Source organism: Corynebacterium sp. NML98-0116, from assembly GCF_001767255.1.
Taxonomy (GTDB): domain Bacteria; phylum Actinomycetota; class Actinomycetes; order Mycobacteriales; family Mycobacteriaceae; genus Corynebacterium; species Corynebacterium pseudogenitalium.
The window spans coordinates 1094468-1325153 of record NZ_CP017639.1; the positions used below are offsets into that span (position 1 = coordinate 1094468).

A 230686-nucleotide genomic window follows, 5' to 3' on the forward strand; every position below is an offset into this window, starting at 1 on the left:
GGGAAGAGTGACAATCAAGGATTAAGCCTCACGTTCGTTGTTTGCACACATTATGGACGACGCCATTGGCGGCCGTCCTTGGCCAGCATCGCGTCTGCTGATGCGGGCCCCCAAGTGCCCGCGCGGTATTCATCTGGATGTCCGTGCGACTCCCAGTAGTTGAGAATTGGATCGAGGATTTCCCAGCTCCGCTCGACTTCCGCATTGGTTGGAAACAAGCTAGATTCGTCGAGTAGTGCATCGAGGATGAGCCGCTCGTATGCTTCGGGAGACTGTTCCGTAAATGCCTCTGCGTACGAGAAATCCATGTTGACATCCCTAACTTCAAATGCAGTTCCAGGCACCTTGGAACCAAAGCGCATCAGCACGCCTTCGTCCGGCTGCACGCGGATAACGACTGCATTGTTCGTAAGTAGTTTTGTCTGGTCGTCTTCGAACGGCTGGTACGGAGGACGCTTAAAGACCAGGGCAATCTCAGTCACTCGACGCCCGAGGCGCTTACCAGTGCGAAGGTAGAAAGGAACACCTGCCCAGCGACGCGAGTTTATCTCTAACGTACAGGCCGCATAGGTTTCGGTTGCAGAGTTGGGGTCAAACCCGGACTCCTCCCGGAGCCCGATTACGCGTTCAGAACCTTGCCAGCCCGCTACGTATTGGCCGCGTGCGGTCGTCTCATCGAACGGCTCGACGGGAGTCGTAGCGCGGAGGACCTTGAGTTTCTCCGCACGAAGACGCCCCGGGGAGAACGACGTCGGCTCCTCCATAGCGATCAAGGCGAGCAGCTGAATCAGGTGGTTTTGGATGACGTCTCGTGCTGCACCAATACCGTCGTAATAGCCTGCGCGGCCGCCGAGCCCAATATCTTCAGCCATCGTGATTTGTACGTGGTCGATGTAGTGCGAATTCCACACTGGTTCAAACATCTGGTTTGCGAAACGCAGCGCCATAATGTTCTGCACGGTTTCTTTGCCGAGATAGTGATCGATTCGGAATACGGATCGCTCCGGGAACACTGAATTCACTACTCGGTTTAGCTCTTTGGCGGATTCCAGATCATGCCCGAATGGCTTCTCGATGATCACTCGGCGCCAGCCGTGGTCTTGAGGCTGTGCCATTCCACTGCGGTCCAGCTGGTGGACAACGCTCGAAAAGTGCTCGGGCGGCACAGAAAGGTAAAAGGCCCAGTTTCCGTTCGTCCCCCGTGTTTCATCGGTCGAGCGCAGTGTATTGGCTAGGGCGTCGAACGCGGCGTCGTCATTAAACGAGCCCGAGACGAACTGCATACCTTCTGCGAGCCGGTCCCAAACGTTCGTATTAAACGCGGTGCGGGAAGATGCTTCAACGGCTTCACGCACATAGTCCTCAAAATCTTGTTTAGACCAGTTTCGACGCCCAAACCCGACGAGAGCAAAGCCCGGTGGGAGGAGACCCCGGTTCGCGAGGTCGTAAATTGCCGGCAGGAGCTTTTTCCGAGCTAGATCTCCAGTTACACCGAAGATCACCATCCCAGACGGACCCGCAATGCGGGGAAGCCGCTTATCCTCGGGGGACCGAAGCGGGTTCACCCAATGCGTGCTCTCGTCACTCACATGTACTCCTTTTTATTGCAGCTTTTCCGACATGGAATTTAGCAATTCTTGCCACGCATCAACAAACTTATCGACGCCCTCCTGCTCGAGGACTCGCACGACATCAGACAAGTCGATTCCTGCAGCGGTGATAGCGTCAAACGTCTTCTGCGCGTCGTCAGCACTGGCAGACAAAGTATCGCCGTGAAGACTGTCGCTAGCCAGGGTGGCGTCGATAGTTGATTCCGGCATGGTGTTGACCGTGTTTGGGCCAGCCAGCTCAGACACATACAACGTGGCAGGGTACTCAGGGTTCTTTACACCAGTCGAGGCCCACAGCGGGCGTTGAACGTTGGCACCAGCTGGAAGGTCATCCAACGAAGAAAATTCCTCAAGGAACAAGCGGTATGCCAGTTGAGCGTTTGCCACGCCTGCTTTGCCTCGCAACGCAAGTGCTTCAGAAGTAGCAATTTGCTCAAGGCGAGCATCGACTTCGGTGTCCATGCGAGACACGAAGAATGAGGCAACAGAATGAATGGTTGAGACATCGTGGCCGTTGGCTGCAGCCTGCCGAATACCTTCCTTGTACGCGCGAATGACCTCGCGGTAGCGCTCCACAGAGAAGATCAGCGTGACATTCACTGAAATACCAGCTGCCAGTGCTGCTGTGACTGCTGGCAACGAGGCGTCTGTGGCTGGAATCTTGATCATTGCATTCGGTTTACCCACGCGTGCCCACAGCTCTTTCGCTTGAGCGATCGTCTTCGCTTCGTCGTGAGCATAGCGGGGGTCAACCTCGATGGAAACGCGACCATCAAGGCCGTCGGTCGCATCGTAGATGTCCTGGAAGATGTCGCACGCGTCGCGGACGTCGTCAATGCTCATCGCGTAAACCGCCTCGTCGGGGCTGGCACCTGACGCTCTCAACTGTTGGATTTGCTCGTCGTACGCGCTTCCAGTCGACATTGCTGAAGCAAAAATTGCAGGGTTGGTTGTCACGCCAACGACCGACTTCTCACGTTTGACTGCTTCTAGATTGCCAGTGGCGATGCGCTGGCGAGAGAGATCATCCAGCCAAGTGGACGTGCCGAGCTCCCGAAGCCTTTCAACTGTGTTCATGCTCAGATTCCTTTCTAAAAAATGGGCCTGGCCAAGCTAGGGGAGGGCTTGACCAGGACAACTCTTCAACTATCGCTGCACCGCTGCTACAGACGCGCGTCCGGCTGCTGCAACGTTGTCTGCTGTAAAGCCGAACCGCTCGAAGAGCTCTGGACCTGGTGCGGAGGCACCAAAGTGCTCCAAGGAAACACACTGACCGGCGTCGCCTACAAAACGATGCCATGGCATGGACAGACCGGCCTCGACAGAGACCCTTGCTCGAACCTCTGCAGGAAGTACCGATTCAATGTACTCCGGCGATTGCTGCGTAAACCACTCCATGCAAGGCACCGAGACAACTCGAGTTCCGATACCTTCGGCTTCCAAGGACTTCGCAGCCTCAACAGCAAGCTGCACTTCCGAGCCAGAAGCCATCAGAATCAAATCAGGCGTCGGGGTAGAGGAGTCCACGAGTACGTACGCACCGCGAGCAACACCTTCGAATGCCTTTTCCTTTGTGCCCTCAAGCACAGGGAGGTTCTGACGGGAAAGCGCCAGTGCCTTCGGCATCGGCTTAGCCTCCAGCGCAGACTTCCACGCAGCAGACGTTTCATTCGCGTCGGCCGGTCGGATCACCGCCATATCCGGGATGGCTCGAAGCGCAGTGAGCGTTTCAACCGGCTGGTGGGTCGGACCGTCTTCGCCCAGGCCGATCGAGTCGTGCGTGAAGACGTAGTAGCCGTCGATACCTGAAAGTGCTGCGACGCGAATTGCCGGGTAGAGATACTCGGAGAAGATCAGGAACGTACCGCCGTAAACTCGTGTGTTGCCGTGCAGTGCAATGCCGTTCATGATCGCGCCCATGGCATGTTCGCGGATGCCGAAGTGCAAATTGCGACCGTACGGCTCAGCGCTGAACATATCGGTAGAAATCGCCTGAGGCCCGAACGATGCAGCCCCCTTGATAAGGGTGTTATTGGAGCCTGCAAGGTCTGCGGAGCCACCCCAAAGCTCTGGAAGGGCCGCAGCCGCAGCCTGGATTACTGCTTCAGAAGCCTTACGGGTAGCAAGGCCCTTTTCGTCAGCGTCCCAAGTTGGGAAGTCCTGCGACCAGTTGGATGGGAGCTCTCGAGCCGTCAATCGGTCAAACAGGGCCTTCTTCTCTGGGTTGGCCTCAGCCCAAACAGCAAACGTCTCGTCCCACTGTTTACGCTTCGCAGCACCACGGTCCCGGAGCTTTCGAGTATGGGTGATAACGGACTCTTCCTCCGGGAAGTGAATCTCCGGATCAAAGCCGAGAATCTTTTTGACAGCTGCGATTTCTTTCGCACCGAGAGCTGCGCCGTGTACTGCACCCGTGTTTTGCAGCGTAGGAGCAGGGAAGCCGATGACCGTCTTTACCTGAATGATCGTTGGGCGATTGGTGTCGGACTGTGCTTCCTTGATCGCTTTCTCAATCGCGACGACGTCCTCGCCGGACTCAACCGTTAGTGTTTGCCAGCCGTAGGCCTCGTAGCGCTTCATAACGTCTTCAGTGAACGCGATCTGGGTATCATCCTCGATCGAAATCCTGTTGTCATCCCAGAATACAATCAGGTTTCCGAGCTGCTGCGTCCCTGCGAGAGATGAAGCCTCCGATGTGACACCTTCTTGAAGACAACCGTCTCCAGCCACGACGTAGATGAAATGATCGAACGGCGATTCGCCAGCCGGAGCCTCAGGGTCAAACAGGCCACGTTCCCGGCGCGAAGCCATCGCCATACCAACTGCTGATGCCAACCCCTGGCCGAGCGGGCCAGTTGTAATCTCTACGTGGTCCGTGTGGTTGTACTCAGGGTGACCAGGAGTCTTAGCACCCCAGGTACGAAGCTGCTGGAGGTCTTTGAGCTCAAGTCCCATGCCCCCCAGGTAGAGCTGAACATACTGTGTCAGGGAAGAGTGGCCGTTTGACAATACGAAGCGATCGCGCCCTGCCCAATGTGGGTCAGCGGGGTCTACATTCATCACCCGCTGGTAGAGCGTATATGCAAGAGGTGCGAGCGACATCGCGGTGCCTGGGTGCCCAGAGCCGCAGTTTTCCACGGCGTCAGCCGCGAGGATTCGGGCTGTATCAACTGCCCGCGTATCCACGTCGGTCCAGTCTTCGGGATAGTTACGTACAGTTTTTGCTTGAAGTTCAGCTGAAAGCGTCACAGAATCCTCGATTCATGCTATGGAAACAGAACAGGACCCAGCCTAGTGTAAAACTCGCTTTGTGGTGGTGACACCCAACGGTGTTGTGCGAAGAAAACTCGCGGGTGTAGCCGCCACGTTAATTCTGACAAATTGGTGAGCGGAGGCTAACATCACCGGGAGGGTCAAAGTATAAGAGGGCTGAAAAGATCATCGTGTAATGCGTTGCGGTACCATATCAGCCGAAATGCTCGACACCTGAACGCGAACCAATGTTGCGTAAGAGTTCTAGCCGAACGGTTGAAGTTTGATGTGGAGGAGAAGTATTGGAGACCATCAAGGCATACTTCGCGCTTACGAAGCCCAGGGTCATTGAACTTCTTCTAGTGGCAGCTATCCCCGCAATGTTGCAAGCAGACCGTGGCACTGTGCACGTGTGGCTCATTCTTGCAACGCTGTTCGGTGGTTGGATGGGGGCCGGTGCGGCAAATGCATTTAACATGGTCGCCGACTACGACATTGACCAGAAAATGGGGCGAACGCGTGCACGACCACTTGTCCGGGCAAAGGTCACCAAACAGAAAGCCGCCGTATTTGCTTGGGCGCTTCTCGTCGCGAGCGTGCTTTGGCTTGGATTCCTGTGTAAGTCGTGGCTCGCGGCGTTCTTTATCATTCTGACCAACTTCTTCTATATCTACGTGTATACAAAGTGGCTGAAGAGGCGAACTTGGCAGAACGTCATCTGGGGCGGCGCAGCAGGTTGCATGCCCGTGATGGTCGGTTGGGCGGCAATTAGAGACAATGTCACCGACGGCTCCAAGGACGCGTGGTGGCAGGCGATCGTGATGTTCATGATCATCTTCTTCTGGACGCCACCGCACACCTGGGCGCTGGCAATGAAGTACCGAGCGGATTACGCCCGCGCTAATGTCCCGATGCTGCCGGTGGTAGCCTCCCCTGCGGAGACAACCCGCCAGATTCTCATTTACTCATGGTGGACCGTCGGGGTGTCCCTGCTCCTGGTTCCCGCCACCTCGTGGACCTATCTTGCAACCGCGGTGATTTCGGGTGCATTGTTCCTCGCCGTTGCCACACAGCTGCATGCTGGGGTAAAGCGCGGGGAGAAGGTGAAACCGCTCAAGCTGTTTATTCTCTCCAACAACTATCTTGCGGCGTTGTTCTTGGGGCTTTCCGTTGATGCGGTGCTCGGTTGGACTCCACTATTCGCTACCTTCTTCTAGCTCGTGGATCCTTGGAGCTTGATGGCTCCAAGGTCAGTGTCACAAACCTCCGAAGTTTCGGAACCCAGTAGCGAGCTGGCGTCATCTATCGATTCACACACGTGAACTGGCGGTTCCCATCGTGTTTCTTCGAGCACTCTGGTAACGGTCTGTGCATGCTTACGGAAGCCGTTGGCATCCATTCGTATCGACGCTAAGTCCTCATAGCAACACGTACGCGCAGAGCTGCGCCCAACTTCGTGCGCAAAGCCATTTTTGAAGTCAGAGCGTGCCAGCACAACTGCATCCACCCCGATCCCATCATTGAGCGCTTTGATCTGTGCAGCAGTACCTGGCTGGCCACTGAATACGGCTGTGGCTCCAGCCTCATCTGCTGCTACTCGGCCTTCCTCGCTTTCCGAAACGGCATACACGATGATGTCCTTCTCTCGAGCGATTGCAATCATGTACAACCCAATTGCGGAACCTGCATTCGTGACGACGACAGCTTCACCTTGCACAAGCTTCAAAACTTCGAATAGCGAATAACTTGCGGCCATTCCCGGCCTCAACATTGAAGCACCAATGCGTGGGGCGATCAGGTCCGATACAGCGACTACCCGGCTTCGGTCAACGACAACCTGCTCGGCGATGGGGCCGGTGGCATCGCTCCACGCAACCACAGTTCCTGGCGCAACCTCGTCGAGGGGGTCTTTCAGGACACGACCGCATCCTTGGTTGCCGAAGGAGGTGTCGTGAAGAAAAAACCCAGCGTAGAGGACTTCGACTAGAAGTTCTCTATCGCTGGGGAACGGTGAAGCGATATCAATGCAACGCACCTGCTGCGCGTCGAACTCAATCGCTTTCATACTTTCTCAGGCTACATGGTGTTTGCGTCTAGCGATACAGCAACTCACGACGCACAGCGTGCGCGTACAAGAACGCGGTGAACGCTACAACTAGAGACGACAGCCCAATATGGATCGGAATCGTCCAACGCGGCACGCCCATGTAGTACTGGCTTAAACCTACTGCCCACTGGACCACGATGAGTCCAAGAAGAATCCAGGAAGTTTTCTGTGCCGCATGCGGGGCTTTCGCTCTACGTAGCAGGAAAAATGTGATCACTGTAAGAAGTAGATACGCGTACATGCACCCTGCGTGAATATATGCCAACAACGCTGTGTCAATCGCAAGTCGACCTTCCATACCGACGCTTGCGTCACCCGAGTGCGGGCCGGACCCTGTCACCATCGTTCCTGTCACAAGTACACAGCTCAACGCAACGGCAGCGATCACGGCGATCACTCGGATGTGCCCGGGGTAGCGGTCTTGAGCAACCGTGGACTCGTCTTCTGCCAAACGCATGTAGAGCAATGCAGCGACCCACACGAGCACCATCGAAGGCAAGAAGTGCACGGCGACCGCCCACCACTGCAAATCAAGGCGAACAGAAATACCGCCGATAATCGCCTGGACAACCACGCCGACGAGGGAGAACCATGCCAAGAATTGGGCATCTCGACCGCGGGATGCGCGGTAGACAGCCCAAAGCACGGCGATCGCGGCAGCCGCGACCACGAAAGTAAGCAGGCGGTTTCCAAACTCAATGGCTTGGTGAATCCAAGGTGCGGCACCAGCGACGGGGACAAGCGAACCTTCATGGCAAAGTGGCCACGTATTGCAACCAAGCCCCGAACCGGTCACTCGCACCAACGACCCTGTTACGGTGATCCCGCCTTGGCAGAGCAAGAGAATCATGGCTAGAGTTCGTTGCAACTTCAGACTGGGGGCTTGCTTTTTATCCTGATGCGTCATCGGCGCACCGGTCTGTTGTAAAGTCATGCACTTTCCTTGGACGTATAAAACACGTTCGACTATTCAGGCTCGAATCTTAGTCGATGAGCGCATGGCCTTAATCATCGAAACGGAAGAAGCGAACGCTTGAGCCAACGCCGACGATGAGCCACGCTAGCAAGCTAAGCAACGCAGGACCATTCGCAGTCAGCGCGAGTGCATCAGAAATACCAGCTGCCAGCGAAACCGTGGGTACTAGGTTCCACCAACCAGCGTGGCTAAGGTCGCCAGAATAGACGACCCAACCCACGATTCCCATCATGATCACCCACATTAAATTCGAAATGGCAAGGACCATCTCGGAACTTAGCGAGCCGCCCATGAGCAAGCCCAAGGAAGTAAAGCAAGCAACCCCCAGGAACAAGACGCAGGCACCAAGCACCGCGCCAACGACTGAGGGGCGCCAGCCAAAGAAACCTGCAACAGCTCCTAGCACCGCAATCTGGACGCAGACCATCGCGACCACGCCAAGGATTTTTCCGACGATGATCGTCCACGGTGGGACTCCGGAAGCACCGGTCCGCTTCAGCGCACCGTATCGGCGGTCAAAGGCGAGCGAAATCGCCTGGCCCGTAAATCCAGAGCTGGTCGCCGCGACGGCAAACACCATCGGCACCAGGGTGTCGAGGCTGTAGTCATCCCCAAAAACAGGCAAATATACTGATGCGATGAGCAACGCTGCCGGGATGAAGATGCTGAGCACCAACTGTTCGCCGTGACGGAGCATCAGCTTGCTTTCGATGAGTCCCTGAGCGCTGGCCATCGCAAACTTCGAAGACCGTTGCGGGGCGGGCGTAAAGGTTCCTTCCTTGATGTGCACCGCTAGCTCCTTAATTCCTTACCGGTGATGTTCAAAAACACTTCTTCCAACGCCATGTGGCTTACTTGCATATCCCGAATCAGCACGGATTGGCGAAGTGCTTCTTCGGTAATACAGGCGACGAGTTCAGGAGAAACCGAACCGTTGACTACGTAGCGCATTGGGCGAACTTGGGTCACAGCTGTATCGATCTGACACAAAGCCACGTGCTGCTTCAGCTTCTCGACGTCGAGTGGTTGCGCCGTACCAAACGTGATTTGCTGCTCAAATGATCCGCTGGTCAGGTCCGCCGGTGTACCCGCGGCGACTACCTTTCCATGATCCATGATCACAATGTCATCGGCGAGCGACTCCGCCTCGTCCATCAGGTGCGTAGTCAGGACGATCGTGGTTCCGTCACGTTTTAGTGCAGAAACAATATCCCACACAGCGTTGCGTGACTGTGCATCCATGCCAGCGGTTGGCTCATCAAGAAAAACCAGCTCCGGACGACCTATAAGTGCAAGCGCCAGGGACAAGCGTTGCTTTTGCCCTCCGGAGAGGCGTCGATACGTGGTATTGGCGACTCCCTCGAGCCCTAGGAGGGCCATGAGCCACTCAGGGTCGTGAGGATTTGCGTTGTATGAAGCCGAAAGCTTCAGCATTTCTCTGACTTTGACGCCCGAATATGATCCGCCACCCTGCAGCATGATCCCAATTCGGTCGCGCACACGCTGAGGGTGGGTTGCAGGGTTTTCGCCTAGTACCGTGATTGTCCCTGAGGTTGGCCGGGTGAATCCTTCACACATCTCGATGGTCGTTGTCTTGCCGGCTCCATTCGGACCGAGCAAAGCCAGCACGGTTCCTTCTTTTGCGGCAAACGATGCTCCATCTACAGCAGTAACGTCCCCAAAAGTTTTCTTCACATTGTCAACTGAAAGAACAGGCGCGTTCATGGATAGCTAGTGTAGCCTGCCGGCACCAAAGCGCCGATACAACAGGAAACTGAGCCCAACAAATACGACAAAACAACAGGCTGCGACACCGTAAATAGTGAAAACTGTCTTTGCTTGCAGGCCGAGACCACGCGGTAGCACCAGAAAACTAAATACAGCAGAATACACAGCCACCCCGGCGCGGAAAAAGAACCTATTTGCCCATGCAGCAAGGGGATAAATCGCCCACAGAGGGTACCAAGGGTGTACGACTGGGAAGAATATAACAAGCACGAGCGTTGCGACGCCAAGTCCACCTGCAGGGTGAATGGCTCCCCGCAACGTAGCCCACAGCAGGCGAACCAGAAACGCCACCGCGATGGCCACTCCAATCCCGCGGGTGACAATGAGAACTGCGTCAATGTGGTCGCCGAGACCTAGGAGCATTCCTAGAAAGCCGCTGATTACGCCCACGTCTGTTGAAATCGAGAGCCAGCTACGAATCGACGCTGCTCCGCCTTGACCAGTGACCCATCCGAGCCCAATGCCTGTCATAAGTGAAACGGCGGCAGTAGTGACAATGAGCATCAATGTCTGAAAAAGCACCGCGATGCTAAGAGCTTTAGCTTTTCGCTGGCGTTGCCCAAGCACACGAGCGATTGCCATGCCTATAAAACCGAGACCGAGAAAGCCTGTCACTTTGACTAGTCCTCCACAGGTAATGGTGATCGCGGAGAGAGCCAGGTAACCCCACGCTTGCGCTGAACTGATGGTCCTCAACCTGTCGGCCCCGCGAAGTCCCAGTTCAAACCCGACTAACACCAATCCGAGCATGATTGCTTCATTATGGATGCCACCAATGAGATGCAGAATCGTTAGCGGATTGAGCACCCCGAGCCACAGCGCGGCAGTCTCTGGTACACCACAGCGGCCGGCAATCTTTCGGATCCCCCACGCTGCGGCGAGCACTCCGACGAGTGATACGACGCGGTGCGCAATCACCCCGAGCACAATAGAGTCGGAGGTAATACGAGAAATTGCCGCTGCAATACCTAACGCGACAGGCCCGTAGGGGCTTGGAGAATGCGCCCAAATAAACGGGACCGAGCGCGCTAGATGGTGTTCTGGCCCGAGAAGCTCGACTGGTCCAGCGGAGTACGGGTCAAGACCAAACCGGACAATTGCACCATTAGCTAAGTATGAATAGATGTCTTGGGTAAAGAGGGGAGCGGTAATCACCAGAGGAGCAACCCATGCAACGAATGTTCGCATAAGAAGCGGCGTCGAAACGCGGGGCCTCTGGCCACTTACGCCAACGAAGGGGCCCATACACAACCAAGCGGAGACCAAGAGTCCTACTCCGAACAGAACTATGGAAGACGACGCTTGCATCATTCGGCCAAGCAAGGCCCCGCCAGGCAGAGAGAACCAAGGATTATCGACGACCGGCAAGGCCCCGCCCCCGAGGCCTCCCAAGCCAATGAGAAGTGTGCCGACCAAACCCAGCCATCGAAGTACGGCAAACCGGTTCTGCTCAGCGTAGTTGGTTGAACGAAAGTCTTGTCCTCGCCAAACCTCTTTAGAGACTCGGTGGAGCCCAGCCGACCGTGATCCAGGCTTGCCGATGCGAGGAAACGCATCAAGCAAAGACTTTATCGGTGAATCCTGGAACAACACAGGCAAGATTGTAGCCGAACGACCGGGTTAAACGTGCACATTGAATTAGGACACAGTAGTGTTGTGTAAAGGCCGGTCGGTGTACAGCCAATCGGTTGGAAAGTCAGAGATCAAAGCAGATCGAAGCGAGGTGAGCCAGTGCTGAACCAAGCGCGGTCAGTTGACGGTGGCACTCGCAAGCGAGTGATGGCGCTCTTGCTGAAAAGCGGACCGGTGACTGCATCAACACTTGGTGAGCAAACTGGAATTTCAGCTGCCGGTATCCGTCGGCACCTGGATAAGCTCACTGAGGCTGGACTCATTGAGACGTGTGAGCCACTGCCGGTTGCTGGAGAAGAGCCACCGCGAGGCCGTCCCGCGAAGCACTACTGCTTGACGGAAGAAGGCCGAGAAAGCTTCGGTAGCAACTATGAGAATATGGCGCTTGATGCAATCGAAGCTCTTGAAGAACTTGGCGGCCATGAAGCAGTCAAAGCGTTCGCCAAAACTAGGATTGAACGCATCCTTGAAGAAGTGGAGCCGATTTCGGAGCGATCAAGCAGTGGCGACCTTGAATCAGTCGTGCTCGAAGTCGTGTCCGTTTTAGAGCGTCACGGCTATGTTGCCTCGGTGACTCAGGCAGGAACTGGAATTCAAATTTGTCAGCATCACTGCCCGGTGTCACAAGTAGCGTCTGCGCATCCCGAAATTTGCGAAGCAGAGCAAGAAATGATCGCTAAGATCGTAGGCCGACACATCCAACCACTTGCCTCCATTACAGAGGGCAATGGTGTCTGCACAACAAACATTCCACTCGCTGCTGTTCACGGGCCGAAAAATAACGTATCTGAAAGGAGCGGAAAATAATGACGAAAGCTAATCCCGCACCCGGTTTAGAGAAACCAATGAACGACGAAGAGATTATCGAGTCAATCGGTAGCTACAACTACGGGTGGCACGACCCAGACGCTGCCGGGCAGGCAGCAAAGCGTGGTCTTAACGCTGGGGTAGTCAAGGACATTTCTGGCATTAAGGAAGAGCCAGAATGGATGCTGGAACAGCGCCTCAAGGCTTTGGACATTTTTGAAAAGAAGCCACTGCCGACTTGGGGCGCAGACCTGAGTGGCATCGACTTTGACAACATTAAGTACTATGTCCGCTCTACGGAGCAACCAGCTACGAGCTGGGATGACCTTCCTGAAGACATTAAGAATACGTACGACAAGCTTGGCATTCCTGAGGCAGAAAAGCAGCGCCTAGTCGCTGGTGTTGCTGCGCAGTACGAATCTGAGGTTGTCTACCACCAGATTCGTGAGGATCTCGAAAAGAAGGGTGTCATCTTCGTAGACACTGACACCGCGCTTCGCGAGCACGAGGACATCTTTAAGGAGTACTTCGGCTCGGTCATCCCCGCTGGCGATAACAAGTTCTCAGCTCTGAATACGGCAGTATGGTCAGGCGGTTCGTTTATCTATGTTCCGCCGGGCGTCCACGTCGATATCCCGCTCCAGGCATACTTCCGTATTAATACCGAGAACATGGGCCAGTTCGAGCGCACGCTCATCATCGTTGATGAGGACGCCTACGTCCACTACGTAGAAGGATGCACCGCCCCGATTTACAAGTCCGACTCGCTTCACTCCGCGGTCGTTGAAATCATCGTGAAGAAAGGTGGCCGCTGCCGGTACACCACGATCCAGAACTGGTCGAACAACGTTTACAACCTCGTCACCAAGCGCGCTAAGGCCGAAGAGGGCGCAGTGATGGAGTGGGTCGACGGCAATATCGGTTCAAAGGTGACGATGAAGTACCCAGCAGTCTGGATGACTGGCGAGTATGCCCGTGGCGAAGTGCTTTCCGTCGCTTTTGCTGGTGAAGGACAGTTCCAGGACACCGGTGCCAAGATGACACACATGGCTCCGCACACCTCGAGTTCAATCGTTTCAAAGTCAGTTGCGCGCAGTGGCGGACGCGCGGCCTACCGTGGCCTGGTACAGATCAACGCAAACGCGCATGATTCCGCCTCGAACGTTGAGTGCGACGCGTTGCTTGTCGATGACATTTCTCGTTCTGACACTTACCCGTACAACGACATTAGGAACGATCGGGTTACGCTCGGACACGAGGCGAAAGTCTCCAAGGTCTCTGAAGAGCAGCTGTTCTACCTGATGTCCCGCGGTATTGCCGAAGAAGAAGCTATGGCGATGATTGTCCGTGGCTTCGTCGAGCCTATTGCCAAGGAGCTCCCGATGGAGTACGCCCTGGAGCTCAACCGTCTGATTGAATTGCAAATGGAAGGATCAGTGGGCTAATCACCATGACTTCAACGATTAATCCCGTATCGAATGCAACTCCTCACAACAACAAGGGAGATCTGTTTTCGTCGTTCAATGTTGAGGATTTTCCCGTTCCACGTGGACGTGACGAAGTCTGGCGGTTCATTCCACTTCGCCGCATCCGAGGTCTGCACAACGGGGAGTTCCCGCAACAGGCTGACGCCCAGATCACGATTGATGCGCCAGATGAGGTCGTCGTCACGGAGCTTGACGCAGCTGACGATCAGCTCAAAGTAGCCGGCGCGCCCGTAGACCGCGTTGCTGCACAAGCATGGTCGAGCGCGAAAACCGGCACCTTGATTACCGTGCCTGGTAACAGCAAGTTGTCCAAGCCCATCACCGTCACCATCACTGGTGCCGGCGCCGACGTGACATCCTTTGCAACGATCCTTTTTGAAGTTGGGACCCATGCAGAGGCTGACATCGTTGTCAAGTACACCGGCACAGGTGTGCATGCAGACAACGTCAATTGGCATATCGGCGCAGGCGCGCACGTACGCGCAGTCGTAGATACGGACTGGGACTTGGACGCAGTACACATTGGTCAACAGTCCATCTTGATGGAGCGCGATTCGGTACTGCGCCACAACGTCGCAGCTTTCGGTGGCGAGATCGTGCGCATCACCCCACGCGTAAAGTTCCAAGCTCCGGGGGCAGACGTCGAGCTCAACGGCGTTTACTTTGCGGACGCGGGTCAGTACATCGAAAACCGTATGCTGGTCGACCACAGCGTTCCGAACTGCCGGTCGAACGTGCTGTACAAGGGTGCGTTGCAAGGCGACAAGGCGTCGGATCTGCCAGAAGCACGAACCTGCTGGGTCGGTGATGTGCTGATTCGCGCAGGCGCGCACGGCACAGATACATATGAAACGAACCGGAACCTGGTCTTGACGGATGGTGCTCGCGCTGACGCAATTCCAAACCTCGAGATCGAGACTGGTGAAATCGCTGGAGCCGGCCATGCCGCAACCGTTGGTCGGTTCGATGACGAGCAAGTGTTTTATCTCCGGTCCAGGGGCATCCCTGAGGACGAAGCCACGCGCTTGATCATTCGCGGATTCTTTAACGAGGTCCTCAATCAGGTCCCGCTCGAAGACCTCCGTGAAGAACTCGTTGCACGTGTGGCCGGAGAGCTCGAGCAAACGAACCAGTAAAACGAAAAGGAATCAGTAAAACAATGTCTACCCTGGAAATCAAGAACCTCCACGCAAACGTCCTGCCGACCGAGGAAGGTCAAGAGCCAACGCCGATTCTCAAGGGCGTAAACCTCACTATTAAGGGCGGAGAGACTCACGCCATCATGGGGCCGAATGGTTCCGGTAAGTCCACGCTTGCCTACACGCTCGCTGGTCATCCACGCTACGAAGTTACTGAAGGCGAAGTACTCCTCGATGGTGAGAACATCCTCGAGATGGATATCGACGAACGCGCTCGCGCCGGACTCTTCCTGGCAATGCAGTACCCAGTTGAGGTGCCGGGCGTCTCTTCTTCGAACTTTATGCGCTCTGCTGTGACTGCTGTTCGTGGGGAAGCGCCGAAGCTTCGCGATTGGGTTCGTGAACTCAATGATGCTCGCGACTTGTTGAAGATGGACTCTTCTTTCACTGAGCGTTCGGTCAACGAAGGCTTTTCTGGCGGTGAGAAGAAGCGACATGAGGTCATGCAGTTGTCGTTGCTCAAGCCGAAGTTTGCTGTGATGGACGAAACGGACTCCGGCCTTGACGTCGATGCGCTGCGAATCGTATCCGAGGGGATCAACCGCTACCAGGAAGAAACCAACGGCGGTGTCCTAATGATCACCCACTACAAGCGGATCCTGGAGTATGTGAAGCCTGACTTCATTCACATCTTCTCGGATGGCAAGGTCATCCAGACTGGCGACGCCTCGTTGGCTGATGTTCTCGAGGCAGAGGGATACGAAAAGTTCATCTAATGGGATACTTACATTCCGATGGAACACTGAACACAGACGCGATTCGCGCAGAGTTCCCGATCCTGAGTCGGACCGTGCGCGATGGGAAGCCCCTCGTCTATTTGGACTCCGGGGCTACGTCCCAGCGTCCGCAGTCTGTGTGGAACGCTGAGCAAGAATTCGTCCTGAACACATTTGCACCAGTCCATCGTGGCTCCTACCAACTGGCTGAGGAGGCGACAGACGCTTATGAAACTGCCCGTGAGCGTATCGCTAACTTTGTTGGTGCTGACGGGGAGGAGATTGCATTCACGAAGAACGCTACTGAGGCTCTGAACCTCGTCGCATATGTTCTTGGTGATGATCGTGCCGGTAAGCACCAGATCAAACGCGGAGACACGATTGTTGTCACTGAACTGGAGCACCACGCGAACCTCGTGCCTTGGCAAGAACTGGCCCGCCGCACTGGAGCAACGCTCAAGTGGTACTCGATGACTGCTAATGGACGCATCGACCTTGACAGCTTGGAACTCGACGATACTGTAAAAGTTGTTGCGTTCACGCACCAATCAAACGTAACTGGTGCAGTAGCGGACGTCGATGAAATCGTGAGGCGTGCTCGCGCAGTAGGAGCACTCACGGTCCTTGATGCGTGCCAATCTGTTCCGCATATGCCTGTTAACTTTCACGAGCTTGACGTCGACTTTGCAGCGTTCTCAGGGCATAAGATGTGTGGACCTTCTGGTGTGGGCGCCGTATACGCGAGAAAGTCGATCTTCAGGGAACTTCCACCATTTTTGACAGGTGGATCCATGATCGAGATCGTCAAGATGGACTCTTCGACGTATGCGCCGACGCCCCAACGGTTCGAAGCTGGCACGCAGATGACAAGCCAGGTCGTTGGCCTTGGTGCTGCCGTCGAGTTCTTGGAATCCATCGGAATGGAAAATGTCCAACGCCACGAGCATATGTTGACGGAGTATGCCCTGGAACGAATGCAAGAGATTCCAGGATTAGTTATCGCTGGTCCTGCGGTGGCTGAACAGCGCGGCGGTGCGATCGCTTTTACCGTCGATGGCGTGCATCCGCATGATTTAGGACAGGTGCTTGATGCTCACGGTGTTGCTATCCGCACCGGCCACCACTGCGCGTGGCCCGCTCACAGAGAACTCGAGGTGCAGGCAACCTCTCGAGCAAGTTTCTACCTGTACAACACCAAAGAGGAAGTAGACGCCTTGGTTGAAGCCATTCGCGAAGCGCGCCGCTTCTTCGGAGTCGAGGAGGATTCCTAGACGATGAACCTAGAGTCTATGTACCAAGAAGTAATCTTGGACCATTACAAGAACCCACGGCATAAGGGGCTGCGCGAACCGTACGAAGCGGAGGTGCACCACGTCAACCCATCTTGCGGTGATGAGCTGACGCTGCGTGTGCACCTGTCTGCCGACGGAAAGACGGTTGAAGACGTCTCTTACGATGCTCAAGGTTGCTCGATCTCCCAAGCCTCAACCAGTGTGATGACAGAAGAACTGGTGGGGCTACCTGTTGCGGATGCGATGGAAAAGTTGCACTCGTTTGAGGAAATGATCACCTCTCGCGGGACCAAAGAAGGGGATCCGGAAGCCATCGGCGATGGCATTGCGTTCGCAGGTGTTTCTAAGTTCCCAGCTCGCGTCAAGTGTGCGTTGTTGGGCTGGAAAGCATTTGAAGCCGCCACGTCCGAGGCGTTAGACAAATAGAAAGGCGAAAATATGGTGGATAACGATCACACTTCGAACCTTGGCGATGGCGACGAGCGGCCAGCACAGACCGAGGAACAGCTCAAAATCTGTGGTGAAGTAGAGGAGTACCTACACGACGTCATTGACCCCGAGTTGGGTATCAATGTTGTTGACCTTGGACTTGTCTATGACGTGTGGGTAGAAACTAACGATAATGTCCACCGAGCAGTCGTCAACATGACGTTGACTTCGCCGGCTTGCCCGCTTACCGATGTCATCGAAGAACAAGCTGATCACGCTATCACGACGAATACTGTGTGTGATGAAGTCGTCATCAATTGGGTGTGGATGCCACCATGGGGACCGCAGATGATTACGGAAGAAGGGCGCGAGCAGTTGCGTGCACTAGGTTTCGCTGTTTAGACCACGTTTTCGTCTACTCACGCGGCCTTGTAGAGTAACCCTTTGTGATTGTTACTAATGATCTCGAAGTCCGTGTAGGAGCCCGGACGCTTCTCGAAGCGCCTGGGCAGCATCTCCGTGTTCAACCTGGTGACAGAATCGGTCTCGTCGGCCGAAATGGTGCCGGGAAGACCACTACGATGCGAATCCTCGCAGGAGAAACAGAACCCTACGCGGGCACGGTTACTCGTACTGGCGAGATCGGATACCTGCCACAAGACTCCAAAGAAGGCAATATCGAGCAGAGTGCCCGAGATCGCGTTCTTTCGGCGCGAGGCCTTGATCAGATCCAACGCTCGATGGATCGGCAGCGTTCCATCATGGAAGAGTCAGATGGTGCGACCCGTGATAAAGCAATCGAGAAGTTTTCCCGGCTCGAAGAGCAGTACCACGCGCTAGGCGGTTACGAGGCGAACGCAGAGGCTGCGCAGATATGTGACAACCTCGGGCTTCCAGCACGAGTGCTCGACCAACAGCTCAGTACCCTCAGCGGTGGTCAACGCCGTCGCGTGGAGTTGGCACAGATCCTTTTCGCCTCTCGGGCGGGTTCTGGAAAGTCCCAAACCACACTGCTTCTCGACGAGCCCACTAACCACCTCGACGCGGACTCTATTACATGGCTGCGTTCGTTCTTGAGCAAGCACGATGGTGGCTTGATCATGATTTCGCACGATGTTGAGTTGCTTGAGGCAGTATGCAATAAGATTTGGTTCCTTGATGCAGTGCGCGCTGAGGCTGATGTCTACAACATGGGCTTCAAGAAGTACCAGGATGCCAGGGCACTCGATGAAGCACGACGCCGCCGTGAACGCGCTAATGCGGAAAAGAAAGCTTCCGCACTGCAAAAACAAGCGGCCAAACTCGGAGCGAAGGCGACGAAGGCTGCAGCTGCTAAACAGATGCTTGCTCGCGCTGAGCGCATGATGGGTGAGCTTGATGACATTCGTGTAGCGGATAAAGTAGCGTCTATTTCCTTTCCGAAGCCAGCACCATGCGGCAAGACACCCTTGTTTGGCAAGGGCCTTACCAAAATGTATGGCTCCCTCGAAGTGTTCGCTGGCGTCGATCTAGCTGTTGATAAAGGATCCCGAGTTGTAGTGCTTGGCACCAATGGTGCAGGCAAGACGACGCTGCTCAAGTTACTTGCTGGCGTTGAACGCACGGATGGGGAAGGCGGAATCGTGTCAGGGCATGGCCTCAAGATCGGGTACTTCGCCCAGGAGCACGACACGATCGACGGTAACAAAACAGTCTGGGAGAACACGATCGAAGCCTGCCCAGATGCAGGGCAGCAGGATCTACGCGGTCTACTCGGGGCGTTCATGTTCTCGGGAGACAAGCTAGACCAGCCAGCTGGAACACTGTCTGGTGGTGAGAAAACGAGGTTAGCGCTGGCAACGCTCGTTTCCTCGCGCGCAAATGTCCTTCTTCTTGACGAGCCGACAAACAACTTGGATCCGCAGTCCCGACAGCAAGTATTGGATGCGCTGAAAACCTATACCGGCGCTGTCGTTCTCGTCACGCACGACCCTGGAGCTGTCGAAGCACTCGAGCCAGAGCGAGTGATCATCATGCCTGAAGGCGATGAAGACCTGTGGAGCGACGAGTATATGGAGATCGTCGAATTGGCGTAGTCGACTCAGTGTAACGTGGAGGTCGTGAATACGACACGATTCGAAACACTGTTACTTGACGTACGTAATAGCTGGAGCGGCATGTCCGCGCAGGAGCGCAGGCTCATTGCATCGCTCGCCTCCATCGATTTACTGGGCAAAATTACGGCGCTAGTTCATTTGGCCAGGACTGATAACCGGAAAATCCGCGGCTCGAAGTGGGTATGGGGCCCTGCCGTGGGCGGCGTGAATATGTTTGGATGGATTGCTTACTTCCTCTTCGGGAGGAAGTAAGCCCCACCGCTGGGGTGTTTAATTCCGGAACCCGTGGACCGGCGCAGGGATGAAGCCACCGCGCTGAATAAACTCCGTATTTTGTTTTGTACCTACCTCGATTACAGGGGCGTAGCCGAGGAGGCCACCGAAGTTCACCTCGTCGCCCGGCTTGGTGCCCGGTACGGGGATGAGGCGCGCTGCGGTGGTCTTATGGTTCATGACGCCGATTGCAGCCTCATCAGCGATCATCCCCGCGATCGTTTCCGCCGAGGTGTTGCCGGGGATGGCGATCATGTCAAACCCGACAGAGCAGATCGACGTCATCGCTTCGAGCTTGTCCATACTGATGGATCCAGCGCGGACCGCGTCGATCATGCCCTTATCTTCCGAAACCGGAATAAAGGATCCAGAAAGCCCTCCGACACGGGAGCAGGCCATCATGCCGCCTTTTTTGACGGCGTCGTTAAGAAGCGCGAGCGCAGCCGTCGTGCCGTGCGTGCCAACCTGCTCTAGCCCCATGTGTTCGAGGATATGCGCAACGGAGTCACCAACCTCAGCGGTCGGTGCCAAGGAGAGATCGACGATGCCAAATGGCACTCCGAGACGTTCTGAAGCAAGGTTGCCAACCAGCTGGCCTGCGCGGGTGATCTTGAACGCAGCCTTCTTGATCTCTTCAGCTACCTCGTTCAAGCTGGCTTTTCCGAGCCGCTGGATCGCATTGTCGACGACACCAGGGCCTGATACACCAACTGAAACAACCGCGTCAGGCTCCTCAATGCCATGGAACGCTCCGGCCATAAATGGGTTATCACCCACAGCATTTGCGAACACAACAAGCTTTGCGCACGCAATCGAAGAACGGTCTTTGGTCAGCTCCGCTGCCTCTTTCACGACGCGCCCCATCTTCGCGACAGCATCCATGTTGATACCAGCACGGGAAGTAGCGATGTTCACCGAGCCACACACGTTCTCCGTGACGGTCAATGCCTCCGGAATGGACTCGATGAGACGCATATCAGAGGTGGTTGCCCCCTTTTCAACGAGCGCCGAGTAACCACCTACGAAGTTGACTCCCAGCTCACCCGCCGCTTTGTCAAGCGCTTTTGCAATGTCGACCGGATTGCCGTCCACCCCAGCTGCGACCAAAGCAATGGGAGAAACGGAGACTCGCTTGTTCACAATGGGAATACCGAGCTCGCGTTCAATGTCCTGGCAAACTTCTACCAGACGGGCTGCCTTCGTCGTCACTCTGTCGTAGACCGCCTGGCACGTTGCATCCATAGTGGGACGTGTACAACCGATGAGTGAGATTCCCATTGTTACAGTACGAATGTCCAGCCGGTAGTCCTCAATCATCTTGATGACGTCAAGAATGTGTTGGGACTTGAAATCAAAATCAACAGCCACAGCAACCCCTCCCTAGATTTCGTTCATGGCGGTGAAAAGGTCCTCGGACTGGATCCGAACAATGACCCCCAAAGATTCACCAGCTGCTGAAAGGTGAGTTTGCAGTGATTCCATGTTTACATCGCCTTCGGGAAGTTCCACACGCATGATCATGGTGAAGAAGTCATCCATGAGAGTTTGGGAAACATCTACGATATTGAGGTTTACCTCAGCCGCGGCGATCGCAACTCCTGCGATGATGCCTACACGGTCTTTACCTGTGGTTGTGATGATTGCATGCATAAGTAGGAATTCTAGCTACCAGAAACAAGTTGTTTCTACTCAACCCACGCAGTATTGCGTAAATGATTGTAAAATTCTGTTTGCCCACGAAACATCGTGAAGAGGCAGCCCCTTTACGATCTTGTCGTAGTCTTCCGGAGAGAAGTACCCATAGTTAGCGAAGAAGTCCATACGAGTCTGCATTGCTTTGGCATCCATCTCCGCATGAAATTGCGTCGCCCAAACATGATCACCGTACCGAATCATCTGAACCGGACAACTATTCCCAACTGCCAATATCTCAAGTGAGGGCGGGAGGGTGGACTCGTCAGGATTCTCGGTATGTCCGGTCAGCGCTGTGAAGTTCCCTGGGAACCCCTGAAGCAGTACGTCACGTTTACCGGCGTCTGAAAGCGAAACCTGTGTCGGGCCAGAGTCCTCTGGATGCGTGTGAACGATGTTTCCTCCGAGGTAGTGCACCAGCCAGCTCGTTCCGAAACAAACGAAGAACACGGGTTTTCCAGATTCCACAACCTCAGTGAGCACAGCATCTACATGCTGCGCCCACGCTGAGGTATGTGCATCTGAAACGTTTAAAGAACAACCTCCAACGATCACGCCTTCAACTGAATCCAGTGACTTCAGCTGGGCGTGCTCGTCAGAGATATGACAGAGCTCTATAGCTGTCTGATCCATCTTCGTCGCTTTGAGTACGTCGTTGTACTCGGCGTGAGCAACGTCAGCACCGATCTCACCATTTCGCAGCGACACCATAAGCAACTTAGACATGACGAACAGTCTATATCGCCCGGTAGCTAGCTAGAAACCGAAGATCGAACAGACTGCTCGACAACGTCTAGCATTGCTTCCAGCTGCTCTGGTGGCTCACCTGCGGCCAATTTGATTATGAACCCTTCCAGAACTGTCTCTAGATAGGTCTGCATTACTTCAATTGGCACATCTTGCCGCATCGCCGTATTCGATTCCAGCCTTTTCCGCACGGCCTCATCAAGTACTTCCTGGTGCTTCCTCCACCGAGCCTCAAATGCAGGATCCGTGCGGAGCTTTCGAACAATCTCAGAACGCGTCACGAACCAGTCATTTTCTTCCGGATGTTGCAAGAGGTCGTGCATAACTTCTACGAGCCCCTGTCGGCTAACTACCTCAGCTTGGCGTTCAGCGTCCTCGCTGGCGATGGCGAGAAACAACGTTTCCTTGTCTACGAAGTGATGAAAAATAGCACCACGCGTTTTGCCAGTGGCCTTTTCCAAACGAGCTACGGTAGCTCCTTCAAACCCATACTTGGCGAAGCATGCTCTCGACGCATCCAAGATTTCTTTGCGACGCCGCGCGAGCTCTGCATCACTAATGATCGGCATAGTCAGGCGCCCAACCTTTCGAGCTACTTAATAATTGCATTGGAGAAAAAGAAAGACTTAAGGGGTCACCACATACCGCGGAGACCCCTCAAGCGTGTTACGTAACTACGGTGTTAGTTCTTGACCATCTGGCGAAGAACGTACTGCAAAATACCGCCGTGACGGTAGTATTCAGCCTCACCTGGTGTATCTACGCGGACTACAGCGTCGAATTCTACGGTCTCGCCGGAATCCTTCGTTGCGGATACACGGACGGTCTCAGGGATCGTTCCGTTCTCATTGAACGCTGTGATGCCGCTAATGGAGATCGTCTCTGTGCCGTCGAGCCCGAGCGATGCGTGAGACTTTCCTTCTGGGAACTGCAGTGGAAGCACGCCCATGCCGATGAGGTTCGAACGGTGAATACGCTCGAAGGACTCAGCGATGACAGCGCGGACGCCGAGCAGCTTCGTGCCCTTTGCGGCCCAGTCGCGGGAAGAACCAGTGCCGTATTCCTTGCCTGCCAGGACGACAAGCGGAATACCAGCGGCCTGGTAGTTCTGTGCAGCATCGTAGATGAATGCCTGCGGTGCACCTTCCTGGGTGAAGTCGCGAGTGTAGCCACCAGCGTCTTCAACAAGCTCGTTGCGGAGACGGATGTTGGCAAAGGTACCGCGAACCATGACCTCGTGGTTACCACGACGTGAGCCGAAGGAGTTGTAGTCCTGGCGCTTGACGCCGTTTGCATCGAGGTAGTTTGCTGCCGGCGTACCTGGCTTGATGGACGAAGCAGGGGAGATGTGGTCCGTCGTTACAGAGTCACCCAACTTGGCAAGGATGCGAGCACCATCGATGTCCGAAACGTCGTTTGGCTCAGCTGGCATTCCGTCAAAGTACGGGGCCTTGCGGATGTACGTGGAATCGTCGTTCCACTCGAATGTCTTGCCGGTTGGGATATCCAGATCCTGCCACTGCTTGTCACCTTTGAAGACGTCGGCGTAGTCAGCCTCGTACATCTCACGGGAGATTGTGCCAGCAATGGTGGATTCAATCTCCTCAGTTGATGGCCATACATCCTTCAGGAAGACGTCGTTGCCATCCTGGTCCTGGCCAAGTGGCTGAGTCTCGAAATCGAAGTCCATCGTGCCAGCGATGGAGTAGGCGATGACGAGCAGAGGCGAAGCCAAGTAGTTCATCTTGACGTCAGGAGAAATGCGGCCCTCGAAGTTACGGTTACCAGACAGGACTGCGGTCGCGGTCAGGTCGTATTCGTTGATAGCGTCGGAGACCTCTGTTGGCAGAGGACCAGAGTTACCGATGCAGGATGCACAGCCGAAGCCGGTGAGGTAGAAGCCAACAGCCTCGAGGTCCTTCCAGAGATCGGCGCGTTCGTAGTAGCCGTCGACAACCTGGGAACCCGGTGCCATGATTGTCTTAACCCATGGCTTCGCCTTCAGACCCTTTTCCGCAGCCTTGCGTGCGAGCAGAGCAGCGCCAACCATGACCGATGGGTTGGAAGTGTTGGTGCAGGAAGTAATAGCTGCAATCGCAACCATGCCGTGATCCAGGGTGTACTCGCCACCCTGCGGCGACTCAACGATAACGGGCTTCGAAGCACGACCCTCTGCGCCGACCGCTGCAGATTCTCCATTTGCAGGCCAGGACTGATTGAAGTCAACTGTCTCAACCTTCGCCGCACGAACTGGCTCAAAGGTCTCGTTGCCAGCATCGTTGTAGTCCGGCAGCTGCTTACGGAAGGTGTCCTTGGATTCGGACAGGAGGATGCGGTCCTGCGGACGCTTCGGGCCAGCGATAGACGGAACGACCGTTGAGAGATCAAGCTCCAAGTATTCGGAGTACTTCGCCTCTGGAGCGTCCTGCTCAAGCCACATGCCCTGAGCCTTCGCGTATGCCTCCACACGGTCGATGTCCTCCTGGGAACGACCGGTGAGGTGCAGATAGTTGATGGTCTCTTCATCGATTGGGAAGATCGCACAGGTGGAGCCGAACTCAGGCGACATGTTGCCGATCGTCGCACGGTTTGCAAGCGGGATCTGCTTTACACCATTGCCGTAGAACTCGACGAACTTCTGAACCACGCCATGCTCGCGCAGCATCTCGGTAATCGTCAACACAACATCGGTAGCGGTGACGCCGGCAGGAATCTCACCGGTGAGCTTGAATCCGACAACGCGTGGGATCAACATCGAAACTGGCTGGCCAAGCATTGCAGCCTCAGCCTCAATACCGCCAACGCCCCAGCCCAGGATGCCAAGGCCATTTTCCATGGTGGTGTGGGAGTCGGTACCAATACAGGTGTCTGGGTATGCAACGCCATCGTTATCGAATACAACACGGGAGAGGTACTCAATGTTGACCTGGTGAACGATACCGGTCCCCGGTGGCACAACGCGGAAGTTCGAGAAGTTCTCAGCACCCCAACGCAGGAACTGGTAGCGCTCCTCGTTGCGTTGGTACTCGATTGCGACGTTCTTGTCGAGAGCGTTGGTGGAACCGAACGCCTCGATGATCACAGAGTGGTCGATGACCATCTCGGCTGGGTTCAGCGGGTTGACCTGATCAGGATCACCGCCGAGTGTGGAAACTGCCTCACGCATGGTGGCCAGGTCCACGACACAAGGAACACCGGTAAAGTCCTGCATAAGGACGCGGGCAGGGGTGAACTGAATTTCTACAGATGGCTCGGCATCTGGATCCCAGTTCGCAATAGCCTCGATGTGTTTCTTGGTCACGTTCTTGCCATCCTCAGTGCGGAGGAGGTTTTCACCAAGAACCTTGAGGGAGTATGGAAGTTTCTCCATGCCTTCAACCGCATCAAGTGCGAAGTAGTCATAAGACTTCTCGCCGACCTGAAGCGACTTCTTGGCGTTAAAGGAGTTCTTGCTTTCGGTCACAGTAAGCTCCGTTTCTCGTCGTAAACCAGATAAATTGGAACAAGGTCCAAACGGTCAACCTCAAAGATATGCGATTAACCGCCTATGCGTAGCAATGATAACAGTACGGATGTAATGTTTGTTGTCCAACAGGGAAGATTTGAGAAAAAATGGAGCTAAACCCCCCATTTGGGGCACAACCCAACAATCTCCGCAGTTAAGGCGAACTGTACGGGGGAGTACAAGGTGGTTATCGCCATACAGGATAGAATGAGGGGCCCATCGACCGCAGAGGAATGTAGCCGCGACATGCAATACCAAAATCCAGATCCACGATTCGATAGCCTTGTAGATCAGCTCAATATTGACGGTATCGCATTCGAGACTATCAATGAAGGTACCGGCAGCCTGGAACAGTCACTATCTTCCACCTTGTCGAGCGCGCATGATCATTCTGGCCTTAATGTGGGGCTCGTTTTTCTCGACTCGACGCCTCCCCGCATTCCTGAGTTAAGAGATCTGGCGCAAGACCTCAATCTTGCCACCGGAATCGAAACTATCTATATCCGAACGCCCGATGTCGCCATTGCTACATCAGAAAAGTTTCCACGTTCCTCAATCGAGGCTGGCCAGCTCGCCTCTGTACGGGCCTCAAGCTACGAAGATGGGGTGGCGCAGTTTCTGCAAGAGGCAACCTCTAGGCAGCTTGATTGGATTTCGGTATTGATTGCGGTTGCAGTAGTCCTCATCGTCACGTGTGGAGCTACCGCTATCCAGAATTGGCGTCAGGCGTAGAGCCTTGACGTTTCGATTAGCGACTTTTAAGTGACGATAATCACACTGCTACTTTTGTGCCTACATAATCCAAGGTTAGAGCTCTCGTCGTCAAGTGAAAATCCTTAACTTCTGTTACTGAAGATAAAGTTTGTGTAACAAATCAGTTAAGTGTCGTATGGTTTGTTTGTTGCCTCATGAGCTGAGGTGTGTTGCAAACGTGCCAGAGCTTTCCTCTAGTCAAGGAAGTTGCACTGACTTTCGACACGTGTGGTCCAGTCAAACCACGTCTATGTTTGCGTCGTACACAACCGTGAGGCTGTTTTCAGTAGTCGATTTAACAGAGCCGTACTCGTCTCAGCACGCGGAGTCTTCACAGGTCGGGTTTGCCTGACAGCGAGCTAGTCACTCGCTTGCTTGCCCGGCGTGAGACTTTGCATGAGTTGATGTTGGGTGCGGCGTGAGGAGCACCTTCGTGGTTACCCCGTCGAAGAGCACGCGAACGCGTGCTCGCCAGGTTTGGTCCAGCACCCTTGCTTGTTCAACCAGTTTCGCGTTGGCTTTTTCATTGAGCTCTCCTGTGGGCCCTGCTGTTGCTGTTCCCGCAGCGCAGTCAACTGCGTCTGCTCTAGTAGCCAAGCTTTCAGCATCGCAAGCTGAGATCGCCGAACTAGACCTGAAAATTGGTCAACTACGGGAAGCGGCAAATCGTGCTTTTGTAGACCTCCATGATGCTCAGTCTCGTTCTGAGCAGGCACGCCGCGGTGCTGAGGAGGCGAAGCGTCGTCTGGAGGAATCGCAGGCGGCAGTTGAGAAAGCTCGTGCTGAGCTATCCGCAGTGACTCGGTCGCAGTATCGCAACTCCGCTGGTGGAAGCCCGATTCAGGCACTCGGTGGAGAGCAATCGCAAAAGGATGTACTTGACCGTTCACTCTTTCTCCGTCAACGAAGCGAGGAAAAACAGCAAAAGCTCGCCGAAGTTGAGCAAGCACGCCTCGAGGCTGCGAACGATGAATCTCTGCAGCGCCAGGCCAGTGAAGTTGCGCAGCAGGCTGCGGACGAAGCTGCGGCCGCAGAATCCGCTACGCGTGATGAGCTTGCCTCTCTGTCTTCACAACTAGACGATGTCATTGAGCAGCGCGAGGCTGCATCTGCGGAGTTGAACAGCATCGAGAGCGACGTCGCGCAGGAACGTGGCATCTCAAATAACCCTGCGCCGCAGTCAGCTCAGGTTCAGGAGACTCCAGCTGAAACGTATGAGGTTTCGCCTGAGCTTCTTGACGCCGTCGAAGAACGAATGAACGAAATTGCCCCCGGAGCTGAGGTTCCAAATGAACAAGCACTAGTACAAGCCGTGAATACGGCGCAGCGTACAGGTGGATATGTGGAGGTCTCCAACCAGGCAGATACGCCGCGGCTCGAGTACTCCGAGGGGAGCGATGTCACTGACTTGCTGACCCAAGCGGCAACCATCGTCGCTTCTGAAGCCCTCGTTGGTTCCTCTCAGCCTGATCACAGCGAAACAGCGAACCCCTATGGAGGCTCGAGCACAAGTGACGTCATTGCTGCTTTCGCACAGGGGCTCAATAGTGTTCTGGCTGCTGATTCCTCCGCTGGTCAGCCTGACTCTGCTACTTCCGATCTGTCGCAGGTCGTTCCTGCAGTTGGCACTTTCGAGTCGATTACGAATGAAGTTCGGTCTGCCTTAGCGCCGTCGGCAAATTCTTCGTCTGTAGAGACAGTGATCGCACGTGCCGAAGCGATGATCGGTACACCGTATGTTTGGGGTGGTGGTGACGCGAATGGTCCAACCGTGGGTGTGAATGGCGGGAGCATGTCTGGATTCGATTGCTCTGGGCTTGTGCTCTACGCCTTTGCTGGCGTAGGAATTTCGCTGCCGCACTACACGGGCTACCAGTACCAGCGAGGAACTCCAGTTGCGCCGAGTGAAGCACAACGTGGCGATCTCTTGTTCTGGGGCCCTGGCGGCAGTCAGCACGTGGCAATTTACCTCGGCGACGGCATGATGATCGAGGCTCCTCAAGCTGGCCAGAATGTTCAGATTGCTCCAGTTCGTTGGTCTGGTATGTCAGCGAATGCAGTCCGTCTGCTTTAGTTCATTAGAATCATTCCCCATGGCATTCAAAAATTTCGATGCGTTGCTCGTGCTCTCTTTCGGCGGACCAGAAGGGGAGGACGAAGTAATTCCATTCCTCGAAAATGTCACACGCGGCAGGGGCATCCCGAAAGAGCGGTTGAAAGTAGTTGGTGAGCACTATTTCCACTTCGGTGGAGTGAGCCCAATTAATGGCCAAAATCTAGAAATCATCGAGCAGCTTCGTGCCGAGCTGAGTAAGCGGGGGCATAATCTTCCGGTCTATTTCGGAAATCGGAATTGGCATCCTTTCGCAGAAGATACCGCACGCGAAATCTCAGAAGCTGGGCATCGGAACATCCTCGTTTTCGCTACGAGCGCTTGGGGCGGTTACTCCGCTTGCCGTCAGTATGATGAGGATATTGCTCGGTTACACCAGGCACACCCTGAGCTGCATTTCACAAAACTGTGGCAGTTCTACGGGCACCCAACGTTTGTCCGGCTCATGGGTGATTCGTTGAAGCAAGCAATGGAGTCACTTGATGACAAGGCTTTGCGAACGACCCGGATCCTCTTCTCGGCGCACTCAATTCCCACAGCTGCAGATGCCGCCGCTGGCGGCCACGAGGACGCACATCTTTACTCGCGACAGGTCCTTGAGGCTTCGCGCCTCGTCGCAGAGCACGCAGGAGTAGAGACTTACGAAAACGTTTGGCAATCGCGTTCCGGCAACCCGCAGACTCCGTGGCTAGAGCCCGATATCATCGACCGCGTCAAGGAGCTCCACCAACAGGGAGTCACTCACATCGTTTGCGTGCCGATCGGGTTCTTGACTGACCATATGGAGGTTGTGTGGGATCTCGATACCGAATTGAAGGCTGAGTGCGACAAGCTCGGCGTTGAATTCACCAGGGTCCCGACTATCGGTCTCGAGCCGCGGTTCGCATCGATGATCGTTGACATTGCAGAATGCATTAGCCGCGGCGCGACGCCTCCTACGCTGTCCACGATTTCGGTGCAGGGCTGCACCGAAAATGGTGTTCCTTGCCACACTGATTGCTGCGCTCCGATTCGTCCGCGCGTTACCGAGTAGCCCGAAAATCGCGAACAGCTTCCGCAACGCCTGCTGTTCGCGCTCTTCGGATGCTCCTTCCCAATACGAGCAAGTGCTGATCAAAAGAGTGATCTCCCAGCCGATCTGTCACCGTCTCGACGATCGCCGAGACTCTATCCGCGCGCGCAAAAATCTGAGCTGCCCTTGGCGTGGTGGCAATTGGCAATCCTGGGGTGTCATAGAAATCGGTGATATGGCCGACCGTCAGTCGGGGTGAGGACAGCGTTTCGTTGGGCTGGGCGACGGCCTCAATCATCATCGCAGCTTGATCTGTTGCGCTTCTCAGCATTTGGTCGGCCTCACCAGGAGATAGCCAGTCTGGTTCTGGTGGGCGTCGATAATCCTCGAACCACCGCCAGTGCACGCCGTCTGTTTCGAAGCTCGGAATGAGAATGTGATAGAGCCCTTCTGCCCCGATGATGATCAAGGCTCCTGCATCCGTCATTGCTTCCGCCGCTGCTGTGTGCGCCCACAGCGCAGGAGTGTCGCCCGCTCCACCTAGGACTAGCCGCACGACCGGCTCGCGGGACTCAAGATTAGCTACCCTGCGAATTTCGGTGAGCAATTCTACGCCCCCACCGGTGCCATAATGGTGGCCTCCACCGAGCTCGTCAAGTGCTGCGAGCGTTTCGTCTGTCGACGTCACGTGATACAACCACGCTGCGATCCACACCGCAGTGTTTTGCAGTGGCGAGTAAACATGCGCGCGAAGATTCATTCGTCTGATGGTAACCGATAGACTAGTGCCACTATGACACCGGATAATCGTTACAGCGGAGATATTTTCCAAGGGCATTCGCGCAACAAGAAGCCCAAGTATCCCAGCATCCCCGCAGAGCCAGGCATCATCGTTGAGATTGTGGGCGACGAATTCGTGGGAGCCGTGGTTGGTTTTGAGCGTACGTACGACGGTGATTTCGTTCGTCTCGAGGACAGGCACGGACAACAACGCCTTTTTAAGATGCTTCCCGGAGCGTTCGAAGTAGAGGGACAGCGAGTCTCCTTACACCGCTATGTTGCTCCGCAGCAGGAATCGAGCACCCACTCAAACTCCGGTTCACGAAAAGTAGCTAACGCGAAAGCGAAAGTTGCGCAGCCAAGCCGAATTTGGGTGGAAGGTATTCACGACGCCGCTATCGTGCAGAAGGTATGGGGGCACGACCTCAAAGTCGAAGGTGTCGTCGTTGAGTATCTTGAGGGGCTTGACAACTTGAGCGACAGGCTGGAGGAGTTCCACCCGGGACCGGGGCGACGCATCGGTGTGCTTGCTGACCACCTCATCGAAGGCACAAAAGAGTCCCGCCTCGTCGAGGGGGTAGGTCCACACGTACTTGTCACAGGCCACCCATACATCGACATCTGGGAAGCCGTAAAGCCGGAACGACTTGGGTTGAAGAACTGGCCAAAGGTGCCTTACAGAGAGGATTGGAAGACAGGGGTATGCCAACGTGCCGGGTGGGGCAGCCCGAAGGATGGCTGGCGGCGTGTCTACGATGCTGTCGAGACATACCGAGATCTTGATTCCACCCTTATCGGCGCAGTTGAGCGACTCGTAGATTTTGTCACCAATCCGCAGCTTAAGAAATCCGACTGCTGACCGAATCGTTTTTGTATAGTGAAGCCGTGGGTAGTCTTATTTGGCTAGGCATTGCCGTAGCATTCGCAGTTGCTGAACTCGCCGTAGGGGAGTTCACGTTCCTCATGATTGCAGCAGGGGCGCTTACTACGTCTGCTATTGCGCTTGCCGGGGTGCCTTTGGGGGTTGAAATCGGGGCGTTTGTAGTTGCTTCGGCCGGTTTCTGGTTCCTCCTCCGGCCTTACTTGCACAGGCGCTTGCGCCGCCCATCTACGGTGGGGGAGCTTGGCCAATCACTCATTGGCGCGAGTGCACAAGTGGTTGAGGAGATCACGCCGAGCAGCGGTCAGATTCAACTGGACGGATCGCTTTGGTCCGCGAGAGCAATTGATCCAAGCCACACCATTAAGTCTGGTTCCACAGTCATCGTTTCAGATATTGACGGCCCAATCGCCGTCGTATGGAAGGAGTCGCCATAATGGCCTTGGTAATACTGGGGCTGCTGCTCATCTTGGTAATCGCGGTGCTGCTCGCATCTGTGAAGCTAATCCCGCAAGGTGAGTCAGCAGTTATTGAACGTCTGGGGTCCTATACACGGACCGTTTCCGGTGGGCTAACACTACTGGTGCCGTTTATTGATCGTGTTAGAGCGCGCGTTGATACGCGCGAGAGGGTCGTTTCGTTTCCTCCGCAGGCAGTAATTACGCAGGACAACCTCACCGTCGCAATTGATATTGTGGTGACGTTTCAGATTAACGATCCGGCAAAGGCTATTTACGGCGTCGATAATTATTTGGTAGGTGTTGAGCAAATATCCGTCGCGACGTTGCGTGATGTCGTCGGCGGGATGACACTTGAGGAAACGCTGACCTCGAGAGAAACTATTAACAGGCGCCTGAGGGGTGAGCTTGACGCTGCTACCGCCAAGTGGGGACTGCGTATTAGCCGCGTTGAGCTGAAAGCGATTGATCCGCCACCATCGATTCAGCAATCGATGGAAATGCAGATGAAAGCCGACCGCGAAAAGCGCGCCATGATTCTTACCGCTGAAGGTAAGCGCGAGTCGGACATCAAAACTGCCGAAGGTGAGAAGCAGGCGCGAATCCTCTCTGCTGAAGGCGAGAAGCACGCTGCTATTCTCGCGGCTGAAGCTGAGCGCCAGGCGATGATTCTACGCGCGGAAGGCGAGCGTGCGGCGAAATATCTTGAGTCGCAAGGTGAAGCGCGAGCCATTCAGAAAGTCAACGCGGCGATCAAGTCCTCAGAGGTGACGCCGGAGATGCTTGCGTACCAGTACCTGGAGAAGCTGCCTAAGATCGCGGCCAATGAAGCATCAACGATGTGGATGATTCCGAACAGCTTTGGCGATTCTTTGGAGCAGTTCGCCAAGGCGTTTGCTGGCAAGGACAGCGATGGAGTGTTCCGCTACGAACCCCAGCGTGCAGATTCACAAACGCGCGCTATGGCCGGCGAAGACGACAGCACGGACCAGTGGTTTGATACCTCCACTGATCCTGAACTTGCTCGGGCACTTGCAGAGGCGCGTGCCGTCGCGAACAAGCACGTCGACGACCCGGATCCGACAAGCGCATTCGACGAAGTCTCTACCCCGACCGAAACGCCGCAAGTTGCCCAAAAGGGCGAGCACCGGGCAATTGAATCTAATGACTCGCCCGACGCATAAGGTGTAGCGCGAGTTTCCAGCCAGCCTGCTCGGCCTGCCACCCGGCGGCCTGCAGGCGCTGGCTCATTGCCTGTTTAGAAATGCCTAGTTGCGCTGCGGCTTCATTTTGGTTGAGCCCAGAGCGCACGAGCGATGTGGCTTCGCGGCCTTCAAACGTTCGCTTATGCAGAATGTGCGCCAGCAGGGCAAACGTCGCTGAGATATCTTCTGCCTCGGTATCAGGCGCATGAGCATCCGTGATAACTTTCACTTGCGCTGCACGTGTGCCGACAGCCTCAGTGGCGGCAAACTCTGCTCGTCGCCTGCGCGTGATTCCCAGGCCGACAGCCCAATTACCATCTGACAGCAGCGCCATAATGAGGTTAAGTGCTGTCTCCGGCCCATCCACTGTTGTGCGGATATCCTCAACGCCAATGACTTCGAACGGCGAAACACCCGGAAGCGTCGAGAGCGCGTGAGCCGAGGACTCGACGAACGCGGCGCGCCCCTTTTCTCGACCACGGTAACGTGCATGCACAGCAATCATGCGTACATACTAGCGTGCTTCAAGAAAGTACATGCTCGAGCCTTTACTCTTCTATTCGACGCGGCTTCGCCGGGTGGCGCGCGTCGATAATCAGTCCTGTCACGCCAAGAACCGACAGTGCAAACACTGCGCCGAGAAGTACTGGGTTTGCATCTCCGCTCAACGTGTCTCCGAACAATGCAACGAGAATCGTGTTAGGAGCCGAGCCGATGAGCGTTGCCCCCATGAACGGCAAAAGCCGGACTCGACTTAGCGCTGAAGCGTAGTTCATGACCGAGAAAGGGATACCGGGGATGAGTCGCAGGCTCATTACAGCCAGCCAACCGCGCTGTTCCAACCGCTCATTAATCATGTGAAGCTTGGGGTGAGAAATTTTGCTCTCAACCCAGTCACGTAAAAGAAACCGCACAACAGTTAGCGAAAGACCTGCTGAGGCCGTCGTTGCGGTGATAGCGAGCAGAATCCCAAACCAACCACCGAACAGAACACCGGAGGAAATGGTGAGCAACGTACGGGGGATCGGGAACTGTGTGATGAGTACGTAGAGCAACCAGAAAACGACTGGGAACCAGGCTCCCGTACTATCAGCCCACTCGCGAAACGTCGACAGCGAAGGTATTTCAAAGAAGCGCCACACCCACAGTGCAATTGCGAGAAGTACCAAAATGACCATCACGCGTAGTGGTGACTGTTGGCGCATCCGTTTGCCCTTCGTCTTTAAGTGCGGCCTAAACAAAAAACCGGCTTCCTGGAGGAAGCCGGTCATTGTGCCCGGAGGGGGACTTGAACCCCCACGTCCGTTAATAGGACACTAGCACCTCAAGCTAGCGCGTCTGCCATTCCGCCACCCGGGCTGGGTGTTTTGCTTTCAACCTCTCGGCTGGGCACTTGCACTACTATAGAGTGACGTTGATTCAAGATGCAAATCGCCAGTACAAGTGCCCAAACGTAGGCCACCAAGCTAGTCGGAGTTCAAGGCGATCCAGGGGAGTTCGGAGCCAACAGCATCTGTAATATTGGAAAGTCCATGGGCTTTAAGTTGCTTCTGTAAGTCCTTGTGAATTCGGTAGATCCACCCCGGACCACCGTAAATAAACGGCGTATACCCCTGGAGAAGGCTTGCGCCGGATGTAATACGCTCCCATGCCTGCTCTGGTGTCGAAATGCCACCGGAACTGACCAGTACGAGTTGGTCGCCGACTCGCGCATGGAGACGCCGCAAAACCTCCAGCGCGCGGCTGTTGAGCGGCGCGCCGGAAATACCACCCGCCCCCATGGCTTCCACTTCGGCAGCATCGGTTCGAAGGCCTTCGCGGGAGATGGTCGTATTGGTCGCCACGATGCCGGCAAGGTTCATTTCGACGGCCAGATCTGCAACTGCATCGATATCCTCGTCGCTGAGATCAGGAGCAATTTTTACCAGCACAGGCGTCGTAGTTGCCGTAGTAACCACGTCAAGGATTGGCCTCAACGATTCAACTGACTGAAGGTTGCGAAGCCCAGGGGTGTTTGGGGAAGAAACATTGACCACGAGGTAGTCCGCCAGAGGGCCGAGCACAGTCGCGGTAGCTCGGTAGTCGCCAACCGCGTCCTCGGAGAGCTTATTTTTCCCGATGTTGATTCCAACGATCTCAGGAGTCTTCCGGGCTCGGAGACGCTCTGCAATGCTCAGCGCGCCATCGTTGTTGAAGCCCATTCGGTTGAGGATCGCTTTGTCCTTCGGCAAGCGATAGAGCCGTGGACGTTCGTTTCCGGGCTGCGCCTTCGGGGTCACAGTTCCTAATTCCGCATAACCGAAACCGATCGCCGACCACGTGTCCGGAGCTTCCGCGTTCTTATCGAATCCTGCAGCGAGACCCACCGGGGCGGGGAAACGCACGCCGAACAACGTCTGCTCGAGAAGCGGGCCGTCGACACGTACGACACGAGTCATAGCTCGGGTGAGGGGAGTTAGGCGTTGTAGGGTTTTCAGCCCGCCCATGATGATGTCGTGGATGCGCTCAGGCGGAATTGTAAACATTCCCCGAAGTGCGAGCCCATATACCGTGTCGTACAAATTGCGTTGATTCATTTCTATTTGGCCTCAATGCTTTCAGTGGAAACTATTTGCAGGCCACTACCTGACGCAGATCCGATAATGAGTGTTCCGTCAGAGAGCGCTGCAATACTTTGTGCATCTGGAACTGTACTGACCTGAGCACGTTCAACGGGGACGCCGTGGGAAATGTCATAGGCAGTCGCCAGGTTCCTTTCGGTTGAAGTCACCCACGCGAGCTTATTAGCGCTATCCCACGCGACGTCCCACGCTCCGGAGGGCACCGGCACACTCTGCTGGAGACGAATGACTTCATTGGTGGTGTACACGAGTAGCTGGTTACCCGTCGCGTCCGCAGCGAGCACCATACCGTGCTCTCCAGCAGCAACCTTGCCGACGCCAAGCCCAGCACGCAACGTTGCCCCCTGACGTCCTGTGCCCCAATCAAGGTCCTGAATGGTGGTGTCAAATGTGTTCACGCGCACAACGGAATCGGCACCACCATCTACCGGAACAGCCTGCAGCTGGTCAGTTTCGCGCGCGACAGAAAACTCCTTTTTGAGCTCACCGTTGCTATACAACCACACTGACTTCGCACTGTCGCTTCCGGCTAAAACACTGCCGTCCGAGGCGACTGTTGCCACAGTTACCGGGTGGTCGGTAGCAACTTTTTGAAGCCCCTCTTTGTTAATGATGGCAATGAAATCTCCGCACCCTACCGCAAACTGGCCAGCGTTTGCCGAGACTTCACCGCAAGCATCCTCCAACTTAAACTCTTCTACTCGGTTTTCTTCGAATTGTGCGCTGGTCCCAACGTAAAGCGCATCCGGGGTGCGCACACCAATCAAGTCGTTCGTTTGATCCACATCGACGATGGTGCCAAATTGAAGCAACTGGCCGTCAGGATGTGCCGAAGGGGGTGACGCAACTGGTTCAGCGCTACCCATACTTATGGCGTCATTTGGGTCAACGACATCAGGAGTACACGCCGCAACAGCCAAAGCTACGGCCATAATGGGCAGCATTAAGGCGACTTTTCGTTTTGTTCTCACGGAGGTCAACCTTATCAATGCTGTACGCATGTGGGGATTTTTCTCCGCACGGGTAAGGTTTTCCAACATGATTGCCGCCTCTCAGTTAGCAGAGTCAATGACATGGGCTCAAGTGATTGTTCTCTCGGTCGTCCAAGGCTTAACCGAGTTCCTTCCAGTCTCATCGTCAGGCCACCTCCGCATTGTGTCCGAGCTTTTGTGGGGCGAGGACGCTGGCGCGAGTTTTACCGCTGTCATTCAGCTCGGCACCGAACTCGCTGTGCTGGTCTTCTTTGCGAAGGACATTTGGAGGTTCCTCTCTGGATGGTGTGTCGGACTGTTTGATAAGACGAAGCGCGGGTTCGATTACCGGATGGGGTGGATGGTCATCGCTGGCACTATTCCGGTCGGGGTGCTTGGCTTTGCTCTGAAAGACTTGATCCGTGAGAACTTCCGCAACCTTTGGATTACTGCAACGGTTCTCATTTTGTTTTCGTTCGTGTTCATCTTGGCGGAAAAGCGCGGGACGAAAAAGCGTAGCTTCGAGCAGCTGACAGTAAAAGATGCCATCGTGATGGGCCTGTGGCAGTGTCTAGCTCTCATTCCGGGTGTTTCGCGTTCGGGCGGCACTATTTCGGGCGGTCTCTTTTTGAACCTTGAGCGGGAAGTAGCAACTCGTTTTTCGTTCCTCTTAGCTATCCCGGCAGTGCTCGCATCAGGCATCTTCTCACTACCGGATGCGTTTGATCCGCAAGCAGGGCAAGCAGCAACAGGTCTGCAGTTGCTCGTCGGAAGCGCTATCGCATTTGTTTTGGGATATATTTCCATTGCTTGGCTGCTGAAGTTTGTTTCGCACCACTCATTCTCCTGGTTTGCTGCGTACCGCATACCTCTTGGCATCATCGTGATGGTGCTGCTGGCTACCGGTGTTATGCAACCGGTGTAGGCAACGCTTGCCTTTGAACGCCGGTAACCGCGCATGATGAGCGTGCCGCGGTATGGTGGTCACTATGCATTCTTGGCCACAACCTGTAGTCCCTGCTGTCTCTGGTACTCCGGTGCCGCTGTCTCTGTATGACACCGCAGATAGGGTGGTAAAGCCCGTTAACACAGCTGCCCATCACTCGGGGAAGGTGGGGATGTACGTCTGCGGGATCACCCCATACGACTCCACTCACCTTGGACACGCAGCTACGTACCTCTCCTTTGATCTCATCTATCGTCAGCTCCTTGCTAACGGCCACGACGTTCATTACGTGCAGAACATCACCGATGTCGACGATCCATTGTTCGAGCGCGCGGAGCGAGACGGCGTCGATTGGCGCGAGCTGGGAACGGAACAGATCAACCTTTTCCGCAGCGACATGGAAGTGCTCTCAGTCATCCCGCCTCAGGACTATGTTGGCGCGATGGAGACTGTCGATGAGGTCATTGAGATGGTGCAGCGCTTGCTCGACGTCGGCGCAGCGTACCGCCTAGACCACGGTGATATTTACGCTGATATCACCGCAACCAAACAGTTTGGATACGAGTCAAACATGACGCGCGAGCAGATGGAGCATTTCTTTGCCGAGCGCGGGGGAGACCCTGACCGTGAGGGGAAACGAGACTCACTCGATGCGCTGGTGTGGCGTGGACACAGGGAAGGGGAGCCCGCGTGGGATTCTCCCTTCGGCCCCGGCCGCCCAGGTTGGCACGTCGAGTGCTCTGCCATCGCTGCGAACCGTCTCGGCGTACCGTTTGCAATCCAAGGCGGAGGCTCGGACCTAGCGTTTCCACATCACGAGTTTTCTGCCGCGCATGCTGAGGCTGCGACTGGAGAACAACGGATGGGACACCACTACGTGCACGCGGGAATGATCGCGCTTGAGGGAGTGAAGATGTCGAAATCTCTCGGCAATCTCGTCTTTGTGCACAAGCTAACAGAAGAGGGACACTCAGCGTCTGCGATTCGCCTTGCCGTCTTCTCCGGCCACTATCGCCAAGACCGCGATTTCTCCTACGAGGCACTCGATCAAGCAGAGCATCGACTCAAGTCGTGGCACACAATTCTTTCTCAGACAGATCAGCAGTCTCGCGTGGAGCAAACAATTCAAGATTTGCGCCAGGCCCTTGCTGACGACCTCGACACACCAACTGCGATTCAAATTATCGACGCCGCCAAAGGTGATTACAACGGGTTACTTCGACAAGCTATCGAAGGCTTACTCGGTGTAAAGGTAGGCAGCAACGATGAGTAGTCTCCGATCCGCATTCCAATCCGATGTCGACGAGTTCATCGAGGATTTGAGGGTGTTTGCATCCGGTGAATATTTGCAAGAGCAGGACCTCGAACTCTGGGAAGCCCCATTTGACCCTGCCGTATTACCTGAGCTCCGTGAAATCCTCGAGATTTTTCTCGACACTGCGTCGCTCGTCGCGCAGCCGGTTGACGACGCCACCATCAGCGACCTCTACACGGGCCTCATTGCTAATCTTGAAGAGTTCAACGCTAAGCATCAATATGCCGTGCTCGAGCCAGAGGAGATGTCGGACATCGAGGGAATTTTCGCGAAGGTCTCGGCACAGATTGGCGCGGATCCATCCGTCGTCCAGGAGCTGTTCAATCGTGAGTAGGGTTCGCGCTCCCCAAGCTGTGCTGTGGGATATGGATGGGACGCTCATCAATACCGAGCCGCTTTGGGCGCAAGCAACCTTTGAGCTGTCTGAGTTTTTGGGCAAGAGGCTTTCTGCGGAGGGGCGTCGAAAAGCGGAGGGCGTCAGTTTCCCCACAGCGTTGAGCATCATCACTACTTGGACCGGGTATTCCTTGCAGCCCGGAGATACAGAGCGGCTGAAGCGGTGGATGCAAGAACGGATGCAGCAACTCCTAGGGCAAGGTATTGAGCTGAACCCGGGAATACGCCACGTCCTTGACATACTGCGGGACCATGGCATTCCGATGGCCATTGCGACGAACACAGAACGCGCGCTCGCTCAAACCTGCATTGACTTCATCGGAAACGATTACTTTCAAGCAACCGTGACTGGAGATGAGGTATCCAACCCAAAACCAGCTCCGGATATGTATCTGAAAGCAGCGCAATTGGTTGGTGCTGAGCCGTCGCGCTGTATCGCAGTTGAAGACTCTCAGGCGGGAATGCAAGCAGCGATTAGGGCAGGTGCACGGGTGCTCGGCTTGGCCGACTATGTCCCGAAGCCGGCCACAAGAATCACCTTCAGCGATTTACAGTCTGCGACACTTCATGATGTTGCAAGGTGGTATTCCGCGCCATAAACCGCGCTCAAAGCTCTTCTGTTTCCGCTAAGGTGTTGTGCGTGAAGGACTTCGATCAACTTTTTGCTCAGCTCACTGAAACTGCCGACTCCAAGCGCCCTGACTCAAGCACGGTGCAAGCGTTAGAGAAGGGCGCCCATTTCATCGGCAAGAAAATCATCGAAGAAGCTGGTGAAGTGTGGATCGCTGCCGAGTATCAGTCTGACGAGGAGCTGGCGGAGGAAATGAGCCAGCTGATGTACTGGACCCAGGTAATGATGCTGCAACGAGGTCTTACCCCTGATGACATCTATAAATACCTCTAAGGATTTCGCCTGATGATTAAGTTTGCGGTTCCAAATAAAGGCTCTTTGTCAGAGAAGGCGCTCCAGATTCTCAAAGAGGCCGGTTACAAGGGGAGGGGCACGTCAAAAGCCCTGAATATCTGGGATGAAGAAAACGGTATTGAGTTCTTCTTCCTGCGCCCAAACGACATCGCTATTTACGTTGCTCAAGGCCACCTTGACCTGGGTATCACTGGGCGAGATTTGGCACTCAATTCCCATGCCGAAGTAGAAGAAGTACTTCCGTTGAGCTTTGGTGCATCGACATTCCGGTTTGCTGCCCCGCAGTCTGAAACGTGGGCGGTGCCTGATTTGGAAGGTAAGCGGATAGCAACTTCATACCCGCACCTCGTGATTGACTATCTTGACGGGCTCGGCATCACTCCGAAGGAAGTCATTGAGCTTGACGGCGCTGTTGAGATTTCGATCAAGTTGGGCGTCGCGGACGTTATTGCTGACGTCGTATCCACTGGTACGACGCTACGACAACATGGGCTGGCACCATTTGGGGAGCCCATTCTTGCCAGCGAAGCCGTCGTCATCAAGCGTAAGGGCGTAACGCTAGCAAACGAACATGAGGTAGTGCTTCAGCGTATCCGCGGCATCTTGAACGCAGAGAACTTCCTGATGCTCGATTACAACATTTGCAGAGATGACCTCGACAAAGCCAGCGAACTTACACCAGGCATGACGGGGCCGACTGTCTCGCCGCTGTCGCGCGACAACTGGGTCGCGGTGCGCGCTATGGTTCCGCGAACCCAAGCGAATGCGGTTATGGACGCTCTCTCTGAAATTGGCGCGGAAGCCATTTTGGCCACTCAGCTGCGCATTGCACGCCTATAGGATTTTCAATTAATCACCGATAAGTCACCCCTATCCCTATTATTGGGGTGACTAGGTGGCCCAAAAGTTGTATAGCGTCGAATTTGCGTACAATCAGTGGCATGAGTAATCGAATTGAAGAAGATCTGCTTGGCACACTCGAAGTGCCCTCCGACGTCTACTACGGCATCCACACCCTGCGTGCCGTCCACAACTTCCCGATCTCCGGCCAGACCATCAATGACCTGCCAGAGTTCATTCGTGGCATGGTGGAAGTAAAGAAAGCCACCGCACTGGCCAACAACCGCCTCCACGTTCTGCCAAAGAAGAAGGCGGACGCCATCGTCAAGGCCTGCGACGAGATCCTCGACAACGGTCGCTGCATGGACCAGTTCCCAATCGACCAGTTCCAAGGTGGCGCTGGCACGTCCCTGAACATGAACACCAACGAGGTTGTCGCAAACCTCGCTCTTGAGATCCTCGGTGAAGAAAAGGGTAGCTACGACATCATCAACCCGAATGATGACGTCAACATGTCCCAGTCCACCAACGACGCATACCCGACCGGCCTTCGCCTCGGTGTGTACTACGCCGTCCAGGGCCTGCTGACCGAGCTTGAGGAGCTCACCAAGGCGCTCAACGCTAAGGGTGAAGAGTTCGACGACATCATCAAGATGGGGCGCACCCAGCTCCAGGACGCAGTCCCGATGACGCTCGGCCAGGAATTCACTGGCTTCGGCGCACTGCTTGAGGAGGAACTGGACGTCATCAAGTCCGCAGCACAAGCACTGCTGACCGTCAACCTCGGTGCAACCGCAATTGGTACCGAGCTCAACACTCCAGACGGCTACCGTCAGAAGATCGTTGAGGCTCTCGCGGAAGTCACCAAGCTGGATATCAAGGGCGCACCGAACCTGATTGAGGCAACGTCCGATACCGGCGACTACGTATGGATGCACTCCGCACTGAAGCGCGCCGCGATGAAGATCTCTAAGGTATGTAACGACCTGCGCCTGCTGTCCTCCGGCCCACGTGCTGGCCTGAACGAGATCAACCTGCCGGAAATGCAGGCTGGCTCTTCGATCATGCCTGCGAAGGTGAACCCTGTCATCCCTGAGGTTGTAAACCAGGTGTGCTTCAAGGTCTTCGGCAACGACGTTGCCGTCCTGACCGCATCTGAGGCTGGCCAGCTCCAGCTCAATGTCATGGAGCCGGTAGTTGCCGAGGCCCTGTTCAATTCCATCCGTCTCCTCACCAACGCAGTCCGTACGCTGCGTGAGAAGTGCATCGTTGGCATCACCGCTAACAAGGATGTGTGTGAGGCCTTTGTGAACAACTCCATCGGCATCATCACATACCTGAACCCAGTGATCGGCCACCACAATGGTGACGTCATCGGTAAGGAAGCTGCTGCTACGGGTAAGAGCGTTCGTGATCTTGTTCTCGAGCGTGGCCTGCTCACGGAGGAGGAGCTGAAGGTTGTGCTGGGCAAGGACAACTTGATGCACCCAGAGTACCGCGGCGAATTTTTCGACGAGGACTAATCAACCAAAAGTAGTAAATCTCACACTCCCCTGATTCGGTAGTTATCGCCTCTTAGTGCGATAATGGAAGCGAATACTAATTCGACCGAATCAGGGGAGTTCCTGTGTTACTTGTGATACAACTCATCATCCTGTTCGGCGCCATTGTTCTCGGCGCCCGGATGGGTTCCATTGCTATCGGTTTTGCCGGTGGCCTTGGCGTTTTGCTTCTCGGACTCACTGGTATGTCCGTAACCGCCGATGACATCCCCTTTGATGTCATCGGCATCATCATGTGTGTGATCGCTGCTATTTCTGCAATGCAGCTGGCGGGGGGCATGGACTATCTCGTGTACCTCGCTGAGAAGTTCCTACGCCGCAATCCAAAGCGCGTCACGGTGTACGCGCCAATCGTTACTTGGTTGATGACCGTGCTGGCAGGCACTGGCCACACCGCTTTTTCCACTCTTCCAGTTATCGTTGAGGTTGCTAAGGAGGGCGAAGTTCGCCCATCCCGCCCGCTTTCGGTCGCAGTCATCGCATCGCAGATGGCAATCGTGGCTTCCCCGATTTCGGCAGCAGTCGTCTTTATGGCCTCCGTGCTTGAGCCTCTGGGCGTCGGCTACCTGCAGTTGCTCGGCGTCATGATTCCTGCGACCTTCCTCGCGATTTTCCCAACCGCTTGGGTTTCGAACAAGCTTGGTAAAGACCTCGTTGACGACGAGGTGTACCAGCGTCGCCTCGCAGACGGTCTCGTAGCAAAGTCGAGCACCACCGAAGACAGCTACAAGCCGAAGGATGGCGCAAAGGCCTCCGTGTGGATCTTCCTTGTCGCGATTGTCATCGTTATGTTCTACGCGACGATCATCTCCGATCAGATCGGTCTCATCGAGAACCCAACCGTCCCTCGTAACGAGGCAATCATGGCGATCATGCTTTCCGCTGCCGCTGCGATCCTGCTTATTACGAAGTCTCGCGCAGCTGAGGTCTTGAACACCCAGGTGTTCCGTTCCGGCATGTCTGCTTCTGTGTGTGTGCTTGGTGTTGCATGGCTGGGTACGACCTTTATTAACCACTACATTGAGGACATTCAAAACATTGCTGGTGACGTCCTGACGGCACAGCCATGGCTGCTCGCAGTCGTTCTGTTCTTCGCCGCATCTCTGCTCTACTCGCAGGCTGCCACCGCGAAGGCACTTATCCCAGCTGCTCTCGCAATTGGCGTCAGCCCGCTCACCGCTGTTGCAGCATTCCCAGCAGTGTCCGCACTGTTCGTGCTTCCGACGTACCCAACCCTGCTTGCAGCAGTGGAGATGGACGATACAGGCTCGACCCGAATCGGCAAGTACGTCTTCGACCACCCATTCATTCTGCCGGGTATCGTCTGCATCGCAGTCTCGGTAATTCTCGGCTACCTCATTGGGGCGGTGCTGATTTAAAGCTAAACTAGGGGCATGTCTACACAACATCACGACAGCCCCAAGTCCGAAGTTCTAACTGATGTGGAGATCGCTCAAGCGCATACGCTTGAACCGATCTCCACTATTGCGTTCAAGGCCGGTATTTCCGAAGATGCGCTGATTCCATATGGCAAGTACATGGCCAAGGTCGACCCCTCGCTTGTCAAGGACGATAAGCAAGGCAAGATCATTCTTGTCACAGGTGTTTCCCCAACCCCAGCGGGGGAGGGGAAATCCACCACACTGATTGGCTTAACTGATGCGTTTACAAACCTCGGCAAGAACGCCATTGTTGCTTTGCGGGAACCTTCTCTCGGCCCTGTGATGGGTTTGAAGGGCGGCGCGGCAGGTGGTGGCTACTCGCAGGTGGTTCCGATGGAGAACATTAACCTCCACTTCACTGGGGACTTCCACGCGATTACCAGTGCGAACAATACGTTGGCTGCGATGATCGACAACCACATTCACCAGGGCAACGAGTTGAATATCGACCCGCGGCGTATTACGTGGCAGCGGTGCTTGGACGTCAACGATCGTTCCCTGCGAAACGTAGTAACTGGTCTGGGGGGACCAGCCCACGGAGTACCGACGGAGACTGGATTTACGATTACTGCGGCTTCGGAAATTATGGCAATCCTCGGTCTTGCGAACGACCTTGACGACCTCCACGAACGCCTGGCACAAATCACTGTCGGTTTTACCTACGATCGCAAGCCGGTGACTGCGGGTGAGCTTAATGCAGCCGGGGCTATGACAGCGCTGCTAAAAGACGCATTGAAGCCGAACCTTGTGCAGACCATGGGTGGCACTCCTGCATTTATCCATGGCGGTCCGTTTGCAAACATTGCCCATGGTTGCAACACCTTGATTGCCACGAAGACAGCACAGAAGTGTGCTGACTACGTCTTTACGGAAGCGGGATTCGGGGCTGATCTCGGCGCGGAAAAGTTCTTCGATATCAAGTCACATTACGGTGACCTCGACGTGGCTGGCGCGGTAGTGGTCGCCACTATCCGTTCTATCAAGTACAACGGTGGTGTTGACCGCTCCGATCTCAAGGCTGAAAATATTGATGCGCTGGCGAAGGGCATTGTGAACCTTGAGCGGCACGTCGAAAACCTTCGTAAATTTGGTGTCCGCCCTGTCGTGGCGCTCAACCTGTTCACTTCTGACACGGATCGCGAGCGCGCTTGGATGGCAAAGTGGGCAAAGGATTTCGGTGTTGCACTGGAAGAGGCCGAGGTATGGGCGCATGGCGGTAAAGGCGCCGAGAAGCTGGCAAAGACGGTCCTTGACAACCTGGTCGAAGGTGCTTCGTCATCGCTGTACAACCCGGAGGAAGGTGTCGAGCAGTCAATCGAGACGATTGCCCGCGAGGTATACCGCGCGGCAGACGTTCAGTACTCGGATGCGGCGCGGAAAGACCTCGAGAACTTGCGTGTGAGTGGTGCAGATGCCCTACCGGTATGTATCTCAAAAACGCAGTACTCGTTTAGCGACGACCCCTCTCGCCTCGGAGCGCCCGAGGGCCACACGTTGCATGTGCGTCAGCTCATTCCGCGTACGGGTGCCGGATTCGTACTAGCACTCACTGGTGCTGTGATGACAATGCCTGGCCTGCCGAAAAAACCAGCAGCCAACAACATTGATGTTGATTCGAGTGGCAACATCAAGGGGCTATTCTAGTTTTAGCCTGCAGTGGTCCGTCGCGGTGTTTACTCCACATCCGCCGCGGACCCCGGCCACCCAGGGTACTGCGGTGGCGTCCCTCCGAACTCCGGGCAGTACGCCTGAAACGCACACCAATCACAGAGCCTGGAACGTTTTGGTCGGAACTGTCCGGTTTCACCGTCACGGGTAATTTTGGCCCAAAGTTCACCGAGGTCGCGCTCGAAGTACTCGAGTTCTTCACTTGAAGGGGTAAGGAAGAGCGAGTCTGCCACCTTGAGATACATGAGCCGCAGTTGATCAGGTATTTCGTTGAAAAGCCGCCAGTACACCAGTGCGTAGAAGCGCATCTGGAACTTCGCGTCGTGTGAGAACCTTGGCTGTGGTTTCTTGCCGGTCTTGTAGTCAACGACCCTGATTTCACCAGTTGGCGCGACGTCAACGCGGTCGATGAAGCCTCGCACGGGCACACCGTTGGGCAGCACAGTATTGACGTACATTTCTTGCTTGTGTGAGTCAAAGCCAAGTGGGTTTTCCATCTGGAAATATCCGCGTAGGAGCGTGCGGGCGTCGATAAAAAGCAGTTGTTCGTCCTCGATGGGGTCTGCAACGCTGGGGTCCTGTTCGCACATCTTCTGCCATGCGGGGACGATGAGTTTCACCGCCGCAGGGTAGGTGCGTTGTTCGCGTTCCATCCCAAACAGTTCCTCGAGGACGGCATGCACGAGGGTGCCTTTGACCTGGGGTTCAGTTTTGGGTTCTTCGATTTTGTCGATCGCTCGCAGCCTGTAGAGCAGTGGGCACTGCTGGTAGTCGGACGCGCGCGAGGGGGACAGGGCTAACGGTTTCGCTTTCATATTCGTCCTATCCTAGTGGTTTCTCTCGAGCTAGACTCGCACGTATGACTACATCGATTGATTCGTTTCTTCGATTTCTTAGCGCAAGCCCGAGCGCGTTCCACGCAGCTAGCCAAGTTCGCTCGATGCTCGTAGGCAAAGGATTTCTTGACGACGCCAGCTCCACTGCATCTCCCACAACTCCGGGTGGCCATGTGGCCGTCGAAGGAGGGGCAGTCGTAGCGTGGTGGATACCCGAAGAGTTTGACTCCGAGACCAGCCGATTTCGGATTGTTGGGTCACATACGGATTCCCCGGGGCTTATGGTGAAGCCGAGGCCTGACGTTGAGGGAGAGGGGATACATCAGGTGGCAGTTGAGGTCTACGGCGGGCCGATTTTGCAGAGTTGGTTCGACCGTGACCTTGCCTTTGCGGGGCGTGTGGTGGACGCGAGTGGGAAGACCCACTTGGTAAATTCTGGTCCGATTGCTCGGGTCCCGAACCTCGCAATTCACTTGTACCGAGCGGATACGCCTCCGGTTGAGCGCCAACAACACACGCAACCGGTGCTCGGCGTGGATCGTCCGCTGCTAGACATCATCGCTGAGCAGATCGGGCTCGACGGTGAGCAGGTAGTTGCACATGAACTGATCTCGGTGGATACGCAAGAAGGTGCAGTGATTGGTGACATGCTGATGGCTGGTCGGCTAGACAACCTTTCGAGCGTGTGGGCGAGCCTAGAAGCGCTGATTGAAGCCCAACGTGAGGCAACACATTCCGATGTATTGGTTCTCGTCGCGTTCAACCACGAAGAGGTCGGTTCAAACTCACCGACGGGCGCAGCAGGCCCACTACTCGAGCGATTCCTACGACGAATCGCGTCCGGGCTGGGGGTCAATGACTTCCTGAGCCTCTGCGCTAGGTCTTCGATGATCTCAGCCGACGCTGCTCACGCGGTGCACCCGAACTATGCAACAAAGCACGATCCTTCGCATCGCCCTTTGCTGAACGCCGGGCCTGTCCTGAAGGTGAACGCAAATCAGCGCTACGCTTCCGACGCGGAAACTGAGGCAACGTGGCTTCGCGCTTGCGAGGCGGCGAGTGTGCCGAACCAGGTGTTCGTCGGAAACAACGACGTCCCTTGCGGTTCGACGATCGGACCTATCGCCGCGACTCGCCTTGGCATCCCTACCGTAGACGTTGGTGTTCCGTTGCTCTCGATGCACTCCGCCCGTGAAATGTGTGGGGTAGAGGATATGAAGTGGTTTGTACAGGCGCTCCACGCCTTTTACACGGATGCGCGAGTGTAAGGCATACTGAACAACATGTATTCAGGTCCATTTCGCGTTGGCGATAAAGTCCAACTCACGGACGCAAAGCGTCGCCACTTCACCATCCAACTCGTTGAAGGAGGGCAGTTTCACTCACATAAGGGGATTGTCAGCCACGACGACATCATCGGCGCGCACGAAGGCTCGGTGGTGAAGTCCACCTTGGGTGCGGACTATCTCTGTTTCAGGCACCTGCTTGTTGATCACGTGTTATCCATGCCACGTGGCGCCGCGGTCATTTATCCAAAGGATGCCGCTCAGATTCTTGTCGAGGGCGACATTTTTATGGGTGCGCGCGTGTTGGAGGCCGGCGCAGGTTCCGGTGCTCTCACGATGTCGCTCTTGCGTGCTGTCGGCCCCGATGGCCATGTGTTTTCCTACGAGATCCGCGATGATCATCTGAAGTTCGCGAAAGACAACGTAGAGGACTACTTCAACGGTCGCCCTGATTGGTGGACACCACGTCTGGGAGATTTCGGTGAGGTCACTCAAGAGGACCTTGATGGACCAGTTGACCGCGTGATCTTGGACATGGTTGAGCCGTGGCACTTCATCGACACCGTCAAGAATGTGTTGATCCCCGGTGGCGTTTTCATGACCTACGTGGCAACCGTCCCGCAGCTGATGAACATTATGGAGGGCATCCGCGAGGCAAAGTGCTTTACGGAACCTCGCGCATGGGAAACCCTGCTGCGTGAATGGAAGGTCGAAGGTCTGGCAACTCGGCCAGAACACCGCATGAACGCGCACACTGCATTTCTCGTGTGGACGCGCCGACTCGCAGACGGAGTGACACCACCTCGTCCGCAACGGCGCGCGCGTCGCTAAGATTCCTTGTATGACTGAACGCTTGCCCGAAGTCCAGGTACTCACACGCGACAACCAGCAGCTCCGCGCGCGCAATGCACAGCTTGCGGACATGCTCAAAACCAGTCGGGACAAGCTGCAAGAGCTCTACGAACAGGTCGAGTCCCTCGGCGACCCAGCTTCGACGTACGGCCTGTTCCTTGCGTCCACTGGCAATGGGACAGACGCTGAAGTCTTTACAAGCGGTCGGCACATGCGTGTCAAGGTCGCGCCAACGATCGCGATCGACCGAGTGAAGCCGGGGTCGCTGGTGAGGCTTGGCGATGGCAGCGTGGTACTCGAGGTCTGCCAATATCCTGCTGTGGGCCAGCTAGCTACGCTCGTTGAAAAGCTGGACGCCGGTCGCGCTATTGTGCAAGACATCCAGGGAACGGAGCACGTCGTACGGCTTACAGACGAGCTACAGCGTGAAAGCCGTGCCGGTGACACGTTGCTTACTGATGTGCGCGCACAGTTCGCGTTTGAGCGCATTGCAAAGACCGAGGTGAACCAGCTTTCACTCGAAGAAGTACCCGATGTGACGTATGAGGACATCGGCGGGCTCCAAGAACAGATTGAGCTCATCCACGATGCGGTTGAGCTGCCGTTCGCGCACCCTCACCTTTACCAGCAGTATGACTTGAAGCCCCCGAAGGGCCTGCTACTGTACGGCCCGCCCGGGTGCGGTAAGACGCTGATTGCGAAAGCGGTCGCGAATTCGTTGGCGCACCGGCTTGGTCATAGTGCGTCGGCGCACTTCATCAACGTGAAGGGCCCCGAGCTGCTGAATAAGTTCGTGGGAGAGACCGAGCGTAGAATCCGGCTGATTTTCGAGCGTGCGAGGGAGCTCGCCTCGGAAGGTCGCCCCGTGATCATTTTCTTCGATGAGATGGAGTCGATCTTCCGTACCCGCGGTTCGGGGGTGTCCTCCGATATGGAAACGACAGTTGTGCCGCAGCTGCTCACAGAGATTGACGGCGTAGAAGATATTTCGAACGTCATCGTCATCGGCGCGACGAATAGGGAAGAGCTCATTGACCCTGCGATTCTCCGACCTGGACGCCTCGATATCAAGGTGCGGATTTCACGCCCGACTAAAGCTGAGGCCCTCGATATCTTCGGCCGGTACTTACGCCCTGAAGTCCCTCACGCAGCTCCTATCGAGGAGCTTGCACAGATCGCCGTCGAGGAGTTGTTCGCGCCGCGGCCTTTCGTCCGTCTCCGGTTGATTGATGGCTCTGAGGAGACGTTGCACTACTCTGACTTTGTCTCTGGTGCGATGATCGCGAACATTGTCAGCCGCGCCAAAAAGCTTGCTATCAAGGACGCTATTTCCGGCGAGTCAGATACCGGCGTTACTGCGGAGCACCTGCGTGCGGCGGTTCGCGCGGAGCAGCAGGAAAATGAGGACCTGCCAAATACTGCCGACCCAGATACTTGGTCGCGCCTAGCCGGTCGACATGGCAAGCAGGTGGTCGCTGTGGAGGTCGTCGCTAGGTCAGCATCCTAGAAACTCAGTGAGGGAGCGCGTTGCGGCATCAAAGTCTTGGTCGCTCAGCGTAGAGAAACTGAGCAGTGCAAAACAGTCTTCGCCAGCGCCAGTTGAATCACCGGTCGCGCAAACGCAGCCGACGCGTTTCAGCTGCTCCCTGAAGCGCTGCAGATCGCGTTGATGAGAAAACTCAACGATAATGTCAGCGCTACTCGTGTTGCTCATGGTGGCGTTGCTCGCACCACTGGCTTCGGCAATACGCTCGAGGAGTGGGGTTACCTGTCGACGCCGCTTCGCAAGCCGAGTGTGAAACGCCTTGGTGCTTTTCCGGACGGTGCCATCAGTCAGTAGGTGCGCGATCGCGTGTTGGGTAACTGTCGATACCGGCATTCCTAGCACTTCCCGGGTCTCTTGCACCGAGGAAAACGTATCCGGTGTGGTGACGATGTAGCCGGCGGAAAGCTGCTTGTGCAGCAGCGTTGTGAAAGTACCGAGCGTGAGCACGCTGCCTGAGTTCGGTAGAGCGCTCAGTGTCGGTTGGGGAGCGGTTCGGTAGCGCAGTTCTGTGTTGAAGTCATCCTCGATGAGCAACGTACCCGTTGCCGATGCCCATTCGAGTAACTCAACGCGTCGGCGTACTGTCATGACACCGCCAAACGGCGGCACGTGGGCTGGCGTGATGAGCAGTGCGTCGATGTCGCACGGAAGCTGCGAGACTAAGACGCCTTCGTCGTCACATTGGCAGGGCACCGTCGCATGGCCTGCGAGAGCGATCACGGAACGAATCCCGCTGGACTCCGAAGTTTCAACACCAACTCGGACGCTGTTGCCAATAGACATCAGCGTGAGCAGCAGTCCTTCGCGAGTCCCCCCGGTGACGATGACCTCCTCCGGAGCAACGTGAAGCCCACGAGCTACTCGCAGGTGCTCGGCGATTGCAGTCCGTAGTTTCGGCTCGCCTTGTGGGTCGGCCTGTTTCGGCACGCAATATGAGGCTTCGCGCCATGCACGGTGCCAGGCTGCTGGCCGGATCATGCCGTCGATACCTGATGTTGGGACCAGCGAAAGTACTGCAGGTGTTGACGCCTCGTTGGAGGCTCTTTGCCTCCGTTGTATCGACTGCTTCGGTACTCGGAGCTCAGGATGAATCCTTGTTGGTGCTCCCTGCGTGGTATCCAGATAGCCTTCGCTGATGAGCTGATCGAACGCGCTGACCACGGTCCCACGCGATACGCCGAGTTGGGCAGCAAGCTCGCGGGTAGATGCGATGGTGTCTCCGGGTCGCAGTGTGCCTTCGGCAACTGCGGTTCGGATTTGCGCTGCGATTTGGGCAGGAAGTGAAAGTGATGCGTTACGCGAGACTGGAAAGAACATACTCACCAACTGGTACAAAATATTGCTGTAAAACTGGACCTCGTAATCGTCCAGATCGTACCGCATGATGGAACCCATGACTGATTTTTCGAAACATGCAGAGTTGACCAACAGCTTGCGCGGCGGCGTCATTATGGACGTCGTGACCGCAGAGCAGGCGAAGATTGCGGAGAATGCCGGCGCCGTTGCCGTCATGGCACTTGAGCGAGTCCCGGCAGACATCCGTGCCCAGGGAGGGGTGGCGCGTATGTCCGACCCCGACCTCATCGAAGAGATCCTCGACGCGGTGGAAATTCCAGTCATGGCAAAGGCGCGCATCGGACACACGGTCGAGGCCGCGATCTTGGAGCATCTCAAAATCGATTACATCGATGAGTCCGAGGTGCTCAGCCCAGCTGACTATGTCAACCACATCGATAAGAACGCGTTCGACACCCCCTTCGTGTGCGGTGCGACAAACTTGGGTGAAGCACTTCGCCGCATCAATGAAGGCGCGTCCATGATTCGTTCCAAAGGCGAGGCTGGTACTGGTGATGTCTCCGAGGCCACGAAACATATCCGCACTATCAAAGCCCAAATCGCACAGCTGCAGGCTACGGTAGCATCTAACCCAGATGAGCTCTATGTCGCGGCGAAAGAGCTGCAAGCCCCATATGATCTGGTGAAGTACGTTGCTGAACACGGCGAGCTTCCCGTTGCCCTGTTCACCGCTGGTGGCGTTGCAACACCGGCTGACGCAGCTCTGATGATGCAGCTTGGCGCTGACGGCGTCTTCGTTGGCTCGGGCATCTTTAAGTCCGAGCATCCAGAGAAGCGCGCGGAAGCTGTCGTTCGTGCAACCCGCAACTGGCAAGACATCGCCGAAGTCACAGCAGCTTCACGCGGCCTTGGCGAGGCAATGGTTGGCATTAACGTCAGCGATCTGCCTGCGCCGCATCGCTTGGCTGAGCGCGGCTGGTAAATGCCAGCACGGGCGGTAGCGTCGCGGTACAGTCGTGAGCCATGGGACGTTTCATGGGAACAGAAACTGAGTATGGCATCACGACTCCGAGCGACCCGACGCTCAGCCCGCTCATAACCTCGACGCATGCCGTCGTGGCATACGCTGCGATGCATACGAGTGCTCGAAGCCGATGGGACTACGCGGAGGAACACCCGCTGAAGGATACTCGCGGATACGACCTCCAACGCTATCGGACGGTTCCTGTTGTCGACCCAAACGCGATTGGCGTGGCTAATGTGGTGACTACTAACGGTGCTCGGTATTACGTCGACCACGGCCATCCTGAATACTCCTCCCCGGAAGTTGATAACGCCTGGGACGCCATGCTGTACGACGCCGCTGGTGATCTCTACTTGCGGCAGTCCATGGACGACATCCGCGATCTCTGGGACGAAGGTATTTCGGTGCTTGACGGCGCTGCACCATGCCCGCCCATTAAGTTCTACAAGAACAACGTCGATGGCAAGGGCCAGTCGTACGGCAGTCACGAAAACTACCAGTACTCACGCCACACTGACTTCGCAGCGGTGGTAGAGGGGCTCATACCGTTCTTCGTCACTCGTCAGGTCATCATTGGCGCCGGACGAGTTGGCATCGGGCGCGAAAGTGAACATGCCGGTTTCCAGATTTCACAGCGCGCAGACTACTTCGAGCAGGAAATCTCACTCGAAACGACACTGAACCGAGGCATCATCAACACGCGCGACGAACCACACGCTGACGCTACACAGTTTCGACGCCTCCACGTCATCATCGGTGACGCCAACATGAGCCAGTACTCCAACTTCTTGAAGATGGGCATGACCAAACTCGTGCTCGACGCAATCGAAGCTGGAGTGGACTTCTCGGGCCTCACCATCCAGGACCCGGTTGCTGAGCTGCAACGCATCTCGCACGACCCAACGTGCACACACAAACTACTTCTTGCCAACGGTAGGCGCTGCACAGCAATCGAGGTGCTCCGGGAAATCCGAGACCGGGTGCAGGGGCTGCCAAACGAAGGGGACGTCGATAAGCGAGTGCTCGCCCTTTGGGCTGAAGTGCTCGATGATCTCGCAGTCGACCCACTACGCACCGCGGATCGCCTTGATTGGACGGCCAAGTGGGCGCTTGTGCGCTCGTTCATGGACCGAGGAGTAGCCGCGGACGACCCAAAGTTGAAAATGATCGACATCCAGTACGCCGACATAGATCCTGCGAAGTCGCTGTATCACGCACTCGTCCGAAAAGGATCGATACGGACACTGGCAAGCGATGAGGAGATTGCTCTCGCAGCAAAGAACCCGCCGAGAAACTCCCGCGCGTACTTCCGTGGCAAGGTAACCGAAAAGTTTGGGGAAGAGATCGCGGCATCGAGTTGGCAGTCCATCGTTTTCAGGATTGAGGATCGAATGGTCCGCGTGCCGCTCGACGATGTCAATGGCTGGACGTATGAGCAAACTGCCCAAATCATCAACCGCGCTACAACGGCATCGGAGCTGCTAAACGCGCTAGGGTATAAGCATGTCTAAGCAGCAACAAATGTTCGGTGGAGGAGACACCCCGGAACCGCAGAATGAAGAAGGCAACAGCGCCCAAGCCCAGGTCGAGGTGACAGGCACTGACGATTTACTCGATGAGATTGATGCCTTGCTTGACACAAACGCTGAGGAGTTTGTGCGTTCATTCGTTCAAAAAGGTGGCCAATGAGTTCCGAACACCCTGCGTTGTATGCGCGCCGAATCATGGGGGTGGAGACGGAGTTTGGGCTCGCCGCCTACGCACATGGGCAATCCATCCTTGGTCCGGAAGAGCTTTCGCGCTACCTGTTCCGGCCGGTAGTTTCGCGCTATCGGTCGTCGAATATCTTCACCCAGAACGGCTCTCGGCTCTACCTCGACGTAGGTGCGCACCCTGAAATCGCGACGCCAGAATGCGACTCGCTGATGCAGCTCTTGCAGTACGACAAGGCCGGCGAGATGCTCTACCACCAGCTTGCGCTGCATGCAGAGGAAGCCCTTGCGCAGGAGGGGACTCCGGCCCAGGTGTACCTGTTTAAGAACAACGTCGACTCACAGGGCAACTCTTACGGTGCACACGAGAATTATCTGGTGAGTCGCGAAATCGTCCTGAAGTCATTTAGCAAGCAGCTCCTGCCTTTTTTGATTACGAGACAGCTAATATGTGGCGCAGGAATGATCAATAAGGGCAAGTTTGTGCTGTCCCAGCGCGCCGACCAGGTGTGGGAAGGGGTTTCATCTGCCACCACGCGCACGCGTCCCATCATTAACACTCGAGATGAGCCACACGGAGATTCTCATCGATTCCGCCGAATGCACGTCATCGTCGGTGACTCCAACATGTCGGAAACTACGTTCGCACTCAAGGTAGGCGCGACGCAGCTGGTCATTGAGATGCTTGAGGCTGGCTTCCCGATGCCGAACGTGGAGCTCGAAGATCCGATCAAGCATATTCGAGCGATTGCGCTCGACCCGACTGGCCAAACGCTCCTTACTTGTAAAGATGGTTCAACTGTTACAGCACTCGCGGTGCAGCAACAGATTCTTGACGCCGCCACAAAATGGCTGACACAACGGCCAGACGAGGGAACCTCAAACGAGGAACTCAGTCGGGTAGTGGAGCTATGGCAAAGAGTGCTGACTGCAATCGAGACGCAGGATTTCTCTGCGGTTGACACAGAGATCGACTGGGTGATCAAACACAAGCTCTTAGAGCAAGTTCGTGAAAAACTAGACACGGACTGGTCACATCCGAAATTGGCACAGATTGATTTGACCTATCACGACATCAACCCGGAGCGTGGTCTGTTCTACCTGCTGCAACGCAAAGGCCTCGCGGCGCGTTGGACTACCGACGCGGACATTCGAATGGCTGCTGAGCAGCCTCCTGCCACGACTCGCGCCGCGCTGCGGGGCAGGTTCCTCTCAGCTGCTCGGGACTACAACGCGGAGCACAACGTCGACTGGGTGCACCTGAAAGTAAACCGTCCAGAGCCTCGAACGCTCAAGCTTCTCGATCCCTTCGAAACCGAGAACGCAGACGTCGACGCTTTGATCCAATACATCGTGGACAACCACCAACAGGAGCATCATGACACGTAGTGATGTAATGACTTCCCGGCAGCTGAACTTGGCGTTCGCGTTACTGGGGTCACCGCGTCCGAGGACACAGCAGTGGATTGCCAAGCACGTCGACGGATACGCTGATCGAACTCCAGAGGCCCTGGAAAAACTGATTAAGCGCGACGTCGACGACCTTCGCCGTGTTGGCGTGCCCGCAGAAACTCGAGCAGGCGAGGCATGGATCGAACACGATAAATATGAACTCGAGCCGCTCAACCTCACTGTTGAGGAGGCAACGGCGCTTGGTCTCGTAGTTGATCTCAGCCAGGCGGGACGCCTAGGCGCGTTTGCGCGATCCGGTTGGACAAAGATCGCGGCATCTGGCGTTACCAGGATGTTTGATAGCCCAACCATTGCGTTCGTCGACAACGACATCATCAACCTCGACCCTGATGTACTCAAGGCGGCCTTGGCTTGCGCACGCACCAAGACCCGCATGACGTTCGATTTTCAGCCAGCTCCAGGTACGTCGCTCCAGCGCCGAACGCTCGACCCGTGGAGCGTTGTACCTCTCAATAACAAGACTTACCTTGTTGGTTGGGACTGCGATCGCGGCCAGGAGCGCGTCTTCAGACTGATGAAGGTGAGCAACATCAGGAAGTCGAAGAATCAGACATCGTTTCACGACGCCACCAAGGACCCGCGTGACGTACTTCAGAACGTACTTCGTGGCCCGCTTGCCGATGCCGTGGTGGAAATTTCGGCTGGTGTAGGCGAGGAGCTATCGCTGCAAGGGGAGCGCTCAGAGGGCGCTGCAGCGGGTCTGGACCGGATAGCTGTCAGTGGGGTCGAACGCGACTGGCTCGTGCGCACTCTCGCGAGCCTTGCTCCGCATGTGCGCTCAATTACGCCGCCCGATATCCACGAAGAGGTATCTGCGCTCTTGCGCAAACAGCTTCGAGGACAGGAACGAGTTGAAGCATGAAGCAAAACACTGCAGTCGAACGCCAGGTGCGTCTGGCACGGCTTTTAAACCTGTTGTCATACCTGTCGCAGCACCCAGATCGTTCACCAATGGAAATAGCGCGGGACATCGGAACTGACGCGGAACAGGTGAAAAGCGACTTGGCGATGCTCCATTTGTCGGGAGTTGGCAATGGCCCCGGGGAGATGATTGATCTCAAACATTCGTGGACCGAGGTGACCGTCATTGATGACCAAGGTTTGAGTCGGCCCTTGCGTCTCACACCAACCGAGGCAAACACATTGTTACTACTGCTCGACTCATTCGAGACCATGCCAGGCCTGCTCGACCAAGCGGCGCTGAGTTCTGCAGCAGAGAAGTTGCGAGCTGTAGTTGGCAGTACCTCCGTGCTTGACGCGGATGGGGAGCAAAGCGATCAAGAATCCATCCTGGGGATACTTCAAAGTGGTTTGCAGCAAGGCGTTCAAGTGCAGGTGACATACTTTTCGCCTTCCTCCGATACGCTTCGTGAGCGCCAGTTGACCGGTATTCGGTTCTTTCACCAAGGTGGTCACACCTATTTCACGGCGCTGGATAGAGGAGAGGAGAAGAGCTTCCGAACTGACCGAATTCGTGAAGCTCGGTTGACCGAAGTTCCAGCCGACCGTTCTGCGGTGGGCAAGACGTTCGACGGCTCCGACCCGTTTGGCTTCGACTCCGAAAACATCGCTAACCTACTCGTATCTTCCGATGCGACATGGCTTGCGGACTACTGGGAAATCGAAATCGGTGATGCCTATGATGACGGACGGATTGAGGCAACCATGGTCTACGGGTCCGCGGACTGGCTTATCCGTTTCTGCCTTAGCCAAGGAGACCGCATCGAACTCATCGGTCCGCCAGAGCTGGCTGATGAGGCACGCCGTCGTGCGTTTTCCGGCTTAGAGGCATTAGAATAGCGGAGGACTCTACCCAAGCAGTGTGAAAGGAATCCAATGCCGAATTTAGGTTGGATGGAAATCCTCATTATTTTGGCCATCGTGCTGTTATTGTTCGGGGCAAACAAGCTTCCCGACTTGGCACGTTCGATGGGTCGCTCCGCCCGTATCTTCAAGTCTGAAGTCAAGGAGCTGCGCAACGACGACGAGACGCAAGCTACTCCGCAGCAGCCTGCGCAGAGCCAGGAACCTAAAGAAATCGCTCCTCCATCGAATCCACAGCAGCAAACAGGCCCTAACGCTCAGCAAAGTTTTTGGGACGCGCCTGAGAACCAGCACCGCCAGTAGCGTTTGTTGTTAAGGAATTCTTGGAGGTCGTAGTTCAGTGGGGCAACAGCAAGTTCCGCCTGCGCAAAAGGCAGGTCGTCGATTTCGTCGGAAGCCAAAGAATGCTACCGGCGAGATGACGCTCGTTGAACACCTGAAAGAGCTACGACGCCGCGTCATCGTCTCGCTCGTCGCAGTGTGCGTCGGCACCGTTGTGGGATTCATTTGGTATCAGTCTGCGCCTTTTCACTGGTACCCACTCGGCGAAATCATTCGAGGCCCGTACTGCAACCTCCCGACTGAGCTTCGAGCAGACTTCACAGGTGATGGCAATTGTCGTCTCTTAGCGACGGGCCCCTTCGAAATGTTCATGCTGCGGCTGAAGGTAGGCGCGCTCGCTGGGCTCGTCATGGCATCACCAGTGTGGCTGACCCAGATTTGGCGATTCATCACGCCGGGGCTCCACAAGAACGAAAAACAGTACACATTCACGTTTGTGACGCTTGCGGTACTGCTCTTCGTAGCCGGGGCGATGCTTGCGTACTTTGTTTTGGACAAAGGCCTGTACTTCCTGATGACGATGGGCAGCGAGGTGCAGATTGGCGCGCTGTCTGGTGGAAGCTACTATAACTTTTTGCTCGGGCTCATCGTCGTCTTTGGTGTGAGCTTCGAAGTCCCCCTCATCATCGTGATGCTCAACGTCGCGGGCATCATTCGTTATGAACAGGTAAAAGATAAGCGCCGGATCATCATCGTTGGGATCTTTATCTTTGCGGCGTTTATGACACCCGGCCAGGACCCGTTCTCGATGGTCGCGCTGGCACTCTCCATCACACTCCTCGTCGAGTGCGCATTCCAGTTCTGCAGGATCAATGACAAGCGCCACGCCAGGAACAGACCGGACTGGCTCGACCTCGACGACGACGAGTCCTCAGGACCTATCGACGCAGCTTCGCCCATCGAAAAGGCAGCACCGATTGGTAACGTAGCGGCCGTAGAGAAGCCAAAGCCCGTGCACACGTTTACCGAGGATCCCTTCAACGACGTACTGTAGGGGCATGTCCGCTTCCTCTGACTCGTTTCTCGCACAGTTTCAAGCCTCGAAGGATTTTCCGCTCGACCCATTCCAAATTGAAGCTTGCCAGGCACTCGAAGACGATCGGGGCGTGCTCGTCTGCGCCCCAACGGGATCCGGGAAAACCGTAGTCGGTGAGTTCGCCGTTGCGCTGGCGCTCTCGCGAGGCACAAAGTGCTTTTACACCACACCAATTAAGGCGCTGAGCAATCAGAAGTACCACGACTTCGTCGCGGCATACGGCGAAGAATCCGTTGGACTGCTGACAGGCGACGTGAGCATCAACGGTTCGGCGGACATCGTCGTGATGACGACAGAGGTGCTCCGAAACATGGTGTACGCGGAAGCACCTCGCCTGGACCGACTAACCCACGTGGTAATGGATGAAATCCACTTCCTCGCAGATCCGGAACGTGGACCTGTTTGGGAGGAGATCATTCTCAACTTGGACGACTCCGTCCAGATCGTTGGGCTTTCGGCGACTGTGTCGAACTCGGAAGAGTTCGGTGAATGGCTCAACACTGTTCGTGGCGATACGACCGTGATTGTTTCCGAAGACCGTCCGGTTCCGTTGAGTCAGTACATGATGGTTGGCAAGAAGGTCCTTCCATTGTTCGAGCCTGCCAACCCATCCTCCGAGCCCGAACTTAACAGGGCTTTGGCGCATCAGATCGCTCGTATCGAGTCTCGAGCGACGGAAGAAGGCGCGGACGACTTTCATGAAGGTCGCGGGTTCCGTGCCCGCTCGAGTGGACGTCGCCATGGGAGGACGCGCCAACAAGACCGCTACCGCCCGGTTGGGCGGTCGGAAGTTGTCGAGGTGCTCGATGGGCTAGAGATGCTTCCGGCTATTGTGTTCATCTTCTCTCGAGCGGGATGCGATGGCGCTCTCTACCAATGCCTCCGTTCGCGGAAGGAACTCACGACAGAAGAGGAACGTGCACGTGCCGCCGAGATCATCGACGCGGGTGTTGAAGGCATCCCGGAAGAGGATCTCAAAGTACTGAACTACCGGCAGCTTCGCAGCGCGTGGCTGAGGGGGTTCGCTTCGCACCACGCAGGGCTATTGCCCGCGTTCAAGCACATCGTCGAGCAGTTATTTGTGGAAGGGCTCGTCCGGGTGATGTTTGCGACCGAAACGCTGGCCCTGGGCATCAACATGCCGGCCCGAACCGTCGTGCTGGAGAAGTTGGTCAAGTTCAACGGCGAGGGCCACGTAGACCTCACACCAGGGCAGTACACCCAGCTCACGGGGCGCGCCGGTCGGCGAGGGATCGATGTGCTCGGCAACGCTGTTGTGCAGTGGGCGCCAGCGATGGACCCGCAGTATGTAGCTGGATTGGCGTCGACAAGAACGTATCCACTCATTTCACCGTTTGCTCCCGGCTACAACATGGCTATCAACATGCTTGCCATGAATGGTTTCGACGACTCCATTCGACTTATCGAGCAGTCATTTGCTCAGTTCCAAACCGACCGATCCGTGGTTGGCGAGGTGAGGGACCTAGAGCGGCTGGAAGGCAAAGTTGCTCGACTTCGCGCCCAATTATCCCGCGATATCTCTTCGTACGCGCCACCATCAGATCACGCGATTGAGGACCTGTTGGAGTACTTGGACATCCGACATGCTCTCAGCGTGGAGGAGAAGAAAGCACGGAGAGACGCGCTCGACAACCGGCACACCGAGGTCGCCCGCGTGCTGGCCCGACTGGAAGTCGGCGAGATCATCGCGCTTCCTGGTAAACGTCAACCGGAGCTCGCGGTGGTGGTTCAGCCCGCCGGCAGACACGACGATCCGCGCCCCTGGGTCACCACCGAGCGTGGCTGGTCGAGCCGCATCAACGCTGATTTTTTCAAGAACACTCCACTCGTCGTAGGGCGAATGAAAGTTCCACGGCATACGCGGGACCAACCACGCAAATTTGCGAAAAAGATCGCAAGCCAGCTCCGCCACGCTCCGGTGCCTGCACCAAAGCGACTGCGTGAGAAGGCCCGGTATCGAACTCCAAAATCCGTCACCAAACTTCGCGAGCAACTTCATGCGCACCCCGTCCACTCATGGCCGGCCACGGACCGCGAAATGCTGGCCCGAGTAGGCGAGAAGCTTGCCCGTGAGCAGCGCGCACTTGACCGGCTGAGCAGGCAAGTAGACAACGCCACCGACACACTTGGCAGAACATTCGAGCGCCTGATCGGGCTGCTGCAAGAACTCGACTACGTGGAGCTCGTGGAAGGAGAATTCCAAGTCACTGATGAGGGCGAGCGTTTAGCAAAGCTGCACAATGTTTCGGACCTCCTCGTTGCGCAGTGCCTAAAACGCGGGATCTGGGACGAGTTGGACCCCGCCGAGCTCGCCGGTGTCGCGTCGATGGTCGTGTTTGAGAACCGCCGTACCACGGGAGGCTCCCCGGAGGCCGCTACAGAGCCAATGGCCCACGCAATGAATGAAACGATGCGTGTGTACGGCGAACTCGTTTCCGATGAGCAGCGTCACAAGCTTCCACTCACCAGAATGCCAGACCCACATTTCTCACTCGCGTTGCACCAATGGACCGCCGGCGCACCGCTTGGGTACGCGCTTGCAGCCGCGGCAGAATCTGGCGCGGAACTGACCGCGGGCGACTTTGTCCGATGGTGCCGGCAGGTGATCGACCTGCTAGAACAGGTGAAGAAGGTCGGCTACAGCGATGAGATTCGCAACAATGCGAACCGCGCGATAGAAGCTATTCGACGCGGTGTAGTAGCAATCGGGAACTAGTGCGAGTACTAGTGCGCCTACGATGGGCGTATGACTTTCTTCGGAAGCGATACATTTGAACGTCGACGCGCAGCAGCCTGCAAATTTCTTGCGGCAAATCACCTGCGCGCCGTGATCATCGGCCCTGGCCCGGAATTTGAATACCTGACCGGTACACAAATCGATACGCACGAGAGGCTCTCCGCTATCGTGCTCACCGATGAAGGAAACGCTACCGTTGTCCTCCCCAGCACCGACGCTGGCTCCTTCCCCTCAGATGACCCGGCGCTCATCCCCATTGGGTGGCGCGATGGCGAAGACCCCTATGAAATTGTTTATAAACTCATCGCATCGCCTGCCGACAGCGCAACGCCTCCGATCATTGGCCTGGGCAGCACGCTCACCGCGGATCACGTGCTGGCTTTGCAGCGATACCCATTCAAGACCTGTCTTGCGCAGGACGCATTGTCTAGTCTGTTTATGGTCAAGGATGATGACGAGATTGCGCAATTGGCTCAGGCCGCCGAAGCAATCGACCGCGTTCATGCCCTCGTTCCCTCGCTACTTACCCCAGGTATTACCGAGCGCGCTGTGGCTGACGCACTGCACACGGCGATCATGGAGGAGCACACTGCAGTAGACTTCATCATTGTCGGTTCTGGCCCCAACGGCGCAAACCCTCATCACGACTTCTCCGATCGAATCATTGAAGCAGGGGACATCGTCGTCGTCGATATCGGAGGGACGATCGCGAGCGGCTACCACTCCGACTGCACGCGAACGTATCTTGTCGAAGGAGCACCGGGCTGCCAAGAGCAGCTCGATGCCTACGAAGTGCTTTTGCAAGCGCAACAGGCAGCTTGCGACGCCGCTCGGCCTGGAATGCGAGCAGAAGAGCTCGACGCGGTTGCGAGGAACATTATCTCCGAGCACGGGTACGGCGAGTGGTTTACGCACCGAATCGGGCACGGCATTGGGTTGGCTGGCCACGAACCGCCGTTCCTGGTCACCGGCAATGATCTCGTCCTAGATGAAGGAATGGTCTTTTCCATCGAACCAGGAATTTACAAACCAGACAGCTGGGGAATGCGTATCGAGGACATAGTGCATCTCCAGGCAGACGGTGCACACGCGCTGAACACCAGGCCAAAGACCTTGCAGCCCCACCCACGAGACACTCCGAAGATCTAGGAAAGCACATACATGGAGTTCGGCTTAACTCTTCGCACACTGCTGCCGCTTAGCGTTGACCTCTCACATTCACATCCGCTCACAGATGCGGAGTACGGCAAAGCAACTTGGGCAGTCGGCGCTAGTCCTGGCACACTGCTGCAAGCAACGCCGATTCGTCCTATAGGGCTGCAGTACAGGCTCAATCGTGCCAACGCATTCAGAATTGAATACACCACGACCGACGAGCGGGAACGCGTGATGTCTGCTACCGGCGCGGTGTTCCTCAGCAAGCGTCCCTGGCATGGCAATGGACAGCGTCCAACCGTCGCGTTCGCCCCCTCCACCCAAGGCGTTGCCCCGGCATGTGACCCTTCTTACTCCTGCACAGTGGGACTTCGACTTCGACGCAAACCACTGGACCTTATCGCTGCCTACGAGCAGCCTGCGATCAACATGTTGCTCGCCGCGGGAGCGAATGTCGTGTTGACGGACTATCCACGAGATCCCGAAGACAATGTGCAGCTCTATTGCTTCCACCGCGCAGCAGCCCACGCACTCGCCGATGCAGTTCGCGCCAGCGTAGGCCTAGGCTGCAGCGTCGAAAAGCTTGGTCTCTGGGGTTTTTCTCAGGGCGGTGGCGCCGCAGCTTCATGGTTAGAGCAACCCGAGTACGCGCCGGAACTACATCTGCGTGCCGCAGTCGTCGGAGCACCACCTGCAGATCTGCTTGCGATGCTCGACCGCATCGATGGGACGCTTCCGTCCATCATGATTCTTTACGCAGTCGCCGCCCTTCTAGCATCCGACCCAGAGATCACGGAAGAGCTGATGCCCCACCTCAGCCCCGTTGGTATGTCCGCTGTCATCCTTGATGCGAACATCTGTGCAGTGGGCGCGGTCCTCCGACATGCTTGGGCAAGCACCGTACACTGGACGGCAGCAGGTATCCCAATGTCTACGCTCCTCGAGGATCTTCCGAAAACAGCCGCAGCGCTCGACGATCAAGCATTAGGTACTCGTACACCACTCGATATCCCACTCAGACTGTGGGGCAGTAAGCACGACGACATCGTCCCGTGGCAAGTGGTCGCCGAACTAGGGGAGAGGTGGGATAGACCCGTTCAAATGCGAAAACTTCCCAAGCTTCCGGGAAGAACTGGCATCAACCACTTCGCCCCATACTTCCAGCACCTCCGAAAGGACGTCCTGTGGCTATTAAGCCAGCTAGAATCCTCAGGCAAGTAACCGTGTAGTCCGGCTAAGATGGTCGGCATGCCAATCTACATTTTGACGTATTTCCTCGTAGAAGCGCTGGCGTTTTTCCTTGTCGCGAAGTCAATCGGCGTTGGCTGGGCTTTGCTGGCAATCTTCGCGCTGATGGTACTAGGCGGTGCACTGGCGACGCTCACGCTCCGCGGCGAACTCGCAAAGGCGGCACGTGGCAAAACATCTGTAGGGAAGCTAGCAGGCGACTCTGCGCTTCTCATGGTTGGCTGGGCTTTTTGCATTATCCCAGGCTTCGTTTCTTCAATCCTGGGGTTCTTCTTGGTCTTCAGCCCTACTCGCTCGATACTCCGAAACCACCTTTCACGCTCTCTGCGGCAACGCGTGGAAAATGTTGGAATCAGGATGTACGAATCGACGCCGATGTCCCGAAACTCTGCTTCCTACGGCTCGTTCACGCGGCCAACTCCTGAGCGTGGGGCCAGCGACGATGAGCACCCCGTCATTGACACGGATGAAATTGAAGACTGGCTCTACGAAGAGCACAAACGCCGATCAGAAGGTGGGGAAGAGGGACCACGGTCGTGAATGCGTCACTCCGACTTGTCCTCGCGGTACTTTCCGGCGTTGCGGTTGCGTTCTCCTATGAGCCGTTCGGGTACTGGTTCCTCGCAGTACTCGGCGTTGGTGCGTTCTACCTCGCTCTGATGCCGTGGAAACGTTTTGCTACAGCAGCGAAGCCATCGCCAAGTGCAGCATTTGGCTGCTTGCTCGGGTTTGCCCATGCCGCCACGTGCTACTTGATCCTCCTGCCCTGGATCGGAGCATTCGTCGGCGCGATGCCCTACGTGGCGCTCGCTATCACGCTGGCGCTCTCAGCGCTTATCACTGGCGCGGTTGGCGTCCGCATTGCCCGTTGCCAGTATGGGTTCCTTGCTTTTCCATTTGTGTATATCGCGGTGGAGTTCCTCCGCTCGTCGCTTCCATTCGGCGGATTTTCCTGGGTCCGGCTGGCATGGGGGCAGGTCAATGGGCCTCTGGTGTGGCTATCTTCAATTGGTGGTCCAGCGCTAGTTTCTCTCGCCGCCTGTCTCGCTGGTGTAAGCCTCGTGACGTTTCTCATCACGCGTGGGAGAACCCGCAGGGTAGCTGCGTTAGGTTTCGCGCTCCCGATCGGGCTCGGAGGACTTATCAGCCCGAGTTTCGATGGCGAGGGGGCAGAGGCTCAGACGGCACAGGGCAACTCCGTACTGGTCGCAGCGATTCAAGGCAATGTGCCGCGCCTCGGGCTTGACTTCAACGCTCAGCGCAGAGCCGTGTTACAAAATCACGTCGATGAAACTGTTCGCGCAGCGAATGATGCCCAAAAACAAGGTGAAAAGCTTGACCTCGTTATTTGGCCGGAGAACTCGTCGGACGTGAACCCGTTTCAAGATCCTTTGGCGGCGTCGTCAATCGAACGCGCTGTGAGCGCAGTAGGGGCACCGGTGCTGGTGGGGACGCTGACGCGCGACGAGGTCGGTGCGCGCAACACGATGGTCGTGTTTGACCCGGAAACAGGGCCAGGCGAGACGCATCATAAACGCTTTTTGCAGCCGTTTGGCGAGTACATGCCAATGCGCGACTTCTTCCGGAAAATCACGGACCTCGTGGACCTCGCCAGCGATTTCAAGCCCGGCAATGGCCCAGGTGTCGTCCACATGGGAGGCATCCCTGTTGGGGTTGCCACATGCTATGAAGTGGCAGAAGACCCGGCGTACCGGATGGCAATTAATAATGGTGCGCAAATTCTCGCTACACCGACGAACAACGCGACTTTCGGGTTTAGCGATATGACCTATCAGCAGCTGGCGATGAGCAGGCTGCGTGCCATTGAAACGGATAGGGCAGTGGTTGTTGCAGCTACTTCAGGTGTGTCAGCAATCGTGCACCCTGATGGAACGGTGAGCCAAGAAACTTCTATATTTGAAGCTAACCACCTGATTGAACGCCTGCCACTACATACAACGCGGACATTTGCTGTGCGTTTTGGGGACTACCTCGAGGCTGCGTTCGTTTGGCTTGGGTTCATGCTCATACTCGGTGCAGCAGTCCGCCGACCCAGGGAGTATGCTAGACAACATTTGAACAACGGCGAGAAACGTTGCTGGAAAAGGAGCAGCCACCGTGGCGAATTCGACATTAGTGATCATCCCGACGTACAACGAGATTGAGAATCTTCCCCTCATTGTTGGCCGGGTTTTCGATGCAAACGATGATGTAGACATCCTTATTGTCGACGACAATTCTCCTGACGGAACGGGGCAGAAGGCCGACGAACTGGCAGAAGCGAATGATCGCCTGCACGTCTTGCACCGTGCTGGCAAGGAAGGGCTACTCGCCGCGTACCGCGACGGTTTCAACTGGGGACTCGAGCGTGACTATGAGGTTATCTGCCAGATGGACGCCGATGGCTCGCATGCACCTGAGGAGCTTCACCGCTTGTTGGAGGAGATCGAAAGCGGCGCAGACGTCGTAATCGGTTCGCGGTATGTGGACGGCGGGGAAGTTAAAAATTGGCCGAAGCAGCGCTACTTGCTTTCCAAGCTGGGAAACGCCTATGTTTCCCTTGCGCTGGGTGGCGATGTTCGCGACATGACCGCAGGTTACCGCGCTTTTCGACGCGAAGTCCTCGAGACCATCGATCTCCAGGAGTTGTCCAACAAGGGCTATATTTTCCAGGTCGATATGGCGCACAAGGCCGAGCTTGCCGGTTTCGACGTTCGCGAAGTACCGATTACATTCGAGGACCGCACGTTGGGCGAATCTAAGCTAGACGCAAGCTTCGCGACAACTTCTCTCTGGGAAGTCACCAAGTGGGGTGCCACCGAAAAGTTTGGCACCGCACGGGAGATGGCGAAAGAGGGATTCCGAATGCTCAGCTACGAGGCCAAGCGCTCTAAAGCAAACGAGCTGCTGAGCAAGGCGAACGACCTGCCTCAGCTCGCGGGCAACGTCGTAGAGGTTGCCAAGGAATTCATCGCTTCGAAGCGTAAGTAACTTCGCGTTGACAGTTAGACGAAAGGCGAGAAGCTACAGAATATGTGGCCTCTCGCCTTCGGGCTATAACTAGCTCTTACTTCTTGTTTTCTGCTGCTTGTTCTTTCGCCAAGCGCGCAGCAGCGCGACGACGTTTCCGCAGCTGTTCAAGGCGCTCTTCAAGCAGCACGTCGAGCTCTTCGATAGTACGGCGTTCGCGAAGCATATCCCAGTGAGTACGGGGTGGCTTCGTCGGCTTCGACTCGACGCCTTCGCCTTCCATAAGGGCGCCGAGCTGGCCGTTCTTGCACATCCATTCCTCTGGAATCTCTGCATCATCTGCGAACGGCACTTCGAAAATCTCGCCGTTCGGAGTGCGGTATCGCGCTTGCTGCCGAGGCGCGAGATCATGGTCTCGGTCCGTCTCGTAGCTCACAGCGCCCATTCGACTTCCGCGAAGAACACGATCAGCCATACTCAATTGTCCCTTCTAAACACATTTAAATGCAGTCGCCCTATTATAACGTTCACCTTTTAGATTTTGTTCCCGCAGTATTGAACCGGACATGCATTCCGTTCAAGGTGTGTATTAGGCTGACCCGTATGCCAGAAAGTGATGTGTACGCGAAGAGCGAATCGCCTACGTGTCAGTGGTGTGGCAAAGAAATGGCTCGTCAGCAGGGAAGAGGACGCCGCCGAAAATATTGCAGCCAGTCATGTAAGCAGCGCGCGTATGAACAGCGTAACTTTGTAGCCGGCACTGCGATTGATGAAGGGGCAGCCATCCTTAAACCGGAAACTGTGTCGATGCTCCGCGACAACCTTTTCGTTTTGCGTTGTACAGCGGAAGATATCCGGACAGCGGTGGATGAAGGTGCAAACCCGGATGAATTACGTAACATGTGTGACGAATTAATTGAATTAGCGCGAACAGTTGAGAAGTTGAGGTAAGTACCCATGAAGGAAGTGCAAGCTCCCAGCGACCGCAAGAAGAAGCTCTTGATGGTCATTGTTGCGGGAATTGCGGTGCTCGCGGTCCTAATCGCGATAATCCCATTGCTGCTCAACATGTTTGGTGGCGGTGGAGTCAAGACAGAAGGAATTGATACAGACCGACTTAAACCGGCGGACACTGACATCAACGGCGTTTGGAAGATCCAAAAGCGTCCTGGCGTCAACTCGACGTCCGTTGGGTTCACGTTCGATGAAGTTCTTCCTGGTGAAGCAAAGACGACCTCAGGATCGACGACAGGCGTTGAAGGCGAAGTACATATTGAGTCGGGTGTACTGCAATCTGGCGAAATCGTAGTCGACATGACGAATTTAACTACAGACAGCGATGTTCGAGACAACAACGTACGCCGGAAGATTCTTCACACGGATCAATACCCGACGTCAAGCTTCACGATCACCGAGCCGATTGATCTATCCAAGGTTCCATCAGACGGTTCCGCTGGAACCGTGAACGTGGTCGGAGACTTGACCATCCATGGCGAGACGAATCGCGTCACAGCACCTTTTGACGTAGCCCTGTCTGGCAGCCATCTCATCGTCGCGGGCGATGTACCGTTTGATAGAGCTGACTACGGCGTTGAGACGCCTGAATTTGTCGCAGCGAAGATTGCCGAGAGCGGGCTACTCAATATTCGCCTCAATATGACCAAGTAGACTGTCCAGAATTACCCGCCCAATTACGTCACGTTACGTTATTGGGCGGGCTTCCGCTATCTATATGCAAAGTTGTGGAAATGTCCGATAATGTACATTATGTCAACTAAGAAACTTGACCCTTGCTTCTTATCGGCGCCCACCCCGGTGCTTCCGTACCAATACCGCCTGCGCCAGATCCAAGCCCCCTACGGATGCAACTGCTTCGCGAACCGCAAACTGCCAGAGCCATAGTCGGCGAAATACTTCGTCATAGCCATCGGCCGCGGCTTCACGGAGCCGCCCTTCAAACATTTGACGCTGCAAACGAATCGACAACCGAAGATGTTCCGGCGCACGGCTAATACTGATCGCTTGGAGATGCGTTTGCTGTTCAACTAGCTTCAGAAAATCGACTTCATATTGATACTCCATACCTGGCCATACATACGCACCAAGCACCTGAAGCGCACTCCGACACGCTCGGTTCACGGATTTTGATTGCACGCGACGTGCCATCACCGATTGCACACCGATACGCCCGCCTGGAAGTAGCATGCGGTCCATCGCGCGAAGGTACTGCACTTTATCGCGTTTCGGGCATGATTCAAGCTGACTAAATGAAACGATTGCATCATACGGCCCATGCTGCTGGGCCCATTGGGCGTCACCAAGTTTGCCCACGGCAACGCGTACATCGTTCGCAGCGCCATTAAGAATGAGGTATTCCCGAAGATGAGCGGCACTGTCATGGCTAATTGCGAGAGTATCAACCACCACTCCGCGCCCTATCGCGGCCAGAGCCACAGCACCTCCCGAGTTCGGATACTCGAGCAATCTCGTACCGCGCCCTGCACCGACTAGGTCCAGCAACTGCTGAGCGCTCCGCGCCTGTATATCGCCCAAGTCGGCTCGATCCGCATCGAGCGGTGCTTCGTAGGTGGTCACATCGATATAGCGGCGCTTCGCGCCACGCTGTTTGGCACGCTGCTCCGGGTAGGACTTGGTCAGTTTGCGCTCGGTAGTTGCGACACCTGTAGCGAAATGACCCTGGAAAGCACTCACACGATCGCCCGAAAAGTGCTGTACGAGAGAACTCGGCAGCATCGCTCCAACAGTTTCCGGCCGTGGCTTCCACGATGTACGGCGGGGTACGTAGCCCTGCCCCAGCAGCTTCGCAATGACTTCAACAAGTACATCCGATGAGGTCACTGACCACTCGCCTGCCATGTACCCCTCTGCCAGGCCTGTCCAGCCAGCAGCCGCGATTCGTTCAAAAAGCCGCTCATGGTTCACGAGAATGTCGGCGTCGTCACCAGAAAGCGTTACACCCGCGGCGTCACAGGCTCGAGCAAACTCGGCCTCTGCAAGCCTGGCGCGAGTTTTCAGAGCAAACCCATCCAACGGCTGCACTAGCCGTGGCCACTTTGTGGCGTCAACAGTGTGTAAATGCGTTGGTACTGGTTCAGGAATCGGCACGCTTCCCCACCTTACTTGGTCAAACTTTCAGCGGAGTTTTCGACGCTTCATCTCCAAAACCATACCGTTCTAACATTATGGGCGTACTATAAAGGGAAGAAAATTCAAACAGCTTTCCCAAGGAGCGACACTTTTATGACTCAGACACCATACCGCCCCGCTGGAAACCGCCATCACGTCGTGATCGTAGGTGCGGGGTTTGGTGGCATTAACGCTGCTCATGCACTCGCGGATGCAGACGTAGACATTACGATTATTAACCGCACAAACCACTTCATCTTCGCCCCTCTGCTCTATCAGGTAGCGACCGGTCTTCTGTCTGTCGGCGAAATTGCCTCTTCGGTTCGCCAGATTTTGGCAAGCCAGGACAACGTTCGCGTTGTGCGCGGCAATGTTGACGAGATCGATACCGCGAATCAGATCGTCACTGCTTCCGATGATGGTGCGTCGTCACAGTATGCCTACGACTCATTGATCCTCGCAGCGGGTGCAGGCCAGTCCTACTTCGGCAACGATCACTTTGCGGAGTTCGCACCTGGTTTGAAAACAGCCGATGACGCGCTCGAGGTGCGCGCGCGCATTCTTGATGCCTTCGAGAAAGCTGAGCTAGCTACTTCCGCTGAAGAACGCGAACGGCTGCTCACTTTTGTGCTCGTCGGCGCCGGTCCAACTGGTGTTGAGCTCGCTGGACAGATCGCCGAGTTGGCGCACCGCGCATTTGCTGGAGGCCAGTACTCGTTCTCACCAGATCAGACCAAGATCCTTCTTATCGACGGCATGCCACAGGTTCTGCCACCATTTGGAAAGCGTCTTGGCCGGAAGGCGCAGCGCGAGTTGGAGAAGGCAGGCGTTACTGTCATCTTAAATGCCATTGTGACTAACGTCGACGCTGAGAGCGTCACGTACAAGAACACCAAGACCGACGAAGAGACCACTGTCTACACTCCAACGAAGATTTGGTCTGCTGGTGTCCAGGCTTCCCCGCTGGGCAAGCAGGTCGCCGAGCAAGCTGGTGTAGAGGCTGAACGTAACGGCAAGGTGCCGGTGAACGCCGACCTGTCCGTTGGCGAACTGTCGAATGTATTCATCGTGGGCGACATGATGAGCCGCGACCGCTTGCCAGGCGTCGCCCAGGTTGCAATCCAGTCCGGTGAATATGTCGGAAAGATCTTGAAGGCACAGGTTGAAGACGAGATTACGCCGGAACAGCGCGAGCCATTCTCCTACTTTGACAAGGGATCGATGGCTATCGTCACTCGCTTTAACGCTGTCGTGAAGATGGGCAAGGTCGAAATCGCTGGATTCTTGGGTTGGTTGATGTGGCTCTACGTCCACGTCTCATTCCTCACTGGACTGCGCAACCGCACTGTCACAGCGTTGACGTGGGTTTACAACGCTTTGAGCTCGAAGCGATACAACCTTCCGACGACACCCGGCCAACGCCACGCGAAATCCGAAAACTCAGAGAACTAAATGACTCTGCTAACGCGCCTCTCCCCTTTGCATACGGTTGGAGAGGCGCGTTCGTGTTCCGTTCTCGAAGGGCGTAGTATCTCGAGCGTTGTTATATCCCTCGCCCTTGATTGGCGTGACGCAGGTAGTAAAGGGGGCCACTATGCCACCAAGGATCCCGTTGTCGAGGAAGTCGTCGAAAAGCACGCTTCAACCATCGCGCATACCGGTGAAGGTCCCTCTGGAACGCTCGATCGACTTTTGCAAAGTATTTGTCGACGGCAAGCGCGTCCCTGGCAACTATCGGATTCCACAGGCACTGCAGGTCGCACGGGAGCACGATAACGCGTTTGTGTGGGTCTCGTTGAAAGGTCCGACAGATGAGCAGATGACGAAGATCTCGTCGTTTTTCGACATTGACGATCTGATCGTTGACGACGTAGTCGATGCCCACCAGAGGCCGAAGGTTGAGCGCTACGATGAGCAGCTGTTCATGGTCGTGCGCTCGGTGTATTACCGCGACGATGAGGAGGTTGCGGATGCCCGTGAAATCATTTCCACTGGTGAAGTCCAAATTGTGACCGGTCCGAACTTTGCGATCACGATCCGGCACGGCGCACCACTGCCTGATTTGACTGGCAAACTAGAGAGCGAGGAGGAGCTTGCGGTGCTTGGCCCAAGTGCCGTCGCATGGGTGGTGTCCGACTACATCGTCGATAACTATTTGAAGGTCGCAGACAACCTGAGCCGCGACGTCGATGAGCTGGAAAACGAGGTGTTTACGCCTCGGCGAGACATTAACATTGACAAGATTTACAACTACAAACGTGAGATCTTGGAGATGCGCCACGCGATCGACCCACTTGCACCGGCGTTAAAGAATGGTTTGACCAACAACCGTGATCTGATGCGGAAAGCGCTCAGATCTTACTTCCGTGACGTGCAGGACAACGCGACGATCGTGAGTGACCACCTCTCAGGCTTCGATGAACGCCTTTCCTCCCTGCTTGACGCCTCGGTTGCGAAGGTTTCGATGCAACAGAACTCCGATATGCGTACGATATCTGCAGTAGTTGGTATGGCTGCGGCCCCGACCATGATTGCCGGTGTTTATGGCATGAATTTCGAGAATATGCCGGAATTGGCTTGGAAGTACTCCTACCCGGTGGTGCTCGGCGTAATGATCCTGACCATGGCACTGATGTATTGGTGGTTCAGGAAGAACCGCTGGCTTTAGGGTACGAGGAGCTTCAGATTCGTCAGGGCCACTAATTTGCCTTCGTGATGCATTTCGATGCGCCAGAGGTGGGTTCGCCGCCCGACATGAACTGGGCGCGCGGATGCTTCGATTCGCCCGTCACGGACGCTTCGTAGGAGGTCGGTGTTGTTGTTCATGCCGACAGCAGGTCTGCCAGCTGTCGCCATCGCTGCAACGGAACCTACCGTCTCTGCGAGACCGGCATAGACTCCCCCGTTGACGATCCCGGCAGGCTGAAGATGCTGGGGTCCGACGTCTATATGTGCAGTTACGCACTCTGGGCTACACGCCGTGATCACCATTCCGATCGTGTTGGCGTAACCGTTGTTGTATTCGTTGAGGGTCCGCAATTCTTCCTCGTTGAGCTCGCGATCAACTTTTTCGAATAGAAAACTCATTCCGTTCTTTCCTCTCAGCAGCGTAGTATTGTCTGCATGACTACCACCGAGCATGATACGAATCAGTCCCAGACTCATCTCGCCCAGATCGGCGTTGTCGGTATGGCGGTGATGGGTTCGAACCTAGCACGTAATTTCGCCCGCAACGGACATACGGTTGCTATCTACAACCGGTCCCCTGAGAAGACTCGCGCCGTAATGGCCGAGCACGGGGATGAGGGCTCGTTTATCCCATCTGAAACGATTGAGGACTTTGTTGCCTCGCTGGAGCGTCCACGCCGTGCTGTCATCATGGTCCAGGCTGGCAAGGCTACGGATGCAGTGATCAATCAGCTCGTCGAAGCGATGGATGAGGGCGATATCATCATCGATGGCGGTAACTCGTTGTTCACCGATACGATCCGCCGTGAGAAAGAAGTCGCTGAAAAGGGGCGCCACTTCGTCGGCGCAGGTATCTCTGGCGGCGAGGAAGGTGCACTGCTTGGTCCTTCGATCATGCCTGGTGGTCCTGTCGAGTCATGGGAGGCGCTTGGCCCACTCCTTGAGGATATTGCCGCGAAAGTCGATGGCGTTCCGTGCGTGACCCACATTGGCCCAAATGGTGCCGGACACTTCGTCAAGATGGTGCATAACGGCATCGAGTACGCCGACATGCAGGTCATCGGCGAGGCATACCATTTGCTTCGCTACGCAGCTGGGTTGGAGCCGGCGGAGATCGCTGAAATCTTCTCCGAGTGGAATGAGGGTGACCTGGATTCCTACCTGATCGAGATCACCGCTGAGGTACTGAAGCAAGTCGATGAGCAAACAGGCAAACCGTTTGTCGACGTCGTTGTGGACGCGGCTGGCCAGAAGGGCACGGGTCGCTGGACTGTGAAGGAGGCCCTAGACTTGGGCGTCCCAGTCACTGGCATCGGCGAAGCAGTGTTTGCTCGTGCGCTTTCTTCTTCTACTGCGCAACGCACCGCGGCCTTGGAGGCCAACCTCCCTAGTGGCGTAGAAGCTTCGTTCGCTGACCTTGGTCTGGACAAGGCGCAGTTCGTCGAGGATGTCCGGCGTGCTCTGTACGCCTCAAAGCTCGTTGCGTACGCGCAAGGCTTTGATGAAATTGCTGCGGGTTCCGAGGAGTACGACTGGGGTCTGAAGCCTGGTGAGCTGGCGAAGATTTGGCGTGGTGGCTGCATTATCCGCGCGAAGTTCCTCGACCGCATCACCGAGGCGTATGAGAAAAACCCTGAGCTGCCATCACTGTTGCTCGACCCTTACTTCCGCAATGAGCTGGAGGGCGGCGTCATTGATGCGTGGCGTCGCGTCGTCATAACGGCTACGCAGCTCGGGCTTCCGGTTCCGGTATTCGCGTCCTCGCTCTCCTACTACGATTCCTTGCGTGCAGACCGCTTGCCTGCGGCGCTGATTCAGGGACAACGTGATTTCTTCGGTGCGCACACCTACAAGCGCGTCGATATGGACGGCACGTTCCATATCGCGTGGTCTGGCGACCGCAAGGAGCTTCGTTACTAAGCGTGGCGATAGCACCTGACCGCAAAAAGGCACTAGGGTGTTTGCAATGAAAAGTTTTGCCGATCTCGGCCTTCCCCACCCCCTGGTGCGCGCGCTCAACGCAGAAGGAATTACTCGGCCGTTTCCAATTCAGGAAGCGGCTATTCCTGATGCCCTAGCAGGCAGAGACGTGCTTGGGCGTGGTCCGACCGGCTCCGGCAAGACTTTTACGTTTGGTTTGCCGATGTTGGCGCGTCTGAGTGGTGCGCCAAGTCAGCCTGGACGGCCCCGTGGACTTGTGCTCGCACCGACGCGTGAATTGGCAAGCCAGATTCAACAGCGATTGAACAGCCCCGCGAGCGCACAACGCCTTCGCGTGCTGGATGTAGTTGGTGGCGTCAATATCAATACGCAGATCCGCGCTTTGGCGGCACCAGTCGACCTCTTGGTGGCGACACCGGGCCGTGCAGAGGATCTATTGCAGCGTGGCGTCCTCGATTTTCGGGCTCTGGAGATCGTCACGCTTGATGAAGCCGACCAGATGGCCGACATGGGCTTCATGCCTCAGGTCATCAAGCTTGTCGACCGAGCGCCAAAGGATTCCCAGAAGTTACTGTTTTCTGCAACGCTCGATGGCGATGTACAGAGAATCGTTGACAGGTACATGCATAATCCGGTTACGCACTCCACAGCTCCAGCGAAGTCAGCTGTAAAGACCATGAAACACTTTGTCCTGTTGTGCGGCAGCCGCGAGTCGCGCAATGCTCGAGTGCTGGAAATCGCCGCACGCGAAGGCAAGACGATCATGTTTATGCGCACGAAGCATGGTGTGGACAGGCAGGTGAAGAAGCTTCGTCGCGCCGGAGTTCACGCGCAGGGAATTCACGGTGACAAAGGTCAAGGTGCTCGAACTCGCGCACTAGAGGGGTTCGCTGATGGTTCAACTCCAGTCTTAGTTGCGACGGACATCGCAGCACGCGGAATCGACGTTTCGGGAGTCTCACTCGTTGTCCACATCGACCCGCCTGCAGAACACAAGGCATACTTGCACCGCGCGGGGCGTACAGCGCGTGCGGGCACTGAGGGCAACGTTGTTACGTTGGTCATGGATGAACAGCGTAAGGAGGTTCGCTCGCTCCTCAACAAAGCTGGAGTGCGAGCGACCGAAGTCCGGGCGCAGGAGCTCACACCTGAGGTCGTTGAGATCACCGGAGCTCGGCAGCCGTCTGGGAAGCCCCTGCCACCGCCTGGTGGCCAGCCACCACATCAGCGAAAGAACCACAACGCAACCAGGCGTTCGAAACGCCCCAGTGCGAATGCTCAACGACGACGGTCGACGGGAAGGAGCGGTAGGCGTCGGACGCCTCGGTCATAGTCGATGGATATAGTCATTTCAATCTTTGCTCTTTTGGGCTTCATCTTGTTGACGGCCTCAACGGGCCTGTTCGTTGCAATCGAGTTTGCAATGACAGGACTCGAGCGCTCAACTATCGATGAGCACGTCCGGGAGGTCGGCGACCGCACGGCGAAAGCCGTCGCTCGAGACCACGCGAACCTTTCGTTCGTGTTGTCAGGCGCGCAACTCGGTATTACCGTGACGACGCTCGCAGCTGGCTTCCTCGCCGAGCCGGTGTTGGGCAAGTTCTTCACTCCCCTGCTTGAGCTCGTTGGTCTGAGTGAAGCGGCCTCAACGACAGTAGCGCTGATCCTTGCATTGGCGATTGCGACATTGCTCTCGATGGTTTTTGGCGAACTTGTTCCAAAGAACATGGCGATTACGGATCCGCTGAAGACTGCGCGGGTCGTGGTACCTCCTGTGAATGCGTTTAATACCGCAGCTGGTTGGTTTATTAAGTGGCTCAATTCTTCGGCGAACTGGGTTGTGCGAAGACTCGGGATTGAGCCAGCAGATGAGCTAGCCTCCGCTCGTTCTGGCCAAGAGCTGGGTGCGGTGGTCCGAAACTCGATGGAGTCTGGAGACCTTGACGCAGATACCGCAGCGGTGATCGACAGATCGCTGCAGTTCGGAGAGACCACCGCCGAAGCCGTGATGACGCCACGTTCAACCATTAATGCGCTTGACGCTGAGGACACCGTAGCGGATTTGATTGCGTTTGCACGTGAGACAGGCCATTCGCGCTTCCCCGTCCGCCGTGGTGACTTGGACGACACAATAGGCGTGGTCCACATCAAAGACGCCTTTTCGGTAGATAAGAAGCAGCGTGCAACCACCAAGCTGTCAACGCTGGCCAAGCCAGTTCCGTTTATCCCCGGGACGCTTGACGGCGATGCGGTGCTCAACAGGGTTCGTTCCGCGGGCTCACAGGTAGTGCTGGTTGCGGATGAGTTCGGCGGAACGCAAGGTCTGGTCACGATTGAGGACGTGGTCGAGGAGATCCTCGGTGAGGTGTACGACGAGTACGACGACCGCGAATCCGAGCGGGACTTTTTACACGTCGGAACGTCGTGGGAGATTTCTGGTTTGGTGCGGCTCGATGAACTGCAGGAGGAGCTCGGTTATGTTGCACCCGAGGGGCCTTACGAAACTCTTGGAGGACTGATTATGTCAGCACTTGGACATATCCCGACAGTTGGCGACAAAGTAGTGCTCCCCTCCGGTACAGCTGATTTCCAGGAACAGTTTGAAACAGGCAGCGCCGGCCACTGGCTCGCAAGGGTTTCCACAATGGATGATCGCAGGATCGACAGGGCAATTTTGAGTCCGATTTCTCCAGAGGAAGCAATCGAGTTTCAGAGGAGGTCAGCACAGTGAATATTTGGGTAGCATTCCTTCTCATTTTGGTCCTGCTGGCGCTCAACGCGTTCTTCGTTGCGTCCGAGTTCGCACTCGTGTCCTCCAGGCGCGATCGATTGGAGTCAATGCAGGCACAAGGCAAGACAAATGTTGCTGGCGTGCTGTACGCGACAGAACACCTCTCGATTTACCTCGCAGGTGCCCAACTGGGCATCACCATCGCGTCACTCGTGCTCGGTAAGGTCGCTGAGCCTGCCGTTGCACATTATGTTGAAGTTCCGTTTCTCGCGATGGGGTTGCCGGGTGAGTGGCTGCATCCTGTTTCCTTCGTGATTGCGCTGGCGTTCATCTCCTTCTTGCATATCTTGTTCGGCGAGATGGTGCCGAAGAACATTGCGATTGCCGGACCAGAGTCAACTGCTGTTTGGCTTACCCCAGCTATGACGCTTTGGATGAAGGCCACGGGGCCGTTTATTCGCTTCTTGAACTGGGTAGCGCGTAAGACGCTGGCTCTGTTTGGTATTGAACAGCGCGATGAGCTTTCATCCACTGTGGACCAGAAACAGCTGGCGAACATGATTCGTGAATCACGCGAAGAGGGTCTTCTTGACGCTGAGGAAACAGCTCGCCTTTCAAAGGCGCTGCGCTCTGAGTCGAGGAACCTCAAAGAGGTAATGATCCCGCTCGATCGTCTGACAACCATCCCCTTTTACCCTGAGGGCGTCGCGCTTTCGATAATCGAGCAAGCTGTACGTGAAACCGGATATTCGCGCTTCCCCGTTGCTAGGCCTTCCGGCATTCTCGTTGGATATATTCACGTGAAGGACATTTTGGACCTGATGGAGTCCGATGAGGATGATCCACTGGTACCGGTGAGCCGCATCCGCCCATTGATGGTGATTGATGGCTCTGAGTCGCTGGATAGTGCGCTGACGTCGCTGCACCGTCGCTCTGCACACATGGCTCAGGTCCGCGATCAAGGTCGCCTCGTTGGCGTACTTGCTCTTGAGGACGTCATTGAGGAGTACGTGGGCACGGTCGCAGACTGGACCCACGAGAATTCATGATTCGCACGTTCCTGGAGTCAGCCGAATACGAGGCTCGAATCGCGTCGCATGAGGAACGTGCGGCCGGATTCGTCGAGCCACACCTAGCTCGCCGTCGTCGCGCACAGAAGCACCCGGTGTGGGACTTCCTGTTCGACTACTACAGGTTCCGCCCCACACACCTTAAGAAGTGGCATCCTGGCGCAAATACAGTGCTTCTCGACGCCTCTACGCTTCCTCAAGCTTCATGGCGCGACTACCAAGTTGTAGACAGCAGGCACGTGTGTGCAGACATCGCGTCGTTTCTTGCGCACCGTGAACACGACGTTCGGGAAATTGACGAACTACTTCGCGCGACAGCCTCTCGTTCGGCGCACTTTGACTGCTTCGGTTTGCATGAATGGGCAATGTTGTATCGCGAGGAACACCCTCGCCATGATCTTCCGCTTCGTCTCGGAGCAGACGGCACGAACTCAGTGGTTGAATCTCATCAGCTTCGATGCAGCCACTTCGACGCGTTTCGTTTCTTTACTCCCCCAGCTCGCCCCCTCAACGTTGTGGCGTTGCGGAGGGAAGACCAGGTATCGAGGGAACAACCAGGCTGTGTGCACGCCACCATGGATCTGTTTAAGTGGGCTTTGAAACTTGGCCCATTGGTCCCTGGCGAGCTCCTCCTTGACTGTTTCGAATTGGCCAAGGACGCGCGTCGCCTCGATATGGAGGCATCCCCGTACGACTGCCGGGAACTCGGCTTCGACATCGTTCCTGTGGAGACTACTGAGGGAAAAGCCATGTACGTGCAGCGCCAACGAGCGCTCAGCGCACGTGGAGAAGAATTACGCTCCCGGCTCGTCGCTCTCCTCGACGTAGTTCTAGGGCGATAGACTGTTTGACAACGCTAGACGGGTTGTACACGAAGTAAGGACGGTATTGGCATGGGCCGACATTCTGATGGCAAGAGTAACTATCGCTTGTCCGGTGGAGCGATCCTGGTCATTCTGGTCGCGCTCGCTGTGATTTTGAGTGCCATTTTGATGATGAAGCTGAAGCCAGAACAGTCCGATGATGCTTCTGAAGCACAGTGCGTGTCTGGAGAACTCTCACTGCCAGTAGCGTCTACGGAACGATCGGTCGGTGAAGCGATCGTAGCCGCGTACAACGAGTCGCACCGTGTTGTGCGGGACTACTGTATGCAGGCAGAGCTCGTCGATAAGGTCGAGGACGCAGCTATCCTTCTCGCTCCGGAAACCGCGAACCCAGACGCCGTACTTAGGAACGCAAAACGCTCGGCGGCGGTACCTGACCCACAGATTGTTTACGCGGCGCCTCTCGGCGTGGAGGGGCAAACTTCTACTGATCCAGCGACACTTAAGCTGGAGTCAGTGCGATTTGTGTTGCCTGAACGCTCGGATGCCTCTGTTGCTGTTGCGTCATTGCTTGCCAAAGATGAGGCAGGCGCCGTAGATGTCCTACAACAGCAGGCAGTGGAAGATATAGAGTCAATCCAAGATGAACAGAGTCTATACGCAGCAGCTATTGAACAAGCATCCGGTGACCGGGTTTTCACATCGCTAGATGCAGTTTTGAACTACGTCGGTATACCGCTGAACAGTACTGATAACGTCGATGAGAATAAGTCTCGCGCCGGGCAGGACCTCATGAAGTACGCGGCGTCAACGTTGAAAACTGATAGCAAATCACAGGTGGTTGATGTCCCTGATCAGGTTTGGTCCCAGGTGGCAGAAATTCCGGTCGATGAAACAGAAAAGGAACAGAAAGAAGTTGGTTCCGAAAACCAACAGCAAGCTCTGGACACGTTATTCCTGTACGATACGTCAGATGCGATGCAGCCTTTCAAGCCAGCAGTCGACACCGCGATACGCGATGCTGCATACCGTGTCACCGAATCTGGCCATCAAGTAGCGCTTTGGAACTACTCTTCCCCACTGAACCCTGGTGTAACGAAGGGTTGGCGCAGCAACATTGCTATGACCAGTGATGCCGAGGACGTCGCATACACCGCCAGCTTGCTTGGCACCGGTGGTGCTCCGCAGACTCGTGAAGCGCTCTTCGCTGCTGCCGATGCCATGCGTGAGCTCGATCGCGATATTCGCATCGTGTTGATTACCACCGGCACCGCCGATGATGATGGTTCACCACAGGCGGCAGCAGCACTGCAGGACCGGCTCGGTGAGCGAATCAAGCTTGACGTCGTTCGTGTAGGCGATAGCCCTGCAGATACGGCTGTGACAGATGTCGCATCCGTGGTGAAAGAGGCTCCATCCGCTGAGCAGGTCAGTGCCGCTCTGACCGCCGTTGTGGACTAACCACTTGCGCTAGACCCACAGCAGTACGAAAGGCTGCAGCCCCGCCGGGGAGTAAACGGCGGGGCTGCAGCCTTTCAGAACTCTCTAGGAAGACTTACGACGGCGACGATCTGCGAGTTCATCGAACCCGGCAGGCTGAGGGTCATTGAGTTCGGGATTGATGGTTTCTGCTGGGAAGTCAGCAATTGTGCCAGTCAGATCCTTCATAATCTGCGGGACCGCGATACCAAAAACACCCTGGCCGCCGCCGAGAAGGTCAATGACCTCCTCGTTGCTGCGGCACTCGTACACCGTTGCGCCATCAGAGACCAACGTGATCTCGGCGATGTCATTCACACCCCGGTTACGGAGCTTATCCACGGCTAGGCGAATGTTTTGCAGTGAGATCCCGGTATCCAAGAGACCTTTCACGATTTTCAGAACCAGAATGTCCTTGAAGGAGTAGAGGCGCTGGGAGCCGGATCCCTTTGCGCCACGGATTGAAGGCTTCACCAAGTCAGTGCGCGCCCAGTAATCGAGCTGGCGGTACGTGATGCCTGCTACCTGGCATGCAATCGGAACTCGGTACCCCACTTCGTCAGAAGGCCCGATATCAAACAGCGTTTCCTGAACAGGCCCTTCCACTGCGGAAAGTTCAAGCTCTTGTTGCAGATCGCTCATTTTCCATACTCCCGTTTTCTATTGTCTCGGCTAACAGTATTTGTACTGATAGCTTAGGCATTTGACTCTATCAGCTCGGGCCGACACGCCGAAGTCTCAACCTTTACTTTACATTGAGGGAGGTTTAGTTGGCAGCCCCGTCTCCATCTTCATCATCGGAAGTAAAAAGATCATCCGCGCCAAGGCTCTTCATCAGCTGCTCAAAATCGCGGTCTGCTTCTGGGTCACCGCTTGCGGAAACACTTCCGTCTTCAGCGTCCCCTTCGACAACGGGAAGATCAAGGTCAAAGATACCTTTCGCATCTGCCGCGGAAATCCGTATGCCGGCTTGCCGCAAAACCTGAGGGTCAACCTCGAGAGCAATATCCCCTGTCCAAGCCAAAAGCAGCGCGTCGGACATGCTCGTGTCTACTTTGCTGCCAGTACTCAGCAACACCTCGGCATGAAACACGCCTTCGTAATAGCTCGCAATGCGCACGGCCTGCACTTGAGCGCCGAGATCCTTTAACGTTTCCAAATACGTTTCGTAAATACTCGGGTTCAGGGGGCCTACATCATCAATGAGCGCGGCCAGTTTGCCTCCAGAAAATGGCGAAAGCCAAATTGGCAGGAATAGATTCTGCTCTGGTGTGTGCAGCAACGCGCACAGAAAGTGTTCCGGGCCGACCGGGTAGACCCCGAGCAAATTCAGCGACCGCATCTCAGCGCCCGGAATTTCGCAGCTCATTCTTGAGCAGCGAAGCATGCAGTGATACGACCAGGGCAGAAAGCTGCTGTCCAAGTTCTTCCGCCTGCTGTGCTGAATTTTCCTTACCGGACTTCGCAACGGGTTCCGTTACTTGAGAGATGAGATCAGCCTGGCGACGAGCCATAGTCCGCAGCGTCTTGAGGTGGCGAGAATCCAAACCGAATTCCGCTAGAGCCATGGCTGCAGTAACCACGCGAACGTCGTCGGCGGTGAAATGACCAGCCACATCAGGACCGATCAATCCATCACGCACAAACTCGTCGACAAGTTCTTGGTCTGCTTGAGCCTGCTCGGCAACGTCTCGGTCGCTCAAGTGCGTCGAAGTTGGTGCGCGGAAGCTATCTGGAGAAACTAGTGGATCAGCTTCGCTCGCGCTCATGATCGCGGTAACCTGACCGGAATCCATGGCCTCGAGCTGCTCGCGGATCACCTTTAATGGAAGGTAATTGTCTCGCTGGGTAACCAAGATGTAGCGAAGTCGCTCGACATCATCACTTGTAAAGCGCCGGTATCCGGACGCAGTGCGCTGTGGAGTGATCAGGCCTTCGGACTCAAGAAAGCGAATCTTCGACACAGTCACATCAGGGAACTCTTCCCGCAACTGTTTCAGGACAACACCAATAGACATGGTCTTTGTCCCTGACGGGGCGACGGTGGCTCCCATTTGCTCTGTAGCAGCTCGACGTATTGCACTCACGGTGATGATTAATCTCTTCTAATGGGCAGGGGCAGACAAACGGACAATACTATTTTTCGTCGGCGATAAAGACCAGGCGGAATTTACCAATCTGAATCTCATCCCCGGAGGAGAGCACCTGCGAGTCCTTTGGCTCTCGGTTCACATAAGTGCCGTTCAGTGATCCCACGTCAACAACTTCGAAAGAGTCACCGTCGCGGCGGAACTCAGCGTGTCGGCGGGACACCGTGACGTCATCAAGGAAAATGTCGGCCTCAGGATGGCGACCTGCGGTGGTTGCATCCTGGTCCAACAGGAACCTTGCACCAGCGTTCGGTCCGCGCTTCACCACGAGCAACGCAACACCATCCGGCAAATTCTCCGTGCTGGTGACGTTATCGTTGGCTGCAGCAGCGCCGTTCTCCATCTCCTTCAAAAGGTCAGCGCGAAAGACGGAGGTCGTTTCGACCTGGACGATGTCTGCATCTTTGTTTTCGGCCATTCCAAACTCCTGACGGTGTTTTTGAAAGTCAATAAATTCTAAATCGCAATATTACCCAATTGTGGGTCAACGTGCTGTTGCGGTTCTAGTGTAACGCTCTGAACCTCAACATGAGGATTAACGGAAAATATTTCCAATCCCGGAGATCACCGAGTTCCCCGAACCCGCCAACGGATTATCCGACACCATGTAGGTCCACGTCGCACTCGGACGCTTCCAACCAGCATCTTCGAGGTGTGCTCCATCGTTATCAATCACGACTTTCCTGAAAGTATCGACGGCCTGATCTACGGCACGATTCGCTAGTTCTTTAAATTCACGAATGGCGATTCGATGGTATTCGTCGATTGGCGTTTCACGGGCGATGGCGCGCAGGTGGATCGATTCGCGAACATCGTCCATGAGCGCGAGGTACTCAGACCACTCATGGTCCAGGTGGTAGAGCATTATCTCACGAGCTGCCTGCCGTAGTTTGTCAGCATCGATGGCATCCAGCTCGGTGGCGCGCTCCGGTGCTCGTTCGCTAAGCTCACGCCACGCCGCGTCGGTATCGAGCAATGACGCTCGCCGCTCATCAAGGATTGTACGGTGATCCGAGATGAGCTTGTTGTATTTCCACGTTTGCGAGTGAATTTCTAGCAGCTGGCCCTCTGTAACGCGCTGGCAGTGGTCAACAAACTGCTGTGCACGCGAGGATTCGATGCGTCCCGACGCGTCGGGATGTACGGTGATACGCTCATCCTCTCCCCCGGTAACAACAATGTCGTCTTCCAGGGAAACAAAGAACAGGCTCAGGCCAGGGTCGCCCTGACGCCCTGCACGTCCGCGCAATTGATTGTCGAGCCGCGCTGTGCGATGGCGTGCTGTACCGATAACGGCGAGACCACCCAGCTTCGCAACCTTGTCGTGATCTCCTTCGTCAGCGCCACCTAGACGAATATCGGTACCGCGGCCTGCCATTTGTGTAGACACGGTCACCCGCCCTAAATCTCCAGCCTCAGCCACAATGCGTGCTTCCTCAGCGTCATTCTTCGCATTGAGCACGTTCACGCTGATCCCACGCTCGTTCAATGCCTCAGCGAGAGCCTCAGACTCCGCTACGTCATGAGTCCCTACAAGAACAGGTTGACCATTCGTGTGAAGCAGCGCGATCTCTTCGACGATCGCTTGGTTCTTCTCCTCCATCGTTGCGTAGATCCGGTCGGCTTCATCAAATCGCTGCAACGGATTTGCGCGGTCAATAACAGATACGTGCAGGTCGTAAAATGAACGCAGTTGATCGGTGGCTTCTACGGCGGTTCCAGTCATGCCACAGACCGTCGGATAGCGACGCATAAGTGCTTGCAGCGTGATCGAGTCGAGAATTCGGCCCCCCTCGGACACCTTCAGCCCCTCTTTTGCCTCGACTGCTGCCTGCAATCCGTCAGGCCAACGCTGCAGTTCAGCGACGCGGCCGCGTGAGGCGTCGACAAGCGCCACCTTGCCGTCCTCGACGATGTAGTGCACGTCGCGGATCAGCAGTGCTCGAGCGTGTAGCGCAAGGTTGACCCGGACAAGTGTGGTGCCAATGTGCTCATCGGAATAGAGCGAGTCGATGCCGAGCAAACGTTCAACTTTCTTCGCCCCCTCCTCGGTAAGGAAGACATTGCGACCATCGGCATCAGTTTCGTAGTCCTTCTCTTCGTCAAGGTGCGAGACCGCTTCGGTGATCTTGCCTGTGGGCTGCTGCGTACCTTCAGAACCAGCCAGGACGAGCGGGACGAGGGCTTCGTCGACAAGGACGCTATCGGCCTCATCGACAAGAGCGACCTCGGCTGGTAGCTGAACGGTTTGAGAGCGGTGCGTGATCTGATTGTCACGAAGGTGATCAAAGCCGATCTCGGTCACCGGGGCATAGACGACGTCGCATCGATATGCCTCTACGCGCTGTTCACGTGGCGTCGATTCCGTTACAGCGGCAACGCTGAGCCCGAAGAACTCGACAAGCGGCCGCATCCACGTGGCATCGCGCTCAGCGAGATAGTTATTCACAGTGATGAGGTGCACCCGCTTACCAGTGAGCGCAAAACCGGTCGCAGCGATAGCTCCAACGAGCGTTTTGCCCTCGCCGGTGGCCATCTGAATTACATCGCCTTCGAGTAGGCGCAAAACCGCCTGGTTTTGAACGTCGAACGGGTTCATCCCAAGGGTTCGAGTGGCGGCAACCGACAGAATTGCGAGGAAGCGAGGCTTGTCGACGACCTCTCCGTCACGCACGGTGTCACGCACAGCGGCGCTCAGCGCGGCGTCGTCAAGAGCTTCGAACTCGGCGATGAGCTCGTGGGCTTTCGCCACGATCCCCTTCGACTTCTTGTTGTTGCGTTCGGACGTTGCACCCATTGCTTTCCAAAACCAGCCAAATGCAGCCATTCCTCATACGACCTTTCGTCACGGCAAAAGTGGCCTTTTGCCTCTCGCACTACCTGGCCTACATGGTAAGTGCTTCTCACTCGTTCACGTCAATGTACTCTATCCTTGTTCAAACAAAGACCACCGAATGCGTCCCCGTTCTCAGGAGGAAAGCCCACATGCTATCGCTGAACGTGAAGGTGCCGTCGTCGACGGGCAAGATGATGGCCGGAACGATTGACCGGCCTGACGGGCCGGCGAAAGCCTACGCGATTTTCGCACACTGTTTTGCGGGGTCCAGACATACTCCTGGTGCTTCGCGAATCTCCAAGCGGTTAACAGAGTTCGGCATTGCAACGCTCAGATTTGATTTTCCTGGTCTCGGACAATCTGAGGGTGAATTCGCCGATACTTCGTTCTCACAAAACGTTGACGATATCGTGGCTGCAGCAAAGTGGTTAGCCAAAGAGTTCAAAGCGCCACAGCTCATCATGGGCCACTCGCTCGGGGGCGCTGCAGCACTGAAAGCGGCGACCCATCCCGATCTCAAAAAGACGCTCAAAGCCGTAGCGACAGTCGGTGCGCCGTTCGACCCTGCTCACTCGGTGTTGCACTATGCGGACAAGATTGGTGACGCGGACCGCGACGGCTATGTCCCTGTCATCCTCGGTGGCAGGGAGCTCATCATTTCACGCGACTTCCTTGAGGATCTCGCCGACACGAATCCCGAAGAATACCTGCCGAAACTACGCAAGCCACTATTGCTGGTCCACTCGCCTATCGATGTGACGGTAGGCATTGATAACGCCCAGTCGATTTTTAGCCTCACCCGCTACCCGAAGTCACTCATGGCGCTGGACAAGGCCGATCATTTATTGACGCGCCAAGGCACCGCACAGCGTGCGGCCGACATTATCGGCTCGTGGGTCATGCAATACATCACCCCCGAATTTGTCCCGGATGCCACCGGCGACTCCAACGCAGTCTCCTACTCAGCCCGCGGGACGAAGTATGGTGACGTAGTTCGCACCTCTAATCGTGCGATCGCAACTGACCGGGCTAAGAATGCTGGCGGCAAGGGCCAGGGCGTGACGTCGACAGGCTTGTACATGTCCGCGTTGGCAGTATCTTGTTCCCAGGCAATTCGTTCCGCCGCGAAAGGTCTTGCGCTCAACGACGTGCGCGTGGAGGTCACGCATCTCGGCGAGGGGCACTTCACACGTGACATCACGTTATTCGGCGACCTCAGCGACGCCGAGGCCCAGACGCTCATGGAGGCCGGCAAACGCTCAACCGTCGACGGCTACGTTCACAGTGCCTCGGTGCAGACAACCATCGACGTGGTGCGCTGACGTGAAACGCTGCCCATGTGGCCTCGACCGCCCATATCCCCTGTGCTGCGGCGCCCTGCACGCAGGCAAACCTGCTCCCACAGCAGAATCGCTCATGCGGGCACGCTACAGTGCGTTCGTCGTCGGCGATGCGGATTACTTGCTGCGCACCTGGGCTTCGAGCACTCGACCGGCGTCGTTGGAGCTTCCACCAGGTGGCGAACCATATATTGCGCTGCGAGTTCTTCACTCCGAACAAGGTGGCTCAACGGATACCTACGGAGAGGTCCGCTTCGAGGCCCTTCACCCGAGTGGCACCCAGCGGGAACATTCCCGTTTCATTCGCGAGGGCGGCGCATGGGTGTACCTCAACGGCACTGCCTTCTAACAGCTGGTTTCATAGTTGTAGTAACTGTGCGCTAAACTATCGGAGCTGTTCCGGTATTCGCCGGATGAAGGCAACGGGCTGTGGCGCAGTTTGGTAGCGCACCACACTGGGGGTGTGGGGGTCGCAGGTTCAAATCCTGTCAGTCCGACAACTATCAACAAAAACCCCGCTTGACCAGGCGAAACTCCTGATTGAGCGGGGTTTTAGTTTTCGTAAGCTACTCAGTTGCAGCACGTTCTACCGGTACCAACCCACTCGCCGCGCGCTTCCCCAGCTCAACATAAAACGCTGCGTGGCGTTCACGTGCCGAGTAGGTTGACTCCTCAAGCTCACGCTTGACCTGCGCCGGTACGCCTGCAGCGAGTGAGAATTCAGGTATCAGTTGGCCTTCGAGCACCACTGCGCCACCGGCGATGATGCTCCCCTTGCCAATGCGAGCCCCGGACAGCACGGTCGCGTTCATGCCGATTAGGCACCCAGATTCAATATGGCACCCGTGCACCATAGCAAGGTGGCCAATGGTCACGTCGGCTTCGAGAATGGTCTTCCCGTTCTCATCAACGTGCAGCACTGATCCATCTTGCACGTTGACCCTTTCACCGATTCGAATCGCGCCAACATCACCACGAATCACCACTCCGGGCCAAATATTGGCATCCTCGGCAATTTCGACATCACCGATAATCGTGGCTTCATCGGACACGAATGCGGACGGATGAATCTTCGGGGTTTTACCTTCAAATGAGTAGATCATGTCGCCATTATGCCGAAACCCTATTGGCCCTGCAGCGGAATCTATCGCATCAGCACCAACGCTTGTGGGATCACCCGGATAGTGGCTGCTTCGATCGATCCGATAGTGTCGCCATCAACTTCGAATACTTCGGGGGCAGCGAAAGAAACGCTTATCGTGTGTCCTTTGAAATAGTCCATCTGCGGAGCTGGGATACCCTGCCACCCGCCACCGAGGAGTGCACGCAGAGTGTTAAACACGATGCGTAGGCCAATCAGCAACCATCCGATAAGTCCACGCGGAGACATCGCCACGACATCAATTTCGCCATCGTCGGGGAGCGCATCGGGGAACAGCGGGATTTTATTCACCAAGTCACCGCAGTTGCCGAAAATCATGGTGTGCAAGCGATGCCTGTTCGAGGGATGGTCGTCGACGGTTACGGTAGCCTCCACACTGTTACCACCGCCCAGCGATCGTGCGATCCCGCCGATGTATGCCAGCGGACCTATGCGTCGCTTTAATTCCTCCCTGGTACGTTCAACCATCTGCGCATCAAGGCCCACTCCAGCCATGACTGTGAACCCATAAGTCTCCTGCGAGCCGTCGCGCCGAGTGACTGTGGCTTCGCAAAGGTCCACAGCGTGCTCTTCTCCAGTAAACGCACGGCGTATCGCGCTCTCAGGATCCAATGGCAAGCCAAGGTTTCGCGCAAGTAGATTACCGGTACCAACTGGGATAATCCCCATCTTGATGCCGGTGTCTGCTAGGACGTGAGCGATGCGGCGGACAGTACCGTCACCTCCCGCGACGAGTACCACGTCCACGTCCTCGGTGAGTGCAGTCGCGAAGCCAGCAAGTGCCGTGTCCTCTTTTGTCGTGGGTACCCAGCAAATTTCGCGGCGAGGGTCAGCGTAGAGTTCGACAAAGCGCTCCAAAACCGCAGCGCGAATCTTCGTCGGGTTATACACCACCACAGCGGTGCGATGAAACAACTTTTCCGAAGTCACTTTTGCATCCCTATTCCGAAGAACTCCAGTACTGCTTCACTGGCAAAACCGATCGGCAAATTCGATGCCGGCGAAGTACCAGGCCCAAGCCATTCGTGCTTGCCGCCATCCACTTTGTAATGCACAAGCCCCGCATCACAGCCGACCCATTCAGCTTTTGCTACACCGGGCAGTGCTTCTGACCACTCTGGTTTCGGCGCCTCCTCGCCAGTGGCTTTGCAGTGGTTGCGTCGGGCTTCTCGCTCAACGTCTTGATACGCACCAGCGTAGTGCGTCTTGTGCCGGGTTCCTCCGCTGTAGTCAATGACGCTGTCAGCGGTCCCGTGAATGTCGATGCGTTTGACGGGGATCGCCGAGCACCCCTCAAGCACCGCGTCATAGACGGCGGCTGACACAGTCGCCACTGCGGTGTAATCCTGTGGTCGCTGGCAGCTCAGGAACTCCGCGAACCCTCCTCCATTTGAAAAGCCTGCGGCGAATGTACGAGCAGGTTGGGTGTGAAACTCTTGTTGTAGCTGCGCCCGCACGGCGTCAGCGAATGCCAGGTCCTGACGTGCATTCGTATTTGCATACGGTGCCGGCGCCCACGCCTTGTTCACACCTTGCAAGTACGCCACAACCGCGTCCGCGTTGTTAAAGCCCGTCGTGCGCTGCATCGACGCAGCTGTGCTCGTGTAACCGTGGAATACGAGTATGAGTGGCAAACCTTCTCGCTGCTGTGCACCCTTTGGTAGCGAGAGTATGTACTCGCGCTGCAGTCCCCCAGCCGGGATCGTCCGTGACTCGACTGATGCAGAGCTCCACGGTTCGACTTCCGCAACCGTGTCAGGCCGACTACCGTTTTCCACTGTACGCAGGGGATTCGGCAGCGCATCGGTTGCCTCCGGCTCCTCGTTGTCTCCACTACAGCCAGCCATGACTGCGCAGCCAAGCAGCACAGCGAGCAGCACCGTACGCACCGACCAGCGCCGGTTCATCGTGTTGGAAATGTTCACTCGCGGATTCTCCTGACAGTCACAGGTTGTTAGGTTAGTTGATTATGAAGCCAAGCGGAAAGCACCAACCACTGTTTCACAGCAGTGAGCACCGGCTGAATTCGTCACGCGCGTTCACAGTCGGCGCAGACACTTATGATGCGGTCAGACCGTCATATCCGGACTCAGTAGTTGAGCTACTTGCCGGTCGCGGAGTCGTCCGCACTGTCTTAGATGTTGGTTCCGGTACCGGAATTTTTGCTGCACAACTGCACGCCGCCGGGCACCGAGTTGCTTGCTGTGAACCTTCACCAGACATGGCGAATACACTGCGCGCCCGACACCCAGAGCTTCCAGTATGGCGCGCAACCGCCGAGTGCACCGCATCAGCACCCAAGCTTTTCGACGCCATCACCTTCGCCCAAGCGTGGCACTGGGTCGACCCACACCTCGCTAGCGCAGAAGCTGCCCGAATCAGCAAAGATGACGGCGAACTTCTCTTATGCTGGAACACCCTCGAGGTGGAGCATCCGTGGGTACTACGTCTGGCAAAGATTATGCACTCTGGCGATGTGCTTACCAAAGGCTTCTACCCCACTGTCTTCGAGCCTTGGCACCTCAAGCGGGAACTACGAACAACGTGGATTCAACCGATCCGGACGGATCAGCTATTCACGCTCATGGCGACCCGTTCCTATTGGCTTCGCGCAAACCAGCGCACTCGGGACAAAATGACGAACAACCTCACCTGGTACCTGCATGAGCGCCTCGGATTCGATCCTGGCCAACTTATACCACTGCCGTACAGGACCGACGCGTTCCTGTACGGCCGTAGATAATGCTACTTGCGACGCCGCGGGTTACGTTCACGCACACGAACTGCGATCCGAATCGGCGTGCCGTGGTAGCCGAACTGCTCACGGAACTTTCGCTCCAAGTAGCGGCGGTAGCTGCCGTCTAAGAACCCCGTGGTAAACAGGACGATTGTCGGTGGGCGCGTGCCAACCATGGTGGCAAACAAGACCTTCGGCAACCGGTTGTTCTTCATCGGCGGTGGGTTTGCGGCAATCGCATCGCGCAGCCAGTTGTTCAGCTGTCCCGTGGTGATTCGACGATCCCAGTTCTCAAGTGCTTCCTCCATCGCCGGCTCAAGGCGGTGCAGCCCGCGCCCAGTGTCTGCCGAGATATTGAGTTTCGTCACCCACGGGAGGTGCCCGACCATCTCATCAAACTCGCGGTCGAAGTAGTAACGACGGTCCTCGTCCATCAAGTCCCACTTGTTGAAGCAAATGACCATCGCCTTGCCTGCTTCAAGCACCATGGAGATCACTCGCTGGTCCTGCTCAGAAATCTCCTGGGAGGCGTCGATAAGCACGACGCACACCTCCGCTGCCTCGATGGTGCCTCGGGTACGAAGGCTGGCGTAGTACTCGTGCCCCTGCGCATTCTTGACTTTCTTCCGCAGCCCGGCAGTATCGATGAACTTCCACAGTTTGCCGTCGAGCTGGATCAGTTCATCAACAGGGTCAACAGTGGTACCTGCAACGTTGTCGACTACGGCGCGCTTCGATTTGGAAAGCTTGTTCAGCAAACTCGACTTGCCCACATTTGGGCGTCCAACCAGCGCAACTGCGCGTGGGCCATCTGTGATGGAGTCCTTCGCGCGCGGCTCATCCGGAAACAGTCGCAGAATCTCGTCGAGTACATCCGCGCCGCCGCGACCGTGCAATGCTGAGACTGGCCACGGGTCCCCGAGGCCGAGCGCGTACAGCTCAGCAACGTCGCCCCATTGCGACTCGGACTCAAACTTGTTCGCGACCAAAATGACTGGAACTTCGGAACGCTGCAGATTGCGAGCCATCGCCTCATCTGACATCGTGATGCCGGTGTGGGAATCGACCACAAAAACGATGACGTCTGCAGTTTCCATAGCAGCTTCCGACTGGTGCGCGATAGCCGCGTTGATGCCTTTCGCGTCCGGGTCCCAGCCACCAGTGTCTTGCACCCAGAAACGTCGCCCTCCCCAGTCAGTAATGTAACTGATCCGGTCGCGAGTCACACCAGGGTGGTCTTCGACCACGGCTTCACGACGCCCAATAAATCGATTTACCAGTGTGGACTTGCCCACGTTTGGGCGTCCAACGATGGCCACCGTCGGTAGGGCCTCTTCGATGTAGTCAGGATTGAAGATGCCGAACGCTTCCTCAACGGCTGCCCACTCTTCCTCGGTGTACTCCTCAGCGGAGTTGAGATCTCCGAAGTCCGCCTCACCGAAATCCGCATCGTTGAAGTCAGCTTCATTGAAATCCTGTGGAAAGGAATCTCCTGTGGTCATTTGCTGCTCCTTTCAATCACGTCGACGAGGGCCGCCAGCACCTGTTCAGGAGCCATCTCAGAGGTGTCTACGATCAATGCGTCATCAGCCGGCTTCAGTGGGCTGGTCTCACGGGAGGAGTCAAGGGCATCACGACGTTCCACGTCTGCTAATACCTTCTCAAACTCTACTTTGCGGCCTGCTGCTGTGTCCTGGTCGAACCGGCGCTGTGCACGCACCTGGGCTGACGCCGTCATGTACACCTTGGCCGGTGCATCTGGCAAAACTACGGTGCCAATGTCCCTGCCCTCAACGATGGCGCGATGCGCCTCAGAGGCGAGGCGACGCTGCAGGGCCACCAAATTTTCACGGACCTCTGGGATCGCGGCAACAGCAGAAACTGCACTGGTAACTTCCGCTCCTCGGATCACGTTGGAGACGTCCCGGCCGCCCAAAATAACAGCCTTGTCATCGGGGTCGTCGGAAACCTCCATCGGCAGATCAGCAGTAGCAGCGATGACTGCACTAGTGTCTTCCGGATCCACGCCGGCGTCCAACACCGCCAACGTCGCAACTCGATACATCGCGCCCGTGTCGATGTACTTTGCGTCAAGCTTCTTGGCTAACGCTCGGCACATTGTCGACTTGCCAGTACCCGACGGCCCATCTACTGCAAGCAGCAGACCATTATCTGGCTGGTTACTCAACATCGTTTCCTCCATTTACATCCCCACCGCCTTGAACAGTGATGCCAACTCGGATGAGTTGAGTGCGCGCATCGATCCTGGCTTCATATCGCCGAGCTGCACCGTGTGCACTTTCGTTCGCACCAGACGCTGTACCGGGTAACCAGCTGCTTTCAGCATCCGACGGACAATGTGCTTGCGGCCTTCGTGTAGTTCGACGCGAACAATCGACTGGCCATTGTGCACATCGACGATCTGCACGTAGTCTGCCTTCGCCACACCATCATCGAGCTCAATACCGTCGCGCAACTGCTTAGCATCAGCGGATTTAAACTCGCCGAGTACCGTGGCCAAGTACGTTTTTCGAACTTCGTAGCGCGGGTGCATGAGGCGGTTTGCAAGCTCGCCGTCGTTGGTAAGCAGCAAGAGCCCTTCAGTGTCGGCGTCGAGACGCCCGACATGGAACAGACGCTGACCTGCAGCGACTCTCTCAGCAACGAAGTCACCAACAGAGGCGCGATCATGCTCATCTTGCATGGTTGTGTGTACTCCGCGCGGCTTATTAAACGCGAAATACTCCAAGTCCTCATTTACATTGATGCGTGCACCGTCAACTCGAATCACGTCGACGTTCGGATTCACACGGGTGCCCTGGACGGTAACGATCTTCCCGTTGACCTCAACGCGCCCCTGATCAATCATAATCTCAGAGTGCCGTCGCGACGCGACGCCTGCTTGTGCGAGCACTTTTTGCAGACGGATCCCGTCGGTGTTCTTCTTGCGCTGCTTTGTTTCTTCGTCGTCCCACCAGTTGTCATCGAGTGGGTTCGGAGCCTCATTGGCAGCCTTGGCGCGCTTGTCACGCTTGACATGTTGTTTACGTGCCGGTTTCGCATACGAAGGATAGAACGGCTCGTTCTTTCCTTGTTCCGGTATGCCATCTCGGCGAGCGGGAGGATTCATCTTGAGTCCTTTTCTCTTTGCGAGTTATACAGTTCTTCGAACGACCGCAAGTGTAGCAGCCTTTACCATGCTTCCTCGATATCGTCGATCTCAGGCAACAATGGCGCCAGGTTCGGCAGTCGCTCAAGTGAATCTATGCCCAGCAACTCAAGAAAGAGCTCGGTAGTGACGTAGCGGTGCGCGCCGGTCGACTCGTCTGGATCAACCTCGGCAATGAGCCCTCGCAGCGTCAGCGTTTTCATCACACCATCAACGTTGACGCCGCGTACTCCGGAAACCTGCGTGCGTGTCACCGGCTGGCGATATGCAACCACCGCAAGTGTCTCCATTGCCGCGCGGCTCAGCTTCGTCTGTGCACCATCAAGCAGAAATGCCTCCACGGCGTCTGCGTATTCTGGTCGCGTGTACAGTCGCCACCCCTCAGCTGTCCGCCGAACGTCGATCCCGCTGCCGCGCAGTTCGCATTCCTCGGACCAGTCCTCGAGCTGCTTCTCGACGTCTCCCAGCTCCGCCCCCAGTGCCGACGCTAATGCATCTACCGTGACTGGATTGTCCGCGACCAGCAAAATCGATTCGATACGTGCGCGAAGCTGCGAAACCATTTGGGGAGCATTCATGGTCTGGCATTCTATCGCTATTCCCAGTTGCTTGACGCAACCACAGCAGGATCAACGTTGATTCCTGTCCAGGAAACCTCCAGGCTACCGAGGGCTTCTGGCTGCTCGGTCTCCACCGCGCGAGCCTTGTACAACTCCAACAACGCCAAGAAGCGCCCCACGAGTTCCATGGAGGAACTACAGTCCTTCGTGAGCACCTCAAATGCGACCCACTGCTCCGCACCAAGGAGATGCAGCGCGCTCAGTAGCTTCCCGGCCTGCTCGGGCACCGAAACGCTGACCGCGTGCAAGTGGTCCGTCCGCACTTCCTCCGGTGGGCGGGGCCGAAACACAGCAGCGGCCAACTCCGCAAAGGAATCAAGCGTGTGCCCCAGCTGCACAGGTGGAAGCAACGCAGCAAATCGGTCTTCGATTGAGACCGCACGCGGGTATCTCCGCTTCGCGTTGCGTTGCCAGGCCACGAACTCGTCAGCGACCTGCTGATACGCACGGTACTGGAGGAGACGCGCAAAGAGCAGGTCCCGAGCCTCCAGGAGCTCAAGATCTTCAATCTCTGTGTCTCCGTCGCGCGGAAGTAACCGCGCAGTCTTCAAATCCAGCAGTGTGGAAGCCACAAGAAGAAATTCAGTGACTTCGTCAAGTTGCGCTGCTGCACCCAGCGCACGCGTGTATGCAATAAACTCGTCGGTCACCTCAGCTAGTGCAACTTCGGTCACGTCCAGCTTCTTGGAGTGGATGAGGTGCAGGAGCAGATCAAACGGCCCCTCAAAGTTCTGGAGGGCCAACGTAAAACCGGTGATCTCGGGCTGGACTCCCTCGGTGGCGTCCTCAGACACGGTGCAACAAACTACTTATCAATGCGCTCGAGCAGCTCAAGCGCCAACTGCCGGTACTGCTCTGCGCCTTGGGAGTGCGGCGCCCAAGTAATGATCGGTTCACCGGCAACCGAGGTCTCCGGGAATCGAACCGTTCGGGTAATCACCGTGTCAAAAACTCGCTCGCCGAATACCTCAACGACTCGATCCATCACTTCTCGCGCGTGTGTAGTGCGTCGGTCAAACATCGTGACCAGGATGCCTACGATGTCAAGGTCGAAATTGATGCGGTCTCGCACCTTTTCCACTGTGTCAGTCAACAACGCAAGACCACGGAGCGAAAAGTACTCGCACTCCATCGGAATCATCACGCCCGCCGAACACGCCAGCGCATTGACGGTCAACAGGCCGAGCGAAGGGCCACAGTCGATGATGATGATGTCGTACTCGTTGCGCACAGGGCGGAGCGCACGGGCCAATGTGTGTTCACGGCCGACTTCATTGACCAGTTGAATCTCCGCAGCAGAAAGGTCAATGTTCGCGGGGACAAGGTCCAGCCCCGGCATATTCGAGTGCCGAATGGCCGCGTGGATCGACGCAGTGTTGTCAAAAAGCAAGTCATACACGGTGACTTGCTCTTCATCATGGGACACTCCAAGACCGGCTGAGAGCGCACCCTGCGGGTCGAGGTCAACAAGCAGCACCTTGCGCCCTTGCTCTGCGAGACATGCACCCAGGTTGATTGTCGACGTCGTTTTGCCGACGCCACCCTTCTGATTCACCATCGATAGGATGGTCGCCGGGCCGTGGTGCTCGAGCGGTTCAGGCTGAGGGAACTCGCGGAATGGACGTCCCGTGAGAAACTTCTTTTCTTCAGCAGCGTCAAACAATGCGTTGCCTGCCATTGTCATCCCTTCCGTCCAATGCGCGTCACGTGTAAGCCCTTGACGCAATTATCTTACAATGCCATACCTAGTTATGTGCCTGTCGCCTCTTTCGAATCAGGAACACGATGAGCAGCAAGGCCACCAGTGCCGCAATTCCTGCGATGCCCAGGGCAAGAAGGCCGTCATTCGCCCTCGATTCGTCAAGTGTTTCCGCTTGACTGTCGCCTCCCTGGGTATTTCCATCCTTTAGTGCAGCAGTCGGAGCGTTCTTTGACGTTATCACCGCGATGAACTCCGCCGCCGATCCATCCCGGACAACCTCCATGATGAAGGGGTTATCCGGCGTCTGTCCCTCCGGGTACGTTAATGTCAGCGTGCGCGACGCTACGTCCACGTCACGCTTCACGCCTTCAATGATATTGCCGTCCACGTCTACATAACGAAGTGTGGCGCCTTCCCTATCGGTCTTAGCGTACTTCATCAGCTGTCCGGCCTTACTCAGAGGCACCTTCACCACAATGCTGTTGTCCTCGATGACGCCCTCGAACTCCAAGCGCTTCGCGTTCGTGGTATCCACCTCCTTGGCTGGGACACGGTGGGCCTGTGGCGCAGCGGGCGCGTCGTGCACACGTTGATCTGAGTCTGAACCAGTCTCGGATCCGTGTCCTTCCCTGTTTGAGTCATCAACGCTATCGCCATGTGGCTTGCCAGCACCATCATCGTTTCCAGGCTCCGCAGCGCTCTCAGGTGGAGCATCAACGGTCTCACCACTGCCCACTGCGACGAGATTCACGGTCGCCGAGTATCCCCCAGCGGAGACCGGAACGCTCACCGTTGCACCTGGAGTATCAGGAGCAGTCACGGACACAGAAGTGCCAGATGATACAACGGTCCAGCCACCCGAACTGTAATTGAGATTCAGCGGAACACCGGTGTCGACAGTCGTAGTCTGCCCGGCCTGCACGTGGATCTCGGAGGGGATGGCCTGCTGGATCGCGGCAGGATCAAGCCCCTCCGGCAACTGCGCATACGCGTTCATATCAGCTCCCGAGGTGCTCAGCCCGAGAGCGCATGTAGCAGCAGCGACAGTTGCGAGAACGTGGGGTCGTCGAAAAGCCATGTGGCAAGAATCCTTCCAGTCGTGCATCAGAACATGTCAACCCTACATACCTATGCACGAGGGTGCGTAGCGTGCCAGACTTCCCGAAGGCTTTCCGCAGTAACGTGTGTGTAAATTTGGGTAGTCGTCACAGATGCGTGCCCAAGCAGTTCTTGCACTACTCGTACATCGGCGCCGCCGTCGAGCATGTGTGTTGCAAAAGAATGCCGCAACGTGTGAGGAGAAACATGCTTGGTGATCCCGGCTCGCTCAGCGGCCCGTCTGATGACCGTCCAAGCACTTTGCCGAGACAAGCTGCCGCCGCGTGCGTTCAGAAATAGCGAATGAGAGCGCCCTTTGGCCAGCGCTGGGCGTCCGCGCACCAGATATTTTTCGACGGCCTCCTTCGCCATCGACCCCACCGGCACGATGCGCTGCTTATTGCCTTTGCCTGTCAATGTCAGCACCGCGTGCTGTTCGCCTTCGAGTGCCATGAAGTCATCGACGTAGAGCGCCAGTACTTCCGACACACGCGCCCCCGTGGCGTAGAGCAACTCCAGTAACGCTTTGTCTCGTAACCCAATCGGCTCCTCCGTGGGGCACGAGTCCAGCATCTTGCCGACCTCTTCGATACTTAGCGTATCGGGCAGCTTCTTACCAGGCGAAGGTGGAGCTACTTGGGCTGATTCATCACCTGCAAGTACGCCCTCAAGCACCCCAAACTTGTGTAGTCCGCGGGCAACCACAAGTGCGCGCGCAGCCGAAGATGCCGCCAACGGCGCAGCCCCATCAACTCCACGCCGTAGGTCCGCCAGGTACGCCTCGATGTCTGCAGCGGTCACCTCAGACAAGTTAGCTTTGCCGTTGGCATGCAGCCACGAGGCATACCGTCTAAGGTCCCGACGATAGTTGCTCAATGTGTTTGCTGAAAGACCTCGTTCAACTGCAAGGTGCTCGAGCCAACGCCTAACAAGCTCATTGACGTCCAACTAGATCCTCTTCATATCGGGCGTGACGCCTTGCGCTGTGCGTCGCTCTGCTAGCGATCTTGGCCGCAGGTCAAAGGGCTCGGTTACATCACGCGGCTCTACCTCGCCTTCTAGCACTCGCGCCGCTGCCATCACTCCGGCAATCGCAATCGAGTTCACGATGTCACCGCGAAACACCATCGATTGCGCCTCTTCAATTGGCACCCATTCCAGCACCATATCGGCTTCTTCGAACTCGGCTTCACCACGAGGGGCCTCACGGAGATCCGAAGCCAGGTACACACGCACCGCTTCTTCTGCGAACCCCGGGGACGTCACCAGATCCAGCAACAATGCCCACTTCTCAGCAGCCAAACCAGCTTCCTCGGCCAACTCACGCTGGGCGCACACAAGCGCGTCTTCCTCGCTGACGTCGAGAAGGCCAGCAGGAAGTTCCCACAACCGGCGCCGAACGCTGTGCCGGTACTGGCGGACCATCGCAATCCTTCGTTTGGAATCGACGGCCACCACTGCAACCGCACCGAAGTGCTCTACGATCTCGCGTGCCGCGGAAGCGCCCCCCGGCATCGAAACAATATCTTTGCGCACCGCGATAATCGGTGCATCCAGCAGCAGCTCCGACTGTTGAACTTCAAACTCGTGCATCATTCGACCGCCAATTCTTCCGCAAGCGAAAGCACCGCCGACACCCTGCCTGCTTCTGTATCAACAAACCCACCGTCTTCATCTGGCGCCGCATACACTGCCGCAGCTAAGTCATTGAGCTCCGCGGTCATGTCTGTCAACAGTTGTGTCCCGAAAGAACGCTCCCCGCCGGTATCACCGGCGCCGATCACAACAATCGCATCAGCAGGCGCTGAAACATCTGTGTCGTCTATGAAACCGCCTCCATGCAGCGCCTCTATAACGAAATTACGATCAGATTCCGGAGCCACCGGTTCACCAGTCGCTGGATCCTTGAGCAGAACGCTCCCCAGCGACTGGCCAGCATGTGTGCCAGGCGCGCGTCGATCAACGGAAAGCTGCGCTCCTGCCGGCAGGGTGTTCGCGATGATCGTACTCAATGCATCAGCCGACTCCTGCTGGGTAAACTTCTCGCCCAACGTAATCTGGCCCGCTTCTGATGCCCCTGCGGTGCGAAGCAGCCACGTTACAGCATCGACATCTTCCGCTGACGCATCGTGTGTGCGAAGCACCATCACTGACTTACCATCCAGCGTGTTCGCAACAAGCTCGGCCGAATGCTGAGCTATCACTGCATCGGAAAACTCAAATTTTGTCCCCTGCGAGGCGTCAGCCGACTGTTGCGACTCGCCTAACTGCGACGACGTTGAAAAATCAAGCGTGCCCATTGCTGGCGCAATCACCAGCATTCCTGCTGCGACACCAAGTGCAATGCCCCAGCCCAGACCTGCTGCAACATAACCTGCCGAACTACTTCCTGAAGACATCAAAACCACCTACTCCCTATTAGCTCCACAGACTCTGCAGCTGTGTAACTATCGTGTTCCACGTATCCACCAGGTTCGTGCTAAACGGCCCACTCCCGCCAAGCCCGACGATGAGTACAATCGTCGCCGCAGCAACAAGCAATCCCAAAATTGCCCACGCCCAGGCGACTCCCCGACCAGTCGTCAGATTGTACAAATCAGCTATCACTGTGGAATCCACCAGTTTTTGGCCCGCTTTCAAACGAGTGAGCAGTGCTGCCGGCGAGCTTTCGTCTGATTCGGTAAAGATACGGTCCAGGTTCACGGGCTGCTCAACCATCACGATCATTTCTGCATCGTGGAACACGCTCAGTAACACCGCCAGGTCTGTTGCAGATTCGGTCGCGGCGGGAAACGTCATCGCACCTACTCCAAGATCCTGGATGCGCTCCAGACCAGGCGCGTAGCCGTCGGGGTCCGCTGGCAAAATCACCCGCGCGTCGCTTCGCAAGTTTTCTTCAGCCACGTCGCCCGGGTCGCCCACGATGAAGTCGGGAGCGTAGCCCATCTCCGCCAAGGTGTTCGTCGCCTTGCCTACACCAATCAGCACAGGTGTGAACTCACGGATAAAATTGCGCAACGATTCTATGCGCTCTCGAAGATCTGGGCACGGGCTCGCGATAATAACTTTTCGGTCCGCAATCACGTCACCTAACTCAGGCGCGCCAACACCATCGATAAGCAGCGGCGATTCGGAGTGAATAAATTCAATCGTGTTTCCGAAGTACGCCTCCATGTGATCTACGAGGTGACGCTGTGCTTCAATAAACGTCGCGTCAACATCAGCGCGCATCACTGGTGACGCAGAACCGACTTCCTTGCGCCCAACCTTGATCTCCCCCGAAGCCGTTACGGATGTCTTCTTGCCATCGCGTATCGACGCCCGCATCTCCGCACCGGCAGCTTCAAACAGTGGAATGCCGGCGTCGAGAAGCAAGTGCGGGCCGTAATTAGGCACAGCCCCAGTACTAAACCGTGCAATATTAACAACCGCCGCCGGTGCCGCGTTGATCAACATCTCAGCTTCCCTACGGCTGATATCTGGAGCATCAACGAAGGCAATATCCCCAGAACGAAGACGGCCGCGCCCCTTGCCTTGCGGCGTGCAATCACGCAGCGGTCCCTGCAACGGCGCGCTAGTCGATTCAGAAGTTCCAGAAGTTTCAGTCATATGTTGAATTCTGCCTGCATCGCCCGCCAAGTACTGCTAGGCGCGCGGGCTATCGACGAAACTCTTTTGTTTCGCGCTGTGCCTGCTCCAGTAGCTCCGCCGCGTGCGCCTTTCCTGTTTCCGAGTTCGCCATCCCAGCCATCATGCGAGCCAGTTCCTCCACACGCTCGGCATCGTCGAGCACAAGCACACCTGATGTCACGGTTTCATCGCCAACGTTCTTCGCAACGTGTAAGTGTCTGTCCGCGTAAGCCGCAACCTGTGGCAGGTGCGTCACCACAATTACCTGATTGTTTACTGCGAGCCGTGCAAGGCGACGCCCAATCTCCACCGCAGCCTGACCACCGACACCAGCATCAACCTCATCAAAGACGAATGTCGCACCGTGCGTTGACCCGGCAAGGATCACTTCAATCGCGAGCATGACGCGTGAAAGCTCACCTCCTGACGCGCTGGTTGCCAATGGCTTCGGCTCTGACGCAGCGTTAGGCGACAGACAAATCTCGACAGCATCAGCGCCATCACGGCCGTAGTCTGCCCCCTCAACGCGGACGCTCAGCACAGCCTTAGGCATCGCCAGCCCATGCAACTCCTGTGTCACTGCCTCAGAGAACCGTCGTGCAGCATCGCGACGAATGCCCGTCAACTCCTCAGCGTGCTGCTTCATCTCGGTCGCAGCGTCATCAACCCGCAGTTGAAGCTCCGCGAGGGCCTCATCCGACGTATCAATTGACGCCAACCGTTGCTGCGCCTCGTCCCTCCAACGCAGCACACCATCAATGTCCGACGCGTACTTTCGGGTCAGCACCTTTAACGACTGTTGCCTCTGAAGCATGTTCTCGAGCGCATGCGGATCCGCATCCAACGAAAACAAATACGTTCCAAGTTCCGAAGACACATCCGAAAGCACAGTGGCGGCTTCTTCTAGTCGACGCCCCAGCTCCTGCAGCTGCGTATCAGTGGATGCACCAAGTGCACTCGCAGCCTGCCCTACCAAATCTGAAGCGGCGGACGCCTCGTCATACTCACCAACCGCCTCAGCGCCATCGATTGCAACCATCGCCTCTTGAACCGCGGAGCGCAATCCATCAACATCTTGCAGGCGCTGAATCGCAGAGACGAGCTCAGCGTCTTCACCTGGCTCGGGTGCGACCTCGTCGATCTCGTTGACAGCAAACAGGAGACGGTCCTGTTCCATCGCTAATTCTCGACGCCGCTTTGTCCGCTCCTCTAAATCTCTCTTCGCAACGCGCCAGCGCTTCCGCGCTTCCTGATACGCACGGAGAACCTTTGAAGCAGCAGGATCGAAGCGGTCCAACGCATGTAGTTGCTGTTCTGGCGACATCAAACGTAGCTGATCGTTCTGGCCATGAATCGTAAGCAGGTGCGAGGAGACTTCGCTGAGTGTCGCAGCCGGTACCGCCCGGCCACCAAAGTGTGCCTTCGACCTGCCTGTCGATTTTACGGAACGGACTACGACGTACTCACCGTTTTCATCGAGGACCGCGCCAGCGTCCGCCGCGATCTTCGCAATAGCCTCGCGACTGTCCTCGTGGATTCCTGTTACCGCGAACGCGCCCTCCACCACCGCTTCCGGCGCTCCCGTCCGAACACGAGAAGCATCAGCACGACCACCAGTCAACAGCCGCAAACCCGTGACCACCATCGTCTTACCGGCGCCAGTTTCACCCGTAAGGACTGTCAAACCTTCCGAGAGCTCCGCGCTAGCGTGAGGGATCACACCAAGGTTCCTGATAGCAATTTCCGACAGCACGCCGATCTACCTCTCTTTGTCTGGGCCACGCCACCCAGATACCGGAAGCTGAAACTTCTCCACTAGGAGGTCGGTAAACGGACGCTCATCAAGCCGAACCCAGCGCACCGGGCGGCGACCACGCGTCACTTCGACCCGTGCACCTGGCGGCATCATAATCCTTCGAACCCCATCCATCACGACAACAGCGGAGCTGGTCGTCGAAAAGGACTCAACCGCTACCGTCGACAACGGTGAAACAACCATTGGCTTCGCGAAGAGGGCGTGCGCATTATTCGGAACCACCAAGATGGCATCGAGCTCAGGCCACATCACCGGACCACCGGCCGAAAAAGCATACGCGGTTGATCCAGTAGGCGTAGATACCAGCACACCATCACAACCGAACGAAGATACCGGCCTGTAATCAATCTCCAGAAACGCATCAAGCACTCTTGTACGATCCGAGTTCTCAATGCTGCATTCATTCAGCGCCCAACTTTCGCCAAGCACTTCACCCGTCGCATCCAAAACCCGCACGTCAAGTGTCATGCGGTCTTCAACCCGATATGAGCGCGCTATCACCGAGGACAGCACATCTTCCAGGCTTTCCGCTTCGGACTCTGCCAAGAATCCCACATGGCCGAGATTCACCCCGAGCACTGGAATGTCCTGAAGGTGCGCAAAGTTTGCTGCGCGTAAAAACGTTCCATCGCCTCCAAGCACAAATACAAGCTCGCAGCCTCGGCCAGCCTCGGCCCCTGGGCTTACGTGCTCGAGCTTCTGCAATACTGGATCCTCTTCAGCGGGACTTGATTCCCCCGCAGAAAGCAACTGCACCTCAATGCCAGCCTGCTGCAGCATCCGGGCAGAATTCGCTGCAGCCTCAATATTGTCGGGCCTGTAAAAATGGGGCACCAACAAAATGCGTCGCCGATCATCTACAGACATATCTACGCTGGCCCTTCCTGCACCGCCTGTGCTGCCATCTCTTCGACGGCCTCGACAGATTGTTCCTGCGCATTTGCTGTCTTACGCAGCCACAGAAAGTATTCTACGTTACCACTCGGACCTGGCAACGGAGATGCAACCATTGATTTCACCTCAAGCCCCAGCGACTGTGCGAACAATGCGACGTCTACCACTGCTTCTCGACGCAGCTCTGCCGAACGAACGACACCCCCGTGACCAACGCGGTCTTTACCAACCTCAAACTGTGGTTTCACCATCGGCAGAAGATCCGCCTCGTCCTCAAGCGCTGCTACCAGCGCAGGAAGCACAAGCTTCAAAGAGATAAACGATAAATCACCCACCATGCAGTTGGCCGGCTCGCTCAGCATGTCGGCAGTCAACGACCGTATATTCACACGGTCCATCACCGTCACACGCGGATCGTTCTGCAGGCGCCAAAGTAATTGCCCGTAACCGACATCAACCGCAAAGACCCGGCGGACACCTCTTCGTAGCAAAACGTCAGTGAATCCCCCCGTTGACGCTCCCGCGTCAATCACCGTCCTATCCTTGACCGTAAACCCAAGCTTTTCGAAGTGCTCTAGTGCCCCCAGAAGTTTGTGCGCGCCACGGGAAGCCCAGTCATCGGTGTTATCAACATCGACCTTGATGGAAACATCGGGTTCGACAACTGTAGCTGGCTTTTTGGCAGGAAAGCCTCCGACCTCAACGCGTCCTTCAATAATCCATGTCCGGGCCTGCTCCCGTGAACGAGCGATCTTTCGTCGAACAAGTTCTGCGTCAAGGCGTCGCCGACCAGGTGCCACCCGTACTCCTCTCCTACGGCGATGCTCAGTCTTTTAGCGCTTCTGCTAAAACGTCATGAGCCTCAGCCAACTGTTCAAGTTCATCCCTTATCGTAGACGGCACCCGCGCCAGCACACTATCTACCTTCGAACGCAATTCTTCCGGTGAAATGCCGACTCGCCTTGGATCGTGGGGTTTCGGGGCGTGCCCTACCACCACGACTCCACAGCCTTCTGCGCCCACTGCGATACCGGCTCAACCACTCGTACTTCGGCCTCTGCAGACCACGCAACAGCCAGAGCCGTTCGCAAGGCCTCCGTAGGCGAAGAAGATGCAGCACCACCGTTAAGCAGGAGCGTATCTCCTTGCAGCTTCGCCACGAAACCGCCCTGTGCTCCCGGCCGCAAGCTCTCCGCATCTGCCAAGAGGCTACGCAAGTCATCACCAATATATGTCGGGCGCTCCACCGGCTTAGCCGCCAACAAAGCATAAGGACCAGACACACCTGTAAGTACCTGCAACGTATCCATCCCCGCACGATTTCCACCGGCAATATCGGTATCTAAACGGTCACCGACCGCCAACGCTCGCGTAGCACCCGACAGCTTCACAGCCTGATGGAACATAGCCGGTTCTGGCTTTCCGGCCGCCTCTGGGACAACGCCGGTTGCTGACGTCACCGCCGCCACCATCGAGCCGTTACCGACCATAAGCCCCCGCTCCATCGGCAAGGAAGTATCAAGGTTTGAAGCCAAGTAGACCGCCCCGTTGTGAATCGCCAACGCTGCTTCAGACAGCTCACGCCACCCAGTTTCCGGGCAGTGCCCTTGTAACACCGCAACTGGTGCGTCGTCAGCACTAGAGACTACGCGATAACCGGCCCCAGAAACCAAGTCTTTGAACGACTGCGCACCAAGAACAAGGATGGGATCATCCTCTTTCAACAGGGGTCGCGCTAGCTCCAAAGCTGCCTCTGCTGAGGTAATAATCTCCTCACTCGAGCACTCTAGCCCAATATCACCAAGCATTTCGGCGACGAGGGCCGAAGGCCGGGATGCATTATTCGTGATGTAGAAAGGTGTCACACCACATTCGATGATGCTGGAAACCGCATTGTCTAACGCGCGGCCGCCCTCCCAAACCGTGCCGTCTAAGTCAAAGAGCAACACGTCATATTGATGAGCAAGAGAACCCAAAGCCACTACTCCGTCTCTTCCAAACGCTGCTTCGCATCCGTCAACATCTCCGGATCCAACTCAATAACATGCTTGAACCAGTCAGCCGCTTCAGCCTTTCGGCCAGCAGCCAGCAATGCGTCGGCGTAGGCGTAAGACAAACGCATTGCAGAGACGTCCCGCTCGTCCTTGTTCGGACGTACACGTTCCAACGTCGCAATCGCAGAATCAACCTGGCCCAGATCGCGACGCGCACCAGAAAGAACGATGGCAAGCTCAATACGTCCCTCACGATCGAGGTCTCGCGCCTCAGGACTCCGACCAAGCTCCAACGCCTTCTCGGGACGACCAAGTCCGCGTTCAGCATCAGCCATCACAGCCAAAAGCCCAGGGCCGCCACTCATGCGCCGGGCAGCTCGCAGCTCAGAAAGTGCCTCTTTCCACTCACCTGCGTGGTAAGCGATTACACCATTCGTTTCACGAACAACCCCAACACGTCCGGCACGATTCTTTGCTGCCCTAGCATGCCGCAAGGCAAGCGCCGGGTCGTCGTCGAGCAGCTCTGCAGCCATAATCATGTGCTTCGCGACGCGAGTTGCGTTGTCATGTGACAACACCTTCAAATCTTGCAGCACGGACGGGTCGAGAACACTGATGTCAAGATCGGAAGGCAGGTCGGGTTCAGAAAGCTTTTGAGCCATCCTATCCTCGCGGTAGCCCTGCCGACGAGGCTGCGAGCGATTGTGACGATTGTTGAATTTGCGTTCTTCATCGCCGCCAGGACGAGCGTTTCTGCTCCTACCACGGCCGTCACCGCTGCGATCATTGCGACGATCCCTACTGTCGTCGCGCCGACCTTTCCGGCCCCCATTGCTTGGCCGCCCGTTCCGCCCCTTGGAGGAAGAAGAACCGTGGTTGCGACGTGGTCTCTCGTTAGAGCGATCGGACATGAAACACCTTTCTATTGGAACAAGTCATTATAAACAGGAATGTCCGAAAATAAGAACTTATTGTGCACCTGTTGAAACAAATTCCCAATCATCCGGTCAGTCAGACTTGCACCTCTGAGTCTACAAACAAGGAGCGCTGGCGTCATCAGACTTCGTAAAGACGGCCCTCGTTGTTTGTTGTGGGTGCACAAAAAAGAGTGTGGTGGGTACCACCACCCCCCACAACGGGAATAATGGAACCCACCACACACAGGAAAATGAAGTTATAGGCCGGCGGTAACCTACTCTCCCACACCCTCCCAGGTGCAGTACCATCAGCGCGGGCGGGCTTAGCTAACCGGGTTCGGAAAGGGACCGGGCGTTTCCCCGCCGCCATCAACCACCGACACGACCAAAATCGTGCCAACACAATACTGTTGATAACAACGACAATATTCACATATCAGCACAGGCATGTCATGCCAGACACTGCACAGTGGACGCAAACACTTAACTCTTCTTCGCGGAAGAACACTCATTAATTTGACCATAAACAACACCAACATGTGTGTGCTTTGTTTTAGTCTCGGTGTAATTAGTACCAGTCACCTTACACACCTCACAGTGCTACCAGATCCGGCCTATCAACCCCATCATCTCTAGGGAACCTCAAACGAAACCTCATCTCAAAACAGGCTTCCCGCTTAGATGCTTTCAGCGGTTATCCCTCCCGTACGTAGCCAACCAGCCCTGCTCCTGGCGGAACAACTGGCACACCAGAGGTACGTCCGTCCCGGTCCTCTCGTACTAGGGACAGCCTTCTTCAAGTTTCAACGCGCGCGGCGGATAGAGACCGAACTGTCTCACGACGTTCTGAACCCAGCTCGCGTGCCGCTTTAATGGGCGAACAGCCCAACCCTTGGGACCTACTCCAGCCCCAGGATGCGACGAGCCGACATCGAGGTGCCAAACCATCCCGTCGATATGGACTCTTGGGGAAGATCAGCCTGTTATCCCCGGGGTACCTTTTATCCGTTGAGCGACACCACATCCACAAGTAGGTGCCGGATCACTAGTCCCGACTTTCGTCCCTGCTCGACTTGTAAGTCTCACAGTCAAGCTCCCTTGTGCACTTACACTCACCACCTGATTGCCAACCAGGCTGAGGGAACCTTTGGGCGCCTCCGTTACATTTTGGGAGGCAACCGCCCCAGTTAAACTACCCACCAGGCACTGTCCCCAACCCAGATCATGGGCCAAGGTTAGACATCCACTACGGTCAGAGTGGTATTTCAACAACGACTCCACAATCACTAGCGTGACCACTTCACAGTCTCCCACCTATCCTACACAAACCGCACCGAATACCAATACCAAGCTATAGTGAAGGTCCCGGGGTCTTTTCGTCCTGCCGCGCGAAACGAGCATCTTTACTCGTACTGCAATTTCACCGGGCCTGTGGTTGAGACAGCAGGGGAGTCGTTACGCCATTCGTGCAGGTCGGAACTTACCCGACAAGGAATTTCGCTACCTTAGGATGGTTATAGTTACCACCGCCGTTTACTGGGGCTTAAATTCTCCGCTTCGGACTTACGTCCTAACAGGTCCTCTTAACCTTCCAGCACCGGGCAGGCGTCAGTCCGTATACATCAACTTAACCGTCTTCGCACGGACCTGTGTTTTTGATAAACAGTCGCTCCCCTCTATTCTCTGCGACCCCCACCAGCAACACACCGAAAAAGGCATGCAACCAGCAAGGGCCCCCCTTCTCCCGAAGTTACGGGGGCAATTTGCCGAATTCCTTAACCACAGTTCACCCGACCGCTTTAGTATTCTCTACCTGACCACCTGTGTCGGTTTCGGGTACGGGCCATACACACACATCGCTAGAGGCTTTTCTCGACAGCAAAGGATCACCACCATCACCCAACAATTGGGCTACGCATCACGCCTCACACAAAATATCGACCGCATTTCACAAGTCGACGTGCCACACGCTTACACCAAGATATCCAACACTTGGCGCGGCTACCTGACTGCGTCACCCCATCACTGAACTACCACGGATCAGGCCCCACGCATCACCAACAACCACACACCCAAAAGGATGCGCATGTTGCCAGTTCAGGGTGGTTAGTATCACCGCTTCACTCTTTGTCGCATGCATACGGGTACGGGAATATCAACCCGTTGACCATCGACTACGCCTGTCGGCCTCGCCTTAGGACCCGACTCACCCTGGGAAGACGAACTTGACCCAGGAACCCTTAGTCATCCAGCGGATACGATTCTCACGTATCTCTCGTTACTCATGCCTGCATTCTCACTCGCACACAGTCCACCACCCCTTACAGTATGGCTTCACCCCATGCACGACGCTCCCCTACCCATAGTAAAAACTATGCCGCGGCTTCGGCGGTGTACTTGAGCCCCACTACATTGTCGGCGCAGAACCACTCGACCAGTGAGCTATTACGCACTCTTTCAAGGATGGCTGCTTCTAAGCCAACCTCCTGGCTGTCTTCGCGATCCCACATCCTTTTCCACTTAGTACACCCTTAGGGGCCTTAACCGGCGATCTGGGCTGTTTCCCTCTCGACTATGAAGCTTATCCCCCACAGTCTCACTGCTATAGAACACTTAACCGGCATTCGGAGTTTGGCTGATGTTGCTAAGATGATAGTCCCGCTCAACCAACCAGTAGCTCTACCTCCGGCAAACTACTATAACGCTGCACCTAAATGCATTTCGGGGAGAACCAGCTATCACGGAGTTTGATTGGCCTTTCACCCCTACCCACAACTCATCCCCTCAGTTTTCAACCTAAGTGGGTTCGCGCCTCCACAACCTCTTACAGCTGCTTCACACTGGCCATGGGTAGATCACCCCGCTTCGGGTCCAGGACATGCCACTAAACAACACCCAATTAGGATTCGCTTTCGCTACGACTACCCCACACGGGTTAACCTCGCGACATGCCGCTGACTCGCAGGCTCATTCTTCAAAAGGCACGCCATCACACACACGCGGTGCTCTGACGGATTGTAAGCGCACGGTTTCAGGAACTCTTTCACTCCCCTCCCGGGGTACTTTTCACCATTCCCTCACGGTACTATCCACTATCGGTCACACTTAGTATTTAGGCTTACCGGGTGGTCCCGGCAGATTCACAGCAGATTCCACGAGCCCACTGCTACTCGGGCAAACAATCACCACAACACGACACGCCTTCACGTACAGGGGCTCTCACCCTCTCCGGCACACCATCCCAGGTGACTTCCGCTAACACGCCGCATCATGAGGGTACATGGCAGCATACCCACAATCATCGCCCACAACACCACACGCGCAACCCCTGCCAGGTATCACACACGCATGGTTTAGCCTCATCCACGTTCGCTCGCCACTACTAGCAGAATCACAATTGTTTTCTTCTCCTACGGGTACTGAGATGTTTCACTTCCCCGCGTAACCCCCACACAGACTATACATTCATCTGCAGGTAACACTCCATAACAAGTGCCAGGTTTCCCCATTCGGACATCCTCGGATCAACGCTTTGTTGGCAACTCCCCGAGGCATAACGCAGCCTCACACGTCCTTCATCGGCTAAGCATGCCAAGGCATCCACCGTACGCCCTTGTAACAAAACAAAAACACACAACAAACAAACAACAAACAACCACCACACACAAACAGCATGACAATCACTTGTTGTTAGGCAAACTTACAATCAAAAAATTCTTCCACAAGAATAAAGATGCTCGCGTCCACTATACAGTTCTCACACAACACACCCCACACACCAACCACCAACCAAACCAGTCAGTGATCAACACGCGGAATCATTCAAGACAACACAACTGCTGCCTCAGACACCCAACAGTGCACCAACACACAATAATTAACACTTCTTTTTGACTACAAAAACCCGGCCACACTGCAACCACAACCACAACCACCACACGAATGCATGACAGTCCGTGACTGGTGTGTCTCCACCCGGAAACAACAAATTGGCAGCCACACCCACGGTGACTCAACCAACAAAAAAGCCCACAACTGTGAGCCAACAAAATAAAACTCCTTAGAAAGGAGGTGATCCAGCCGCACCTTCCGGTACGGCTACCTTGTTACGACTTCGTCCCAATCGCCGATCCCACCTTCGACAGCTCCCATGACAGGCCACTGGCTTCGGGTGTTACCAACTTTCATGACGTGACGGGCGGTGTGTACAAGGCCCGGGAACGTATTCACCGCAGCGTTGCTGATCTGCGATTACTAGCGACTCCGACTTCATGGGGTCGAGTTGCAGACCCCAATCCGAACTAAGGCCGGCTTTGTGCGATTAGCATCCCCTCACAAGGTAGCAAACGCGCTGTACCGACCATTGTAGCATGTGTGAAGCCCTGGACATAAGGGGCATGATGATTTGACGTCATCCCCACCTTCCTCCGAGTTAACCCCGGCAGTCTCTCATGAGTCCCCACCATTACGTGCTGGCAACATAAGACAAGGGTTGCGCTCGTTGCGGGACTTAACCCAACATCTCACGACACGAGCTGACGACAACCATGCACCACCTGTATAGCGACCACAAGGGAAACCACATCTCTGCGGCGATCCGCTACATGTCAAGCCCAGGTAAGGTTCTTCGCGTTGCATCGAATTAATCCACATGCTCCGCCGCTTGTGCGGGCCCCCGTCAATTCCTTTGAGTTTTAGCCTTGCGGCCGTACTCCCCAGGCGGGGCGCTTAATGCGTTAGCTACGGCACAAATCCCGTGGAAGGGACTCACACCTAGCGCCCACCGTTTACGGCATGGACTACCAGGGTATCTAATCCTGTTCGCTACCCATGCTTTCGCTCCTCAGCGTCAGTTACTGCCCAGAGACCTGCCTTCGCCATCGGTGTTCCTCCTGATATCTGCGCATTTCACCGCTACACCAGGAATTCCAGTCTCCCCTACAGCACTCAAGTTATGCCCGTATCGCCTGCAGTCCCACAGTTAAGCTGTGGACTTACACAAACGACGCGACAAACCACCTACGAGCTCTTTACGCCCAGTAATTCCGGACAACGCTCGCACCCTACGTATTACCGCGGCTGCTGGCACGTAGTTAGCCGGTGCTTCTTCTCCAGGTACCGTCACAAAAAAGCTTCGTCCCTAGCGAAAGGAGTTTACAACCCGAAGGCCTTCATCCCCCACGCGGCGTCGCTGCATCAGGCTTGCGCCCATTGTGCAATATTCCCCACTGCTGCCTCCCGTAGGAGTCTGGGCCGTATCTCAGTCCCAATGTGGCCGTACACCCTCTCAGGCCGGCTACCCGTCGACGCCTTGGTAGGCCATTACCCCACCAACAAGCTGATAGGCCGCGAGCTCATCCCATACCGCAAAAGCTTTCCACAACAATATCCAAAAAGTTGTCCTATCCGGTATTAGACCCAGTTTCCCAAGCTTATCCCGAAGTACAGGGCAGATCACCCACGTGTTACTCACCCGTTCGCCACTCGAGTACCAGTGCAAGCACTGGCCTTTCCGTTCGACTTGCATGTGTTAAGCACGCCGCCAGCGTTCATCCTGAGCCAGGATCAAACTCTCCACAAAAACTATTTCAGAAAGAAACAAGGCCGTGAAAAGCCCAAAACCTAACCAAAAACAAACCAACCACCAACAACAACCACAACAGTCATCGCCAGTGTCTGGCAAAATCCTAAAATTACAAAAACTGTAAAGTACAAACAAAACTGGTCCCAACCCGACGGGGTAAAACAGGACCAGTCACAACCACATCAACCAATACAGTCAACGCGACCATGCATCTGCACCACACCAGTGACACTCAATCATAGGTTCAAGCATCACCGCCGGCACACACCAAAACATGGCACACAGCACGCAACCAAAAGTCAATGCAATCAAAAAAATAAAAAGTACATTGGCACACTATCGAGTTCTCAAACAACAACCGCACACCCAAACACACCACAAAACACAGTGGCGCATTCAAAGCGACGAAGATTGACACTAACAAAACATTCTCAACAACGCAAACACGCGCCGCATCACAGAACCTATTTTGTTATGTCGGCCAGCGGTAGTTTTCCTAACCGCCATCTCACCAACCAACTCTTTACCGAGTCTGTCTGGCGGGGCGTTGTCGGTCTCGCTGACTCACATAAAGTTACACACACACCAACAACAACACAAATTGGCTGGTAGAAGTAGTTTATTGAGAAGGCGCTAACGGATCAGATTGCGTTCCCCTAACGCCTTCTCAAGGAGTTAGAAAAGGACAAAGATCAGAAGCGTGATTAGGAATGCCGCCACGGATTCTATGGTCTGCTGCAGCGTCCAAGTTTTCAGTGTGGTCTTGACGTCCATCCCAAAAAGACGGCCCACAAGCCAGAAGCCGGAGTCGTTCACTAGAGAGCAGCAAACCGAACCGGCCGCACACGCCAATGTAATTGCGACGATCTGAATTTCCGAGTAGCCGCCAGCCAGTACTGCTGGAGCCATCAATCCGGCCGTGGTTGTCAGCGCTACAGTTGCAGATCCCTGCGCAACGCGCATGATCACCGCTACCAAGTACACAGCGAGGATGACTGGAATTCCTAGTCCTTGCATGAGATCCGCGATGGCATCGCCGATACCAGACGCACGAAGAACTCCGCCGTACATGCCACCGGCACCAGTAATGAACACAACGGATGCAATTGGCCCTAACGCCGAATCGACGAGTTTTTCCAGCGCCGAACCCTTCACCCCACGTGAGGTCCCGAGCACTGGAAGCGCGACGAGAACCGAAATCAACAGCGCAATACCGGACTTTCCAAGGAATGTGAACGCCTGCGCCCAGGTTTCGTCACCTGTAATTGCGCCAGATTTCGTCGCAAAGTCGACACCCGTGTTCAGGAATATCAACAGCATCGGGAGTAGCAGAATCGTAATGACAGTGCCTGTTTTCGGCAATGACTTAATATCGCTGTCGTCCGAGTTGAAAACGGCGTTTGCTACTGACGTAAACGGGAACTTCTTTGCGCAATACTTACCCCACAAAAGGCCCGAAACATAAAACGTTGGAACTGCAACAATCAAGCCAAAAACGATCAGCAGACCAAGGTTTGTGTCGAAGAATGTCGAAGCAGCGACTGGTCCTGGATGCGGAGGCACGAAGACGTGCATGACAGAGAATGCAGCAACCGTCGGAATTGCGTAGAGCAAGATTGGTCCACCGATACGAGCGGCAACTGCGAAAATGATCGGCAGCATGACAACGAGGCCGGCGTCGAAAAACATTGGGAAGCCAAGCAAGAGCGAGGCCACACCAAGCGCCATCGGCGCTCGCCGCTCGCCGAACCTACCGATCATCGTGTTGGCGAGGACTCTAGCGCCACCGGAGTACTCAATAAGTTTGCCAAGCATCGCGCCCAAACCGACAAGAATACCGACGTCGCCAAGTGTGGATCGGAAGCCGCCCATCACAACGTCATACAGTTCTCCTGTTGGAATGCCTGCCGCGATAGCGGTCAAGACAGACACAAGAATCAGCGTGACGAACGCATGGACCTTGAACTGAATAATGAGCAAAAGAATGAGGGCAATGCCGACCGCAGCGATCCCCATTAAGGGGCCGGCCGACAACGTCTGTTCCCAAGTTTCCATGAGCTATCCTGTCTCTTCTCAAGCGAGGCTTCAAGGCCGTATCGACGCACCGATCTACGGGGCGTCAATACGGAAAACTGGCTATAGCGTTAGAATACACATACTTCAGTGGGCGATCGTGCACTGCATCAATGTCAGGGCGACGCTTTCTTTAGCTACCCCCACTCGTGAAGCATCAAGGAGGGAAGAACATGCATGAAGCAGAGAAGCTACCCCCGGCGCACCTCATCCTTATGGGAGTGTGCGGAAGTGGAAAGACCACCATCGCCGAGATTCTTGCGCAGAGATCCGGCTTTGAACTCGTCGAGGCTGATGAGTTTCATCCGGCGGAAAACGTCGAAAAGATGAGTCAGGGCCAACCTCTCACCGACGAGGACCGCTGGCCGTGGCTTGAGAAACTCTCGAACTGGCTTCAAAAGCAAGACAGTGCTGGAAAGCGAACCGTCGTTACATGTTCAGCGCTGAAACGCATTTATCGCGACAAGCTCCGACTAGCCGACGTACCCCTTATATTTGTGCACCTAGACGGGCCGCGTGAGCTACTGCTGAAACGACTGAGCCACCGTACGGATCACTTCATGCCTGCTTCAATGTTGGATTCCCAGCTAGATACGCTTGAATCGCTCCAACCGGACGAGCTGGGTTTCGCTGTGGATATCGATGACACTCCCGAGGGCATCGCAGCAACCATCATGGAAAGACTTAACGCGGTGGCATAGGCTTCTGCTCTACCACCGCGTTGCTTTCAGATGCTGTCACCTGCGCCTAGCTGCGCTTCACGCCTGCGAATGTCTTCTTACCACGACGCAGCACGAGCCAGGTTCCATGCAGAAAATCATCCACGGATGGAACCCAGTTCTCATCTACTACACGCTCGTTGTTGGCGTAAATGCCGCCTTCCTTCAGCGATCTACGGGCAGCACCCTTCGAGTCGGCCAAGCCGGAGCCGACCAGCATGTCCACGATGCTGACTTCAGCTCCAGCCGCGACCTCGAACACATTCGTCTCGGCAACAGCGCTGGCCAAGGTACGCTCATCGAGATCAGTCAGATCTGCTTTACCGAATAGCGCCTGGGACGCTAACTCAACGGCCTCACGAGCTTCGCGGCCATGGACGAGATCTGTCATCTCTTGCGCCAACCGCTTCTGTGCCTCTCGCTTAAATGGTCGCTCTTCGACCTCGACGGCAAGAGCATCCAGCTCTTCCTTATCGAGAAAAGTGAACCACCGCAGGTACCGGATCACATCGGCGTCCGCAGCATTCACAAAGTACTGGTACCAGGTGTACGGGCTGGTCATTTCTGGATCAAGCCACAACGAACCACCACCCGTGGACTTGCCAAACTTCTTGCCCTCGGAGTCCGTCACAAGCGGAACGGTCAACGCATGCACGCGCTCCGAATCCATGCGTCGGTTCAGATCAACACCAGCAACCAGGTTGCCCCACTGGTCGCCACCACCAACCTGCAGCACACAATTGTGCGTACGACGCAACTGTACAAAGTCATGTGCCTGCAACAGCATGTACGAAAACTCGGTAAAAGAAATCCCGTCGTTTTCCAGGCGACGCTTCACGGTATCACGACTCAGCATTGTGGAGAGCGAAAAATGCTTGCCGACGTCGCGAAGGAACTCAATGACCTTCCAGTCCTTAATCCAATCATTATTATTCAGCAGCAGCGCACCGTTCTCACCGTCAAAATCGACGAACTTTGACAGCTGGCTTCCAATTCGCTCGGCCCAATCTGCCACAGTGTCATCGGAATTCATCGTGCGCTCGCCCACGTCACGCGGGTCGCCTATCTTGCCGGTAGCACCACCTGCTAGCACAATTGGCCGGTGTCCAGCGAGTTGGAACCTGCGCAGCATCAGCAGCGGCACCAGGTGACCTGCATGTAGTGAAGGGCCTGTCGGGTCGAAGCCACAGTACAACGTGATAGGCTTCTGCGTTTCTTCACGCAACGCCTCCAGATCCGTGTGCTGATTGATCAGGCCACGCCACTCGAGTTCGTCGATAATGTTTGCGTTAGTCATGAAATTCCTTTCAGAGAGTCGTCTTCCCAGCGTTGTTACTTGTGGGTGTTTGTATAGGGAACTGCTTCATCGATTAGCAGGACCGGAATACCATCGTCGATCCGATACGCGACACCAATGCGTTCATTCACCAGCAACTGTTCGTCTTCCTTATACTCAAGCGGCCCTTTGTCTTGCGGGCACACCAGTACGTCGAGAAGTTTGGGATCAAGACTCATGCAGTTGAGCTTACCTCACCCTTGTTAGTCACTTATCGACGCCACCACTACAAAAAGTTGAAACGCCCACCGAAAGGTGGGCGTCGCAAATGCGGTACCGATGTTAACCCCGCACAGGCTTCTCTGCCCACGCTCGATACTTACTATTTGCCTCCGCTACGCGTACACGCTGTTCTTCTACCCGTGGGCCGGCGGTTCCACCGCGTGTATCGCGCGAGCTCACAGCACCCTCAATCGTGAGCACGTCACGGACACCTGCGTTAAGTCGAGGGTCTACGCTCGCGAGCTCCTCATCTGTCAAGTCAATAAGGTTGACGCCTCGGGACTCCGCGATGCGTACGCATGCTCCGGAAGCTTCGTGCGCCTCTCGGAATGGCACACCCTGGCGAACCATCCACTCTGCCAAATCGGTAGCAAGCGTGAATCCCGCAGGTGCAATCTCACGCATTCGATCACCATGGAACTTGAGAGTCGAGACCAACCCGGTAAACGCTGGCAGAAGAATGTTGAGCTGGTTTACGGAATCGATTACCGGCTCCTTGTCTTCTTGCAAATCGCGGTTATACGCGAGAGGCTGCGCCTTAAGAGTGGCCATCAATCCGGTAAGGTTGCCGATTAACCTACCTGACTTGCCTCGGGCAAGCTCCGCAACGTCTGGGTTCTTTTTTTGCGGCATGATCGAAGAACCAGTCGACCATGCGTCGTCCAACGTGACGTAACCGAACTCTGGCGTCGACCAGGCGATAATCTCTTCCGCAAAGCGGGACACATCCACTGCAATCTGGGCTAGAACGTAGGCCGCTTCGGCTGCGAAATCACGCGAAGCTGTGCCGTCCAGTGAGTTGTCGGTTGCTTCATAGAAGCCAAGTTCTTCCGCAATCGCCTCCGGGTCTAGGTGCAACGAAGAACCCGCCAAAGCGCCAGAGCCGTACGGCGACACAGCCAACCGCTTGTCCGCATCCTGAATCCGCTCCAAGTCACGCAACAGCGGGTGTGCGTGAGCGAGCAACGAGTGTGCGAGCAAAATAGGCTGCGCAGCCTGGAAGTGGGTCTTACCCGGCATGATGATATCGGGATGTGCAGCCGCCTGTGCAACGAGAGCATCGATGAGATCCGTAATGTGCAGAGCAACACCGCGCAGGGCATCACGACCCCACATCCGGAACATCGTTGCCACCTGGTCATTCCGCGAGCGCCCTGCACGCAGGCGCCCTCCTACCTCAGGACCTACTCGGTCGATCAGGCCGCGCTCCATTGCGCCGTGAACATCTTCGTCCGTCGGTTCGGGAACAAACGCACCACTTGCAACGTCTGCGCCGAGTTGCTCAAGCCCCTCGAGCATGGTCTTCAGGTCTTCGTCCGAAAGAAGTCCTGCACGGTGCAAGACTTTTGCGTGAGCTTTCGATGCCAATACATCATAAGGCGCAAGCACCCAATCGAAGTGCGTCGATACGCTCAGCGCGAACATCGCCTCAGAAGGGCCGCCAGAAAACCGACCGCCCCACAGCGCGCCTTCATTCGTCTTATGCTGCTGCATAACTTCCAAAGCTCCCTGCTATTTCGCTTCGCGATCGCGCTTGTTCGCGATCTGCGATGACAAACCATGCAAACGGACGAAGCCCTTAGCGTAGGTCTGGTCGAAAGTGTCGCCTGTGTCGTACGTCGCGAGGTTGAAGTCGTACAGGCAGTGGTTGGAGCGGCGGCCATTGACCACTGCCTTACCTGCATGCATTTCCATGCGGATGTCCCCAGTGACGTGCTCCTGTGTCGACTCGATGAACGCATCCAGGGAGCGCTTGAGCGGACCGAACCAAAGACCGTCGTACACTTCCTCCGACCAGCGCGCGTCGATAAGTCGCTTGTAGCGAGCCAGCTCGCGCTCAATCGTAACGTCCTCGAGCGCCTTGTGCGCCGTAATCAGAGCGACCGCACCTGGCGCTTCGTAAATCTCACGGGACTTAATGCCAACCAAGCGGTCTTCGACCATATCCAGACGACCGATGCCCTGCGCACCAGCGCGACGGTTCATCTCTTCGATTGCTTCCAACATCGTTACCGGGCGGCCGTCGATTGCAACCGGCTTGCCTCCCTCGAACGAGATAATGACTTCGTCAGGCGCATTGCCCATCGAAGGGCTTTCCGTGTAAGCGTATAGATCCTTCGTCGGCGCGTTCCAGAGGTCCTCCAAAAAGCCTGTCTCTACCGCGCGCCCCCAAACGTTTTGGTCAATCGAGAATGGCGAAGCTGCCGACTGCTCAATTGGCAGGTCCTTTCCTTCTGCGTACGCAATCGCCTTATCGCGTGTCCACGCAAAATCGCGAGCAGGCGCAACAATTTCCAGATCTGGGTCCTGGTTCAGGAATCCAACCTCAAAACGAACCTGGTCATTGCCTTTACCGGTGCAACCGTGTGATACGTGAGTGCCACCGTGCTCCTGTGCGGCCTTCACAAGGTGCTTTACGATCAACGGGCGGGAAATTGCTGACACCAACGGGTACTCACCCATGTACATACCGTTCGCCTTGATGGTTGGCAGGCAGTAGTCCTCAGCAAATTCATCTTTCGCATCGATAACGATGGATTCCACAGCACCGCAATCTAATGCGCGCTGACGTACGGACTCCATATCTTCGCCGCCCTGGCCAAGGTCGAGTGCTACTGCAATGACTTCGCCATTAAGCATTTCGCCGAGGTAGGAAATCGCAACAGAGGTATCGAGCCCGCCTGAGTATGCGAGTACAACACGGTTAGTCATGGATCAAAGCTCCTTGTGTTTCTAGATCATATTCTGCACTGCGGTACATAGTATACCTAGCGCGGGGTTTGTGCTTGCTTCGGCGTCACTTACGCCTTTGTATTGCGTCCAAATACCTGCTGGGCTAGGTCACCGCCCTTAAGCGGATCTCGGGCGAGAACAAAAATCGTATCGTCACCAGCGATACAGCCTACTACCTGCTCCAAACCGACTCTGTCTATATAGCTAGCCAGATATTGTGCAGCTCCAGGTGGAGTTCGCAGTACAGCCATATTCGCAGAATGGTCAACAGAGACGACGAGTTCCTCGATCATTCGACGAAGTTTCTCACGTGGGCCTGTATGCAAGGCATCAAAAGCCTCGGCATCGGAGTTCACCGTGTAATATGCACGGCCTCCGTCGCTTGGCCGCACTTTCTTTGCTCCCAGCTCATCAAGATCACGGGACAGGGTTGCCTGCGTAATCTCGATACCCTCGTCTTGCAAAAGCTCGGAAAGCTGGATCTGAGAAGACACTCGCGTGCTCACAAGTATCTCCAGAATCCGAGCTTGTCGCGCAGTTCTTGAGACAGTTTGGGTCATTATTGGTGCTCCAACAACCAGGTCAACAACGCCTTTTGGGCGTGAAGACGATTTTCAGCTTCATCGAAGACTCGCGACTGCGGCCCATCGATTACTTCTGCGGTCACTTCGTTTTCACGATACGCCGGTAGGCAGTGAAGAAATATCGCATTATTACCGGCCATTTGCATAATTCCACTATTTACTTGGTATGGCAAGAACGGAGTGCGTCGATCTTTTCCATCTCCCTCCATGCCCATTGACACCCAAGTATCCGTGATAACCACGTCTGCTCCAGCTACCGCAGCAACATCGCTGGTAACCGTGACTGTCGCACCTGTCTGGCTTGCACGATCACGCGCACGGTCCACAAACCGCTGCTCCGGATGAAACTCCGGAGGCGCGATGATCGCGATGTCTACCCCCGCAGTTGCGAACCCAATCATGTAGGAGTTGGCCATATTGTTAGCGCCATCTCCCAAATACACAGCTTTCAGGCCGTGGAGTCCCGCCGGCCCCTGCTCAGGACAAAAGGTTTCGACGATTGTTTGCAGATCCGCAAGAATTTGGCACGGGTGCAGGTCATCGGAAAGCGCGTTAACAATCGGAACCTGTGATGTCTCCGCCATCTGGAGCAAATTGTCGTGGGCATACGTCCTCCAAACGATTGCTTCGACGTATCGCGAAAGCACCGCCGCCGTATCTTGGTAGGACTCACCCTTGCCCATTTGTGCATTCTGAGTTTCGACAACAATCGCGTGCCCACCCAGCTGTGCAATCCCTGTATCGAAGGAGAACCGCGTGCGCGTGGAGGTCTTGTCGAAAAGTACCGCAACAGACTTCGGCCCTTCGAGAGGTCGGTGCGCATACGGGTTCTTTTTCATCTCTGCGGCAAGCGTGAGCACTTGCGCTTGTTCCTCTGGCGTCAAGTCATCGTCTGCGAAAAAGTGCCGAACTGAGTTCACCATGCTGTTTACTTCCTATTTCTGCGTTATGATTGCTGCAAAATATGCGGACGTCTCCCCTATTGTATTTTCAAAGCCTCCTGGACGTTCGCTTTTCGACGCCCACTTTCCCCTTACATAGGCTCCAAAAGCGTCCGCACTGTTGCTGTACCGACGCCACGAGTTCCTAGATCCAGCGTAATAGTCACGTGTTCGTCGTAGTCAAGCACCCGGCTTGTCAAGAGCGGAGTGATTCCCTGGCAGAGCTGTGTTCCATTGACGTTGATCTCCAGTGCCTCAGCATCTAGGCACACTTTTGTCTTCCCCGCAATCGCGAGTGCGCGTGGCCAGTCCGGAGCACCACTGAGTAGCGACTCTCGAAAACGTCCGTCACATGCTACGGCTTGTGCTGCGATGCGTGCCTCTTCATCATTTGCAGCGCCAGCTACGGCAAGCGTCAATTTCTTGGTCGCGCTTCCCTGGTTGACCAAAAGCTGCTCCACCAATGCCTCGCAAACCGCAAGCACTGCCTCATCCAACTGAGTTTGGTTGGGGGTGACCTGGCTCGCACCAGATGCGAGCAACAACACCGTATCGTTCGTTAGCGGGGCTGTAGATCGATCAAGCGTATTAAACGTAGTTTCCATAGCCCGTCGCAATGCCTTTTCGAGTGAAAAGGCCGGTACAAGCGCATCTGTGGTGAGGCACCCCAGTACTGTGTCTAGTGTTTCCTGTGAATTTCCAGCCCCCTGGGAAATGCCCCCGACACTCCAAGCTCCACAGCTCACGCCTGCTTGATTGATCGTTCCTTGGGTTGACGCTATTGCGGCCGCAGCCGATTCAGCGTGCGCAGGGGTATCTCCCAGATCCGTGGCGAGTTTGGCTAACCCAGTTTTCACACGCTCCATTGGCAAAGGCACTGCGAACTGTCCCTTCGCGCAGACTGCGACCCGGTCTTCTGGGACTCCAATCTCTTGGGATACGCGCTTCTGAATCTCACGAGTGTCCGCATCCCCCGTTGAACCGTTGAACGCATTAGCGTTGCCTGATGTTAAAACAACTGCGTTCACAGCATGCGAGCGCATAACTTCGCGCGTAGCTCGAACAGGCGAGGCGCAGACCCGACTATCTGGAAACACCGCTGCTGCGTTCCAAGCAGGTCCCTGATTAACAATGAGCGCCAGATCACGCCCCTCGCCTTCGCGTATTCCCGCGTGAAGACCTGCAGCCACAAATCTCTTAGGGGTGAGAACGGTCTGTTGTGGCATGGTTTTATGGCTCCTTTACGGGTGTAGACGCTTGTGGCTACGGAGTCCCATCCTGCCAGACAAATAGCAAGCTCGTGCCGATTCAAGATACATGCATTCCTAAAACGACAGCAGGCAGGACGCCGCTCACTGCGATGTCCTGCCTGTCAGCAGCAAAAGTAACCTACGCCCTCATCGTGGCATTAAATTCCTGTTTCGCTGCCTCAGCCGCAGCTAAACGCCCTTCCGACGCTTCGTCTTCAGTGAGCGTTCGGTCATCCGCACGGAACAAGAGTCCAAATGCGAGCGACTTCTTGCCTTCGCCGAGGGACTCAGAACGATAGACGTCAAACAGCGTTACATTTTCCAATAACGGCCCGGCGTGTTCTGCTACGGTCTTTCGCACGCTTTCGGCCGGTGTCGAGTCGTCCACGACCAATGCAAGGTCCTGGTGAACTGCCGGGTACGCAGACAGCTTCGGAGCGGGCAGGTGAGCACTCTGTGGCAATGCCGAAAGGTCCATCTCCATTGCGCAAACTCGTGCAGGTAAGCCACATTCTTCCAGAATCTGCGGGTGTAGTTCACCTGCGTGACCAACAACTTGGCCGTCGACCAGCAACTCTGCGCAGCGTCCCGGATGCCATGGTAGGTAGTCTGCTGCCCGGACCTCGAGCTCTATCCCGGCTGTCCGCGCCACTATCTGCGCAGATTCAACAGCATCAGCCCACGAGTACATTCGCGAATCGCCCCAAGGCCCCTCTACTTCGGCATCTCCGACGCCAAGAGTTGCAACATGCAGCGGCTGCTTCGGCAATGAGTTCACCACTGCTGCCAGGGTCTCTTCGTCCGGGCGGTGATCAACGCTTGGCATTGGTGTTTCAGCTTCCCCGCCGATAGCTACCTGTGCAACTGAGTAAATCGACACGTCATGCTGACCGCGGGCCGCATTTTTCGCTACTGCCTCGAGCATTGCGGGCAAGAGTGTCGTAGCGAGTACGGCGTAGTCGCTATCCAGAGGATTCTGAACAGACACGGTTGCGCGGCGGGCATCGTCCTTGCTCAGGCCCCAGGCGTCGAAAAGACCCGTGGCCATAAACGGTGTAGGAATAATCTCTGCGTAACCTGAGTACGCAAGAGCATGCGTCACTGCACGACGACGCTTTTGCGTTGCAGTCAGGCCACGTCCCCCCTTCGGCGTCGGAAGAATCGATGGAATAGCGTCAAGCCCTTCGAGCCGAACAATCTCTTCTACAAGCTCTACTGGGACCGTAAGGTCATTCCGCCAGGAAGGTGGCGTCACAATGAAATTGCCACCACTTTCTTCAACGCCGCACCCGACTTCATGTAGCCGCTGAGAAATGGTCTCTTCAGAGTACTTGACGCCGATCAATGCCGATGGGAACGTTTTCGCCATAGAGATCTCAGTTCGCTGATGCACCTCACCCACCAACGTACGACCTGCTGCAACCTTGCCCCCGGCAAAGCTCGTCAGCAGCTCACAAGCTACATCCAACGCTACCTCCACCAGTGCCGGATCGACTCCACGCTCAAATCGACGGGAGGCTTCTGAGCTCAGTTTGTGGTGACGAGCAGTACGCGCAACCGTAAGTTCATCCCAAGTTGCTGCTTCGAAGTAAACATTCTTCGTGGTTTCCGAAATTTCTGAGGTCGTGCCACCCATGACACCAGCCAGAGACTGAATTCCAGAGTCATCAGAAATGACTACATCGGAAGCGCGAAGGGTTCGCATTGTATGATCCAGTGTTTCGAATTCAGTGCCCTCTTCCGCATTATGGATGCGAAGCGCGCCAGAGATTGTATCTGCGTCAAAGGCGTGCATCGGCTGACCGAGCAGCAACATTACGAAGTTCGTAACATCGGTTGCGCCGTTCACTGGACGGATGCCGCTGAGCATGAGCTCGCGCTGCATCCAAAACGGCGACGCCGCTTCGGGGTCGATGCCTTCCACCTTTCGCAGCCCGAAGCGCTTCGTAGCGGTGTCCGGCTCTACGGTGACGTCGAGAAGGGAACCTGCTGGCGCAGGAACTGCAGAAATATCGATGCCGGCGATGTCAGGCTGCTGAGCTGGGTCGACAAAAGCGATGTCGAATGCCGACGCAAGCTCTCGCATTAGGCCACGCGCCGACAAAGCGTAACCACGATCCGGAGTGACGTTCACTTCGAAGATAGTGTCGTCGAGATCCAGAATTTCCCGCGCATCAGTGCCAGGGGCGCCGATTTCATCGCTAAGAGTAATGATGCCAGCACTCTTCGCGGTCAGACCGAGCTCCGCCGCTGACGCCATCATCCCGTTAGAGATATGCCCGTAAGTCTTTCTCGCAGAAATAGCGAAATTACCCGGAAGAACGCACCCCGGAAGCGCGACAACTACCGTGTCGCCAACAGTAAAGTTACGTGCACCGCAAATAATGCCCTGCGGCTCACCCGTGCCATTCGCCTGTCCCACGTCAACCTGGCAGTAACGAATCGGCTTCTTGAACTCGGTGAGCTCTTCAATTTCAAGGACCTTGCCGAGCACTAGGGGACCCTCGGTTTTTTCAATCGGGGCGTAGCCTTCAGTCTCAAAACCGACGCGAACGAAGCCTGCGTCCATCTCTTCGTCAGTGACAGACCAACCAGTATTGCCCGCCTGTTGCAGAAGGGTGGTGAGGAAATTTTTTGAAATCAGCATGTCATTAACTCCTTTAAGCCTGCACACCAAATGGGACGGTGAAACGGATATCGCCTTCGACCATGTCACGCATGTCTGACAAGCCGTTACGGAACTGGAGAGTACGTTCAAGGCCCATCCCGAACGCAAAGCCTGAGTACTCATCCGGATCAATGCCTACTGCGCGAAGCACGTTCGGGTTCACCATGCCGCAGCCACCCCACTCGATCCAGCCAGCACCACCCTTTTTATTTGGGAACCAAACGTCTACCTCAGCAGATGGCTCGGTGAAGGGGAAGTAATTGGTACGCATACGCGTCTTCGTTTCTGGCCCGAACAGCGTCTTCGCAAGGTGGTCGAGTGTGCCACGCAAATGAGCCATAGTCAGGCCTTTATCGACGGCAAGACCCTCAATCTGGTGGAAAACTGGGGTGTGCGTTGCGTCAAGTTCATCGGTGCGGAATACCCTGCCAGGGCAAGCAATGTACACAGGCACATCACGGTCAAGCATCGTTCGAACCTGGACAGGCGAAGTATGCGTGCGCATCACCTGGCGGGAACCAGGTTTACCAACGTAAAAGGTGTCCTGCAGCGTCCTCGCCGGGTGATCCGGAATGAAGTTCAGTGCATCAAAATTAAAGTATTCGGCTTCGATTTCTGGCCCTTCGGCGATCTCCCACCCCATGCCGATAAAGATATCTGCGATCTGCTCACTCAACGTTGTGATGGGATGCATCGCGCCCAGCTGAGAACGACGTGTCGGTAGAGTTACGTCGACAGCCTCTGCTTTCAATTGAGCCTCGCGGTACTCGACTTCACGCACCGCGTGAAGTTTGGCATACGCCTTCTCTACACGGCCTCGGGCCACATTCACTGCCCTACCAGCGTCTTTACGGTCTTGCTTTGGCAACGAACCGAGTGCACGCCGAGCCTGAGGGATGTAGGCTTGGTCGCCCAAGTGCTGCTTGTGAGCCTCTTCTAACGCCTGCAGGTCTGCAGCTGCTTCAAAATCCGAAATTGCAGCTTCTGCTGCCGCATTGAGTTTCTCTTCTGACAATTCGATTCCACTATTTTCCGACACACTCGGTCCTTCCGATTACGCTTTGTAGTAAAGGTTGTAAAGCCGTTAAAACGAAACTAAGCATACCTGTCGCTTCAGACACGACACATATAACTAAAGCTCTTGTTGCGCCATCTTTGCTTTGGCAGTTTCCCAAAGACACATTGCTGACGCTGTTGCAAGGTTCAGCGACTCTGCAGATCCCTGAATCGGGATTGATACCCGTACATCAGCACGATCTGCAATAGCTGTTGGCAATCCGTGTGCTTCGTTTCCGAACAGCCAAGCAATCGGGGCAGAAAGCAGATCACTTGTTTTCTCAAGGGATACCTCGCCGTCGATAGTCGTCGCCACTGTCTGAAGCCCTGCTGCTTTTAGCTGGCCAAGGACGTCCTGGGTATTGCGCTCGCGTGCCACAGGTAAGTGAAACAACGAACCTGCTGATGCCCGCACAGCCTTGCCCGACTCAGGATCGACGCAGTCGCCGGCAAATATGACAGCATCCGCCCCGCACACGTCAGCAATGCGAATCATCGTGCCTGCGTTACCCGGATCGTTAGTATCAATCCCGACCACAACAAAAGAAGGCTTACCGCGAAGAGCTGCCCCGACTGACCACAACACTGGCTTGCAAACAGCAAAAATACCAGTGGTGTTTACAGTGTCGCTCAAGTGCTTCGCTGCGATATCTGTAATGGCATGAACATATACATCCATATATTCTGCGGTAGTCACAACGTCAGCAAAGGCTTGTGACGCATGTTCTGTCACGAAGAGGTCAGTAGCCGCGCCCGTAGCTACGGCAGCCTCGACGCTGTTCACCCCTTCCACCAGAAAGCGGTTTGCTTTCTTGCGTCCTTTTGCGCGGAGCAGCTTCGCTGCATTCACGACTCGCGGGGTTCGTTCGGTGAAGGGCTGTGAAAAGTCAAGGGCCACGAAATTTCCTACTCCTGAATGTAAAAACCCGCCGCCAAGCGTTCACGCTTGCCGACGGGCTCCGTCCTAGTTCAACGTTCTAGGCAACTTATGCTGCATCAACTGGCGCATTTACGTCAGCTGGCAAGGCCTTCTTAGCGATCTCGCAGATAGCGGAGAAGGCTGCAAAGTCGTTCACTGCGAGCTCCGCGAGGATCTTGCGGTCAACCTCGACCTCTGCGAGCTTCAAGCCGTGAATGAGACGGTTGTAAGTGATGTCGTTCATACGGGCCGCGGCGTTGATACGCTGGATCCACAGCTTACGGAACTCACCCTTGCGCTTACGACGATCGCGGTAGGCGTAGGTCTGGGAGTGCAGCCACTGTTCTTTTGCCTTACGGTACAGGCGGGAGCGCTGGCCACGGTAGCCCTTTGCGGACTTCAGAATCGCGCGACGCTTCTTCTTGGCATTAACTGAACGCTTGACACGTGCCATGAGTCAATACTTCCTTTTCTTTCGTTCACCGGTTGTTTTAACTTGGGCAGTGCTTAGGACATGCCGAGGAGGCGCTTCATGCGCTTCACGTCGTTCTTAGCTACGTCGGTGGTACCCGAGAGCTTGCGACGACGCTTCGAAGACAGCTTCTCGTTCAGGTGGCGCTTACCAGCCTGCTCACGACGCAGCTTGCCCTTGCCGTTAACCTTGATGCGCTTTGCGGTGCCCTTGTGGGTCTTCTGCTTCATGTTGAAAGCCCTTCAGAGTTGAAAACTTGATCTATTTTTTGCCCTTGCGAGCAGGTCCGAATACCATCGTCATGTTTCGCCCGTCCTGCTTCGGACGGGACTCCACGACACCAACCTCTTGAATGTCGTCTGCAAGACGCTCGAGGAGGCGGTAGCCGAGTTCTGGGCGCGATTGCTCGCGGCCACGGAACATGATGGTGACTTTGACCTTGTTGCCCTTCTCTAGGAAGCGCTCCACATTGTTTTTCTTCGTCTGGTAGTCGTGCTCATCGATCTTAGGACGGAACTTCTGTTCCTTCACTACGGTCTGCTGCTGGTTCTTGCGGGCCTCGCGAGCCTTCTGATCCTGCTCATACTTGTATTTGCCGTAGTCCATGATCTTCGCCACGGGCGGCTTCGCCTTTGGCGCAACTTCGACGAGGTCAAGATCGGCCTCGTAAGCCAGTTTCCGAGCATCGTCGGTACGGACGATCCCTACCTGCTCGCCGGACGGGCCGACCAAGCGGACTTCCGGGACGCGGATACGATCGTTAATCCGAGCTTCAGCGCTGATGAGAACTCCTAAAACATAGAAACCAATGTGTGATCGCTACCAGACCACCAGTGATTCTGCGCAAAAGCACAAAACCCGCGCTATTACTAATAACGCGGGAGCTTTCCGTAGGCAACCAAAAAATGCTTTGGCTACCTTGACCCGTATCCTGATCACTATCGACCGGCATGGGGTGGGATTCACTCCACTTGTGGCCCAGGCACCTTTGTAAAGAATGCTCTGGGCGGTAGTGGTGAGAACTTTAATACATGAAGTTTATTCAAGCAAATCATGCATTCAAGCTGGATCTATTGCAATATCTCCTTCAAGAAAGCACCTGTATGAGACTTGCCATTACGTGCTACGTCTTCTGGCGTTCCCTGCGCGACCACCGTTCCACCGCCTGATCCCCCCTCAGGCCCCATGTCAATCACCCAGTCCGCCGACTTGATAACGTCCAGGTTGTGTTCGATCACCAACACAGTGTTGCCCTTTTCCACCAGGCCATTCAGCACAAGCATGAGCTTACGAATGTCTTCGAAGTGCAGCCCCGTAGTGGGCTCGTCGAGGATGTAAATTGTTCGGCCGTTAGTTCGCTTCTGCAATTCTGCCGCCAGCTTCACCCGCTGTGCCTCACCACCGGATAGCGTTGTCGCAGCCTGCCCAAGACGTACATAGCCCAGGCCGACGTCTACAAGCGTGTTGAGGTATCGATGGATTGACTGAATTGGCTCGAAGAACTCAGCTGCTTCAGAAATCGGCATATCGAGAACTTCGGCAATGTTCTTACCCTTATAGCGCACTTCGAGGGTTTCACGGTTGTATCGTGCTCCCTGGCACACCTCACACGGAACGTATACATCCGGTAGGAAGTTCATCTCAATCTTGATAGTGCCATCACCACGGCACGCTTCACAGCGCCCGCCTTTGACATTGAACGAGAATCGGCCAGCCTTGTAGCCGCGAACCTTTGACTCTTGTGTTTCCGCGAATAGGTTGCGGATCTTGTCAAACACCCCTGTATATGTCGCGGGGTTTGATCGTGGTGTACGTCCGATGGGACTCTGGTCGACTTGGACAAGTTTATCGAGATGGTCAAGGCCACTGACTTTCTTTACCCGTCCCGGGACTTGTCGAGCTCCATTGAGCTCATTCTGGAGAGTCTTAGCCAGAATCTGGTTTACCAGCGTAGACTTGCCAGACCCAGATACCCCAGTAACAGCTACCAACACTCCCAGTGGAATATCCACTGATACGTTCTTGAGGTTGTTCTCTCGCGCGCCCTCAACTCTCAGCTTGCGGTCTGCGTCTACCGGTCGACGCTGATCCGGGACCTCAATCTTTTTCCTGCCCGCAAGGTAGTCTCCGGTAATGGAGTTCTCTACTTCACGGATACCGTCGGGTTCTCCCTGGTAGACCACTTCCCCGCCGTATTCTCCGGCGAGCGGCCCGATGTCTACCAACCAATCAGCCTCACGGATCGTTTCCTCATCGTGTTCAACCACAACCAGCGTGTTCCCAAGGTCGCGAAGTTTCTTCAGAGTCTTAATCAGCCTCTGGTTATCCCGTTGATGCAAACCGATTGACGGCTCATCAAGCACGTACAGTACACCGGCAAGGCCAGACCCAATTTGCGTGGCCAGACGGATGCGCTGCGCTTCACCGCCCGACAGGGTGCCGGCTGACCGAGCGAGCGAGAGGTAACTCAGTCCTACGTCCAAGAGAAAGTGCAGCCGAGCTTGGATCTCTCGAAGTACCGCACCCGCGATCATTTCCTCACGGTAGCCAAGTACCAAATTATCAAGGTATTCGGACGCATCCTCAATGCTCAGTTCCGTAAGCCCGGCGATGGAGCGTTCACCATGCGTTGTTGAGTCGAGGCGAACGGCGAGAATCTCGGGCTTCAACCTAGCGCCCTTGCACGAAGGACACGGTACCTCTCGCGTATAAGCAAGCAGTCGGTCTTTCTGGGTATCGCTTTCGGCCTGCTCGAGCTTACGCTCCAGGTACCCAATGACGCCTTCATAAGCTGCGCTGAATGACCGCTGCCTGCCGTAGCGGTTCTTGTACCGCACGCTGATCTTGGTTTTGGAACCATTTACCAAATGCTTCTGCTGCGTTTTCGTCAGCGAGCTGAACGGAGCGTGAGCATCAAAGCCCTCCTCTTTTGCTAACGCTTCAATCAACTTGACGAAGTATCGCTTGTTCGGGCTGGAGTTCCATGGCTGGAAAGCATCAATTGCTGGTGCGTCTGGATCTGGAATAACGAGTTCTTCGTCAATCTTCTTCTGCGTCCCGAGACCATCACACGTTGGACAGGCACCAAACGGTGAGTTAAACGAGAACGCGCGCGGCTCGTACTCCTCAACGTTAAGTTTGTGCCCGTTCGGGCACGCCATCTTTTCAGAGAAGATCTGGATCCGATCAGGGTTGCCCTCATCGAAGTCAACGAATTCGAAGCCAACGAGGCCGTCGGCAAGTTTGAGTGCTGTCTCCACTGAGTCGGTGAGACGCTGCTTTTGGCTTTGCTTCACTTGAAGGCGGTCCACTACCACCGAAATCGTGTGTTTGACCTGCTTCTCAAGCTTCGGTGGATCGCTGAGCTGGTACAACTCGCCGTCCACGCTCACTCGAGAGTAACCCTGAGCGGCGAGATCCTTAAACAAGTCAACGAACTCGCCTTTACGCTTTCGTACTGCCGGGGCAAGGACTTGGAACTTGAGGCGCTCCTCCATCCCCAGCACGCGGTCCACAATTTGTTGCGGCGTCTGCCGTTCAATCACAGCGTCGCACTCTGGACAATGAGGAGTGCCAGCCCGCGAATAGAGCAGGCGAAGGTAATCGTAGATTTCGGTGATGGTACCTACAGTCGAACGGGGGTTACGGTTCGTCGATTTTTGGTCGATTGATACCGCGGGCGATAGCCCGTCAATGTAATCGACATCGGGCTTATCCATCTGTCCTAAGAACATCCGAGCATACGACGAAAGAGACTCAACGTATCGACGCTGTCCCTCCGCAAAGATCGTATCGAATGCCAGCGAGGACTTACCCGATCCAGACAGGCCTGTAAATACGGCCATCTTGTCCCTCGGCAGAGACACATCGACGCCCTTCAGGTTGTGTTCTCTTGCACCACGTACAACAAGACGGTCAGCCACCTAGATACCTCTTCCAGAAGATCGGTTCATTTTGTTCCGAACATACCAGCGTATACCACTTCGGTGATCACTGTTCTGGCGAGGAAAGAATTGACTAGGGTAGGCACCATGAATTCAGAATCAACTCCACTGCCCCAATTAGCACTGCACCAGGTTTCCGTCGGCTCGATGGACAACAACTGCTATCTCCTCTGCGCAGATGGCCAGGGCCTGCTTATCGACGCCGCTGACGACGCGTCGGCTATCCTCGCCATGGCCGAACTGGCCGGAGTCAAGATCACGGATGTATTAACGACGCATCGCCACCACGATCACGTGCGTGCATTGGCTGCAGTCCTAGAAGCAACGGGCGCTACACACTGGGCACCGTTCCTCGAGGTACCTGCCCTGCCTGCTCCTGTCGACCGCGAACTCCACGACGGCGACTCGATTTCGTTCGCAGGCCACGAGCTCCCAGTGGTAATTCTGCGTGGACATACCCCAGGTGGCGCAGCCGTGCACGCCGACCTCAAGGGGGTGCCTAACCTCTTTGTCGGTGATTCCCTTTTCCCTGGTGGGCTTGGGAAAACAAATTCCGAAGGCGACTTCGTGCGACTCTTCCGCGATGTCAAAGAAAAACTCTTCGACGCATATCCGGATGAGACAATTGTGTGGCCGGGCCATGGTAAATCCACTACGCTTGGTACAGAGCGTCCAGATTTAGATGTTTGGTGGAACCGTCGCTGGTAAAAGCGTAATCCGAATGTCGGACGTCACATAGAACGTATATACAGCGACCGGTACGTTGCGAAAAGAAAAGAGGAATGCATTTATGATTCGAAAACTCGCAAGGCCAATGCTCGCGTCCGTCTACATCGTTGACGGTGTTCAGACGCTGCGTGACCCAAATGCCAATAAAGAAAGCACGAAGGCGCTTTTAGATAAGGTCCGCGGTGCCGTTCCGAGCGAGTACCGTGGTCTGATCCCGAGCGACCCGAAGACGGCCGCTCAGGTCGTTGGTGGCATTAAAGCAGGTGCAGGCAGCCTCTTCGCCATCGGCAAGCTGCCACGCACTTCCGCTGCACTGCTCGCTGCGACTGCAATCCCCTCGATTATCGGGCGTAATGCCTTCTGGGAGGCTGACGAGGCGAATGAGAAGCAGCGTCGCCAGACTGGCGCGCTGACCGATGTCGCTCTCGCCGGTGGTGTGCTCCTCGCGACTGTGGACACTGCTGGCAAGCCAGGGCTGCAGTGGCGCGCCCAGCAGGCTGCCCGCACCGCGAAGAAGAACGTACAGCAGGCACTACCTACCCAGTCTGAGACCGAAAAGGCTCTGGGTAAAGCAAGTAACTGGCTGTCCGATACTGCAGATCAAGTGGTCGACTACGTCGATAACAACAAGGATGACTGGAAGAAGCAGGCCTCTAAGTTTGCGGACCAGGCATCTGACGCAGCTGAGGGCTTCTGGCAGGATGCGGGCAAGCAAACCTCCTCGTTCCTTTCTGATGCGGGTGACTGGATGGAGGATGTTTCCGATAGCGCTCAAGACACCTACAAGGACTTGAAGCCAAGCAAACTCCAGCAGTTCAAGGCAAAGCGCAAGGTCAACAGCGTTGTTGGGGATCTCCAGGACAAGCTGGAGAGCCTCGAGCCAAGCAAGTTGGACCAGTTCAAGGCAAAGCGCAAGGTAAAGAAGAGCACCGCGAAGCTGCAGGACCGTGCCCAGAGCGCGGTTGACTCCCTGCAGGATGCCTTCGACAACTTGGATGTTGCGCCGTCAAAGTGCAAGCAGTGGAAGTGGAAGCGTAAGGCTAAGAAGGCCGAAAAGCGCGCGAACAAGCTGGTAAAGAAGGTTCAGAAGAAGCTCAGCTAATCTGACTTTCTGTAGTACACCCCGTGGCCGCATAGTTGTGGTTGCGGGGTGGCTTTTACTTTGAAGGAGATTATGTTCACCGTGTCAGAGCAAGAGGTTGCTCGCGAACAGCACTACGTCGACGGTCTATTTTCTCGTCTTGACGATGAAGTATCGAAAGCCCAAGCCAAACTGGAAGCGGTGCAACGAGATGTCGACCCTGACAACCCAGATTCTGATGCGCTCGTCCGGCGCGAAACCGAATATCATGGGCTGAATGCAAAACTCGATGCACTCAACCTGGCAGAAGTTGGCTTAGTTTTTGGCCGAATTGATGTGGAGGACGAGTCACCGGAGAATCTAGTCCCTAACAGCGACAATCTTGACCGACGCTATATAGGCCGGATGGGCATCGACGCCCCCGAAGACAAGTACCGGACGCTCCTCATCGATTGGCGTGCACCCATGGCACGGTCGTTTTACCTCGCAACGACGGCGCACCCTTCAGGCGTGCAAACCCGGCGAAACATCCGTATGAGGGGCCGCACGGTGGAAGCTATTGACGACGAGGTCCTCTCCGGCACAGGTACGGGCGTTGAAGCCTCGGGTGTCGGATCCGAGGCTGCGCTGCGACGCGCCATGAATCGGCCACGCACTGCGCACATGCAATCCATCGTTGAGACAATCCAGCGTGAACAGGATGCCGTCATTCGTGACGCTACGCGTGGAGTGATGGTTGTCGAGGGTGGTCCAGGTACTGGCAAGACTGCAGTCGCTCTTCATCGTGTTGCGTATCTGCTCTATACTTGGCGAGCGCAGCTGGCGAAGACCGGCGTCTTGGTTCTTGGCCCCAATACCGTCTTTTTGGACTACATCTCGCGAGTTCTTCCGGAGCTCGGCGAGACCGGCGTAGTGCTTTCCACCATCTCAGACTTAATCCCCGGTTTTACCCCGGAAGGTAGCGAGTCGCTTGCTGCACGGGAAGTCAAAGGCTCGATTGAGATGGTCACGATTCTCAAGCGGGCTGTGCAGTCATATGAGACGGTTCCGGAGCGCGCGGTAACCCTTTCAATTGAGAACGTTCCCGTCGCTGCGACGCCGGCCATGGTTAAGGCAGCCAGAACCAAAGCACGACGGTCACGTCGTCCTCATAATGAAGCACGAGCCGTGTTTGCGGAACATCTTTGCGAACTTCTTGCGCAAGCACTTGCCAACACCATTGGTGCGGACCCTCTAGGCGGTGAGAATCTGTTATCTGCTGCGGACGTCGATCAGCTCCACGATGACCTGGCTGAAGAATCCCAGGTCCGAGAGTTTATTGACGCCCACTTCCCCACTCTGTCGCCTGCAGAAGTACTACGCAATCTGCTTGAAGACCGCGACGCAATCGCAGCTGTCGCGTATGACTACGACGACTACACACAAGATGCCCTCTTTCGGGAGCCTGGTGCGGCAACAGCCCCGTCGGATGCTGCGTTACTCGACGAGCTGTCGATTCTTATTGGTAGTAGCCCAGCGGAGGGTATTCGTGACCCCGATGACGATGCGTGGCAACAGCAGGTGGCCGAGGCAGAGGACGCGTTGGACGTCTTGGCTTCATCCGAGTCCACTGACAACGATGACGACCAGTTCGAGGCTGAGATCCTTTCTGCATCAGACGTCATTGATGCGGAAACGCTCGCGCAGCGCCAGGCGAGCACCGATATCCGTTCGACCGCAGAGCGCGCACGCGCAGATCGCACATGGGCCTATGGGCATGTGATCGTGGATGAGGCACAAGAGCTCTCACCGATGGAATGGCGGATGGTGTTTCGGCGCTGCCCATCAAAGTGGATGACATTAGTTGGAGACACCGCGCAGACTTCTTCGCCTGCGGGTTCAGACGACTGGTCAGCAACGCTGGAACCGTTTGTTGGCTCGCGTTTCCGCACGCATACCTTGAGTGTGAACTACCGGACTCCGTCGGAGATTATGGAGTACGCCGCGAAAGTTCTTCACGCGATCGACTCAGAGGCAGCGGTCCCTGAGAGTATTCGAAGCACTGGGCAACCCGTCGAGTTTTGGCCTTCCGGCACCACCCCAGAAACTGTCGCAACATACGAGGATGGGCGCACGACAGCGATCATCGACAAGTCAAATGTCGATGCGATGAAGGGACTCGAATTTGACCATGTAGTACTAATAGAACCCCAAGAAATTATCGACGCCTCTCCGCAAGGTTGGCAAGACCTCTACGTGGCGATGACCCGAGCAACTCAAAGCCTCGCCGTCATCGGTGAGATGCCATAGAACAACCTCCGGCCATGCAGTTGGCCGGAGGTTGTTACATGAAGACGTTAGCTGACGGTATGTACGATCATGACGTCGCAGTCCGATTGGCGAGCAACGTCTGCTGGGACAGACCCCAGCAGGCGACCGGTCAGAGAGTTGATACCGCGGTTACCGACCACCAGCAGTTCCGCATTGTTGTCACGAACAATCGCCATCAGAGCCTCTACTGGAGTACCCGGACGGGTCGCAGTCTGCACGTCTTTTGCTCCGTGCTGTCGCGCATGTTCTGCTGCCGCTTCAAGATTTGCCAACGCGTCCTTGTCACCGAGGATGGTGACCGAATCTTGTCGCAGGCTCTTCGTCGCGTCCGCTTCCGTTTCGTAATACGCGGTACCGATCACTAGGGTGGCACCAAATGCACTCGCCATTTTTGCAGCACGCTCAACGGCGAGCAGTGAAGACTTGGACCCGTCGGACCCTACGACGATGGTCTTGTAGTAATTGGCCATAGCTGTATTCTTGAGACCTTTCCTGATTCAGCTGTCGCTCGCTGGATAACGGTGGCGCCAACAAGCACGGTCAAATTTATAGTACCTGGTTCTCGCGCGGATGAAGGCTAGTCATGGCCTTCAGCTCGGGTGTCAACGAGCATGACATCAACCGGCGCCTTCTTTGCCACGCTACCTGGGATGTTGCCGAAGACTCGACCGGCGAGGGACCGCATTCCTTTGTTTCCAACCACGAGGAGATCTACGCTGTATTCCTTTACTGATTCCAGCAGTACATTCGCAGGCTGGCCGCCACTGGAGACCAAGTTAATCTCTGGTGCCTGTTCTTCGACTGCGATCGCCTTCGCACGCCTCAAGATATCCTCGGCGCCCGATTCCGTCACGATATCGATCTTGCTCAGCTCCGCGTTGGTTGCGTTCAGCATCGAGCCCGACGCTGTGTAGTGAGCACAGATAACTGTGAGCTTCGCGTCATACACGCGGGCCAGGCTCGCAGCAGCACGAACCGCAACAAGCGAAGTTGGTGAACCGTCAGTACCGACAGCAATCGACTTATAGGTATGCATAGATTCCTCGAACCTTTCTTAGTTTCCTGTATCTTTCATACCACGAAGTTCCTTTCGGAGATCAGCAATTTCATCACGCAGTCTGCCGGCGAGCTCAAACTTCAACTCGCGAGCTGCTGCACCCATTTGCTTCGTAAGGTCGTCGATCAATGCTTGTACCTGATCAGAGGCCATCTCGGACACGTCTGGCTTCGATACAACTGCAGTATCCGAGGCAACGCCATTTTCAGCTTCACCGTCAGTGTTCTCATATACCTGATCCAAAATGTCGGCAATCTTCTTGCGCAGCGGCTGCGGATCGATCCCATGTTCTTTGTTGTACGCCAACTGAATTTCGCGACGCCGCTCTGTCTCACTGATTGCTTCCTCCATCGACTCAGTGACCTGGTCGGCGTACATGATGACCTCTCCAGATACGTTACGAGCTGCGCGCCCGATAGTCTGAATCAGCGACTTGGTCGAACGCAGGAACCCTTCCTTGTCGGCGTCGAGAATTGCAACAAGTGAAACTTCCGGCAAGTCGAGACCCTCTCGCAGCAGGTTGATGCCAACGAGGACGTCAAACTCTCCAAGCCTCAGCTGGCGGAGCAGCTCAACGCGCTGCAGCGTATCAATGTCAGAGTGCAGGTAGCGCACCTTTACCCCGTTATCCAGGAGATAGTCAGTCAAGTCCTCAGCCATGCGCTTCGTCAAGGTAGTGACCAGCACGCGCTCGTTCTTCTCCACCCGGACGCGAATCTCGTCAATCAGGTCGTCGATTTGTCCCTTCGTCGGTTTCACCGTGACCTTTGGATCGACGAGGCCTGTTGGGCGAATAACCTGCTCAACAAACTCGCCGTGTGCTGCTTCGAGCTCGTAATCGCCCGGTGTCGCGGACATGTACACCGTCTGCCCCACGCGCGATTCAAACTCATCGAAGGTCAACGGACGGTTGTCGACGGCGCTCGGCAGCCGGAATCCAAATTCCACGAGGTTGCGCTTCCTCGACATATCGCCTTCAAACATTCCTCCAATTTGCGGGACGGTCACGTGAGACTCGTCGATAATTGTGAGGAAGTCTTCCGGGAAGTAGTCGATGAGCGTCGCTGGCGCCGATCCTGCCTCGCGGCCGTCCATGTGACGAGAATAGTTCTCAATGCCTGAGCAGAAGCCGACCTGCTGAATCATCTCGAGGTCATACTCGGTGCGCATCCGAAGTCGCTGAGCCTCAAGTAGTTTTCCGCGGTTCTCAAGGTCCTCTAAACGGTCTGCAAGCTCTTCTTTGATGGATTCGATCGCCTTTTCCATTCGCTCTTCAGTGGCCACGTAGTGGGTAGCAGGAAAGATCCGAAGCTCATCTTCTTGGCTCAGCACGTCTCCCATGAGCGGATGAATGTAATACAAGCTGTCAATCTCGTCTCCGAAGAACTCAACCCGAACCGCGACTTCCTCATACGCGGGAATGATATCGACGACGTCGCCCTTTACTCGGAACGTACCGCGTTTGAAGTCAATATCGTTGCGCTCGTACTGGATATCAACGAGTAATCGAAGGAAGCGGTCACGCTCAACCTCTTCCCCCACGCGCAGCACCACAGAGCGATCAAGGTAGGACTGCGGCGTACCAAGGCCGTAGATACAAGAGACTGACGACACCACCACTACGTCACGACGCGACAGCAATGCGGAGGTAGCTGAGTGACGCAGGCGTTCTACATCATCATTAATGGAGGAATCTTTTTCGATGTATGTATCCGTCTGAGCGATATATGCCTCTGGTTGGTAATAGTCGTAGTACGAGACGAAGTACTCAACCGCGTTGTTTGGGAGGAGCTGCCGAAGCTCATTTGCTAGCTGCGCGGCGAGCGTCTTGTTCGGAGCCATCACGAGCGTTGGGCGCTGCTGCTTTTCAATCAGCCACGCTGCCGTCGCCGACTTGCCGGTGCCGGTGGCACCCATGAGGACGACGTCTTCTTCTCCCCGGTTGAGACGTTCATCTAGCTCTGCGATCGCTTTAGGCTGATCACCCGATGGCTCAAACTCCGAGACGACTTCAAAGGGCTTTTCTCGACGCTCGATCTCGCCTACTGGTCGAAACTCCGAATGTGCCAGGACCGGATGCTCTGCTGCAAATGCCATGCAGCTCAGTCTAATGACTCAACCAGATTCCTCAACGTTGATGCTGCAACAATTCTCGCTCGACATAGTCGACCAAAGCATCCACCTGCGGAGCGAGCTCAGACAACGGACCGTTATTGTCAATCACGTAGTCAGCGGCCGCAAGTCGATCGTCGTCATCAATCTGCCGTGCTATACGGGAACGGGCGTCTGCCTCCGATAGACCGCGCAATTGAACCAGCCGCCTCACTCGCTCTTCCTCGTTCACATCGACTACAACGGTGAAGTCCATCTGACGGTGCAGCCCAAGCTCTACAAGCAGTGGCATATCGTACACAGCAACCCGGGCTCCTTCAGCTTCAGCGGCGTCGAACTGCCGTGATGACTCCTTGCGAATCGCAGGATGCGTAATCGAATTCAGCTTCTGCGTCTGTTCCTCCGAGACAAACGCCCGCTGCGCCAGCAACTTTCGGTTCAAAACACCGGAAGCGTCCACCAGGTCATCGCCGAATGCAGCAGCCACCTCTTTTAGCCCATCGCTTCCTGGTTGCAGAACATCGCGCGCGATACGGTCAGCATCGACTACGACGAAGCCACGCTCACGTAACAACGCGGCAACGGACGACTTTCCGCTTCCGATTCCTCCGGTAAGCCCAATTTTCAACATGCGTCACATAATAGGCGAAAACCCCTTCCTGGATTCCAGGAAGGGGTCGTCGATTAGCTAATAAAGACTAGTTGCCAGCGAGCTTGTCGCGAAGTGCTGCGAGCTGCTCGTCAGATGCGAGCGAGCCACCTGCGCTAGCGGTCTCATCCGCTGCCGGAGCTGCAGCGTTGGACTGCGAGGAGTAGTTCGCCTGGTCACCCGCCTGCTCTGCCGCCTCGGCAGCAGCAGCGCGATGACGCTCGATCTGTGCAGTGTGCGCCTGGAAGCGGCGCTCAGCCTCTGCGTAGCGAGCCTCCCACTGCTGACGAGCCTCGTCGAAGCCCTCCATCCACTCGTTGGTCTCCGGATCGAAGCCCTCTGGGAAGATGTAGTTGCCCTGCTCGTCGTAGGAATCAGCCATGCCGTAGCGGGACGGATCGAACTCTTCGTTGTAATCCTCGTCCGCCTGCTTCAGCGACAGCGAGATACGACGACGGTCGAGATCGATGTCGATGACCTTGACCATGACCTCTTCGCCAACGTTGACAACCTGGTCCGGTACCTCGACGTGGCGCTGTGCCAGCTCGGAGATGTGAACCAGACCCTCGATGCCCTCTTCGACGCGAACGAACGCACCGAATGGAACAAGCTTGGTGACCTTGCCCGGCACGATCTGGCCGACAGCGTGGGTGCGTGCGAACACGCGCCATGGGTCCTCCTGGGTCGCCTTCAGCGACAGGGAAACACGCTCACGGTCGAGATCGACGTCGAGAACCTCAACGGTAACCTCATCGCCGACGGTGACAACCTCAGATGGGTGGTCGATGTGCTTCCAGGACAGCTCGGAAACGTGAACCAGGCCGTCTACGCCGCCAAGGTCCACGAAAGCACCGAAGTTGACGATGGAAGAAACAACGCCCTTGCGTACCTGACCCTTCTGCAGCTGGTGCAGGAAGTCGGAACGAACAGCGGACTGCGTCTCTTCGAGGTATGCACGGCGGGACAGGACCACGTTGTTGCGGTGCTTGTCCAGCTCGATGATCTTTGCCTCGAGCTCCTGGCCAATGTATGGATCCAGGTCACGGACGCGACGCATCTCAACGAGCGACGCAGGCAAGAAGCCACGAAGACCGATGTCGAGGATGAGGCCACCCTTGACAACCTCGATGACCGTACCAGTAACTGGCTGGTCGTTCTTCTGCAGCTCTTCGATGGTGCCCCAAGCACGCTCGTACTGAGCACGCTTCTTGGAGAGCAGGAGGCGACCTTCCTTGTCCTCCTTGGTCAGGACCAGTGCGTCGATCTCGTCGCCGACCTGGACAACTTCGTCCGGGTCAACGTCATGCTTGATCGACAGCTCACGGGTAGGGATAACACCCTCAGTCTTGTAGCCGATGTCAAGGAGAACCTCATCGTGGTCAACCTTAACTACGGTGCCGGAGACGATGTCACCATCATTGAAGTACTTGATGGTTGCGTCTACAGCGGCGAGAAATTCCTCAGGTCCGCCGATATCGTTGATTGCGACCTGTGGTGCGTTGGAAGTGCGCATAAGTTAAATGTGCTCCGAAATTGAAATAGGAGATCGTATTTGGACAGGGGCATATCATCTCTTACCAGCGCGGAAAGATCCCGCAATATGAGCCGGTGATGCCCTCCTATTACGACACCACGAGACCTATTGCCCAGATATGCTCGTGCAAGAATATCGCCTTTGCCCAGCTCGCGCAAATATCAACACTCGGATAAATCCCCATCAGGTCGACCGTTAAGGCAAACAACACATCCTTCACCGAACTCGCCAACTGAGAACGCCGTAAGTCTGCCGCACCGCCGATAAGGCGCAAACTCGCAGGTCAAAGCGATACACTCGCCATCCCACACCCCCATAATTAGTCAATATTTTGTTTAATGTAGTCCATTTTTGGCCAATTCTCTTACGTTCCCCACAGACGTCTGTTAGTGTTTTCATTGCCACGATCAAGGCGCAGCAGCGATAGATAAGGCCAATCTAGAGCTGTGAAACCTCGCGAGGTGAACCGTGGCACCGCTTCTCGGGGGAACTCGGGGGAAGAAGCGGTTGATGGGGGAAGGCAGTCCCAGACGGATTGAGAAGGAGGCTCTGGGACCGTCTCGGGGCTATAGAGCGGAATAATGGGGGCCGCTCTATAGCCCCGCACTTCCCGCCCTAATGGCCAGCATCCTGCCAGTTCTCTCCGTATCCGGTAGAAACCTCGAGCGGCACGTTGAGTTCAATAGCGCGATCCATCTCCCGCTCAACAATCTCACGCACTTCATCGAGCTCACCCGGAGCGACTTCAACAACCAACTCGTCATGCACTTGCAACAGCACACGGGACTCGTAGTCAGCCAACGCTCGGTCAACGTGAATCATCGCTACTTTAATGATGTCTGCGGCAGTACCTTGGATAGGAGCATTCAGGGCCGCCCGCTCAGCATTTTCTCGGGCGACTCGGTTGTCACTGTTGAGCTCAGGCAGGTAGCGTCGGCGCCCAAACACAGTTGCGGTGTATCCATCCTTTCTGGCTTTCTCGACGACCGAGTCCAGATAGTGCTTCACCCCACCGAAACGGTGGAAGTAACTCTCCATGATTTCCTTGGCTTCACCTGGCGAGATCGAGAGCTGCGCGGCGAGGCCGTACGCAGAGAGCCCATAAACCAAACCATATGACATTGCCTTGACCCGACGGCGTAGCTCGGGCGTCACGGCGTCGATAGCAACATCAAATACCTGTGAACCGACGTAGTTGTGCAGGTCTTCGCCATCCTTGTACGCGGAGATGAGCCCCTTGTCCCCGGATAGGTGCGCCATCACTCGCATCTCAATCTGTGAGTAATCAGCGGTCAGAAGATACTCATACCCCTTACCAACGGTGAATGCTGCTCGAATCTTTTGACCTGTCTCTGTACGGACGGGAATATTCTGCAGGTTTGGATCAGTCGAACTCAGTCGGCCCGTTGAAGTCACGGTTTGGTTGAAGGTTGTGTGAATTCGGCCATCACTATGTACCGCCTTGATAAGCCCCTCGATTGTGGACTTCATCTTCTGAAACTCACGATGTGCCAACAGATGATCAAGGAACGGATGCGGATTCTTTTCTGCAAGCGCCTCGATCTCCTTGGCTGCCGTCGAATACCCAGTCTTCGTTTTCTTGGTTTTAGGCAAGTCGAGTTTGTCGAAAAGGACGACAGAAAGCTGCTTCGGACTCGAAAGGTTGAGAGCTGGCTCGTCGACAAGCGTGCGGGCCTCTCCTTCTACCTGGGCAACCTTGTCAGTAAACTCCTTGCGAAGATTTTCAAGAGCTTCGATATCAACAGCCACGCCGACGTCCTCCATCCTGGCAAGAATGGGTACAAGTGGCAGCTCCAGGTCGGCATACAGCGCGTAAGAGTCGATTTCACGAAGCTCTTGAGCAAGATGTTGCGCCAGTTCCAGCACAGCAACGGCGGCATCAACCTGTGAAGTTTGATCCAACAGACTGAGTTGCTCTTGCCCTACGTCCAACTGTCGCTGCAAGTGACGCTGGTATACATCGGCCAGCGCATAGGTGCGCTGCCCCGGGCGAAGCAGGTAGGCAGCAATCGCTGTGTCATGCGCAATCCCGCTGAGTGCGATGCCTCTGCCCCGCAACATGTGATACATAGCTTTACCGTTGTGGAGGTACTTGGGGTCATCTGACTCCAACCAGTCCTTCAGCGCAGCATCCTCTTCAGGGGTAAGCTCCGCTGTTTCGCGTTGGATGCCGTGCCGCTCCTTATCGACGATCCCAATCGCAGTAGCATCACCGTTTGCCGGCACCGGACTACCGTCCACATACAGTGCTAATCCTTGCCCCCTATGGGAAGCGATCCATTCGTCCAACGGCCCTTCGTCGATCACAACTTCTGGAAGCTCCACAGGCAAATGCTCTTCGGCGTCCCCTTCCGTAGGAAGCGCGGATAGCACACGTTCGCGAAGATTCGTGCCGAACTCCAAAGAATCAAACCGCTTCGCAATAGCACCGATGTCTACGGCCTTTAGCTCCAAGTCATTTGGCGTAACAGGGAGCTCCACGTCGGTGACCATCTGCGTGAGTTCACGATTGAGCTGCACTTGCTCGATACGGTCTCGGAAGTTTTGACCTGCGACTCCCTTGATTTCATCCGCGTGGTTAACGAGTTCTGCAAGCGAACCGTATTGCGTGATCCACTTTGTCGCCGTCTTCTCCCCGACCTTCGGAACCGAGGGGAGGTTATCAGACGGGTCTCCCCGAAGCGCCGCAAAATCCGGATACTGTGCCGGAGTCAGCCCGTACTTCTCCTCGACCTTGTCCGGAGTGAAACGTGTCATCGTCGAAACCCCGCGCATCGGGTACAACAGCGTCGTTGAATCGTCTACCAGTTGTAGGTAGTCACGGTCCCCTGAAACCAAGACAATTTCGAAATCCTGATCAGCGCGAGCCAGGTGCACCAGCGTCGCCACGATATCGTCAGCTTCAAAATTCTCCTTCGACAAGCTGATGATTCCGAGGTCCTCAAGACACTCCTGAATCAGCGGAACCTGCCCCTTAAACTCTGGCGGAGTGGATTCGCGCTGAGCTTTGTACTCCGGAAAACGTTCCGTTCGAAACGTCTTGCGCCCCACATCGAACGCCACACCAATATGCGTCGGTGCTTCTTGCGCCACAACGTTGGCGAACATCGACAAGAAGCCATACACCGCATTCGTTGTTTGGCCACCGGTCGTCGAAAAGTTTTCAGCAGGCAGAGCGTAGAACGCTCGAAATGCCATGGAGTGTCCGTCAATGAGCAATAACCGTTTCTTCACGGCCCCTAGTGTAGACGTACGTCCCGACATGACGACTCAAACAAGAAAACCCGGCTTATGGCCGGGTGTTGTGCCCCAGGTGAGACTCGAACTCACACTGGACGGGTTTTGAATCCGTTGCCTCTGCCAATTGGGCTACTGGGGCGACGTCGCAAAGTATATAGCAGGCAAGCGCTCAGGCGTGAATCGCACCACGCGATCATCTAAAACGCCAGTTCACTCCAGGTATCTAAAATTCGTCAGGTAGGGTGATGAGCGCTGTATATGAAGCAGAGCACAGGAGGGTGCAGTGACAACAGTTCTGATCGGGATCTTCCTGGCTGTGTTCGCTGGAGCTGCCTTGCAGCGAATTTCAGGAATGGGCCTTGGGCTTATCGCGGCCCCCGCACTATCTGTCCTCCTCGGTCCAGTCTCTGGGGTGTTGATGGTCAACGTGCTAGCCACAGTCAACGCGATAGCCAACACCTATTCAATGCGCGAGCGCGTTGATTGGAAACGCTTTGCCCCAATTGCCGGAGCCCTTGTTTTGGGTGCGGTACCCGGCGCATTCCTCATACGGGCAGTTTCAACTAGTTTGCTTCTAATCATCGTTGGCGTTCTATTGTTGATCGCGCTCGGCACAGTGACGTTGGGAAAACGCTACATACCGAATATTGAAGGCACCGTACCTTCTGTTATCGCAGGTTCACTTGGTGGTTTCATGAACACGTTGGCAGGCGTAGCTGGCCCATCAATCACCGTGTACGCCCACGCGGCACGCTGGCCTAAGGAGATCTACGCAGCTACGCTCCAGCCAATCTTCCTGGTCAGCGGCGCACTCTCATTCGCCATTAAGGAAATCACTGGTGCAGCAAACCTCTCCGCGGTGACTCCTGAAACGTGGGTGGTTGGCATTGTTGCGATGGTGTTGGGCATCGTTGTTGGCACCCGTATGGCACCACGGGTACCAGTACAACTGGGGTACCGAATAGCACTCGCCCTGGCGATCTTCGGCGGGTTCACCGCACTTGTGCGCGGTCTACTCGGTACCGGAGCATAATCCACTAACCAACGCTACTTTTAAACTGAGCCCCAAACCACAACAGCACCGGTTCCTTTCCAGTATCCGGGCGTAGAGCCATAAACACGCACTTGGCGCGCGACACGGTATCTAATCCGCCTCAGATAATGGACAATGCATTCCAGAACGAATAGTATGAAAGTCATGGGTAGACCACGAGAGTTCGATGAAGACGAAGTCATCCGCAGGGCTATAAAGCTTTTCGGTGAACGCGGGTATACAGCACAGTCCGTTGACGCAACTCTTACCTACCTTGAGATAAATCGTTCGAGCTTCTATAAAATCTTCGGTTCCAAACATGGCCTGCTGAGAACGGCGCTGGAAGCAGTATGCCGAAACGCTAAGACAGGTGAAGTGACACTAGAAGCCAAGAGTCTTGTTGCAGTCACTCTCGTGGAAGTCGCGCCCGTAAGCCAAGAGCTACGCCCCTTGATTCTCGAAGCAAATTCCCTTTGCTTTGCTGGAGGCCCAGCAGCACTAGGCAAGCACTTACTCGACCGCGCAAGCGGCACTTCCAAAGGAGAAGCACAATGAGCAACAACAATCTCAAATTCACCGACGCTACTCTGGTTGTTGAGCCACTCGGCTTAGATAAGATTTGGTCGTTCAAAGGATCCATCGAGGTTCCCTGGGAACATGTACGCGGAGCTACACATGACCCGGGTATGAAGAACGAGCCGAAGGGTTTTCGCTGCCCAGGACTAAGGATGGGTGAAAAGCTTGCGGGAACGTTCCACTCAGATGGTGAAAAGCTGTTTTGGAACGTCAGCGGATTCGAGAATACGGTCGTAATCGAGTTAGCTGATGAGAACTCCGCCCGCCTCGTCCTCACAGTTGATGACCCAGTCACAACTGTTGAACGCATCAACGAGTTGGCATCAGCCTGATAGCTAAGTTTCGTACAAAAGGAGCCTGGTCGAGGGAATCCTCGACCAGGCTCCTTGTGCCCCAGGTGAGACTCGAACTCACACTGGACGGGTTTTGAATCCGTTGCCTCTGCCAATTGGGCTACTGGGGCGTGCCTGCTCAATATAGCGCACGGCGCGAGCAGAACAACAATCGGACGCCGTTAAGGTCAGCGCACAGTAGAGCCGGGTTGGTTTGGTAGCAGATCAAACTCATCGATCGCCTCGAACGAGGCCTGCGCGTCATCTTCCGAAATGACGTCCATTGCGAATCCATTCTGGATGAGCACCCACTGCCCCACCTCAACTTCTGGAAGATATGCGAAGCAGCATGGCCGCTCCTCACCCTTCATATCGATGGCCCCCATCGGCATGGGGCTGGACAGGTCGCCAGTGCTGAGCACTTTCGCTGGAACTCCAAGACACATCGCTACATCATTTCCTTTCAATGTTGATGTTCATGGCGCCTTCCGGTGCCGAGGTGCACGGCAGGCAAGGATCCGCGCTACGGATCGCATACTCCATCTCTGCAGGAGTCGATGCCTCTGTGAGCATCCGAGCAAGCCATCCCTCATTTTGCGCGGTAGGGCTCAAAATCTGGCAATCGATCAGATTGCCGTCTTCCACAGTGTAGCGGTGCACCAACAAGCCTCGAGGACCGTCAACGATTCCCGTTGCGGTGCCATCGCGCAGTGAATTATCGACGACGACCGGCTCAGCCAACAGCTCAGGAACCTGCAAAAGCTTTTCGATATCGTCGAGTACCGAGCGCACAAGCGCAAACTGGGCGTCGCGCGCACTCAGATGGGGGAATCGCGCAACTGGGCCTACCCGGTAGTCGCGCCAGTGGCCGTCGATAAGTACCTGGGGCCGCGGGGTGATAGCACCGGGGTGCTGCTCTCGAACGTGCTCATAGAAATCATGCGCTGGGAACACATGCAGCTCACCCTCGAAACGCGCGGCAATGCACTCTCCTAGTGGATCTGCTGCGCCGTCGGCATCACACGCGAAAAGGTCGGCAAGCTTTGGAGGATGCTGTTCCACAGGCTCAACCGGTTGGGAAGGCAAGAGACTACGGATCGTCGAGACGCCTTCAGCTGCGCGCTTGACCTCATCGGCATCGGCGTGTGCGTGCACTCCCCCAGGAATCGCAACATCGGGAAAGTGACCCGGACAACCGGCGGCACGCAGCACCAGCTTCGCAAACTTGCGGATCTCTAATCCGTGGTCAGGCAGCAGGCGCGGTGCGAGCGTGTCAAGGACCGAACCCGCATGAAGAAGGCGCCGGAGCTGCACGGCCTGCTCGCTCATCGAATCGCTCGACCCAACAAGTTGGTCAAGTGCTCGCATCCCCGCCAAGTGGTGCGTTACCGGGCACAGCCCACAGAGTCGCGTCACGATAGTCGGAACTTCGCTCGCGCGCTTGCCCACTAACAGCTTGTCTACGCGCGGCACGCCGGCGATGTCGAAGCGTGCCGTGCGTTCACTTCCCTCGCCTTCGACAATAACTGTCGCTGCAAGCGGATCGATGACGGCGTCAAGAAACAACTTCTCTGACAAATTCCATGCTCCTTACTCGCGTTGCCTACCCCAATTGAACATAATGGGGGTATGCATGAATTGAGTCTACTTCGCGGGGTAATCGATGCAGTGAACGAGTCGGTGCCCGGCCGAAACGTCCTGGCGGTCGGTATGAAAGTAGGCACGCGCTCCGGGGTTGATGTGTATGCGCTTCGCCAAGCATGGGATCTTGCACGCGTCGATACAACGTGTGCTCAAGCCCGGCTCGACTTGGACATTATCCCCGCGGCAGTCTGGTGCCCTCAATGTGAAGATACCGTCGAGATTGACGAATACTTCGCGCTGCGATGCCCTAAATGTGACACCCCCACTGCAGATCTGCGTGGGGGTGACGAGTTCCAAGTTACTTGGGTTGATGTTGAGTAGCTTCTGCTGTCCACTCCTTTAGCAGCTGCCGGGCCCGCTGCACTGCTTCTGGAATTGCAGCACTGGTCTCCTCACTCAGCGATGTACGGAATTCGACGTCGCGCGCCGTGATACCCACAACCGCCACGTTGTCGGGTTCTTGACCTGTGAGGCGCGCGGCGCTCAACAGGTCCAGCAGTCCCACCTGGTGAGGCGATAGCTGCTGTTGCAATAGGCGCGGAATTTGATCACCGACGAGCACAGCCACATCACCTGGCTGGCCCTGTTTGAGCCCATCGAGCACCAGCAGGTAGTCGGCGTCCTGCACCATGGGTAGGATCTCCATGCCAGACGTTCCTCCATAGATGAAGTTCACACCCTGGATCGGGTCCGCCTCAAGCTCGCGGAGGATGGCCAGCCCAACTGCGTCATCCGCCATGATCTCGTTTCCAATGCCAATGACGTTGATAGTGACGCCATCAAGCGTCACCAGCTCAGGCGATGGCACCGGGACATCTGGCGCAGGACGAAGCTTCCTCGTGACCGTCATACTCTACTCAACCTCAGGACCGTCAACCGGCTTCGTGCCCTTCGGCAACCAAACACCGCCGTTGATCATTGCAGACAGCCCACCGTGGCGCTCCGTCGCATCGGCACGGAACACAAGGTAGACGTGCAGAATGACGAAAGCCCAAATAATGAACATGATCAATGCATGCACCAAACGGAAGTATGGGATGCCGATCCATTCCACGGGTGCAGCCATGAGCCGCCAGAACCAGCTATCCTGCTTGGGCAAACCGAAAAGCGCAAGACCAGAGTAAATCTGCACCATACACATAGCGTAAATGCCCGTGTACGCCGTCTGCTGGAGACCATTGTGGCCAACACGTGGTGGCGGTTCGTTCGTAAGGAGCAAGTAGTACTTCGTCTGCTCCCACATCAACTTCAGATCATCTTGGCTTCGCACTGGCCACAGTGCCCGCCACTTCATCTGTCGTGTTTGAGCGAACACCATAATGGCAAGGCGCCAGATAGACAGTGCGATCCACGCGAAGGCCGCAATGAAGTGAATGAGACGGTTCCAGCCCATGAGCATTCCGGCATCGTGAGCATTCGAAGGACCGAAGAATGGATCCATGATGTAGTAACCAGTGATCGTCATCATGATGATCAAAATCATGTTGATCCAGTGCTGCCAACGCAGTGCAACCGGCCACATCTCGATGCGGGTGTAGCCGCCCTTGGATACAGGACGCGGACGGACATGGTCGCCGATGCCGAATGCAATATAGCCTTTGAGTACAAATTCACCGGTCTTGTCGCCATCTACAGGTGCAACGGCGACACCCATGCATCGATTGCCGAACTTCGAAACAGTGTCGACGTTCTGCATCATCGTCTTCATCTCATGCTTATCCCATGCAGATGCTTGAACTACCGATGCAAGGTCTCCACGCATGACCGCTACGTCCTGGCGCTCGCCGAGCAACTTTGCGTTACGCACGACCGAAAGCGAGTACTTTCGGCTTGGCGTCGCGGGGCTGAAGCTCTCCACGGTGCCGTAGACGTAGTCGGGGTCAACAGCACGCAGCAGCGCCTGATCAACAGGATCTGGCGAGTTTGCCGGCTGCGACGATGCCAGGCGCAACAGTGTTTCCGCACCGATATCGTCTATCGGCCGTGATTCTGTGACGCTCAACACCAGATTTTTATCTGGAGCGATCTTGCGAGTCTCAGGCACGCCACCCGAGCTCGAAGAAGCACGGTTTAGCTGGGTGCTCATTGCATGATCACCTTCACAAGTTCATTGCCTTCCGTGTCCAGCAGGTGCACAGCACAGGACATGCATGGATCAAACGAGTGGATGGTGCGAAGTACCTCTAGCGGTTCCTCTGGGTTGGCCAGCGGGTGCTTGCCATTCGCCAGAGATTCCTCGTATGGGCCCATCTTGCCCTCAGGATCACGACCACCGGCCAGCCAGGTGGTCGGCACGACGGCCTGGTAGCGCTCCGTCTTACCATCCTTGATCTTGGTCCAGTGGCTGAGAGAGCCACGGGCGACTTCCATCATGCAGAAGCCTTCTGATTCCTTCGGCCAGGAAGAAGGTTCCCACTTGCTGGAGTCGAAGACGTCGTAGTCACGCTTGCGCAATCCTTCGATGAACTCGGGCAGCAACACATTGGTCATGGCCTCAGAAGTCGTTACAGCTTCCAGAGCACGAGCCAGCGTACGGCCACCGGTCGAATTCAGCTGTTCGAGCTTAATGCCGAGCTTCTTCAGCGCATCATCAACGAGGCGCTTCGTGCTTGGCTCGTTCTGAGCATACGCGAGCAGGATACGGGCAACTGGGCCAACCTGAACGACGTGGCCGTCGTAACGCGGCGCCTTAGACCAGGTGTACTCCTCGTTATCGCCGAGCCATTTATACGGCAATTTAGGACCGGTGTAATCGGCGATAGTGTCGCCCTCAAATGGGTGTTTGCCTTCGTTCTTGTCATCCTGTGCGAACCATGCCGAGGAAACGTATTCCTTGAACAGGTCCGGATTGAGCTCATGGACCTTGGAGTAGTCACCGTTGAGCAGTACACCCGGAGTGATGTCCGTATGCGTGTACCCCATGGTTCGCTCCATGTGATCACCACGAACTGTTGCGCCAGCCATACCAACCGCGAGGAAGTTCGGGGCAGCCGCACCAATATCAAAGTAATCCTTGTACACGCCCATAATCGCCATTGCGTCAGGCAGGTACACACCGTTGATGAACTCATGGATCTCTGCGACCCAGTTCTTGATTTGGTCAATCGAAACCTGGTTGACCGTCTCTGACTTATCCTGGTCGATCGTGCAGGCCATACCCCCGACGAGGAAGTTCGGGTGCGGATTCTTACCGCCAAACACCGTATTGATGCGGATAATCGAGCGCTGGAACTGCAACGCATCGAGGTAGTGCGAAACCGCCATCAAGTTTGCTTCTGGTGGCAGACGGTAGTCCTCGTGGTCCCAGTAACCACCGGTGAAGATAGAAAGCTGACCGGAATCAAGAACCGAGTTCAAGGTGTCTTTCACCTGCTGGAACTTGTCGACGGAGTTGAGCTTCCAGTTCGAACCTATCGATTTCGCAAACTCGACTGCCTTCTCTGGGTCAGCCTTTGCTGCGGAGACAACGTTCACCCAGTCAAGGGCGTGCAGGTGGTAGAAGTGCACAACATGGTCGTGGATTTCCTGGCTTGTCAGGACGAGGTCACGTATAAGCTGCGCTTGCTTTGGGATGTGGCTTCCAATTGCGTCTTCGACGGCAACAACACTTGCGAGGGAGTGAACACCAGTGCAAACGCCACAGATACGGCCAACAAACGCCCAGACGTCGCGAGGATCTCGACCTTCTACAATCTTCTCAATGCCGCGGAACATCGTGGTCTCGCTCCAAGCGTTGGTGATGGTGCCGTCTTCGACTTCCATCTCCATGCGGAGGTGACCCTCGATACGCGTCAACGGGTCTACAACAACTCTTTCAGCCATTTTTAGTTGCTTTTCCTTTCAATCGTCGTGAACGCCGCTTACGCGGATGGGTTGGGTCGGTGGTGTCCATCAGTATCGGTGGTGGTCGCGAACGCCTGATCACCCTCTGCCATAAGTGCCGAGGTATCCTCGGGACCGTCTTCTTCGCCAAAGGCCGCAAGAGGCTGAACTTCGCCACTCTTGCGACGGATGCCAACCTCCTTGACTACGCTGAGTGCGCCATGGACTGCGGTACCAGCGGCGGCGACACCAATGAGGCCGAGGCCAATCTTGCCAGCGGAAGCTTCTTGACCGAATGCACGAACATTCGGCAGTTCCTCGTAGAACGGAGTAAACCGGTCAAAGAAGTCCTTTTCCGTACAACCGATGCACGGGTGACCAGCGCCGATCGGCCAGCCGGACTTGAGGTTCCATTGGATGATCGGGCATGGCGAGAAGGTCGATGGGCCCTTGCAACCAACTTCATAGAGGCACCAGCCATTACGAGCGCCTTCGTCATCAAACGTGCGCACGAACTGGCCCGCATCGAAGTGTGGACGCTTCGGACAGGAATCGTGAATGCGCTGATCGTACGCAAAGAGTGGACGACCCTCTGCATCCACCTTTGGTGGCTCACCGTGGGTCAGCAGGTAGGTGATTGTTGCGGTGATAACTTCACCGATAGGCGGGCAACCAGCCACGTTGATGACTGGCTTATCCTTGATAATTTCGTCAACACCCACTGCCCCGGTCGGGTTTGGACGAGCAGCCTGTACTGAGCCATACACTGCACATGCACCTACGGAAAGGATTACGGTTGCGTTCTCTGCGGCTTCGCGGAGAACTTGCTCGGCGCTCTTGCCGCCGATCTGGCAGTATGCGCCACCTGCACCAGTTGGAACAGAGCCGTTGACCACCAGAATGTGCGGTTCCTTGTTCATCTCTTCCAGTGCCTGCTCGGCTGCGTGCCCTGATGCAGCCATCACGAGCTCGTTGTAGTTCATCGACAGCTGGTTCAAGACGAGGTCCTCAACTGTGGAGGAACCGGAACGAAGCACCGACTCCATACAGCCGGTGCACTCCTGTAGCTGAAGCCAAGCAACCATTGGCTTCTTTACATCACCGAGCGCCTCGGCAATTACCTCAGTCTCTTCAGCGTTGGCGCGTGAGGCAAGCGGCGCACCCACTGCAAACACTGCAGCCATAGAGCTGCACATTTTAAGGAAGTCTCGACGCTTCACCCCCTTCTTCGACAGGTTTTCCCAAAGCGTTCCACTCTGCCAAGTGTCTTGTAGAAGCATCGATTTTCCCTCTCATGCGAGAGCCATGTGCCGGCACATACTCCGGCCCATACCCCTCAAATGAACGTGTACAGATTCCATCAGCGGTCAAGCTGCATGCTTAACGCATCTATAGGGCCAGGGTATCAAGACATGAAAGTAATTCCGGTGTCGTGAAGTCGGCAGGGCTAGAAATCTACCCCCGATTGGGACATAAGCCACTCATTCCACTCGTCTAATCCTTCCCCCGTTGTAGCTGAGGTAAGGATTACCTTCACTCCAGGATTCACCTTCTCAAGATTTTCCTTGAACAGATCGAGATCGAAATTCAGGTAAGGCAGCAGGTCAACCTTGTTTACGACGACCACTTCGACACTCCGGAACATGACCGGGTACTTCAGCGGCTTATCCTCCCCCTCGGTAACTGAGGCAACCATTACCTTATGATGCTCTCCAACTTCAAATTCAGCCGGACACACTAGGTTGCCAACATTTTCAATCAGCACCATATCGACATCATCGAGGTTGAGCCCCTTTAAAGCATGCGCAACCATCGGAGCATCGAGGTGGCACTCGCCCCCAAACCCGTTCCCGGTATTGAGCAGACTTACCTGTGCACCGAGGTTTTCCAAGCGCTCTGCGTCTAACGCAGTTTCGATGTCACCTTCTACAATCCCGAAACGGATTTTGTCCGCGAGCGCTTCCAAGGTTTTACGCAGCAGCGTCGTCTTTCCTGCTCCCGGGGAGCTCATCACGTTGATGCAAACCACGCCGTGCTCTTCAAACGCGGAACGGTTTGCGGCCGCTTTTACATCGTTTTCCGTGAAAATATCCTCAAGCACCGCGATGCGTTCACGTCCAGTGTCATACCCAGTGTGGTCTCCGTGCTCAGAGTGCTCCGCATCTACTCCCACGTGGAGGTGATCGTGTTCGTGGTGGTGCGTGTGATCATGCGAATGATCGTGGCTGTGTACAGTCCCGTCGTCGTGGCGGTGGAAACGTCCCATGCTTCTTTTCTCCTTCTTAACGGTCAGATGTCACATCAATGTCTACGACAGCGAATTCCTCGCCCGTAATCACACTCGTGGGAGCGTTGCATTCCTGGCATCGGACGTCGAGATACTCATTGGGGTCGAGTATTCTTCGATGCCCGTTGCTGCACTCGATCTCGGCTGGAACCCAGTCGATCCGCAGCTCCGACTTTTCCATGGGGCTCCCCTTTGTGACGAACCCCCAGGCATACTCGAGTGATTCCGGCACGACTTGTCGCAGCGCACCGATTCGGAGGTGCACCGACAGCACCGTTCGTCCGCGCGCTGCGCGCTGAACTGCTGACGCTAACTGATGACTTAATGCAACTTCATGCACAGCACCTAGCCTAGGCGATTATTCAAGAAGTTTGTAGAGTATGCAGCATGGGAGCACAGAGCAGAGTCCGCGTCTTTCTCGAAGGCATTGTCCAGGGGGTGGGAATGCGTCCGCACGTCGCGCGAATCGCACAACGCTTCGGCCTTACTGGACTTGTCGGCAACAACGAGCGCGGAGTCTTTATCGAGTTTCAGGGCGAAGCATCAGCACTCCACAATGCGCAGAGGACGCTTATCGACGAGCTCCCGCCTCTCGCCCACATTTTGGATAGCCAAACGTCTCCGCTCCCACTCGTATACGGCGAAACGGGGTTTCGGATTGTCGAGTCAGAACATGTCGAGGGAGAAAAGACACTCATCTCCCCTGACATGACAACGTGTGAAGCCTGCCTAGCCGATATTGATGACCAAGACAACCGGCGCTACCACTACCCATTCACCACTTGCACACACTGCGGGCCACGTCTCTCCATCATTACTTCGCTCCCCTACGACCGCGCGACTACCACCATGCGTGAATTCCCTATGTGCACACAATGCGAGGAAGAATACACGAACCCAGACGACCGGCGGTTTCACGCGCAACCAATAAGCTGCCCACATTGCGGCCCTACTTTGTGGTGTACGGATGCCAACGGTGCCGTCCTCGCCGAAACGCGAACGGATGCGCTTGCATTGGACCCCGGCAAATTCGACGAGCTCGTGCTCAAGGTTCAAAACGCCTGGGAATCTGGTGCGGTCGTCGCGGTCAAAGGGATTGGTGGCTTTCACCTGATGTGCGCGGCGGAAAACGAAGAGGCCGTCGAAAAGCTGAGGGAGCGCAAGCGCCGACCCGACAAGCCTCTCGCGGTGATGGTGCCAAATCTCGACGCCGCCAAATCCATTGCAACACTCAGTAAAGAAGCGGAGGATCTTTTGGCATCGCCGTCGCATCCGATCGTGTCCGTACCGCTTCACAAAGGAGCACTCTGCGAAGGTATTGCGCCTGGTTTGAGGGAAGTAGGCCTCATGCTTCCGTATTCACCACTGCACCATCTGTTGGTTGACCGACCTGTGGTGGCTACCTCGGGCAATCTCAGTGGCGAGCCTCTATGCGTCACTAATGAAGAGGCACTTCGGAAACTTACGCACCTCGCGGACATGTTTGTGCTCCACGATCGTGAGATTTATGTGCCCGTAGAAGACTCGGTCTACGTCGATACGACGCTTGTTCGGAGGTCTCGCGGACTGGCGCCGATTCCAATGCTGCTCGACACTGAGCGAAAGCCCACTGTCCTAGCGGTAGGGGGCGAACTCAAGAACACGGCGACTCTAGCCGTTGGGCGGTACGCACACGTCTCCTCGCATGTAGGCGATATGGGGTCATGGGATGCTCAGCGGCACTTCGAAAAAATGGTAAAACAGCTCTGCTCAATACAAGGCGCACAACCCGACGTTGTTGTGTGCGACATGCACCCTGGTTACCAAACTTCGATGTGGGCGCAGCGTTACGCTGACCAGCGTGACGTCGAGCTCATTGAGGTCCAGCATCACCACGCACATGCACTGTCACTGTTGGCTGAGCATCAGCGACTATCGACGCCCGCCGTCGTCGCAGCTCTCGACGGCACCGGCTACGGAACGGACGGCACCATTTGGGGTGGCGAAATACTTCATGTAACCGACGATGGCAACGCCGAGCGGCTCTGGCACCTACCACCATTTTCCCTCGTCGGTGGCGACAAAGCGGTGCGAAATCCGTGGCGGATTGCGCGCGGTCTCGCGCATAGCTGGCAGCTCGAAGACCTCAGCGTGCCTCCTGAGGTCGATCTAGACGAGCTGCGATTAGTAGACTCTCAGCTCAGCAGCGGGTTCGGCACCACTGCAACAACTTCGATGGGACGGCTCTTCGACGCGTTCGCATCAATACTCCAGGTTCAGCAATCGGTGAGCTACGAAGCGCAAGCAGCGATGGAGCTTGAGGCCCTCGCAGGCAAGTCCCGCCTTTCACCGGCAGAAGCGCTTGACGCAACCGAAGACATTCAATCGTTCCCGCATCTTGCACAATGGGTGATCAGTGCAACCCTAGATGGGACACGCCTCTTCGAAGACATTGCCCGAATTGCACACGCAGGCATAGCGACACTCGTTGCTCGCTCGCTTATTGACGCCGCCCAAGAAGAAGCTACCGAGGTCATTGGCATCACGGGGGGCTGCGCCGTCAACCGCATTTTGATGACCGACATCTTGCAAGTATTCCGGCACCAACGCCCATCATTGACGGTGTTAACGCATAAAAAAGTGCCCGCCACTGATGGCGGGCTCAGCCTCGGCCAGGCGGCCGCAGGAAGGCTCTGGTCGCGGTAGCGAACCCATGCAGCCTCAGGAACTTAACAGATTCGTGGCAACGGATCGCCAACCAGTTTGTCGACCATACGGGTACCACCAAAGCCGGTGACCAACACCACCGCTGCAGCTGGTTCCTCGACGATCTTTCCAACCACCGCCGCCCCTTCAGCACCTGCAGCATGCAGCGCCGCGAGTGCTTGATCAGTCTGGTCTTCCGGCACCACCGCCGTAAACGTTCCTTCGTTCGCGACGTAGAGTGGATCAATGCCCAGCATGTCGCAAGCGGCGCGCGTCATCGGCTGCACAGGGATCTTCTCGTCGTGCAGTGCAACGCCGTAGCCAGTTGATTCTGCAAGTTCGTTCATGACTGTCGCTAGACCACCACGTGTGGCGTCACGCATCCAACGAGTCTCGGGGGCATCGGCGAGCATCGCCCGCACCAAACTTGCGACCTCGCGCGAGTCGGACTCGATCGGTGCTTCGATTGCGAGGTCTCCGCGGGCCATCATGACCGCCATACCGTGGTCTGCGATCGGGCCAGAAACGATAATCCGGTCACCAGGCTTGACCTTTGCAAAACCGAGTACCCGTCCAGCAGGTACTACGCCGATGCCTGCTGTATTGATATAAATCTTGTCCCCAGCACCCTTCGGAACTACTTTTGTGTCGCCAGTCGCAATCTGTACTCCGGCGCGTTCTGCTGCGGTGCGGAGATTCTGCGCGATCCGGCGAAGCGTCTCTACTTCAAGCCCTTCTTCCAGAATGAAACCCACCGAAATATACTTCGGCTCCGCACCACCCACGGCAAGATCGTTGACGGTACCGTTTACCGCGAGATCCGCGATGGATCCACCCGGGAACTCTATCGGGTTCACCACATAGCTGTCGGTTGTAAACGCCAGCGTCCCGCCGTTCAAATCGAGGTCCAACAGCGTCGAGTCTTCCCCCTGTGAGAGCAGATCGTTGCCGTACTCGTCGAAAAATACCTGCTCTAGCAGTGTCGCGCTCGCCTTTCCGCCCGCCCCGTGTGCGAGCGTGACATATTCATCCTTCAAGCGTCCACCACGACGACGCACTCGAGCAATGTTGTCATTGACCTTGGACTCATCTACATTGAGGCGGTTTTTAGGCTGCACAGCACTTTCCTTTTCTTATTTTCGCAACTAGCCACCGTGTGGAATTGCTACGAATAGTTCCGTGTGTGAATTCTACCGCCGGTACCGTGTTTTGGGTTTTCGGGGCTTGAAGGTTGTGGGTGACGCGCATAGTTAGCTTGCTGGGTACTTTTAGAAATGCACAAATCATGGGCAATAATGTAAAACGGAATAAGCACGAAAAAGTGTGAAAATAATGCAATCGATGGAAGGCTCTGCTTTATGTGTCTGGGAGTACCAGCGCAGGTTGTCGAAATTAAGGATCCCACCCGCGCAACAGTCAGCATCTCGGGAGTAACCCGTGCAATCTCCACTGATCTTCTTGTTGAAGAAGGACTCGAGGTCGGCGAATGGGTGCTGGTACACGTAGGATTTGCGCTGTCAAAAATTGACGAGGACGAAGCCGCGACAACCCTGCAACAGATTCAACAACTCGGCGCAAATACGTTTGAGGACGAGCTCGATTCGTTTACAACCTCAAGAATCGACTAAGCCACCGTCCCCTACGTTCCTAAGAAAGGACCCCACATGAAATTCGTCGATGAGTTTCGTGACCCAGCCGCAGCTCGCCAACTGATTGCAACCATTGAGGAACAGGCGAAGCAACTCGACCGCCCGATTAAGCTCATGGAAATCTGCGGTGGGCATACCCATACGATCTACCGCTACGGCCTGGAAAATCTTCTCCCCGACTCCATCGACCTCGTTCACGGACCTGGTTGCCCAGTCTGCGTCATTCCAATGGGCAGGGTCGATGACGCACTCTGGCTTGCAAACCAGCCTGACGTTATCTTGACCACGTTCGGCGACATGATGCGTGTTCCAGGCTCCGAGGAGTCACTGTTGCAGGCTCGTGCACGTGGTTGCGACGTTCGCTTTGTCTACTCTCCACTGGACTCTCTCAAGATCGCGGAGGAGAACCCGGATAAGCACGTTATCTTCTTCGCAATTGGCTTTGAGACGACGACGCCATCCACCGCTGTGACGCTAACCGCCGCCAAGCAACGCGATATCCCAAACTTCTCAGTCTTTTCTAACCATGTGACCATCGAGCCACCACTGCGTGCAATCGCCAACGGGGGTGTCACGGAGGTTGACGGCTTTATCGGGCCCGGCCACGTAGCAACTGTGGTCGGCACAAAGGCTTTCGATTTCCTGGCTGAAGAATTTAACCGGCCAGTCTCCGTTTGCGGCTTCGAACCTTTGGATATTCTTCAGGGCGTTGCCCAGTTGCTGGAGCAGTTTACGTCGGGCGACATTGCCGCGGGCAAGGCACGCGTCCAAAACCAGTACGCCCGCGTCGTGCGCCCAGAGGGCAACCCTTCAGCGCAAGCGCTCTTGGATAGGGTCTTCGATATACGGGACGAGTTCGAGTGGCGTGGCCTTGGAACCCTTCCCCATTCCGGAATGGCCATCTCTGAAGAGTTCGCCAAGTGGGATGCGGAGCGCATTTTCGATGTGCCCGGCAACCGAGTCGAAGACCCCGCGGCATGTGAGTGCGGGTCTGTCCTGACCGGCCACATCAAGCCGTGGCAGTGCAAGGTCTTCGGTACCGCCTGTACGCCGGACACCCCGATTGGTACCTGCATGGTTTCCCCAGAAGGAGCCTGTGCCGCATATTACAACTTCGGAAGAATAGATAAAATCACCACTTCTTCCCTCTCTTAGATTAGTAAACCCCCAGGTCAGAACTGCCTGGGGGTAAAATCTTTCGATTTGTTAGCGCAAAACTGTCCGAGTGGGTATTATTCACTCATGCGCAAACGTATCACGGCCGCGGTCACCGCGGCTTCTCTCATTGCAACGGCTTCGGTGGTCAGCCCTTCCGCACTTGCGGAAATCCCAGCCCCCGAAGCACCTGCTACAAGTTCGATAGACTCTGATAAAGACGCCGGTGAAGCTTCTAGCGCGTCCGAGGGCGAAAAGAAGAGCTCCCTGGATCAAGACCCAGAGAACGACCCTCTCTACATTCCGCCCGAAAAGAACCCAGTGCAGAAAATCTCCAGCTCTGAGCTATTCCTCAAGTGGACTGATGACATGCCAGAGGGCGACGGCAAGGACTTTGTTCAGGGATGGGCGAAGGGGTCGTCGATACCAAGCACCGCAAACCCGCTCGAATGGACTAAAGCTGAGGTACAGGGATCTTCGAATATGGTCCGTGGATTGTTCACTGGTAATTTTGCTCAAAGTTCTCAGGGCTCAAGCCAAGCGACAGCACCAGTGCTTCTCGCAATGTTGAGTGTGTTTCTGGTTGGACAAACGGTAGAGCTCATCATGCGTGGGCTGCGATCGCTTCCAACCCCACGCTAGAAACAATCCCAAACAAGGTCGAAAACAATGAACCAAAACAAACGCTTTGGCAAGGCGACGAGGGTCCTCAGCGCGTTCACGTTGATGATGGGCGTTGGTCTTCTCAGTGGCTGCGTTACCAACGTGGAAGGTGGCAACCCAGATGGCTGGGAGCCTATTGAGCCTGCTACCGTTCCTGAGATTGCGGCGATGGTGCCCGAGAATGTCTCGAGAGACGGCAAATTCTCAATTGGCGCCAACCCGCCATTCGCCCCTTTCGAGTTCAAAGACTCACAAGGTAATTTGATCGGGCTGGAGCTTGACCTCGGGCGCGCGCTTGCCTCAATCATGGGTCTCGAATTCGATCCACAGGAGATGGATTTTTCTATGATCCTACCTGCGGTTCAGGCAGGCAGCCTTGACGCTGGCATGTCTGGATTTACTGATAACGAAGAGCGCCGCAAAAGCTTTGAGTTCGTTAATTTCCTCTTCGCAGGAATCCAGTGGGCTCAACTCACCGGTACGCATGTGAACCCAGAGGATGCTTGTGGTCTCACAGTTGCGGTTCAGCGCACAACCGTTTCCGAGACCGATGACGTGCGTCCGAAGAATGATGCTTGTATTGAAGCAGGAAAACCACCCATCACCATCCTGTCGTTCGACACCTCTGACAACGCGGCGCTCGCGGCACTGGTTGGCCGTGCAGATGCCTTTAGTGCTGACTCCCCTGTCACGTCTTGGGCGGTCGAACGCTCCGACGGGAAGCTCGAGCTCGTGGGTGACATGTTCGACGCAGCACCATACGGAATCGCGGTGCCAAAAGACTCAGGTCTGAGCATTGCGCTTGCCCACGCAATGCAGCATCTCATCGACACTGGCGATTACGAGCGCATTTTGGCGCAGTGGAACGTACGAACTGGCCTGCTCGATACCGCGCTTATTAACGAACAGCCCCTTACAGAATGGAAGTAACAGACCATGACCACACCATCTACTAGCCAAAGTCGGCCTGCCAGAATTGAAGCGAAACCGTTACGGCACCCAGGACGGTGGGCGCTCGCGGTCCTGCTCGGCGTCCTCGTTGTCTGGTTTATTATTGGCGCAGCCAAGAATGAAGCGTATGGGTGGGACACATACGCGCAGTACCTCTTCGATACTCGAATCGCGGTAGCTGCTCTACACACCATTGCGATTACGGTCCTCGCGATGCTTATTGGCGTGGTCGGCGGTGTGCTCCTTGCCGTGATGCGTATGAGTCCCAACCCGGTGTTTCGCACCGTAAGCTGGGTTTTCCTCTGGATTTTCCGCGGTACCCCCGTGTACGTTCAGTTGATGTTCTGGGGCCTGATCGGAGCAATCTACGACTCCATCAATCTCGGGTTTACGCAAATCTCCCTCGATCCGTTCACCTCTTCCGCATTTGCTCTCGCCGTCGTTGGTCTGGGCCTCAATGAGGCCGCCTACATGGCGGAAATTGTCCGCTCGGGTGTCTCCGCTGTTCCAGAAGGACAGATTGAAGCGTCGAAGTCGCTGGGCATGAGCTGGTCCCAGACCATGACTAGGACAGTTCTTCCCCAAGCGATGCGCATTATCATTCCGCCGACAGGAAATGAATTTATCTCCTTGCTGAAGACGTCTTCGTTGGTTGTTGCGGTTCCTTACTCCCTGGAGCTGTACGGCCGCTCGATGGATATCGCTGCAGCGCTGTTCCAGCCGGTTCCGTTGCTGCTTGTGGCAGCAACGTGGTACTTGGTAATCACCTCCTTGCTGATGGTCGCGCAGCACTACCTGGAGCGCTACTTCGACCGGGGCGCAACCCGCCAGCTCACTGCCCGGCAGCTCGCTAGCTTGGCCGACGCCGAAGGCACAATTCCAAACAACGTCGAGATCATTGAAGCTCCAGAAAGGAACCAACGGTAACCATGGCTTCTCCTACATCTTCTTCCCCCGCCCAAACGCCAATGATCCAAGCGGTTGACGTATGGAAGTCCTTCGGCAGCTTGGAAGTACTCAAGGGCATCAACCTCGAAGTAGCTCCGGGTTCTGTTACCTGTTTGATCGGTCCTTCCGGCTCCGGCAAGTCCACATTCCTTCGCTGCGTTAACCATCTTGAGAAGGTCACTGCTGGTCGCCTGTACGTTGATGGTGATCTGATCGGGTACCGCGAAAAGAACGGCACGCTCTATGAGATGAGCGAGAAGGATGCCGCAGTCCAGCGCCGGGACATCGGGATGGTCTTTCAGAGCTTTAACTTGTTCGGGCACCGCACCGTGCTCGACAACATCATTGAAGCTCCGGTCCATGTCAAGGGCGAGTCGCCGGAGAAGGCAAAGGTCCGTGCGATGGAGCTTCTGCGCATGGTCGGTCTCGAATCGAAGGCGGACGCCTACCCGATCCAGCTTTCAGGTGGTCAGCAGCAGCGAGTCGCTATCGCTCGTTCGGTCGCGATGGATCCAAAGCTCATGCTTTTCGACGAGCCCACGTCCGCACTTGACCCGGAGCTTGTTGGTGAAGTGTTGCGGGTGATGAAGCAACTTGCGCAAGACGGTATGACGATGTTGGTGGTCACGCACGAGATGGCATTCGCGCGCGAGGTCGCAGATCACGTTGCATTCATGTCCGACGGTCAGATCGTCGAGTACGGCACCCCTGAACAGGTGCTCGACAACCCTCAAAAGGAACGCACGAAAGCCTTCCTTTCGACGATATTCTAGCTTGAGCGCCCAATCGGAGCCCGGTAGATCTTCTTGGCTGATCTTCCGGGCTTTTACTTTACTTCGCGCAGGCGTTCGTTCATCGCCTGCATAACCGCCGGAGGTACCAGTCCCCCGATATCGCCTCCGAAGCGGGCGACTTCCTTGCATAGCGAGGACGAAATGTAGCCGTACTTCTCGTCAGTGAGCAAGAAGAACGTCTCAACACCGGTGAGGCGGCGGTTCATCTGCGCCATTGGCAGCTCATACTCATAGTCAAGTGAAGATCGCAAGCCTTTCACCAGGGCAGTAATGCCGTGTGCGCTGGTGTAGTCGACCAACAACCCACCCCAGCTGTCTACTTTCACGTCCGGCATGTCGGCGACGGCGGACTGGATCAAGGCGACTCGTTCCGCCACTGTAAACATTCCAGTTTTCTTGGTTGGGTTCCCAGTTACCAGAACGACTACTTCGTCGAAGTGGCGTCGAGCACGGTCTACGATATCCAGGTGCCCGTTCGTGAAGGGGTCGAACGACCCGGGGCACACCGCAACGTTACGGGCCGAAGCTAACGATTGGGCCATAACTCACTCCTCCTGAGCGTCTGAGGGGGCTGTATACACTGCCATATCGAACCGTGCGATCCCGTACAAGCGCTTCTTGAGTTTCTGTCCCGTAGGGGTAAACGCGGGCGGCCATGCGGTCTCGGGGCTTTCGCGGTGACGTTCGATGACGACCACGGCGCCGTCGACGAGTAGCTCCTGCAACGCAGTGACCATTTCGGCCACGGCTTCATCGGCAAGGTCATAGGGTGGATCGGCGAGCACCATTGAAAAGTGCTGCTTGGGAGCACGCGCCACATACGTGGAGACTTTCACGGGCTCGACACAGGTGTTCGGGTGCCCGACAACGCCCGCATTGTGCTCAATCACCGCGACCGCTTTCGGGTCGTCTTCCACAAGCACCACTTCCTCAGCGCCACGCGAGGCTGCCTCCAGCCCTAGTGCGCCGGATCCCGCAAAGAGGTCAAGGACGTGCTGCCCAGGGAACCCAAAGCGGACCTGCAGAGAGGAAAAGAGGCCCTCTCGCGCGCGGTCCGACGTTGGCCGTGTCCCCTCCGGTGGAACTTTAATCTTACGCCCACGGGCTTCACCAGAAATGATGCGATTCATGGTACTCACTCTAGCTTTAGCTCTTTTCTAGGTACACAAAGTCCTCATCTTGGAGGTGTGCACTGAGCGCCCGTGCCTCCTCAAGGTCTTCTTCGACAAAGCGGGCCGCATCGCGGTACGCACTGGTAACGATCTCGTAGTCCTCAATCAAGTCGATCAATTTAAACGTGCGACGGATACCTGACTGCTCTGTTCCGAGCACGTCACCCTCACGGCGGTGGCGCAAGTCTAGATCGGCAAGAGCAAAGCCATCGCTCGTCTGAGCAACCTCCCAGACCCGCTGAAAGGCATCACTGCCTTCTTCTGCCTGTGTATGGAAAAGACACAGAGATTGATTGCCGCCTCGCCCGACTCGGCCTCGCAGCTGGTGCAGCTGTGAAACGCCAAAGCTTTCTGATTCCCGTACCATCATGACAGTCGCGTTCGGCACGTCTACGCCAACTTCGATGACGGTCGTAGCTACCAAGATGTCAATGCCACCCGCTGCAAAATCGGACATCACAGCGTCTTTTTCCTCAGCACGCATCTTGCCGTGCAGTACGGCTACTTGCAGGCTTGGGAACTCGGTAGCGCGCAACCACTCGGCAGTCTCAAGGACACCACCCTCGCCGTCAATACGCGGGCACACAATGTAGACCTGGTGGCCAGCCGCGACATCTTCTCGCATCTTCTCCCACGCACGTGCAATCCACGTCGGCTTGAACTCCGGAACAACTGAGGACTGAATAGGCTTCCTTCCGCCTGGCAGCTCGTTGAGCACCGAGACCTCGAGATCACCAAAGACGGTCATTGCGATTGTGCGCGGGATCGGCGTCGCTGTCATGACAAGTAAGTGCGGAGTCTGCGCCCCCGACTTAGCGCGAAGTCGGTCGCGCTGCTCCACGCCAAAACGATGCTGCTCGTCGACAATGACGAAGCCAAGGTTAAAGAACTCCACGCTGTCTTGAATCAGCGCGTGGGTGCCCACGACTATGTCCGCCTCACCCGAGACAATCTTGAGGAGGGCATCTTGCTTCAGTGCCGTCGGCATGGAGCCTGTGAGTGGCACCACAGTCGTGTGCAGCCCGGCGCGCATGAGTGTCTCTGTAAGCGATCGTGCGTGTTGCTGCGCGAGAACCTCGGTAGGTGCGAGCAGGGCTGCTTGAGCACCGTTATCAACCGCTTGGAGCATGCTGATCAGTGCGACGATAGTTTTGCCGGAGCCGACCTCTCCTTGGAGGAGGCGGCTCATTGGGTGGGCGTGAGTCAGGTCGGTGGAGATTTCCTGGATGACGCGTTGTTGCCCGCCAGTGAGTGGGAATAGGAGTTGTGTAATGAGTCGGGATTGTTCGCCGTTTGGTTGTTTGGGAAGGGCTGGAGCGTTGTGGTTGTTTGCGTCGGCGCGTCGCACGCTCATGGCGAGTGCGACGGTCATGGCTTCGTCGTATTTGAGGCGTCGGCGGGCGGGTTCGGGTCCTTCGGTGTCAGGTTGGTGAATGGTGCGGATGGCGCTGTCGCGGGCGATGTATCCGTCAGGGCTTGCGCCGAGTGGTTCGGGGACTGTGGGGAGGCTTTGCAGGATGGTGTGGACGGCTCCCATGATGGTCCAGGTGCTGACCTGTTTTGTTGCCGGGTAGATTGGGAGCCATTCGCGTCCGGAGAGGATTGCTTCGAGGTCGCCGAAGTGTTGGAGTTGTCGTAGTGCTCCGGTGGCTTGGGTGGGGCCGTCGAGTAGTACGAAGTCTGGGTGTTGGAACTGGATTTCGTTGCGGTACGTGCTGATTTTGCCGGTCATCATGACGCGGGTGTGTTCTTTGAGCACTCGCATGGCGTAGTTGGAGCCGAAGAATGTTGCGGTGAAGGTGTTGGTGCCGTCGTAGACGTGGGTTCGGTAGATGGGTCGGTTGGGGTGTTTTCTGTTGGGGATGCGTTGGGTAGCGGTGATTTCGCCGACGATGCTGAGTGTATCGCCTTCATTGATGGTGGCAAGGTCGGTCGCGGTGCCGTAGTGGAGGTATCGGCGTGGGTAGTGCTCGAGGAGCTCGCCGCAGGTGCTGTATCCAAGGTGTTTGGTGATTGCCTTGGCTTGTTTCAAGGGGATGACGAGGTCGAGCGGCCTGGGGTCGATGTTTCCTAGCACTTCCTATTCGACTCCGATCTCGGCGACGGCACCGAGCCCGTCTGCGGGGAAAACGATGACGTCGACGTCGAGTTTGTCGTCGAGTGCCGCGAGGTCTTCGGCGCGCAGTGATGCGGTATCGAAGAGTACGGTGACTTGTTCCCCACCGGGCTCGAGGAGGCGCTTGCAGGTCTTTTCGACGGCGGCTATCGCGTCGTCAGCGATCAGGAGTGTTTCGCCGTGTGCCATGGCGATGATGTCGCCCTTCGAGACTGCCCCTCCTTGCACGAGCCCGGCTTTAGGGGCACGCTGGAGGACAGCGGTTCGCATTTCTCCGGCGGCCTCCGACATGGTGAAAGCTGCCGTCGCGAGTGGTTGGGCTGGGTCATGAACGGCGAGCGCCGCGATACCGGAAACAAGCCGCACGGTAGGAAGCAGGGTGATGCTTTGTTCGAAGGCGTGGGTTGCTTTCTCCACTGCGGCGAGGCTTCGCTGATCAAGCAGTCCGTTCGGCAGCAAAATAACTTCGCGAGCTTCGGTTTTGTGGACGGCGGCGAGGATGTCCGCGACAATATTCTCGCCCGGCGCGACTGTTACCGCACCTGCCTGCGCGTAGAGATCAGTAAGTGATCCGGGAGGCGTCACTGCGACAACCAGTCTTGTGGGAGTTTGCGTGACAGGTTCGTCCGGGAGCACTTCGAGATGCAGTTGTGTCACGGTACCGCGGGCGAACGCGCGCTCAATCACTGCGCCGGCCTCGGTGGAGTGAATGTGGACTTTGCCGCTGTGCTCGTTATTGCGAGCGATCACAAGACAGTCGCCCATGGTGCTCAGTTCGCCCTCAAGGACATCCATGTCGCCTTCGAAGAAGAACATGACTTCCAGGTTTGCCTTGCCACTTGCGTGTGAGATCACGTGAGAGGTTCCGTGTGTGGCAGGCTGCGCTACCTCGTAGGGTTGGCCGTCGAGTTCGTATACAAGTGATTCCAGGAGGATAACGAGGCCGGTGCCTCCTGCGTCGACGACGCCCGCTTCCCGTAACGCTTCCAGCTGTGACGGGGTACGTGCAAGTGCAGTTTCCGCAGCGTCGGCGGCAGCCTGTGCGATGCTCAACGCGGGTGCTTCTCCCCCTGAATCCTGCAGCGCTTGCGATGCCGCAGTCGACGCCGCCCGCAGCACCGTGATCACGGTGCCCTCTACCGGCTCGGCAATTGCGCGGTCAACAAACTGCACTGCTTGGGCAAGCGCGTTCGCGATGAACTGTCCGCTTCGAGTATCTTCATCGGCGGTTTGCGCGACGCCTCGGATGACCTGGGACAGCACAACACCCGAGTTGCCACGCGCGCCGCGAATGGCGCCAACGGCAAGCGCTTCGGCTACTTCCTGCATCGACTGAGCATCAGATCTTTTCGACGCCTCTTCGACAGCCGCCGCCATCGTCTGCGCCATGTTGGAACCAGTGTCCGCGTCCGGGACGGGGAACACATTGAGCTGGTTGATCTCGTGTCGGCGACGTTCGAGTTCTGCCGCTGCCCGACGAGCCCAGGACAGGAGCCGTGGTCCATCGAGTGCAGTTGCTGTTTCCATGGTCAGACAGTCTACAGTGCCCAGTCGACAGGTGAGGCACCCTGTGCAATGAGCGCCTGATTTGCCCGACTGAATGGCCGCGACCCGAAAAATCCCCGGCGCGCCGACAGCGGCGACGGATGTGGGGACTCAATCGTTGGCGTACTCCCGAGGAACTGTTTCGCAGTTTGTGCGTCTCTGCCCCACAGGATCGCAACCAACGGCGTATTACGCTGAGCGAGCTTTGCGATTGCGTGTGCGGTCACCGCTTCCCAGCCCTTCCCGCGGTGTGACGCCGGCGCGCCGGGCCGGACTGTGAGTACTCTGTTGAGCAGCATGACTCCGTTTCGCTGCCAGGAGGTCAAGTCCCCGTCGGCTCGTGGGGGGATACCGAGGTCATCGTTGAGCTCCTGGTAGATGTTTACCAACGATCGGGGCGGTTTCACGCCTGGCTGCGTCGAGAATGAGAGACCCATGGGGTGGCCGGGCGTCGGGTACGGATCTTGGCCCAAGATGAGCACACGGACATCTTCAAATGGGGTCGAAAACGCACGGAGAATGTCTTTTCCGGCAGGCAGGTACGCGGGTTCACCGCGGAGAAAGTCTCCCATCGCGTGGATGGCAGGTTCTACTTCCGCCAGCGGTTCCTGCCAGGAAGGGTGGACGGGTAAGTTCATGAAAATGGCTCCCATTCATGGCGCGCGGTGTGTGCAACGCCGTCGATTTCCACGCCGACTTTGCGTGTGACCGTACCGATCGAACGATACCCCACGGGTGCGTCCCCATCGATCGTGCCCAGCAATGTGTGGTCTTCTCCCCCGTTGAGTACCCAGTCCCATGGGTCGACGCCTAGGAACTCACCGGCTTCTCGCAGCTGATCACTTGGGGCTACAGCGGCGCGCGAGATGTTAATCCCCACGTTCGAGGCCCGGGTTATCACGCCCAGATCGTGCAGTAGCCCGTCGGAGTTGTCTGTCATGGCTGTAGCCCCTGCTGCTCGTGCAACAACCCCGCGCCCAGGAGTCAGTTGCGGGCAGCGGTGCGCATGTACGATATCTGCAAGCCGTTCCGGGATTTCCCGTCCGGACTCCAGTAGTGCAAAGCCTGCAGCAGAATAGCCGATATTCCCGTGCGCTATCACTCGCTGCCCCGGACGCGCTTGGCTCAAGCGCAGTGGCGGCAAACTACCTCCTAACGAACCAATCGCGGTGATCGCGATCGTCAGTTGGTTCCCACTCGTGATGTCCCCGCCGACGAGCTCGCTCGAGTATCGCTCCAATTCGAGATGGATCCCTCGTGCAAGTTCACTCACGACGGCAAGCGGGGTGTCCGGAGGCGCCGAGAGCGCGAGTAGCGCGGCAACGGGGCGAGCACCCATCGCCTCGATGTCGGCGAAGTTTTGCACGATGGCTTTGCGTCCCAGCAGCGCGGGGGTGGTCGTCGAAAAGCGAAAGTGCTGTCCCTCGACGAGCATGTCCGTTGCCACGACCGCACGGCTATTCGGTGTGTGTGACTCGAGGACGGCTGCGTCATCACCATTGAGCGGTGACGGCGAGGCTCCAACGATGGCGTCAATCGTTGCTTGCTCGCCTACCTCCCGCAGCGTCGGGCCGTGCGTGGGAAAGCCGACGTTACTCACCAAAGTGCGCCTTTCAGTAGACTTGTACGCCATGAATGATTCCACTGGCGCGTTGCATGATTCACAGATTAACCGTACAGCGGTCTACATCAGTTTGGGCCTCGCAGTGGCGCTTGTTCTGGGCGTCCTTGTGGGTGCTCGGTATTTTTTCCAGCAGGTGGCACTGCAGCCTGTGGCGATGACTGAGCTGCCTTCCCCCGAGGCTGATTCACCCGAGTGCGCTGCGCTCGTGGACAGCCTTCCTGAAAAGGTGCTTGGGCACAAGCGTGCGGAGCTCGCCGCCCCGGCTCCGGCAGGTGCTGCCGCGTGGCAGTCGTCTTCATCTCGACGCGTCACGCTGCGCTGCGGCGTGGAAATGCCCCTTCAGTACACCGAGTACACCCCGGTGTCCTCCCACAATGGTGCAGAGTGGATCAGAATTGACGACGCCACCCCAGGATCAAGCATGGTCACGTGGTTTAGCGCGGATCGTTGGCCGGTAGTCGCCGTGACTACCGACGCGGAGGGACTCGGCAGGGCAGATACGCCAGTGGACGAGATTAACGTGAGCGCGCTGCCGCAGCGCGATTTTCCTCGCAACCCGGCGCCGCTCTCTGAGCTGCAGCCAGCGACGCATTCAACGGACGGGAGTGGAGCAAACGCTTGCGGCGGCTTGCTTGCTGCACTTCCTGAATCGCTCGCCGAAGGCTATAAACGGCTTCCTGAGAACAATGTGGCTTCGCCGCAAACTGCAGTCTGGACGCAGCTTGGCCACGAACCGATTGTGCTGCGTTGTGGTGTGAACGACCCGGAGCACTACGGGGCCGGAGCGACCTTGCAACAGATTAACGGGATCCCTTGGTTTGAGGACACCATCACTGCAACTGGTACCACCTCGTCGACGTGGTACGCGCTCGGGCGAGAGGTCAACGTTGCGGCCTTTGTGCCCTCGGGTGAGGGCAATGAGGTCATCACCACGCTGACCGAGCTCATCGAGAAGCACGTCCCCGAACGCAAGTCTTAGTCCGTTGCGCCGTCGGCTGCCCGCAGCGCAGTGCGGACCAGAGTGTCGAGCAGTTTCGGGTAGTCGATGCCGCTTGCGTTCCACACCTGTGGGTACATCGAAATTGCGGTGAACCCCGGCATGGTGTTGATCTCGTTGAGCACAGGACCCTTGTCGGTGACGAAGAAGTCCACGCGTGCCAATCCCTTACAGTTCAGTGCATTGAATGCACGGACTGCTTGGTCCTGCAGGGTAGCTATCAAAGAGGCGTCGTAAGGCGCGGGGATTGTTGCTGTAACTCCCTCTTCCATGTACTTCGTTTCGAAGCCGTAGAAGCCTTCTGCGGAGGCATCAGTTCCGTTGAGTTTGGCCGGCACGGAAGCTTCGATGCGGCCATCGGGAAACTCCAGAACTCCAACCTCGACTTCGTCGCCGACCTGCTCCGATTCGACGATCACTTTCGAGTCGCACTCGTACGCTTGATGCAGTGCGGCATCGAAGTCTTCCCACGTGGTCACCTTGGACACACCAATCGACGATCCACCGTTGGCGGGCTTGACGAACACCGGAAGGCCTAGGCGCTGCTTATCGTCATCGAGCAGCAGTTCACCTCCGCGGAGAATCACTTCCGGAGTCACTGTAATTCCGGCAAGTGCCACGAGCTTCTTCGTGTACTCCTTGTCCATGCCACTCGCGGACGCCAAGACGCCTGGCCCCACGTACGGGATTCCTGAAAGCTCGAACATGCCTTGGATAGTGCCGTCTTCACCAAACTGCCCGTGCAGGACCGGGAAAACAACGTCGACCTGTGCGACGGTCTCGCCGGTGGCGACATCAGTAAACTCACCACGGCGCGAAGGGTTGATGCTCAACGCGATCTCTGCCCCACCAAGAACTTCGGGAAGCGCCTCTCCGCCAACGGGGTCGATTTCCCCGCGCACCCAAGTACCATCCCGGCGAATACCTACCGGAAACACCTCGTACACCTCGGGGTCCAGGTGGGCCATGATGGAGCCGGCAGAAATACAAGAAATTGAATGCTCGGTGGAACGACCACCGTAGACTACTGCAATACGAATCACAGATGACACATTACCTGGTGTCTACTCCGATTTTTTCGACCGACCCATCAACGCAGCAATCGTCTCTTCCACCGTCACACCCTGGTGACACACCGCGAAGACGGCTTGAGTCAGCGGCATGTCCACGCCGTGGCGCTCGGCAAGCTGATAAATGCTGCGTGAGGAAATAACCCCCTCAGCAACCTGGCCCTTCGTTGCAGCCTTCGCCTCTTCAATCGTGGCGCCCTTACCCAGCGCAGAACCGAAAGTTCGGTTACGAGACAGTGGCGAAGAACACGTGGCAACCAAGTCCCCCATGCCCGCCAGGCCTGCGAACGTCCTGGCGTCGGCCCCCAACTCCTGGCCTAGACGCGTACTTTCAGCCAAACCACGGGTAATAAGCGTTGCCAGCGTGTTCTCCCCTAGCCCCTGGCCAGAAGCCATGCCACAGGCGAGCGCGATGACGTTCTTCGTCGCACCTCCGATCTCACAGCCGACAACATCAGTGTTCGTGTACGGGCGCAGGTACGACGTCGCACACGCAGCCTGCACGAGCTTCGCACGGTTGATGTCGCTGCAGGCGATGACGGTGGCCGCCGGCTGTTCCTCAGCAATCTCGCGGGAAAGGTTTGGCCCGCTGAGTACCGCGATTCGGTTCTCCTCTGCGCCGGTAACCTCAGCGATGATCTCCGACATTCGCATGTATGTGCCGGTCTCAATGCCTTTCGAAATGGACAACAGCGTGGTGTCAGTACGCAGCAGCGGGGCCCACACTTCCAGGTTCTGGCGCATGGTTTGGCTTGGCACGGCAAAAATAGCGATATCTGCAGCCTGCAGTGCCGCTTCCGCGTCAGACGTTGCGAAGACCCCGTCCGGCAGCGCAATCCCCGGCAGGTAATCGGGGTTCTCCCGACTCTCCTGCATGGTCTTCGCCAACTCATCCCGGCGTGCCCACAGCTGCACCATGTTGCCGGCATCGGCAAACACTTTGGCCAAGGTTGTCCCCCAGGAACCTGCACCCATTACCGCTACGTTTACCACTTGTGCCACCGCCATTCCTGTCTGCATGAACCGTTTCACGCTAGCACTTTTCTACCGCCAATATCCACAATCAGCCCGCTGACCTGTCGCTGCAGCGAAAACCTGCAAAGTGCGTAAAGATAGAAAGTATGTCACGTTCAACGAAGCTCCACGAACAACACAAAGACCAATTCGGAGAAATGTTCATTACCGGACGCCACCAAGAAGTCCCCCGCCATCCGCGTCGAGAGTTCAAGAAGACAACACTCGCCGCGGGTGCCGTGCTGTGGCGTGGCGATCTCGAGCATCCGGATTCTATAGAAGTCGCTTGTATCCACCGCCCACACTACGACGACTGGTCGCTCGCCAAAGGCAAGGTGGATCCGGACGAGTTCCTCGTTACCACCGCCGTTCGCGAAATTCAGGAGGAAACTGGCTACGAAGTCCGGCTGGGAAAGTTGATTGGCAAAACCGTGTATCCAGTCAAGAACACGACGAAGGTTGTGTACTACTGGACCGGCAAGGTAGTCGGCGGCGAGTTCACTCCTAACAATGAGGTCGACGAGATCCGCTGGCTCAACATCGACGATGCGACGCAGCTGATGAGCTACGAGCTCGACAGGCAAGTATTGCTGAAAGCTGCGAAGCGCTTCGCCACCCCTGCTGACACCAGGATTCTGTACGTGCGCCACGCTCGTGCGAACTACAAGGAGGCCTGGAAGCACGACGATAGTCGTCGGCCGCTCGATAAGAAGGGCAAGCGCCAGGCGAAGGCGCTTGTGCCGCTGCTGCAGGCGTTCGCTCCTGAGTCTCTCTATTCTGCCGAGCCGTTGCGTTGCGAGCAGACACTGATCCCACTTGCGAAGGCACTCGGTAAAGACATCACGATCGACGCCACCTTCGGTGAAATCGCGTGGCAGGAGAACCAGGTAGCTGCCCGCGCAGATTTTGATGCGCTCATCAAACGCGGTGGCACACACGTTGTGTGCTCGCAGGGTGGGGTCATCCCTGAGATGATTGCTGCGCTTTCGGCCGACGGTCGTCTGCCGATCGATTCGCCGATCCTGGCGAAGAAGGCGTCGGTATGGGTACTGTCCTTTAACGATGGGCAACTCATCGGCGCCGACTACATGCCATCTCCACTACCGGTGCTCTAAGGACACTTCGCCTAGAAAAAGAAAGGACTGCCCAGTTGCAGCCAGTTACCCAAGAACGAATCGAAGCGGCACTCGATGCGCTTGAATTGCAGTATTTCCGCAGTTCCGAGGACGGCCTCACCCGCACCGCGTTTCCGTCGATCATGTGCTTCTTTGAAGTCAAGGACATCGGATTCAAGATCACCAGCCAGTGGCTTGGAACCGCGAAGATGAATGCAGATAAGAGCAATCTTCGTCTCAGCATCAATGAGTTGAACCGCTCACTGCCCCTCGTTCGTGCACATCCGATTCAGCGCGAGGACGGTGCTCTGGTTGCGCTATTTGAGGCACCGTTTTTCTCCTCCGACGGTTTCAGCGACGAGCAGCCGCAGTCAATGCTGCAGTTTTACTTCTCCATCATGCACTACGCGGTGGAAGCGCTCGACGAAAACTTCGCGCATCTCAAAGACAAGCACCCGTACAAGCAGGAGAAGGAACAGTAAAATGCAACAGCTACAGCCGTTAAGTCTTGATCGTCTTCGCAAGCTGTTTGACCAACGCGGTTGGGAGTACCGGGAGCCTACGCAGTACAACTCTCTCATTACAGCATTTTCCGGTATCGGCTTTGAGATGAAGCTGGTCGATACAAGTCTGCATTTCGTCTCTACTGTCTCAATCGATGCTGTCGACGCAAGTCGTTTCGACGAAGTGCTCACGTGGTGCGAGGACTACAACAACGCCCACGCATTCCCATCGCTCGTCGTAATGAAAGACGAGAAGCGCGATGTCTCCGCTCTGGGCGTTGCGTATGTCATGCCGGGCTATTGGGAGTACAGCGACCAGCAGTTCGCGGACCACGTCTCCTCCGCTATCCACGGCATCACGACGTCAGTCCGCGACTTCTTGTCGACGTTCGCACCTTCGGCTCTCGAACGTCTCGGCACCCCTGCTACCGAGGAGAAGTAGCGGGGTAAAACGGGCGACGCTGCTGTTCGTACTCCTCGATGGCTTGCTCGTTTCGCAGCGTCAGCCCGATATCGTCGAGGCCTTCGCTCAGGCGCCAACGCGTGTAGTCGTCGACGTCGAACGAGTAGGTACTCTCCCCGACTGTGACGGTGCGGTCCGGTAGTGAAACAGTAGCGACAGTGCCTGGTGCCTGCTCGAGCTGCTTCCAGATCAGTTCGATGTCAGACTCCGACATGATGCCAGCTAGAAGGCCCGCTTTGCCCGCGTTGCCTCGGAAGATATCAGCAAACCGTGGGCTAAATACCGCCCGGAACCCGTAGTCCTGCAGAGCCCACACCGCGTGTTCGCGGGAGGAGCCAGTGCCGAAGTCGGGGCCGGCGAACAGTACCGACCCTTCCTTGTATGCCTCGTTGTTCAGCACAAAGTCAGGTTCGTTGGTACGCCAGTTTGAAAACAGGCCATCTTCGAATCCGGTACGGGTCACCCGCTTGAGGTAGCGGGCGGGAATAATCTGGTCGGTGTCCACATTTGACCGCGTCAATGGAACTGCGACGCCACTGTGGGTTGTGAATTTTTCCATGATCGTGTTCAGCTCCTGACTACTGTGCGTTGGCGGTGGAAGGAATGTCTGCGGGTGCGGCGAGGTGGCCGAGTACTGCTGTAGCAGCCGCAACTTCGGGCGAAACTAGGTGTGTGCGACCACCAGGTCCTTGGCGGCCTTCGAAGTTTCGGTTGGACGTCGAAGCGCTGCGCTCTCCAGGGGCAAGCTGGTCGGGGTTCATACCCAGACACATAGAGCAGCCCGCGGTGCGCCACTCTGCACCGAACTCATCAAATATTACGTGCAGGCCTTCTTCTTCCGCCTGCTGCTTGACCTTGGCAGAGGACGGCACAACCAGCATGCGGGTCCCCTCTGCGATTTTTTGGCCGCGCACAACCTCTGCAGCGGCGCGCAAGTCTTCGATGCGCGCGTTCGTGCACGATCCCAGAAAGACTGTATCAATCTTGATGTCACGCAACGGCGTGCCGGGGGTCAACCCCATGTACTGCAATGCTTTTTCCGCGGCCTGCTTCACGCTGTCGTCGCCAAACTCCTCGGGGTCAGGAACGGAGGCGCTCAACGGCAACCCTTGGCCAGGGTTGGTACCCCAGGTAACGAACGGAGTCAGCGTGGAGGCGTCGATCTCTACGACAGTGTCGAACTCCGCACCTGGATCGGTTGGCAGCGTCTTCCAGTACGCCACCGCGTCGTCCCAGTCCTTTCCCTTCGGCGCGTAGGGACGTCCCTTAACGTACTCAAATGTCGTCTCATCGGGTGCCACCATGCCGGCACGGGCGCCTGCCTCGATGGACATGTTGCAGATGGTCATGCGCGCTTCCATTGAAAGTTTCCGAATGGCTTCGCCGCGGTATTCGATGATGTGCCCTTGGCCACCGCCAGTACCAATCTTGGCGATGATTGCCAGGATCAAATCTTTCGCACTCACACCAGGTTGCAGCGTTCCACTGACCTCAATCGCCATCGTCTTGAACGGTGCCAGCGGCAGCGTCTGGGTCGCCATGACGTGCTCTACCTCAGAGGTGCCGATACCCATGGCGATCGAACCAAACGCGCCGTGCGTCGACGTATGCGAGTCGCCGCACACAATCGTCATGCCCGGCTGGCTAATGCCCAGCTGCGGACCAACGGTGTGGACGATGCCCTGTTCCTCATCACCCATTTCGTGCAGCACAACGCCGAACTCTTCACAGTTCTTTCGCAGCGTCGAGACCTGGGTGCGCGAGGTCGGGTCGCTAATTTCTGTCAGCTCGCCAGAAACGATGCCCGTGGTTGGCACGTTGTGATCTTCGGTAGCAAGGTGCAGCTCTGGGTGGCGCATGCGGCGCCCGTTGAGGCGCAAACCATCAAATGCCTGCGGTGACGTCACCTCGTGCAGGAGTTGAAAATCGATGTAGAGAAGATCAGGCTGACCGTTCTCTCCACGGGTGACCACGTGATCACGCCACACTTTTTCCGCCAGCGTTAATGGCTTTTGGCCCATCTTGCTCCTCCTCAACAGTCGCAACCACCTCCCACCGAGTGAGATGGTAGAATCCATGACGTGAGACAGTATAGCGAAGACTCTGGAATTAAAGTGCTCGATCGCTCGATTTCCATCGTACGAGCGGTCGCAGGCGGCGACAAAACCCTCGCTGAGCTCAGCGAAGCAACCGGACTGCCCCGAGCGACGACTCACCGAATAGCCACTGCACTGGAAGTGCATAACGTCCTAGCAAGGACAGAGGACGGACAATGGACGATCGGCCGCGCACTCTCCCACTTTTCAGGGCACTCCTCCCCCCGTTTGCTCTCTGCCGCCGCACCAATCATGCGCAACCTCGTTGAAGTCACTGGCGAGTCCGTGCAGCTCTACAAGCTCAGCGGAGACACTCGCACCTGCATCGCGGCAGAAAAGCCCGAGAGCGGCCTCACCTACACAGTTCCCGTGGGCTCGCAGCTCTCACTCACCGCAGGCTCAGCTGCCCGTGTGTTCGCCGCCCACTCACTTATCGACGCCTCTCCGTTTCCCTCGCAAGACCTCGAGGCGATCCGTGTAACCGGACTCGCTGAGTCAATCGCAGAGCGTGAAGTTGGGCTGGCGAGCCTGTCTGCGCCCATCACCAACCCAGACGGATCAGTCATCGCTGTCCTTTCCGTTTCCGGGCCGGCCGAGCGGCTCACCCCCACCCCAATCGAAAAGTGGGGCCCCGAGCTGCATGAGGCTGCTCAGGAGCTCACCGAGGCCCTGCGGTAACCCTTGATTGCTGGCGGCGCTGCCCGCCAGCAACAAGTCCAGCACGCTTCGCTCTCACCGTTCTCATTCCGAGATACACCCAGGCGGCCACAGCACACCCCGACAGAACCGCCGGCAACGGTTGGTGCAGCAACGTATTCGACGTCGTGGCCGCTGCAAACGCTGCGAGGTTGAGCCACACGTCATACACAGGGGCGATGAACTGGTGGTTCAACACATGCAGGGCTGCGATGATCAGCCCGCACGCGAACGTGATGGAGAGCAACACTGTAATCAGCACGTGACCAGCGTACTCCCTATCACTACTTTCTTAGCTCGTGGCGTCCAACGTGAGCTCACGGCCATTTTGGTCCTGAACAGGACGAGCATTCTTGCCGATCAGCGATTCGAATGCTTGCAGTTGCTCAGCTGAGGCAGTTACCGGCTGCGTCATTACGATCCAGCGAACGTTTTCAGAGCAAGGTGGCGTCGTCAAAGAGCCTCCATACGTGATGTACTCATGTGATGCTGGAAGAGCATCCGCGATGTTGATCTCCTCCTGAGAGATATGTGAGGTATCCACGTTCTCTGGCGCATTATCAAGCAGATACTGCACTAGCTCGTTCGGTGCACCTTCCTCAAGCAGAATTCCGAGGACTGTAATGTCACCTGCCGCATTCTTGTGTACAAAGTGGATCTCGCCAGGAAGCTGCTTACCGTCGACCTCGTGCTCTGCAGGAGTGTGCATGTGCAGCTGCGCGAGCTCCAGATCTTCACCGTCGAGAGTTACCTTCTGCGTTGTCGACGGCGTGTACTGCAACGTGTGTCCGTTATTCAGAACTTCACCCGTGCTGGCAGCATATGCAAACTCTATGTCTGCCAAGTCTTCAGGGGTAGCGTCACTCAAGTTGATTGGGCTTTGCTCCTTGCCATTTCCACAGACCTCGAATTCGGTCGAAAGGTCGCCCCAGTGCTCTGGAGCACCGTCTCCTTCGTACCCCCAGTGCGCTTCACTGGCCGGGGCGGCCTCTGACGATGTGGATGGTGCGCTCGTGCCAGCTTGCGAGCAGCCGCCCAGCAGAAGTGCGCTAGCAGCCACCGCTGCAAGCGCCGCAGAATGAGCTTTTCTCATGATATGTTCACGTTCCTTTCATCTTGGAGTTTGGTCCTCCGATGGTACGCGAACTGCGCAGCCTGTAAACTACATGCCTTTGAAGCACAAAAAGAAAGGCAGCCAGTGCTTGCACTGACTGCCTTTGTACCCCGTACGGGATTTGAACCCGTGTTACCGCCGTGAGAGGGCGACGTCCTAGGCCGCTAGACGAACGGGGCGCGCTCGCTTTTTGCGACTCGTTAACAATAAACGTCGCCCTATGAACTCTCCAAATCTGCAGGCCACGCGCCGCTTTCCCGCAACGCGCCCTCGATGGTTGGCCATGACGCTCGCAGCATATGCTCAAACACTCCCCACGTATGGGTTCCCTCAACGATTTCATGCCACGTCACGTTGAGCCCTTGCTGCTGTGCTGTCTCAGCGAAGTACTTCGAGCATGCATACGAAGTTGCTTCGATTACCATGGGCGCTCCGAGCCTCTTTGACGATGCCTCCTCGTCAATCGCGCCGGGCACGCCCTGTGCAGCCCCCAGCCATAGCGTGGTCCCGCGTAGTCGCTCCAGGTTAAGAATTGGCGAGTGCCGCCACCACGCCCTGTTCGACGACGTCCCCCACATGTTGACCGGGTTCCCCTTGTTCATTGTCACCCCTGACGATGTGTAGATACCGCCGAGCACGCCGGTGGTCGCCGGGCAGCCCGAGTAGGATGCGGCCGCCACGAACCGATCCGGAGCATTCGCGGCGATGTCCAGCGCAGGGCCACCAGACATCGAGATGCCGGCGATGGCGTCGTGCCCGTTGCCGTGGAACTGGGCGTCGATAAGTGGCGGTAACTCACGAGTCATGTAGGTGAGCCACTTGTTCGTACCTGTAGCCGGGTCCTCTCGATACCAGTCGGCCTGCATTGAAGACACTGACCCCTTCGGTGTCACCACATTGACGAGCTTGCCAGCGAAGAACGCTTGATAGTCCGAGGAATTCGCCCAGCTGTAGCCGCCCGCAGCGCCGTCTGCCCCCATCATGAGGTAAAACGTTGGTCGAGGCGCGGTGCCACGCGGCAGCAGCACATCATTCGTCACCTCTCGCTGCATCGACGGCGACCACACCGTGAGTTCCCACAAGTCCCCTTCAACTTGACGCATAGACCGCAGCTCAGCGGGCGGCGCTTCATGCGCTGGAAACGTTGCTGATGCATCTCCTCTCGACGAACCAGTGGAGCTTCCCGGATACAGCTGGTACATCGATGACCCCAGCTCTCCCCTGCCTAACGCAACCAACACCGCTGCGGGGATGGCGAGCAATGGTACTGCGGAACTCAGGCTGAGAACCGCCAACACCACGCTTGCGGCATCAAGCACGCTCGACCCTGACCGCGAAGGCTCGCCTGTGAAGATCGACGACAGCGGATTGTTCTGGGCTGAACTGGCCTCCGCTTCAGCTGGCGGTACCTGCGCCTGGGCAAGCAGTACTACCACCGAGACTGCTAGGACACAGCGTTTTCGTACAGGGATCGGCATAGGGAAACTGTACCAACCATACTGACGGACCGACCAAGGTAAACAAAGCAAAACAGCCAGTGCAACGCACTGGCTGTTACTTGTACCCCGTACGGGATTTGAACCCGTGTTACCGCCGTGAGAGGGCGACGTCCTAGGCCGCTAGACGAACGGGGCATTAGGACACAGAACCAAAGTTCTGTAGCTGGCCTACCTGGACTCGAACCAAGAATGACGGTACCAGAAACCGTTGTGTTGCCAATTACACCATAGGCCATTGTTTTTCTTCACTCACAAGACTAAACTGTTTCTTTCGTTTTGCCTTGCTCGCTCTGAACAACGATGACTACTATAACCATAAAGCCCAATACGACACAAATCGCCTGGTCATAATAGAAAAAGAGGTATCGCAAACCATGCGATACCTCTTCGACTTCGCCAATGCTCGTTAGGCCCGTTAAGCCTCCGGCGCAGTGTACGGAGTAACCTCACGCGCAGCGCGCAAGCGCGCCATCGTGGACTGCTTACCCAGCAGCTCCATCGACTCGAAGAGTGGTGGAGAAACCTGCTCCCCGGAGATTCCAACACGGAGCGCACCGAACGCAACGCGTGGCTTCAACTCCAGTTCTTCGATCAGCGCGGTGTGCAGAGCCTTCTCAATAGACTCAGTAGTCCAGTCATCTTCGGCAACGGCGTCGAGTGCCGCAATGCCGGCGTCGAGAGGCTGGACAGCAGTGTCCTTGAGGTTCTTCTTCGCCGCTTTCTCGTTGAGGACAAGATCTGCATCCGGAGTAACAAGGAACTTCAGCAGTCCATACGCATCTGACAGGACCTTGATACGGGTCTGAACCAGCTCGGCGGCGAGTGCGAACTTGTCAGCCGGGTAGTCGGCTGGGAAGTCGGTGAACTCGGTCAGGTAATCACGCAGGCGCTGTTCGAAGTCCTTTGGCTCAAGCAAGCGGATGTGGTCAGCGTTGATCGCCTCTAGCTTCTTCTGGTCGAAGCGCGCAGGGTTACCAAGCACATCAGAAACATCGAACGCCTCGACAAGCTGATCAACGCTGAAGATGTCTTCATCAGAAGACAGCGACCAGCCCAGCAGCGCGAGGTAATTGATCATGCCCTCCGGGATGATGCCGTTGTCGCGGTGATTAAACAGGTTCGATTCCGGATCGCGCTTGGAAAGCTTCTTATTGCCCTGCCCCATCACAAACGGCAGATGCGCGAACTCAGGAGTGAACTCAGCGACGCCGATACGCTGGAGCGCCTCATACAGAGCAAGCTGGCGCGGAGTCGAGGAAAGCAAGTCTTCGCCACGCAGGACGTGCGTGACCTGCATCAGCGCGTCATCAACTGGGTTGACCAGCGTGTACAGCGGCGCACCGTTCGAACGTGCAACAACGTAGTCCGGCTGCGTCTGCGACTTGAACGTCACTTCGCCACGCACCAAGTCGTTCCAGGTCCAGTCCTTGTCCGGCATGCGCAGACGCCAAACTGGCTTGCGGCCTTCAGCCTCATATGCAGCGATCTGTTCTTCAGTCAGGTCGCGGTCGAAGTTGTCGTAGCCAAGCTGGGGGTCGCGCCCTGCCGCCTTGTGCCGCGCCTGAACCTCCTCGTTCGTGGAATAGGCCGGGTAGACCTCTCCGGCTTCGATCAGCTTGTCCAGGACTTCCTTGTAGATATCCATTCGCTGCGACTGGCGGTAAGGCTCGTGTGGGCCGCCTACCAAAACGCCTTCATCCCAATCCAGGCCCAGCCACTTCAAGGAGTCGATGATTGCCTGGTAGGACTCTTCCGAGTCACGTGCGGCGTCGGTATCTTCAATGCGGAAAATCAGCGTGCCGCCACTGTGTCGTGCCTGTGCCCAGTTGAACAAGGCCGTACGCACCATACCGACATGGGGCGTACCTGTTGGAGACGGACAAAATCGGACACGCATCTTTGCTGGTTTATTCATGTGCTTTATCGTAGCGCCCCTGCCCCATCAAGGCGCATATGGCAGGCCCTTAGTACGGGCTACGGGACTGCGCCTAGTAAAATATGACCACATGTGTTCAGCCCGCCCCACCACTGCGCCCGACTTCCTGCTTTCCCGAAGCACCGGTTCAGTGCGCACGCAAGGTGCCAATCAAACGTTCTCAGACGCATGGAAAGCTATCGACGCCCTCGAGTCCGGCGACGTCGAGATGGTGGTAGGCGCTCTCCCATTCGATAAAGACACGCCCGCGGCGCTGACAGTGCCCGAATCCATAGTCCGGGAATCTGGCACGCTCGAGCCTCATCCTTACTATCGAGTCGGCCCAGGCTCAAAGCTGCACGCGTCGCTTATCGACGTCGATCCCACCCCGGAAGAACACCTGCGCCGGGTTGAAGCAGCGGTCTCCACGATCCAGGGGTCCATGTTGGACAAGGTGGTCCTTGCTCGTGCAGTGGACATCGCATTCGATCCACCCGTCGATCCTCGCCTGGTCGCCGCGCGCCTGATTGACCTTTCTTATACCCGCGACGGGTTCATCGCAGACCTCACACCGAGCGGGCGTGTCGGCCACTTCTTCGTGGGCTCATCACCTGAGGTTTTGGTGCGCCGCAAAGGCAATATCGTGAGTTCGTATCCGCTAGCAGGATCAGCTGCCCGTGTCCCACACGACCCTGCGGCTGATGAGGCGAATGGTCAGGCACTCTTTGCTTCCGCCAAGGATCGCGACGAGCACGCGTACGTGGTCGAGCACATCCGCGAGATTCTGGCGCCACTGTGTTCCCAACTCGACATTCCAGACGGACCACAACTGGATAAGACTTCAGAAATGTGGCATCTTGCCACCCCAATCCGCGGCGTTCTGAAAGACCCTGCGCCAACAGCGCTCGACCTTGCGCTTCGCCTCTACCCCACCCCAGCTGTTTGCGGTACCCCGCAAGCCGCGGCGGAGGCGCTCATCACCACCGCAGAGACCGACCGAGGGTTCTATGCTGGCACCGTCGGCTATACCGACAAGAGCGGCGATGGCGAATACATGGTTGCGATCCGCTGCGCGGAGGTCAACGCCGCGGGCACTCAGGCTCGCGCCTGGGCTGGCGGCGGGCTCGTCGCAGATTCCGTCCCGCAAGATGAGCTCGACGAGACCACAGCCAAACTGCGCACCATCATGCGTGCGCTCGGCCTTTAGCCCCAACTAGGCGCGCGCCACCGGGTTAGTCAGCGAGCCGATACCTGGGATCTCAATCTCAATCACGTCGCCCGGGACCATTTCCGCGGTCCCCGCAGGTGAGCCAGTTGCGATGACATCGCCCGGAAGCAACGTGAATGACTCGCTGACCCACTCGACGATTTCGCCGATCGACTTAATCATCTGGTCCGAGTTGGAATCCTGCTTTGTCGCAGTCTCTCCCTCGTGCGTGAGGTGCGCCTTGATCGGCAGCGAATCAAAATTGAAGCGCTCAAGATCTGTCTCAATCCATGGCCCTAGCGGAGCGAAGGTATCCATGCCCTTCGCGCGTGCCCACTGCCCATCGGAGAACTGGAGATCACGCGAGCTGACGTCGTTAATAATGGTGACACCACGCACTACCGACTTCCACTGGTCCGCTTTCACGTTCTTACACGGCACGCCGATGACGAGTGCAAGCTCTCCCTCGAACTCAACGCGGGTAGCGAACTTGGGGATGCGAATTAGCGCGCCGGGACCGACAACTGCTGTCGGCGGTTTGATGAAAATCGTCGGCGGCAAATCATCCGCGGTCTGTTGAAAGACTTCCTTGACGTGGTCCGCGTAGTTGCGGCCGACTGCCACAATTTTCGACGGCAACGTCGGTGCAAGCAGCCTCACCTCTTCAAGCTTCCACTCTTTGCCGGTGAACTCAGGGTCGGTGAATGGCGTACCAGCAATAGCACGCGCGGTCGTCGCCGCTTCATCAATGACAGCGAAGGTCATGCCTTCGGGTGTAGCAATTCGTCCAAAACGCATAGGGACGAGCATACAACCCCGAAGGCTGCTCGCACTTTATTGGTAGCTCACGAACCACGGCCGAGGTTGGACGTCGTTGTATGTCTGCTCCGGGCTAAAGGTAGGGGTGTCCTCGTCGATAAAGTTCTTCCACGCCATGAAGTAATCAGCACTCAAACCTTGACGCAGGACGTTCCAGGTATCAAACTTCTGCTCCGGCACGCCGTGGCCGTCCGCGTGGAGCACCCACGCCAATTCCGGCTGGTCAGTGCGGATATTTTCACGATCCGGGTACATGTCCAGCCTGAACTGGTGCAGGATGAGCATCTTTTGTGGCAGTTTGTGCTCTCGAACGAGGGCCGCAAGCCAATCAGCAACAGCATTAATTTCGCCCGAAGTTGCCGACCCGATACGGGACAATGGCTGCTCGCCGGGATTCAGCTTCCACTCGGCATCGAGGGCCAACCCCACGTTCGGCCGAAGCAGGAGCTCTTCGTAGAGTCGAGCCTGGTGAAGGAAATCACCCTGACCGGGCTGGAGGTCGAGCACCGCGTAGCCACCAGCCTCAGTGATCGCATCGATGTACGGTACGAGGTCCTCGATCGCTGTCTCGTTGGAGTAGTCGCCGTCAGGGCCAGGAGATTGCGAAGCCACCGTGACAATAATCTCGAACGCAGGGATCACCGGCTGCCCGTCCAACGGTTGGTACTGTTGCGCATACGATGTTGCTAGCTGGGCCGCTTCAGCCGGAGGCTGCTCCCCCATAACGCCGAGTGCTGGGCCCGACGGGTGCCCGTACAGCGCAATCATGCGCCGTCCGGGAAAGACAAGACCGCCACCTCCAGGTAATTCACCGTGCGTCGCGAGCGTGATCTTGTCCCGGTACATTTCGGTGTTGCCCCATTGCAGTCCAAGGGCGAGCGTGTCTTGCTCCAGCACTGTGCGCATAGCGTCTGAGGTGACACGTGGATCCGGGAACTGCAAGACTTCGAGTTCCGCACCTGCTGCACGCGCGGACACGGCGGCTCCAAGCGACGTCTCCTCCGTCACCAGGACCGGTGGCAGTGTGAGTGCCCCAGGTTGCTGTGGCTGCGTAGCCGCAACTGTGGCGATATCACGCTCAGGGTTGTCGCTTTGCAGCGGCTCCACGCCCGCTTCCTCTGATGGCGTGATGACTTCGGTGGCGCCTAGACGTTGAATCTCTACATCAACAGTCTCGTCTGTACCTGGCCAACGCACTAACAAAGGGATGCCACGTTCCAGGGCGATTGCCGCACCAAGCAGTTGCGACTCCCGCTCCTTACCCGCGACAACCACAGCGTCCGACGTTGGATACAACCGCTTCGAAACTTCCGCGCCGGTACCGTCTGGGTCTTGAATAACCTCGGCACCGGACATCTCCAAGGCTTGCGCGCCCTGCGCTCCTTTTTCGGCGTCGCCAGTTGCGCACGCACTCAAGCTTGCCGTTGCGACACCGAGCGCAACGATGACGCTGCCAACACGATGCCGGGTCGAAGCCATCTTCAATGTCTCCCGCCTTTCCTACACGGAGGTCCTGTTTAAATCTGGCCTCAACCCTACGTGGTTACCTCAGCGCGGCAGCAATCCGCTCGCCAACCTCAGTCGTCACTATCTCAGCCCCTTCGCGGCCCGTCACTTCCTTTTCCACGGCCGCTTCAATTTTCTGGGCATTGTCTTCATCGCCGAGGAAGCGCAGCATCATCGCGACGGAGAGAATCATCGCGCACGGGTCGGCGATACCCTGACCTGCAATATCCGGTGCAGAACCGTGGACTGGCTCAAACATCGAAGGCGTGACCTTTGCCGCGTTGATATTGCCCGAGCACGCAAGGCCCACACCACCCGCAACTGCGCCGGCCAAGTCAGTCAAAATATCGCCGAACAGGTTATCCGTCACAATGACGTCGTACTGCGAAGGGTCGCTGACCATGTAAATGGTCGCCGCGTCGATGTGGTGGTAGTTCGTGGTCACCTCTGGGAACTCCTGCGCGACCTCGTCGAAGACTCGCTGCCACAAACCACCAGCGTTGACCAGGACGTTCGTTTTGTGCACAAGAGTCAACTTTTTGCGGCGCTGCTGAGCAAGTTCAAAGGCGTAGCGCACGACGCGCTCAACACCGTAATAAGTGTTTTGAGAAACCTCGGAGGCAACCTCATGCTCGGTACCTTCGCGCAGCGTGCCACCATTGCCGGCATAGAGCCCCTCGGTTCCCTCGCGGACAACTACAAAGTCAATGTCACCCGGCCGTGCCAGCGGCGAGGTCACACTCTTGTACAGGCGCGACGGGCGCAGGTTGACATAGTGATCCAGCTTGAAGCGCAGTGGCAACAGGAGCCCGCGCTCAAGCACACCAGCGGGAACCTTTCGCGGGTCCCCGACTGCGCCGAGCAGGATTGCGTCATGTTCACACAGCGCCTCGAGGTCACCGTCCGTGAGCAGCTCGCCGTTACGCAGGTATCGACGCGCACCGAGGTCAAAATCCGTGGTATCTACGTCCGAGCGAACAGCATTCAGAACTTTGAGCCCCTCTGCCATCACTTCAGGGCCGATGCCGTCCCCACCAATAACAGCAACCTTCATTTTTGGGATTCCTTTCTCACCAGACGGACAGTGCGTTTAGTGTAACACTGTCCGCCCGTGAGGGAACCGCCTTTAGGAATCCAAATCGAGCTGGATCGAAGTGGCGTCGATAGACTGCGCGATCTGCTCCTCGAGCTGCTCTGGAACTTCCTTATCCACGCGCAGGATAAGCACCGCACCGTCGCCCTTCGTGGTGCGAGTCAGCGCGGCAGCATCGATATTGATATCGTGCGCACCAAGCTGCGAACCCACCTTTCCGAGCGCTCCAGGGACATCGGTGTAGCGGAAGAACAAGTTGCGGCCTTCCGCACGCATGTCTACACCGCGACCATTGATGCGAACGATCTTCTCAACGCCCTCCAGGCTCGTCAGCGCGCCAGTCACCGTAGCGGTCTGCCCTTCTGCCCCAACGGCCTGGACCTCGAGCGCGCTGCGGTGCGTCAGTGCTTCAGTCTCTGTCTCGACCGTATAGCTCAATCCGCGGGCCTCAGCGATAGCAGGTGCGTTCACAAACGTCACAGGCTCATCGACGATGCCCGAGAACAGACCGCGCACAGCAGACAGGCCCAACAGGTTGACTTCCTCCGTGGACAGCTCACCGCGAGCCGTCACCTTCAGCGATACCGGAGCCTCTTCCAGTAGCTTGCCTGCAAGCAGCCCAAGCTTGCGCGACAAGTCGAGCCAACGAGCTACCTCCTCGCCCGCGTTGCCACCAGCAACGTTGACAGCATCAGCGACGAACTCGCCGGCCAGTGCCTTCAACACAGAATCCGCAACGTCAGTACCCGCGCGGTCCTGCGCCTCAGCCGTAGATGCGCCAAGGTGCGGCGTTACGACGACCTCTTCGAGTTCAAACAGCGGCGAATCCGTGCACGGCTCGGTTGCATACACGTCGAAACCTGCACCACGAATGTGGCCAGACTTGATGGCGTCGGCAAGCGCCTGCTCATCAACGAGGCCACCGCGGGCCGCATTGATAATGATCTGTCCCGGCTTGGCCTTCGAAAGCAGCTCCGCATTGAACATGCCTGCAGTTTCTTTCGTCTTCGGCAAGTGGATCGTCACAAAATCTGCACGAGCCATCAGCTCCTCGAGCTCGACGAGCTCGACACCCATCTGCGCTGCACGCGCAGGGTTCGCGTAAGGGTCGTATGCGACGATCGTGGTTTCGAACGCAGACAGACGGTGCGCGAACAGCTGGCCAATGTGCCCGAAGCCGACAATGCCTACGGTCTTGCCGAAGATCTCGGTGCCTTTAAACGCCGAGCGCTTCCACTCACCATTACGCAGCGTGGAATCAGCTGCCGGAATCTGGCGAGCGGTAGAAAGCAGCAATGCGATTGCGTGCTCACAGGCTGAGTGAATATTCGAGGTCGGGGCGTTAGCAACCATCACACCGTGCTCGGTTGCCGCCGGAATATCAACGTTGTCAAGACCGACACCAGCACGGCCGATAATCTTAAGGTTTGCACCTGCTTCGATCACCTCACGATCGACCGTCGTTGCTGAGCGAACAAGCAGCGCGTCCGCGGCGGGGACTGCCGCGAGCAGCGCCTCACGGTTTGGGCCATCTACCCACTGGACTTCCACCGCGTCGCCAAGTGCGTCAACGGTTGACTGGGAAAGTTTATCGGCGATGAGGACAACAGGTTTCGACATAAGAATGGGGTCTCCTGAGAATCAAACAGAGTGGATACCCCGAACACCTTAATAGGTCAGTTACCGGTTGTCCTGCGGTTAGCCTGATACTTTTCTTCCGCTTGCGAAATCCTGCGCGATAGCTCGTCGCTGGTCCCGAAATCGGTTCCAAGTGCAACGAGCGGGCCGTCCGCTAACCCTGCAAGAGCAAATAGTGTTTCAAAGGATGCTCTCGGGTCCGGCTCGTCCACGAAGACAACCTTCGCCCCAAAGCTGCGCGCATTCGCGATCGCGGCAATCGAAGTATTCGCCGTCGCCACAACCAACGGAGCCATATCGGCATCCCTGCGGGAGAGAATCGGGAATGGTCTTGCCTGCGCCCCCTTCATCACGGCAGGGTCCGCCCACGCGGCTCTCAGCCAGGTCGGCTCACGCGAGCGCAACTTCGCCACTTCCTGCGCAGCAGACTCGGGTGAGGATATCAATCGTTCCTCAAACATCAGCGACGTCATCGGGCCTAAAGCTCCCCGCCCACCCGGGTCGCGGTACACACGCATCCGTCCAGTGGTTTGCGCCAGTGGCACATCACCAACCGTAAGCACCGTATAGGTATGTAAACGCTCGGTTTCTTGCAGAATCTCGTTGTGTCGGTTCGGGTCGTAGACCAACATCGGGGCGTGGGCAACAACGGCGATTGAGGCAGCTCGCAGCTGTGCTTCTACTGAAGGATCCGACACCACTAGCGTCTCGGAAGCACGGAAGAAATACTGCAACGATGCAAGCCCCGTCCGGTCTGCTAACACGACAGGATGCTGCTCAAACATCGCTGATACATGGCGCGACTGGTTGACTTTCCTCGCCTCTCCCAGCGGGCCTAATTGTTGCTCTGGCGAGCAAGCAACAAGCAGCGTTGCCACGCACAACAATGCGAGGCAACGCTGCCGTATCCCAACCTGCTTAATCCTCTTCGCCTTCCGGCTCTTCCTGCTCAACTTCTGGCGCCTCAAACTCAGGCTCTTCAGCAGCTGGTGCAGGTTCTACTTCTGGCTCGGGCTCTTCAGAGAAATCAACCTCTGACTCAAGTGAGCCATCAATATCGCGGATCACGGCCTTATCAAGCGCATACTCGACAATCCCGACGAAACGTTCGCGACGATCCGCCAAGAACTCCGTCCACTGAGAGTTCAGCAAGAAAATTGGCGTCATCTCATGGCCTTCGAGGACTTCATCAAACTCGTCGTCGTCCATGAGCGACTTCGACTGCAGGCGCGGAATGTAGCGCTTCGGCTGATTGTCCTCAATCAGCACATCCGTGCGCTTACCCATCGGCGTGCGGTTGAGCACCGACTGTGCAACGACTGGGTCAGCGCCAATGTCATCACAAAACGCAGGTGGGAACACAGTGTTGAAGTACGGCTGCAGCTCCGCAAACGTCTCCCGGTTGAACGGCTTTCCTGTCCTCCAGTCGAGCGCGCCGCGTGCCATCAGCAGTGCGTACAGTCCGCGGTAGACACCGCTTTCCTCCGTCGCCGTAAGCAAACGAGACTCCGAGAACGTGGCGTCCGACACTGTACGTGGCGTCGCGTCAGTCTCTTGCAGCACCCACGGGGTGACCTCGGTAACGTCGAGGCCCGCACGGATCGTCGGTGCGTGCGCACCGTAGAGCTCTCCAAACACCCCCGACCAGTACCAGCGGTTGAGACGGTCCTTCGACTCCTGGCTACGGTCCCACTGCGGATGCTCTGCCAAACGCGCCAAAATCGTAGCCAGTGGCACAATCTGCGAGGTGTACGGGACCTGATCCACGCTGAGAATACAACGCTCAGCCATAAACTCAGCCGCCGCCTTAAACGCATCCGCCATTTCTTGCGCATGCTGGCGGTAGTCATCGAGGGAAAGGTTCAAGATGTCGCCGCGGTGTCCAACAGCGTGTCCATGCCGACTCGTCAGCAAAAGTGACATCGCGCGGAGGAATTCAATGCGCCCAATGTCATCCAAAGCTGGGTACTCGCGCAACTGCTTTTCGACGCCCCGCCAATGCTCAGCAAGCAAAAAGTCAGGATCTTGCGTAGCAAACATGGCCGTCAGCAACTCGAAAACATCCATCTGGACACCCGCCGAGTTTGCGTGGGCGAAGATTTGGCCAACGCCAATCTGCGAGGTCTCCCGGTCAATGCGGATCACTGGAACATCGTAGGCCGGCATCCAGCGCATGACTTCGTTCAGGAAGAGCTTGACCGCGTCGCGCATTTCATGATCCTCGGCATCCGCCGCCATGTCTAAAAGCAGGTCATTGCCCTCTTTCCAGAGCAACAGCGACACCGGCACGACACCGTGCTTCAGCATGTCCTCCCGGTTCCGGATGCCCTCCGGAATATCCGGTCCAAAGTGCGAACGGATCTGGCCTTCTTCGTCAACAGCGAAGACTGCTTCAACCGGCATTGGATCGGCAGAGACGGCCGTCCGCACATCCACAAAGAACTGGCGGTGAATGCGTCGACCAAGGAAGTCTACGGTCGGGACGATGCCGTCGCCCTTAAATGCGTGGTACAGCGAAGTGAGGCGCTGCTGGCCGTCGAGAAGCAACAGCCCCGGTTGCGGTTCCTTGACGCTCGGCTCGAGCCCTTCGAGCGGGCGCGGGCGAAATCGCATCGGTGTCCCGCGTGTATCCAACGCGAGGAACGAGCCGATTGGATAGCCGCGCAAGACTGAGGTAACCAGGGTGCGAATGCGGTCAACATCCCAGATATACTCGCGCTGAAAATCGGGTAGCTGCAGCTCTCCGCGCTCAGCCCGCGCGAAGAGATCCTTGAGTGAATAGCTTGGCGTAGTAAAACCCATAAGTCATACTTTAGAACAGAATCAACAAACATTCTCGTGGCCGCGGTGTTCGGGCAGCTCCACCTGGATCGTGGAATGCTCAATCCCCAGCTCACGCAATACTTCTTGGGCGTCGTCGAGAACACGGGCTCCTTGCTCACCAGGGTGCTTAACCACGTGAACCGTCGCCAATACGGACACCCCATCGAGCGACCACAGGTGCAAGTCATGGATATCCACCACACCGGCAATTGCTCGCAGGGCCGGTTCGACGCTCTCAACATCGAATCCCGGAGGGACCTGCTCCAGTAGCACCTGGAGGGAGTGACGGAGCAGCGACCACGCCCGTGGCAACACCAACGCCGCGATCAAGAAGGAAGCGATAACGTCCGGCAGCTGGCTGCCAGTAAAAGCAATCACCGCACCGGCGACGAGCACCGCAACCGAACCGAGCATGTCCACAAGTACGTGCAAAAACGCGCCCTCAACGTTGACGGAGTTTTCCCTTTGGCTATGCAGCACCCACGCAGATACCGCGTTTGCGACCAAGCCAATGAGGGCGATCACCATCATCGGTGCCGTGTCAATCTCAGTAGGTGCAGAGATTCGACGAATGGCCTGCACCACGATCCAGACAGAAATCACAAGCACCGTCAGCGCGTTGGTCGCCGCGGCCAGTACTTCAACGCGCCGATATCCATACGTGGCCTTCATCGAGGCTGCCCGCTTCCCTATCACCACGGCGATCACCGCAATGATCAGTCCAGCAGCGTCCGACAGCATGTGCATGGCATCGGCCATCAGCGCCATCGAACCGGTGAGCCAGCCACCGATCAATTCTGCGAAAAAGACCACGCTGGTGACTCCCAGCGCGATCAGCAGGGCACGCAGTGGCGCGTCGCCGACGTGATCGTGGTCGTGAGTGTGAGCGTGGTCCTGGCTATGCGACATGCCGTAATTCTAATCCACCTTTTAATATCGGTAAAGCGGGCAACTTCGGAAGCAATCAGAACGATTTTTGCTAGCCTGGACCAAAAAGAAAGGAAACACGTGACTCAGCAACCACACGAAACCCCAAACAACCCCCCACTCGAGATACCAGAGGAGCGACGCCACCTTCCCGCTCCATCCGAGCCAACTCCGCAGAACGGCGGTTGGTGGAAGTGGCTCCTTGGCATCCTCGTCTTCCTCCTTCTCGCATGGCTACTGTGGTCCCTGTTCGCCGGCGGCCAAAGTGAAGAAGAATTCAACAACAACCAGCCCAGCGTGACGGCAACTGAAACCGTCGATATCACCACCACGATGACAGAAGACACCACGGAAACGGTTGAGCCTGCTACCGAGACGAACACTGACGCTTCCGAACCGACAGTGCCGGAAGAAGTCACTACCACAGTGAATCTCGACGAAGTCCTTAGCGACGCACCCGAATCCGAGACGGCACCAGCGCAATAGCGCAAAGCACAAACAAAACTGGGAGCGGCCCTTCTGTTGGGTCGCTCCCAGTTTTTACGTTATGAGAAAGCCTAGGCGGTCTCATTCAGCGGGTTCTGCACCCAGCTCATCATCGAGCGCAGTTCCTTGCCGGTCTTCTCAATCGGGTGCGAGGAGACCTTGGCGCGCAGGTCCTCCAGCTCCTTGTTACCGTTCTTCACGTTCTCAACGAGGCGCTTGGTGAAGGTGCCATCCTGGATATCACGCAGCACGTCACGCATGCGGTCCTTAACGCCCTCATCGATGAGGCGCGGACCAGACAGGTAGCCGCCGAACTCTGCGGTATCGGAGATGGAGTAGTTCATGTTCGCCATGCCACCTTCGTAGATCAGATCCACGATCAGCTTCATCTCGTGCAGGCACTCGAAGTACGCCATTTCTGGCTCGTAACCAGCCTCGACGAGGACATCGAAGCCCGTCATGATGAGATCCTCCAGGCCACCGCACAGAACGGCCTGCTCTCCGAACAGGTCGGTGACGGTTTCAGCTTCGAAGGTCGTCGGGATGACACCGGCACGAGCACCACCGATTGCTGCAGCGTACGAGAGTGCCAGGTCGCGGCCATTGCCCTCTGGGTCCTGCTCGACAGCAATCAGGCACGGCACGCCCTTGCCCTCAGTAAACGTACGACGCACCAAGTGGCCCGGGCCCTTCGGCGCAACCATGCCCACGATGATGTCGTCCGCTGGTTCAATCAGGTTGAAGTGGATGTTCAAGCCGTGGCCGAAGAACAGGGCGTCGCCAGCCTTCAGGTTTGGCTCAATATCGTTGCGGAAGATTTCTGCCTGCGAAGTATCCGGTGCCAGCAACATGATGACGTCCGCCCATGCGGAAGCATCAGCGTTGCTCTTGACCTCGAAGCCAGCCTCCTTGGCCTTTTCCGCGCTCTTCGAGCCCTCACGCAGGCCGATCACAACATCGACGCCGGATTCACGCAAGTTCTGCGCGTGCGCGTGGCCCTGCGATCCATAGCCGATTACTGCAACTTTCTTTCCCTGGATGATGGACAGGTCTGCATCCTGGTCGTAAAAAACTTCAATAGCCATGAGTCGGCTCACCTTTCTTTATGCGTATGGAGAAATATATCGGAGTTAATAGCGTCGCGCTTAGGATTGCGATGCCATTGTTTCGGCGCCGCGCGAAAGCGCGACATCACCGGAACTCGCAAGCTCGCGAATTCCGAAAGGCTCGAGTACTTCAAGCAACGCCCGCAGCTTTGCGGGCGTGCCCGTCGCTTCAATCACGAGGGACTCGGGCGAGACGTCGACGACACGTGCGCGGAAGATGTTCGCGGCATCCACGACCTGCGGCCTGTTACTGTTGTCCGCGCTCACCTTGACCAGCATCATCGATCGGGCGACGGTGGCGTCGTCGTCAAGCCTCTGGACTTTAATAACCTGGACGAGCTTGTTGAGCTGCTTCTGGATCTGCCCAACGGAGTACTCGCTCGCATCGACCACGATGGTCAGCCGGTTGATGCCTTCGGTCTCAGTGCTTGCCGACACAAGCGAGACCATGTTGTAGCCACGGCGCGTAAACAGAGCGGATACGCGCGTAATGATGCCATCGACATCCTGCACAAGCACCGACAGCCTATGCCGAGTGATTGTTTGCACTGGTGCCATCTTATTTCGCTCCCTCTGTTTCATCTTCGAGTGTCGTCAACACTTCGTGAATTGCTTCTGGGGTTTCCGCGGCGGATTCCTCCATGTCGAAGAACGGCCGCATCCCGAGCGCGTACTGCATGTCTGAGTTCGAAGCGCCCGCAGCGACCATCGGCCAAACCTGTGCGTCCTCGCCGACGATGAACTCAACTACGACCGGCCGATCATTGATACCGCGCGCCCACTCAATCGCGGGGACGACGTCCTCTTCCTTCGTGACGCGAACAGCCTGCGCCCCGAGTGCCTCAGAGAGCTTCACAAAGTCAGGGACGTATGCCTCTTCCCCACCGAGCTTGGTGTGCGAGTAGTTGCCTTCATAGAACAACGTTTGCCACTGGCGGACCATGCCGAGGTTGCCGTTGTTAATCAGGCAGACCTTGATTGGCAAGCCCTCCATCGCCGCGGTGGTGATCTCCTGGTTCGTCATCTGGAAACAACCATCCCCGTCGACGGCCCATACCTCTTTATCGGGCATCGCGGCCTTCGCACCCATAGCGGCTGGAACCGCATACCCCATGGTGCCGGCGCCGCCGGAGCTCAACCAGTGACGAGGTTTATCGAAGTCCAGGAACTGCGCTGACCACATCTGGTGCTGGCCAACGCCGGACGCGTAAATCGCATCCTTTCCGACGGTCTTCGACAGCATCTCGATCACAAACTGCGGAGAAAGCTTCCCATCGTCTTGCTTGTCGTACCCACGCGGGAACCGCTCCTGGAGATCCTGAAGCCGCTCCATCCAGGCGTCTATCTTCGGCGCCGGAGTATTCGGCGAGCCTGTAAACGCTGCAGTGAGCTGAGCAAGCACCTTCTTCGCATCACCGACGATCGGCACATCAACTGGACGAATCTTCCCGATCTCCGCCGGGTCGATGTCAGCGTGAATCGTGTCCGCGTGAGGCGCGAAGGTGTCAACGTCACCGGTCACGCGGTCATCAAACCTGGTTCCAATTGCGATCAGGAGATCTGCCTCTTGTAGGGCGCCAACCGCCGGCACGGTGCCGTGCATGCCAGGCATGCCCATGTAGCACGGATGGTCCTGCGGGAATGCGCCCAACGCCATCAAGGTAGTCACCACTGGGATGCCAGTGGCCTCGACAAGCTCAAGCAGCTCCTTGTTCGCAGCAGACTTGACGACGCCACCACCGATATACAACACCGGCCGCTTCGCCTGCGAGATTCGCTCCGCAGCCTTCACCACCTGCTCATTGAGCGGCTCATCAGCGGGAACATACCCAGTCTCGAGCAGTTTCGGCGGCCACGAGAACTCCATGAGCTGTGCCTGAACATCCTTCGGGATGTCCACAAGCACCGGACCCGGACGGCCACTAGATGCGATGTGGAATGCAGTTGCAATCACACTCGGGATCTCGTTGACGTCCGTGACCATGATGTTGTGCTTAGTGATTGGCATCGTAATGCCACGAATATCCGCCTCTTGGAACGCGTCGGTTCCGATCATTGACGAACCTACCTGGCCGGTGATGGCAACAATCGGGACCGAGTCCAGATAAGCGTCACCGATCGGTGTGACAAGGTTTGTGGCCCCCGGCCCGGAAGTGGCGATGCACACGCCAACCTTTCCAGAAGCAACCGCGTACCCTTCTGCGGCGTGGCCTGCACCTTGCTCATGGCGAACCAGCACATGCCGCAGCTTCTCTGCTGCGAACAGTGCGTCGTAAAGAGGAAGCACCGCGCCACCGGGGAGGCCAAAGACAATCTCGGTACCTAGCTCCTCAAGACTGCGAACGACAGCGTCGGCTCCGGTGATCAGCGGCGCGGTGCGCTCATCACCAGGCTGCGTCGATGCATTCGTCGGGGGCTTGTGTGAAGCAACCACGATGTCGAGCTCCTTAGTGTTTCAAATAACAACAACCATCGAATCAGATCTAAAACAAAAGCCCCCGACCAAGCCGTGTGGCTGTCGAGGGCGCTTGAGTTCGCGACTGACTAGGCAAGCAGTCCGCTACGGCAAGCGCCGGTGCGGAATAAGAATGACTAGTACGTGCGAAATGATCATGAGTTGAATCATACACATTCCACAGGGGAATGTGAGGGATTTGGATTATTATTCAAAAACTATGCCGATGTCATACATTGCCGAACAGATTTGGCGCTGGTTCGCGGAGACGGGGATCAACCTCGCTCTCCTGCTCACACTCGCATTTTTAGTGCCACGAGCTGGCCGTTTCCTGAACCGTCACGCTGAGCGGCAGGTCAAAGAGTCTGGTGAGACGGACGAATCGAAGGGCCGCCTAGCAATCGTGGGCGTCGGTGTATACATCGCCCAGATGGTTGCCTACTTCTTGATTTTCGTCTTTGCACTGCAACAACTCGGCTTTTCACTCGCCGGTGCCGCGATCCCCGCAACGGTTGTATCGGCAGCCATCGGTTTTGGCGCACAGAACATCATCGCGGATTTCCTGGCGGGTTTCTTCATCCTCAGCGAAAAGCAGTTTGGTGTGGGCGACTACGTCGCATTTCAGGGCAACGGGATTGACGTCTCCGGTGAGGTCATTCAGATTACAATGCGCGCAACTCAAATCCGCACCATCGAGCAATCGACCATCTCTATTCCGAACTCGACGGCACGCATATGCATCAACCAATCCAACTACTGGTCCAGCGCGGTCGTCGTCATTCCTGTCCCACTGCTCGGTTCAACGTCTGCGGAAGAAGCGTTGAAGAGGACCCTCGCCGCGGCGCAGCGTGCGATTGCGCAACCCGACATTGCCGACGCCACCATCGACGAGGTCGAAGTACAACCCGCAGTAGCGGTGAACGCCCCCGCAACTGTCGGAAGCTCATGGACCGTGGATATGCGCGTGATGGTTCGCACTCAACCATTGATGCAGTGGAAGGTGGAGCGCGCAATCCGCATGGCGATCCTCGACGAGTTTTGGAACGAGTACGGCGCGGCAACAACATTCGAGGGCGCACTGGTGCAAGGTTTGGAACAACCGACCAGGCACTTTGATGTGCAAACGCCCACAGAGCGTATTTCAGAGTCCTTTCCTCAGACGCAAAAGCTGCCGGCGACAGACCCAGTGGCCCAAGATCCGGCAGCAGTTGATGACTTGACGCTTACTGATGACGACGCACCTGCACCGAAGCGCGTATTCCGCGGAATTATGCGTATGTCCACAGCGTTCCTCCTCGCGGGGTTCGCCATTTTGCTCATTGTCCGCGGCCTCATGTTGCAACCCGCGGAGGAAAGCAACGCAAATTCCGGTGTTTGGGCGCCACCTGCCCGGCCGGTTGCATCCACGAGCGCCCCCATGCCTGCCACCCAAGAAGAGATCCCCACGTCCGACGTCACCACTACTATTCCAACAGCCACGCCAACCACCGAAGCAACCACGCCTTCATCCACAACGACCGAGTCGGAATCATCTGATTGGACGTCCGAAACATCCACATACGAACGACCGGAACCGGCAGCCACGCCAGCTACTCAGGAAGAGACGGCGACGGACGAAGTGGACGTCGATAAGGAGCAACTCCCGCAGCCGTAACAAGATTGGCTAGCATAACTTGCATGACTGACTCGCCCACCACCTTTCGCCCTAGCAAACAACACGTCATTGCGGTTGTCCTCATGACAGGCATCGCGTTGATCGGAATTTCCTGGGCTCCGCTCCTTCTTGGCTGGCTGCTGATCATTCCGCTCGCGTGGTTGCTCTGGATCTTCACCGCCTCCACCACGATCAGCGAACGCGGCATTGCTCTGCGGTACATGGTGAAGCCAAACGTGACCATCGCCTGGTCTGACCTGGCGGGAATTGCATTTCAGGGTGCGAAGGCGAAGGCCACAACTCTTGACGGAGCATCGCACACCATGCCCGGTGTGACCTTTAATATGCTACCGGAACTTGCAGAAGCTTCCCGGGGCCGAATCACGGACGTCATCACGCAGGCGCAGGAAGCCGCCGACGGAAAATATGAAATCATCAACAAAGACGGCAATAAAGTATTAATGTCGCGAGAAGCCTACGACGAATACGTCAAGGCACACCCTGATCTGCCCGGGCCACGGCCCGAGCCCGCGCCACGTACAAAGGAGTAAGCCGTGATCCCTCTCCGCTCACGAGTCACAACCATTGGCCGCCAAGCTGCAGGCGCACGTGCACTATGGCGAGCAACCGGTACAGAAGAAAATGAGTTCGGCAAGCCGATTGTTGCCATCGTCAACTCATACACGCAGTTCGTTCCTGGCCACGTGCACCTCAAAGAGGTAGGGGAAATTGTTGCGGAAGCTGTACGCGCCGCCGGCGGTGTGCCGAAAGAATTCAACACCATCGCCGTCGACGACGGTATCGCCATGGGCCATTCCGGCATGCTCTACTCCCTGCCCAGCCGCGAGATCATCGCGGATTCGGTGGAGTACATGGTCAACGCCCACACCGTCGACGCAATGGTATGCATCTCCAACTGTGACAAGATCACACCGGGCATGCTGAATGCTTCACTGCGGCTTAACATCCCTACGGTTTTCGTCTCCGGCGGCCCGATGGAATCAGGCAAGCCAATTAACGTTGGTGGCGTCGAAAAGCCAGCCTCCGACCTTGTTGACGCCATCGCGCTTTCCGCAAACGATGCTGTCTCCGATAACGAACTCGATGCCATCGTCGAAGGCGCCTGCCCTACCTGTGGATCGTGCTCCGGCATGTTCACCGCTAACTCCATGAACTGCCTTACCGAAGCGCTCGGCCTTTCACTCCCTGGCAACGGCACCACCCTGGCCACGCACACAGCGCGCCGTGAGCTGTTCGAAAAAGCTGGCGCCACCATCGTTGACCTGTGCAACCGCTACTACGGAGAAGGCGACACCTCAGTATTGCCGCGCGAGATCGCAACCGTGCACGCGTTCCGCAACGCAATGGCCCTCGACATGGCCATGGGTGGATCGACGAACACGATTCTGCACATCCTTGCGGCCGCGCAAGAGGGCGAGGTGAACTTCTCACTCGCGGATATCGACGACCTGTCCCACCACATCCCGTGCCTGTCAAAGGTTGCTCCAAACGGCACAGCCCACGTCGAAGATGTCCACCGCGCCGGAGGCATCCCAGCAATTCTCGGCGAGCTCCACCGCGGCGGACTGCTACACGAGGACGTGCACTCAATTGTCTACGACTCCCTCCACGAGTGGCTCAAGGACTGGGATATCCGTGGCACCGGCGTATGTGAAGAAGCCATCGAACTCTTCCACGCCGCGCCGGGTGGCAAGCGAACCACGCAGGCATGCTCGCAGTCAGCGCGGTGGCCGAGCCTGGATACCGATGCCATCCGTGGCGTGATCCACGATGTCGACCACCCGTTTACTTCTGACGGCGGCTTGGTCGTCCTGCGTGGCAACCTTGCTCCGGACGGCGCGATCCTCAAAACTGCAGGTGTTGAAGAAGGTCTCTGGGAGTTCTCGGGACCGGCGCATGTTGTGGACTCGCAAGAGCAGGCGGTGTCGATGATCTTGGCACACGAAGTACTTGAGGGTGAGGTTGTCGTGATCCGCTACGAAGGACCCGCGGGTGGGCCAGGCATGCAGGAGATGCTTCACCCCACTTCCTTCTTGAAGGGTGCCGGACTGGGCACGAAGTGCGCCCTGATTACCGACGGCCGATTCTCCGGCGGCACGTCAGGACTTTCCATCGGACACATCTCACCCGAGGCTGCCCACGGTGGCCTCATCGGCCTGATCGAAAACGGCGATACCGTTTCGATCTCAGTGTCTCGGCGCGAGCTCACCCTCGATGTCGACGAAGACGTCCTGGAAAAGCGCCGTGAAGCAATGGAAGCCTCCGAGCACCCGTGGACACCAAATCGTGTCCGCGAAGTGTCGAAGGCTCTCAAGGTGTACGCAAAGATGGCAACGTCCGCCGACAAGGGCGCCGTCCGCCAGCTCGACTAGCGGGCAGTCGTGGTTAGGCGAGCGGGTTTACCCCGGCGCCGAACCACCACAACGCACCAGCTGCGGCTAACCCAAGGACTGCGAAAATCCAGGAGCTTGCCAGTGGTCGGCGCGCCCACGAGCGGGTCGCGTCGACGCCGTACAGGCCAGGGCCAGCAAACTGCAGCGCGAGCACCACACCGAAAAGCACTGCTGCCAAGACTGTTGCTGGTTCCCACTCGAACACGTTCAGGCCAACTCCGCTCACAACAATGCTGTGTAAAACGGCAAAGCCAGTAACTGCGATGCCCACCATCGCTGCAACTGGCGTCAACAGCCCTAGCAGCAAGAAGACACCTGCGGCGAGCTGCAACGTCGGCAGGATGATAGCCAGGCCGTCGGTAAATGCGTAGCCCTGCGCAGCAAATTCTGCTTCCAGCCCACCGATACCAGCCGAATCGCCTAGACGGAAGAACACCGCAATCGCTTGCAGGATGAGCGCGAGCCCGATGGTAAGGCGCGCAATCAGCAAGCCAAAGTCGAGCGTACCGCGCTTTGCGTGCTCAACCTTCTCCTCTTCCAGGTCAGAGTCAGCGGCAACATCTGGTTGCGCATAGGTCGTCGGCACCGAATCGAGCGTGTTGTTGGCAACAACCGTTTCGGTCGCCGGTGTGGCATCGAAGCCGCCCGGAGCGTCGGCGTTTGGAAACACCTCAGTGGGAGCAGCCTTCCCCGTCATCGAATAGATTCCCTGAGCCGAGTCGCCTCGAGCCGATCCCTGAAACTCAGGAATGCCTTCGAGTCCACTTACATCCTCGGGTGTAGCATCGCGCAAGTTTTTATCAGTCATGCCTAGCAATCTAGAACAAATCTGCCCGATTACGAGGCTGTACGTCGGCGCGCCACAAAACTTCTTGCGCTAAGAGACGCCACCTTCGTTCAAACGTAGCCCCGGAAGCTGGGACTCTGAACAAAATTAGGTTGAAATCTGTTGTAGTTACTAACATCTCATCACATGCATCGATTCAGTTGGCTTGATGAACACGACACTGAAATTTGGCTCACTATGTGGGCAATGATCTCGTGGATCCCTGCCCGCCTTGACGAAGCACTCAAGGCCAATGAAAGCATGAATCTGTCTGACTACCTTGCACTGGTAGAGATCGCACAAGCTGACGATCAGAAGATCACGATGAGCCAACTCGCGAAGGCAACACAGATGTCTGCATCACGCTTGTCCCATATCGTCGCACGTTTGGAGAGACGTGGGCTCGTGGCGCGAAGCCAAGACTCGACGGACCGCCGCACCAACATCGCCACGCTCACCAAAGACGGCGTCGAATTCATCGTGCGGTCCACGCCCGGTTACCTTCAGAAGCTCCGCGAGCTCGTATTCGATTCCATTACGCCGGAAGAGGCCGACCAACTCAACCGAATCATGAAGAAGATCGTCGCCAAGGCAGGACCAGACCATTAGGGCACGAGCCTAGCCAAGGTAACAGTTCCGTAACGCTTTGGCGTGCATCTCACTCTTTTTGACGCCAGCTTCTCCCTCCACACGTCCCCGCACCTCCCCCGTCTGACCACCTGGCAACTTCTCCCTTACTACCAGGCGGTTTATTCGATAGTCACGACCCACGCCCACCACGGCCGAACGCTTATCAGCGCCACTCCCCAGAGCCTTTAACACTACTGTTCCGTCCGTTTTATGGTGTGCGCTGGAGAAATGCCTTTGATACCATCAACTCCCGTTCGGTGGACGTTGCAATAACGCCACCGCTAAGTTTTTATTTCGATTTCTACATATTCAATAGGGATAAAGTTTTATGCGTAAATCTATCCGTGTGGCGCTCGCGTTCGTAGGGTTGCTCGTCGGAGCTGGCTTCGCATCCGGCCAGGAAGTGATTCAGTACTTCCTCGCGTACGGCTACTGGGGCCTTGTCGGCTCGATTGTTGCTGGCATCATTATCGTCGTCGTTGGCTCGACGCTCTTCCAGTTGGGTTCTTTCTACCTCGCTGACGACCACAGCGCCGTCTTTAAGAACGTATCAAAGCCACTTGTATCGAAATTTATGGACGTCGCCACGATGTTCACCCTTTTTGCGATCGGCTTCGTCATGGTCGCCGGTGCAGGCTCGAACCTTGACCAACAGTTCGGGCTCCCAACTTGGGTGGGCGCGGCCATCATGACCGTCCTGCTTGTCCTTTCGGGGTTCCTGGACGTCGACAAGCTCACGAACGTCATTTCCATCATCACGCCATTTCTTATCGTCGCGGTGATCGTGGCGCTGATGATCACGCTGGTGAACATGCCAGACAACATCAGCCAGATCAACGAGCTCTCCATGCAGAACGCACCTGCTACAGGTGTGGGCAACAACTGGTTGCTCTCCGCTGTCAACTACGCAACGCTTTGCATCATCATGGCTGTTTCGATGATCCTCGTCATTGCAGGCTCGCAGCTCAACCCTCGCGAAGCCGGCATTGGCGGATTGCTTGGCGGGTTCATCTTTGCAACCCTACTGGTCATCCTGAATTTCATCATTTTCATGAACATGGAAGGCGTCTACGGCGCCGACTTCCCACTGCTCATGGTGTTTGACAACATGCACCCAGCGGTCGGCTTCGTCGTCTCGCTGCTGATTTACTTGATGATCTACAACACCGCGGTAGGCATGTTCTACGCCATGGCGCGGCGTCTCGCTCATGGCCGTCAGGAAAAGTTCCGACTGATCTACTTCATCGTGGTCGGCATTGGCTTCGCGCTGTCTTTCATCGGTTTCTCGGCCCTCGTTGGTTGGGTCTACCCTGTCGTTGGCTATCTCGGACTTGTGCTCTCGATCGTTATGATTATTTCCTGGTTCAAGGATCGTGGACGTATCGCGGCAGAGACCAAACGACGTGAGCGCCTCGCAGAGCTCGCAGAAACCGCGCTGGACCCAGCAGAAAGCGAACTGTCCGCGAAGGAGCGCGAAGAGGTCGAAGACCTGGTCACCGAGTCTCACGTTGGTGACACACACCTGTGGCAATCCGTCCAGGAGGAAGTCGCTGCGGATCTCCACGCTGATCCAGAGAATGAGTTCTCGCTCGACGACGCACCGGCACTCGACCCCGACTCCGAGGAGTACGACGGTGCACCTGGTGACGCCGACTCACACGACGACCCAATCGACTGGGAGGCCTACTCAGAGATGTACGAAACTGGCACGTTCCCAGCCGTCACCGACGAGGACGTCAAGAACGCATCGAAGGGCAAATAGATCCGTTTCGTTGCAGTACATGGAGGAGCCCCCGCACCGGTTCGAATCGGCGCGGGGGCTCCTTTATGCGATGTAGGTTAGGACAGCTTCTTCGCGATCAGCTTGTTCACCTGACCAGGATCAGCCTTGCCCTGCGTTGCCTTCATCACGGCACCGACAATCGCGCCGGTTACCTTCTTGTTGCCGGCTCGGTACTTCTCAACGATGTCCGGGTTGGCAGCCAACGCGTCGTCGACAGCCTTTTCGATAGCGCCATCATCACGCACGACCTCGAGGCCACGAGCAGCGACAACCTCGTCAACATGGCCCTCGCCAGCAATCACGCCGTCGATAGCCTGGCGACCCAGCTTGGTCGTCAGCTTGCCTTCTTTCACCAACTCGACCACACGAGCAACGTCCTTTGGCGTCACTCCAACTGCGTCAAGGTCCTTGCCGAGCTCGTTTGCCTTGCTCTGAATGTACGACACCCACCAAGCACGCGCCTCGTCAGGAGTCGTACCTTCCTCGACTGTATCCACAACCAGATCCAACGCGCCAGCGTTCACCAAATCGCGGAACTCCTTCTCAGGCAACTTCCATTCTTCCTGGATTCGCGCCCGGCGCACCCACGGAAGCTCCGGAAGCGTCTTGCGGATCTCCTCCACCCACTCAGGCTTCGCAATTACTGGGGGCAGGTCTGGGTCGTTGAAGTAGCGGTACTCAGAGGCCTCTTCTTTTGGACGCCCCTTCGACGTCGAGCCATCTTTCTCCTGGTAGTGGCGGGTCTCCTGCACAATCTCTTCGCCGTTGACGAGCGCCTGTGCCTGACGCATCATCTCGAAGCGGACGGCCTGCTCAACCGACTTCAAGGAGTTGATGTTCTTCGTCTCCGTACGGGTGCCGAACTTCTCCTGACCGATCGGGCGCAGCGAAACGTTCGCATCACAGCGCATCGACCCCTGGTCCATGCGTGCATCAGAGACACCGAGAGCCTTCACAAGCTCGCGGAGCGCGCCAACGTACGCACGAGCGACCTCGGGAGCACGCTCCCCTGCACCGATAATCGGCTTCGTCACGATCTCAATGAGCGGAACACCAGCGCGGTTACAGTCAACCAACGAGGCCGTCGCACCCGTGATGCGCCCCGAGGCAGACCCGAGGTGCGTCAGCTTACCGGTGTCTTCTTCCATATGCGCGCGCTCGATTTCAACGCGGTACTCAGTACCGTCATCGAGCAGGACATCCAGGTAGCCGTCGTACGCGATCGGCTCGTCGTACTGCGAAATCTGGTAGTTCTTCGGCTGATCCGGGTAAAAGTAGTTCTTACGCGCGAAGCGCGAGCTTTCCGCAATCTTGCAGTTCAGCGCAAGGCCGATCTTGATTGCCCACTCAACGCCCTTTGCATTAACGACGGGCAATGCGCCAGGCAACCCAAGCGACACCGGGTCGACGTTGGTGTTTGGCGCCGCACCGAAGTGGGCTGAAGATGTCGAGAACATCTTGGTCTCGGTTGCTAACTCAACGTGTACCTCCAACCCCATAACCGGGTCGAATTTTTTCAGTACTTCGTCGTAATCCATCAGGTCGTACGCAGTCATAGTGTTCTAGTGTAGTGCTCTCCTAGTTCTCCGTGTCGCTTGGCGCGCCAATAGCACGTTTCCGCTGGTCTACGGAGCGACAGATGAACGCAAATACCGCACCGGAGAGGTTGTGCCATACAGAAAACACTGCCGCTGGAAGTGCCGCGACTGGGTTCATGTACTGTGCGGCAAGTGTGGCGGCTAGGCCGGAGTTCTGCATCCCAACCTCGACAGCCATTGTTCGAGAAGCGGTTTCCGGCTGACGCGTGACCTTTCCAGTCAGGTAGCCCAGCAGGTACCCCAGGATGTTGTGGATTGCTACACACAGCAGCACCAAGAGACCAGCCTCTGCAAGTTTCTCACGGGAGCCCTGCACGACAATCGCCACGATCACCGAGATCGCAATCACAGAGACCCACGGCAGCGCAGGCAAGATGGCGTCAACAAGCTGAGGCAGCACGAGGCGCACGACGAGACCGAGCACGATTGGAACGATGACCATCTTGACGATCGACAGCGCCATTGCTGCTGCACTCACTGGCATGTGCTGATCTGCCAGCCACAGAGTCAACAGCGGCGTCATGATTGGTGCAAGCAGCGTCGATACCGACGTCATAGTGACCGACAAGGCTACGTCACCACGGGAAAGGTAGCTAACGACGTTGGATGACGTCCCGCCTGGTGCGCACCCAACCAAGATCACACCTGCCGCGATTTCAGACGGCAGACCGAGCACCACAGTGATAGCTACTGCAATTGCAGGCATGATGACGAACTGCGCAACCACACCGATGAGTACCGGGAGCGGACGCGAAAAAACGAGACGAAAATCAACTGGACGCAAGGTAAGCCCCATGCCGAACATCACAATGCCCAGGAGCCACGTAGTCCAACCAGAAATTGGGGCGACCGCGCCAGGTGCTGCTGCACCAAGCGCGAAGCCAATCAGTACTAGCACTGGGAAGCCCAGCGTTGCGAGGTATGCAGCGCGGTCCTGGGCAGTCCCGCTAGATGGTTCTCTTTTCTCACCTACCGAAACAGTCATAGGTCAGACTATAGACACACAAAAGGAGCGCCCGCGCCAGTTTCCGCAAAAATCTTTTGCACTGGCGCGGGCGCTCCACCCAAAAATTTCTTATCCAAACATGCTTCGTGCAGTCTTGTACCGGTGTTCCGGAACCGTCTTCAGGTGTGCCACTGCGGACTCGAGCGGCACGAGATCGATATCCTCACCGTGCAGAGCTACACAGGTATCAAAGTTGTCTTCGTGTGCGGCACGGGCTGCGTGCACGCCGTAACGGGTGGCAAGCACTCGGTCATACGCCGTTGGCGTACCACCGCGCTGGATGTGCCCCAGCACCGTAGTTCGGACATCGTAACCAAGGCGGCGCTTAATCTCGTCAGCGATGATCTGCCCCATCCCGTTGAAGGTCTTGTGGCCGAACTCGTCTTCCTCACCGAGGCCTGCATCCATCGTGCCCTCTTTCGGGATAGCGCCTTCGGCGACAACGATGATGCCGTACTTCTCTCCCATCTGGAAGCGGCGCTCCATTGCCTTGCAAATATCTGCAATGTCGAATGGGTCCTCAGGGACGACCGTGTAGTGTGCACCACCTGCCATACCGGCATGGAGTGCAATCCAGCCGACGTGGCGGCCCATCACTTCGACGATCAAGATGCGGTTGTGTGATTCCGCAGTCGTATGCAGGCGGTCAATCGCGTCGGTAGCAACCGATACTGCGGTGTCAAAGCCGAACGTGTAGTCAGTTGCGGCAACGTCGTTGTCAATGGTCTTTGGAACGCCGACAACCGGAATGCCATTATCGGACAACCACTTGGCACCTTTGAGGGTACCTTCGCCGCCAATGGCGATCAGGGCGTCGATACCGGCGTCATCCATATTCGCCTTAATAGTGTCGATACCGGCTTTGAACTTGTCGGGGTGCAAACGGCCGGTCCCCAGGATGGTGCCGCCGCGCAACAAAATCGAATCGATAAACGCATCGTCGTACAGGTCAATCCTGCGGTCTTCCATCAGCCCGACCCAGCCATCGAGGTACCCGACAACTGTCGAGCCATATTCCGCGCTGGCAGTTCGGACGATTCCGCGAATGACGGCGTTCAGCCCTGGGCAGTCGCCGCCGGAGGTAAGAGTGGCAAGTCGCATACACACAACCCTAGCGCTTTCAAGGCAAAAGGGCTTATTCCGCATGCCCAAAAATCAAATTACCCCTGGTCACAGGCATCAAATTGATGCTCCCATTCACACACAAATCCACGACATAGACGATTAAGGTGTTATCAAAATGAAAACGACCCCGCGGCAGTAACCTGCGGGGTCGTGGTGGATATGCCAGATAAGAATGCTAGCGTCCAGCCTCAAACGCCGCACCAACACGGTACAGGCGCTCATCTTCAAAAGCAGGAGCAATAATCTGCAGGCCAACAGGAAGACCAGTATCGCTTGCCGTCCCCGCAGGTACGCTCATGCCCGGGAGGCCTGCCAGGTTCAACGGCAAGGTGAAGAGGTCAAAGTTGTACATTGCCAACGGATCGTCGACTTTCTCCCCGATCTTGAACGCAGTCTGAGGAACGGCAGGGCCAGCGATGACATCCACCTTCTCAAACGCCCGACGGAAATCCTGCGCGATGAGGGTGCGCACACGCTGCGCCTGCAGGTAGTAGGCGTCGTAGTAACCAACAGACAACGCATACGTGCCGAGGATGATGCGACGCTTCACCTCCGGACCAAAGCCGTCACCACGGGACGACGCCATAACCTCTTCCGCAGAGTGCTTGCCGTCGTCACCCGTGCGCAGGCCATAGCGCATACCGTCAAAACGCGCGAGGTTCGACGAAACCTCGGACATCTGGATGATGTAGTACGCGCCCATGACGTCGTCGAAGCTCGGGCAGTCCACTTCGACGATCTCTGCGCCCTGACGTTCGAACTGTGCAAAGGCGGCGTCGATACGCTCAGTGACGCCTGGCTGGGTACCTGGGCGCGAGAACTGCTTCACGCGTCCGATCTTCACGCCAGACAGATCGCCCGAAGCGCCCTGTTCAGCGGCAGCTGCGAGCTCCTGTACCGGAGTGTCAACGCTTGTGGCGTCGAACTCATCGTGGCCGCCAATAATCTCGTGCAGCAACGCCGTGTCGAGGACGTTGTTCGCACACGGTCCAACCTGATCCAGCGACGACGCACAAGCGATCACACCGTAGCGGGAAACACCGCCGTACGTCGGCTTCACACCGACGGTGCCTGTCAGCGATGCCGGCTGACGAATAGAGCCACCGGTATCAGTGCCAATACCAATTGGTGCCTGGCCAGAGGCAAGTGCAGCAGCGGTACCACCGCCAGATCCACCCGGAACACGCTCGAGGTCATGCGGGTTACGGGTGACCTGATAGGCGGAGTTCTCAGTGGAGGAACCCATCGCAAACTCGTCGAGGTTCGTCTTGCCCAGAATTGGGATACCGGCCTCGCGCAACTTGCGGACTACCGTAGCATCGTACGGGCTGCGGTATCCCTCAAGCATCTTCGATGCAGCGGTGGTCGGAGCATCCGTCGTCACCAGCAAATCCTTCAGTGCCAGTGGTACACCAGCCAGCTTTGAAGCCGGTGGCTTACCAGCAGCGACCTGGGCATCCACCTCGTCTGCCGCAGCGAGAGCCTCCTCGGCGCCGACATGTAGGAATGCCCCGAGCTCGTTATCAGTCTCCGCAATGCGGTCCAGGAATGCCTGGGTAACCTCGCGCGACGTCAGCTCGCCGGATTGGATTTTCTGTGCAAGCACGTGAGCTGGAAGCGACACAATGCCTTCAGATGGAAGCGTGTACTCAGTCATGCCTACTCACTTTCTCCAAGGATCTGTGGAACTACGAAGCGCTCTTCATCAACTTCAGGGGCCTGGTCAAGGGCCTGCGCCTGCGTCAACGTCTTCTTCTCGACGTCCGGCCTCATGCCAGCGTCAATCGAGTGGGGGTGGCTCATCGGCTCCACCCCATCAGTGTCGACCTGTTGCACCTTCGAAACAGCGTCAACAATGGTGTCGAGCTGCTGGGCGATCTGGTCAAGCTCATCCTCCTGCAACGCAATTCGCGCGAGGCGTGCGATGCGGGAGACCTCATCGCGTGAAATCTCAGCCAATGTGAAGTCCAATCTTTACCGTAGGTTAGCCACTAAAACGTGTTCATTCTACGTTATCCCCAGAACCCGCATCGCACTAGGCAACACCACACCATCGCCCCATCCCTTTTCGCCTCATTTTTACAATTGCATGCATATATTCATGTAATTGGCAGCATGCTGTCCGTATGCAGTGCTATAAAAGAGCCTATGTCTTACCTCGTACGAGTGACCTTGCCCGACCTACCCGGCAGTCTTGGCGAACTCGCGGAAGCCTTCGGCGTAATCGACGCAAATATTCAGTCCGTCGACATCGTCGAGACTGATCCAAGCGGTACCGTCACTGACGACATTGTTGTCAGCTTGCCCACCGGAACGATGGTCGACGCACTCATTACAGCAGCTTCAGCCATCGACGGCGTTGAAGTTGATTCGATCCGCCCGTTCACTGGGCGCGTTGACCGCAGTGGGCACATCCGGATGCTGGCGAAAATCGCCGAGCTTGCAAACAATCCGAAGCAGGCACTCGACGAGTTAACCGTGATGATCCCCCAGGCAATGACCTCTTCCTGGGCCGTGGTGCTGAAGCACACCCCCGAAGGACTCGACCGCCTGTGCGCCTCCCAGGCTGCACCAGAAGATGACCAATCCCACCCAATCATGCCACCGCTCGAGCATGCGCGGGTGCTCGTTCCGGACAACGACGCGTGGACACCAGAGTCGTGGTGGCAACTCGATACCGCGCTTGCCATCACTCCCCTCGGCGCCTCCGAGTACATTCTCGTTGTCGGTCGCATCGGCGGCCCTGATTTCCTTGCATCAGAGGTAGCTCAGATCGGAGACTTGGGAACCATCATCGGTTCGATAATTTCCTAGTCTTCAACTCCTTCTGGCCCCTGTTCGAGCAGGCGGGTGAACTCTTCCTCGTTGAGAATCCTGAGGCCGAGCTCACGCGCCTTTTGCTCTTTTGAACCGGCATTTTCGCCGACGACCACAAAGTCCGTCTTCTTTGACACAGACCCCGATGCCTTACCACCACGCGACACGATCGCCTCTTTCGCGCCATCACGCGTGTATTCCTCGAGCGTGCCCGTCACCACCACGGTGATCCCCTCAAGGGTTTGCGGAGCAACGTCGGCGGCATCAACTTCCATCGTCACGCCAGCAGCTGTCCACTTTTCGACGATCTCGCGGTGCCAGTCAACGCGGAACCACTCTTGGAACGATTCCGCAATGATGGCGCCTACTCCGTCTGTTTGCGCAAGGTCCTCCAGTGGGGCGTCGACAAGCGCTTCCATGTTGCCGTAACGGGAGGCGAGCGCACGAGCTGCGGTCGGACCGACGTGTCGAATCGAAAGCGCGACGAGGACTCTCCAGAAATCGGCATTTTTCGCAGTGTCGAGGTTCTCCAGTAGCTTGCGGCCAGAAGCATTTACCGCACCTTTCTTCGTGGTGTAGACCTGTGACTTCTTGAGGTCTTCCTCTGTGAGATCAAACAGGTCGCCCTCGTCTTGGATCACACCAGTGTCAATCATGTCCTGCGCGCCCTTTTCGCCCAGCGCCTCAATGTCAAAGGCGCCGCGACTGGCGAGGTACTTCAGACGTTGCGCCAGCTGGGCCGGGCATGAACGCGTATTCGGGCAGCGCCAGTCCGCATCCCCTTCCTTCGCAGGCGCCAACGTTGCCCCGCAACTTGGGCACTCCGCGGGGAACACGAACTCCCGCTCCTCTCCAGTGCGAAGATCTGCGACGGGACCCAACACCTCAGGGATAATCTCGCCAGCTTTACGCACTACGACCGTGTCACCAATGAGGACGCCCTTGCGGCGGACCTCGGTCGGATTGTGCAACGTCGCCATGGCGACAGTCGTACCAGACACGAAAACCGGCTCCATTACCGCGTACGGTGTTACTCGGCCAGTTCGCCCAACGGAAACCTCAATATCGAGCAGTTTCGTCGTGACCTCCTCCGGCGGGTACTTGTACGCGATCGCCCACCGTGGCGCCCGCGACGTCGCTCCTAGTTGGCGCTGTTCCTCAACCGCATCGACTTTTACAACGAGCCCATCCATCTCGTGGATCGCGTCGTGGCGGTGCTGTTCCCAATAGCGAACGGCATCCACCACCGCATCAGCAGTTGCTGCGCGCTTTGTGTATTCAGACACTGGCAGCCCCCAGGCTGCCATCTGCTCGTAGGCTTCGTGCTGGGTCTTCGGGGCAAACCCCTCGCGCGCACCGATGCCGTGGCAAATCATCCGCAGTTTGCGCTTTTTCACATCCTCGGGATCCTTTTGACGCAAGCCTCCGGCAGCCGCGTTGCGCGGATTCGCGAACGGTTTCCCGCCCTCTTCGATGCGAGCAGCGTTGAGATCTGGGAAGTCCTCGGGCCGGATAAAAACTTCCCCTCGCACCTCGACTAGCGCCGGGGCATCGCCCTGCAGCTGGTGCGGAATATCTTCAATGACCTTTGCATTGGCCGTAATGTCCTCGCCCACGCGCCCGTCACCACGCGTAGCAGCGCGAACCAGCTCGCCGTTTTCATACACGAGGTCGATCGAAAGCCCGTCGATCTTGAGCTCTGTCAGATACGGGCCCGGCGCCTTTGCCAGCCAGTCTCGTAGCTCTGCCTCCGAGAAAACATTATCTAGGCTCATCATCCGCTCGAGGTGCTCGACATCGTCGAACGCACCGCCGGTCGGCGCACCGACCTGCATCGTCGGTGAGTCCGGAACAGCGAGCTCGGGGTGCTCTTCCTCAAGTCGCACCAAGCGCTGGAAAAGCTCATCAAACTCGGCGTCACTAATAACGGGTTGGCTGTTGTAGTACAGATCCCGATGGTGACGAACTTGGCTGGCAATCTCATCCCAGAGTCGACGCACATCGACGTCATTAGCAGGCAATTCGTTCACATTTTCGTTCATAACGTGCAAGTCTAGCGTCTCTGTCCGACACGGTTAGTAAGGTAATGTGCATGGCTTTCTTCGACGCATCCCGCATGATGTCCTTCGACCTCGAGACGACTTCTGTGAACCCACGCACTGCTCGTATTGTGACGTCCTCCCTTGTCACGATCGACGGTGCGCAGGCGAACGCGCACGAGGCGCTCGCGGACCCAGGGGTTGAGATACCCGCAGAGGCTGCCGCGGTCCACGGCATCACCACGGAGTACGCCCGCGCGCACGGCCGCCCGCACGATGAGGTCTTGCAAGAAACAGTTGACATGATTAAGCGCGGTTGGGAGGACGGCCTCACTCTCATCGTTTTTAACGCGCCGTATGACCTTTCTGTGCTGCGACAGCTCACCGGAGACTTCACTGTAACCGGCCCGGTTTTCGACCCTCTCGTCATCGACCGGGCGAAGGACCGCTACAGGAAGGGGAAACGCAACCTCGGCGCTCTGTGCGAGCTGTACGGAGTGAAGCTCGACAACGCTCACGATGCGACGGCTGATGCGACCGCCGCTGCGCGCCTTGCGTGGAAGCAGGTCCGCTCCACCTACCCTGAACTCGCCCAGATGAGCACGGACGAGTTGATGGAGTTTCAGGCCGTGGAGTACTACAAACTCCAAACAGAGTTGCGGGAGTTCTTCGAGTCGAAGGGGCGTGATGTCTCAAACCTCACGACGTCGTGGCCGATGATCGGGGATGCGAGTTAGCGCAGCCCTTCCGCCATTTCAGCGGCTTCACGGTAGTTCGCAGCGGCCTGTTTCAACGTATCCGCGGGTCGTGCCCACACGTCGAAGCTGCAGGCCTCAGGGTCGGTTTGGAGTTCGTCGAGCACGTTCCACACATCCCTTGGCCGCATGGGTGCAAGCGCGAAGCGGCTGCCGCGATCGAGCAGTTGCGCAAAGCGGTCTTTTTCGGCGGTTGATTGTAGGTCCGCAAGGTCTACGGTCTGCCAAGGGACGTTGATCATCATTGGCGCGTGGAGTAGGTACTTACCAAAGCCTGCGAGGCGCTCCTCCGGTTCTGGGTATGCCGGGATGCGTTCGGCATCAGTCGCACCACGCAGTGAGCCTCTCATCACGGCGTCGAGGCTTGGCTCGTCGATTTGCAGCACTGTCGGAGCTAATCGACGCCCCACATCTTCTCGATGATCGTCAATAGCCTGTGCAAGCGCCTCGGTCACATCCCGCAGCGCACCAGTGTCCGTGATCATGCGGTGTCCATTGCGCATCTCAATTTCTGCTGCAAGTGTCCAAGGACCGACAACCTGGACTTTGATCGCATCGAGCTTGCCGGCCCACAGCGATTCCAGGACATCCAGGTCGCGATCCATCTGGTCACGCACCGCCCGGTGCTGGGTGCCAACGCGCCATCCGCGCGGGCCGCGGTCGATGGGAATGTCGAGCAACGCGGCTGTTCGCCCAATCAGGTCACTCCCGATCCCACGCTCTGGCAGCTGTGGAATGTGTGGCAGCGGTGATTCTGAAAGCACAACGTCCGCGGCAGTGACGAGGTCTGTGCCGGGCAACTCCCCGAGGCCGAACGCCGTCATGGTTGCACGCTCGAAGTCCCACAAATCGTGCCGGACCCCAGCACCACGTCACCGCGCCCGTCCGGGTCAGGCAAGTACAGCACGGCAGCCTGCCCTCGCGCGACTCCCTCCAGGGGCGTCTCCAACTCGAGATGCATGCTGTTGCCCTCAACGCGTGCGTGGCAGGCGACGACCCCGCCGTGCGCACGGATCTGTACATTGGCCGCGAACTCACCTTGCATCGCCGGATGCAGTACTTTCAGGCGGTCTACGTCGATCTGCCAGACTTTGAGCGCTTCGCGCGGCCCGACAGTAACCGTGCCCGTGGTGGCGTCGACATCGGTGACGTAGCGCGGCTTTCCGTCCTGGGCTGGCACGCGAAGGTTGAGGCCGCGGCGCTGTCCGATGGTGTACTGGAACGCGCCGTCGTGCTCTTTGAGCTCGGTGCCGTCCTGATCGCGCACGATTCCTGGGCGCATACCGATGGACCTACCCAAAAATGCCTGGGTGTTGCCGTCCGGGATAAAGCAAATATCGTAGGAGTCCGGCTTCTGAGCGGTAGCGAACCCGAACGCTGCCGCCTCCTCACGAATCTGAGGTTTTTCCGTATCACCGACTGGGAAGATGCACTTGTCAAGCTCATCACGCGTCAGCACTCCCAACACATAAGACTGGTCTTTCAGCGGGTCCACCGAGCGCCGCAGGTTCCCGTCTTCGTCGATAGTTGCGTAATGGCCGGTAGCGATCGCGTCGAACCCAAGCGCGACAGCGCGCTCAAGCAAGGCAGCAAACTTGATTTTCTCGTTGCATCGCAGGCATGGATTCGGGGTCTCACCATGCTCGTACGACCACACGAAATTATCAATGACCTCGGCTTTAAAGCGATCGGAAAAGTCCCACACATAAAATGGAATCCCGAGTTTGTCGCACACACGTCGAGCGTCCGCAGAATCCTCCAGCGAGCAACACCCGCGTGCCGACTCTCTGGTGGCCTGCGGGTCCTGCGAGAGCGCCAGGTGCACGCCCACAACGTCGTGGCCAGCTTGGACAAGGCGTGCAGCGGCCACTGAGCTGTCCACGCCTCCACTCATCGCCACTAAAACTCGCATGTGGCGGAAGTGTACCCGCGAGCAGGAGGAGAAGAAAAGCGTACGCCGAATCATACCCAGGCATGACGACAGCCCTGCGCAGGTCGATTAGGTTATGGATATGCCTCCCTTTACTGCCCGCCTGCCGATCCGCATGCGTGACGCAAGCATCGCTTTTGTCCTCGGCGTGTGTGCTTCGCTTGGTGTCCTGAGTGCCACGAGATCTGCATGGGCGGTCGTACCTCTCCTGCTGTGGGCTATCGTCGCCCCTTTTTCCCGCTGGCGATGGCCAACTGCAACTGTGCTCACCGCATTCGTCCTATTGGGGATGCGTGCATTCAGCACGAACCTCACGGTAGCGGTGATTGTCGTTGGGGTCTTCACTGCCTACATCATCCGTCGCAATGTTCGCCCAGTTCTTCGCGACTTCGCTGCCATTGCGCTCGTTACAGGAGACCTCGTGGCACTCTCACTCGTATCGCCCGTGCCTCGGAGCATGCCCTTTGAGCAGCAGCTTCCCTACCTCGCGTGGAGCGCCACGTTGCTAGTGGCGGCTGGACTCTTCGGCGAGCTACGCAGGCGGACCGAAGAAGCCGCAACCCGCGAGCTCGAGCAGGCGCTGCGGCAGCAACGGATCGAGCTTCAACAGGCTATGTCTGAGCAACGCGCGTTCCTTGCCCGCGAGATCCACGACGTGGTTACCCATTCGCTCACTGTGATTGTTGCGCAGGCCGATGGCGGACGCTACGGCGGGGACTGCGACAAAGCCCTTCGAGTAATCGGAGAGGTCGGACGGGAATCCCTGGCGCAAATGCGCGAAGTGGTCGCGCTACTTCGTGCGCCCGAGTGGCGGTCGGTGGAACCTTCACCAGTGTCTCTAGATTTCGAAGAGCTGGTTCGTACGAGTCGACTCGGCGGCCTGGATATCACTTACTCGCAAACGGGATCTGCACCAGAGCAGCTACCACTTGCTACGTCCCTTGCGGCCAGACGCGTGGTCCAGGAGGCTCTCACGAATGCGCTCAAACACGGCGACGGCGCTGCTTTGCTTGATGTGACGTGGGAGGAAAAACAAGTGGTAATCCGTGTGAACAATGGATTCGATGGCACTGCAGCAAGCCTTGTCAATGGCCACGGCTTGCGTGGGATGCGGGAGCGCGCCGCTCTTATCGGGGCAACTTTGCAGGCAGGCCCCACCCCCCACCAACAGCGGGCGTGCAGAGTGGGTCACGCAAGTGCGAATCCCCTACGTTGAGCAAGGTCTCGCCGGAGTGATACACCCCGACACGCTGGAGCATGCATGAGCACAATTCGCTTAGGGATCGTCGACGACCAGGCACTCTTCCTCCACGGTATCCAGCTCGTCATCGACTCCCAGACAGATTTGGGCGTCGATTGGCTGGCCTCGAACGGCGCTGAGGCACTCGAGCAACAGGCATCCCACCCGGTCGATGTAGTGCTGATGGATGTGCAAATGCCCATCCTCGACGGCATTGCCGCGACGGCCGAGTACGCCAGCCGTTTCCCGCAAACCAAGGTCATTATCCTCACCACGTTCGATGACGAGGATTACGTCGTGGACGCACTGCGGGCCGGCGCCAGTGGGTTCTTGCTCAAGGACACACAACCCGAGGAACTTCTCGACGCCATCCGTACCGTCGCTGCTGGCGATGCCGTCATCTCTCCGCGCGCCACCAAACGCATCATTGCTCGGATCTCTCACAGCACGCGCCAAGCCGCACACGCCGACGAGGAGCTTTCAATTTCTGCGACTGACCGCATGGCGCTTGGCGAGCTCACTGCCCGCGAGCGCGAAGTACTCATCGCAATCGGTCGTGGCTGGTCAAACTCGGAGATCTCTGAGCGCATGTTCATTTCCATGCCAACGGTGAAGACGCATGTCGGGAGGATCTTGTCCAAGACCCAGTCGCGCGACCGCGTGCATGCGGCGCTCTTCGCCTATCGCACGGGCCTTGTCGATCGTTCCGATCTCCTCGATGGCTAAGCACCATCATCCCCCGGTATGACTTGCAAGATCGTACCAAGCTCCGACGCTTTCGGAGCCTCACTTGGCGATAGTGAACACCATGAACTCACCAATCATTACTACGAAGGGCCTGACGAAGGTCTACGGTGCGCACACAGTCGTCGACAAGCTTTCGCTTGAGGTTCCGCAGGGCGCCGTGCACGGGCTCCTGGGGCCGAACGGCTCCGGCAAATCAACCACAATGAAAATGTTGCTCGGCCTGACCACACCAACTGCCGGGGAGATCACCGTGCTGGGGCAGCCGATGACCCGCTCAACACGCGGCGAGGTACTCGCTAGCATCGGCTCACTCATCGAGTCGCCAGCGGCATACCCGCACCTCACCGGTGCGGAGAACATGAAGATTGTGACGCGTCTATTCAAAGCCGATTCTGCAAACGCGCAGCGCGCGGTACGACTTGTTCGCTTGGAAAAGCACATGGACAAACAGGTCAAGAACTATTCGCTCGGCATGAAGCAACGCCTCGGCATCGCAATCGCGCTCGTACGCGACCCTCAATTGCTCATCCTCGATGAACCAACCAACGGCCTCGACCCTGCAGGTATCGAAGAAATCCGCGAGCTTATCATCAGTCTCGCACGCGACGAAGGCCGTACTGTCCTCGTTTCAAGTCACTTGCTCTCCGAAATGGAGAAGATGGCCACCAGCTTCAGCATTATCAACCAAGGCAAGCTCATATTTCAAGGCTCGAAGCAGCAGCTTTTCGACGCCCACCTCCCCGACGTCTACGTCCAAACCCCACAGGCAGCCGTTGCCACCGAAGTTCTACGAGACTTGCAACCACGCATCGTTTCCGGGGGCGTGGCACTACCCGGACTTACCGAGGAGGCCGTTGCTACTGCATGCGCGCAGCTCGTCCATCACGGAGTCCCGATCTACCAGGTTCTGCGAAAGCACCGCAGCCTGGAAGAAATTTTTATTGGGATGACAGGACGCAAGGGGCTTAGCGCATGAGCATCGAATTCTTGAAGCTGCGTCGTACGCACATCTCGCTACTGGGCGGCGTGCTCTCCCTGGGCATCGTACTGTTCGCTTGTATGAGCTTGTTCTCAGACGGCCAAATCGACGCGTTCACCGCTGCCCCGGAGGCAGCATGGTCGGGCCAACTGATTGCGGTTGCGATGTCGCTCGCATTTCTCACCCCACTGCAATTGGCGCTCATTGCCAGTCGCGCCGTCGATAACGAGCATGCAAGTGGCGGGTGGCTGCTCAACGCGGTTGCTGGCGTCCGCAAGGGCTCGCTGCTGCGACGAAAGTTCCGAGTAGTGGCGCCTCTCATCGTCACGCTCAAGCTGATGGAGTTCACGGCGTGCATCGCGCTACCAGTATTGCTAGGTGCGCCGCTGCCTAGCGGAAGCACAGCTGGAGCCTGGGCAGTGTACGTAGTTGCAGCCGTTGTCACTAGCCTAGCGATCACCAGCGCCATGTTCGTGCTCGCAGCGGTCACTGAATCGCAAGTAGGAGTGCTGGCATTTGGCGTGGCGGGAGGCTTCCTCGGCATCACCTCGCTGCTTTCCCCTGTGTGGCTCGCTGAGATGAACCCCTTCGGCTATTTTGCAGTCCTACTCCCATACACCTTCGCTAACGAAGGCGCAGTTCCTACGCAACCAGGTTGGGCTTCGTGGTGTGTCTACGTCGTGTTGCTCGCTACAGGGTTCGTTGCAATAACGCGAATACTCGACAGGAAAGAAATCTAATCATGGACATGATCGTTAACGAGTTTTGTAAACTTCGGCGCACTTACATCACAATCGTTGCCGTCGCCATCCCACTCGTCTCCGTCGTCTTCGGTGCTGGCAACTACGCCGCCAACTCTGAGACTTTGGAATCCGGGTGGACGAGCTATTGGTCCCAGGCGACGCTATTTTACGGCATGCTTTTCATGGTGGCGGGTATTTCGATTCTCGCGTCCTCCACGTGGCGCGTTGAGCACCGTGGCGGCAACTGGAACACATTGCTTACCTCGTCCAGATCGGCGGCGAGTCTGGTCACCGCAAAACTTGCTGTACTCATCGCGATGACCTCAATTATGCAGTGCGTGTTCATCGTCTTGAGCACTATCGGTGGTTGGGTCGCTGGCCTATCAGGCATGCCGCCGATGGCCCTACTCGCATCGTCCTTACTCGCTGTGGTTCCTGCGATGGCAGTGGCCGCGTGGCAAAGCTTCGCTTCAATGCTGGTCCGCAACTTTGCCATGCCAGTCGCCCTTGGCGTGGTGGCCAGCCTCGTCGCTTTTGGTGCAATTGCTGCCGGCGCCACAGTAGCGCAGTTTCTGCTTCCTCCCGTCGGCGTGGCCACGATGCTGTGGATGGGCGGTAACGCAGTCGCGGGCTCGGGTATCCTCGAGTGGAATGCGGTGTCCGGCGTCCTCGCAAGCACCCTGCTGCTTACTGCCACAGCGTGGCTTGCGTCCGTCGTGTACCTGCGCCATGCCGACGTGAAGGCGTAAGGTACTGTCACTGTGCATGGCAGCAAAAAGTGAATTCCATGAAATCGATACCGGCGTCGCGGAGGTTCTCCACGAACCGGACGGCTCCATGGTGCTCCTCGTCAACGGCGTGCCGAGCTCCCACATCGTCCCCGGCGACCCCGAACGGCTGGACTTCGAATACATGAGGTGGATCGCTGATTTTCTGAACGACCAACAGCTTGTCGACGTCCCCCTTTGGCCCAAACCACGCCTAACCCACCTCGGTGGCGCTGCCTGCACACTGCCCCGCTACTTTGCTTCTAAGTGGAACGGCTCGCGCAACACTGTCGTGGAAATTGACATGTCACTTGCCGAGCTCGCCCGCGAACTTTTCGATATCCCCCGTTCACCGGTCGTTAAAATACGAGTCGGTGACGCCCGCGAAGTCACCGACAGCTTCAAACCCAACACCCGCGACATCATCATTCGCGATGTCTTCTCATCAGCGATCACTCCACGAAACCTGACCACGGTGGAGTTCTTCGAGCAAGCGCGGAAATCACTCAGCCCGTCAGGAATATATGTGGCAAACTGCGGCAGCCACGCGGATCTCAAAGAAGCGAAGGAAGAACTGGCTGGCATGCTCGAAGTGTGGCCACACGTTGCCGCAATCGCGGACCCACCAATGCTGAAAGGCCGCCGCTACGGCAACATCGTCCTCATCGCCGCAAACACACCAATCGAGGCCAGCCCTTCGCTAAACCGTGAACTGCTCAAAGGCGCCGTGCCTGCGCAGTTCAAGCACGAAAAAAGGGCCCGTAGCCTTGCTACGAGCCCTCGCTACGACGCGCCTACCGACGTCTAGTGCGCAGCGTTATCCAACAGGATCAGCAGGTCACCAACCTGGTAATCACCAATCATCATGTTACGCAGGTCATCCACGGGCAGTTCGCCCTGAGAAGCCAGGCGCTGGACAAGGCCAGCGATGTTGTTCGCGTCCTTAATATCAAAGCCGAATTTCGCAGCCTCCGACGCAACCTGTGATGCACCCAGGGCACCGGCGGCCAACGCGAGGATCGCGACGACCAGCGCCGTGCTGTTCTGTTCCAGAACCTCAAGCTGATCGGAGTCCGGCACCTGGAACGTCTCAAGGACGCCACCTGCGGAACCGAGATTGCCAGCGGCGAAACCGCCGAACTGTGCACCGGTGCCGTTAAACAAGTTCATATCGACAGTCGCCGGAATACCAGCGACCCGGCCGGAGTCGCTACGCTGCCAGAACGTCAACTTGTCCCAGCCACCGACCGGACGTGGCGGCTGGTTCTGGTATGCGGCAAGCCACAGCGGGTAGCTAGTAAACGCGTTGGTGTTGTTCATCCGCTCGTACCAGAAATAACGGTAGGTATAGAGCATCGGCCGCTTGCCCGATGCACGCTCCAACTCAGTGAGGAAGATCTGCGTCCACGCCGCGAGCTGTGTTGGACCAAGCCCCTCATCGACCTCAAGGTCAAGAACTGGTGGCAGCTGCTGCGCAGGGCCAGCGTTAATGACGTTTGCGAAGTGGCGAGCCTGCGCAATAGGGTCCATCCCCGGTCGCGCATAGTGATATGCACCGACCTTCAAACCTGCATCTGCAGCAGCTTTGACATCTTCTTCGTAAAACGAGTTCTTGTACGTCGTTCCCTCAGTCGCCTTGACGAACGCAAAGTGCTGCCCACCGACCGTTCCTGCCATCTTCCAGTTGATTGGCGCACCACCAGGGCGCTGGTGATCAGCCACATCAACGCCAGAGATCAGACCAGGGATTGATTGAGCATCCGCATGAGGACTCAACGATTGAGGTGCAAAAACAGTAAGCGCAAGGGCAAGCGTCGCGGCCACAAAAGCCGCGGTTGCAGAGCGAAGTCTAGGGGCTACATACATACGCGACACTCTAGCGCACACCAGTCACACCATTCACACGCGACACACACAAATCATCAGACGCTTCAGTACTATCTGCCTGTATGTTGGCTGGGCACCACATTCCCACCACACGCAGACGCGACCAGCAAGTTCTCGTCACGACGGGCGGCAAAACCCGGATTCTGGTGCACCCCCTCATGCCACTCGAAAATAGTTCGTGCTGCCGGGGAACAATCCCACACCCCAGCCCGACACACAATAGAAAAACGGGGCCCTCGGCACCGGGAACACTCCCGGCACCACAGGCCCCACAGAACAACTAGCTAGAAGTGCAGACCACCAGACATCGCCGCGGCAACACCACCACCAATTAACAGCAGCAGCACCACAATCGGAGCAACAATCGCCGCAATATTCGTCTCACCCTCCGCCTGGATACGATCCTTGCTTGCCGCATCCTGACGATCATCCTGCACACTCGCCGCTGGGCGCTGCGCCGTCGTCAACTGCTGCGAAGACTCATGCTTACCAGCCTTCGCCGTCGTCGGGGCAGTCTGTGTATTCTGCTGCGGTTTACGAGGCGCACCAGCCATCGCATCACCATCAACATCCGCATCCATGACCGCGGCAACATCAAACCGGCCAGCAAAGGCTTGGGAGCCATCCTCATTGACCACACGCACATCCAACGGCAACGACGACGTCTTAACCACACCAACCGTCACAGGCAGCGCAACCGTTGCCTCGCCTTGGCCTGCAACCGTCACAACCTGCTCGGCCTTCCCCGACGGGTAGACAACCTCAACACGCATCCGGGCCGCATCCAACCCAGGATTTGCAACCTTCAAGCTCACCGTATTCTCACCACGGTGAAGCTCAGGGTCACCTACAACAGCAACCTTCGCACTGCCCTGCGCGGCCTCAGCTTGCTGCATCGCCTCTTGCTGCGCGGCAAGCGCTTTACCATCAACCTTCACATCAGCGGCACCGATCGTGGAGTTGTAATCCTTACCAATCTTGCCGGTGTTAATCATCAAGTTGTCCCAGTCGGCTGGCACACGGTAGTCACCTTTGTAGCAGTCCATACCCGGCTGGTTGCATACCTCTGGCAGTGGCCCACCAGAGACAGATTCTTCATCCGAGTAGTTAAAGTGCGTGAACTGGTAGAGGTAGTTCATCACCGAGTAGTAGTTCGGCAGGTAATCCGACTGCGGCACCTCGTTAGCGAACTTCATCGAACCATTATGGTTGAGCCCCAACGTGTGGCCCAGCTCGTGCATGATCGTGTTACGCAGCTGATCATCGCTGCGCATACGCTCATGCTTGGCAACATAAAACGAGTTATCCGCAACCAAAGCCAAACCGGTACCCCAGTGGCCACGCTGCATCTGGTCCCCAATGACACCAACCCGGAAGACTGCCGCACGCGCACCCAAAATGGTATCGATGTTATCGACCAGTTTCATGCCCGGGATGGTGCCCTCGAAGTAGTACGGGGCGTACGGCTCAGTCTGTCCACCATGACGCGTCGGGTAGTTTGCAATGTTGGTGTAGGTATCACCGGCATCGATGTGCAGGTTGACCCCGTACTGGTCGAAGCGGTCCACCAGCTGCTGCAAAATATCGCGGTGTGGGCGGTAGCTTGCCACCGACATCTGCGCACACATGGCAGCATCCGCACCAGGTGTGTCGCAGCCAGCCTGCTGCCACTGCGAGTTCATCCAATTAAGCTGCAGGAACAAATCCGGGCGCTCAGGATCAGCACCCCACTGATCAAGCGGCATGACCGTACCATCGCTTAAGGTGACGCCTTCGCGCTCCCAGACATCCGGCAGACCGTCACCATCAGAATCAACAGCACTGTCCTGGGTTGTGACCTCCATGTGCATGGCAGCAGTCAACGTGTTGCCTGCATCAATGCGCTCAAACCAACGCCCACGCTGGAAGCTGGCCCCTGCTGGATCCACAAACCCAACCTCACCGGCAGCCGTGGTGCGCTGGAACGCATCGGCTGCACCAGACGAGGTTGCATTATCGAACGACACCGCAGTCTCATAGCCAAGCTGGGCCGGGGCAACAACAAACTTCCCATCATCATAGGAGCCGGAAAGCCCGACCTGGGAGTTAATCTGGTTCGTCAGATCCGCCTGCACAAACGCTGAAGCATCCTTGTTGTTGGTCACCCGCACAATGACATCGACGCGGTTGCCATCAAAGCGGTATTCACGCTCGACCGACACACCAGCGTCCTGGTCTTCACCGCGGTAGATGACCACCTGGGTGTTACCATCACGGTGCGTATCCACGTTAAGGTCAGACTCTAAATCCACTAGCGCACCATCGGCACGCAGGTCCACATACAGTGAGGACTCCTGGCTGCCAGCAATGGAGCGGGCATCCGTAAACTTCAACGTCGAAATACGACCCGGCTGTGTTACCGAGTTGTGAAAGACCGCACCCGGCCCGTCAGCGGTCACTGTGACCGACGAGTCAGCAACAGCCAGCTCCGCGTGAGCAACCTGTGCACCATTAGCCGCAACGGCCAACACACACGCTGCTACGCATACCTTCCGTGCAATGCTGTTCATCATCGTTGTCACAATCCTTATACCTTCCATCACGCACCACCCAACCGGTGGAACATGAAACCCTTCGTTGTTCTGACCCCAAGTTTATGCACCCGAACTATACATGGCTAATCAACCCAAAACACGACAACAAAACAGGCAAAAACACGCCCACAAAACCCGGATTTTTCAACACATCTAGCCCCACAACCTGCACACATAGCTTAAAAAACACTCAGAAACCATCGCAGCAAACCCAACATGTTCAACAAACCCACCGACACCTGTCGATGGGTGTTCAACAATCAACCCACCCGTATATTATGCGCTCTAGTGCAACAGTAGGTAAGAGAATACTTAACAAATCGGGATTACCAGGCACGACATGTGTCATTCGACACGTGTCGCCGATACTATTAATGCACAACCTTTTTATGCTAAAAACCTTTCGTGGTCTGGTGTAGCCAAACTTAGGCCCTATGGATGCGTTAGGCAGACCTTTTCGTGATCGTTGAACAGTTGGTACCCCCGTGTTTTACCCCCGTTGGGTTGGGTCGAAAGTATGAAAGGCCCGAACCAGCATGATGCTTGTACTGGTTCGGGCCCGGCAAACAACGCCAACACATCGACGTTAACTCGCCCACTATCGCGTGAGATCTACATGTTCCCCGCCGCTCGCGCCTTCGCAACTACATCAGCGATGTTCTGGACAAAGTAGTCGACGTCCTCACGTGTGTTCGTTCGCCCCAGCGAAATTCGTAGCGCGCCCAAGCCGAGCGCTTCCTCCACGCCCATCGCCTCAAGCACATGACTCATTCGGGTCACACCACTTGCGCATGTAGACCCAGTTGATACAGCGATGCCCAACGAGTCGAGCAGCATCAGCATCGCGTCCCCGTGGGCACCGCGGAACATGAAGTGGGCATGCCCCTCCACAGCTGGCTCCTGGGTTGTTACCACCACGTCCGGGACCTCACGCTGTACACCTGCCACGAGTGCATCGCGAAGTTCCTTCACGCGTTCGCGTTCACGATCCATCTCAGAGCATGCTTCCGCCAGTGCTACAGCTGTTGCAGCGGCAGAGGCCACGTCTACCGTCCCTGGTCGCAGTCCACGTTCCTGGCCGCCACCGTGAATCGATGCGGTCGGCGCCGGCGAGCGTTTCGCTAGCAGTAGGCCGGTTCCGCGTGGCCCACCAAACTTATGTGCGCTCGCTGCCAATGTGGTAGCACCGAGGTCGTGGAAGTGAACGGGGACCTTTCCAACGGCCTGCACAGCATCCACATGAACAGGAGTGTTCTGAAGCGCAGCTCTGCGAACAACCTCCTTCACTGGCTGGAGTGCGCCAGTCTCATTGTTTGCCCACATCACTGCGGCCACAGCTGCCGGAGTGTCAAGCGCCTCGAGGTCCGACAGGTGGCCGTCGTCGCCTACCGGGAGCCAATCCACGTGCTGTGCTCCTAGTGCCTTGACAGTCTCGAGCACTGCCGAGTGCTCAACCGGTGAACACACCACCCGGTCCCCTTGCTTGCCACGCATGGCTTCGTAGAGACCGCGGACCGCGATGTTGTCTGCCTCGGTGCCCGAGCCTGTGAAAATCACTTCAACCGGGTCCGCGCCAAGCAACTCCGCGACTTGTTCTCTTGCATCGGCAAGCACCGCGTTGGCTTGGCGTCCCGCTGCGTGTTGCGCACCGGGATTCAACGCACCTGCGTGTTCAACCCAGGCATCGATTGCTACCTGACGCATCGGAGTAGTTGCAGCGTGATCGAGATACTTCATGCGCACTACCCTACGCGCTGATGCTCCCTTGCCTCGCAAATGTATGCAGTCGGGCTGTTGCCTGTTCGCGCAATAAGTACCGCCATCTGTCGGTGCCCTTTCAGCTTCATCTTCTTCCGAAGCTGGTCCGGGTTGACGTCTACCCCGCGTACGAGGATCTCAAGCGCCCCCGCTTGATAGTTGGCCAGTGCTGCCTTAAGACGCTTGAACGGCACAGCCTCTAAGAAACGGAAGCCACTCGTTGCTGCGGGAAGCTCATCACCCGTAAGAAATGCAATGTGCGGGTCCACCATCCACAAGCTGTGCCGGTGCGCCCAGTGGCGAACTAGCCCGGCGCGGATGATCGCTCCGTCGGGCTCGATCATCCAAGTACCTGGTTCGGCGACAGTGGTGTCGTCAGGCTCGTCCGACCTCACTATCTCTCGCGAACCGTCCGCGCGCAGCACCACCGCTTCGCGAATGCCGGATCCGAAACCTTCTGTGTACAGGCAGGTTTCTTTGACGCCGCCATCGAGAGAGACGACGCTGACGAGCCCGCTCCACTCGCTGTAGTCGATTCCGGGTGCACACTTTACTGCGAGTTCTCTGCCACGATGTGCTTCCACGAGGTCTGGCAGGGGTGGTAGGAGTTTTGCTGGGTCGGTGATTCGTCGGCCGTTGGCGCGTCGTGCTGGGTCAGCCACGATGACATCGGCGCGGCTAATGGGTTGCAGTGCATCGGCTTGGCAGAGGAGCACGTTGGCGTCGGCAAGGTTTGCTTGAGCCATCGCAAGCCGTACGCGATCGAGATCGGAGCCTATCCAAGAGAGCTGTTGTTTTCTTATCGACGCCCCTTCGCTTCCCACTGAACAGGTCACGTCGTGGACCGTGGCTGCTCCGAAATCCTTGATCAGCTGCGCTCTGTATTCGGCAACGAGCTGTGGCGTTGCTTGTTGCGCGGCGTCGCTATCGGTAAGCCAATGTTCGGGCATCTTCCCACGGGCGCTGCGCTGCGCAGCGAGTAACTCCGAAACGACACGGGCATGATCGCCGAATTCCTTTTCCAGTACGGCTCTGTCGCGAATTAGCGTACTTGGAATGAGTTCGAGGTCCGGTCCAAGCGCCAGAATCTTTTGCAGGTTGTCCCGTAGGAACCCAACCTCGTCCAAAGTAAAACTCATTTGGGCGTCCCGATCCTATCTGTCGGGTGCTGGTGGAAAAACTCGTGGTAGCGCGGATCATCGGCGGGGTCTCCGATGATCGGGCGCATGTCGGCGTTGCGTGCAAGTTTGACCGCATCCTCGAAGGTGTCGCAGGAGCACAGCTGTTGGAGTTGCCCCCATGTTGATGGCACGAAGCGAACGAGCCCGGCGCGCCATCCTTCCATGAGTAGCTTCGGGGAGAACCAGTTTGCGTCGTCTGCCTCGCCGGTTTCCGCGTCTGGTTCTTGTCCGATGGGTGCTTTTGCGAGGAAGCTGAAGGTGTCGAACCAGTTACCTCGGTGCGAGCAACCTACCCAGCGTGCAAATGGGATGAGGAGGTCGCTGCAGACGTTGAGTTCATTGGCCTGCAGCATGTCCGTAAGCGAGATCTCGTGCGAGACGAGTTTGAGCCGTTGGTCGTGGAAAGGACGTGCGTCGCCGAGTAGGGTTCCTTCGTCGTCAACGGCGAGCAGTGTTCCGGTTTCTTCGAACAATTCGCGAACAGCGGCAAACAGCAGGGCATGTGCCTTGTATTTGGTGACGCCGAGCCTTCGTGCAACAGAGACTGCCGACTTGCCAATCCACAGGTCTCCGTCATTCCAGGCGCGGGGTGGGAAGTCGCGACTATCGACGCCACCTCCGGGAAAAACTGTCATGCCTGGGTAGTTTTTCATGCTCATGACTCGTTCTTGCATCCACACCTTGATTCCGTCGGGAGTGTCGCGGATGAGGATGACGGTGGCAGACAGGCGTGACCCGTTGAACCCACTGGTTTCTGTTGCGTCGACGGCGTCTGTTGCGTCGACAGAAAATGCGCCGGTTTTGCGGTACACGGTGCTCCACCTCCTCGCGTGGTGTTATGCGCGGTGCGCACCACTTCGTGCGCTTCGTGCACGGCGTGCATAGAACCGGCCGTCGTCGTGCTGCACTTCGATTGGCTGATGATACGCCTTAGAGACGTTTTCACTGGTCAATACGTCTTCGATAAGACCTTGGGCGATCACTGTTCCTTCGTCGAGCAGCAAGGCATGTGTAAAACCATATGGGATTTCTTCCAGATGGTGGGTGATCATCACCATAGCTGGCGCATCGGGGTCGAGTGCGAGGTCGCCGAGGTATGCGATGAGGTCCTCGCGTCCGCCGAGATCCATACCTGCCGCCGGTTCGTCCATGATGAGCAGTTCTGGGTCGATCATGACCGCGCGGGCGATGAGGACGCGCTTCTTTTCTCCATCTGAGAGCGTTCCCCACGTGCGGTCGATAAGGTGCATAGCCCCGACCTGTTCCAGGACTTCGAGTGCTTGCTCGTAGTCGACGTCCTCGTACTGCTCGCGCCAACGCCCGACGACCGCGTAGCCTGCGGAGACGACGACGTCGCCAACTTTTTCACTTGGCGGAATCATCGAAGCAATCGCTGAGGACGTCAATCCGATTGCCGCGCGAAGGTCACGCATATCTGTTTTACCGATGCGCTCTCCGAGTACGAATGCGACGCCGCGCGATGGGAACTCTTGGGCAGCCGCCATTCGGATCAGTGTGGTCTTGCCGGCGCCATTTGGGCCGACGATGACCCAACGTTCGTCGAGCTCCACCTGCCAGTCGATAGGGCCAACAAGCGTGTTGCCTCCGCGAATAAACTCGACTCCTCGGAAGTCGATAAGCAGATCTGGATCAGTGGTTGGTTCGTTCACGGCTACCATTCTGGCTTCTTTCTACTTCGGCGTCTTGGTGGATAGAAAAACAAGCGACTGAGTTCTCAGTGTAACCATATCGTTGTATGAGAATCGCCACGGATGAAAGCGAACCCTTATGTCGATATTTAACGCGAGAGTTAGCTAGTCTGAGAGAAGAAAGAGCACACCTATAGGTGTGTCCGACTTCCATCGGCCACATGTGAGGACAAAAACGACATGGTTGCACGCTTTGGTATCGACGACGTACGCCCTCAAGTTTCCGGGCGAACTCTTCCGGCAAAGGCGGTGGTAGGTGAGGTTGTGCCAGTCTCTGCCCTGGTGTGGAGAGAAGGCCACGACGCTATCGCTGCAAGCTTGGTTATTACGGATCCGAATGGAGAACAGTACTCCATTCACATGCAGCAAGAACCGTACCGCCCGGACTACACCCATGCGGTGTTTGTCCCCGATGCTCAGGGGCTGTGGCGCTACCGCGTTGATGCGTGGAGTGACGTCATGGCGACGTGGCGCAACGCCGTCACAAAGAAGCTGGAGGCCGGGCAGACTACCGAAGAAATGGCGAACGACATCGCCCACGGCATCCACCTTTTTGAAGCCGCAATTGCGCAGACTCCGGCCCCAGACCGCGAGGTGCTCGAACGGGCCGCTGCGGCGCTTGATAATCCCGCGCTGCCACTGGCTGAACGAATTCTCGCCGGCATTTCTGACGAAGTACTCGAAGTACTCAATGCTTTTCCGCTTCGGGAGCTCGTCACCCATGGGCCTATTTGCGATATCTACGTAGAACGACGCGATGCGCTGGTGAACTCGTGGTACGAGCTCTTCCCGCGTTCCACCGGCGGTTGGGACGATGAAGGCAACCCGGTTCACGGTACCTGGGCTACCACTGCGAAGGCGCTCGATCGCGTTGCTGCAATGGGCTTTGACACGGTCTACTTCCCTCCTATCCACCCAATCGGTGAGATCAACCGGAAGGGCAAAGACAACACACTTGTCGCCGAGGAGGGTGATGTCGGCTCCCCGTGGGCGATCGGTTCACGAGACGGTGGGCACGATGCCTTCCACCCGCAGCTCGGTGGTGAGAAAGAGTTTTGCGCGATGCTTGACCATGCGCACGAACTCGGATTGGAGGTAGCGCTGGATTTGGCCTTGCAGGCTGCGCCGGATCACCCTTGGGCGAGCGAGCACCCCGACTTCTTCACCATCTTGGAAGACGGCACGATTGCTTACGCCGAGAACCCGCCGAAAAAGTACCAGGACATCTACCCGATCAACTTCGATAACAACCCGGAGAAGGTCTACGAGGAGATTTACCGGGTTGTCATGTACTGGGTAGACCTGGGCATCCGAACGTTCCGTGTGGACAATCCGCACACGAAGCCGGTGAACTTCTGGCACTGGTTGATCACCCGCGTCCACGAGACGCACCCCGACGTCATCTTCTTGGCCGAAGCGTTTACCCGCCCACCAGTGATGTACGGGCTGTCGAAGGCAGGGTTCTCCCAGTCCTACACTCACTTCACCTGGAAAGTATCTAAGGGTGACCTCATCGACTTCGCTGAGCACATGGTCGACGTCGCGGATGTCTCGCGCCCGAACCTCTTCGTGAACACGCCTGACATCTTGCACGCCTCGCTGCAGTACGGAGGTCCAGCCGCGTTCGCAATTCGCGCCACGCTTGCCGCCACAATGAGCCCATTGTGGGGCGTATATTCCGGCTTTGAGCTCTTCGAAGGCGAAGCCGTCGCAGAAGGTAGCGAAGAGTACAACCACTCCGAGAAGTATGAACTGCGCCCACGCGACTTCCAGACAGCCCTCGATAACGGGCAGTCTCTAGAGCCTTACATCACTTCGCTGAACCGCTTCCGCAAGGCGCAGCCTGCGCTGCAGCAGCTACGTCAAATTCGCTTCCATCACGTGGACAACGACCAGATCCTCGCGTACTCGAAGGTCGATGCGATCTCTGGCAACGCGGTCCTCGTCGTCGTTAATCTCGACCCTTGGAACGCGCAGGAAGGCACGCTGTACCTCGACGCGCCGGCAGTTGGTCTCGAATATGGTGCGCAGTTTGCCGTCCATGACTTGGTAACTGACGCGTACTACGACTGGGGATCAGAAAACTACGTGCGCCTCGCACCGGAAGTCAACGTCGCTCACATTCTGAAGCTGCCTGATGTTGCGCCGCAGAAGCGAGAAGCGCTCGCATTCCGACAAATTTCAGATCACGACTACCGCCCATAACAACCGCGACCAAACAGACGCTAGAAAGATCATTATGTCTGCAAATTCAGTCAACCCAGCACTGCTGATCCCGGCACACGATCGGCACCGCCTCCTCGAATGCAAGCACCACGCACCGCACGACTTCTACGGATGGCACGCAGCACCCGAGGGCTCCCTCATTCGCACCCGATTCCTCGGCGCAACGAACGTCGAGTTACTCATCCACGATGAGATCCGGCAAATGCAGTCCCTTGGCGACGATATTTGGGCGATCGGCTTGACCGACACCACTGCGCCCGACTATCGCTTCAAGGTGCACTACCCCGAGGGCGACCCGGTGACCGTCGCCGACGCATATCACTTCCTGCCTACACTCGGCACGCTCGACCTGCACCTGATTAGCGAAGGCCGCCACGAGCGTCTCTGGGAGGTGCTCGGCGCCAACGTCCGTACCTACGAGACGACGCTCGGCACCGTCACTGGTACCTCGTTCGCTGTATGGGCCCCGAACGCACAGGGCGTAGCCGTCGTCGGTGACTTCTGTGCATGGAACCCAAACCAGTACCCGATGCGCGTCCTCGGTTCGACTGGAGTGTGGGAGATCTTCATCCCGGGCATTGAGGCAGGCACCACGTACAAATTTGCAGGACAGACGTCCGACGGCCGTCGCATCGACAAGGCCGACCCTCTGGCGAAGCAAACGCTGACACCTCCAGAGACCGTCTCCGTGGTTGCCGCCCCTTCCGAGTTCAAGTGGACAGATGAGGA

The 230686-nt window shown here is 56.6% G+C and carries 209 protein-coding genes, 7 tRNA genes and 3 rRNA genes (2 of these 219 cut by a window edge); 94 read left to right on the plus strand and 125 right to left on the minus strand.

Going from position 1 to position 230686, the window contains the following annotated elements; translation table 11 throughout:
• From BJP05_RS04860 to tkt, 4 genes are all read right to left on the minus strand, one after another.
• Positions 1-18 carry the 5' portion of a glucose-6-phosphate dehydrogenase assembly protein OpcA gene (locus BJP05_RS04860; protein WP_070362427.1) on the minus strand. 897 nt of this gene lie to the left of the window's left edge, so the window shows 18 of its 915 coding nt (coding positions 1-18); it begins with the start codon at positions 16-18; its stop codon lies beyond the left edge, outside the window.
• Between the two features lie 32 nt (positions 19-50).
• Complete coding sequence (zwf, locus tag BJP05_RS04865) at positions 51-1589, minus strand: glucose-6-phosphate dehydrogenase (protein WP_070362428.1); 1539 nt, start codon at positions 1587-1589, stop codon at positions 51-53.
• Between the two features lie 12 nt (positions 1590-1601).
• Positions 1602-2687 carry a transaldolase gene (gene tal, locus BJP05_RS04870; RefSeq protein ID WP_070362429.1) on the minus strand — a complete coding sequence of 362 codons (1086 nt, stop codon included), beginning with the start codon at positions 2685-2687 and terminating at the stop codon, positions 1602-1604.
• Between the two features lie 69 nt (positions 2688-2756).
• Entirely contained in the window at positions 2757-4859 is a 2103-nt protein-coding gene (tkt, locus tag BJP05_RS04875; RefSeq protein WP_083329547.1) for a transketolase, read from the minus strand.
• Positions 4860-5164: 305 nt separating this feature from the next.
• Between tkt and BJP05_RS04880 the strand changes: the two genes are divergently transcribed.
• Positions 5165-6079, plus strand: coding sequence for a heme o synthase (locus BJP05_RS04880; protein ID WP_070362431.1), 915 nt, complete (start codon positions 5165-5167; stop codon positions 6077-6079).
• Here the strand turns inward: BJP05_RS04880 and BJP05_RS04885 are convergent.
• The 5 genes from BJP05_RS04885 to mptB form a co-directional block, all read right to left on the minus strand.
• Complete coding sequence (locus BJP05_RS04885; RefSeq protein WP_070362432.1) at positions 6076-6927, minus strand: hypothetical protein; 852 nt, start codon at positions 6925-6927, stop codon at positions 6076-6078. The two genes, BJP05_RS04880 and BJP05_RS04885, sit on opposite strands and share 4 nt — an antisense overlap.
• Before the next feature lie 28 nt (positions 6928-6955).
• Entirely contained in the window at positions 6956-7903 is a 948-nt protein-coding gene (locus BJP05_RS04890) for a heme A synthase (RefSeq protein WP_070362433.1), read from the minus strand.
• 70 nt (positions 7904-7973) lie between these two features.
• Entirely contained in the window at positions 7974-8735 is a 762-nt protein-coding gene (locus BJP05_RS04895) for an ABC transporter permease (protein ID WP_371440795.1), read from the minus strand.
• 2 nt (positions 8736-8737) lie between these two features.
• The gene (locus tag BJP05_RS04900; protein ID WP_070362434.1) at positions 8738-9670 is read right to left on the minus strand and encodes an ABC transporter ATP-binding protein; all 933 of its coding nucleotides are present in this window, start codon (positions 9668-9670) and stop codon (positions 8738-8740) included.
• Positions 9671-9676: 6 nt separating this feature from the next.
• Positions 9677-11323, minus strand: coding sequence for a polyprenol phosphomannose-dependent alpha 1,6 mannosyltransferase MptB (gene mptB / locus BJP05_RS04905; protein WP_070363514.1), 1647 nt, complete (start codon positions 11321-11323; stop codon positions 9677-9679).
• 141 nt (positions 11324-11464) lie between these two features.
• Here mptB and BJP05_RS04910 point away from each other — a divergent pair, with 141 nt between their 5' ends.
• The 9 genes from BJP05_RS04910 to BJP05_RS04950 are packed head-to-tail and all read left to right on the plus strand — an operon-like array spanning position 11465 to position 19643.
• Positions 11465-12172 carry a metalloregulator ArsR/SmtB family transcription factor gene (locus BJP05_RS04910; protein ID WP_070362435.1) on the plus strand — a complete coding sequence of 236 codons (708 nt, stop codon included), beginning with the start codon at positions 11465-11467 and terminating at the stop codon, positions 12170-12172.
• On the plus strand, positions 12172-13617 hold the full coding sequence (gene sufB, locus BJP05_RS04915) for a Fe-S cluster assembly protein SufB (protein ID WP_070362436.1): 1446 nt from the start codon (positions 12172-12174) through the stop codon (positions 13615-13617). Before BJP05_RS04910 ends, sufB begins: the two co-directional genes overlap by 1 nt.
• Positions 13618-13622: 5 nt before the next feature.
• A complete protein-coding gene (gene sufD / locus BJP05_RS04920; RefSeq protein ID WP_070362437.1) occupies positions 13623-14795 on the plus strand; it encodes a Fe-S cluster assembly protein SufD in 1173 nt (390 codons plus the stop codon).
• Positions 14796-14818: 23 nt separating this feature from the next.
• A complete protein-coding gene (sufC, locus tag BJP05_RS04925; protein WP_070362438.1) occupies positions 14819-15574 on the plus strand; it encodes a Fe-S cluster assembly ATPase SufC in 756 nt (251 codons plus the stop codon).
• Entirely contained in the window at positions 15574-16845 is a 1272-nt protein-coding gene (locus BJP05_RS04930) for a cysteine desulfurase (RefSeq protein ID WP_070362439.1), read from the plus strand. Before sufC ends, BJP05_RS04930 begins: the two co-directional genes overlap by 1 nt.
• 3 nt (positions 16846-16848) lie before the next feature.
• Entirely contained in the window at positions 16849-17292 is a 444-nt protein-coding gene (gene sufU / locus BJP05_RS04935) for a Fe-S cluster assembly sulfur transfer protein SufU (RefSeq protein ID WP_070362440.1), read from the plus strand.
• Positions 17293-17304: 12 nt separating this feature from the next.
• Positions 17305-17697, plus strand: coding sequence for a metal-sulfur cluster assembly factor (locus BJP05_RS04940; RefSeq protein WP_070362441.1), 393 nt, complete (start codon positions 17305-17307; stop codon positions 17695-17697).
• A 44-nt stretch (positions 17698-17741) separates the two neighbouring features.
• Positions 17742-19370, plus strand: a complete 1629-nt coding sequence (locus BJP05_RS04945; protein WP_070362442.1) for an ABC-F family ATP-binding cassette domain-containing protein — start codon at positions 17742-17744, stop codon at positions 19368-19370.
• A gap of 24 nt (positions 19371-19394) precedes the next feature.
• On the plus strand, positions 19395-19643 hold the full coding sequence (locus BJP05_RS04950; protein ID WP_143000871.1) for a PLD nuclease N-terminal domain-containing protein: 249 nt from the start codon (positions 19395-19397) through the stop codon (positions 19641-19643).
• An 18-nt stretch (positions 19644-19661) separates the two neighbouring features.
• Here the strand turns inward: BJP05_RS04950 and BJP05_RS04955 are convergent, their stop codons facing one another.
• The 5 genes from BJP05_RS04955 to acnA all read right to left on the minus strand — a co-directional run bounded on the left by BJP05_RS04955 (position 19662) and on the right by acnA (position 25566).
• Positions 19662-21032: a PFL family protein gene (locus BJP05_RS04955; protein WP_083329548.1), complete on the minus strand. Its 1371-nt coding sequence runs from the start codon at positions 21030-21032 to the stop codon at positions 19662-19664.
• 12 nt (positions 21033-21044) lie between these two features.
• Positions 21045-21314, minus strand: coding sequence for an ACT domain-containing protein (locus tag BJP05_RS04960; RefSeq protein ID WP_070362444.1), 270 nt, complete (start codon positions 21312-21314; stop codon positions 21045-21047).
• Between the two features lie 39 nt (positions 21315-21353).
• Entirely contained in the window at positions 21354-22082 is a 729-nt protein-coding gene (locus BJP05_RS04965) for a glutamine amidotransferase (RefSeq protein WP_070362445.1), read from the minus strand.
• A 26-nt stretch (positions 22083-22108) separates the two neighbouring features.
• On the minus strand, positions 22109-22672 hold the full coding sequence (locus BJP05_RS04970; RefSeq protein ID WP_070362446.1) for a TetR/AcrR family transcriptional regulator: 564 nt from the start codon (positions 22670-22672) through the stop codon (positions 22109-22111).
• A 113-nt stretch (positions 22673-22785) separates the two neighbouring features.
• Positions 22786-25566, minus strand: coding sequence for an aconitate hydratase AcnA (acnA, locus tag BJP05_RS04975; RefSeq protein ID WP_070362447.1), 2781 nt, complete (start codon positions 25564-25566; stop codon positions 22786-22788).
• A gap of 288 nt (positions 25567-25854) precedes the next feature.
• Here acnA and BJP05_RS04980 point away from each other — a divergent pair, with 288 nt between their 5' ends.
• The 3 genes from BJP05_RS04980 to BJP05_RS04990 all read left to right on the plus strand — a co-directional run bounded on the left by BJP05_RS04980 (position 25855) and on the right by BJP05_RS04990 (position 29507).
• A complete protein-coding gene (locus BJP05_RS04980; RefSeq protein WP_145945243.1) occupies positions 25855-26340 on the plus strand; it encodes a DUF6676 family protein in 486 nt (161 codons plus the stop codon).
• A 547-nt stretch (positions 26341-26887) separates the two neighbouring features.
• Positions 26888-28435: an NlpC/P60 family protein gene (locus BJP05_RS04985; RefSeq protein WP_070363516.1), complete on the plus strand. Its 1548-nt coding sequence runs from the start codon at positions 26888-26890 to the stop codon at positions 28433-28435.
• Between the two features lie 19 nt (positions 28436-28454).
• Entirely contained in the window at positions 28455-29507 is a 1053-nt protein-coding gene (locus BJP05_RS04990; RefSeq protein ID WP_084028654.1) for a ferrochelatase, read from the plus strand.
• Here BJP05_RS04990 and BJP05_RS04995 read toward each other — a convergent pair.
• Complete coding sequence (locus BJP05_RS04995) at positions 29497-30246, minus strand: hypothetical protein (protein WP_070362450.1); 750 nt, start codon at positions 30244-30246, stop codon at positions 29497-29499. The two genes, BJP05_RS04990 and BJP05_RS04995, sit on opposite strands and share 11 nt — an antisense overlap.
• Positions 30247-30279: 33 nt before the next feature.
• Here BJP05_RS04995 and BJP05_RS05000 point away from each other — a divergent pair, with 33 nt between their 5' ends.
• From BJP05_RS05000 to BJP05_RS05010, 3 genes are read left to right on the plus strand one after another with little or no spacing between them, the layout of a single operon-like run.
• Positions 30280-31125, plus strand: coding sequence for a DUF3097 domain-containing protein (locus BJP05_RS05000; protein WP_070362451.1), 846 nt, complete (start codon positions 30280-30282; stop codon positions 31123-31125).
• Between the two features lie 26 nt (positions 31126-31151).
• A complete protein-coding gene (locus tag BJP05_RS05005; protein WP_070362452.1) occupies positions 31152-31583 on the plus strand; it encodes an NfeD family protein in 432 nt (143 codons plus the stop codon).
• Positions 31583-32788 carry an SPFH domain-containing protein gene (locus tag BJP05_RS05010; RefSeq protein WP_205634850.1) on the plus strand — a complete coding sequence of 402 codons (1206 nt, stop codon included), beginning with the start codon at positions 31583-31585 and terminating at the stop codon, positions 32786-32788. The genes BJP05_RS05005 and BJP05_RS05010 overlap by 1 nt, the downstream gene beginning before the upstream one ends.
• Here BJP05_RS05010 and BJP05_RS05015 read toward each other — a convergent pair.
• From BJP05_RS05015 to BJP05_RS05035, 5 genes are all read right to left on the minus strand, one after another.
• A complete protein-coding gene (locus tag BJP05_RS05015) occupies positions 32766-33314 on the minus strand; it encodes a MarR family transcriptional regulator (RefSeq protein ID WP_070362453.1) in 549 nt (182 codons plus the stop codon). The two genes, BJP05_RS05010 and BJP05_RS05015, sit on opposite strands and share 23 nt — an antisense overlap.
• Before the next feature lie 43 nt (positions 33315-33357).
• Entirely contained in the window at positions 33358-34014 is a 657-nt protein-coding gene (locus BJP05_RS05020) for a TVP38/TMEM64 family protein (protein ID WP_070363517.1), read from the minus strand.
• Positions 34015-34082: 68 nt separating this feature from the next.
• Positions 34083-34168: transfer RNA gene (locus BJP05_RS05025), tRNA-Leu, on the minus strand.
• A 107-nt stretch (positions 34169-34275) separates the two neighbouring features.
• Positions 34276-35385: a quinone-dependent dihydroorotate dehydrogenase gene (locus BJP05_RS05030; RefSeq protein ID WP_070362454.1), complete on the minus strand. Its 1110-nt coding sequence runs from the start codon at positions 35383-35385 to the stop codon at positions 34276-34278.
• A gap of 2 nt (positions 35386-35387) precedes the next feature.
• The gene (locus BJP05_RS05035; protein ID WP_070362455.1) at positions 35388-36374 is read right to left on the minus strand and encodes a WD40 repeat domain-containing protein; all 987 of its coding nucleotides are present in this window, start codon (positions 36372-36374) and stop codon (positions 35388-35390) included.
• Positions 36375-36468: 94 nt separating this feature from the next.
• Here BJP05_RS05035 and BJP05_RS05040 point away from each other — a divergent pair, with 94 nt between their 5' ends.
• The 9 genes from BJP05_RS05040 (at position 36469) to BJP05_RS05080 (ending at position 45471) form a co-directional block, all read left to right on the plus strand.
• The gene (locus BJP05_RS05040) at positions 36469-37326 is read left to right on the plus strand and encodes an undecaprenyl-diphosphate phosphatase (protein WP_070363518.1); all 858 of its coding nucleotides are present in this window, start codon (positions 36469-36471) and stop codon (positions 37324-37326) included.
• A 64-nt stretch (positions 37327-37390) separates the two neighbouring features.
• The gene (mshC, locus tag BJP05_RS05045; RefSeq protein ID WP_070363519.1) at positions 37391-38620 is read left to right on the plus strand and encodes a cysteine--1-D-myo-inosityl 2-amino-2-deoxy-alpha-D-glucopyranoside ligase; all 1230 of its coding nucleotides are present in this window, start codon (positions 37391-37393) and stop codon (positions 38618-38620) included.
• On the plus strand, positions 38613-38996 hold the full coding sequence (locus BJP05_RS05050; RefSeq protein WP_070362456.1) for a hypothetical protein: 384 nt from the start codon (positions 38613-38615) through the stop codon (positions 38994-38996). Before mshC ends, BJP05_RS05050 begins: the two co-directional genes overlap by 8 nt.
• A complete protein-coding gene (locus tag BJP05_RS05055; protein ID WP_240492808.1) occupies positions 38989-39657 on the plus strand; it encodes an HAD family phosphatase in 669 nt (222 codons plus the stop codon). Before BJP05_RS05050 ends, BJP05_RS05055 begins: the two co-directional genes overlap by 8 nt.
• A gap of 41 nt (positions 39658-39698) precedes the next feature.
• Complete coding sequence (locus BJP05_RS05060; protein ID WP_070362457.1) at positions 39699-39962, plus strand: phosphoribosyl-ATP diphosphatase; 264 nt, start codon at positions 39699-39701, stop codon at positions 39960-39962.
• A 12-nt stretch (positions 39963-39974) separates the two neighbouring features.
• Complete coding sequence (gene hisG / locus BJP05_RS05065; protein WP_070362458.1) at positions 39975-40823, plus strand: ATP phosphoribosyltransferase; 849 nt, start codon at positions 39975-39977, stop codon at positions 40821-40823.
• A gap of 101 nt (positions 40824-40924) precedes the next feature.
• Complete coding sequence (gene aspA / locus BJP05_RS05070) at positions 40925-42346, plus strand: aspartate ammonia-lyase (protein WP_070362459.1); 1422 nt, start codon at positions 40925-40927, stop codon at positions 42344-42346.
• Between the two features lie 104 nt (positions 42347-42450).
• Positions 42451-43764, plus strand: coding sequence for an anaerobic C4-dicarboxylate transporter (locus BJP05_RS05075; RefSeq protein ID WP_070362460.1), 1314 nt, complete (start codon positions 42451-42453; stop codon positions 43762-43764).
• A 15-nt stretch (positions 43765-43779) separates the two neighbouring features.
• Positions 43780-45471, plus strand: a complete 1692-nt coding sequence (locus tag BJP05_RS05080; protein WP_070362461.1) for a formate--tetrahydrofolate ligase — start codon at positions 43780-43782, stop codon at positions 45469-45471.
• Between the two features lie 29 nt (positions 45472-45500).
• Here BJP05_RS05080 and BJP05_RS05085 read toward each other — a convergent pair whose 3' ends face one another.
• Complete coding sequence (locus BJP05_RS05085) at positions 45501-46310, minus strand: RecB family exonuclease (protein ID WP_070362462.1); 810 nt, start codon at positions 46308-46310, stop codon at positions 45501-45503.
• A 44-nt stretch (positions 46311-46354) separates the two neighbouring features.
• Here BJP05_RS05085 and BJP05_RS05090 point away from each other — a divergent pair, with 44 nt between their 5' ends.
• Genes BJP05_RS05090 through arc form a run of 3 tightly spaced genes read left to right on the plus strand, consistent with a single transcriptional unit; the run spans position 46355 to position 49976 of the window.
• A complete protein-coding gene (locus BJP05_RS05090; RefSeq protein WP_070362463.1) occupies positions 46355-47599 on the plus strand; it encodes a M18 family aminopeptidase in 1245 nt (414 codons plus the stop codon).
• Between the two features lie 15 nt (positions 47600-47614).
• Positions 47615-48448 (plus strand): tRNA (adenine-N1)-methyltransferase, encoded by an 834-nt coding sequence (locus BJP05_RS05095; RefSeq protein ID WP_070362464.1) that lies wholly within the window; start codon positions 47615-47617, stop codon positions 48446-48448.
• A gap of 10 nt (positions 48449-48458) precedes the next feature.
• Positions 48459-49976 carry a proteasome ATPase gene (arc, locus tag BJP05_RS05100; RefSeq protein WP_070362465.1) on the plus strand — a complete coding sequence of 506 codons (1518 nt, stop codon included), beginning with the start codon at positions 48459-48461 and terminating at the stop codon, positions 49974-49976.
• Here the strand turns inward: arc and BJP05_RS05105 are convergent.
• Positions 49965-51398, minus strand: a complete 1434-nt coding sequence (locus BJP05_RS05105; protein ID WP_168156181.1) for a PLP-dependent aminotransferase family protein — start codon at positions 51396-51398, stop codon at positions 49965-49967. The two genes, arc and BJP05_RS05105, sit on opposite strands and share 12 nt — an antisense overlap.
• 10 nt (positions 51399-51408) lie before the next feature.
• Here BJP05_RS05105 and pdxS point away from each other — a divergent pair, with 10 nt between their 5' ends.
• The 14 genes from pdxS (at position 51409) to BJP05_RS05175 (ending at position 66874) form a co-directional block, all read left to right on the plus strand.
• The gene (gene pdxS, locus BJP05_RS05110) at positions 51409-52293 is read left to right on the plus strand and encodes a pyridoxal 5'-phosphate synthase lyase subunit PdxS (protein ID WP_369822092.1); all 885 of its coding nucleotides are present in this window, start codon (positions 51409-51411) and stop codon (positions 52291-52293) included.
• A 41-nt stretch (positions 52294-52334) separates the two neighbouring features.
• Entirely contained in the window at positions 52335-53846 is a 1512-nt protein-coding gene (gene dop / locus BJP05_RS05115) for a depupylase/deamidase Dop (protein ID WP_070362467.1), read from the plus strand.
• Complete coding sequence (locus BJP05_RS05120) at positions 53839-54024, plus strand: ubiquitin-like protein Pup (protein WP_070362468.1); 186 nt, start codon at positions 53839-53841, stop codon at positions 54022-54024. Before dop ends, BJP05_RS05120 begins: the two co-directional genes overlap by 8 nt.
• Positions 54021-55436 (plus strand): Pup--protein ligase, encoded by a 1416-nt coding sequence (gene pafA / locus BJP05_RS05125; protein ID WP_070362469.1) that lies wholly within the window; start codon positions 54021-54023, stop codon positions 55434-55436. The genes BJP05_RS05120 and pafA overlap by 4 nt, the downstream gene beginning before the upstream one ends.
• Positions 55426-56382 carry a YafY family protein gene (locus BJP05_RS05130; RefSeq protein ID WP_070362470.1) on the plus strand — a complete coding sequence of 319 codons (957 nt, stop codon included), beginning with the start codon at positions 55426-55428 and terminating at the stop codon, positions 56380-56382. The genes pafA and BJP05_RS05130 overlap by 11 nt, the downstream gene beginning before the upstream one ends.
• Positions 56379-57320, plus strand: coding sequence for a YafY family protein (locus tag BJP05_RS05135; protein ID WP_070362471.1), 942 nt, complete (start codon positions 56379-56381; stop codon positions 57318-57320). Before BJP05_RS05130 ends, BJP05_RS05135 begins: the two co-directional genes overlap by 4 nt.
• Before the next feature lie 36 nt (positions 57321-57356).
• Entirely contained in the window at positions 57357-57647 is a 291-nt protein-coding gene (tatA, locus tag BJP05_RS05140) for a Sec-independent protein translocase subunit TatA (RefSeq protein WP_070362472.1), read from the plus strand.
• Between the two features lie 115 nt (positions 57648-57762).
• A complete protein-coding gene (gene tatC, locus BJP05_RS05145) occupies positions 57763-58680 on the plus strand; it encodes a twin-arginine translocase subunit TatC (protein ID WP_070362473.1) in 918 nt (305 codons plus the stop codon).
• Between the two features lie 4 nt (positions 58681-58684).
• Positions 58685-61459 carry an RNA helicase gene (locus BJP05_RS05150; RefSeq protein WP_070362474.1) on the plus strand — a complete coding sequence of 925 codons (2775 nt, stop codon included), beginning with the start codon at positions 58685-58687 and terminating at the stop codon, positions 61457-61459.
• 30 nt (positions 61460-61489) lie between these two features.
• A complete protein-coding gene (locus BJP05_RS05155; protein WP_070362475.1) occupies positions 61490-62629 on the plus strand; it encodes a Xaa-Pro peptidase family protein in 1140 nt (379 codons plus the stop codon).
• Between the two features lie 12 nt (positions 62630-62641).
• Positions 62642-63856, plus strand: a complete 1215-nt coding sequence (locus BJP05_RS05160; RefSeq protein ID WP_070362476.1) for a lipase family protein — start codon at positions 62642-62644, stop codon at positions 63854-63856.
• 27 nt (positions 63857-63883) lie between these two features.
• Positions 63884-64423 (plus strand): FxsA family protein, encoded by a 540-nt coding sequence (locus BJP05_RS05165; RefSeq protein ID WP_070363522.1) that lies wholly within the window; start codon positions 63884-63886, stop codon positions 64421-64423.
• On the plus strand, positions 64420-66048 hold the full coding sequence (gene lnt, locus BJP05_RS05170; RefSeq protein WP_070362477.1) for an apolipoprotein N-acyltransferase: 1629 nt from the start codon (positions 64420-64422) through the stop codon (positions 66046-66048). Before BJP05_RS05165 ends, lnt begins: the two co-directional genes overlap by 4 nt.
• Positions 66002-66874, plus strand: a complete 873-nt coding sequence (locus BJP05_RS05175) for a polyprenol monophosphomannose synthase (protein WP_083290780.1) — start codon at positions 66002-66004, stop codon at positions 66872-66874. Before lnt ends, BJP05_RS05175 begins: the two co-directional genes overlap by 47 nt.
• 76 nt (positions 66875-66950) lie before the next feature.
• Here BJP05_RS05175 and BJP05_RS05180 read toward each other — a convergent pair whose 3' ends face one another.
• Positions 66951-67328 carry an RNA polymerase-binding protein RbpA gene (locus BJP05_RS05180; protein WP_070362478.1) on the minus strand — a complete coding sequence of 126 codons (378 nt, stop codon included), beginning with the start codon at positions 67326-67328 and terminating at the stop codon, positions 66951-66953.
• Between the two features lie 128 nt (positions 67329-67456).
• On the opposite strand from BJP05_RS05180, the gene BJP05_RS10970 reads away from it, so the two are divergent.
• A complete protein-coding gene (locus BJP05_RS10970; protein WP_071572633.1) occupies positions 67457-67804 on the plus strand; it encodes a hypothetical protein in 348 nt (115 codons plus the stop codon).
• Positions 67805-67810: 6 nt separating this feature from the next.
• On the plus strand, positions 67811-68521 hold the full coding sequence (locus tag BJP05_RS05185) for a YceI family protein (protein ID WP_070362479.1): 711 nt from the start codon (positions 67811-67813) through the stop codon (positions 68519-68521).
• Positions 68522-68650: 129 nt separating this feature from the next.
• Here the strand turns inward: BJP05_RS05185 and BJP05_RS05190 are convergent, their stop codons facing one another.
• Positions 68651-69979, minus strand: a complete 1329-nt coding sequence (locus tag BJP05_RS05190) for a cyclopropane-fatty-acyl-phospholipid synthase family protein (RefSeq protein ID WP_145945246.1) — start codon at positions 69977-69979, stop codon at positions 68651-68653.
• A 135-nt stretch (positions 69980-70114) separates the two neighbouring features.
• On the opposite strand from BJP05_RS05190, the gene BJP05_RS05195 reads away from it, so the two are divergent.
• Positions 70115-71452 (plus strand): NAD(P)/FAD-dependent oxidoreductase, encoded by a 1338-nt coding sequence (locus BJP05_RS05195; RefSeq protein ID WP_070362480.1) that lies wholly within the window; start codon positions 70115-70117, stop codon positions 71450-71452.
• Positions 71453-71594: 142 nt separating this feature from the next.
• The gene (locus BJP05_RS05200) at positions 71595-72668 is read left to right on the plus strand and encodes a magnesium and cobalt transport protein CorA (RefSeq protein ID WP_070362481.1); all 1074 of its coding nucleotides are present in this window, start codon (positions 71595-71597) and stop codon (positions 72666-72668) included.
• On the opposite strand, the gene BJP05_RS05205 is transcribed toward BJP05_RS05200, so the two are convergent.
• Positions 72665-73087, minus strand: coding sequence for a PaaI family thioesterase (locus tag BJP05_RS05205; protein WP_070362482.1), 423 nt, complete (start codon positions 73085-73087; stop codon positions 72665-72667). The genes BJP05_RS05200 and BJP05_RS05205 overlap by 4 nt on opposite strands.
• 36 nt (positions 73088-73123) lie before the next feature.
• On the opposite strand from BJP05_RS05205, the gene gndA reads away from it, so the two are divergent.
• From gndA to BJP05_RS05235, 6 genes are read left to right on the plus strand one after another with little or no spacing between them, the layout of a single operon-like run.
• Positions 73124-74608, plus strand: coding sequence for an NADP-dependent phosphogluconate dehydrogenase (gene gndA / locus BJP05_RS05210; protein WP_070362483.1), 1485 nt, complete (start codon positions 73124-73126; stop codon positions 74606-74608).
• Between the two features lie 46 nt (positions 74609-74654).
• Positions 74655-75962, plus strand: coding sequence for a DEAD/DEAH box helicase (locus BJP05_RS05215; protein WP_070362484.1), 1308 nt, complete (start codon positions 74655-74657; stop codon positions 75960-75962).
• A 3-nt stretch (positions 75963-75965) separates the two neighbouring features.
• Positions 75966-77360 carry a hemolysin family protein gene (locus BJP05_RS05220; protein WP_070362485.1) on the plus strand — a complete coding sequence of 465 codons (1395 nt, stop codon included), beginning with the start codon at positions 75966-75968 and terminating at the stop codon, positions 77358-77360.
• Positions 77357-78409: a hemolysin family protein gene (locus BJP05_RS05225; RefSeq protein ID WP_070362486.1), complete on the plus strand. Its 1053-nt coding sequence runs from the start codon at positions 77357-77359 to the stop codon at positions 78407-78409. Before BJP05_RS05220 ends, BJP05_RS05225 begins: the two co-directional genes overlap by 4 nt.
• Complete coding sequence (locus BJP05_RS05230) at positions 78406-79272, plus strand: 3-methyladenine DNA glycosylase (protein ID WP_070362487.1); 867 nt, start codon at positions 78406-78408, stop codon at positions 79270-79272. The genes BJP05_RS05225 and BJP05_RS05230 overlap by 4 nt, the downstream gene beginning before the upstream one ends.
• Before the next feature lie 51 nt (positions 79273-79323).
• Positions 79324-80715 carry a hypothetical protein gene (locus BJP05_RS05235; protein WP_070477156.1) on the plus strand — a complete coding sequence of 464 codons (1392 nt, stop codon included), beginning with the start codon at positions 79324-79326 and terminating at the stop codon, positions 80713-80715.
• A gap of 84 nt (positions 80716-80799) precedes the next feature.
• Here BJP05_RS05235 and BJP05_RS05240 read toward each other — a convergent pair whose 3' ends face one another.
• The 5 genes from BJP05_RS05240 to secA2 all read right to left on the minus strand — a co-directional run bounded on the left by BJP05_RS05240 (position 80800) and on the right by secA2 (position 85710).
• Positions 80800-81375, minus strand: coding sequence for a MerR family transcriptional regulator (locus BJP05_RS05240; protein ID WP_070362489.1), 576 nt, complete (start codon positions 81373-81375; stop codon positions 80800-80802).
• 124 nt (positions 81376-81499) lie between these two features.
• Entirely contained in the window at positions 81500-82102 is a 603-nt protein-coding gene (locus tag BJP05_RS05245) for a bifunctional nuclease domain-containing protein (RefSeq protein ID WP_168156182.1), read from the minus strand.
• On the minus strand, positions 82077-82820 hold the full coding sequence (locus BJP05_RS05250; RefSeq protein WP_370296056.1) for a MerR family transcriptional regulator: 744 nt from the start codon (positions 82818-82820) through the stop codon (positions 82077-82079). Before BJP05_RS05250 ends, BJP05_RS05245 begins: the two co-directional genes overlap by 26 nt.
• A gap of 49 nt (positions 82821-82869) precedes the next feature.
• Positions 82870-83301, minus strand: a complete 432-nt coding sequence (gene odhI / locus BJP05_RS05255) for an oxoglutarate dehydrogenase inhibitor Odhl (protein ID WP_070362492.1) — start codon at positions 83299-83301, stop codon at positions 82870-82872.
• A gap of 117 nt (positions 83302-83418) precedes the next feature.
• Positions 83419-85710 carry an accessory Sec system translocase SecA2 gene (gene secA2 / locus BJP05_RS05260; protein ID WP_070362493.1) on the minus strand — a complete coding sequence of 764 codons (2292 nt, stop codon included), beginning with the start codon at positions 85708-85710 and terminating at the stop codon, positions 83419-83421.
• Between the two features lie 158 nt (positions 85711-85868).
• On the opposite strand from secA2, the gene BJP05_RS05265 reads away from it, so the two are divergent.
• The 3 genes from BJP05_RS05265 to BJP05_RS05275 all read left to right on the plus strand — a co-directional run bounded on the left by BJP05_RS05265 (position 85869) and on the right by BJP05_RS05275 (position 87556).
• Positions 85869-87041 (plus strand): alpha/beta fold hydrolase, encoded by a 1173-nt coding sequence (locus BJP05_RS05265; protein WP_070362494.1) that lies wholly within the window; start codon positions 85869-85871, stop codon positions 87039-87041.
• A 1-nt stretch (position 87042) separates the two neighbouring features.
• Positions 87043-87408, plus strand: a complete 366-nt coding sequence (locus tag BJP05_RS05270) for a YchJ family protein (RefSeq protein WP_070362495.1) — start codon at positions 87043-87045, stop codon at positions 87406-87408.
• Positions 87409-87482: 74 nt separating this feature from the next.
• Positions 87483-87556: transfer RNA gene (locus BJP05_RS05275), tRNA-Pro, on the plus strand.
• Between the two features lie 69 nt (positions 87557-87625).
• Here the strand turns inward: BJP05_RS05275 and BJP05_RS05280 are convergent.
• From BJP05_RS05280 to BJP05_RS05290, 3 genes are read right to left on the minus strand one after another with little or no spacing between them, the layout of a single operon-like run.
• On the minus strand, positions 87626-88162 hold the full coding sequence (locus tag BJP05_RS05280) for a gamma carbonic anhydrase family protein (RefSeq protein WP_070362496.1): 537 nt from the start codon (positions 88160-88162) through the stop codon (positions 87626-87628).
• Between the two features lie 41 nt (positions 88163-88203).
• Positions 88204-89151, minus strand: coding sequence for a diacylglycerol kinase family protein (locus tag BJP05_RS05285; protein ID WP_084028581.1), 948 nt, complete (start codon positions 89149-89151; stop codon positions 88204-88206).
• Positions 89148-90146: a PHB depolymerase family esterase gene (locus tag BJP05_RS05290; RefSeq protein ID WP_084028582.1), complete on the minus strand. Its 999-nt coding sequence runs from the start codon at positions 90144-90146 to the stop codon at positions 89148-89150. Before BJP05_RS05290 ends, BJP05_RS05285 begins: the two co-directional genes overlap by 4 nt.
• A 44-nt stretch (positions 90147-90190) precedes the next feature.
• On the opposite strand from BJP05_RS05290, the gene BJP05_RS05295 reads away from it, so the two are divergent.
• Positions 90191-90964, plus strand: coding sequence for a class I SAM-dependent methyltransferase (locus tag BJP05_RS05295; protein ID WP_070362497.1), 774 nt, complete (start codon positions 90191-90193; stop codon positions 90962-90964).
• A gap of 2 nt (positions 90965-90966) precedes the next feature.
• Here BJP05_RS05295 and der read toward each other — a convergent pair whose 3' ends face one another.
• The 20 genes from der to BJP05_RS05395 all read right to left on the minus strand — a co-directional run bounded on the left by der (position 90967) and on the right by BJP05_RS05395 (position 114437).
• Positions 90967-92460 (minus strand): ribosome biogenesis GTPase Der, encoded by a 1494-nt coding sequence (gene der / locus BJP05_RS05300; RefSeq protein ID WP_070362498.1) that lies wholly within the window; start codon positions 92458-92460, stop codon positions 90967-90969.
• Positions 92457-93149 carry a (d)CMP kinase gene (gene cmk, locus BJP05_RS05305; RefSeq protein ID WP_070363526.1) on the minus strand — a complete coding sequence of 231 codons (693 nt, stop codon included), beginning with the start codon at positions 93147-93149 and terminating at the stop codon, positions 92457-92459. The genes der and cmk overlap by 4 nt, the downstream gene beginning before the upstream one ends.
• 12 nt (positions 93150-93161) lie before the next feature.
• Positions 93162-94088, minus strand: coding sequence for a pseudouridine synthase (locus BJP05_RS05310; RefSeq protein ID WP_070362499.1), 927 nt, complete (start codon positions 94086-94088; stop codon positions 93162-93164).
• Positions 94089-94150: 62 nt separating this feature from the next.
• Positions 94151-94705, minus strand: coding sequence for an SMC-Scp complex subunit ScpB (gene scpB, locus BJP05_RS05315; RefSeq protein ID WP_070362500.1), 555 nt, complete (start codon positions 94703-94705; stop codon positions 94151-94153).
• Positions 94706-94722: 17 nt separating this feature from the next.
• Positions 94723-95541, minus strand: a complete 819-nt coding sequence (locus tag BJP05_RS05320; RefSeq protein WP_070362501.1) for a ScpA family protein — start codon at positions 95539-95541, stop codon at positions 94723-94725.
• Between the two features lie 11 nt (positions 95542-95552).
• Positions 95553-96425 carry a ParA family protein gene (locus BJP05_RS05325; protein WP_070362502.1) on the minus strand — a complete coding sequence of 291 codons (873 nt, stop codon included), beginning with the start codon at positions 96423-96425 and terminating at the stop codon, positions 95553-95555.
• Between the two features lie 67 nt (positions 96426-96492).
• A complete protein-coding gene (locus BJP05_RS05330) occupies positions 96493-97527 on the minus strand; it encodes a hypothetical protein (RefSeq protein WP_145945248.1) in 1035 nt (344 codons plus the stop codon).
• A gap of 50 nt (positions 97528-97577) precedes the next feature.
• Positions 97578-98495: a site-specific tyrosine recombinase XerD gene (gene xerD / locus BJP05_RS05335; protein ID WP_070362504.1), complete on the minus strand. Its 918-nt coding sequence runs from the start codon at positions 98493-98495 to the stop codon at positions 97578-97580.
• Positions 98496-99143 carry an NUDIX hydrolase gene (locus BJP05_RS05340; RefSeq protein WP_070362505.1) on the minus strand — a complete coding sequence of 216 codons (648 nt, stop codon included), beginning with the start codon at positions 99141-99143 and terminating at the stop codon, positions 98496-98498.
• Complete coding sequence (locus tag BJP05_RS05345; RefSeq protein ID WP_083329555.1) at positions 99140-99946, minus strand: copper transporter; 807 nt, start codon at positions 99944-99946, stop codon at positions 99140-99142. Before BJP05_RS05345 ends, BJP05_RS05340 begins: the two co-directional genes overlap by 4 nt.
• Before the next feature lie 19 nt (positions 99947-99965).
• On the minus strand, positions 99966-101156 hold the full coding sequence (gene steA / locus BJP05_RS05350) for a putative cytokinetic ring protein SteA (RefSeq protein WP_070362507.1): 1191 nt from the start codon (positions 101154-101156) through the stop codon (positions 99966-99968).
• A gap of 49 nt (positions 101157-101205) precedes the next feature.
• A complete protein-coding gene (recN, locus tag BJP05_RS05355; protein ID WP_070362508.1) occupies positions 101206-102930 on the minus strand; it encodes a DNA repair protein RecN in 1725 nt (574 codons plus the stop codon).
• A gap of 6 nt (positions 102931-102936) precedes the next feature.
• Positions 102937-103860 carry an NAD kinase gene (locus tag BJP05_RS05360; RefSeq protein WP_070362509.1) on the minus strand — a complete coding sequence of 308 codons (924 nt, stop codon included), beginning with the start codon at positions 103858-103860 and terminating at the stop codon, positions 102937-102939.
• Between the two features lie 2 nt (positions 103861-103862).
• A complete protein-coding gene (locus BJP05_RS05365; protein ID WP_070362510.1) occupies positions 103863-104687 on the minus strand; it encodes a TlyA family RNA methyltransferase in 825 nt (274 codons plus the stop codon).
• Positions 104688-104876: 189 nt separating this feature from the next.
• Entirely contained in the window at positions 104877-105869 is a 993-nt protein-coding gene (locus BJP05_RS05370) for an HAD-IIA family hydrolase (RefSeq protein WP_083433158.1), read from the minus strand.
• On the minus strand, positions 105869-106543 hold the full coding sequence (locus BJP05_RS05375; protein WP_240492714.1) for a hypothetical protein: 675 nt from the start codon (positions 106541-106543) through the stop codon (positions 105869-105871). Before BJP05_RS05375 ends, BJP05_RS05370 begins: the two co-directional genes overlap by 1 nt.
• A 517-nt stretch (positions 106544-107060) precedes the next feature.
• A 5S ribosomal RNA gene (rrf, locus tag BJP05_RS05380) occupies positions 107061-107179 on the minus strand.
• Between the two features lie 165 nt (positions 107180-107344).
• Positions 107345-110425, minus strand: a 23S ribosomal RNA gene (locus BJP05_RS05385).
• Positions 110426-110862: 437 nt separating this feature from the next.
• A 16S ribosomal RNA gene (locus tag BJP05_RS05390) occupies positions 110863-112379 on the minus strand.
• The 16S, 23S and 5S rRNA genes sit together here, the layout of an rRNA operon.
• 678 nt (positions 112380-113057) lie before the next feature.
• Complete coding sequence (locus tag BJP05_RS05395; protein WP_070362512.1) at positions 113058-114437, minus strand: GntP family permease; 1380 nt, start codon at positions 114435-114437, stop codon at positions 113058-113060.
• 191 nt (positions 114438-114628) lie between these two features.
• Here BJP05_RS05395 and BJP05_RS05400 point away from each other — a divergent pair, with 191 nt between their 5' ends.
• A complete protein-coding gene (locus BJP05_RS05400) occupies positions 114629-115156 on the plus strand; it encodes a gluconokinase (protein ID WP_070362513.1) in 528 nt (175 codons plus the stop codon).
• 46 nt (positions 115157-115202) lie between these two features.
• Here BJP05_RS05400 and tyrS read toward each other — a convergent pair whose 3' ends face one another.
• From tyrS to uvrA, 14 genes are all read right to left on the minus strand, one after another.
• Complete coding sequence (gene tyrS / locus BJP05_RS05405) at positions 115203-116471, minus strand: tyrosine--tRNA ligase (RefSeq protein WP_070362514.1); 1269 nt, start codon at positions 116469-116471, stop codon at positions 115203-115205.
• A gap of 35 nt (positions 116472-116506) precedes the next feature.
• Positions 116507-116689, minus strand: coding sequence for a Trm112 family protein (locus BJP05_RS05410; RefSeq protein ID WP_070362515.1), 183 nt, complete (start codon positions 116687-116689; stop codon positions 116507-116509).
• A 103-nt stretch (positions 116690-116792) separates the two neighbouring features.
• Complete coding sequence (argH, locus tag BJP05_RS05415) at positions 116793-118226, minus strand: argininosuccinate lyase (RefSeq protein WP_070362516.1); 1434 nt, start codon at positions 118224-118226, stop codon at positions 116793-116795.
• An 18-nt stretch (positions 118227-118244) separates the two neighbouring features.
• A complete protein-coding gene (locus BJP05_RS05420; protein ID WP_070362517.1) occupies positions 118245-119444 on the minus strand; it encodes an argininosuccinate synthase in 1200 nt (399 codons plus the stop codon).
• An 89-nt stretch (positions 119445-119533) separates the two neighbouring features.
• Positions 119534-120025: an arginine repressor gene (locus BJP05_RS05425; RefSeq protein ID WP_070362518.1), complete on the minus strand. Its 492-nt coding sequence runs from the start codon at positions 120023-120025 to the stop codon at positions 119534-119536.
• Positions 120025-120972 (minus strand): ornithine carbamoyltransferase, encoded by a 948-nt coding sequence (argF, locus tag BJP05_RS05430; RefSeq protein WP_070362519.1) that lies wholly within the window; start codon positions 120970-120972, stop codon positions 120025-120027. The genes BJP05_RS05425 and argF overlap by 1 nt, the downstream gene beginning before the upstream one ends.
• A 110-nt stretch (positions 120973-121082) precedes the next feature.
• Complete coding sequence (locus BJP05_RS05435; RefSeq protein ID WP_070362520.1) at positions 121083-122216, minus strand: bifunctional ornithine acetyltransferase/N-acetylglutamate synthase; 1134 nt, start codon at positions 122214-122216, stop codon at positions 121083-121085.
• Between the two features lie 163 nt (positions 122217-122379).
• A complete protein-coding gene (gene pheT / locus BJP05_RS05440) occupies positions 122380-124887 on the minus strand; it encodes a phenylalanine--tRNA ligase subunit beta (RefSeq protein WP_070362521.1) in 2508 nt (835 codons plus the stop codon).
• 13 nt (positions 124888-124900) lie between these two features.
• A complete protein-coding gene (gene pheS / locus BJP05_RS05445; RefSeq protein ID WP_371440799.1) occupies positions 124901-125929 on the minus strand; it encodes a phenylalanine--tRNA ligase subunit alpha in 1029 nt (342 codons plus the stop codon).
• Between the two features lie 111 nt (positions 125930-126040).
• A complete protein-coding gene (locus BJP05_RS05450; protein WP_070362523.1) occupies positions 126041-126862 on the minus strand; it encodes an RNA methyltransferase in 822 nt (273 codons plus the stop codon).
• 88 nt (positions 126863-126950) lie between these two features.
• The gene (rplT, locus tag BJP05_RS05455) at positions 126951-127337 is read right to left on the minus strand and encodes a 50S ribosomal protein L20 (protein WP_070362524.1); all 387 of its coding nucleotides are present in this window, start codon (positions 127335-127337) and stop codon (positions 126951-126953) included.
• A gap of 53 nt (positions 127338-127390) precedes the next feature.
• Positions 127391-127585 carry a 50S ribosomal protein L35 gene (rpmI, locus tag BJP05_RS05460; protein ID WP_070362525.1) on the minus strand — a complete coding sequence of 65 codons (195 nt, stop codon included), beginning with the start codon at positions 127583-127585 and terminating at the stop codon, positions 127391-127393.
• A 31-nt stretch (positions 127586-127616) separates the two neighbouring features.
• Positions 127617-128165, minus strand: a complete 549-nt coding sequence (gene infC, locus BJP05_RS05465; RefSeq protein WP_083290943.1) for a translation initiation factor IF-3 — start codon at positions 128163-128165, stop codon at positions 127617-127619.
• A 260-nt stretch (positions 128166-128425) separates the two neighbouring features.
• Complete coding sequence (uvrA, locus tag BJP05_RS05470) at positions 128426-131278, minus strand: excinuclease ABC subunit UvrA (RefSeq protein ID WP_070362527.1); 2853 nt, start codon at positions 131276-131278, stop codon at positions 128426-128428.
• 108 nt (positions 131279-131386) lie between these two features.
• On the opposite strand from uvrA, the gene BJP05_RS05475 reads away from it, so the two are divergent.
• From BJP05_RS05475 to BJP05_RS05485, 3 genes are all read left to right on the plus strand, one after another.
• Entirely contained in the window at positions 131387-132007 is a 621-nt protein-coding gene (locus BJP05_RS05475; protein WP_070362528.1) for an MBL fold metallo-hydrolase, read from the plus strand.
• A gap of 82 nt (positions 132008-132089) precedes the next feature.
• Positions 132090-133130, plus strand: a complete 1041-nt coding sequence (locus tag BJP05_RS05480) for a DoxX family protein (protein WP_070362529.1) — start codon at positions 132090-132092, stop codon at positions 133128-133130.
• A gap of 72 nt (positions 133131-133202) precedes the next feature.
• Positions 133203-135398 carry a UvrD-helicase domain-containing protein gene (locus BJP05_RS05485; RefSeq protein WP_070362530.1) on the plus strand — a complete coding sequence of 732 codons (2196 nt, stop codon included), beginning with the start codon at positions 133203-133205 and terminating at the stop codon, positions 135396-135398.
• Between the two features lie 47 nt (positions 135399-135445).
• Here BJP05_RS05485 and BJP05_RS05490 read toward each other — a convergent pair whose 3' ends face one another.
• From BJP05_RS05490 to BJP05_RS05520, 7 genes are all read right to left on the minus strand, one after another.
• Positions 135446-135889: a universal stress protein gene (locus tag BJP05_RS05490; protein WP_070362531.1), complete on the minus strand. Its 444-nt coding sequence runs from the start codon at positions 135887-135889 to the stop codon at positions 135446-135448.
• A gap of 107 nt (positions 135890-135996) precedes the next feature.
• Entirely contained in the window at positions 135997-136455 is a 459-nt protein-coding gene (locus BJP05_RS05495; RefSeq protein WP_070362532.1) for a universal stress protein, read from the minus strand.
• An 18-nt stretch (positions 136456-136473) separates the two neighbouring features.
• Positions 136474-138573 carry an excinuclease ABC subunit UvrB gene (uvrB, locus tag BJP05_RS05500; RefSeq protein ID WP_070362533.1) on the minus strand — a complete coding sequence of 700 codons (2100 nt, stop codon included), beginning with the start codon at positions 138571-138573 and terminating at the stop codon, positions 136474-136476.
• Positions 138574-138604: 31 nt separating this feature from the next.
• Positions 138605-139219, minus strand: a complete 615-nt coding sequence (coaE, locus tag BJP05_RS05505; protein ID WP_070362534.1) for a dephospho-CoA kinase — start codon at positions 139217-139219, stop codon at positions 138605-138607.
• A gap of 67 nt (positions 139220-139286) precedes the next feature.
• A complete protein-coding gene (rpsA, locus tag BJP05_RS05510) occupies positions 139287-140750 on the minus strand; it encodes a 30S ribosomal protein S1 (RefSeq protein WP_070362535.1) in 1464 nt (487 codons plus the stop codon).
• 636 nt (positions 140751-141386) lie between these two features.
• Complete coding sequence (gene polA, locus BJP05_RS05515; RefSeq protein ID WP_070362536.1) at positions 141387-144056, minus strand: DNA polymerase I; 2670 nt, start codon at positions 144054-144056, stop codon at positions 141387-141389.
• Positions 144057-144097: 41 nt separating this feature from the next.
• Positions 144098-144171 (minus strand) — tRNA-Leu (locus BJP05_RS05520).
• 144 nt (positions 144172-144315) lie between these two features.
• Between BJP05_RS05520 and BJP05_RS05525 the strand changes: the two genes are divergently transcribed.
• The 3 genes from BJP05_RS05525 to BJP05_RS05530 all read left to right on the plus strand — a co-directional run bounded on the left by BJP05_RS05525 (position 144316) and on the right by BJP05_RS05530 (position 145973).
• A complete protein-coding gene (locus BJP05_RS05525) occupies positions 144316-145065 on the plus strand; it encodes a sulfite exporter TauE/SafE family protein (protein WP_071573922.1) in 750 nt (249 codons plus the stop codon).
• Between the two features lie 156 nt (positions 145066-145221).
• A complete protein-coding gene (locus tag BJP05_RS10975; RefSeq protein ID WP_240492715.1) occupies positions 145222-145620 on the plus strand; it encodes a TetR/AcrR family transcriptional regulator in 399 nt (132 codons plus the stop codon).
• Positions 145617-145973 (plus strand): hypothetical protein, encoded by a 357-nt coding sequence (locus tag BJP05_RS05530; protein ID WP_070362537.1) that lies wholly within the window; start codon positions 145617-145619, stop codon positions 145971-145973. The genes BJP05_RS10975 and BJP05_RS05530 overlap by 4 nt, the downstream gene beginning before the upstream one ends.
• Before the next feature lie 57 nt (positions 145974-146030).
• On the opposite strand, the gene BJP05_RS05535 is transcribed toward BJP05_RS05530, so the two are convergent.
• From BJP05_RS05535 to BJP05_RS05545, 3 genes are all read right to left on the minus strand, one after another.
• A tRNA-Leu gene (locus BJP05_RS05535) sits at positions 146031-146104 on the minus strand.
• A 57-nt stretch (positions 146105-146161) separates the two neighbouring features.
• Positions 146162-146419, minus strand: a complete 258-nt coding sequence (locus BJP05_RS05540; RefSeq protein ID WP_070362538.1) for a HypC/HybG/HupF family hydrogenase formation chaperone — start codon at positions 146417-146419, stop codon at positions 146162-146164.
• A gap of 7 nt (positions 146420-146426) precedes the next feature.
• The gene (locus BJP05_RS05545) at positions 146427-147551 is read right to left on the minus strand and encodes a hypothetical protein (protein WP_070362539.1); all 1125 of its coding nucleotides are present in this window, start codon (positions 147549-147551) and stop codon (positions 146427-146429) included.
• A 51-nt stretch (positions 147552-147602) separates the two neighbouring features.
• Between BJP05_RS05545 and BJP05_RS10980 the strand changes: the two genes are divergently transcribed.
• Positions 147603-147938, plus strand: coding sequence for a hydrogenase maturation nickel metallochaperone HypA (locus BJP05_RS10980; RefSeq protein WP_071573925.1), 336 nt, complete (start codon positions 147603-147605; stop codon positions 147936-147938).
• Here BJP05_RS10980 and BJP05_RS05555 read toward each other — a convergent pair.
• The 6 genes from BJP05_RS05555 to BJP05_RS05580 form a co-directional block, all read right to left on the minus strand.
• A complete protein-coding gene (locus BJP05_RS05555) occupies positions 147916-148467 on the minus strand; it encodes a hydrogenase maturation protease (protein ID WP_083329511.1) in 552 nt (183 codons plus the stop codon). The two genes, BJP05_RS10980 and BJP05_RS05555, sit on opposite strands and share 23 nt — an antisense overlap.
• Positions 148468-148470: 3 nt before the next feature.
• On the minus strand, positions 148471-149703 hold the full coding sequence (cybH, locus tag BJP05_RS05560) for a Ni/Fe-hydrogenase, b-type cytochrome subunit (RefSeq protein WP_084028583.1): 1233 nt from the start codon (positions 149701-149703) through the stop codon (positions 148471-148473).
• On the minus strand, positions 149700-151439 hold the full coding sequence (locus BJP05_RS05565; RefSeq protein WP_070362541.1) for a nickel-dependent hydrogenase large subunit: 1740 nt from the start codon (positions 151437-151439) through the stop codon (positions 149700-149702). The genes cybH and BJP05_RS05565 overlap by 4 nt, the downstream gene beginning before the upstream one ends.
• A 38-nt stretch (positions 151440-151477) precedes the next feature.
• Entirely contained in the window at positions 151478-152719 is a 1242-nt protein-coding gene (locus tag BJP05_RS05570) for a hydrogenase small subunit (RefSeq protein WP_084028584.1), read from the minus strand.
• A gap of 167 nt (positions 152720-152886) precedes the next feature.
• Entirely contained in the window at positions 152887-153705 is an 819-nt protein-coding gene (gene hypB, locus BJP05_RS05575) for a hydrogenase nickel incorporation protein HypB (RefSeq protein WP_070362542.1), read from the minus strand.
• Between the two features lie 16 nt (positions 153706-153721).
• Complete coding sequence (locus tag BJP05_RS05580) at positions 153722-154066, minus strand: hydrogenase maturation nickel metallochaperone HypA (RefSeq protein ID WP_070362543.1); 345 nt, start codon at positions 154064-154066, stop codon at positions 153722-153724.
• 47 nt (positions 154067-154113) lie between these two features.
• Between BJP05_RS05580 and hypF the strand changes: the two genes are divergently transcribed.
• Complete coding sequence (gene hypF / locus BJP05_RS05585; RefSeq protein ID WP_070362544.1) at positions 154114-156411, plus strand: carbamoyltransferase HypF; 2298 nt, start codon at positions 154114-154116, stop codon at positions 156409-156411.
• Between the two features lie 23 nt (positions 156412-156434).
• On the opposite strand, the gene hypE is transcribed toward hypF, so the two are convergent.
• On the minus strand, positions 156435-157529 hold the full coding sequence (gene hypE, locus BJP05_RS05590; RefSeq protein WP_070362545.1) for a hydrogenase expression/formation protein HypE: 1095 nt from the start codon (positions 157527-157529) through the stop codon (positions 156435-156437).
• A gap of 240 nt (positions 157530-157769) precedes the next feature.
• On the opposite strand from hypE, the gene BJP05_RS05595 reads away from it, so the two are divergent.
• From BJP05_RS05595 to BJP05_RS05620, 6 genes are all read left to right on the plus strand, one after another.
• Positions 157770-158039, plus strand: a complete 270-nt coding sequence (locus BJP05_RS05595) for a HypC/HybG/HupF family hydrogenase formation chaperone (protein ID WP_070362546.1) — start codon at positions 157770-157772, stop codon at positions 158037-158039.
• Between the two features lie 36 nt (positions 158040-158075).
• Entirely contained in the window at positions 158076-159215 is a 1140-nt protein-coding gene (hypD, locus tag BJP05_RS05600; RefSeq protein WP_070362547.1) for a hydrogenase formation protein HypD, read from the plus strand.
• Positions 159216-159302: 87 nt separating this feature from the next.
• Positions 159303-159857, plus strand: a complete 555-nt coding sequence (locus BJP05_RS05605; RefSeq protein WP_070362548.1) for a hypothetical protein — start codon at positions 159303-159305, stop codon at positions 159855-159857.
• 84 nt (positions 159858-159941) lie between these two features.
• On the plus strand, positions 159942-160808 hold the full coding sequence (locus BJP05_RS05610; RefSeq protein ID WP_070363531.1) for an ABC transporter substrate-binding protein: 867 nt from the start codon (positions 159942-159944) through the stop codon (positions 160806-160808).
• A 6-nt stretch (positions 160809-160814) separates the two neighbouring features.
• Positions 160815-161756 (plus strand): amino acid ABC transporter permease, encoded by a 942-nt coding sequence (locus BJP05_RS05615; protein ID WP_070362549.1) that lies wholly within the window; start codon positions 160815-160817, stop codon positions 161754-161756.
• 2 nt (positions 161757-161758) lie between these two features.
• Positions 161759-162550 (plus strand): amino acid ABC transporter ATP-binding protein, encoded by a 792-nt coding sequence (locus BJP05_RS05620; RefSeq protein WP_070362550.1) that lies wholly within the window; start codon positions 161759-161761, stop codon positions 162548-162550.
• A gap of 53 nt (positions 162551-162603) precedes the next feature.
• Here the strand turns inward: BJP05_RS05620 and coaD are convergent, their stop codons facing one another.
• Genes coaD through BJP05_RS05650 form a run of 6 tightly spaced genes read right to left on the minus strand, consistent with a single transcriptional unit; the run spans position 162604 to position 169004 of the window.
• Positions 162604-163113: a pantetheine-phosphate adenylyltransferase gene (gene coaD, locus BJP05_RS05625; protein WP_070362551.1), complete on the minus strand. Its 510-nt coding sequence runs from the start codon at positions 163111-163113 to the stop codon at positions 162604-162606.
• Between the two features lie 3 nt (positions 163114-163116).
• Positions 163117-163701 carry an RsmD family RNA methyltransferase gene (locus BJP05_RS05630; RefSeq protein WP_070362552.1) on the minus strand — a complete coding sequence of 195 codons (585 nt, stop codon included), beginning with the start codon at positions 163699-163701 and terminating at the stop codon, positions 163117-163119.
• Between the two features lie 16 nt (positions 163702-163717).
• A complete protein-coding gene (locus BJP05_RS05635; protein ID WP_070362553.1) occupies positions 163718-165820 on the minus strand; it encodes an ATP-dependent DNA helicase RecG in 2103 nt (700 codons plus the stop codon).
• Between the two features lie 3 nt (positions 165821-165823).
• The gene (locus tag BJP05_RS05640) at positions 165824-167386 is read right to left on the minus strand and encodes a DAK2 domain-containing protein (RefSeq protein ID WP_070362554.1); all 1563 of its coding nucleotides are present in this window, start codon (positions 167384-167386) and stop codon (positions 165824-165826) included.
• Positions 167387-167397: 11 nt separating this feature from the next.
• The gene (locus BJP05_RS05645) at positions 167398-168042 is read right to left on the minus strand and encodes a uracil-DNA glycosylase (protein ID WP_070362555.1); all 645 of its coding nucleotides are present in this window, start codon (positions 168040-168042) and stop codon (positions 167398-167400) included.
• The gene (locus tag BJP05_RS05650; protein WP_084028655.1) at positions 168039-169004 is read right to left on the minus strand and encodes a thiamine-phosphate kinase; all 966 of its coding nucleotides are present in this window, start codon (positions 169002-169004) and stop codon (positions 168039-168041) included. Before BJP05_RS05650 ends, BJP05_RS05645 begins: the two co-directional genes overlap by 4 nt.
• Before the next feature lie 31 nt (positions 169005-169035).
• On the opposite strand from BJP05_RS05650, the gene BJP05_RS05655 reads away from it, so the two are divergent.
• Positions 169036-170007, plus strand: coding sequence for a DUF3515 domain-containing protein (locus tag BJP05_RS05655; protein WP_205634826.1), 972 nt, complete (start codon positions 169036-169038; stop codon positions 170005-170007).
• Here the strand turns inward: BJP05_RS05655 and BJP05_RS05660 are convergent.
• On the minus strand, positions 170004-171077 hold the full coding sequence (locus tag BJP05_RS05660; protein WP_070362557.1) for a D-alanine--D-alanine ligase family protein: 1074 nt from the start codon (positions 171075-171077) through the stop codon (positions 170004-170006). The genes BJP05_RS05655 and BJP05_RS05660 overlap by 4 nt on opposite strands.
• A 12-nt stretch (positions 171078-171089) precedes the next feature.
• Positions 171090-172088, minus strand: coding sequence for an NAD(P)H-dependent glycerol-3-phosphate dehydrogenase (locus BJP05_RS05665; protein WP_070363533.1), 999 nt, complete (start codon positions 172086-172088; stop codon positions 171090-171092).
• A 128-nt stretch (positions 172089-172216) separates the two neighbouring features.
• Here BJP05_RS05665 and BJP05_RS05670 point away from each other — a divergent pair, with 128 nt between their 5' ends.
• From BJP05_RS05670 to BJP05_RS05680, 3 genes are read left to right on the plus strand one after another with little or no spacing between them, the layout of a single operon-like run.
• A complete protein-coding gene (locus BJP05_RS05670) occupies positions 172217-173224 on the plus strand; it encodes an NUDIX hydrolase (RefSeq protein ID WP_070362558.1) in 1008 nt (335 codons plus the stop codon).
• Between the two features lie 35 nt (positions 173225-173259).
• Positions 173260-173706 carry a YbjN domain-containing protein gene (locus BJP05_RS05675; protein ID WP_070362559.1) on the plus strand — a complete coding sequence of 149 codons (447 nt, stop codon included), beginning with the start codon at positions 173260-173262 and terminating at the stop codon, positions 173704-173706.
• 1 nt (position 173707) lies between these two features.
• Positions 173708-174169 (plus strand): hypothetical protein, encoded by a 462-nt coding sequence (locus BJP05_RS05680; RefSeq protein ID WP_070362560.1) that lies wholly within the window; start codon positions 173708-173710, stop codon positions 174167-174169.
• Here the strand turns inward: BJP05_RS05680 and leuD are convergent.
• Both leuD and leuC read right to left on the minus strand, forming a co-directional pair.
• Positions 174153-174749: a 3-isopropylmalate dehydratase small subunit gene (gene leuD, locus BJP05_RS05685; RefSeq protein ID WP_070362561.1), complete on the minus strand. Its 597-nt coding sequence runs from the start codon at positions 174747-174749 to the stop codon at positions 174153-174155. The two genes, BJP05_RS05680 and leuD, sit on opposite strands and share 17 nt — an antisense overlap.
• 19 nt (positions 174750-174768) lie before the next feature.
• Positions 174769-176211, minus strand: coding sequence for a 3-isopropylmalate dehydratase large subunit (leuC, locus tag BJP05_RS05690; protein WP_070362562.1), 1443 nt, complete (start codon positions 176209-176211; stop codon positions 174769-174771).
• A gap of 60 nt (positions 176212-176271) precedes the next feature.
• Here leuC and BJP05_RS05695 point away from each other — a divergent pair, with 60 nt between their 5' ends.
• A complete protein-coding gene (locus tag BJP05_RS05695) occupies positions 176272-176964 on the plus strand; it encodes an IclR family transcriptional regulator (protein ID WP_070362563.1) in 693 nt (230 codons plus the stop codon).
• On the opposite strand, the gene BJP05_RS05700 is transcribed toward BJP05_RS05695, so the two are convergent.
• From BJP05_RS05700 to gltX, 7 genes are all read right to left on the minus strand, one after another.
• Positions 176945-177244: a hypothetical protein gene (locus tag BJP05_RS05700; RefSeq protein WP_070362564.1), complete on the minus strand. Its 300-nt coding sequence runs from the start codon at positions 177242-177244 to the stop codon at positions 176945-176947. The genes BJP05_RS05695 and BJP05_RS05700 overlap by 20 nt on opposite strands.
• A 30-nt stretch (positions 177245-177274) precedes the next feature.
• Positions 177275-178075 (minus strand): carbonic anhydrase, encoded by an 801-nt coding sequence (locus BJP05_RS05705; RefSeq protein ID WP_070362565.1) that lies wholly within the window; start codon positions 178073-178075, stop codon positions 177275-177277.
• Between the two features lie 127 nt (positions 178076-178202).
• Positions 178203-178275, minus strand: a tRNA-Glu gene (locus BJP05_RS05710).
• A gap of 39 nt (positions 178276-178314) precedes the next feature.
• Complete coding sequence (locus tag BJP05_RS05715; RefSeq protein WP_168156183.1) at positions 178315-179574, minus strand: alpha/beta hydrolase family protein; 1260 nt, start codon at positions 179572-179574, stop codon at positions 178315-178317.
• Positions 179575-179657: 83 nt separating this feature from the next.
• Positions 179658-179730 (minus strand) — tRNA-Glu (locus BJP05_RS05725).
• 28 nt (positions 179731-179758) lie between these two features.
• Positions 179759-179830, minus strand: a tRNA-Gln gene (locus BJP05_RS05730).
• A 180-nt stretch (positions 179831-180010) separates the two neighbouring features.
• The gene (gltX, locus tag BJP05_RS05735) at positions 180011-181510 is read right to left on the minus strand and encodes a glutamate--tRNA ligase (protein ID WP_070362568.1); all 1500 of its coding nucleotides are present in this window, start codon (positions 181508-181510) and stop codon (positions 180011-180013) included.
• Positions 181511-181601: 91 nt separating this feature from the next.
• Between gltX and BJP05_RS05740 the strand changes: the two genes are divergently transcribed.
• Positions 181602-182717: an isochorismate synthase MenF gene (locus tag BJP05_RS05740; protein ID WP_070362569.1), complete on the plus strand. Its 1116-nt coding sequence runs from the start codon at positions 181602-181604 to the stop codon at positions 182715-182717.
• 6 nt (positions 182718-182723) lie between these two features.
• Here the strand turns inward: BJP05_RS05740 and BJP05_RS05745 are convergent, their stop codons facing one another.
• From BJP05_RS05745 to BJP05_RS05775, 7 genes are all read right to left on the minus strand, one after another.
• On the minus strand, positions 182724-183515 hold the full coding sequence (locus BJP05_RS05745) for a fumarylacetoacetate hydrolase family protein (protein WP_084028657.1): 792 nt from the start codon (positions 183513-183515) through the stop codon (positions 182724-182726).
• Positions 183516-183551: 36 nt separating this feature from the next.
• Positions 183552-185015, minus strand: coding sequence for a cell wall-binding repeat 2 family protein (locus BJP05_RS05750; RefSeq protein WP_070362571.1), 1464 nt, complete (start codon positions 185013-185015; stop codon positions 183552-183554).
• Between the two features lie 64 nt (positions 185016-185079).
• Positions 185080-186096: a 3-isopropylmalate dehydrogenase gene (locus tag BJP05_RS05755; protein WP_070362572.1), complete on the minus strand. Its 1017-nt coding sequence runs from the start codon at positions 186094-186096 to the stop codon at positions 185080-185082.
• A 72-nt stretch (positions 186097-186168) separates the two neighbouring features.
• The gene (gene serA, locus BJP05_RS05760) at positions 186169-187755 is read right to left on the minus strand and encodes a phosphoglycerate dehydrogenase (RefSeq protein WP_070362573.1); all 1587 of its coding nucleotides are present in this window, start codon (positions 187753-187755) and stop codon (positions 186169-186171) included.
• Positions 187756-187811: 56 nt separating this feature from the next.
• Positions 187812-188651 (minus strand): hypothetical protein, encoded by an 840-nt coding sequence (locus BJP05_RS05765; RefSeq protein ID WP_240492716.1) that lies wholly within the window; start codon positions 188649-188651, stop codon positions 187812-187814.
• Between the two features lie 40 nt (positions 188652-188691).
• Complete coding sequence (locus tag BJP05_RS05770; protein ID WP_070362574.1) at positions 188692-190575, minus strand: DUF262 domain-containing protein; 1884 nt, start codon at positions 190573-190575, stop codon at positions 188692-188694.
• 21 nt (positions 190576-190596) lie between these two features.
• Positions 190597-191505: a cation diffusion facilitator family transporter gene (locus tag BJP05_RS05775; protein WP_070362575.1), complete on the minus strand. Its 909-nt coding sequence runs from the start codon at positions 191503-191505 to the stop codon at positions 190597-190599.
• A gap of 99 nt (positions 191506-191604) precedes the next feature.
• Between BJP05_RS05775 and BJP05_RS05780 the strand changes: the two genes are divergently transcribed.
• On the plus strand, positions 191605-192009 hold the full coding sequence (locus tag BJP05_RS05780; protein ID WP_070362576.1) for a hypothetical protein: 405 nt from the start codon (positions 191605-191607) through the stop codon (positions 192007-192009).
• Positions 192010-192080: 71 nt separating this feature from the next.
• Here the strand turns inward: BJP05_RS05780 and ilvC are convergent, their stop codons facing one another.
• From ilvC to BJP05_RS05795, 3 genes are read right to left on the minus strand one after another with little or no spacing between them, the layout of a single operon-like run.
• The gene (gene ilvC / locus BJP05_RS05785) at positions 192081-193094 is read right to left on the minus strand and encodes a ketol-acid reductoisomerase (protein ID WP_070362577.1); all 1014 of its coding nucleotides are present in this window, start codon (positions 193092-193094) and stop codon (positions 192081-192083) included.
• 60 nt (positions 193095-193154) lie between these two features.
• Entirely contained in the window at positions 193155-193673 is a 519-nt protein-coding gene (gene ilvN, locus BJP05_RS05790) for an acetolactate synthase small subunit (protein WP_070362578.1), read from the minus strand.
• A gap of 1 nt (position 193674) precedes the next feature.
• The gene (locus BJP05_RS05795; RefSeq protein WP_070362579.1) at positions 193675-195549 is read right to left on the minus strand and encodes an acetolactate synthase large subunit; all 1875 of its coding nucleotides are present in this window, start codon (positions 195547-195549) and stop codon (positions 193675-193677) included.
• Positions 195550-195796: 247 nt separating this feature from the next.
• On the opposite strand from BJP05_RS05795, the gene BJP05_RS05800 reads away from it, so the two are divergent.
• From BJP05_RS05800 to ilvD, 3 genes are read left to right on the plus strand one after another with little or no spacing between them, the layout of a single operon-like run.
• Entirely contained in the window at positions 195797-197224 is a 1428-nt protein-coding gene (locus BJP05_RS05800) for a mechanosensitive ion channel family protein (RefSeq protein WP_240492717.1), read from the plus strand.
• A gap of 23 nt (positions 197225-197247) precedes the next feature.
• Positions 197248-197775, plus strand: coding sequence for a PH domain-containing protein (locus BJP05_RS05805; protein ID WP_070362581.1), 528 nt, complete (start codon positions 197248-197250; stop codon positions 197773-197775).
• Between the two features lie 3 nt (positions 197776-197778).
• On the plus strand, positions 197779-199617 hold the full coding sequence (gene ilvD / locus BJP05_RS05810; RefSeq protein WP_070362582.1) for a dihydroxy-acid dehydratase: 1839 nt from the start codon (positions 197779-197781) through the stop codon (positions 199615-199617).
• A 13-nt stretch (positions 199618-199630) separates the two neighbouring features.
• Here the strand turns inward: ilvD and BJP05_RS05815 are convergent, their stop codons facing one another.
• Positions 199631-200446 carry a DoxX family protein gene (locus BJP05_RS05815; RefSeq protein ID WP_070362583.1) on the minus strand — a complete coding sequence of 272 codons (816 nt, stop codon included), beginning with the start codon at positions 200444-200446 and terminating at the stop codon, positions 199631-199633.
• Positions 200447-200611: 165 nt separating this feature from the next.
• Here BJP05_RS05815 and BJP05_RS05820 point away from each other — a divergent pair, with 165 nt between their 5' ends.
• Together BJP05_RS05820 and BJP05_RS05825 are read left to right on the plus strand one after the other, a co-directional pair.
• Positions 200612-201073, plus strand: coding sequence for a MarR family winged helix-turn-helix transcriptional regulator (locus BJP05_RS05820; RefSeq protein WP_070362584.1), 462 nt, complete (start codon positions 200612-200614; stop codon positions 201071-201073).
• Positions 201074-201422: 349 nt separating this feature from the next.
• Complete coding sequence (locus tag BJP05_RS05825) at positions 201423-202856, plus strand: hypothetical protein (protein ID WP_070362585.1); 1434 nt, start codon at positions 201423-201425, stop codon at positions 202854-202856.
• Between the two features lie 77 nt (positions 202857-202933).
• Here BJP05_RS05825 and gatB read toward each other — a convergent pair whose 3' ends face one another.
• The 5 genes from gatB to gatC form a co-directional block, all read right to left on the minus strand.
• Positions 202934-204433, minus strand: a complete 1500-nt coding sequence (gatB, locus tag BJP05_RS05830; protein ID WP_070362586.1) for an Asp-tRNA(Asn)/Glu-tRNA(Gln) amidotransferase subunit GatB — start codon at positions 204431-204433, stop codon at positions 202934-202936.
• A gap of 22 nt (positions 204434-204455) precedes the next feature.
• Positions 204456-205460: a bile acid:sodium symporter family protein gene (locus BJP05_RS05835; protein WP_070362587.1), complete on the minus strand. Its 1005-nt coding sequence runs from the start codon at positions 205458-205460 to the stop codon at positions 204456-204458.
• A 90-nt stretch (positions 205461-205550) separates the two neighbouring features.
• Positions 205551-206582: an ATP-dependent 6-phosphofructokinase gene (locus BJP05_RS05840; protein WP_070362588.1), complete on the minus strand. Its 1032-nt coding sequence runs from the start codon at positions 206580-206582 to the stop codon at positions 205551-205553.
• A gap of 199 nt (positions 206583-206781) precedes the next feature.
• The gene (gene gatA, locus BJP05_RS05845) at positions 206782-208263 is read right to left on the minus strand and encodes an Asp-tRNA(Asn)/Glu-tRNA(Gln) amidotransferase subunit GatA (protein ID WP_070362589.1); all 1482 of its coding nucleotides are present in this window, start codon (positions 208261-208263) and stop codon (positions 206782-206784) included.
• 2 nt (positions 208264-208265) lie between these two features.
• A complete protein-coding gene (gatC, locus tag BJP05_RS05850; protein ID WP_070362590.1) occupies positions 208266-208565 on the minus strand; it encodes an Asp-tRNA(Asn)/Glu-tRNA(Gln) amidotransferase subunit GatC in 300 nt (99 codons plus the stop codon).
• A 189-nt stretch (positions 208566-208754) separates the two neighbouring features.
• Between gatC and BJP05_RS05855 the strand changes: the two genes are divergently transcribed.
• Positions 208755-209420, plus strand: a complete 666-nt coding sequence (locus BJP05_RS05855) for an amino acid-binding ACT domain protein (protein ID WP_070362591.1) — start codon at positions 208755-208757, stop codon at positions 209418-209420.
• Here the strand turns inward: BJP05_RS05855 and ligA are convergent.
• Positions 209417-211465, minus strand: a complete 2049-nt coding sequence (ligA, locus tag BJP05_RS05860) for an NAD-dependent DNA ligase LigA (RefSeq protein ID WP_070362592.1) — start codon at positions 211463-211465, stop codon at positions 209417-209419. The genes BJP05_RS05855 and ligA overlap by 4 nt on opposite strands.
• Before the next feature lie 50 nt (positions 211466-211515).
• On the opposite strand from ligA, the gene BJP05_RS05865 reads away from it, so the two are divergent.
• On the plus strand, positions 211516-212199 hold the full coding sequence (locus BJP05_RS05865) for a 3'-5' exonuclease (RefSeq protein ID WP_070363535.1): 684 nt from the start codon (positions 211516-211518) through the stop codon (positions 212197-212199).
• On the opposite strand, the gene BJP05_RS05870 is transcribed toward BJP05_RS05865, so the two are convergent.
• Entirely contained in the window at positions 212196-213041 is an 846-nt protein-coding gene (locus BJP05_RS05870) for a methionine synthase (protein WP_070362593.1), read from the minus strand. The two genes, BJP05_RS05865 and BJP05_RS05870, sit on opposite strands and share 4 nt — an antisense overlap.
• Positions 213038-214129, minus strand: a complete 1092-nt coding sequence (mnmA, locus tag BJP05_RS05875; protein ID WP_070362594.1) for a tRNA 2-thiouridine(34) synthase MnmA — start codon at positions 214127-214129, stop codon at positions 213038-213040. Before mnmA ends, BJP05_RS05870 begins: the two co-directional genes overlap by 4 nt.
• Positions 214130-214229: 100 nt before the next feature.
• Between mnmA and BJP05_RS05880 the strand changes: the two genes are divergently transcribed.
• From BJP05_RS05880 to BJP05_RS05905, 6 genes are all read left to right on the plus strand, one after another.
• Positions 214230-215363: a sensor histidine kinase gene (locus tag BJP05_RS05880; RefSeq protein ID WP_145945250.1), complete on the plus strand. Its 1134-nt coding sequence runs from the start codon at positions 214230-214232 to the stop codon at positions 215361-215363.
• Between the two features lie 45 nt (positions 215364-215408).
• On the plus strand, positions 215409-216113 hold the full coding sequence (locus BJP05_RS05885) for a response regulator transcription factor (protein WP_070362596.1): 705 nt from the start codon (positions 215409-215411) through the stop codon (positions 216111-216113).
• An 82-nt stretch (positions 216114-216195) separates the two neighbouring features.
• A complete protein-coding gene (locus tag BJP05_RS05890; protein ID WP_070362597.1) occupies positions 216196-217110 on the plus strand; it encodes an ABC transporter ATP-binding protein in 915 nt (304 codons plus the stop codon).
• A complete protein-coding gene (locus BJP05_RS05895) occupies positions 217107-217853 on the plus strand; it encodes an ABC transporter permease (protein ID WP_070362598.1) in 747 nt (248 codons plus the stop codon). Before BJP05_RS05890 ends, BJP05_RS05895 begins: the two co-directional genes overlap by 4 nt.
• Positions 217854-217855: 2 nt before the next feature.
• Positions 217856-218605, plus strand: coding sequence for an ABC transporter permease (locus tag BJP05_RS05900; RefSeq protein ID WP_083433196.1), 750 nt, complete (start codon positions 217856-217858; stop codon positions 218603-218605).
• Positions 218606-218621: 16 nt separating this feature from the next.
• Complete coding sequence (locus BJP05_RS05905) at positions 218622-219431, plus strand: spermidine synthase (RefSeq protein ID WP_070362599.1); 810 nt, start codon at positions 218622-218624, stop codon at positions 219429-219431.
• On the opposite strand, the gene BJP05_RS05910 is transcribed toward BJP05_RS05905, so the two are convergent.
• Complete coding sequence (locus BJP05_RS05910; protein WP_070362600.1) at positions 219428-220489, minus strand: glycoside hydrolase family 25 protein; 1062 nt, start codon at positions 220487-220489, stop codon at positions 219428-219430. The genes BJP05_RS05905 and BJP05_RS05910 overlap by 4 nt on opposite strands.
• 2192 nt (positions 220490-222681) lie before the next feature.
• Between BJP05_RS05910 and BJP05_RS11585 the strand changes: the two genes are divergently transcribed.
• The gene (locus BJP05_RS11585) at positions 222682-222795 is read left to right on the plus strand and encodes a hypothetical protein (protein ID WP_371440800.1); all 114 of its coding nucleotides are present in this window, start codon (positions 222682-222684) and stop codon (positions 222793-222795) included.
• A 900-nt stretch (positions 222796-223695) separates the two neighbouring features.
• On the opposite strand, the gene BJP05_RS05920 is transcribed toward BJP05_RS11585, so the two are convergent.
• From BJP05_RS05920 to BJP05_RS05935, 4 genes are read right to left on the minus strand one after another with little or no spacing between them, the layout of a single operon-like run.
• Positions 223696-224820 carry a cysteine desulfurase family protein gene (locus BJP05_RS05920; protein WP_070363537.1) on the minus strand — a complete coding sequence of 375 codons (1125 nt, stop codon included), beginning with the start codon at positions 224818-224820 and terminating at the stop codon, positions 223696-223698.
• A gap of 5 nt (positions 224821-224825) precedes the next feature.
• Positions 224826-225980, minus strand: a complete 1155-nt coding sequence (locus tag BJP05_RS05925; protein WP_070362602.1) for an SAM-dependent methyltransferase — start codon at positions 225978-225980, stop codon at positions 224826-224828.
• On the minus strand, positions 225977-226834 hold the full coding sequence (locus tag BJP05_RS05930) for an NUDIX hydrolase (RefSeq protein ID WP_070362603.1): 858 nt from the start codon (positions 226832-226834) through the stop codon (positions 225977-225979). The genes BJP05_RS05925 and BJP05_RS05930 overlap by 4 nt, the downstream gene beginning before the upstream one ends.
• Positions 226835-226858: 24 nt before the next feature.
• Complete coding sequence (locus tag BJP05_RS05935) at positions 226859-227701, minus strand: ABC transporter ATP-binding protein (RefSeq protein WP_070362604.1); 843 nt, start codon at positions 227699-227701, stop codon at positions 226859-226861.
• A gap of 210 nt (positions 227702-227911) precedes the next feature.
• On the opposite strand from BJP05_RS05935, the gene BJP05_RS05940 reads away from it, so the two are divergent.
• Both BJP05_RS05940 and glgB read left to right on the plus strand, forming a co-directional pair.
• Positions 227912-229936: a maltotransferase domain-containing protein gene (locus tag BJP05_RS05940; protein WP_070362605.1), complete on the plus strand. Its 2025-nt coding sequence runs from the start codon at positions 227912-227914 to the stop codon at positions 229934-229936.
• Positions 229937-229970: 34 nt separating this feature from the next.
• On the plus strand, positions 229971-230686 hold the 5' portion of the coding sequence (glgB, locus tag BJP05_RS05945; protein ID WP_205634827.1) for a 1,4-alpha-glucan branching protein GlgB. It continues 1489 nt past the right edge of the window; the window shows 716 of its 2205 coding nt (coding positions 1-716); its start codon is at positions 229971-229973; its stop codon lies beyond the right edge, outside the window.

What these genes read in the sequence shown, in the direction of transcription:
- BJP05_RS05540 (WP_070362538.1), bottom strand. Translation starts at nt 146,419, where the DNA reads ATGTGTCTTGGAGTTCCAGCGAAAGTGCTCAGCACTGGCGACCTGTCC.
- pafA (WP_070362469.1), top strand. Translation starts at nt 54,021, where the DNA reads ATGAGTTCCGAACACCCTGCGTTGTATGCGCGCCGAATCATGGGGGTG.
- BJP05_RS04900 (WP_070362434.1), bottom strand. Translation starts at nt 9,670, where the DNA reads ATGAACGCGCCTGTTCTTTCAGTTGACAATGTGAAGAAAACTTTTGGG.
- BJP05_RS05865 (WP_070363535.1), top strand. Translation starts at nt 211,516, where the DNA reads ATGGCTTTCTTCGACGCATCCCGCATGATGTCCTTCGACCTCGAGACG.
- BJP05_RS05895 (WP_070362598.1), top strand. Translation starts at nt 217,107, where the DNA reads ATGAGCATCGAATTCTTGAAGCTGCGTCGTACGCACATCTCGCTACTG.
- BJP05_RS04940 (WP_070362441.1), top strand. Translation starts at nt 17,305, where the DNA reads ATGGTGGATAACGATCACACTTCGAACCTTGGCGATGGCGACGAGCGG.
- BJP05_RS05215 (WP_070362484.1), top strand. Translation starts at nt 74,655, where the DNA reads ATGAAAAGTTTTGCCGATCTCGGCCTTCCCCACCCCCTGGTGCGCGCG.
- BJP05_RS05920 (WP_070363537.1), bottom strand. Translation starts at nt 224,820, where the DNA reads ATGAAGTATCTCGATCACGCTGCAACTACTCCGATGCGTCAGGTAGCA.
- coaE (WP_070362534.1), bottom strand. Translation starts at nt 139,219, where the DNA reads ATGTTGAAAATTGGGCTTACCGGAGGAATCGGAAGCGGAAAGTCGTCC.
- BJP05_RS05180 (WP_070362478.1), bottom strand. Translation starts at nt 67,328, where the DNA reads ATGGCTGATCGTGTTCTTCGCGGAAGTCGAATGGGCGCTGTGAGCTAC.
- serA (WP_070362573.1), bottom strand. Translation starts at nt 187,755, where the DNA reads ATGTCGAAACCTGTTGTCCTCATCGCCGATAAACTTTCCCAGTCAACC.
- BJP05_RS05640 (WP_070362554.1), bottom strand. Translation starts at nt 167,386, where the DNA reads ATGGAAACAGCAACTGCACTCGATGGACCACGGCTCCTGTCCTGGGCT.
- gndA (WP_070362483.1), top strand. Translation starts at nt 73,124, where the DNA reads ATGACTACCACCGAGCATGATACGAATCAGTCCCAGACTCATCTCGCC.
- BJP05_RS05000 (WP_070362451.1), top strand. Translation starts at nt 30,280, where the DNA reads ATGACACCGGATAATCGTTACAGCGGAGATATTTTCCAAGGGCATTCG.
- rplT (WP_070362524.1), bottom strand. Translation starts at nt 127,337, where the DNA reads ATGGCACGTGTCAAGCGTTCAGTTAATGCCAAGAAGAAGCGTCGCGCG.
- BJP05_RS05085 (WP_070362462.1), bottom strand. Translation starts at nt 46,310, where the DNA reads ATGAAAGCGAAACCGTTAGCCCTGTCCCCCTCGCGCGCGTCCGACTAC.
- BJP05_RS05905 (WP_070362599.1), top strand. Translation starts at nt 218,622, where the DNA reads ATGGCAGCAAAAAGTGAATTCCATGAAATCGATACCGGCGTCGCGGAG.
- BJP05_RS05410 (WP_070362515.1), bottom strand. Translation starts at nt 116,689, where the DNA reads ATGAGTCTTGATCCCAAACTTCTCGACGTACTGGTGTGCCCGCAAGAC.
- BJP05_RS05325 (WP_070362502.1), bottom strand. Translation starts at nt 96,425, where the DNA reads ATGGCAGGCAACGCATTGTTTGACGCTGCTGAAGAAAAGAAGTTTCTC.
- BJP05_RS05890 (WP_070362597.1), top strand. Translation starts at nt 216,196, where the DNA reads ATGAACTCACCAATCATTACTACGAAGGGCCTGACGAAGGTCTACGGT.
- BJP05_RS05135 (WP_070362471.1), top strand. Translation starts at nt 56,379, where the DNA reads ATGAAGCAAAACACTGCAGTCGAACGCCAGGTGCGTCTGGCACGGCTT.
- BJP05_RS05775 (WP_070362575.1), bottom strand. Translation starts at nt 191,505, where the DNA reads ATGTCGCATAGCCAGGACCACGCTCACACTCACGACCACGATCACGTC.
- BJP05_RS05330 (WP_145945248.1), bottom strand. Translation starts at nt 97,527, where the DNA reads ATGGCTTTTCGACGACCCCACGTTCTCGCAACTGTCGCTGCTGCTACA.
- sufD (WP_070362437.1), top strand. Translation starts at nt 13,623, where the DNA reads ATGACTTCAACGATTAATCCCGTATCGAATGCAACTCCTCACAACAAC.
- BJP05_RS05420 (WP_070362517.1), bottom strand. Translation starts at nt 119,444, where the DNA reads ATGACTAACCGTGTTGTACTCGCATACTCAGGCGGGCTCGATACCTCT.
- BJP05_RS05375 (WP_240492714.1), bottom strand. Translation starts at nt 106,543, where the DNA reads ATGGCTCAAAAGCTTTCTGAACCCGACCTGCCTTCCGATCTTGACATC.
- ligA (WP_070362592.1), bottom strand. Translation starts at nt 211,465, where the DNA reads ATGAACGAAAATGTGAACGAATTGCCTGCTAATGACGTCGATGTGCGT.
- BJP05_RS04990 (WP_084028654.1), top strand. Translation starts at nt 28,455, where the DNA reads ATGGCATTCAAAAATTTCGATGCGTTGCTCGTGCTCTCTTTCGGCGGA.
- hisG (WP_070362458.1), top strand. Translation starts at nt 39,975, where the DNA reads ATGATTAAGTTTGCGGTTCCAAATAAAGGCTCTTTGTCAGAGAAGGCG.
- BJP05_RS05910 (WP_070362600.1), bottom strand. Translation starts at nt 220,489, where the DNA reads ATGTATGTAGCCCCTAGACTTCGCTCTGCAACCGCGGCTTTTGTGGCC.
- BJP05_RS05745 (WP_084028657.1), bottom strand. Translation starts at nt 183,515, where the DNA reads ATGCGTTTTGGACGAATTGCTACACCCGAAGGCATGACCTTCGCTGTC.
- BJP05_RS05080 (WP_070362461.1), top strand. Translation starts at nt 43,780, where the DNA reads ATGTCTACACAACATCACGACAGCCCCAAGTCCGAAGTTCTAACTGAT.
- BJP05_RS05475 (WP_070362528.1), top strand. Translation starts at nt 131,387, where the DNA reads ATGAATTCAGAATCAACTCCACTGCCCCAATTAGCACTGCACCAGGTT.
- BJP05_RS05200 (WP_070362481.1), top strand. Translation starts at nt 71,595, where the DNA reads ATGCCACCAAGGATCCCGTTGTCGAGGAAGTCGTCGAAAAGCACGCTT.
- BJP05_RS05345 (WP_083329555.1), bottom strand. Translation starts at nt 99,946, where the DNA reads ATGTCTTCAGGAAGTAGTTCGGCAGGTTATGTTGCAGCAGGTCTGGGC.
- BJP05_RS05595 (WP_070362546.1), top strand. Translation starts at nt 157,770, where the DNA reads ATGTGTCTGGGAGTACCAGCGCAGGTTGTCGAAATTAAGGATCCCACC.
- sufU (WP_070362440.1), top strand. Translation starts at nt 16,849, where the DNA reads ATGAACCTAGAGTCTATGTACCAAGAAGTAATCTTGGACCATTACAAG.
- BJP05_RS05740 (WP_070362569.1), top strand. Translation starts at nt 181,602, where the DNA reads ATGTGTTCAGCCCGCCCCACCACTGCGCCCGACTTCCTGCTTTCCCGA.
- BJP05_RS05340 (WP_070362505.1), bottom strand. Translation starts at nt 99,143, where the DNA reads ATGATGCACGAGTTTGAAGTTCAACAGTCGGAGCTGCTGCTGGATGCA.
- BJP05_RS05885 (WP_070362596.1), top strand. Translation starts at nt 215,409, where the DNA reads ATGAGCACAATTCGCTTAGGGATCGTCGACGACCAGGCACTCTTCCTC.
- BJP05_RS05570 (WP_084028584.1), bottom strand. Translation starts at nt 152,719, where the DNA reads ATGCTTCTACAAGACACTTGGCAGAGTGGAACGCTTTGGGAAAACCTG.
- mnmA (WP_070362594.1), bottom strand. Translation starts at nt 214,129, where the DNA reads ATGCGAGTTTTAGTGGCGATGAGTGGAGGCGTGGACAGCTCAGTGGCC.
- BJP05_RS05030 (WP_070362454.1), bottom strand. Translation starts at nt 35,385, where the DNA reads ATGAATCAACGCAATTTGTACGACACGGTATATGGGCTCGCACTTCGG.
- argH (WP_070362516.1), bottom strand. Translation starts at nt 118,226, where the DNA reads ATGCAGCAGCATAAGACGAATGAAGGCGCGCTGTGGGGCGGTCGGTTT.
- BJP05_RS05395 (WP_070362512.1), bottom strand. Translation starts at nt 114,437, where the DNA reads ATGGAAACTTGGGAACAGACGTTGTCGGCCGGCCCCTTAATGGGGATC.
- BJP05_RS05555 (WP_083329511.1), bottom strand. Translation starts at nt 148,467, where the DNA reads ATGACGGTCACGAGGAAGCTTCGTCCTGCGCCAGATGTCCCGGTGCCA.
- BJP05_RS04890 (WP_070362433.1), bottom strand. Translation starts at nt 7,903, where the DNA reads ATGACTTTACAACAGACCGGTGCGCCGATGACGCATCAGGATAAAAAG.
- BJP05_RS05095 (WP_070362464.1), top strand. Translation starts at nt 47,615, where the DNA reads ATGTATTCAGGTCCATTTCGCGTTGGCGATAAAGTCCAACTCACGGAC.
- pdxS (WP_369822092.1), top strand. Translation starts at nt 51,409, where the DNA reads ATGACTGATTTTTCGAAACATGCAGAGTTGACCAACAGCTTGCGCGGC.
- argF (WP_070362519.1), bottom strand. Translation starts at nt 120,972, where the DNA reads ATGGTGAACTCAGTTCGGCACTTTTTCGCAGACGATGACTTGACGCCA.
- tyrS (WP_070362514.1), bottom strand. Translation starts at nt 116,471, where the DNA reads ATGACTAACGCAAACATTATCGACGAACTCGAGTGGCGTGGCCTGATC.
- BJP05_RS05035 (WP_070362455.1), bottom strand. Translation starts at nt 36,374, where the DNA reads ATGCTGCCCATTATGGCCGTAGCTTTGGCTGTTGCGGCGTGTACTCCT.
- BJP05_RS05815 (WP_070362583.1), bottom strand. Translation starts at nt 200,446, where the DNA reads ATGACTGATAAAAACTTGCGCGATGCTACACCCGAGGATGTAAGTGGA.
- BJP05_RS05435 (WP_070362520.1), bottom strand. Translation starts at nt 122,216, where the DNA reads ATGCCACAACAGACCGTTCTCACCCCTAAGAGATTTGTGGCTGCAGGT.
- BJP05_RS04970 (WP_070362446.1), bottom strand. Translation starts at nt 22,672, where the DNA reads ATGCCGATCATTAGTGATGCAGAGCTCGCGCGGCGTCGCAAAGAAATC.
- BJP05_RS05750 (WP_070362571.1), bottom strand. Translation starts at nt 185,015, where the DNA reads ATGGCTTCGACCCGGCATCGTGTTGGCAGCGTCATCGTTGCGCTCGGT.
- BJP05_RS05940 (WP_070362605.1), top strand. Translation starts at nt 227,912, where the DNA reads ATGGTTGCACGCTTTGGTATCGACGACGTACGCCCTCAAGTTTCCGGG.
- BJP05_RS05240 (WP_070362489.1), bottom strand. Translation starts at nt 81,375, where the DNA reads ATGAGCGATCTGCAACAAGAGCTTGAACTTTCCGCAGTGGAAGGGCCT.
- BJP05_RS05835 (WP_070362587.1), bottom strand. Translation starts at nt 205,460, where the DNA reads ATGACTGTTTCGGTAGGTGAGAAAAGAGAACCATCTAGCGGGACTGCC.
- BJP05_RS10975 (WP_240492715.1), top strand. Translation starts at nt 145,222, where the DNA reads ATGAAAGTCATGGGTAGACCACGAGAGTTCGATGAAGACGAAGTCATC.
- secA2 (WP_070362493.1), bottom strand. Translation starts at nt 85,710, where the DNA reads ATGGCTGCATTTGGCTGGTTTTGGAAAGCAATGGGTGCAACGTCCGAA.
- BJP05_RS05530 (WP_070362537.1), top strand. Translation starts at nt 145,617, where the DNA reads ATGAGCAACAACAATCTCAAATTCACCGACGCTACTCTGGTTGTTGAG.
- BJP05_RS05755 (WP_070362572.1), bottom strand. Translation starts at nt 186,096, where the DNA reads ATGAAGGTTGCTGTTATTGGTGGGGACGGCATCGGCCCTGAAGTGATG.
- BJP05_RS05160 (WP_070362476.1), top strand. Translation starts at nt 62,642, where the DNA reads ATGGAGTTCGGCTTAACTCTTCGCACACTGCTGCCGCTTAGCGTTGAC.
- BJP05_RS04995 (WP_070362450.1), bottom strand. Translation starts at nt 30,246, where the DNA reads ATGAATCTTCGCGCGCATGTTTACTCGCCACTGCAAAACACTGCGGTG.
- scpB (WP_070362500.1), bottom strand. Translation starts at nt 94,705, where the DNA reads ATGAATGCTCCCCAAATGGTTTCGCAGCTTCGCGCACGTATCGAATCG.
- BJP05_RS05265 (WP_070362494.1), top strand. Translation starts at nt 85,869, where the DNA reads ATGCTATCGCTGAACGTGAAGGTGCCGTCGTCGACGGGCAAGATGATG.
- BJP05_RS05310 (WP_070362499.1), bottom strand. Translation starts at nt 94,088, where the DNA reads ATGAATCCTCCCGCTCGCCGAGATGGCATACCGGAACAAGGAAAGAAC.
- leuC (WP_070362562.1), bottom strand. Translation starts at nt 176,211, where the DNA reads ATGGGCCAAAAGCCATTAACGCTGGCGGAAAAAGTGTGGCGTGATCAC.
- BJP05_RS05565 (WP_070362541.1), bottom strand. Translation starts at nt 151,439, where the DNA reads ATGGCTGAAAGAGTTGTTGTAGACCCGTTGACGCGTATCGAGGGTCAC.
- hypB (WP_070362542.1), bottom strand. Translation starts at nt 153,705, where the DNA reads ATGGGACGTTTCCACCGCCACGACGACGGGACTGTACACAGCCACGAT.
- BJP05_RS05155 (WP_070362475.1), top strand. Translation starts at nt 61,490, where the DNA reads ATGACTTTCTTCGGAAGCGATACATTTGAACGTCGACGCGCAGCAGCC.
- uvrB (WP_070362533.1), bottom strand. Translation starts at nt 138,573, where the DNA reads ATGGCATTTGCAGCAGAGCATCCGGTCCTGGCACATTCGGAGTTTCGA.
- BJP05_RS04960 (WP_070362444.1), bottom strand. Translation starts at nt 21,314, where the DNA reads ATGCATGCAATCATCACAACCACAGGTAAAGACCGTGTAGGCATCATC.
- BJP05_RS05185 (WP_070362479.1), top strand. Translation starts at nt 67,811, where the DNA reads ATGAAGGAAGTGCAAGCTCCCAGCGACCGCAAGAAGAAGCTCTTGATG.
- cmk (WP_070363526.1), bottom strand. Translation starts at nt 93,149, where the DNA reads ATGTTGAGTAACCAGCCAGATAATGGTCTGCTGCTTGCAGTAGATGGG.
- gatA (WP_070362589.1), bottom strand. Translation starts at nt 208,263, where the DNA reads ATGACTGAGTACACGCTTCCATCTGAAGGCATTGTGTCGCTTCCAGCT.
- BJP05_RS05630 (WP_070362552.1), bottom strand. Translation starts at nt 163,701, where the DNA reads ATGAATCGCATCATTTCTGGTGAAGCCCGTGGGCGTAAGATTAAAGTT.
- tal (WP_070362429.1), bottom strand. Translation starts at nt 2,687, where the DNA reads ATGAACACAGTTGAAAGGCTTCGGGAGCTCGGCACGTCCACTTGGCTG.
- BJP05_RS05490 (WP_070362531.1), bottom strand. Translation starts at nt 135,889, where the DNA reads ATGGCCAATTACTACAAGACCATCGTCGTAGGGTCCGACGGGTCCAAG.
- aspA (WP_070362459.1), top strand. Translation starts at nt 40,925, where the DNA reads ATGAGTAATCGAATTGAAGAAGATCTGCTTGGCACACTCGAAGTGCCC.
- BJP05_RS05900 (WP_083433196.1), top strand. Translation starts at nt 217,856, where the DNA reads ATGGACATGATCGTTAACGAGTTTTGTAAACTTCGGCGCACTTACATC.
- BJP05_RS05195 (WP_070362480.1), top strand. Translation starts at nt 70,115, where the DNA reads ATGACTCAGACACCATACCGCCCCGCTGGAAACCGCCATCACGTCGTG.
- BJP05_RS05120 (WP_070362468.1), top strand. Translation starts at nt 53,839, where the DNA reads ATGTCTAAGCAGCAACAAATGTTCGGTGGAGGAGACACCCCGGAACCG.
- hypD (WP_070362547.1), top strand. Translation starts at nt 158,076, where the DNA reads ATGAAATTCGTCGATGAGTTTCGTGACCCAGCCGCAGCTCGCCAACTG.
- BJP05_RS05770 (WP_070362574.1), bottom strand. Translation starts at nt 190,575, where the DNA reads ATGGGTTTTACTACGCCAAGCTATTCACTCAAGGATCTCTTCGCGCGG.
- BJP05_RS05610 (WP_070363531.1), top strand. Translation starts at nt 159,942, where the DNA reads ATGATGGGCGTTGGTCTTCTCAGTGGCTGCGTTACCAACGTGGAAGGT.
- BJP05_RS04885 (WP_070362432.1), bottom strand. Translation starts at nt 6,927, where the DNA reads ATGAAAGCGATTGAGTTCGACGCGCAGCAGGTGCGTTGCATTGATATC.
- BJP05_RS05870 (WP_070362593.1), bottom strand. Translation starts at nt 213,041, where the DNA reads ATGACGGCGTTCGGCCTCGGGGAGTTGCCCGGCACAGACCTCGTCACT.
- BJP05_RS04980 (WP_145945243.1), top strand. Translation starts at nt 25,855, where the DNA reads ATGCAATACCAAAATCCAGATCCACGATTCGATAGCCTTGTAGATCAG.
- BJP05_RS05015 (WP_070362453.1), bottom strand. Translation starts at nt 33,314, where the DNA reads ATGATTGCTGTGCATGCACGTTACCGTGGTCGAGAAAAGGGGCGCGCC.
- gltX (WP_070362568.1), bottom strand. Translation starts at nt 181,510, where the DNA reads ATGAATAAACCAGCAAAGATGCGTGTCCGATTTTGTCCGTCTCCAACA.
- BJP05_RS05495 (WP_070362532.1), bottom strand. Translation starts at nt 136,455, where the DNA reads ATGCATACCTATAAGTCGATTGCTGTCGGTACTGACGGTTCACCAACT.
- BJP05_RS04965 (WP_070362445.1), bottom strand. Translation starts at nt 22,082, where the DNA reads ATGTCTAAGTTGCTTATGGTGTCGCTGCGAAATGGTGAGATCGGTGCT.
- BJP05_RS05825 (WP_070362585.1), top strand. Translation starts at nt 201,423, where the DNA reads ATGCGTAAATCTATCCGTGTGGCGCTCGCGTTCGTAGGGTTGCTCGTC.
- cybH (WP_084028583.1), bottom strand. Translation starts at nt 149,703, where the DNA reads ATGAGCACCCAGCTAAACCGTGCTTCTTCGAGCTCGGGTGGCGTGCCT.
- BJP05_RS05670 (WP_070362558.1), top strand. Translation starts at nt 172,217, where the DNA reads ATGTCACGTTCAACGAAGCTCCACGAACAACACAAAGACCAATTCGGA.
- BJP05_RS05360 (WP_070362509.1), bottom strand. Translation starts at nt 103,860, where the DNA reads ATGTCTGTAGATGATCGGCGACGCATTTTGTTGGTGCCCCATTTTTAC.
- BJP05_RS05220 (WP_070362485.1), top strand. Translation starts at nt 75,966, where the DNA reads ATGGATATAGTCATTTCAATCTTTGCTCTTTTGGGCTTCATCTTGTTG.
- steA (WP_070362507.1), bottom strand. Translation starts at nt 101,156, where the DNA reads ATGACTGAAACTTCTGGAACTTCTGAATCGACTAGCGCGCCGTTGCAG.
- BJP05_RS05425 (WP_070362518.1), bottom strand. Translation starts at nt 120,025, where the DNA reads ATGACCCAAACTGTCTCAAGAACTGCGCGACAAGCTCGGATTCTGGAG.
- BJP05_RS05245 (WP_168156182.1), bottom strand. Translation starts at nt 82,102, where the DNA reads ATGAGCTGCGAAATTCCGGGCGCTGAGATGCGGTCGCTGAATTTGCTC.
- leuD (WP_070362561.1), bottom strand. Translation starts at nt 174,749, where the DNA reads ATGGAAAAATTCACAACCCACAGTGGCGTCGCAGTTCCATTGACGCGG.
- BJP05_RS05805 (WP_070362581.1), top strand. Translation starts at nt 197,248, where the DNA reads ATGACTGACTCGCCCACCACCTTTCGCCCTAGCAAACAACACGTCATT.
- polA (WP_070362536.1), bottom strand. Translation starts at nt 144,056, where the DNA reads ATGTCGGGACGTACGTCTACACTAGGGGCCGTGAAGAAACGGTTATTG.
- BJP05_RS05925 (WP_070362602.1), bottom strand. Translation starts at nt 225,980, where the DNA reads ATGAGTTTTACTTTGGACGAGGTTGGGTTCCTACGGGACAACCTGCAA.
- ilvN (WP_070362578.1), bottom strand. Translation starts at nt 193,673, where the DNA reads ATGGCACCAGTGCAAACAATCACTCGGCATAGGCTGTCGGTGCTTGTG.
- arc (WP_070362465.1), top strand. Translation starts at nt 48,459, where the DNA reads ATGACTGAACGCTTGCCCGAAGTCCAGGTACTCACACGCGACAACCAG.
- BJP05_RS05620 (WP_070362550.1), top strand. Translation starts at nt 161,759, where the DNA reads ATGGCTTCTCCTACATCTTCTTCCCCCGCCCAAACGCCAATGATCCAA.
- der (WP_070362498.1), bottom strand. Translation starts at nt 92,460, where the DNA reads ATGACCACAGGAGATTCCTTTCCACAGGATTTCAATGAAGCTGACTTC.
- BJP05_RS05235 (WP_070477156.1), top strand. Translation starts at nt 79,324, where the DNA reads ATGGGCCGACATTCTGATGGCAAGAGTAACTATCGCTTGTCCGGTGGA.
- BJP05_RS05130 (WP_070362470.1), top strand. Translation starts at nt 55,426, where the DNA reads ATGACACGTAGTGATGTAATGACTTCCCGGCAGCTGAACTTGGCGTTC.
- BJP05_RS05935 (WP_070362604.1), bottom strand. Translation starts at nt 227,701, where the DNA reads ATGGTAGCCGTGAACGAACCAACCACTGATCCAGATCTGCTTATCGAC.
- BJP05_RS05230 (WP_070362487.1), top strand. Translation starts at nt 78,406, where the DNA reads ATGATTCGCACGTTCCTGGAGTCAGCCGAATACGAGGCTCGAATCGCG.
- pheT (WP_070362521.1), bottom strand. Translation starts at nt 124,887, where the DNA reads ATGCTGATTTCAAAAAATTTCCTCACCACCCTTCTGCAACAGGCGGGC.
- BJP05_RS05040 (WP_070363518.1), top strand. Translation starts at nt 36,469, where the DNA reads ATGATTGCCGCCTCTCAGTTAGCAGAGTCAATGACATGGGCTCAAGTG.
- mshC (WP_070363519.1), top strand. Translation starts at nt 37,391, where the DNA reads ATGCATTCTTGGCCACAACCTGTAGTCCCTGCTGTCTCTGGTACTCCG.
- BJP05_RS05855 (WP_070362591.1), top strand. Translation starts at nt 208,755, where the DNA reads ATGTCTTACCTCGTACGAGTGACCTTGCCCGACCTACCCGGCAGTCTT.
- gatB (WP_070362586.1), bottom strand. Translation starts at nt 204,433, where the DNA reads ATGACTGCGTACGACCTGATGGATTACGACGAAGTACTGAAAAAATTC.
- ilvC (WP_070362577.1), bottom strand. Translation starts at nt 193,094, where the DNA reads ATGGCTATTGAAGTTTTTTACGACCAGGATGCAGACCTGTCCATCATC.
- BJP05_RS05800 (WP_240492717.1), top strand. Translation starts at nt 195,797, where the DNA reads ATGTCATACATTGCCGAACAGATTTGGCGCTGGTTCGCGGAGACGGGG.
- BJP05_RS05485 (WP_070362530.1), top strand. Translation starts at nt 133,203, where the DNA reads ATGTTCACCGTGTCAGAGCAAGAGGTTGCTCGCGAACAGCACTACGTC.
- odhI (WP_070362492.1), bottom strand. Translation starts at nt 83,301, where the DNA reads ATGGCCGAAAACAAAGATGCAGACATCGTCCAGGTCGAAACGACCTCC.
- BJP05_RS05655 (WP_205634826.1), top strand. Translation starts at nt 169,036, where the DNA reads ATGAATGATTCCACTGGCGCGTTGCATGATTCACAGATTAACCGTACA.
- BJP05_RS05880 (WP_145945250.1), top strand. Translation starts at nt 214,230, where the DNA reads ATGCCTCCCTTTACTGCCCGCCTGCCGATCCGCATGCGTGACGCAAGC.
- BJP05_RS05050 (WP_070362456.1), top strand. Translation starts at nt 38,613, where the DNA reads ATGAGTAGTCTCCGATCCGCATTCCAATCCGATGTCGACGAGTTCATC.
- BJP05_RS05400 (WP_070362513.1), top strand. Translation starts at nt 114,629, where the DNA reads ATGCATGAAGCAGAGAAGCTACCCCCGGCGCACCTCATCCTTATGGGA.
- hypF (WP_070362544.1), top strand. Translation starts at nt 154,114, where the DNA reads ATGGGAGCACAGAGCAGAGTCCGCGTCTTTCTCGAAGGCATTGTCCAG.
- BJP05_RS05705 (WP_070362565.1), bottom strand. Translation starts at nt 178,075, where the DNA reads ATGAGAAAAGCTCATTCTGCGGCGCTTGCAGCGGTGGCTGCTAGCGCA.
- BJP05_RS10980 (WP_071573925.1), top strand. Translation starts at nt 147,603, where the DNA reads ATGCATGAATTGAGTCTACTTCGCGGGGTAATCGATGCAGTGAACGAG.
- BJP05_RS05205 (WP_070362482.1), bottom strand. Translation starts at nt 73,087, where the DNA reads ATGAGTTTTCTATTCGAAAAAGTTGATCGCGAGCTCAACGAGGAAGAA.
- BJP05_RS05615 (WP_070362549.1), top strand. Translation starts at nt 160,815, where the DNA reads ATGACCACACCATCTACTAGCCAAAGTCGGCCTGCCAGAATTGAAGCG.
- dop (WP_070362467.1), top strand. Translation starts at nt 52,335, where the DNA reads ATGGGACGTTTCATGGGAACAGAAACTGAGTATGGCATCACGACTCCG.
- BJP05_RS05820 (WP_070362584.1), top strand. Translation starts at nt 200,612, where the DNA reads ATGCATCGATTCAGTTGGCTTGATGAACACGACACTGAAATTTGGCTC.
- BJP05_RS10970 (WP_071572633.1), top strand. Translation starts at nt 67,457, where the DNA reads ATGCCAGAAAGTGATGTGTACGCGAAGAGCGAATCGCCTACGTGTCAG.
- BJP05_RS05715 (WP_168156183.1), bottom strand. Translation starts at nt 179,574, where the DNA reads ATGCCGATCCCTGTACGAAAACGCTGTGTCCTAGCAGTCTCGGTGGTA.
- BJP05_RS05010 (WP_205634850.1), top strand. Translation starts at nt 31,583, where the DNA reads ATGGCCTTGGTAATACTGGGGCTGCTGCTCATCTTGGTAATCGCGGTG.
- BJP05_RS05105 (WP_168156181.1), bottom strand. Translation starts at nt 51,398, where the DNA reads ATGCGGTACGATCTGGACGATTACGAGGTCCAGTTTTACAGCAATATT.
- tatA (WP_070362472.1), top strand. Translation starts at nt 57,357, where the DNA reads ATGCCGAATTTAGGTTGGATGGAAATCCTCATTATTTTGGCCATCGTG.
- sufC (WP_070362438.1), top strand. Translation starts at nt 14,819, where the DNA reads ATGTCTACCCTGGAAATCAAGAACCTCCACGCAAACGTCCTGCCGACC.
- BJP05_RS05840 (WP_070362588.1), bottom strand. Translation starts at nt 206,582, where the DNA reads ATGCGACTTGCCACTCTTACCTCCGGCGGCGACTGCCCAGGGCTGAAC.
- tatC (WP_070362473.1), top strand. Translation starts at nt 57,763, where the DNA reads ATGACGCTCGTTGAACACCTGAAAGAGCTACGACGCCGCGTCATCGTC.
- BJP05_RS05090 (WP_070362463.1), top strand. Translation starts at nt 46,355, where the DNA reads ATGACTACATCGATTGATTCGTTTCTTCGATTTCTTAGCGCAAGCCCG.
- rpsA (WP_070362535.1), bottom strand. Translation starts at nt 140,750, where the DNA reads ATGCGCACTTCCAACGCACCACAGGTCGCAATCAACGATATCGGCGGA.
- BJP05_RS05480 (WP_070362529.1), top strand. Translation starts at nt 132,090, where the DNA reads ATGATTCGAAAACTCGCAAGGCCAATGCTCGCGTCCGTCTACATCGTT.
- BJP05_RS05020 (WP_070363517.1), bottom strand. Translation starts at nt 34,014, where the DNA reads ATGCGCCAACAGTCACCACTACGCGTGATGGTCATTTTGGTACTTCTC.
- BJP05_RS05165 (WP_070363522.1), top strand. Translation starts at nt 63,884, where the DNA reads ATGCCAATCTACATTTTGACGTATTTCCTCGTAGAAGCGCTGGCGTTT.
- rpmI (WP_070362525.1), bottom strand. Translation starts at nt 127,585, where the DNA reads ATGAAGCAGAAGACCCACAAGGGCACCGCAAAGCGCATCAAGGTTAAC.
- sufB (WP_070362436.1), top strand. Translation starts at nt 12,172, where the DNA reads ATGACGAAAGCTAATCCCGCACCCGGTTTAGAGAAACCAATGAACGAC.
- BJP05_RS05605 (WP_070362548.1), top strand. Translation starts at nt 159,303, where the DNA reads ATGCGCAAACGTATCACGGCCGCGGTCACCGCGGCTTCTCTCATTGCA.
- coaD (WP_070362551.1), bottom strand. Translation starts at nt 163,113, where the DNA reads ATGGCCCAATCGTTAGCTTCGGCCCGTAACGTTGCGGTGTGCCCCGGG.
- BJP05_RS05150 (WP_070362474.1), top strand. Translation starts at nt 58,685, where the DNA reads ATGTCCGCTTCCTCTGACTCGTTTCTCGCACAGTTTCAAGCCTCGAAG.
- BJP05_RS05680 (WP_070362560.1), top strand. Translation starts at nt 173,708, where the DNA reads ATGCAACAGCTACAGCCGTTAAGTCTTGATCGTCTTCGCAAGCTGTTT.
- BJP05_RS05645 (WP_070362555.1), bottom strand. Translation starts at nt 168,042, where the DNA reads ATGAACTTACCCGTCCACCCTTCCTGGCAGGAACCGCTGGCGGAAGTA.
- BJP05_RS05295 (WP_070362497.1), top strand. Translation starts at nt 90,191, where the DNA reads ATGAAGCCAAGCGGAAAGCACCAACCACTGTTTCACAGCAGTGAGCAC.
- BJP05_RS04930 (WP_070362439.1), top strand. Translation starts at nt 15,574, where the DNA reads ATGGGATACTTACATTCCGATGGAACACTGAACACAGACGCGATTCGC.
- BJP05_RS05280 (WP_070362496.1), bottom strand. Translation starts at nt 88,162, where the DNA reads ATGATCTACTCATTTGAAGGTAAAACCCCGAAGATTCATCCGTCCGCA.